Below are 190,499 nucleotides of genomic sequence, written 5' to 3' on the forward strand. Positions count from 1 at the left end.
GAACAAGTCGAAAAAACAATCATAGCCTGCATACATGGTCGTTCTATAGACTTGCACAGTTTATAGAATACAAAGCAAAACTTGCAGGCATAAAAGTTGAGTATGTAGATCCAGCATATACAAGTCAGATCTGTCCAATATGTGGAAGTGTTCATCATGCAAATGACAGAAAATATACGTGCAGATGTGGATTTCATACGCATAGGGATCTGCTAGGAGCTATAAATATATGCAACTCAACTGAGTATATTGGTAACAGATATACTGCCTAGAGAACTATAGGTTCTGCTCTAGGAAGGGTAATGGCATACCCCTATCTTGCACTGCGACCTATCAGAAATGAACTGGTCAGCCAACAATGTTGGCAGGTAGCAAGAATCCCCTGTCTTTAGACATGGGGAGTGTCAAAATGAGAAAAGAATCAATGTAAAAAGAAAAGGATTGAGTCCATTAGCTTATAGACAACAATCCCTATCTTAAATTTTATAGTCCAACTATTTCAGTGCACTACACAACTATTGACGCTTTTTATTTTATTTATCTTTCCAAAAATCAACAGGTTCATATTCTTGTAACTGTGCAAGAAATCCAGCTTTTTGAAGTTCTTCTTGAATTTCATCGAGAATTTCTTCATTGTCTGCATGAACTGTATGATAATGATATCCTGATGTGACATTTTTTAGTAAGCTTGAATGTCCTGTTTGTAGATTTGTCATATAATTTTTAATATCTCTTCTTGAGGCAATATTTAATGTTGCTTTTACAATATTATAAACTTTATGATAAACAAAGACATCTTCAACATAACCACCTAAGTCAACAATTAAAGAAAGTTCTTTTTCTACTTCATTATCATCATGATGTACCTTAAAAATACGTTTACAAACTTTTTGTGTATTTAAAACATATCCTTTATGTGTTGAATAAATATCATAATCACCAGCACGAAGTAAAGCAATGTCTTGAACAATGACTTGTCGACTTACTTGGAGGGTTTTCGCTAAATATGTTCCTGATACAGGTTGTAAACTGTTTTTTAAAATATCAATAATGGCTTGTCTTCTTTTATTTCCATCCATAACTCGCCCTCCTTAATTGATATTATAGCACATGTAAATTCTTCAATGAAAGGTCTAATATTGGTGCAGAATGTGTTAGAGCACCACTTGAAACATAATCTACTCCTAAATTTGTAAGTCTTGCAATGTTTTCTTTTGTGACATTTCCTGAAACTTCAATTTCAGCACGATGATCAATATAAGCAATAGCTTCTTTTAACATATCATCATCCATATTATCTAGCATGATAATGTCTGCCCCTGCTTCTACTGCTTCTTTGACCATTTCCATATTTTCTACTTCAATTTCAATTTTTCTAACAAATGGTGCATATTCTTTAGCAAGCATAATGGCTTCTTTGACTCCACCAGCAGCACCAATATGATTATCTTTTAATAAGACACCATCACTTAAATTATATCGATGATTATGTCCACCACCAACTCTTACTGCATATTTTTCAAAAATACGATTATTTGGTGTTGTCTTACGAGTATCTAATAAACGAATAGAAGAATCTTTTAAATATTCTTGAACATTCGCTGTATAAGTGGCAATTCCACTCATTCTTTGTAAATAATTTAAAGCAACACGTTCTCCACTTAATAAAATACGAACATCCCCTTTGACACGTCCTAAAAGTTGCCCTTTTTCTACATGGTCGCCATCACTTGCAAAGAATTCGACATCACACGCTTCATCTAATAATTCAAAAGTACGTTCAAATATTTGTAATCCACAAATAATACCATCTTCTTTACAAATTAAATCAACGACACCTGTTTTAGAAAAAGGCATAACACTATTTGTAGAAACATCTTCACTAGTAATATCTTCTTTTAAAGCACTGATAATAAGTGGGTCTACATTTAATTTTAAAGTTGTTTGATCAAACATATAATGAGCTCTCTCCTTTAAACTTTTTTCAATACGTTTGGCAGCACGTTTAGCAAAAACAAGACTTTCTAAAAGTGAATTACTTGCAAGTCTATTTTTTCCATGAACACCATTACATGCTGTTTCTCCAATAGCATATAAATGTTTCATACTGGTATGACTATCATAGTCTACTTTAATACCACCCATGAAATAATGTTGTGCAGGTACAACAGGAATAGGTTCTTCAAAAACGTCATATCCTTTTTCTTTACAATGTTCAACAATGTGAGGAAAATGACTTTCGATTTCTTCTTTACCAATTGGTCTTAAATCTTCATAAACATAATCTGTTTGATCTTTTTCCATTTGTTTAAAAATAGCTTCTGCCACAACATCTCTTGGAAGAAGTTCATTGACAAAACGATTTCCATTTTTATCTAAAAGAATAGCTCCTTCACCACGAACAGATTCAGAAATCAAAAAACTTCTTTCATGATCTGTTGTATATAAAGTTGTTGGATGAATTTGTACATAATCTAAGTTTTTAAGTTCGATTTGATATTTTTTAGAAAGTTCAATGCCGTCTCCAGTTAAATGAGGATAATTTGTAGAATGTTTATAAAGTCCACCGATTCCTCCTGTCGCTAAAACAACTTTTTTAGCGTAAACTTTTTCTTCTTGATTATTTCTTTTAATCACACCACCTAAAGCAACATTTCCTCGAACAATTAAATCAACAAGAGGTGTATTTTCTAAAAGTGTCACATTCTTTTTTTGTCTTACTTTTTCTAATAAATGTCTCGTAATTTCTTTACCTGTAATATCTTCATGATAAAGAATACGTTTTTGGCTATGAGCCCCTTCTCTTGTAAAAGCAAGGCTTCCGTCTTCATTTCTTTCAAAATCAACCCCATAATTAATTAAATCATGAATAACATCTGGTGATGATTTAATCATTAATTCAACTGAATAAGCATCATTTTCATAATGACCTGCTTTCATCGTATCTTCAAAATAACTATCATAGTCATCTTCATTTCTAAGCATACAGATTCCACCTTGTGCTAAAAATGAATCACTTAATTCCGCTTCTTTTTTAGTAACCATTAAAATATTTAAATCTTCTGGTAAATGTAAAGCCATATAAAGAGCTGAACATCCACTTCCTACTATTAATACATCTGTTTTCATATTCTACTCCTATTTTGCAAGTTCTAACATTTTTTTAAGTGGACTTAATGCTTTTTGCATAAAGTCATCATTTAAAATCACTTCATTTGTATCATTTTCTAAAACATCAACGATTTTTTCTAATGTCACTTTTTTCATATTTGGACAAACTTGTACATCCATAATAGTGTGTAAATTTTTATTTGGTGCTAATTCTTTGATTTTCGCAAAAACACCATCTACTGTCCCAATAATAAAATCTTTCGCTTCTGTTTGAACAACATAATCAATAATGGCAGAAGTACTTCCTACAAAATCAGCAGCTTCAACGATTTCTCTTTTACATTCTGGATGCACTGCAATTTTAGCCTCTGGATATTTTTGTTTCACTTCATTTAATTTATCCAAAGTAATATTGGTATGACGAGGACAATGTCCATAATTTGTCATCACATTTTTTTCAGGGACTTGTCTTCTTACAAAATCTCCTAAGTTTTGATCTGGTATAAAGAAAATATTTTTTTGTGGTAATGCTTTAACGATTTTTATCGCATTTGAAGATGTCACACAGACATCCGCATATTGTTTGATTTCAGCTGTCGAATTAATATAACAAACAACTGCTAAATCATCATATTTTTCTCTCATCTCTTTAATTTCTTTAATTGTAATCATATGTGCCATTGGACAATCCGCAAAAGCATCAGGCATTAAAACCTTTTTATTTGGATTTAAGATTTTGGCACTTTCCCCCATAAATTCAACACCTGCAAAAACAATACGATCAGCTTCTGTTTGACTTGCAACTTTAGCAAGATAAAATGAATCTCCAATATAATCAGCAATCTTTTGCACTTCTTCATCTACATAATAATGTGCTAAAATAATCGCATTTTTTTCTTCTTTTAACTTTTTAATTTTTTCTATATTATCCATATAACTTCTCCCTTTTCTCGAGGAGAGTATACTCCTTTTGTTTACACCTGACAAGACAGTTGTCAAAAATAAATATAAAAAAGATATCTTTTTTCAAAGATACCTCTTACATTTCTTTTAACCCTAATAAAATACATCCAATCAACATATATTCCTTTAAGCTTTCAATCTTAATCAAATCAGGGATATAACTCTTTGGCATATATTTTTCCATTTCTTTTTTTACATCATCACTTTTAGAAATCAACCGATTATAAATAATGATTGCATCCGGTGCCACCATCGAAGTAATCCCTAAACAATACTTCATTGTCCATTCAAGAGCTCCTTCTGGAGTTTTTTTGATTTCTTGATAATTCTCACTAAAAGAAATCGGTAAATACTGAATTTCACCCGCAATATTATGCCTTCCTTTAATTAAATGTCCTCGATGAATATGTCCTACTCCTCCCGTTCCACCAATACGTGCTTGATAAAGGAATGAAACAGATTCATAGTCATCTTGTGAAGCAAAATATCCCATCACAATTGTATTAACATCATTATTAATGACAATCTTTTGACTATATTTTTCTTCAAGAAAAGCTTGTAAATGACATTCATTCAAGCCATATTTTTTTAAAGTTACTACCCCATTATAAACAACCCCAGGTAGTGAAAGACTAATGAGTTCTATATCAGGATATCCATATAAAATCGTATTAATTAAATCAACAATATCATCGACTGAAATAGTGTTTTTATAGACTTCAAAATCTTCTAAAATCATATTATTTTCATCATAAAGACGACTTACAAGTCTTACTTTTTGATCTAATTGAATAAAAGCAAGTGCTAAAACTTGTTGATGAGCTTTCAACATTTGTTTAATAGGTAAAGGATTTTCTTGTTGACTTTGAACTTCTTTTTCTTTATAAAGTTCATCTTCTAAAAAAGTAATCGTATTTCCCACATCATATTTTCCAAATAATGCAGGTGATAAAGCATAAACACGCTTATTTTTTAAGACTCCTTCTACTTCAGATAAACGAAATGATACCTGTGGTGCTAGTAGAATAACATCATAATCTTTCGCCATGTCATAAAGATTCCCATAAGAAACAGCATTAAATTCAAAATCTTTATTTAGAAGCTGTACACCCTCATTTAATTTTTCCGCAAAGAAACCTGTAGTAAGTCCACTTGTACACGAAAGAAGTACTTTTGTTTTTTTAGAAGTTGTCAACCTTTGTAAACAAAGACGCATGTCATAAAGTAAACCTAAAGCGTGATGAAAATTATTCATTTGAAAATGAATAAAGAAGACTTTTTCTTTAGTCATCTTATTTTCAACATCGAGTTCAATAATACAATCAGGATAAAAATTAATGAATCCTAAACCATATTTTGTTTCAATCACAATATTATCATTTACTTCTTTGACATCCCAATCATCTTCATTTTGATTCAACAGCCATCTCTTTAAAAGCTCTGTATCAATCTCTTTTAAAAAAGAATCCATCGTCCTCACCTCTTTTTTTTATACATTTTTTCATCCAAAAATTAAAATTCTTGATAATAATCAAGAATTATTGTTCAGGTACAACTGCGAAATAAACAAGGTCTTCTTCATGATCATTGACCATTGTATGTTTATGACCTTTAGGACAATAATGAACACTTCCTTTATGAAGTTCTTCTCTTTGTCCATCATAAATAACATAACCATTACCAGAGATGACATAAATCACCTCACTGTTTGTTTCATGAACATGTTCTCCAACACTTCCACCAGTTGGAACATGTCCAATCATAAAACGATTCAAACCATCAAAATACATTTTTGCTTCAATGTATTTTTCGCCACCTTTAAAGTTTTCAAATTTGTCTAAATTATTTTCATCATATTCAAAAATCATTTTTATATCCCCCAATCGCTTTTCATTATAACATATCTTACAGAAATGTAAGATGACGAATTGCATGATTTTCTATATAATATTAGAAGAAGGTGATTTTATGTATAAATTATTAATTGTTGAAGATGATTTTATTATCGCAAAAGGCTTACAAAAACATTTTGAAAAATATCATTATGATGTTCAATATATAGAAGATTTTGAACATGTTTTAGATGAATTTTTAGAGTTTCAACCTGATCTTGTTTTATTAGATATCCATCTTCCTTTTTTTGATGGTTATTATTGGTGTCAAGAAATTCGGAAAATCTCACAAGTCCCTATTGTTTTTATTTCTTCCGCTAATGAAAATATGAATATTGTTTTAGCAATGAATATGGGTGGTGATGATTTTATTAATAAACCTTTTGATTTGCAGGTTGTACAAGCTAAATTACAAGCGATTCTTAGAAGAACTTATAGTTTTTCTAAAGATTTTCATTTGTTAACTTATCAAGATGTTCATTTAGATATTTTAGCTGGAAAAATTACTTACCAACAAAAGGAACTTATTCTAACTAAAAATGAATTAAAAATCTTAGAATATTTATTTGAACATGCGGAAGTGATTGTTTCTCGTATTGATTTAATGAATCATTTATGGGATGATCACCAATTTATTGATGATAATACTTTAAGTGTTAATATGAATCGTTTAAGAAAAAAATTAGAAGATATTGGTTTACATGATTTTATTCATACTAAGAAAGGCTTAGGTTATTTATTATGTTTAAAGACTATTTAAAGAAAACATATCCCGTCTATCTTCTTTATTTGTTGTTTGTCTTATGTACTTTTGTTGTTTTAATGATATGTCAAATGATTTCAGATTTAATTATTTATATGTTAAGTCTCTATTTTTCTATCATCCTTCTTTATTTTTTACTTGATTATAGAAAATACAGACAACATCATCAATATTTGATTTATTTAAAAGACAATCCTGAATTGTTTGATAATTTACCTCAAGAAAGCTATCTTGAAGAAAAAACGTATCAAGAAATGCTTCAAATATTACAAAAAAAGATATTTCAACTTAAACAAGAAAATCAACAAAAATACAATAACACGATAGATTATTATACAAAATGGGTCCATCAAATCAAAACTCCTATTGCTGGATTAAAACTCATCATTCAAAATGATTACCCAGATAAAAAAATGCTTGTAGAACTTTTAAAAATAGAACAATATGTCAATATGGCTTTACAATATGTACGTTTAGATTCTATTCACCATGATCTTTCTTTTCAAAAAGTTTCTTTAGATCATCTTGTTAGTCAAGAAATCAAAAAACAATCACTCTTTTTCTTTCAAAAAAATTTAAAAGTAGATTATCAAATTAAAGACCTACAAATCTTAACAGATGAAAAATGGAGTGGTTTTGTCATTGAACAAGTTCTTTCTAATGCTTTAAAATATACGAAAGAAGGAAGTATTACTTTTTATAATGAAGGTGAAAAGCTTTATATTCAAGACAGTGGTATTGGTATTAAAGAAAGTGATCTGCCACGTGTTTTTGAAAAAGGATTTACAGGTTTTCAAGGAAGAAATGATAAAAAAGCCAGTGGTTTAGGTCTTTATTTATGTAAAAATATTTTTAATCAATTGGATCATTCGATTTCTATTGAATCAAAAGTAGGTCAAGGAACAACTGTTTGTCTTGATTTTAGTAAAAAAGAAATATTTATTGAATAATCTTACAAAAATGTAAGATTATTTTACTTACTTGTAAGATAAATCAATAGGTCATATTTTAGAAGTAGAATACAATAAGTGTGTAAAAAGGAGGACACAAAAATGTCATTATTAAACGTTAAACATTTACAAAAAATTTATTCAACGCGTTTTTCAAGCCAAAAGGTAGAAGCTTTAAAAGATGTTTCTTTTGATGTTGAAGAAGGAGAATATATCGCCATTATGGGTGAATCTGGAAGTGGAAAAACAACACTCTTAAATATTCTTGCTTCATTAGATAAACCAACAAGTGGAGAGGTTTTATTAGATGGAAAAGATCTTACAAAAATCTCTGATAAACATATTTCAGCTTTTAGACGAGATAATCTTGGCTTTGTTTTTCAAGATTTTAACTTATTAGATACTTTTAATGTCGCTGACAATATCTATTTACCTCTTGTTTTATCAAAAGAACCCTATGCTTTAATGAAACCAAAACTAGAAAAACTTGCAAGATCATTAGGAATTAATCATTTATTAGAAAAATATCCTTACGAAATATCTGGTGGTCAAAAACAAAGAGTTGCGGTTGCAAGAGCCTTAATTACCCATCCTAAAATTATTTTAGCCGATGAACCCACAGGTGCTCTTGATTCAAAATCAACCGATCAACTTTTATCTATTTTTGATCAAATTCATCAAAGTGGACAAACAATTTTAATGGTTACTCATAGTAGTAAAGCAGCTAGTTATGCCAGTCGTGTCTTATTTATTAAAGACGGACAAATCTTCCATCAACTTTATAAAGGAGATATGTCTAATCAAGAAATGTATCAAGCTATTAGCGATACTCTAACAATGCTTCTTTTGGGAGGTCAATAAAATGAAATTTTATTTAAAATTGGCTTTAGGAAATATCAAAAAGAATAAAAAGCTTTATAGTTCTTACTTTATTTCTACTATTTTCTCTATCGCCCTTTATTTCATTATTAAAACTGTAGGAAATAGTCCTACTTTAAAGGGGCAAGATTCAATTACTATGTTTTTAAACCTAGGAGGCTATGTGATTGCCCTCTTCTCTTTGATTTTCTTATTTTATACCAATAGTTTTGTGATAAAGAATCGAAAAAAAGAAATCAGTCTTTATCATATATTAGGAATGGAAAAAAGAAATGTACGTTCTATGATGTTATTAGAAATTATCGTTATTGCTCTTATTTCTCTTGTAAGTGGTATTGTTATTGGAATGCTTCTTTCGCAAATTACATCTGTCATTATTTTAAGAATCATTCATAAAAGTATTCATTTTTCTCTTATTTTTTCAATAGATGCTTTTATAAAAACGATTATTATTTTCAGTATTATTTTCTTTTTATCACTTATTTATAATATTTCTGTTGTTGTTAGAAGTAATCCCATTGAACTTTTAAAAGGACAGAATATTGGTGAAAAAGAACCTAAAACAAAAATCTTTTTAACACTTTTAGGGATTATTGCTTTAGGTGCAGGTTATTATATTGCTTTGTCCATTACCGATCCTATGCAAGCTATGGTTTTATTCTTTGTTGCTGTTATTTTAGTCATGATTGGTACGTATTGTTTATTTACAGCAGGAAGTATTGCTTTATTAAAGTTCTTAAAATCAAGAAGAAACTTTTATTATCAACCAACACACTTTACTTCTATTTCAGGTCTTTTATATCGTATGAAACAAAATGCTGTTGGTCTTGCTAATATTTGTATTTTATGTACTTGTGTTTTAGTGACACTTTCTTCAACAATTTGTTTATATAAGGGTATTCAAGATAGTATCAAAAGACAATATTACATGGATGGAACTATTACTGTAACTGATTCGGATTATCCAGATCAAGTCTATGAAGATGTTAAAGGATTATTAAAAAATAAAAAATATGATTCTCTTTACACTCTTTCTTATTATAATTACACAGGAAGTTTAAAGAAAAATAAAGTACATCTAAATGATTATGACTATAATCATTTAGCTTCTATTAATCTTATTTCTTTGGAGGATTATAATCATTATTTTAATCAAAATTTATCTTTAAATAATAATGAAGCTTATCTTTATAGTTATGAAGGTTATAATAACCCTACCATTTCATTAGAGAATATTCCTTATACTATAAAAGGACAAATTAAAAATCGTCAACTTCAAGCAAATAATTGTTTTGCTCCAAATAATATCTCAATAGTAATCAATCAAAGTGCTTTAAATAACTATAAGCTTAAATCAAAAAGTTATTTCATAGGTTTTAATGCAAGTAAAAAAGTTGTAGATGAAGTAACTACTGCTATTATTCATAAAGATTATAATTACTTAGGAAATAACTATTATGTAAGTATACAAAATAGTTATGAAGATATTGATGTTATTTATGAATTATATGGTTCATTATTATTTATTGGAATTTTTCTATCAATGATGTTCTTAGTAGCAGCAATCGTAATTATTTATAATAAACAAATTTCTGAAGGATTTGAAGATCAAAATAAATTTGAAATCTTACAAAATGTTGGTATGTCACAAAAAGAAGTTAAACAGACGATTCAATTCCAAGTATTGATTTTCTTCTTTGTCCCATTGATTGTTGCCATCATTCATTTAGCCTTTGCCTATCCTTTAATCCTTCGTATTTTAAAAGGATTACTAGAATGTAATGAAAACGTTTATCTTATTTCAACTACTAGTTGCATTGCAGGTCTCATTATTATTTATACGATTGTTTATTTGATGACTTCTAAAGCCTATTATCGTATTGTTAAAAGATAAATCTAAAGCGGACTTAACAAGTTCGCTTTTATAATAAAAAAACAGAGAAAATTTCTCTGTTTATCCAACTAAGGCTCTGGTTCTCCGATTTATGTCCAACTAAAGCATGGTCTTTCTACAAGAACGATAACATATTGTGTATTCATACACAATAGCCCTATAAATCATTAACAATATTATGTACCCATATTCCTTTTCTTACAAGAATAAGACCAAGTGTTGCCTTAGGAATATCAACACATTGAACAAGTATATAAATTATAAGAATTGGTAGACTTGTTAGCCTTGTTAGTAATAAAGCAGCCATAAAAGTAAAGACAAATGTATAACCACTATCAAATAAGAATGTTAAAAACGTTTTTCCACCTGCTCGCATAGTAAAATAACTACTATAATAAACAGAAATAACAGGTAGCATACATGCTGCTACTTTAAGTAAAGATGTTGCAAGATTTTTTACTTCTACAGATGTGTTATAAATTTGTGGAATATAAATAGAAACATTAAATAAAACAACAGCCAACGTAAAACACATGATAAAGTTCATAAACACCATTTTCAAATCATAATCTTTCGCTCTTTCAATTTCACCTGCACCAAGTTGTTGTCCAACAACAATTGAAATAGAATTTCCCATAGCATAACAAACAATCATAAAGAAATTAGTAACGGTTGTGGTAATATTAATCGCTGCAACAGCAACAAGTCCTCTTGTAGAATAGCTTTGAGAAATCAAAGCAATAGAAATAGACCATAAGATTTCATTACATAAAAGAGGTAATCCTCTTTTCAACATTTCTTTAGTTGTATCAAAAGGAACTTTCTTCATCTTAATAGCATCTTTTAAATAAAGATTTCGAGAACCCCCTATAATATTAATACTCATTTCAATCACACGAGAAACAACCGTTCCAATCGCCGCGCCTGAAACCCCTAATTGTGGAAATCCAAAATGTCCAAAGATCAAAATATAATTAATACAGAAATTGACAATCACGGCGACCACACTCGCAATCATTGGTAAAATCGTATTTCCTGTTTCTCTAAGTGATGATGAATAAACTTGTGTAATCACAAAAGGAATCAATCCAACAAGCATAATTTTTAGATAATTCATCCCGTAATTTAATGTTTTTAAACTATCTTGCGGATTATCATTTAAATATAAAGAAATCAATTGTTGTCCAAATGTATAGAATAAAAAAATAGCTAGCAGTGCAATTATAATTCCTATAATCAATTTGATCCTAAAACAATTCTCCACTCCTTCTTTATTTTTCTTTCCATAAAACTGTGCCATAAAGATTCCTGGGCCTGACATAGCGCCAAAAATCGTGACATTAAATACTTGTAATAATTGATTAGTAATAGAAACTCCTGACATAGAAAGTGTTCCTAATTGTCCAATCATAATATTATCTAATAAACTTGCAAGATTTGTAAAACCATTTTGAATAACAATGGGTATACAAATCGCAAGAACCATTTTATAAAATCCTTTACTTCCAATTAGTTTTTTCATATTCCCTCCTATGTGTAAAAGACATTATAATCGATTTTGCATTTAAAAAAAAGAGCTTTCGCTCTTTTAGTTATTTATTATCTCCTAATAATTGAAGAATATCTAAGAAGATATTAACAAAGTCTAAATAAAGATTAAATGCTCCATAAATACTTAATTTTTCTAACATTTCTGGATTAGATGAAGCATAATTATAAAGTTGTAATGATTTTTGCATATCATATGCCGTAATTCCTGCAAATAATGCAAGTGAAATAAGTGGCATAATAAGTGTTCCCACACCTAAATGAAAAATCATCACAATAACTGAAAAGATAATATAAACAAATAATCCTGCTAGACAGATTGTTCCAATTCTTGTTAGATCCATTTTAATCACTGTTCCTAGTACAACAAGCACACCAAAGTAAATAGCTGCTACTAAAAAAGCCAGTGCAACACTAAAGGAAGTATAGCTTGCAATAACATAAGAAAATGTCACACCAGTAATGACTGAATAGATCATATAAAGAACTTTTGCCGTAATTGGTTTCATTGTCATTAAACGTCTTGATAAACCAATAACAACCGCAAATTGAAAAATAATTAAAATGAAAGGAAGCATTCCTGCATAAGACATAAATGATGATTTTTCTAAAGCAAAAGCCGTCACAAAAGTTGTTAAAACACCTATAATCATCCATTTAAAAATATTGTTAATGTATTGTTGTATCGTCATTGAACGATCTTCAACATATTCATAAGTTTTGTTATCCATATTCATTCTCCTATCCTTGAATAATACGATTTTCTAAAATTTTCTTTTCAGGTAAAGCTTTTTCAACATATCCTAAAATACAACAACCAACACCAACATAATCTTCTAAATGCCATTTTTGAAGATATTGTTGTCCCTTTTCTAACTCAAACATTTCTTTACAACGATTGATCCAACAAGAACCTATATTTAAAGCATAAGCTCCTGTTTGCATAGCACCAATCACTAATGAACCATCTTTTATACCATTACTTTCATCTTTTGGGACAAAGATAAAACATACTGTTGGTGCCCCATAAAAAGGATCAACATCTTTTCCAAAAATAATCGCATTAAGTTTTGAAAGTTCTTTGATTTCTTCTTGATTTTGAACAACCACAATTTTACTTGATTGTTTATTTTTACCACTAGGGGCATTTAAACCACAAGCTAAAATCATTTGTAATTCTTCATTTTTAATTTGTTCTTGTTTAAAACTACGACAACTTCTTCTTGTTGTAAGTGCTTCGATTGCATCCATTTTTATCTCTCCAATCCTAAAATATAATTGATAAATTGTTGAGCAGTTCTTCCTGAAGTTCCACCATGAGATAATTCCCATTTATTGGCTTCTAATAAAAGTTCTTTTTCATCCATTTCTATATTATTTTTATGCGCTAATTCTAAAACAATATGATTAAATTCTTTTTTCATTGGTTTAGAATAATTGATTTTAACTCCAAAACGATTAACTAATGAAAGTTTTTCTTCCATGGTATCTGATTGATGCATTCCATTTTCTTGAACAACATCATTACGATCAGACCAGTTTTCTTTAATAAGATGTCTTCTATTACTTGTTGCATAAATAAGAATATTTTCAGGTTTTGTTTCAACCCCGCCTTCAATTACTGCTTTTAAGAATTTATATTCAATTTCAAATTCTTCAAATGATAAATCATCCATATAGATAATGAAACGATAATTTCTATTTTTAATCATCGCAATAATATTTGATAAATCTTTAAACTGATGTTTATAGATTTCAATCATTCTTAAACCTTGATCATAAAATTCATTTACGATTGCTTTAATACTTGTTGATTTACCTGTTCCACTATCCCCATAAAGTAAAACATTATTTGCTTTTCTTCCTTCAACAAAAGCTACAGTATTATCTAATAACTTTTTCTTTTGAATTTCATAACCAACTAAATCATCTAAAACAACTTCATCCATATTATTAATTGGTTTTAATTCTACATAGTTTTCATGACTTGTCGCAATTCTAAAGGCTTTATTTAAACCAAACATACCTACTCCATAATCTTTGTAGAATTGCGTTACAACATCAAAGAATTCTTGTTCATTCTTTGTTTCTTCTAATTTTTTAGAAAGTTCTTGGACTTTTAAAGAAACATTCTTATTGTACATAAATTCTGGTTTAGATAAAGCTTTATAATCAGCAAGTGTTGAAAAACAATCAATATTTAATTCTTTTTCAATACTCCTAAAATCATAATGGAAAAGATCATAAAATACTTTAAAATCATTTAAAGCAAAATGATTAACAGTTCCTTCTCTTGCTCCTTGTTTTTCACAAGTCATACTAAATGGATTTTCATTTGTCATTAATAAATAAGTTAAATAATTATGCCATAAATTATCATTAAATCCATATTGAGTTGCAAGTTCTAATAATCTTTTTATTTGGCCGTAAATTTCTTGACGAAGTTCATGATTTGATTTTTCATCATCTGATAACAACTTAGCAAGTTGTACTAAAATTTCATCCTCTGGTAAATTCCCATAAAGAATTAAGTTTGATATTAATTCATACATATATATAATCCCCCTAATTTTCTTTATTTTACCGCATCTTTTAGGAAAATGAAATAAAATGATGTATAATAGTTTCAATGAGGTGAAAAAAATGGAAAATGGTGTTTTATTACAAGGGTTTCATTGGTATATAAAACCTGAAGAAAAACTTTGGAAACAACTTCAAGAAAAAGTAAAATCTTATAAAGAAATGGGTTTTTCAGCTATTTGGTTACCACCTGCTTATAAAGGCGTTGGTGGCATCAATGATAATGGTTATGGTGTTTATGATCTTTATGATTTGGGAGAATTTAATCAAAAAGGAAGTATTGAAACAAAATATGGAACAAAAGTGGATTATTTAGCGTGTATTCAAGCTTTTCAAAAAGCAGGAATTGATGTTTATGGAGATATTGTCTTAAATCATAAAATGGGCGCTGACGGTACTGAAATTGTTAATGCAAAAGAAGTCAATCGTCAAAATACTAATGAAATCATTTCTGGTGATGAACAAATTAAAGTCTATACTCTTTTTACTTTTCCTGGTAGAAATAAAAAATATTCTGATTTTATTTGGCATTGGTATCATTTTGATGGGATTGATTATGATGAAAAGACCCATCGTAATACCATTTTCCTTTTTGATCAAAAAAGTTGGGATCAAGAAGTCGATGATGAAAATGGCAATTATGATTATTTAATGGGAGCGGATTTAGATTTTGGAAATGAAGAAACCGTTCAAGAAGTTACCTCATGGCTTTATTGGTATATAAATTTAACTAAAATCAATGGCTTACGTCTCGATGCTGTTAAACATATTCCCGCTTCTTTTTATAAAAACCTCTTGCCAAAAATATATCACGATTTTAATAAAGAATTATTTACGGTTGGTGAGTATTGGCACGGAGATGTGTATCATTTAGAAAAGTATTTAAAAGAAGTCAATTTTGAAATGTCTTTATTTGATGTTCCTCTTCACTATCATTTTTACGATGCAAGTCATAATGAAAATTATGATTTTTCTCATATTTTTGATCAAACGCTTGTTTCCATGTATCCTTCAAATGCAGTTACTTTTGTCGATAATCATGATACGGAACCAAGTCAATCATTAGCTTCTTTCATTCCTGATTGGTTTAAAGGACATGCTTATTGTTTAACTCTTTTAAGAAAAGCAGGGTATCCTTGTGTTTTCTATGGTGATTTAGAAGGTATTGATTATGAAAATATTTCTTCAAAAAAAGAAATGCTTCAACAGCTCCTTTCTTTAAGAAAACAATATAACGAAGGAAATCAAGAAGATTATTTCAATCATCCTCATTTAATTGGTTGGATTAGGCGTACCCAAACAAAAGCAATGGCAATTATTATGACGAATTCAACTGGTGGTATAAAATCAATGTATGTTGGTAAAGAAGATCGTCATTGTTATTATGTCAATGTCTTTAATGGTTATCAAAGAGTGCTTATTAATGAAGATGGTTACGGTGATTTTTATTGTGAGGATAAAAACTTTGCTGTATACGTAAAAGAGTAATGATTCAGTTTTACTGATTCATTACTCTTTTTTATAATTATAAAATTAGTTTTTTGTCATCTAATCCAGTTAAATTCAATTCAATCTTTACAACAGTTTCTTTTATATCAATATTTTCAAAATCATTCCCACATGTTATTGCTTCTGGAACATCAGAAAATGAAACCAAATATCTTCCATCATCTTCTTTTAAGAAAATGACAGGATAATATAATTTCATACTCTTTCTCCTTCTTATATTTTTCATTGAAATTATTTTTGTACTTAAACCTCTCAAAATTTATTCTTTCCTAAAAAAAAACGGGTGTCTTACCCGCAAATTGAGGGACCCGGGTCTTACGACCAGCCCAATTAATAGATTTCTATTGCAAGTAGAGTGTACCATAAATCTATCTTCTTTTCATACATGTTTAAAAAAAGAAGGATTTCTCCTTCTAATATTGTAAAAAGATTTCTCTTATTTCATCACGATCATGTGTTTGTGTTAAAGCAAGCATTAATAAAACTCTCGCTTTTTGTGGCGATAAGGTATTTGATGAAATACATAAATGATGCGGATCAAAGATTTCATCATCAAAAACAATTCCTTGTGAAATACGTGAAGAACGTACAAAAATTGTACCATTTTCAGAAAGTTCTTCGATTGCTTTTAACCAAGCTTGGCTATAATTTCCACTTCCTGACCCTGCAATAACAATCCCTTCATGATCACTTGCAAGATCATATAAGATTTTAGCATCCGCACCACTGTAATAAAAAGCAATCGCTACACTTTTAATAGAATCAATACGTTTGTTAAAACGTGATTTTATCGTATGAATCTTACTTGTTTGTGTATAGAAATAGACTTCTTGATCTTGCATATATCCTAAACATCCAAGAGATCTTTGATCAAAGGCATCAATTTTAAAATTATTAACTTTTTCAATATCTCTTCCTGAATAAATTGTATTAGAAAATAAAGCAAGAACCCCACGGTTATAAGATTCTCCATGACAAGCTAAACAAATAGCTTGATAAAGATTAAATGGACCATCTGCACTCGTTGCTGTTGCTGGACGCATTGCTCCTGTTAAAACAACAGGTTTTGGTGTATTTAATGTTAAAGTTAAAAAATAAGCTGTTTCATCTAAAGTATCTGTTCCATGAGTAACAACCGCACCATCAATCGTATCATCCGACAAAATTTCTTCAATATTATTTTTTAAGATCAACCATTTTTCATGAGTCATTTCATTACTATCAATATTCATTAATTGATATTCTTTAATATGCGCCACTTCATTGATTTCTGGAATTGTTTCAATAATTGAATCAATATCAATTTCTCCTGCATGATATGCTGCAGTTTTCCCTTTTTTTCCAGTACCAGCAATTGTACCACCTGTTGCTACAATAGCAATTGTTTTCATAGTTCCTCCTTAATATCGTATTTCAAAAGATTTTTCATACTCTTTTATATTTAATAAATGATAATGGATTTGTTCTATTTCAATAAATGGTTGTTGATAGAGCTTTTCAATCATTCTTTCTATTTGCATTCCTTCTCCCTGAACTTCCATAGAAACCGAACCATCATATTCATTTTTTACAAACCCCGTTAATTTTAATTCATTTGCGATAGAAAAGCAACGAAAACGAAAACCAACACCTTGAACTCTGCCTTTAAATAAATACTTTCTTCTTTCCATAAAAAATAACCGGTTTCCCCGATTATTTTAAACTATCTAAAATTTCTTTCATTTTAAAGGCAAGTCCTTGGCATTTTTCTACTGATAAAGAACATAAAGCAACACGAATACCTTTATTGACTTTAATTGTATAAATATCTTGAGCAAGCATTGCTTCATGGAATCGTGTTAATAAATCATCATCTTCCACTTTTAAAGTAACAAAGAAACCTTCTTTATATGGATAATAAGTTAAACCACATTCATCTGCTTCTTTTTTAAAGACTTCACATCTTTGTCTTAATAAATCAACATATTTCCCTTTTTCTTCGTTAAATTCATCTTTATGTTCTGTTGTAACTTTAACAAAGTTTTCCATTGCTGCATTAGGAATATTTGACCAAGAAGCTCTTGCATGTTTTTCCATTAAGATTTCAAGTGCTCGAACATCTTCTTGATTTCTTGCTAAAATAACAGCACCCCCACATCTTAAACCATAAGATGTAAGTGTTTTAGAACAAGAGAACGCTACAACAATCATGACTTGATCATTCATACGATTAAATGCATTCATATAATCTCTTGATCTTTCTAAGTTATAAGAATAGTCAATATAAGCAATATCATCTAAGATAATAACAGGTCCTTCATTTGATAATTCATTACAAAAATCAATCACTTGATTCCATTCTTCAACTGTCATAGAATATCCTGTTGGGTTATGACATGGGTCATTGATAATCGCTAAAACTTTACCTTGTCTTGCCATTACTTCACGACAAGTTTCTTTAAAGCTTGTAATATTGAATGCATCTCCATCAAACATTTGATAGGCTTGTACTTTACAATTAGCAATCGTTGCCATTGATTTATAGTTACCCCATGCAATATGAGGAATAATTAAAGTTTGACCTTCGTCTAACACGTTTAAAATCGTTGAACTTACGGCTCCTGAACCTCCAGGTGTTCCAATAACACTATGACATAAATCAAGTTTTGTGTCTTGTACGACCCAATTATAAACTTGTTTTCTAAAATTTGGATTTCCACTAAAACTAGAAGCATATTTTGCTTTTGTTCTATTATCTAAACTGTTATACGTATTAAATACGGTATCTAATGCAACTAAATTTCCATCTTCATCATATAATGAACCAATTGTCGCATTGACAATATTTTCTTTTCCTTTTTTAGCAATTGCATCATTTGCTAAACTTACGATTTTAAAAACATTATCAACAATTGGTTGATGATCAATATTTTGTCTAATAAATTTTTTCATCATACATACCTCTCTATTTCACTGATTTTATCTTATCACACTTTAATAAAAAATTCTCTAATTTTAAAGATTTTTTTAATTAAATACAATCTATCTTATCTTCCTTGTTCCATCTAAATTTTGATAAGCCATCCAAATCTTTTTAACAAATCGATGTGGTAAAACCTTCATCCCTAATATTTGTATTTTATTTATCGTTCCATAAAGTGAAACATCTTTAGAACGCTCCATATCTTTAATTGCTTTTTTTATGATATCTTTTGCTTGATATACTTTTCCATAACGGATAACCACAGGCTTTTTATCTTTTTCAACTGCACGATCAAAAAATTCTGTTTCAACCCAATAAGGACAAATAGCTAATACATGAATCCCTCGATACTTCAATTCTTCATTTAATGCCCTTGAATAATTAAGAACAAAAGCTTTAGAAGCAGCATAAATATTTAAATAAGGAATTGGCATATATCCACTACATGAAGCAAAATTAACAATGTGACTTTCTTTATGCATATAAGGTAAAACAGTATTGACCATTTTGACAACTGCCAGCATATTTAAATTCATCATATTTTCAATTGTTTCTAACGACATATTTTCATAATGATCTAATTTTCCATAGCCTGAACAATTAACAAGAACTTTCACTCTTGGTTTTTCTTTAAATAAAGCCTCTTGAAGTATTTCAAATGATTCTTTTTGTGTTAAATCTAAGGCAAATACTCTTACCTTTGTTTCTAACATTTCTTTTAGACTTTCCAATCTTTCTTTTCTTCTAGCAATCACCCATAGTTCATCAACTTTATACTTCTTTTCAATTTGTCTAGCAAATTCTTTTCCCATACCAGAACTTGCTCCAGTTACAATTATTATTTCTTTCATTTTTTATCACCACTTCTATTATAAGTTTCTTTCGAAGTAAGTCAAAATATTCTCCTTTTTTTCATAATATAAAAAAGCACTTACAATTATTCTTTTTATGATAGAATATAGATAAGTTATTTATATTTAAACATACAATATGATTATTATTTAAGGAAGGAAATGTTTATGAAAAAAAATCGTAGTTTAAACTTGAAGTATGCTGGTAGTCAAATTTTCTACTTTGCTGCTTTTGCTTCTATGATGGGTTATGCTTCTGTCTTTTTATTAGATAAAGGATGTACAAACTCACAAATTGGTATTGCTCTTGCCCTTTCAAGTATTATCGCTGTTATATTACAACCAATGCTTGCTTCTTTTGCAGACAATCATAAAAATATTGAAATGCGAAATATCATTGCACCAATTGTTTTATTAGTCATTGCTTTATCCGCAATTCTTTATTTAATTCCAGGAAGTGCTTTATTTGTTTTATTTTTAGTAGTTACTATTTTTTCAATCATGTCATCAATCATGCCCCTAATGAATTCTCTTGCCTTTGTTTTTGAACAACATGGTATTGAAATCAACTATGGTCTTGCTCGTGGATTAGGTTCTGTAGCTTATGCAATCGCTTCTCTTGTTTTAGGACATGTTGTCGAAAGTTTTTCACCGGGTATTTTACCTCTATTCTATATTATTTTTACAGCTTTATTATTTGTTGTTGTTAAAATGTTTGTTTTACCAAAAGGTTATGAAAAAGAAGTAGTCAAAGAAGATACAAAACAAGAAGAAACAGAACAACTTTCTTTTGGTAAGTTCTGTATGAAATATAAAAAATTTATTTTATTTTTAGTTGGTTTTGTACTTGTCTATTTTGCGCATACAATTATCAATAACTTCTTTATTCAAATTATTACAAATATCGGTGGAACAAGTGCTGATATGGGAAATGCTGTTTTCGTTGCAGCAATGTTGGAACTTCCAACAATGGCTTTCTTTACAAAGATGTCTGAAAAAATTAATTGTGGAACACTTATTAAATTTTCAATTTTAATGTTCTGTGTAAAACATGCACTTACATATTTTGCGACAAACATGATTATGATTTATCTTGCCCAAGTATGTCAAATGTTTGCCTATGCTTTATTTGTTCCAGCCTCTGTTTATTATGTTAATGAAAAAATTGCTGTTGCCGATCGTGTTAAAGGACAATCGCTTGTTACAACTTCAATGACTTTATCAGGAGTATTTGCAAACTTCGCAGGTGGAATTATGCTTGATGCTTTAGGTGTTGGACATGTTTTACTTGCTGGTGTCATCTTATCGATCGTCGGTGCTGTTATTGTTATTTTAACGACAGAAAAAGTTTAAGCGACTCAACATTGAGCCGCTTTTTTTATGAGCTTATTTCTTTCTTCTTTATTTAAAGGACGTGACATACCTTCTGATAAGTTTTCATCCAAAAGAATTTCATCAAATGAAATTCTTTTTAAAGAAACAACTTCATTCTTCAATGATAAAAACATCTTTTTGATTTGATGATATTTTCCTTCTTCTATTGTCACATATCCGTGATAATCATCTATAATTTCAAGTTTTGCTGGTAAACATTGAATCTTCTGATCAATGATGATTCCCCTTTTAAAAGCTTCTTGATCTTCCTTATTAAGTCTTTCTTTTGTTTCAACAAGATAGGTCTTCTCTACATGATTTTGTGGTAACAATAATTTCTTTAAACTTTTATCATTAGTAAGAATCAAAAGTCCTGTCGTATCACGATCTAATCTTCCTAAACAAAAACAATCTGGATAATCAATTAAATCAACAACACATTTTTCCTTTTCATCTTTATTGGCACAAAGATAACCTTGTGGTTTATTGAACATAAGATAATGAAATGGTTGACTCTTTAACATTTTTCCCTGATAAATAAGAACATCCTCTTCTTGGATCTTTCTTTTACAATTGGTTTCAACAACACCATTCACTTGGATCAAACCATGTTTAATAAGTGTTTTACATTCTTTAACATTACCTAAATTATTGTACATTAAAATATAATATAAATCTTTCATATTAATCCTTATAATTTTCTTCTAACCAACGTGCTACCGCATCTTGGTCGTGACGACCAATAACACCTGTTGCTTTTTCTTTAAGCTCTTTACAGGCATTTTCTACCGCATAGCTTTCATCCGCTATTTCAAACATCGATAAATCATTTAAACCATCGCCAAACACAACAACCTTCTCACATTTTAAATAATCTTTTAATTGTAAAATAGCATGCGCCTTGGTTGCTTTTTTAGGTAAGATTTCAAGCCACCAATCTTGACTATAAATATCTTTAGAAAATAAACATTGATATCGATCTTTTAAATCATGATAAAAACTTTCTAGTTGTTTTTTGGAAGCAATACATGAAACATAGAAAACATCGCCTTGAAAGAGATTATTTTCAACTGGATTTTTTCTTTTATCATTACGTGTACTTATAAAATCTAGTTGTTGTTTCGTTGATTTACTAGAAATGTAACTAAATTTTTCTTGTTCATTTATAAAAGCATAAACAATAGGATAAAAGCCTTTTTGATTAAAATAATGAGCTAAATCATTGACTTCTTCTTTTAAAAAGAAATTAGATACTAAAATTTCTTGGCTTTGATTATCAATAATAAAGGCGCCATTATAAAGAATCAAAGGAATTTTTGCACTTAAGCCTTTAGTTGCTGGTTTGGCTGAATAATAAGATCTTGCGGTTGCATAAGAAAACAACATTCCTTGATCAACAAGTTTTTCAATTGTTTGATTAGTATAAGTTGATGTTTGTTGTTGACTATTTAAAAGCGTACCGTCTAAATCAGAAACATACAGTGTTTTCATTTTAACGAATAAAGTTTGTCGTTCTCTTTTTATTTTGAGGAACTTCAATTCCTGCTTTTTTACCAGCTTCAATACATTTTAACATCCAAGCCATATTTTTACCTAAAGCATACATTGTATCTAATCCCTCTCTATCTTGTTCAACATCACTTGGTGTATGTCCATGCACTTCATTCCAATAGTTTGATGTGACAATAGGCATTTCAGAAATACTTAAATGCTTGTTTAAAACATCCATACTCGTGACACTCCCTGCTCTTCTTGATGAAGAAATCACAGCTGCTGGTTTATGAACAAATGCAGATTTAGCACTATAAAAAACACGATCCATAAAGCTTTGAATTTTACCTGTTGGATGCGCATAATAGACAGGTGTTCCAAAGATAAAGCCATCAGCATCTTTTGCCATTGAGGCAAATTCATTGACACAATCATCAAAAACACATTTACCTGTTTTAGCGCATGATCCACAAGCAATACAATCTTGTAAAGGAACATTTGGAATATGATAAATAAGCGTTTCTATTCCTTCTTCTTTTAATGCTTTTTCTACTTCTTCTAAAGCACGATTTGTACATCCTTTAGGATGTGGTCCTCCATTAACTAATAATACTTTCATTTCCTTTTTCCTCCTGTTTTTATTGTAAAACACTCTTTATAATATGACAAATAGTTATTTGTTATAACTTAATATAAGAAAAAGAAATCGCTAGGATTTCTCAAATCTTAAAATATTTTCAATGTGGAACGACATAACTGCAAGTACGTCTACCCTTTTTACATATGATAAGTACGTATGGTCAATCGTATCTACTACATTATTTAACGATTGAAAAGTTATCGTTAAATGTTATAAGTTCGGATAATCCCCCTTTAGCAACCCATTTCTTCGCATTGTCCTTATCTATCAAGGATAGCTCTTATCTCCTGTTCCAAAACACATCTCCCTATTTTTATAAAACTATTTTTTAAACCTAACACCTAATAGACTTTCAATGAAATCACGAGCACACTTGAGTTTCAACTTGCTTTGATTTATCTGATTGTGATAGTTTTCAAACTCCAGTAACAAAATGCCAATAGTTTTTAATCACTTTTTTCAAAAAGGCAAAAAAATAGAACGTCTTGTTTATTTCCATACGCTCTATCTCACATTTCATATTATATTTTTGAATTCTACAAACTGGAGGTTCTACTTCTTATTATAAATTGTCCTCTCGAATCTCAGATAACGACTGTCCTGAAAGATCAGCTTTCTTTCATCTCCTTCTGCCAGCATCCCATACTTTTTTCCATATACAGAAAACTCCATCCAAACACCACTTTCCACCTCAAAAATAACGTAATAAGACATACTGGTGGTACTATGATACCCGTGGACCGCTGAGATGTCTCCTCAACCTGGCTCGTACTCTGTCGCTTGGCAGCCACTCTGGCTTCCACCTTTAAACAGAGGAAAAATTATTATTTTTATTCCAAGTTCTTGTTCCACTTATAAATATAACTAGAATCATCACCAATATCAGTAAAAACATAACTGAAAAAAACAATCATCATATTCTTAAACTTTCCTCCTGCAACTTCCGATTTTTCATAAACCGTTGCAGTTATTCTATGATTTCTACTCCTTCATCAGCTTTTGTCCTCTTTTTATCTTCATACATCCGCATGTCGGCTTTGTGGCATATTTCGTCAAAGCAAAAATCTTTGTCCTGTACAGTATAGCTGCCCATCGCCAGACTTAACGGGATCTTTTCTTTGCTTTTTTGTTTCAGACTTTCTTGAATATTTGTCATCAGCTCGGAGGCTTTTTCTTCTGGAATTCCATTACCCAAAATCATGAATTCATCTCCACCCATTCGAATAACCGAAGAACCTTCAGGTATTTCTTCCTTCAAGGTACCTGCTACGATTTTAAGCAGAATATCACCATATTCATGACCATATTGATCATTTACCTTTTTCAAATAATTACAATCGGATATAATCACTGTAAACGGAAAAATCAGCTTCTTTTTCTTTTCCTCTACTCTGTACTTCAGATAGTTACGATTATACACACCTGTCAGTCCATCTATCATGGAAAGCTCTTCCACCTTCTTCTCCAAACGAACACGTTCGGAAACATTATCAACAATTCCTACGATTCCAATGATATTACCGTTTTCATCCCGTACTGCACTCTTTTTTATCTCAAAATATAGTGATTCTCCATTTTCCATCGGAAATTCACTGATATACTGGCTGCCTTTCCCAGTAGCCAGTATTTTTTTATCATCCTCATAATACATTTTTCCCATTTCTGGAAACTTCTGAATTTCCAGATCTGTTTTTCCTACGATACTTCCATTTTCCCCAACAGAAACCAGGTTACAGATTTCTGAAGCAAAACAATATCTACATTCCGTATCCTTAAAAAATATATTAACCGGCGCACTACGCATAAAGCGTTTCATCATTTCACTATCCAAAAATTCCATTATTTTCCCTCCATTTTTTTGCTATTCTCTATACTCAAAGAACATATCATAGGCCTTAATTATGATTTTGTGCTGTTTCTCATCAGCTAAGTAATTCTCCTTATTCTCTTTTATATATTCGGATTGTTACTAGCATGGTAGCATATTTTTTCTTCAATTACATCAAAATAATTTTAATACACTGCCATTTGGCTTGCTTCTGTGACTAGCATCGATTAACCTTCTCTTGCATTGTTTCTTTTGCATCTTCATTGAAATAATAACGGACAATATAATTATGTTAGTATAAAAACTATACAAGTTAAATGGAAGAATTAAACATCATTTGCTACTAAAGTTCTATACATTGAGCTTTTACCAGAACCACTAATTTCATAGATAAAAATCAGTTTTCCATTTCTAAATATAAGTATTTAATCTTAGCAAAATTATCAATTTCTATTCTCATTTTTTCCTTTTCTTATCTAATTAACGATTAAATTTAAAACCATATTAATATATTATATTTTAAAACTAAGTTTATCAAATTTCTATATTCCATTACCAAACGGTCATATTTTGAAACTGAAAGGTTCTTTTTTGATACATAACAAGCCTATCAAAGTAGAGCTTTTGTTATGAAACAAGCGTATCTAAAAAATGAGAATAGAAATTGCCAGATTAAAAAAAAAAGAATTACAAAAGAAATCAAGAAAATCCATAAGGAATCTTATGAAATATATGGATCACCAAAAATAACAGAACTACTGAACAAAAAGGTAAAAAGGTAAGTCAAAAATATGTTTATTCGATCATGAAGGAAAACAATATCAAAGCAAAATATATTAAGCCATATATTCAAACAACAGTTAGTCATGATTTCTCTGACAAATTAAAAAATCTATTAAACAGACATTATAATCCTACGAAGCCAAATATAGCTTGGTGTACGGATATAACTTATATATGGACATATGATGATGGATTTGTATATTTAACAAGTATTATGGACCTATATTCAAAATCAATAATTTCTTGGGTGCTTATAAAAACAATGGATGCAGATGAAGTATTAAAATGTATTGAAAAAGCAAAGGGAAAAAGAAATATTGTAAAACCATTAGTAATACAAAGTAATCGAGGAGTTCAATATACTTCGACAAAATATAGAGAATTAACAAGTGAATTTATAAGAAGTTATTCAAGAAAAGGAACACCATGGGACAATGCATGTATAGAATCATTTCATTCATTAATAAAAAGAGAGTGGCTAAATTTTCATAAAATCCAAAATTACAATCATGCTTATAGATTAATATTTGAATACATAGAAGGATTTTATAACACTGTAAGAATTCATTCACATTGTGGGTATTTATCACCTGCACAATTTGAACAAAAATACTTATTTTTAAGTAATTAAAGGCCTACTACAAATAATTATTACATTTAAGTTGTCCGGAATCTTGACATAGTACCACATTAGAGATGTCTCCATCCAAATGGTGTTCTAGCAAGGGAATTTTCCCTTGAACCCATCATTTATGATATATGGTGGCGCTTTTCGCCCCTAATAGTGAAAGTGGGGGCACTTTCTGCCCCCACTCAGGAAATGTTGCTAAAATACTGTTTAGATTTATCATACATACAAAATGGAAGTTATCTATTTCTCCTCTTCGTTAAGACCTAGTTCATTACATATTACTTGCTATCCATCATACCTTATTCTTTCAACCAGCGTTTCCTTTTTCAGATTACTGCTTAAAACGAGGGAAAGCACAATCTGCAACAGACCGACCAGCAAAATCATAGCAAGAATTGGTGTAATTGGAACATGATAGATATTCATTCCAAATATTCCATTATGTTTTGCATAGGAAAAAAGTGCATAGCCGAGCGGCAGACCAATGATCAAAGCTACGCATATGGTGCCAACCGTAAAAATCAGTCCCTGTAACTGCAGGCATAAATTTAATTGTTTATTTGTCATACCCACAGCCTGTAATACACCATATTCCTGCTTTTTTGTCGTAATATTCATGATCATGGTGTTTGCCATATTCATAAAACCGATGAGTCCTACAACCGCCATAAACAGATAACAGCCAAGCTTCATCATGCGAGCTGCTAATTCTGCAGATTGTAACTGTGCATGATAGGTATCCATTTTTATATGCGAAGCATTAGAAATCAAAGTATTCAGACTCTGTTCCACAGATGCTACATCTTTTTTATCACAGTCCACCCACAGATAGCCATAGGCTGTTCCTCTCAGATTCATGGAACGGTATACACCTTCTGGAATGACAAGATAAGTGTCCGCACTTACAAAGGATCCTGCAATCTTTCCCTGATAGGTATAGGTTCCACTTCCATTCTCAAAGTCAAATGCAATGGATTCTCCCGGAGCATATCCATCTTGTTCCATCCACGTCGACCAGCCAAAGAAAATATCACCATTCTTTACCGCCTGTTCATAGTCCATAGAGCCAATATCCCCGTCTTGGCGCATAAAATCAAAATCCTTTTTACTCACAATAGTAGCCGGAAATCTCGTTCCGTTCAGATTTACAGAGACAATCTCTCTCGTCATGACATCTGTCACTCCCGGAATGCTTTTGATTTCTTCAATCAGCGAATCATTCAATGGATTGTCCGTCAGAATCGTATCCAGATTATTCTCCGGATATCTTTCATCATACTCAGCAGAATAGTCAAGCTGCAGTTCGAATTGTCCATGATTAACGGAAAGACGTGCTTCATGCTCCGTGTCAATATTTCCCACATAATTAGAGATAATCACAAACAATGTGCAAGAAAGCCCCATTGTGAGGATGGTACCAATGGTTCTTTTTGGATTACCCGTCACATTTGCCATTGCCATAGAAAACACAGTGACATTTTTTCTGCCAATTCGCTTTCCCTTTTTTTGTGTTTTTGTATTTTCTAAATACCGTGTTGCTTCGATAGGTGAAATCCGTGAAACAATTTTCATTGGTTTACGCAGTGCCAAAGCAACGGTAAGAAATGATACGAAAATACATAGAAACATAATAGGCAGAGAATATAGTGGCACCTGCTGATTTTGGACTCCTATAGAGCCAGTTCCGGTTGATACAAAGTTTCCCTGTTCTACCAGCCAGTTAAAACCGCATTTTGCAATCAGAAAGCCAAAAAGCAATCCAACTGGTATTGAAAAAAATGTCAAAAAAATGCCCTCTCTGAAGATCAGTTGTTTCATCTGCTTTTTTGTCGCTCCCAGAGCCTTAATTTTTCCATACTCCTGTATCTTGTTGGCAATACCGACCTGAAAAATATTATAAATGACCACAACAGAGAAAAGTACAATTGCAAGAATCAGAATTCCACATACCGCAATCATTTCATAACTCGGCTGCAAGACCCATTGCAAATAGAGATCATTGACTATAACGTTTTTTTCTTCGATCCCACAAGCTGCTGCAATCTGCTTTATAACCGAATCAATATTATTCATAGATACATTTGCAGAATCATTTAAAGTAAAATAAATATTATACTGTCTGTCATTCTCTGCGACGTGCTCATCATAAAACTCCTGTGACCCGAAAGCAACATAAGATGCCTCGATGGTATACTCATCCCGATCATATAGGATTCCGCTGACAACAAATTCTTCCGGCTTATATTCTGACTGCATCCCTGCGCGGTAATCCAGTGTAACCGTATCTCCGATTTTTACATCACCATACCCCATTGCACGAAAAAATGCTCTTCCTGCGGCAATTTCCTGCATTTTTTCCGGATACTTTCCTTCCTTCAACTCATATTCTTTATTATAAGGAAGCATTTTTCTTGCAGTCTCATCCATGCAGACAAACCCGCCTTTTTCATTGCCTTTTATGATACCTTCGGTGCACATAGTGCCTGTAGCATCTATTTCCGCACGGCGGTTTACTTCTTTTAACTGCGATCCGTCTGCGGAAACAAACAGACCATAATTGCTTCCATATGATCCTGCCGCCTGACTTTTCTGCAAACGGATCATTCCATTTCCCACAGTACTGATAATCACAAGCAGCATCGTAGTCAGACAGATTGCCATCATGATCAGTATACTTCTTGTCCTGTTCTTTTTGTCATTTCTATATGCAATCCTGCTTATTGTCTTCATCTGAAATCCACCACCTGTCCGTCCTCAATCACCAGAATACGGTCAGCGACCTGTGCAATTTCGTCATCATGGGTAATCATTACAATTGTCTGTCCATATTTTTTTGCTGTCATCTTAAGCAGAGCGATTACCTCATCACTGGTCTTAGAATCAAGATTTCCGGTCGGCTCATCTGCAAATATAATTTCCGGACGATTCACCAGTGCTCTTGCAATTGCTACTCTCTGCTGCTGTCCTCCGGATAACTGATTTGGCAGATTATAAATCCGGTTTTCAATCCCCAAAGTTGCAATAATATCATTTACATACGCTTCATCCACTTTTCTTCCATCCAGCCCCAGTGGCAGTACAATATTTTCCCAGACATTAACAGATGAAACCAGATTAAATGCCTGAAAAACAAATCCGATTTTTCTTCTGCGGAAAACAGCAAGGGCATCTTCCTTCATCCTGTATAAATCTTTCCCTGCTAAAGTAACACTGCCTTTTGTCGGGGTGTCTAGCCCTCCAAGCATATGAAGTAATGTGCTTTTACCAGAACCTGACTTTCCAACAATTGCAACAAATTCTCCCCGCTTAATCTGAATGTCCACCTGATTGACCGCTTTGACCTGATTCTCACCTGCGCCATAAAACTTACAAAGCTGCTTGGTTTCTAATATCACACTCATGTGTTTTGCCTCCTTTTCATCCTACATCCAAATTGTATCAGGACAATCTTTCATTTCACTTTCAAAAAACGAGCAGAAGTCTTACAGAATTGTAAGATTTCTGCTCACTTAAAATTTAACCAACATATGGTAATTGAATCACAAACGTGCTTCCTTTTTTCTTTTTGCCGGAGGTTACCGTGATCGTACCTGCGTGTTTTTCGATAATTTCTCTCGATAGAAAAAGTCCGATTCCTGTACCACTCTTTTCCATGACCTCCCTGGAACTTCCTCTGTAAAATCGTTGAAAAATTTTGTGATACTCATTCTGCGGAATACCAATTCCCTGATCCTCAATTTCCATTCTTACAAGATTGTTTCTTTTTTGCAACCGAATAAATATTTTTGAACCACACGGACTGTACTTGACTGCATTATCCAGAACGTTGATCACAGCTTCACCAAGCCACCTTTTATCCTGCATAATCGTGCATGTTTCCAGCTCTTTTTCATAGTCAAAAACGAATTCTATCTCTTTCTCATCTGCTTTGGGATAAGTACGGTTCACAGCAGATATGACAGTATCCATAAGCGGAAGTTTTTTCTTATTCATCTGAATCAGTCCAGTTTCCATCTTGGATATTTCAAGAAGCGACTGCAATAATGTCTCCAGGCCATCCAGAGCACTCCGACAACGGACACGAAACTCCTCCTGTTCTGTGGCACTTAAGTCATTCTGCATCAGCACACTAAAGCATATATCTAAAGCTGCAACCGGTGTCTTTAACTGGTGAGAAATATCAGAAACCATTTCTTTCGTGCTCTCTTTTTCTTCCCGTGCTTCTTCCTTTAGCAACTGAATATGATGTCCGATTGCTTCAAGTTGATCATTCAAATTTTCCAGTTCTGTGTGATTTTCCGTTTTCAGTAAATCATCAAATTTATTTTCACGGAATCTGATCAGAATTTCTTCCAACTGGTCTAAAATTTTCTGATGACACGCATCTTCTTTTTTCTTCCAATAAAGTAAAAAAGTAAAAAGAAGCACGCATATCACAGTGCTTACAGCACCGGTCACCATAACCTGATGCCGGAATTGCGAATAAAATACATTCCCTTTATTCCCCCAGTATCCATATTGCTCCAATAATTGCCTTCCCTGTTCGTTAGTTTCAATATCCTTATCCTTAAGCAATTCCGAAACAGCATCCAGCCCGGAAAATTCTTCCTTTGCAGCAATATCTGTCATAAGATTCATTTTATATTTATAATCTTCATAAAACACATACGTGGTAAAGCAATTTAATATTGCAAACAATATTATGACAGGCAATACCACAGAGAGCACTACTGTGATCTTCTTGCGATATCTCTTTATCACTGCCTTACCTCCTGATTCCATATATACCCAAGACCCCTGATATTCTTTATATAGACTGGTGCAGCCGGATTGTCTTCAATTTTCTTACGGAGTCTTCTGATATTGACAGCGATTGTATTTTCATCCACAAAATCCCCTTCCAGATCAAACACATTTTCCAATATTTGTGTTTTTGAAAGAATCTGTTTCGGATTCTGAAGAAAAAAAGTCAGCATTTTCAACTCCGTTTTTGTCAGACTGATTTCACGACTCTTTATCAGGACTTTCATTTCTCCTGCGATAAATACGATATCTCCCGAAATCATCTTTTCGGCTTCCGTTTTCTCCTGTTTGCGGCGGAAATATGCTTCTATTTTCAAAAGAAGTACCGAAAGACTAAACGGCTTTGTAATATAATCATCTGCCCCTGCTTCATATCCCATGACCTGATCCATCTCCTGATCTAGTGCTGTAAGACAAATAATGTATGTATTATAATTGCATCTCATCCACCTTACAAATTCCAGTCCATTCCCATCTGGAAGATTCACATCACAAATGGTAACATCCACATTATGATCACTTGCAATTCTTTTCGCTTTTTTCACTGATTCTGCTGAAAAAACCTCATATCCGGATTTTTTCAGTGAGAATGTAATTCCACGATTTAAATTTTCATCATCTTCAACCACGAGTATACCTGGCATAGCATCTGCACCTCCCTTTATTAACTATTCATCTTAAAATACTTCAATGCCTCCACAATTGCACTCTCTTTATCTTCTGGACACTGCGGTTGCCTGCTATCTTCATTTTTAGGTAAATTATAATTCTTTCCAACCTCAATTCCGCATTTTCTCTTTACCTGTGAGATATACAGATTGGAAACCTTCATGCTGGCATTATGTTCAGCCACATACTTCTTTATCTCATCATATGTCGCCTTAGTCTCTGCAGATGTTATATCCATATCATCAAGTTCAATCGTGACATTAATGTAATCATCCGACTTTTATTTCAGTTTGGACAAAAGACATACTGTCTCCACATGGAAAGTATGCGGGAACATATCTACTGGTTGACAATGTGTAATTGTATACCCGTGTTCATTTAAATACTTAGCATCTCTTGCTTGAGTGGCTACATCACATGAAATATAAATAATTTCTTTTGGATTTGCCTGTAATAAATGTTCTAAGAATTCTTCTGAACATCCTTTTCGTGGTGGATCAACAAAAACAACATCTAAATGGGTATTTTTCTTAACAAGCTCAACCATATATTTTCCAGCATCATCACAGACAAATTCTGCATTATCTATTTTATTAAGTAGAGCATTATTTTTAGCATCTTCAATGGCTTGTGGAACAACTTCGACTCCATAGACTTTCTTTACATGTTTTGCAAGTGAAAGGGTAATGGTTCCAATTCCACAATATGCATCCAAAACAGTTGATTCTTTTGTAAGATGTGCTAAATCAATCGCTGTTTGATAAAGTTTTTCTACTTGAATAGGATTGATTTGATAGAATGATTTTAAGGAAATTTTATATTGATTGTCTAATAATGTATCATAAATATAACCTTTTCCATAAAGTATCTTTTCTTCATCACCTAAAATAACATTATCATGTCTTTCATTGATATTTTGAATAATGGTTTTAATATGTGGAAATTCTTTAACAAGTGTTTCAACAATTTGATCAATATGTTTAATTGTCTTTTGATAAGTAATAAAACATAGCATAAATTCTTCACTGTGATAGCCTTTTTTAGTAAGAACATGTTTAATATTACCTTTATGTGTTGTTTTATCATAAGGTTTAATATCATATTTTACAAAGAGTTCTTTCACTCTTTGAATCACTGCATTTGATTCTTTATTTTGAATAAGACATTCATCACAAGCAATAATATCGTTTGTTCTTTGTTTATAAAAACCTGTTACTAATTGACCATTTTTATCATAACCTAAAGGCATTTGAACTTTATTTCGATAATACCAAGGATCTTCTTGCATCAAACAAGGTTGTACATCAACTTCTAAATGTCCAATTCTTTCCATACAATCCTTTACTCTTTTTGTTTTAAATTCTTGTTGTCCCTTACTTGATAAATGCATTAAATGACATCCACCGCATCCTTGATAAATATGACATTTAGGATTCACTCTTTCAGGTGAAGGTTTTTGTAATTCAATTAAACGTCCTACCCCATAATTTTTTAACATTTTAATACATTTAATTTGTCCAACTTCCCCTGTAATCATGCCATTTACAAAATAAGTAAATCCTTCATATTTAACGATTCCTTTTCCATCATGAGATTGATCAACACATTCTCCTATAAAATAATCATTTTTCTTCATTTTTTCCTCCAAAAAAACGAGCTGAGCTCGTTTATTGATTATTATTTGCGGCAGCTTTATTTGCTGCATCGACTTCTGCTTGTCTTTGAATTGCTTTATCTGCTGATGCTTGGTCTTTAACATTTTGACCTGTATAGGTAATTGCATCAACACCTGCATGTTTTGTTCCAAATAATGGGAAATCACTTTCACCATTAGATTTTACAATAATTTCTAAATCATATTGTAAACGTCCATTTGCTTTATTTAAAAGTTGTGACCATGCAGCACCATCTTCTTTACTTTGTCCCATTGCATCATCAAAAGTATGTAAAGAATTTTCAACTAAAGATTTAGCAGTATCAACTTGAATATTATCTGATAATTGATAAGTAAGCTTAATTGTACGACAACCAACTTTAATTGCAACATCTTGAATATTTTCATCTTGTTCTATTTGTGATTCAACTTGAGTAATTGCATTTTTATCAACAGATAATAATTTCACACATCTTTCTCCATAAACAGGTCCATTATTATTTCCTGAAAAAACAAAAATATAAAGGAAAAAAGCAACTACTGCAACAACAAATAAAGTTAAAACAACATGCCATATTTTAAGCTTTCTCTTTTTCTTTTTTGGTTTAGCCACCTTTTTCTCCTTTACTTCATCATCAAATGTAAATTTCCCTGTATGATTTGCATGAATATCATTATTTGGTTTTAATTCGTCTTTATCAAATTCGATTGTATCATCAAAAGAAAATCTTTCTCTTGCCATTCTTTCACCTTCTCTTCTATCATTGTATCAAATGTCTATCATTAATACAACAATGTACTTTGTGCATCCTTTCCAGCATTTTTAATCACAACAGCTTTCAATCCATCTTGATCATTAATCACTGCATAACTATCAAATCCAGAAAAATGATTATCCATTTGGTCTGCAACTGTTTCTACTACATAAATAAGTTCTGTATAACTTTTTACACTCGCAGTAATTTGAATTTTTAAACTTTGAATTGAACCATCTTTATATTTCCCATAACCTACAACACCAACAGCTTCAGTTGAAGCATTTTTTACATTGTTTTTAAAAACCGAAAATTGTGAATATAGAGCTTCATCTGCTTTATTTGCTTCATCACTTGTAAAAATATAAGTAGCATAATCTAAAGCTTTAATATTTCCAACTTTTCCATTTTGACAATAACTACTATAAATAAAGCGTCCATTATAACTATTTTCTTCACTGTCATTTTGACGATAAACAGCAATCAATGTAGGAATATCTTTCACAGATTTTTTTGTTTGTAAGTACTTATATAATCTAGAAATCGTTTCTTTTGCGTAACTGTCTATACTTCCTTCAGATAAAGTTGCATTCGTTCCACCTTTTGGATCTAGAATAATCGCTATAGACATCCCTTTTAAAGTATACTTATCTCCACTTTTTTCATAATAATCTTGTTCACTAATATTTTCTACCATCTTATTAATTTCTTGACCATCAACTAATTCTCCATTTAATGGTTGTAAAGAATATTTTTCTTTCTTTAAAAGTTGATTTTTATCATTTTGAACAAGTTGTAGACCCTCAGACATATAATAATCTGAAGTAGAGAAATAATCTGTCGATAAAGCTTGTAATTCTCTTCCTATTGTTTGAAAATCTTCAGAAGAAGAAAAATCTTGATAAAAAGTTTCTCTTACAAGATTCGTTCCTAAATTAACAATAGGATAAAATGAATCATCTAAAGAATCAGTAGATGATGTATCTTGGCTACTTTTTGTTTCTTTTTTACTTGTTTTTGACGTACATCCTGTACAAAGAAGTAAACATAATATAACTGTAAATAGTTTTTTCATGAGCACCCTCCTTTTTTGGCACATTATAGCATAAAATTATGATTTTATCATTTCCATAAACATTTCTTCCGTTAAAACTGGAATATTTAAAGATTGTGCTTTTGTAAGCTTACTACCTGCATTTTCCCCTGCTAATAAATAGGTTGTCTTTTTAGAAACGGATCCAGAAACTTTACCACCATTATTTTCTATTAAAGTAGCTGCTTCTTTTCTAGATAATGTAGGAAGTGTTCCTGTAACAACAAAAGTCATATTTTCTAATATAGATGAACTTTGAGTATCTTCAATTTCCATCTTTAATCCATAGTGCTCTAATTTATGAATGATTTCTTTATTCTTTTCATCTTTAAAATAATCAATTAAAATTTGTGCACTGGTATCACCAATATCATTGACTTCAACAAGTTGTTCATAAGAAGCATTCATCAATTGATCCATCGTTTTAAATTTCTTCATTAAAGATTTTGCAGCCGATTTACCAATATTTGAAATACCTAAAGCAGTTAAAACCTTCGTTGCATCATTTTCTTTACTTTTTTCAATGGCATTTAATAAATTATCTGTACTTTTAACAAGACCAATTACCTTTTTATCTAAAAGTTCTTGTCTTTTATCTTTTAAAATATAAATATCACTGACATCATGAATATACCCTTGATCTATTAAAGTTTCAACATACGATAAACCAAAACCTTTAATATCCATGGCATCTCTTCCTACAAAATTAACAACATTTCTAACTAATTTACTTGGACATGTAGGATTAGAACATTTAATATCAACTGTCCCCTCTTCTTGATACGTTGGTGCCCCACATACAGGACACGTATTTCCTATTTGATAAGGAACACTTCCTGCAGGTCTTTTATCTTTATTGACACCTTTAACTTTAGGAATGATTTCTCCTGATTTATAAACAATGATCGTATCTCCAAGACGTACATCTAAACTATCAATAAAATCTTGATTATGAAGCGTTGCTCTTGAAACCGTTGTTCCACATAAACGGACTGGTTCAAAGATAGCTGTTGGTGTAATTCTACCTGTTCTTCCAACTGAAAGTTCTATATCTAAAAGCTTTGTTTCTTTTTCTTCTGGCGGATATTTATAAGCCACGGCCCAACGAGGCACTTTGGCTGTTTGCCCTAATTGTTGTCTTTGTGCATAGCTATCAATTTTAACAACTGCTCCATCAATATCATAGCCTAATTGATCTCTGCTTTCACCAATCATTTCAATTGCTTTCCATACTTCTTCAAAATTGTGACATACTTGATAATTATCAATGACTTTCATTCCTTGTTTTTTCAAATATTCATAACCTTGACTATGACTCGTAATTTCTTTTCCTCGAATATCTTGAATATTAAAAATAAACATAGAAAGATTTCTTTGTTTTGTAATACGACTATCTAATTGACGTAATGTTCCTGCCGCACAGTTTCTAGGATTTGCGAAAGTTTTTTTATTATTAAGCTCTTGAATTTCATTTACTTTATCAAAGGCCTCATTTGTCATATAAACTTCACCACGTACTTCAAGATATTCAATAGGTTCCTTTAATTTATTTTTAACATCTTTGATTACTTTAGCATTAACGGTTACATCTTCTCCTTGAATGATTCCATCTCCACGAGTAATAGCCGTTGTTAAAAGACCATTTTCATATCTTAAAGCCATTGAAAGACCATCAATTTTATATTCAACAACAAACACAGGATCAACTAATGTTTCTTGCATTGATTTTACGAAGTCTTGGACTTCTTCTTTAGAAAAAACATCTTGTAAAGAAAGCATAGGAACACGGTGTCTTACTAAAACTCCTGCTTCTCTTTTAGCACTTCCTCCAACATGTTGTGTTGGTGAATTTGGTGTGACAAATTCAGGATGATCCTTTTCTATTTTTTTAAGTTCTTTCATCATCATATCATATTCATAATCACTTATTTCTGGATCGTCTTGGTTATAATAACGATCATTATGATATTCAATTGTTTTTACTAATTCTTCATATCTTTTTAAATCATCCATATTCTTACTCCTTTTTAAAATCTTTTTTATTATAACAAAATAATACTAAAAAGAGAATTCAAAGAATTCTCTAATTTGTAAGTTTTTTTAATGCTTTATGATTGGCCATTAAAGACTTAAGTCCTGCTGGAAGTTCAAAAGCAATATCTAAAATATTCTTATTGACCTTAACAACAACACCCTTACCAAAAATATCATGATTTACAAGATCTCCAACTTTCCAATCATCAACCTTATTATCCCCAATCAATTCTGCTTTAGACACTGTTTGTTTAGGTACATAATCTGTTGTTTTAAAACGAGGCTTACTTCCGCTATGAATAATTCCTTCATTTCCTACTTCATCAATGAAACGACTAGAAATTTTAGGTGAATCTGTTACAAAACTAAATCCTTCACTATCTGTTAAGAAAAGCTGTTTTCTCGCTCTTGTAAAGGCTACATATGCGAGTCTTCTTTCTTCTTCAAGACCATCATCTCCATCTTCAGCTAAACTTCTAAAGCTTGGGAAAATTCCTTCAGATAAGCCTAAAACAAAGACATAATCAAATTCTAGACCTTTAGCCATATGAATAGACATTAAAGAAACATATTGACCTTGATCAATTGCATCATTATCCGTATATAAAGAAATATCTTGTAAATAATTTTCTAATGTTGGTGCATCTTCATGAGAAACTTGAAAATCATAAATTGAACGTTGTAATTCATGAATATTATCAATACGATTATCTTCTAAATCATTTTTGAGCATTTCAATATAACCAACATCAATCATTAAATTTTCAAACATTTCATGTAATGGTAAAGTTGAACGTCTTGCTTTTTCAATTGCTTCAACTAAAATTCGCACTTCTTTTTTTGATTTATTAGAAAGTCTAATTTCATCACTATGAAGCGTTAAAGCATCATAAAGTGAAATTTGATGATTAAGTGCTACTAATTGAATATTTTCTAATGTTTTTTTACCAATACCTCTAGCTGGTGTATTAATAATTCTTTCAAACGCTAAATCTTCTTGATTACAAACAAGTCTTAAATAGCTTAAGGCATCTTTAACTTCTTTACGATTAAAGAATTTTAATCCCCCAAAAATACGATAATCAATTCCTTTACGAATCAATACTTGTTCAATCGTACGTGATAAATAGTTTGCACGATATAAAATTGCAATATCACGATAATTAACCCCATCTTGATTATTTACAATATCTTCGATTTTATTAGCAATCCAATTAGCTTCCTCTTCTTCACTTTTAGAAACATGATGAATCACATCTTCTCCACCTGTTTGCTTTGTAAAAAGATTCTTTTCTAAACGTTGACTATTTTTACGAATTAAATTATTTGATACTTTTAATATATTTCCAGTTGAACGATAGTTTTGATCAAGAATAATTGTTTTATTAGGTTTGAAATCTTTATCAAAATCTAAAATAAAATGAACATCTGCTCCTCTAAAGCTATAAATTGTTTGATCAGGATCTCCAACGACACAAACAATGGCATATTTTGATAATAATTGAACTAAATGATATTCAATTTCACCTACATCTTGGAATTCATCTACATGAATATATTGGAATTTTCTTTGCCATTTTTCTAATATATCTGGATAATTATCCAAAATATAAACTGCCTTTAATAATAAATCATCAAAATCTAATAAGAAATGATCTTCTTTATAGTTTTCATAGGCTTCATAGACTTTTGCTTTTTTGAGTTCTCCTGAAAATTGTCCAGCTAATTCAATAGCTCTTTGTGGAGAAACTCTCGCTGTTTTATATGAAGAAATTGTATTGATCATGCTTTTAATAGAAATAACTTTTGCATCTATTTCTAATTGTGTATAAAGCTTTTTAATAAGTGCTTTTTGATCTTCTTCATCCATAATTGTAAAATTACTTGGATAATTTAAAACATTAATATGTTGTCTTAAAAATCTCACACATAAAGAATGAATCGTACAAATAAGTGTTCCACTTCCATGAATACCTACAACTTCATTCACTCTTTCTTTCATCTCGTTAGCAGCTTTATTGGTAAAAGTAATTGCCAAAATAGAACGAGGATCAATTCCTACATCCTGTATTAAATGTGCAATACGATAAGTCACGACTCTTGTTTTTCCAGAACCTGCCCCCGCAATAATTCTTAAGTGACTATCTAAATACGTTGCTGCTTCTTTTTGATTTTTATTTAACAATGTATCTAAATCCATTTATTTCACCCCTATTTATCTTATTATATTACATGGATAATGATAGAAAAAGAGAAATCTTTCATTTCTCTTTTTAATATTGATGTGATAAGCCAACGATATCATTAATATCTTCAACACCAAGTTTTTCAAGTTCTTTTGGTAAATCTTGAATAATTTTATAACAAGCATATGGATCAACAAGGTTTTGACAACCAATCGCCACAGCGCTTGCGCCTGCAACCATCATTTCAATAACATCATGGGCACTTGAAATACCACCCATACCAATTACTGGAATCTTAACAGCTTTACTTACTTGATGAACCATACGTAAAGCTACTGGGAAAATAGCTGGTCCTGAATAACCACCTGTTCCATTAGCGATAATCGGTTTTCCAGTTTTGATATTAAAACGCATACCTACTAAAGTATTGATCATTGTAATTCCATCAGCTCCAGCTTCTTCTACAGCCTTTGCCATTTCAACGATATCTGTTACATTAGGAGAAAGTTTAACATAAACCGGTTTTTGAGAAACGGCTTTTACTTTACGTGTAACATCCGCAGCCATTTGTGGATTTGTCCCAAATTGAATACCTCCACTATGAACATTTGGACAAGAAATATTAAGTTCTAACGCTCCTACCATATCATGTGTTGAAATACGTTTTGCGGTTTCAACATAGTCATCAATACAGCTTCCACCAATATTAGCGATGACTTTATCATTATAACATTTACGAAGTTCTTCTAGCTCATGAGACATGACCGCATCAACACCGGGATTTTGGAGTCCAATTGCATTAAGCATTCCACTTGGCCCTTCCGCAATACGTGGTAAAGGATTTCCATAACGCGGTTCAAGCGTTGTTCCTTTGATCATGATACTTCCTAAAACATTAATATCATAAAATCTTGTAAATTCATATCCAAATCCAAAAGTTCCTGATGCTGGAATAACTGGATTTTTCATTTCTAAACCTGGAAGTTTAACTTTTAAATTAACCATTTACAATAACCTCCTCACTTAATAAAATTGGTCCTTCTACACAAATACGTTTATAAGGTTTTGTTTTCACTTTACATGAACATCCCATACAAGCTCCAAAACCACATCCCATTCTTGCTTCAAAAGAAAGTTGTCCGTTTTCTGGATAATTTAAAGCAAGCGCATCTAACATTGGTTCAGGTCCACATGTATAATAATGATCAAATGTTAAATTAGCTTTTTTAATAACATCAATAACTGTTCCTTTAACACCTAAAGAACCATCCATTGTCGCAATTAATACATCTCCAAATTCTTGGAATTTATCAATATAGAAAACATCTTTTTTAGAAGAAAATCCTAAAACAGTTGTGACTTCTACACCTTTTTCTTTTAATTTTTTACCTAAGTTATAAAGAGGTGGTGTTCCAAGTCCTCCACCAATAAGTAAAGCTTTTCCTTCTTGAACAGTAAAACCATTTCCTAAACCAATTAAACAATCCAATTGATCTCCAATTTGTTTATTCTTTAAAATTTCTGTTCCTTGACCAACAACTTTAAAAACAATCACAATTGTATTTTCATCATAATCAGAAATAGACATTGGTCTTCTAAGATAAGGTTGTAAACTTTCATTAATCTTAATATTAATGAATTGACCTGGTTGACTAATATATTTAGCCCCTTCTCCTTTTAAAGTCATTTCATAAACATCATCTGCAATGTTTTCAATTTTTGTAATTTCCATTAACCCTTGATAGTTCATAAATTCCTCCTATAATTTTTCTATTTTTCCATCTAAAATATGATACTTCACTAAACCAAAACATTTTGTATCTAAAAATGGTGTGTTTTTTGCTTTTGAATAAATATTATCTCTCGTAATCGTATATTCTTCATTTAAATCAATGATAGCAATATTAGCTTTTTTACCAACAGCCATATCATGATCCAATCCAATTACTTGACTTGGATTGACTGTCATACATTTTAAAACAGTTTCTAAATCTAACAAATTCTTCTTAACTAAATATGTATAAACAAGACTAAAAGCATGTTGATTACCAATAATACCAAATGGTGCTTGATCAATTGGTTTTAATTTTTCTTCATCACTATGAGGTGCATGATCTGTTGAGATACATGTCACTGTTCCATCTTTAAGTCCTTCAATTAAAGCATCTAAATCTTCTTTACTTCGAAGTGGTGGATTCATTTTATAATTTGGATTTAAGTTTTTAATATTTTCATCTGTTAAAATCAAATGATGTGGACAAGCTTCTCCTGAAACAGGAAGTCCTTGTTTTCGATACTCTCTTAATCCTGCCACAGTTTCTTTAGTAGAAATATGACAAATATGATAACGATTACCAATTTCTTTAGATAATTGTAAATCACGTAAAGCATGATTATATTCTGAAGCATTATTGATTCCTACAAGACCATTTTCTTTAGAAACACGTCCTAGGTTAATACATGCTCCTTTTTCAAGTTCTCCTTCATCTTCACAATGAGCAACAATAATACTATTGATTGCTTTTGATTCTTTCATGGCTTTTGCCATCATTTCTTTACTTTGAACACCTTTTCCATCATCAGAAAATCCTTGTACAATATCAAAAGCATTATTTTCTTTAAAATCAACAAGCTCTTGTCCTTTTAAATCTTTCGTAATAGCACTATAAGTATATGTATGAATAGAGCTATCTTTTTGAACTCTTTGAATAAAATCTTCAATAGTTTCTTTATCATCCATACATGGATTTGTATTAGCCATCGCTACAATATGCGTATATCCTCCATATTTAGCAGATAAAGTTTCTGTTTTAATAGTTCCTTTATGTTCAAATCCTGGTTCACGTAAATGAACATGAAGATCAACAAAACCTGGTGTTACTAAAAGATCTGTACAATCAATTATATTTTCACCATCTAAATCATGACCTATTTGACTAATTGTTTCACCATCAATTTCTACATCTAATTTTTGAATTTTATTTTGGTAAAAAACATTTCCATTTTTTAATACAGTTTTCATAGTTTCTCCCTTTTTCGATTAAAAACATCTTTATTTTTATCATATAAAGTATACTAAATGATACTTATTTTTTCAATGAAAAAACGGCATAAAAAAACAGCCAAGAAGGCTGTATTTTTATTATCTTTTTTTATTATTTTTTCTTGCTGCTTCAGATTTTAATTTTCTTTTTAATCCTGGTTTAACATAGAATTCTCTTTTACGAGCTTCAGCAAGGGTACCTGTTCTAGATACTTGTCTTTTAAAACGACGTAAAGCGTCATCTAAAGATTCGTTTTCTCTTACTACAGTTTTTGCCATGATGATTCCCCCCTTTGACTCTTAATTTACAAAAGTATTATATAGAGAATCTTTCCTAATTGCAAGAAAATATTGTTATTTTTACGCATAAATATTAATTTTTTGCGTATAATATACTTTTTTGCCCTATTTATGCAAAAAGTCACACGAATTTGGTAGTTTCATAAGCTTCTTTTCAATATAACTACAAGATGGAATTATTTTCATAGAATTGTCTTTTGCATAGTCCATCAAAGCATCAAAAAGCTTTCCTGCCATTCCTTGACCTTGATATTTTTCATGAACAACTGTTGAAATAACATCAATCACATTTTCTTCTTTTCTAACATATTTAATATAACCGACTTCTTCATCCTGATCTTTTAAAACAATAAGACCTTCTTTATATTCTATTTTCATATATGTTCTCCTTTTTATTTCTTTAATAATTTATACACTTTACATGTTTTATCCTTCTTATTTTTTAAAACAAATCTAACATATTATCTAAATAAATAGCTTCTCTTACATGTATTTGATATTCAGGTTTTACCATATAATAAAGTAAAAATTCTAACACTAAAGCACTCCCTAAACTTCTACCTTCTATTTTAAATTGAGAAAAGCCTTTTGGTAGATAATTATTTTGAATATCTTCAACACTAATAAAACTCGAATTTTGCATAGCTTTAGAAAAACGATACCCCTCATGAGAATTCGGAGCTTTGCATACATGATCTAAACAATCTTCTCCAAGATTTTGACGGCTAATCGTTTCATAACATTTCTTTCGTTCAAGGCAGCCTATAAAACAACATTCGTTACATAAAAATTCAACTTTATCCATATCTTTTTGTAAAAGATTTTCTAATTGTTGAACTTTATTTAAACGAAAATCAGGGACAACATATAAAAAGTCATCTTTCTTTAACTCATCTACTAATTGTTCAAATTTTGTAAGAACTTTCGTTGTTGAAGAAACAAAATAAAAACGTGGATATTGTTTTTTTAAATATTCTAGTAACAAATCAGAATGAATGATAATCCCACTTTGAACCTCACTTTTTTCAAATAAAGCACAAAGATCATTACATCTTTTATCTTGAAGATGCTTTTCTTGAAGTAATGAATTACTGAAAGTAAGTCGCGAAGAAATATGATATTGATTCATAAGTGAAAGAACTTCATAAGGATTTTGATTTCCTTCACCAAGACGTCCTCCACCCCATAAGCAATCTTCAGGACTTCCATAAATAGAACCTATTTCACACCAATCATAAAAATATTCACGATGATGATAGAATAATGGTAAAAAGACTTTATATAATTCATAAAATTCAAATAATCCTGGTAAATGAAAATATGCTTTTTCCCTTTTTGACAAATCTATCACCTCTTCCTATATTTATTCTTTAAATGTTATCTAAAAATTTATGAGCCCCTTGTAAAAACAATTCATATCTTTTTTGTGTTACCTCATTATCTTCTTCATCCCAGACTTCAAAGATATATTCTTTATTATTTTGAATTATAGAGCATAATTGTTTTGCCGTATAATAATCATCATTTAAGTTATATAATTTTATAATTCTTTTATCTAAAGTTTTATTATAAACATCTTTACTTGTATATCCTTGTATATGTGTTAATGGATCTATACATTGTTCATGATATTTTTTACAAGGTTTACAAATGTCATCTCCATCAATTGTTAGTTTTAAATCAATAGATGGGTTATCGATTATTTCATTAGCAACCTTATAAAAATCATGTCCCATTTTTTCATCAGGAACAAATCTATCTATCCCAGATCCGTATAATTTAATAATATCAATAAAATGATGTGGTTTAATTAAAATTGAGTTCATTAATTAATCTTCCTTTCATTAATTCTTCTAATATTTTTTATAGCAATTAATTCACTTATTTTTGGAAACAACATTACTCAAAATAGTTCCTACAATTAGTGTGATAACACCTAAAATTATTGTATCATTCATACTAATAATAGAATAAGCTCCTAACATTAAAATGATAGCAGTTATATCAAATGTCATTGCCAACACCCTGCATAATCTCAACCTATTTATTTTTTCTTTATCAACTTGGCTCAAATCATTATATCCAGCAATCATATTTGAACCCTTTCCAAAATATAAAGGAATAGAAATAACTATTAATAAAATCGCACATAATAATACCGGCATTTGCATATCAATAATTTCCTCCATTCCTTTTATTCTACATTAAAAGTTAATTATTATTTAATAATTCTTCTAATACTTTTCTTACATTATGAGCAGCATCTTCTTGTATTTCGATAATTCTTGCTCCTCTAGCTTTCGCAACTTCTCTTAAATCAACAGATATTCCTGTATGAAATGAACATCCTACTACTAAAAAGATATCTCCTGGTTGTAATGTATAAACCATCTCATAAGCCTTTTGATAATTTGGTGCTGGATCACCATAAAGTACTGGTTTATTATATAAAGAATACGCAATATCCATTTCATCATCTTCTGGTAAACCACCATGTAATTCTAAAGCATCACTTCCGGCTAGTTTATGCAATCCATCAATATTCATAGTAATAATTGGTACATGATATTCAGCTAAAGCAATATGAGCATCATTCGGTTTAGCACCGTTCATATTGGCTTTAAGCTGTTTAATAACCTCATTATATTCTTCATGATGTGTATTGGCATAACTTCTAAATAGTTTTTCTCTTACATCTGGTCTTTCCATAAATGTTGGAATATTACTTTGTTTTGATATTCCTGCTCCTGTAAAAGCTAATATTTTCATATAAATCAACTCCCTTAACTACATGAAATTATATCACATATTTCTATTGGTTATCTATAAAGTGCAATGATTAAAACCAATCTCTCTATATATTTGAATGTATCTAACTTAAAGAATCGATATATACTGTTATAGATGATATTAGTGCTTATTATAACCCATTAAAAACATTTCAACAAATAAAAAAGCTGATTAAATCACAATATTTCTACATGTTATATGGTATAATTGAATAAAGATAAAATGACTATTCATAATTTAAAGTTCTTTGATGTAATAAATTTATTTTTTAAAAAGGAGGTTTTTGCAATGGAAGAAAAAAGAATAAAAGCACAATTTTCAGTAACAAGTATTTCTGATGATGTACAACAACTTATTTTAAACGAAGATGCTTTAGTAATTAAAAATGAATCCAACGTAGATATTACCATTCCGTTTAGTAGTATTAATAATATCAAAATTTTACCTGTTAATAGAATCTACAATCCATCTGTAGGTCTTTTAAAAGGTGGTTTCAAAGGTTTTATGTCACACCGTAATTCTGGAAAATTTAGTATTTACTTTAATTATTTTGTAGATTTAAACATCTATACAAACACAGGAAATTACTTTTTTGAAAGTTCAGACATCGAAGAAAATACATCTAAATTTATTTTGAAATTAAATGATATTTTTAAAATAGAAGATGATGTAAACTTAATTACCCTATTCCAAACAAAATCAACTAATGAAATAAAAGATTACATGGATAAACATTACAAAGATTTGGCAAAAACTTATAATTTAGAAAACCCACGTACTACATTAGATGATAGCATGGTAAGGTTAGCTAAAAAGAAAATTAAAAAACATTAAGTTTTAAAATCAAAGTTTCTCATAATGGGAAACTTTTTATATATCAACAACCAAATTTAATAATTCCTTTTATACATCGAATTGTCATTTTTCTTTTTTTTGAACATTCCTATTTTCTGTAATATCTCTTTTTTATCATTAAACCCTACTTCTGCTTTTCTATAGATATCGGCATATTACTTTATTTTGATATTCCTACTCCTGTAAAAGCTAATATTTCCGTATAAATCAACATCTTTAACTAAATAGAATTATAATATTACACAAATAATAAAAAAGAGGAATTAAAATATCTTCTATGATGTGTTCCATTGACAAATTTAATTTTTAATTATAAAATAACATATGTTACGTAACAAATGTTATTTTATAAGAAAGGAGTTTTGTTATGCCACCAAAATCAAAAATTAATAAGCAAGATATTTTAACTTCATCTCTTGAAATAATAAGAAAAAGTGGTTTTGAGGAAGTTAATGCAAGAAGTATTGCAAAAGAAATGAATTGTTCTACAAATCCTATTTTTAGGGTTTACAAAAATATGGATGAATTAAAAGAAGAACTTATTGAAGAAATATATAAATACTATCGAGAATTTACAGATATTTATGTTGATGAAAATGATGAATTGTATCGCGTTAGCTATGCCTATATCGAATTTGCAAGAAAAGAAAAAAATCTGTTCAAAGCTGTTTATATTTCAGATATTGGTGGTCAAAGAACGCTATCACAAATAATTCAATCATCGTACAATCAAAATATTATTAAAAAGATTGAAAAACAGTATCAAATTTCATTTGATGAAGCTTGCCAACTTTTTCAAAATATTCGATTTTATACGCATGGTATTGCAACTTATGTTCTTGTTGATAGCATTTCACTTTCGCAAGAAGAAGTTTCAGAATTATTAAAAATAGCAATTAAAAATTTTAGAAATGCTAAAAATTAAAAATACTTTAACAAAGGAAACAAAATATTTACTTATTGTAGGAATGTTATTCCTTGCTGGTTCAAATATTGCCTCAGTTTTTTTGAATGTTTATTTAGTAAGACTAACAAATAGTATATTTATTATCTTATTTCAAAATATTCTTAACTATGTTTCTTTGCTTATTGCTTTTATTATTGGAACAAAATTTATATCAAAAATAAATCTTGTTACTTTTCTTAAAACTGGCATCTTTTCAATGATTGCTTATTATTTGCTTATTTTATCATTAAAAGAACAAGCCCAATTATTTTTAATTCCATTAGGTATCTTTAATGGAATTGGTCAAGGTTTTTACTATTTTTCGTTTAACCTACTTACTGGACAACTCGTAAAAGAAAGTGAACAAGGTCGCTTCTTTTCATATCAACAAACATTCAGTTATCTTTTTGGAATTATTATGCCTTCACTTTCAGGTTATATTATTTCCATTTATACTAAACTAACAGGTTATTATATTTTATTTTTTATATCCGCTTTGTTACTTATTATTGGTATTTATATGTCTATTTTTATAAAAGGACTTACTTTAAATCAAAATATTAGATTATTAGAAGTTTTAAAACTTAAAGGTAACAAATATTGGAATGCTAATAAATATTATAATTTTAGTAACGGTATTAGAGATTCAATATTTAATCAGATATTTACTGTTTTTGCTTATACAATTATTTCTAACGAACAAATTATCGGTCAATTTAATTCAATTATGGCTTGTATTGGTATTTTCAGTTCAAGTTTAATTGCTAGTAAATTTAATAGAACCAATCAAAAGAATTATCATTTAATTGCTTCTATGATTTATTTTGGAATAATGTCCTTATTAGGAATTTTTCAATCGCCTAAAATATTATTAATCACTTATATCTTACTTGGTGTTGTCTACTGTTGGAATCAAACAATCTTTCAATCCGTTAAATTCCAATTAGCCAAAATAGCAAACAACGATTATAACCAATACGAATATATTGTTGCATCTGAATTTCCAATTGCCCTAGGAAGAATTATTGGTCTTTCAATTTCACTTATTACCTGCTCATTATTTTCATTAAATAATGCTTATCGTTTTCTTATTATTTTTAATGGAACATTATGGCTTATCGATCACTTTATCATTAACAAAAAAGTACAATGGTTAGAAAAAGAAAAACTTTAAATCATATAAATTCCAAGACATTTTATTTACACTCTCACCTATAAACATGATGTTTTAAAGAAAATATATTAATTTAAAGTTAAAAAAATCCTATCTTAATTTTTAAACATTGTCAAACGATTAAGGAGGTTTTTATGAATAAAGAAAAGATTATATTTACTGATTTAGATAAAACTCTTTTAACTGCTCAACATGAAATTAGTGAAGAAAATTTAAAAGCTTTATATCAATTACAAAATAAAGGTTTTATTGTCGTCTTTGCATCTGGGCGTAGTTATAATGATATTAAAATAAATCTATTAGAAAAATATCATCTACAAATACCTGTTATTGCTTTAAATGGTGCTCAAATCTATTTACAAGATGGTTTCTTACTTGCAAATATGCCTATTAAAGAAAACAAGATTTTTGATATTATCGATCAATGTAATAAATTAGATTACTATTATATTCTTTACGATCAATGTCACTTTTATTATCATAAATCTAAACAATTAATAAAAAGACTTTATCAATTAGCAATGACTAAAACTACTGATATTGATTATGCTCTTTATGGTATGCAAGTTTACTATGATATTATATTTTCAAGTGTCCCTCTTACTAAGCAAATTATCAACGACTTTAAAACAAAAGATAAAGATTTATTTAAATTAGAAATCATTACTCATGATTTTAAATTTATAGAAAGTATAAATAAAAAATATGACAAAGATTTCAAAATCACTTCTTCAGGTCAACTAAACACCGAGATATCTTCTTTATCGGTAACAAAAGCAAATGCTATTGATATTTTATGCAAACATTTTAATATTAATTTAGAAAATACGTATGCAATTGGAGATCATTTAAATGATTTAGAAATGTTAAAAAAAGTAAATTATAGTGGTGCTGTTAATAACGCAGTAGATGATGTAAAGAAAATTGTAAACTACATTTCTACTTCTTATGATAAAAATGGTTTTGCTAACTTTGCATATCACATTATGAAATAAAGTAAAAAAGGAACATTTGTTTAATTAATCTGTTCCTTTTTTAATGAGTTTCTTATCTTTCGTATGATACTTTCCTTTACGATAATATTCTATTGAGATAGTATTTTTATCAAAATCAATCTCATAATATATGCCTATAGCATATCGATAAACATGTTCAGGAGGTTCTGTTCCATCAAAAGACCACTCATGATTAAAGCTATCTTTAGTTAAACATTTTAATCGGCTCCTATCTGCATCCTTCTCCTTTTTAGGTCGATAACTTTTCTTCATTTCAAGTGCAAGTAAATTATCTCGTTCTACACATTCGCCTCTACTATGTACAATTAAATCTGTTTTAATTCTTATTATTTCTTCGCCTGGACCCTGTATACTTTTAGACATTTTTTTAAATTTTCCACCTCTATTGCGATTATATTCAATATCAACATAATACTTGGAATATTGGGTATCTTTTAATATATCATGTAATCTTATAGCCAGTGCTCCACAAATTGTTTGTTCAGATACTTGTGATTCAAATAAATCAATATCAAGATTTAATAGTTGTTCATTTGCTTGTTCAAATATTTTTTTTAAATTTTCAAAATCTTTTTTCATTGACGACTCCCCATTAAATATAAGTTATAATTCAACTAATTTTCCTTCAACAAAATAATAAATATTTTCTTTTTTATAACCATATTTAGAATTTAAAACACTTATATGTGGTTCAAACGTAAAATAATTTACATCTATTAATTTTGTTTTATTTCCCTTTTCAATATAAATCCTATCTTCACTTCTATTTACAATAGAATGTCCTAAATTTCCTAAAAAATCTAAATTTATAAACCCATATTCCTTTATCAAGTGATTCATATGAAAATAAAGATCTTCAAAGGTTGTTTCAACAGTAACATATTTCAATAATTCTTGATGAAGTTTATCTTCCATTTGTAATCCTTTTTTCCATTCTTCATTTTCAATATTTCCTACACAATCAACAACTATCCCATTTTCAATAATAATTGTTCTTGCATAGTCTCCCCAAACATTATTATTTTGAGGTGATAAATCAATCGTAATAATATCATTATTTTGTATAGTTTTATTTGCAGTTACATAATGTTTACCTGATATTGAAACATTTGTTTCATCTCCTGAAAAAATAAATGCTCCTACATCCCAATACCAAAAAGAATCTGCGCCCAACTCAAGCATTTTCTTCTCTAAATCATTTCTCAAATCAATAAGGGACATACCAGGTTTAATAATTTCTTTTGCATATTGTATTGTCATTTTTGCTATTTTTTGAACATCTTTATTTTCCATAATATTTTAATTCTCCTTTAAGGTTAAATATTTTTTATAGTTTCATACAACTCTTTTGTTTTTTCTTCACTTTCATAATTAATCAAGCATTTGTCGTCCTTGGTTTCAAAATAAATATATGAATGAATATTTGGATTTATATAAATAAAACATGTTCCAAATTGTGTATCAAAATAACCTGCATAGCACTTATCTTCTTTATAACCTACTTGTTTATTTCCAATTTCAACATTATCCAATAATTTAATATTTCGTATTTTATCTATTTTAATTGTTGGTTCACTACAATTAGGTACAGATGTAATGATTTCATTATCTTTAATTTTAATAGCTGGTTTTTGATTAGAATCTTTTATTAAAGACGTAACGATCAAAATAGGAATCAAAATAACTAAAATAATAATAAAATAATATCTTTTTTTCATTTTTCTACCTTTCCTCTATATGCTATTTCTTCTTATAATACATGTATTTACCACTTAATTGTAAATACTCTATCTGCTTCCTATTTCTAATTATATAAACTATAGTAGCAAGATCATTAATTGCTCCTAAAATTATAATACTTGAAACTAATCCTATCATTTTTAAAATCAATGGATTTGATAGTTTTACAAATATTACAAAAATCGATAATGGCAATGTAATACATAAATTAGGTAACAATAAAGTATAAAGATACTCTTTTACATTCTTTATTTCTGTGCAATGTGTTATCATTCCAAACCCCTGAAACCAAATATAAATATCTTCTTTTTTAGAAAAAGTTATTGCATGAAAGTATTCATGGACAATCATTAATAAAATTACAATAATAAAACCCAATATATCTATTAAAAATACATTTAAAATTTTTCCATTATATTTAGAAATTAATAATTTTAAGCTTTTTGTTAAAGGATATAAAATAATCAAAAAAACAAATAGATAGTCAATCCATCCAATAGCCATTTTCTCCAATCGTGATTCATCAACACTTTTTAACTGATTATTATTTTTTAAATAACCTCTAAACTTTATTGTCATAGATAACACCTCCATCATTATTATTTCTTAACAATCCAATCACTTTCTACATTTTCTCTTATTGCATAATAACCTCGTGGCATGTCTTTTAATAAGCAAATAGAATAATCAATGTTATAAACTTCAAATAAAGAAACAATACTTGCATCTTCTATATTATGATTGCTTCCACATAAAAATTGCCACATACCGTCATCTTCATCATGACTTACATATAAAATAGGATGTCCTTCTAAAATATGACAACATACAATGCATGCTGTATTTTGTTGATCATCAAAAGGAAATGATAGTGTTTGTTTTTTCTTCGTAAAAAATCCCATAAATATGCCTCCTTAATCAAAATATGTTTTCCATTTTTCTCCTGCCTTATAAGCATCAAAACACATTTGAATTTGTTCTTCATTATTCTTTTCTGTAGCAAGTATTGGAAGATTGTCCTTTGTAAAATAATCAAAACCTATTGTTTCACTATTTTCTTTAAAAACACCACCTTCTACTTCACAAAGCATAAATATTTTACATACTTTATAAGCATAGATTGGTTGATTATGTTTTTCTCTATCTTGAATTGCAATGACATTTTTAACAACAACATCAAGTCCTGCTTCTTCTTTTACTTCCTTTATCGTATTTTCCATAACTGAGACATTGACATCACACCAACCACCAGGTAATGACCATGTTCCATTTTTCTCTTGTACAAGTAAGATTTTATCTTCTTTAAAAATAGCAGCACGTGTATCAATTTTGGGTGTTTGATACCCTACTTCATTACAAAAAAGTCCTTCTACTTGTTCTACTGGTTTATTTGAAATATCTGCCATCATCATAGCGGAAAGTTGGCGAATACGTTCATAACGTTCTTGATCATAAACATCTTTTCCATAAGTAAGTCCGGCTTGTGCTAAACTTTGTAATTCAATAATATAATCAATCCATTTTTTATTTTTATCCATACACATTTCCTCTAATCTTTATTGATTTTATTATATCATATTTTTCTCATTGCATTTTTATTGAAAACAGATTTATAATAAAACTTACCCATAAGGAGGAAAATCATATGAAAGAATTTCGAAACAAACTTATTGTCCATGGTTTAATGAAAATCAATGACAAGTATCTTATCATTAAAAGAAGTATTATCAAAAGAGGTAAACCAAATGTATATCCTGAATATTGGGATATCCCTGGAGGTTCTGTAGAAGACTTGGAAACACCTGTAGAAGCTTTAATTAGAGAAATCAAAGAAGAAGTTAATTTAGATGTTGAAGTAAAACAAATCATTCATGAAGATAGTAATTTTGACAAAGGTAAAAATACGATGTTTACTCGACTTGTTTATATTTGTACTTTAAAAAATACAAATGATTATGTAATTCAATTAGATCCTGAAGAACATAGTGAATACCGTCTTATTTCTTCTCTAGATGAAATGTCTGATGAAAAAGTTGTTCCATTTTTAATTGATATCTTATCTAATAAAAATCTCTAATAGAAAATAACTCTATTAGAGATTTCTTTTATCTTTTTTTAATTGGAATCCATATTTCACAATAATAATTTTCATCCAATGTACCTTTAAGATATTTTGTTGGATCATCATAATATTCTACACAATATCCAGCAGCAAATTCATAATCTTTTAACGCCGGTAACCACTCTGTAAATATTTTAATATTTACATCTTGCAAGGCTTTAGGCATTGCGCCAACACATGGAAAAATTGCCCATTCAAATTCAGGAATAGTTTCTAACACAAAGCCTTCTGGAATAACTTGTTCTTGATAAGGATCTGCAATTAAATAATCAAAGTTTTCTTGTCCCATTTGTTTATCAATGTTAATTCCATAAACTCCTCTAACAACTTTTCCTTTACCTGTTTGATAATGTTCTTTCCAAAAATCAGGAATGACTTTTTTAGCATTTTCATAAGCAAACGTTTTTTCATTTGCGATAACTTTAAACGCTTTTTTTCTTTCAATCTTGTAATCCATAAGATATCCTCCTTCTAAAGCTATTGTTAGTTTCAGTGGAGCAAAGGATTTCAAAGTTGTATGCTTCTTACGAGCAACTGTTGGTGTTACACCATGAAAACGTGTAAAAGCTTTGGTAAAACTATCTGGCGAATCATATCCATATTTTATGGCAATATCAATAATTTTTATATCACTTACAGCAATTTCATTACCCGCAAGCGATAATCTTCTTTTACGAATATATTCACTAATAGTAAATCCACATAACATAGCAAATCCTTTTTGAAAATAAAATTCAGAAATATGAACATATTTTGCAACATCTTTCACTGTTATATCTTCTACTAAGTGGTTTTCAATATATTGAATTGCTTTTTCAATTGCATTTACCCAATCCATGTTTTTTCTCCTTTTCTCTACTGTACTTGTATTATAGTTAAGAAAAAAGATTTTCTCCCGACACTATTTGCCTTCATTTGTCTGTTTTAATTTTTCATAAGCTTCTAATAACCAAGTATGAGGCATAAGAAGTTGATGTGTTTCAAATTGATAACCTATAAACCAATAACATCCTTTATCTAAAGAAATATTGATTGCTTCTTTTAATGGCTGATAATAAGGAGGTATTCCTCCTTGATCCCATGCAAGCTTATCTGCCAAGAAAATAATTTTATCATAATCATTCATTTCTTTTTTTCAAAGTTGTATGACATTCAATTGCTGATAAAATATCTTCATCTTCAATATGAAAATAATCATATGCAATTTCTTTAGAAATTCTTTGATACAATAAGAAATGATATTTTTCTTCACTTGGATCTATTTGATACCCTAATTCTTTAACGTATTTATACATATCATCTGGTGAAAAGATTGCACTGATATCATGCAACAAAGCTGTTATCGTACATTTTTCAATATTTAGATGATATTGAATTGCAAGTTTTTTTAGCTTCTTTGGCTACATCATTTACATGATTCCATGTTTTTTCTTTATGATATTTTAAATAAAGTTTTTTGATTTTATCGTATAATTCAATATTCATTTTATACCCCCCCTATTTTAGATATTTAATAAAGCTATAACCTTTTTTAGAATATCCTTGTTTTTCATAAAAAATATGCGCTGTTTTTCTAGAAATCCCACTATTCAAAGTAATCGCAGCTATATTATTTATTTTGGCATATTTTTCAACCTCTTGTATAAGATGTTTTCCAATCCCTTTGTTTTGATAATTTTTATCAACAGCAAGAGCATTTACCCTCATTATTTGTTTTGGAAGTTCAAAGACATAACTTACTTCTATTCCAATAAAACCAACAACTTTATTTTCTATACAAGCAACATAAATCAAATAATTATTTTTAATCATTTCTTGTACTCTTAAAACAAACAAACTATAATCAACTTCATACCCTAATTCATTTTTTAATAATTCATAAATAGGTTTTATATCATTTTCTTCAAAGCATCTTATTTTCATATTTGCTTACCCTATTTTCTTTACCACTAATTTATTCATAGCATGAAGATGCTTAATACCATTTTCATGTTCATCATGAAATTTTTTATTTTCAAACATTAGAGTTTTCCAGTTTGTATAATAATCTTTAATTTCTTCGTTTTTAAAGACACCTACCATAACATCTTTTAAATCATCTGGAATAGGTTCTTCATCTGTAAATAAAGCAATAACATGATATCCATTTACATTTGTCCATTTCTTTAACAACTCTATTACTTGTGGTTGTTTTGTTTTATCAATAAATTGTAAAACACCATGAACAATTATTAAATCATAGGAATATCTAAAGGGATAATCTAACACATCACATACCCATGTATGAATATTTAAATTATTCTTTTGCTTTAAATAATCTATTTTTTCAATCGCATTTTTTGATAAATCAAATGCATCTACTTGAAAACCCAATCTTGCAAGGTATAAAGCATGTCTTCCATCGCCACAACCCACATCAAGTATCTTTGCATCTTTCTTTAAATACGGAACAAGTTCTTTAACCTCTTTACTTGGATTTCCAAATGTTGATTTTTCTTTATTTAAATATTCATCTTCCCAAAATGGTTTCATTTTTTATCTCCTTATTTCCACATCACATTCATTTTATATTTATCATCGTAAAACGATTCACTTTCTCAATCTTTTAAAGATTACATGCGGGTTCTAATAGTGTAAATGTCTTTTTATCTAAATCTAAACGACAACGTACTCCATAAGGGATGACAGCTATAGGAAGTGCATGCCCTATATTAGCATTATATAAAATTGGTAGCTCTGGATGATGCGCTTCTATCCCAATAACCCTTTGATAAACTTTTTTATAAATTTCATATTTTTTTCTTCGTGATGGTTTACCAACAACAATACCATTTATCACATCAAAAAGACCTTGTGCCATGAAATTTCTTAATATCCAAGCTAATTGATATTCTGACATATCTACTTCACTTGTTTCTAAAAACATAATTTTACCTTGCCATTTTTCTTTATCCGGCCATAATTCTGTTCCTAAAACCTCTATAAAAGTATCCAAACAGCCGCCTAACAATTCACCTTCAACAACACCATTTCCTTGAATGACCTCATATCCATTTTCATCTTTATGATATTGTCGTAAAACATTTATATTGTTTTCATCCCATCGAATCATTTCATCATCGTCATCGTAGTAATAAGGTGCTTTGTATATTTCCAATTGTTGTACTGGCTCGAATAATGTTTTTCTCATCATTTTCAATGAATAATCATCCATTTTGACATATTCAGATAAAGTTGTTAGCACCGCTAATCCATAATAAGAAACCAACCCTGCTTTATACATCATCAAATGATTAATTGTTGTATCAGAATATCCTGTAAATATTTTAGGATGATTTCTTATAACTTCAAAATCAATATATGGAAGTAAACGAATCGTATCATCTCCACCAATTGCATTAAAAACAGCTTTTATAGAATCATCTTTAAAAGCATCCATTAAATCTTTTGCTCTTGCTTCTGGATGTTCATCAAGATATTTAATACCCTTCAACGTATTTTCCATAACAACTACTTTTAAACCAAAATCATTTTCTAATCTTTCTTTCGCGATATAATAACGATGAATAGCCCATTTTTCTCCTAAAGTTCCTGCCGATAAACTTACAATAGCTACTTTATCTCCTTTTTTTAAACGTTGAGGTTTAATCATTTTTTATCTCCTTATTTCCACATCACATTCATATACAACTCATTTTGTTTTTCCCACTCAGCTTCATTATGATGACCTCCAGGAATAATATTGATATAACTTGTTGCACCTTTAGATACAATATAATCATTAAACTCTTGAATATTTTTAATAAAGCGTTGTGGTCTTTTAAATTCTTCCGTTCCTAAAGACATATAAATACGTGTATCAGGATTTAAATTTTGAGGAAGATCTCTTTCTAAACGTTTTTTACATAAGCCAAAGGCCGGTGACAAACAAGCAGCTTTAGAAATATATTGGTTGTATTTGATAACTCCATAAAAAGCCATTAAACCGCCCATAGAACTTCCTGCAATGGCTGTACATTCTCTAAAAGGATATGTTCTATATTTTTGATCAATCATCGGCTTTAGTTCATAAACAAGCCAATCTAATGTTTGAATACCTTTTCCTTGAACACGTCCAAAATAACGACTATTTAAGTTATAAGGACAATACTCACTTAATCTTTCATTCCCTTCATGATTACATTCAATCCCTACAATAATCAATTTCTTATCATAATGATTTAAAAATTCAGCTAAGCCCCATGATTTACCATAAGTAGCATCACTATTCAAAAACAAATTATGTCCATCAAACATATAAACAACTGGATATCTTTCATCACTTTGATAATAATCATTAGGTAAATAAATATGCAATGTTCTTTGACAGTTAAATGGTCTTAAATAAACATCATATTTCTCTAACATTGAAAATACCTCTTTTATAATGAAATAACTTCATCAAGATCACATTGATCTATTTGATTTTTACCACCAATAATACATATTCCACCTTTTTCTAAAGTTTCATCGATTTCTTTCGCAATTTCTAATAGCTCATCCTTATCTACATTTAAAATAGCTTCCAATTGTTTTTGTCTTGCTTTTTCATCTTTTTGATTAAAATAATACAAATCACCATATTTGCCAATATTATAAGGCATCATAAGTGGCATTAATCCTGAAAGTGTGCCAATAATAAATCCTGTTAAATCATGATTTTCCTTTAAATAATCTTTTAAAAATGTTCCACATTTTTCATATTTCTTTAAAGATTCTTTTCCATTTGGATCACGATAAGAATAACAACATGTAAATCCTGAAGCACGCGATACTAAACCAGTCCCATAAGCACCTCCTTGTACTCTTACTGCATTCCATAAATACGCTAAAGAAATAATGTTTGAAGCAAGTGGTGTTATTTTAGAAGTCTCTAATAGATAACCTCCTTTAGAGGCATAGGCAATATCTGAAGGAATTATAATTCCTTCTTTTTTAATAGAAAAAGGTTTGATGATTGCTTTTTCTAAAGAATCAGAGATTTTTAATGTTTCTTTTAAATAAAGAACTTGTTTTTCTAAGTTTGTATCATCATTTCCAGTAAAAGATAAAGTTAAACGATTATAGAAACAAACATTTTGATAAACACTTTCTAATTTTTGTTTTAAGGCAACAAAATCAAAATGATCATCTAATTCTTTTAACCATTTATAATAAGCAATTCCACTACTATATTCATCAATAACACCCGAAGAACTTACCATTGCTAAAACTCTTTTCATAGATAAACTATGTCCTGACATAGTAATCGCTTGTTTTAATGAAATAATACGTTGTTTTAAAATATCACGAATCATTTTTTCTTGATCAAAAACAGATTCTTGTAAGATTTCAACAAGAAGTTGTAAAGCTTCTTGTTCATTTTCTTCTAAAGTAGAAAATGTTGCTTTGAAGTAAACTTGATTTTCTTTATTAGTTTTTTCATATGTATTAATAGAATAATTCATTGTTCCACAAAGAAGACGAATCTTTGTAGAAAGATCTTTAGCACTATGTTTTATTGTAGAGATATTTCCTAATAAGGAACAAATAAAAGATAAGGTACTGATTTGATTTAAATCTAAATGATCTATATTAAAATAAAGAGCATAATAATAAATACCATTAGTTTCTATTGAATGTTTTAAAACTTTGCATCCTTCTAAATCTATCAACTTTGAAGGAATCTTTTGTACTTTTGCTTCAATATCTTCAAGATTTAATTTTGGTAAAGTATTTAAGTTTTCTAAAGTGTCTGGTGCTTGTTGGAAAGCATCTAATTGTTTTTGTTCTATTTGTAATTGTTGTTTTTGAACATCTGTCATAGAATTTAAAACATTTGTTAATTTCTTTTCTTCTTTTTCACGACGAATCTTTCCTAACTCTTTTGAAGGTTTTAATACAATTTCACAACTATGTTTATTTTCTAAAAGAACTTCTTGGATAAGATTTTCAAAATACCCTTCATTTACTTTCTTTTTCAAATCATCAAAGATCTTTCCATATTCTAAATGGGCTTCTGGTTTACCTCCATAAAGCCAACTTTCTAATACTTGGAAACCAAAAATAATTCCTTGAGGATATCCCCCAAAGTTTCTTTCTTTTAAATTTAATTCTAAATAAGCAAGTGTCGCATCAAGTTGTTGACGATCAATACCTTTCTTAATCAATGTTTGAAGCGTATCAAAAACAATTTCTTTAACTTGATCTAAGTTTTCTTCTTTTATATGATCAACTTCTAATTGACACCAATTTTGTAATTCACCATCATTAATCGCTAAATAAACATTTTCAGCTAGTCCTTTTTCCAAAAGGGCTTTATTTAAAACCGCTTGATTATCACCACATAAAACATCACTTAATACTTGCATCGCAATGACTTTTTCATAGTCTTGATAACTTCCAATCACATTTCCCCAGGCCATGCGATATTTATTTTCAGCGTTTTCTTCTTCCCCTATTTCATAATCTACCACTTGTCTAGAAATTTGAACAGGTTGTTGATAAATTGGCCCTTCTATTGGTAAATTCGCTTCCATTGAAGAAAGATATTCTTGATTTAAAAGTTCTAAAACGTCATCAAGTGGGACATCTCCATCTAAAAAGACAAAGGCATTAGAAGGATGATAATATTTTTGATAAGTTTGGATAAATTGTTCATAGGTTAAATCGGTAATGGATTCAGGATTACCTCCTGAAACATATTGATAACAGTTGTCTTTAAATAAAGCACGATTCAACGCATTCATCATAATTTCACGAGGACTTGAAAAAGCCCCTTTCATTTCATTTAAAACAACCCCTTTATAAGTTGGTTTTTCTGTAGCTTCAATATGCCATCCTTCTTGTAAAAAGATTTCTTTTTTATTTAAAATCAAAGGATTGAAAACTGCATCTAAATAAACTTTTGTTAGATTCATAAAATCTTGATTATTTCTAGATGAAATAGGATAAAAGGTTTTATCTTCAAAGGTCAAGGCATTTAAAAAAGTACTCATTGAACTTTTCATTAATTCTACAAAAGGCTCTTTGACAGGATATTTTTGAGATCCACATAAGACCGAATGTTCTAAAATATGAAAAACCCCACTATCATCACTTGGTAAGGTTTTAAACGCAATGCCAAATGTTTTATTTTCTTCATCACGTTTTAACCAAGCAAGTTTTAAATGGGTTTTTATATGTTCCATTTCATACATTATTGCATTAAGTTCACTGACTTCTGTCCTTTTTTTAACGACAAAGCCATGTTTTGATTCATTTATTTTCATTGTACTACCTCATTTCTTTACACCTTATTTTACCTTTGAATAAACGTTTTGTAAACGGAGATGATATTTTAGTAAATATTGATTTCAAGTTTACTAAATGATAAAATAACCATAGATTGGAGGTTCTTATGGCAACAATAAAAGATATTGCTGAATTAGCGAAAGTATCAAGCGCCAGTGTTTCACGTATTTTAAATAATGATCCTACGTTGTCTGTTCCTAAAGAAACAAGACAACGTGTTCTTGATGCAGCTAATCAGCTTGGTTATAAAAAGAAAAATAAAAAAATCTATGATACAGTGATGACATTAGGAATCATTCAATGGATATCTCCTATTGAAGAATCCAATGACCCTTATTATTTAAGTATTCGTCAAGGAGTAGAAGAATATTGTTTTAAAAACAAGATTGCTATCAAACGTGTTTTTAAAACAGATGTTGATTATTTAAATCAATTAGAAGATATTCAAGGTTTAGTTTGTATTGGGAAATACAGTCAAGAAGATATTGAAACATATAAAAAGATATGTTCAAATGTTATTTTTTTAGATATGAATATTGATCCTATTCATGAATGTTGTATTTTACTTGATTTTAAAAATGCAGTTAAAGATGCGGTTTCTTATTTAAGTCAAAAACATACTTCAATTGCCTACTTAGGTGGTAAAGAAATAATTCATGATAAGCTCTATCATGATCAAAGAAAAGAATATTTTGAATACTATTGTAAAGAATACAACATTGATTATTCTATAAGCGAAGAAACGTTTTCAATTGAATCTGGTTTTAATATGACTTATGAACTTATTAAAAACAAGAAACTTCCTTCCGCCATTTTTGCAGCAAGCGATCCTATCGCTATTGGTGCCATGCGTGCTTTAAAACAATATGACATCAAAATACCTGAAGATATATCAATCATTGGTTTTGATAATATTGAAACAACCAATTATACCGATCCACCGCTTACAACAGTATTTGCGCCAACGTTTGATATGGGCTTTATGGCTGCTAGACAACTTTTTGATGCTTTTAAACATAATGAAAATATTTCACCGATCAAAATTCTTTTACCTTGTTTTTTAATCGAAAGAAATTCGTGTATTTAAAAATCTCTAGATTTTTTCTCTAGAGATTTTTTATAACTTCAAATTTATAAGATGTTTTTTCATCATAAGTGTCGCCTGCTTTTAAAATCGTACTTGGGTTTTCTTCTAGATGAATCGCATCCGGCATATTTTGTGTTTCAATACAAATGGCATCACGGGCATTGTAATGTTGTCCATATTTACCAAGACGACCATCTAAATAATTCGCTGTATAGATTTGTGCTTGTGGTAAAGTCGTTGAAACGGTTAATTTTCTTCCTGTTTTTTCATGAACCAATTCAACTTGGTTTTCTTTTGTATTAAAGATCATTGGATGATCAAATCCTTTACCAAGTTGTAATTGTTCATCATCATTATCGACACGATCTCCAATATAGGCAAATTCATTGAAATCAAAAGATGTTCCTTTGACATCTTTTATTTCACCTGTAGGAAGTCCATCAGGATCAATGCAAGCAAAACGATCAGCATGAACTTTTAATAAATGTTGATATACATTTTCTTTTTTGCCAGATAAGTTAAAATACGAATGATTCGTAATATTAATAAGCGTATCTTTCGAAGTAGTTGCATGATAATGCATGGTAAGTGTATCGCCTTCAAGTGAGTAGATTGCTTTAAAATCTAACTCACCAGGATATCCTTCTTCCCCATCTTTAGAAACATAATGGAATTCAACACTTGTTTCATCAAGCACTTGATAATCAAATACTTGATAAGAAAAGCCTTTGATTCCTCCATGTAAGGAGTTAGGTCCATTATTAATTGGTAAATGATAAGTTTGACCGTTTAATTCAAAAGTTCCTTTTTTAATACGATTAGCAACTCTTCCAACAAGCGCCCCAATATAGGCATCTAATGTTTGATAAGATTTAAAATCATCATATCCTAAAACCACATCATCAACATTTCCTACTTGATCTTTCATCAACACTTTAACAAGTGTACATCCATAATTAGAAACAACAACTTCTAATTCATCATTTTTAAGTGTAATTAAATCAATATTATTTTCTACTTTCTCTATTTTAATCATCTTAAAGTACCTTCATTCCACCAAATTTTCTTACTTTTAAGACATGACAGGAACCTTCACCAAAATACTTTTCAATTTCTTCTTTATAATGATCAACGTATTCATCTTCCACAAAGGCTTGGATTGTTCCCGCAAATCCACCTCCATGAACACGGCATACATCATGATTTTCTAAAATACCTTCTGATAAAGCAAGGGCCAAAGAAACAGCTTGATTATCTGGATATTTATTTGAATAAACGTTTTGTAAGTATTTATATGAAGAATCTCCTGAATCTTTAATAACTTGTTTAAACGTATCAAAATCATTATTTTTTAAAGAAGATACTGCTTTTTCCACACGTTTATTTTCATTAAATAAATGAATTGCTCTTAAAATCGCACGATCTCCTACTTCTTTTCTTACTGCGACTAATTGGTTATAAAAATCTTTTTCATCCACTTCTCTTAAAAATTCTTTGCCAAAGAATTGAGCTACTTTTTTCATTTCATAAGGAACAGCTGCATAATCATCTGTTAAATCTGCATGAGACGCATGGACATCTACGATACATAAACTATGTTTAAATGAAGAAAATTCAACATCTACTTTTTCGACAACAGGTTTACTATTATCCTTAAAATCAATATGAATCAAACTTCCTACCGAACAAGCACTTTGATCCATTAAACCACATGGTTTTCCAAAATAGACATTTTCACTATATTGTCCCACTTGTCCAATCACGACAGGATCGACTTTCATTTCATTATAAAGACCTGAAAGAATGGTTCCAATCATAACTTCAAAGGCTGCTGATGAAGATAACCCTGAGCCTTGTAAAACATCACTTGTCATATAAGCGTTAAATCCACCAATGGCATAACCTAATTCTTTAAAACGGGCAAGAACTCCTCTCATTAGTCCTTCAGATGTGCCCACTTCGTCTTCTTTTTTTGATAAATCATCTAAAGAAATAGGTTTTAAATCATAATCATCCGATAAAACTTTAACGACATCATTTTTAGAAACAACCGCAATAATATCTAAGTTGATGGCTGCCGCTAAAACTTCACCATTTTGATGATCCGTATGATTCCCACTGACTTCACTTCTTCCTGGTGTACTATAGATTTCAATTTCTTGATCTCCATAAAGTGAAATAAATTTTTCAATTGCTGCTACATATCTTTGAGGTTGTTTTTCAATACGACTTTCATCAATATAGACTTCTTTTAAAACATCATTATAAGTTCCCTCTTGAATTTCTTTAATCACTAAACTTGCTTTTTTCATTCTTTTTCTCCTACCATTTCTACAAATTTAATAAAAGCTTCTTTTCCTTCTTCATTCATTTTAAAGACACCCGCATCTTCTAATACATTAACGAATTTATGTGTTAATTCTTCTTTTAGTAATTGATCCACTGTATCTTCATTAAAATCATGGCTCTTTAATTCATTATACCATGCCTCATGCTTTTTCATATTTGAAATTTCTAAAATATTCTTTTTCCCTAATAAACATTCTTTTAAAACTTCTAATTCATCTTTTAATCTTGCTGGTAAAACCGCAAGTCCCATCACTTCAATTAAACCAATATTTTCTTTTTTAATATGATGTAAGTTTTGATGAGGATGGAAAATACCATCAGGATATTTTTCACTTGTTCGATTGTTTCTTAAAACAAGATCCATTTCATACAATCCATTTTTCTTTCTTACAATTGGAGTAATCGTATTATGTCTTGTTTTTTCACTATAAGCGATAATATCCAATTTTTCATTAGAATAATTGATCCATTTATTTAAAGTATCTAAGGCAAATCGAATCATTTGTTCATCATTTGTTGAACGTACACGAATGGTTGATAAAGGCCAATTTAAAACACTGATTTGTAAATCAGGATATTTGTCTAAAGATATATCTTTAACAACTGTCGCTCCTTCTATTGGAAAGATATAATGTCCTCCTTGGAAGTGATCGTGTGTTAAAATAGATCCTCCTACAATTGGTAAATCCGCATTTGAACCTAGCATATAATGTGGAAATTGTTTAACAAATGAAAATAATGATCTAAACGTATTTTCATTAATGACCATTGGTTGATGGTTTTCATTAAAAATAATGCAATGTTCGTTATAATAAACATAAGGTGAATATTGCATGTAATAACGATATCCATTTAACATTAATGGGATAATACGATGATTTTGCCTTGCGGGATGATTAAAGTTTCCTGCAAAACCCACATTTTCTTTACATAAAAGGCATTTGGGATAACCACTGGCTTTGATTGTTTTTGCCTTCATGATTTCTTTTGGATCTTTTTCTGGTTTAGATAAATTAATGGTAATTTCAATATCACCATATTTATAAAATTGTTTGAAACGAATATTTTTATCTGTTCTTGTTTTTCGAATATAATTCGATGCAATAGATAAATCATAGAAATACTTTGTTGCTTTTTTAGAATCTTCTTTATAATACTCTTTAAATGTTTGAATCACTTCACTTGGACGAGGCATTAAACAATTCATAATGCGCGTATCAAAAAGATCTCGTTCTGTAATATTATCTTCAATGAGGCCTTCTTGACAAGCATAATCTAACATTTCTTCTAAAATATCTGTCGCCACTTCTAATTCTTCACTCATTTCTTCTTTAGTAAAATGATCTAAATGAAATAAATCTAATAATAAGTTCACTGCATAAATTTCATCATCTTCGCTAATTAAATGATGTTGTAAACCAAAATAAATAAGTCGGTTAATTTGATGATTCATTTTCTATCCCCCATTCTTTCTCAATCTCATTTTATCACTTTAGTAAACTTTATCAATATATTTTACTAAATATTAGTTAATAAAATGTATTTTTAGTAAAAAAGATAATACTTCCGTATTACCTTTCAATTATTTCTTTATCATTTTTAATCATTTCACTTTGATTTTTATAAGAAGGAAGATACCGAAACACTATAAATTCTACAACCTCATCTGTTTGATTTTCAAAAGTATGAATATCTTTATCAATAGAAAGCAAATCCCCCTGTTTTAATTTTAATGATTGTTCCTTATTTGTTTCATCTAAATAACGATAAACAAGCTCCCCCTTTTAAAATAAAAATATTTTCTGAAATACGATGATGTCTATGCCATTCTTGCAATGTACGAGGATTAATTTTATTATAATGAATTTCAGCATCATTTAATAAATAATAGTCCACCTTTGTGCCGTTTGTTTTATCTACATGAATCGCCTAATCTTTCCTAATTAATTTCATACAATTATTCTCTCGCAAATGAATTTACATATAAAGCCTTTAATTCTTCATCATCCATTTCATCAACTTCTAAATAAAAATGTTTGACCCCTACTGCATCATAATAACCTATCACACGATCTTTCATCTCTTCTTTACTGACTTCTTTTTTTACACCATTAATTGTTACTTCCATAATTATTCTCTCCTTTTCTCTATTCTATCAAAAAAATGGACTCTTCGTCCATTTTTACGACAATTATTTCTGTTTCATAAATCGTTAAATCATCCATAATTTTCCTCCATAGCTCTACTCTAACAAAAAGAAAATATTAAAGATGTTTTTATCTTTATTTAAACCACAAATAAACGTATTTAAATATGATTTGTATCTTGAATAATTTTTCCATCTTCAATCGTAATAACACGATCAGCAATAGAGGCAATTTCTTGATCATGAGTTACTAAAATAACCGTTTCATGATATTTTCTTTGGGCGATTTTTAATAAATCAACAACTTCTTTAGAACTTTTAGCATCGAGGTTCCCCGTAGGTTCATCCGCGAAAATAATCGCTGGTTTACTTGCAAGGGCTCTTGCAAGGGCAACTCTTTGTTGTTGTCCTCCTGAAAGTTCATAAATAAAAGAATTCTTCTTTTCTTCTAGACCTAATAGATTAATAATTTCATTTAAATAATCATCATCAATCTCGCCATCATCTAAATGAATTGGTAAAACTATATTCTCTAAAACATTTTGTGTGGAAATAAGATTGAAGAATTGAAAGACAAAACCCATTCTTCTTCGTCTAAAACGCGTTAAAGTATGATCATTCATTTCATAAAGAGACTTTCCTTCTAAATAAACTTCTCCTTTTGTTGGTTTTACTAAACCTGCCAAGATATGAAGAAGTGTACTTTTTCCACTTCCACTTCTTCCAACAATAGCTACAAAAGAGCCTTCTTCTATTTGTAAATCAATATGATTGGTTGCATAGATTTTATTATCTTCATAGCCATATGTTTTAACAATATCTTTCGCTTCTAAAATAACATTCATATTAGTCATCTTCCTTTCTTATTTCTTCATTTTGATGTGCTTTTAAAACAATTAATAAAGGAATATTATAAACACATAAATAAACTAGAAAAATAATCCCTACTAAAAGTATTAATTGCGCTATTGGAAAATAATGATCGATACTTCCTCTTAATAAAATCAACTCATAAAAACCACAAGGAATAAGTGTATATAAAAACATTTTTATTGATTTCCATACTTGTTTTATTTTAATTTCTCGATAACTTAAACCTATAATATGATACATAAGATAATCTTGATAATTATTTTCAATATGATTGTAATTTAAAAACATCATTAAAATAAAACCTACAGCTAATGCAAGTATTAAAAGATGTTTAGGAATATTTAATGTAGAAAACAAACTTACTGAAAGTTCATCACTTGTTACCATTTCATAAACTCTTGCTTCATAATGTTTTTTCATGAACTTTTCTACTTTTATAACATCTTTTATTGGATACCAATGATATCCTGAATAATATTCATCACTTGTATTGAATCGTTTTAAATCATCTTCAAACATATAAATCATTGAATCATTATAATATTCATTTTCATTGATTCCAACAATGGTATATTCCTCACCTGCAATTATCACTTTTTCATTGAGTTTTACTTCATCAAGAGCAATCTCATAATTGTCATCTCCTAAATAATTTCCTTGATCACCATGAGAAGATGTTGAACTTTCTACTTGATATTTTTTCCCTTTAAAAGTTACTTGATTCGCTTCAACTTTAAGATTTGGATTCCGTTCTTTTGAGAGAATAACATGATTAAAATGATTGCCCACGACAATTTCATGACTTTTTTGGGGAAATCTTCCTTTTAAATCATCTTTATTACTTTGATAATAATAAAGTTGGCAAAGTTCATAAACAGATTGAGGCATTTCTCGATAGGTCATAGTTATTCCTTCATCAATATAATGATGATTAATAATAATGTCATTTTGAGAAAATTCTTTTAAAAATAAATTTGCTTCTTTTTGAGTTACCTTAATAAGTTCTACTTGACTTTGTTCATTTCGATCTTTTGTTTGAATAGGATGTCCTTGATAGAAATAAACAAGCCCATATAAAGAAAGTATTAAAACAAATACATAAAAACAGATATTCATTCTTTTATTTGCCCATAACTCTCTCGTAGCTAAGGAAGCAAGTGTTTGTTTTTTTAATTTTTTATATCTTACTTGAATATAATTAAACTTTTTGCTATCAAAAATACCTATCAAAGCATTCTTAGAGCTTGAATAAATGGGAATGAGAATCGTTATAAAAATACAACTCATCAATACCAATACTAAAAATAATATTTCTTTAAATGAAATTTGATAAATAAATGTATGATAGGTTTTACTTTGAAGATAGAGATAACCTAAAGATACACATACACCTATTAACAATCCTATTAAAATAGAAAGAAAAGAAATCAGCATGTTTTCTTGCATGACCATCATCATTAATTGATTCGTTGTCATTCCTATTCCTCGATAAAGAGCCATTTCTTTCATTCTCTTCTTTAGGGAAGTAGAAGTTAAAGCGAATAAAACAAAAAGTGTAATTATAATAAATTCAAACGTTTGTTGGAGCTGATTGGTTGCTTTTTCTACTTGATTATGAAATTCATTATGATCATAACCATAAGGATTATAATCATAATGAATTTCTATTTCTTGATAGTTATTTCCATCATTAAATTGAATATAATGATTATCTGATAAAACAGACATATTCGAATAATAATCTTTTGTTTGATACGTCTCTAAGTTTGTATAAATATCAGGTAAGTTTTTATTGGCGGTTTGTATAATACCAACAATCGTATAATTTTTTCCTTCTATTTCTATTTGATCATAAAGTTTATACTTTTTAGAAACTTTTTGATTGATTAAAATTTCTTGATCATTTTGTATTTTTCTTCCTTTAATAATTTTTACTCGACACAATGAATAAATATCCATTTCAATATGACCTATTTGGTAATTATCATATTTTCCTTGAAAATCTACATAACCATATTTAATAATATCTTTAAAATAGTCTTTGCTGTAGATTTCAATTCCTTTTTGAGTTTGTTCATCAATATTTTCTATTCGTGTATACCAAGAACCATAGGTAGAAATATGATAGTTCTTTTTCATTTGATACAGATTATCAACAATAAAAAAACTTGAAAAAATAAAAGTAGAAACAATTAAAAGAACGATTAAAACAATAAGATAATGCTTTTTATACTTTTGAATATTTCTTTTTGCGAGCATATTGATCGTATGTGACATATTCTTTCCTCCTCTAACTTTATCTTACGATTCAATCATGAAAACTAAGTGAAATTAGATTTTTTTCTTCATTTTCATTTGAGGAAGTACAATTTCAAAGCAAGCACCTTGTTGATTATAAGCTTTTATAAAACCGTGATGAGCCTCTATTATTTCTTTAGCTATATAAAGTCCTAATCCTGTCCCTTTTGAATTTTCCCCACGATAAAATCTTTGAAATAAAAAAGGAAGATCTTTTTTCTTAAAACCATTTCCTTGATCTTGAATCATCATTTTTAAAGTTGTTTCATTTTCATAAACAAAAATAGAAAGGGGTGTAGAATTTTTTTCTAAACAATTCTTAATAATATTTTCTAATGCTTCTATAAACCATTTTTCATCACATAATACTTTTATATTTTTATTTAAATGAATTTGCGGATTTAGGTAGTCTAGATCTTCTTCTATTTCATCAATAAGCGTTTGTAAATCATATTCTTTAAAACAATATTGGATATTATGAGAATCTAATAAGGCGATGGTTTGTAAGTCATTGACTAAAAGTTGTATTCGTTGTATTTGATGTTCTATAGAATACAACTTTTTATTTTGGTTTTCTTCAAGTAATAATTCTGTTTGTATGCGAATAGAGGTAATCGGTGTTTTTAGTTGATGAGAGATATCTTCAATATAGTCTTTTAATTTGAGTTGTTCTTTTTTAACAGCTTTTAATGATTGATGATATCTTTTATTAAGCACATATAATTTATTAGATAATAGACTTTCTTTAGATTCACCATCAATAATCGAAAAATCTTTTTGTTCAATAATAGCATCACAACATTGTATTAAATAATTCATTTGTTTCTTTTTATGATTTTGATTCCACAAATAAAAAATAAAGCTTATAAAAATAAAAATATTCAATAAATTTAATCTCATTAAAAAATCATATATTTCCATAAACATAGCTAATACAATTGAAACCATGAAACACATATGAATATTCTTTTCTTTTTTTATATCTTCCATCGATACCCTACACCCCTTAATGTTTCAATATATTTTTGGTTTTGATATTCCCCTAAAGTCTTTCTGAGTCTTTTTAAATGAACAGTTAACGTATTATCTTCTACTACATGTCCTGTTATCTCTTCAATCATCATCAATAAATAATCCCTTGTAAGTACTCTTCCATGTCCTTCGACAAGTGCTACTAATAAAGTAAAAGTAATAGCACTCAATTCTAATTCTTGATTTTCTTTAAATACTTTATGTTTTAAAGTATCAATAATTAAGTCATCTATATAATAGATTCCTTGTTGTTTTATTACCTTTCTAAGAGCACATTCAATTCTGGCACAGAGTTCTTTAATTCCAAAAGGCTTACAAACATAATCATCGCCACCTTCATTTAATCCTTTTACAATTGTTTCTTCATCATTTAAACAGCTTAAAAAAATAATAGGCATCTCATATTTTTCTTTAATCTCTTTACATAAATCAATTCCATTACCATCAGGTAATTGAATATCTAAAAGAATGAGATCAATATATTCATTTAATTTCTCTAAAGTTTCTTTTTTAGAATAAGAAACTTCCACAATATAAGCCTTATTCTCCAACATTTCCTTTAAAGAATCTGCGATACTTTCATCATCTTCTACAATTAATATTTTTTTCATAATTATCACCATCTCTATCATACCATGCTTAAATGAAAAAAAGATGAAAGTAGCCACTTTCATCTTTAAATTATTTTTCTAAAACAAATAATTGTTTCTCTTTAATATAAACAAGTAAATGAACTAAAAAACAAATACAAACCATTTTCATAGCAGGTGAACTTACTAACATAGGAATAATAAAAAAGCCATATAATACAAGATCCATAAAAACGATTCCAAATAATAAACCTGTATTTTTCTTTAAATCAATACTTTCATGATGCCCTACTTTATAAATAAGCAACAAGATATAAAGAATTCCTACAATAAAAATCATACAATAAGCGATTTGATAAATATTTTCAAAGATTTTTATTTTATGTGTTACCATAAAACTATTAAAATACATGGCACTCATTGTATAAATTAATTCAAAAATATAAATAAGACAAATCAAATACATGCCTAACTTTTTTTTCATAAGACTTCACCCTTCCTTTATTTAAGTATATAAAAAAAATGTGTAAATCTTGTGAAAAAAAGAACCAAAATGGTTCTAAAGACGTTTTTTCAACATTGTAATACTTTCTCTTGCCCAAACTTCTTTAAAGCCTAAATCAAGAAAAAGATTTTTAGCTGGATTATTTGTTTCAATATCATCACATAAAAAGCGAAGACCATTTTCTTTAGCTTGTTGACATAAAAGTTCTAAAGCCTCTTTCCCTTTACCTAAATGACGATATTTAGCTTCAACAATAATATTAAGAACATACTCACGATATTCTTCTTCAAAATAGTAAGAAACTTCTCCAATATATTTTTTTAAAGTATCATCATAAATATAGGCATAGTAATATTTAGCATCATTCATCCATAAAGCATACCAAGGTTGCCAGATTTTTTCATTGAAATCAACAGTTCCCCCATTGTTTTTATTAAAGGCCATGGTTTGAGGATCTTTTAAGAGCTTTTTACGGTATTTTAATTCTTCAATTTGAGGTTGTACTAATTTAATCATATTCTTCTCCATAAACAAAAAAATCCTTTATTAAGGACTTTATCTTCACTAATGGGGCGGACGATGAGAATCGAACTCACGAATGCCGGAGCCACAATCCGGTGCGTTAACCACTTCGCCACGTCCGCCATGGACTATTATTATACAGTTAAAAAATGGGGCGGACGATGAGAATCGAACTCACGAGTGCCGGAGCCACAATCCGGTGCGTTAACCACTTCGCCACGTCCGCCGTATCAACTGCATGTATTAATTTACACTATTTCATGAATTTTGTAAAGTATTTTTTACAAAAATATCTACATTCTTTTTAAGATTTATTATACAATAAAAAAGAATATAATAATGAAAAGGATAAGTGTATGAATGAATTAGAAAATTATTATGGAAAATTTTGTGAAGACAAACGTCTTTTAAGAAAACATGGACAAGTAGAATATCGTACTTCTATGAAATATATTCATGATTATTTAAAAGCTGGTGATCGCATTTTAGATATCGGTGCTGGTACAGGAAGATATTCTGTCGCTTTAAGTCAAGAAGGTTATGAAGTAGACGCTATTGAACTTGTGAAATATAATCTTGGAATGTTAAAAGCAAAGAAAAGTAATGTGAAAGCCTATCAAGGAACTGCTTTAGATTTATCACGCTATCAAGATGAAACTTTTGATTTAACACTTTTATTTGGACCAATGTATCACCTTTTTAGTTACGAAGATAAACTGAAAGCATTGTCTGAAGCTAAACGTGTAACTAAAACAGGAGGAGTTATTTTAGTTGCTTATGTCATGAATGATTATAGTGTACTTGTTCATGGCTTTAGGGATGGTCATATTAAGGAAGCTTTAAAAAGTGGGAAAATTGATGAACATTTTCAAACACAAACCAATATCGATGATCTTTATAGTTATGTCAGAATCGAACTGATCAATCAATTAAATCAAGATTTGAATTTAAAAAGAATTAAGATTATTGCTGCTGATGGACCAGCAGATTATATGCGTCCTATTTTAAATAAAATGGATGACGAAACATTTGAACTTTTTATGCAATACCATTTATCTACTTGTGAAAGATTAGATATGATTGGCGCAAGTTCTCATACTTTAGATATATTAAGGAAGGTGTAGTTATGGCAATTATTAAATTAAATTATTTATCAAAAGCATTACTTAGAACTGTTGATGTTACTGTTGTTTTACCAACAGATACATTAGATATGGATACAATGACATATAATCAAAAGAAGGAATATAAAACACTTTATTTATTACATGGTATCTTTGGTGATCAAAATGATTGGCTTTATGGTACCCGTATTCAAAGATTTGCGAGTGAAAGAGGATTATGTGTCGTGATGCCAAGTGGAGAAAATATGTTCTACGTTGATCAAGAAAATACACATAATTTATATAGTCAATTTATTGGAGAAGAACTTGTAGAAATGACACGTGCAATGTTCCCTCTTTCTCATAGAAAAGAAGATACTTTTATTGCTGGTCTTTCAATGGGAGGCTATGGTGCTATTGTCAATGGTTTAAAGTATTACAATACTTTTGGTTTTATTGCCGGTCTTTCAAGTGCTTTGATGTTAGATGATTGGGTAGATTGTAAACCTCCTATCATTCAAGGGGTTGACGCTAAAAAATATTATGAAAGTTTATTTGGCGATATAACAAAATTAAAAGAGAGTGATAAAGATTACTATGCTTTAGTAAAGAAAATCCCTCATGATCAACTTCCTAAAATGTATATGTGTATTGGAACGGATGATTTATTACTTGCCACAAATCGTAAATATCGTGACTTTTTACTTGAAGAAAAAGTAGATTTAACTTATGAAGAAGGACCTGGAAATCATGAATGGGATTTCTGGGATCGTTATATTTTAAAAATTTTAGACTGGCTTCCTTTAAATAAAAAAGATGAAGGTTTAAATAGTGGCCACGTAAGCAAATAAGAGCAGGATAACCTGCTCTTATTTTAAATCAACGTTTGATTAAGTCCCCAATGATCAAATTCATGGAAAATAACATAAATATTATCAGCTTCGATTTTCGTTGTTTCATGAATCATTTGAATCATCGCTTCTGTTAATTTTTTCTTATCATCAAATTCTGCACTTTTATAAAGATTGATTTCAATCATCATACAAGGAGTTTCTTCTCCTTTAAAATACATAATTTGATCATCTTCCATATGAATCATCAAAGCTTTTTCTGTTTTACCAGGAATAAGTGAAATGAGTTCCCCCGATTTTGATTTAATTGTATTTTCTTGTCTTAAGGTTAATTTATGATTTGTTTTAAATGATATATATGGCATAATAATTCCTCCTCTTCTTTTTATTTTATCATTAAAAAAATAAATTGAAACTGTTTACAAAATATTTTTTGTAATGATATAATAGATATGCAAAGGTTTTATATGATTTTCCAAAATATCTCAAATATGAGGAAGTTGTATTTCACTTTATGTACACAATCTCATATTTGCGATTTTATACATAGAGTATTTCCATTTGTAATTTTTATAGGAGGTACCAGACATGGCTGTCGGAAAAGTAAAATGGTTTAATGCCGAAAAAGGATTCGGATTCATCACTAGTGAAGAAGGAAAAGATATTTTCGTTCACTTCTCTGCAATTCAAGCTGATGGATACAAAACATTAGAAGAAGGTCAAACTGTTGACTATGATGTAGTAGAAACTGATCGTGGTCCACAAGCACAAAACGTTGTTGTAAAATAATGTATAGAAAAGAGATTGCTGATGCAATCTCTTTTTTTATCTATAAACAACGACTGGTAAATTAACATAAATTTGTGAATATAAGCTTCCAGCAAATCCTGTTGGTAAGTTAATACATCCATGTGAACCGCTATTAATATAAATATCTCTACCAAACGTACTTCTCCATGAAGCATCATGTAGCCCTATACCTTTATTAAATGGCATCCAATAAGAAACAGGTGATTCGTATTCATATTTCCCATTTGGTTGTTTTGTTCCTCTTAAAACTCTATTTCTTTCCTTATTATAAATATAATATGTACCACTTGGTGTAAGTCTTGTAGGATCACTTTCTTTACCACTTACAAAATCACTTTCTAAAACAACACTTCCATCTTTAACAAACCATAAATGTTGTTTTGTAATATTGATTTCTAAATAAGTCGTTCCTAGTCCACCATTTTCTCCTGATGGAAGTTGTCCTGTATGTTCAGGTATTCTATTATTTTCACTTTTATTTTCATTGATCATTTTTAATAATGCACTTACTTCACTATCAGTAGAAACTCTAAATCCATAAGTTCCTCCACTGACTGTATGACTTTGTCCATCTTTTCCAGTAAACGTTCTTGTTGCACCAATGGAATTATATTGACTTGCAAGTTCTTTAACAAAGGCAGTTAATTTTTCTTTAAAAACACTTTCATCTTTTGTATAACTTCCATCATCTTGTTTACTTAACCAAGTAATAAGTGTACTTCCATCTAAAGCAATTTCTTTTCCTTTAGGTGTTGTATATGTAATTGCTGATAAACAATATTCATTTGCTGCCTTTAATTGATTATTCAAATCTTGATCATCTTTGTAAACTTGAGGTTTAACATAACCATTTGCTTTTGTAACATCTAATTGTTGTTTTCCTTCACTTAAAGCTACCTTGATATTTTTAACTAATTCTTCAATATTAAATTTTGATCCTAACGTTTCTTCAATAATTGAAAAACTTCCATCTTTATATTGAATATAGGCATCTGTTGGTGCAATTTGATTTTCTTCTTTAGCATGTTCCATTGATGCTATACCATTTGTTAAGTTTTCATCACTGATTTGTATTAAATCAGTTAAAGTATTTTTTTCATTTTTAAAGAATCCTATAAACCAAGCCCATTTATTTTGATTTTTCATTAATTGATTCAATGAATTATCTTTATTATAAGATACACCTAATTGAGCTGATTGTAATACTTCACTTTGTCCATCATTAAAAATCAATTTTAATGATTGTCCATTTACTTTCTTAGATAATTGATCATTTGCTTTTTGTAATGTCATTCCTCCAACATCACTCCCATTGACCATTGTTCCATTTAAAAACTTATCATTGTAATATAGCATTCCTGCTAAATAAACAATAAGAAGAACCAAAACAACGATTCCGCAAATTAAAACAGGCTTTTTATGATTTGAATACCAATTATTCTTCTTTTTTGTCATAAATATTCTCCCTCTCTTACATTTCCGCACCTATTTTATCACAAAATATTTATAGGTAAAGAAAAAGTATGGTATTTATCATAAAAAATGATAATCCATACTTTTATAAGATATTTTCTATATATTTTTCTAATTCTTGTATATTTTGATGATAAACAAAGCCTTTCATACCAACTTTTATAGCTGCATCTATATTTTCTTTTAAATCATCAACAAAAAGGCATTCATTAGCTTTTAGATGATAACGACTTAAAAAATCTTGATAAATATCTAAATTTGGTTTTATTTTTTGATATTTTGCAGATGTATAAAGCTCTTTAAAATGTTGAAAAATAGATTTTGATTGATAATATTGATAAAATTGCATTGAACAATTAGACAACAAATAAAATTGATATCCTTTACCCTTATATCTTTTAATAAATTCTTCCATTTCATCAAACTGATCAAAATAATCAAACCAATGTTCAAAAGCATACACAATTAAATCCCTTTTTTCATCAGGAATTTGTTCAATTAATTGTTTTTTGGCATCTTGTAAAGAAAGAACCCCTTGATCAAGTTGTGCCCATTGTTTTGTTTGAAATAAATGTTTAATAATATAATCTTTTTCTTCTAAAGAAGATGCAAGCTGACTTGCAATATAGGAAACATCCCATTTACAACAGACATTCCCCATATCTAAAACAATATTTTTTATCATATGTAAAAAATAGGCAAACTGCCTATTATAATAAAGGATTAAGTTTTTCTAAGATAACATCTTTTCCAACAAAACCACTAATTTGATCAACGGCTTGACCATCTTTAAAAAGAATTAAATGTGGAATAGATTGAATTCCATATCTTCCTGCTAATGAAGGATCTTGATCAACATCTACTTTTGCAAATGTAACTTTTGGTAACTCTTGAGCAACTTCTTCTAAAACAGGAGCTAACATTTTGCATGGTCCACACCAATTAGCAAAGAAATCAATCACAACAACACCTTTAGAAATAACTTCATCAAATTGTACATTTGTAATAACTTCCATAATTTCACCTCCATTATATTATGCCAAAACTCTTTTTTTTTACAAGTGATATGCTTATATTATTTGAATTTTATCGCTATAACTGTTATTATGTGCTTGTGATTATACTAGAAATGGAGTGGTATTATGAAAAAAGTCGCAGTTGTGACTGATAGTAATGCAGGTATTCGTCAAAAAGAAGCAAAAGAACTTGGTATTTTTGTTTTGCCAATGCCTTTTACTATTGATGATCAAACATACTATGAAGATATAAATTTAACTCATGAAGAATTCTTTGAAAAACAATTAAATGGTGCAGAAATCTTTACTTCTCAACCTGTTGTAGGAAACGTTAAAGAATTATGGGATCAAATTTTAAAAGATTATGATGAAATCGTTCATATTCCAATGTCTAGTGGATTAAGTGGTTCGTGCCAAACAGCTATGATGCTAGCACAAGAATACGATAATCGTGTTTTTGTCGTAGACAGTCAACGTATCTCTGTTACTCAAAAATACGATGTCATTGATGCTAAAAGATTAGCTGATCAAGGAAAATCAGGACAAGAAATTTGTGATATTTTAACTGAAAATAAATTAAATGCTTCTATTTATATTACTGTTAATACACTTGATTATTTAAAAAAAGGTGGTCGTATTACCCCTGCCGCTGCTTTATTGGGTGGGATGTTAAAAATTAAACCTATTTTACAAATACAAGGTGAAAAATTAGATTCTTTCGCTAAAACTAGAACAATGGCTAGAGGAACTAAAATCATGAAAGAAGCAATCGCTAAAGATATTAAAGAACGCTTTGATGATGACTATCATAACGTGCATATTTGTGTCGCTTACACTTATGATGAAGCACCCGCTTTAGAATTAAAAAAAGAACTTGAAGAACTTTATCCAGGTGAAAATATTATTTGTGATCCTTTATCATTAAGTGTTTCTTGTCATATTGGACCTCATTCTCTAGCAATTGCTATATGTAAAAAAATTTAAGATTCTCGTTTGAGAATCTTTTTTATTTTTGGGTATAATAATTTGACTTTTTTCATTTTGATAGTCTATAATACATTTTAAGTTTATGCTATAATAAAACAAAAAAATATAAGGAGGTCATTTATGCAAGAAAAGCCAATCCATAATAAATATAATGGCAATAAAAATACAAAAAATAAAAATTTTAATCGTCATAGATCAACACATAAAAACTATAAAAATACAAAACATAATAAAACAATCGATACTAAAGTTTATGCTTTAGGTGGTTTAAATGAAATTGGAAAAAATATGTATTGTGTTGAACACGATAATGAAATTATCATTATTGATGCTGGGGTAAAATTTGCTGAAGAAGGTTTACCTGGTATTGATTATGTCATTCCAGATTATAGTTATTTAAAACGTAATGAAAACAAAATTAGAGGATTATTGATTACTCATGGTCATGAAGATCATATTGGAGGAATTCCTTTTTTACTACAAGTTGTAAAAATACCATTCATTTATGCTTCTCCCCTTGCTTGTGCGATGATTACAAGAAAGTTAGAGGAAAAGCGTTTAACAAATGCAACGCACTTGATTCGTATCGATGATGAATATCAAATAAAAACTAAATATTTTAATATTGGTTTCTTTAAAACCAATCATTCTATTCCTGAAAGTTTAGGAATTATTATTAATTCTCCTAACGGACGAATTGTTTCAACAGGTGACTTTAAGTTTGATTTAACACCTGTAGGAGATCCTGCTGATTTCCAAAAAATGTCGTTTTTAGGTGAAACTGGTGTTACTTTATTATTAAGCGATTCTACCAATGCTGAAGTTCCTACTTTTTCTAAAAGTGAAAAGCAAGTAGCATATGCTGTTCAAGAAGAATTTAGAAAAACTGAAGGACGTTTAATTGTAGCAACTTTTGCTTCCAATGTTCACCGTGTCCAACAAATCGTAGAAGCAGCAGTTAAATTTAATCGTAAAATTCTTGTTTTTGGTCGTTCAATGGAAAATAACATCCAAGTATCAAGACAAATGGGTTATATTAAAGCACCTGATTCTTTCTTTATCAGTAATAATGAAGCAAAAAAATTACCTGATAATGAAATCTTAATTCTATGTACAGGAAGTCAAGGAGAAGCTTTGGCTGCGTTAAGTCGTATTGCTAATGGAACACATAAATTCGTTAAAATCAAACCTGGAGATACTGTTGTCTTTTCATCAAGTCCAATTCCAGGAAATGCATCAAGTATCAATGTTGTTGTTAACCGCTTATTTAGAGCAGGTGCCAAAGTTTTAGTCAATACAGCGTTCAATAATTTGCATACTTCGGGACATGCAAGTCAAGAAGAACAAAAATTAATGTTATTACTTACAAAACCAAAATATTTCTTCCCAGTGCATGGAGAATATCGTATGTTGAAAATTCATGCTGAACTTTCTCAAGAAGTAGGTGTTCCTAAAGAAAATACATTTGTTTTAAGTAATGGAGATACAATTTTACTTAATAAAGGAACTGCTCGTTTAGGACCAAGAATTCATGTAGATGATATTTATGTTGATGGTAATGATCTTTCAGGTTTATCAACTGCTGTTTTAAGGGATCGTCAAATCTTATCTGAAGATGGTATGGTTTCTGTTTTAATTGCTATGGATTCACATGAAGGAAAGTTACTTACAAAACCTGTGATTATTTCTCGTGGATTTGTCTATATGAAAGATAGTTTTCCAATGATTCGTGAAGCTGAAAATTTAGTTGGCCAAGCTTTAGGTCAATTACTTGCAGGAAAAACAACTTTTGGTGAAATCAAAAATACAACAAGAGATGTTCTTTCTCAATATTTTTATCGTAAAACAAAAAGAAATCCAATGATAATTCCTGTTATTATGAATAAAAAATAATGAAAAAAATAATCAAGAAATTTAAAAAACTATTTCTTATTGTTCTTTGTGTTCTTGTTGCTTTATGTATTTTTCAATGGTATGAACAAAGCCAAGATCGCTGTTCAATTACAAAAACAACATTTACAGAAAATTCATTACCGAAACAATTTAATGGGTTTACAATTGGATATCTTTCAGATTTGAATTTATCTGAAAAAAACGATTTAACAAGATTAAACAGTATTATTCAAGATTTAAACGCTAAAAACTTAGATATGATCCTTTTTGGTGGCGATATTTTTAATGAAAGTAGTTTTGAAAACAATCAAGTTTCAAAAGTATTAAAGAAACTTCAAAGTCATTATGGAAAATTTGCAGTACTAGGAGATAAAGATCAAAATGATTCTTCTACCTGTTCAAATATTTTAACAGAAGCTGGTTTTGAAGTATTGCATAATGAAGTTAGAAATATCTATTATAAAGAAGATATTATTCAATTAATTGGTTTAGAAAATACAGGAGATTGTTCTGGTTTGATTAGCGAAACCAACGAAAAGAGTTATAAAATAGCACTTATTCATCAACCTGATTATTTTAAAGAAATAAGTCAGTACTCCATTCAATTACAATTATCTGGGCATACATTAGGTGGTTATTATAAAATACCATTTATTGGTGGGATTGAAACGAAGGATAAAGGTAAGAATTATGTAAATGGAAAGCATACAAAAAATAAGACAACTTTATTGATTTCTAATGGTTTCAATAAAGAAAGTAGTGAAAATCATCGTTTTTTAACGCGTGATGAAGTGAACATAATTACATTAAAAAGATAGAGAATTAACCATCCCATACAACATTTAAAAAAGCGTGAAAGCCACTGATATCAACGGTTTTCACGCTTAACTGTCAAAAACGGGATTTTATCTTATTTTTAAATATTCATTTTGTATCTTCTTTATAATTGGATGCATTTCATCAACACCAATCACATCGCTAATTGCCTTTTTAATTCCCTTTTCAAGAATAAGATTTTGAATCTTTTTTGCTGATATGTCTTCTTTACAATCGTAACTCATGCCATACGCAATTGCTTTAATCAAATTTGGACATTCAATATTATTTTCCATACAAATCATCGCTATTCCCGTTAATCTATCATTTCTGGATAGTTTTCTAATTGGATCCAATGCAACTCTTGTAATATATTCCCTTTCTTCTCCATTTGGTTTCGGTGCATCAACAAAATCATCTAATTCTTCTGCTGTAATTTCAAACGAGGATAAAATACCTTTTTTTGCTTCTAAAACACAAGCTTCCATAATTGCTTTAATATCTTTATTTTTACTCGCTTCTTCAATAGTTTGATATCCGTACTTATAACCAACATACGCACATGCTGCATGCGGTGAATTATAGGTAAATAATTTAATATCTTTCATCATTTCCAAATTATTATTCAATTCAAACCATTTAAATTTAGAAACATCAAAATAGACAGGACTTTGTATTAATAACGTTTGTACTATCTTCGTAGTTAATTGAACAGCATCTTTTGCATCTGAATTAGAACTTCTTCTAATAATCATGTCCCGTAGCGCAACATTTGAACAGTACCATTCCTTTTCGATTTTTAGATCATCTAATAAGAAATTTTCTAATTTTGACATCATGTGATTTTTATTTGTTCCACATAAAATTGTTAATTTTTGTTCATAATTACTTTTTATTCTCTTTTGTAAAGAAAACTTCAATTTACTTAAAGCTTCTTTTATATCTTCAGGATATAATGCCAAAACGATAACATCAGCATTAAGGATAGATTCATAACTATTAGTGTAATCATCAATAAGATATGCATGATAATGATCAATAATATGTTTTTCGTTATAATTTTCATATAGGGCTTCAACTATATAACTATTCTTCTCGTTTAATGAATTAATAACGTTTTCATCTTTATCAATAAAAGTTATATTCCATTTATTTTCATAAAATATATCACCAAATGTTCCTTTTCCTTCCTTACCTGCCCCTACTATCACTACATTTTTCATCCTATAAAACCCCCACAAATGAAGCCACTAAACAAATAGCTACAATTCCAATAGCTAAAACTCCATAATTAACTTTTCCTTTTTTTAAGAAATAATAAATACCAAACACTGCACACAAAGGTAGTAAACCTGGTACAATACTATCTAAAATTTCTTGAATAACTAGCGTTTGCCCTTTTGCTATTTCAAAAGATAATGGTGTTATTATTTTAACAAAATTACTTGTTAATGCCCCCATCATGAATAATCCTAAAATACTTGTTCCAAAAATAAGTTCCTTAATCCATCCCTGTTGTAATATAGATTTTACTGAATCCTTTCCAACAGTATAACCGAAATTCGTTAAATACCTACCAATAATAAAAGTTAAACATGTAAATACCAAAGGAATAAATGCCCCTAATATATTACCCGATGATGCGAAAGTAACAGCAATACCATAAATGATTGTTTTTAATGTGCCCCAATCGATTGTGTCACCAATTCCTGCTAATGGACCCATCAATCCTGTTTTTAACGATGTAATTGCCTCTCCTGGTATTTGCTTAGTTTTTGCTTTTTCTTCTTCCATAGCAATTGCAATTCCTAAAATTGGTGAACCCCAAGTTGGTTCGGTATTAAAAAAGTTTAAATGTCTCTTAACCGCCTCTCCAAATTCTTCTTTATTTGGATATAATTTTTTTAAAACAGGAATGATACTATAACAAAACGATAATGATTGTAGTCTTTCGTATGAATTTGACATCTCAGCTGAAAGCCAATATCTAAACCATGATTTATTAACTAATTTTTTCATATCTTTCTCAACAGTTTTGTTTTTTTCTACTTCATCCATATTAAATAGCTCCCTCCATATTTTTTTCTCTTCTCAATAAAACAATTAACAATGCAATACAAGTTCCAAAAATAGCAGCGGCCATTACATTAATTTTTAAATATTGAACCATGAAAAATGCAATAATGAAAAATGGTAAATATTGTTTTTTTCCAATAATATAAATTGTCATTGCAAATCCCATTGCTGGTAAAATACCTCCTGCAACACTTAATCCATGTGTAATCCATTCAGGCATAGAAGCTAAAATATTTTGCACTGTACCAGCACCTGCATATGTAATCGCAAATACAATTGGGAATCTTAAAAAGAATCCTAAAATTACTGGATACACAATTGCACAACGTTCAATCTCTTTTATGTTTCCAACCTCTGCCATTTTATCTGCTCTATGAAGAAAAACAGCATTGATAATTCTTCTAAGTTGATCTTGTAAAACTCCAATTAATCCAAAGGGCATCGCTAAAACAACTGCTTGTCCAGGATCCATTTGACTAACTAAAGCAATTGGAATTGCTACACATCCAGCCAAACATTCATCAGCCGGTAAATTTCCTCCATTTCCTACTAATCCTAAATATACCATTTGAATACTTGCAGCAATAATCATTGCTTGTGATAAATTTCCATAAATCAATCCAAATGGTAGCGCCATTACTAATGGCTGACATAAAATTGCATGTAATGTATATCCCACTTGTGTTCTGGCAATCCAATACCATAATCCAGCACAAATCGCTAATGATAATTCCATTTTTTTATCCCCCTTATTTTATCATTTTCATTAAATCAGATTTTGTATCTTCTGGTATAACCTGCATATCAATATACACACCAGAATTGGCAATGTCTCTTAATTTATTAATTTCCTCTTCATTAAGAAAAATAGCTTTATATATTGCTTTTTTTCCTACACCGCTTGGTAATCCTCCAAGTTGAATATGTTCCATTTTAAATTGTCTTAAGTAAAGTTCATAAACTGTTTCAATGTTTTTTAATAAAATTAAAAGTCTTTTATTATTATATTTATGAGTGCCAGTATTTTTCATAAAATCATCAATGCTTAAAATTTCTACAATAATTCCATTGGGAGCAGAGGCCTTATATATTTCTGACATAAAACTATCTTTTGAGAGTTCATCATCAACAACAACAATAACATTTGCTTTAGAATAATTTAACCATTTTGTAATAACTTGTCCATGGATAAGTCTACTATCTACCCTAATTAATCCTATTTCCATTTTAGTTTCCCCTTTCCATCATTTTTCTAAAACTATTTCTCTTAAATTAAATATACTATTCTTTTTAACATCAACTGCAATATTCACGAGTTCTTTAAGTGTTTTTATATCTCTATTAATTAATACTTCCAACATCATCGGCAAATTCAAACCTGTTACACATTCAAAATCTAAATTATTTAAATTTGCAAATGATGCGTTAGAAGGAGTCCCCCCAAACATATCGGTAAGCACTAACACACCTTCTTCATTTTCCAATTCTTTAATTTTATTTTTCACTTTACTTTTAAACATATCAAAATCATCTTCTACAAATAAGCCTAGCGCCTCAATATTCTCTTGCTTTCCAGCAATCATTTCTGCACTTTTAATTAATTCGTTACCAAAATTCCCATGAGTTACTACTAAAATATTTATCATGCACTATCACCTCCATCTCTATTTCAAAATAAGTAAGAATACATAATGATTATTACCATTTTTTACCCTCCTTCTACATTATTCTATTCTTATAATCCTTACTTTCCTTACAATGTGATTTTATCACAAATCAGTTTTTAGATATTTACATACTTTTTCCTAAAATTAATGAAACAATTTGGTTGTATTTTTTTTCAAAAATTTTATGAAAAACAGTGCAATAAAAATCAAATTGTAAAATCTTTTCTCTATTAAGGTTTATGATATAATAAATATACTTATAATATTATTAGATTAGGAGGTATTTTTTATGCTCACCAAACGTCAAATTGAAATATTATTAAATTTATTTTCAAACTTAGATGCACCTGTTTCTCTACAGGTCTTTACAGATCAGTTTCATTTAAGCCTTCGTTCTATACAAACTGATATTGCTGAAATAAAGGAAACCATTAAAGAACATGGTTTATATATCGAAAATAACAAAAATTGTATTTGTATGTCTATCACTAATCAAGAAACTGCTAATATATTTATGAATTCAATCATACAAGATTATAACCTTAATCAATTTTTTGAAGATCAATCTTCTCGTATTTCCTATATAATTTCTAAGTTGTTAGATTCAAATGATTATTTAAAAAGTGCAGATTTAGCAGATGAAATGTATATAAGCCGTTCCCAAATATCCAATGACATTAAATTAGCTAAAAACATGTTATCTTCATATCATTTAACTCTTATATCTAAACCTTATTATGGTATTAAAATTATTGGCAAAGAAAATGATATTCGTAATTATATTATTCAAGAAAAATTAAAAATTAAAAATTTGGTTTGTGATGAGATTACACATTCTTTTAATTCACATGAACATATTGATGATATAAATAATATTGTTATTAAAATTCTCACTCACTCACATTATATAATTTCTGATATTGCCCTTCAAAACCTTATCTTGCATATTGTTACTGCTGTTAATCGTATTAAGTCAGGTCATCTTATTCATATGGATTCACTAAACATATCGCCAGTGTATGCACATGTCATCGAAATTTCAAAAAATATATTAGAAAAATGTGCAGATATATATAATTTTGAGTTTAATGATGATGAAATCTTTTTTCTAGCTTTAAATTTATATGGTAAAAGAGAATTTGATAAACAGGAATTTATTACTGATGAAATTAATAATTTAGTTTTTTTAGGCTTATATAAAATCAAAGAAATATTTGGTTTAGATTTTACCTCTAATCTCAATCTACGAATATCATTAGGTTTACATATTTTACCTCTTTTAACTCGTATAAATACTAATATGCAGTTAAGAAATATTATGACATTCAATATTAAGCAAAAATACACACTTGCATATGATCTAGCTTCTACTTTCACCAATACAATTATACCAAGTGATAAAAAAATTTTAGATGATGAAATTGCATATGTTGCTTTACATTTTGTAAATTATATAGATGAAAATTCTCCACAAAAAAAGAAAAGAATGTTAATCATTAGTTCTTTAAGAAGGAGTGAGACTATTTTGCTTCAAAATAATATTTTGAGAAATTTTCCATCAATAAAAGAAGTTAAAATTATTCCTAAAAATTCGTTATCAACTACTAATGTGAATAATTATAATGTAATATGTACAACTGAAAATGATATATTCATTAATAATAATAAAATACAAAAAATTTCTTATTTTTTTAATGACACTGATATCAAGAAAATTGAATTACTTCTAGATGGGTTCAATGGTCCAAAAGATATTTTGGATTGTTTTAGTGAGGATTTGTTCTATTATGGAGATGCTCCATCTAAAAACGCCGTTATAAAAAGGCTTTATGAAATGGCTTATAAGCAAGGCTTAGCAGATGAAAAACTATATCATTCAATTATGAATCACGAAAATGTTACTTCCACTTATTTTGGTAATTATTTAGCAATACCACATCCTGAAATTTTTTTAAGTGAAACATCTTTCATTTCTGTTGCTATATTACCAAAACCCATTTTATGGGATGATGAATATGTAGATATTGTTTTTCTTGTTTCAATACAAAAAAATAATCCTAACGCCTTTAAATTATGGTCTTACTTATCATTTTTAATCTCAAATAACACAACATTAGAAGAAATCAAAAAAGAACCTACTTTTCAAAATCTTTCTAAAGTCATTTCAAAAATATATGAAGATTTATTTTAGACAAATAACTATCCACCGGTTTAGCCGGTGGTTTTACATTTGCGGGCATAGTCCTACTTTCTAAGCGCATGTCTCAAGACACTCCTTATGCCTACAGCTACCGCGTGCACTCTGTATTTACTTAGTTTTTCCCTTTTCCTTTTTTAAACAGGTATTCCAAATCCAGTGTCAGCTGTTCACTTTCCTGATCATCTTTTAATTGACTCACTATATAATTTTTTATTCTTTTCGTATTCTCTCCTACTGTATCTTTTTATTGTGGTAGATATATAAGCTCTCACCAACCTCATATATATCAACCCTAAAGTCTATATTCAGGTGGAACGGAATATTTTTTATCTTTGTATGATATGAGATGTGTTGATGGTACATTCTGGCGTAAATGTTCATTTATATATGAATCAAGCACTATCTTGTTTGACAATGGTTTTAGATATTCTTTGTCTTTTTCAAAAATAGTATTTTTTGATTGTGTGCCTGTCCTTTTTTGTACTTTCTTGAAAGGGCAGAAATGTTTGGTTTAATGTTTAGTTCTTATGTAATTCTTATTTCTCCAATTAAATTTTTTTCCATTATGATTAATCATCCTAAAGAGATTGTATCAAAAATAAAAGATAACCTTTATCTAGCTGTAGTATTTTCACCATTATTGGTGATTTTTACTACGCCCGAATTGGTTATCTTTATATTAACCTTATTATTCAACATTATTTTCTTCCAAAGAAAGAGATCTCATGATAATATCTTTAATAGGCATTAGCCTCCTCTCATGTATGATTTTAGTAGGCAAAACAATCATATCATGAGAGGACTTTTTTATATGCAATAAGGGTACCACATAAATATTTAAAGGGTGCCCCTATTTAAATAGAGTAGAGGGAGAATAATTATTCTCTCCCCTCTCATTGCACCGTACGTACGGGTCTCGTATACGGCGCTACATTTATATGGCAATTCAACTACCCTAGGTAGTATTTCATGGGATTGACCAAACCTAGTCTTTCCCTTTTATTTATGGCTAGTATGTCCGCATTTATCAAGAAATTAACTACACTTCCATTTACACGTTTGTACCAACCTAATCTTGAATTGGCCACTGCATATATTTGTTCTTCACTGAACTTGTATGGCAATTTCTTGTTTAATAGTTGCAGACTCTTGTATACTCATGTTGTTGTTTCTTCCTTCATTTGTAAATATATTTGAAACCATTCCCTCTACCTTCATCTCCTTGGAATTACGATTTCCAATTATAAGATTATCCTCGATTTCGAACTGTTCAAACATTGCTTATGATAAACAAACATCATATAAACATTAGGTCCTTCAGTATTTGGTGTTATACCTACTATGACCTCAGCTGACTTCTTGTGATAAACCTTTTTCGACCAACGGTACCATCACTGCTTTTAAAGTTTACTGGACTTCGTTGTTCACAAGACCTCCCGGGGTAATTCACTAATCCTATTTCCTTTACAACGTCTTGATTTACTGTCTTGGTTTTACGTTTACCTTTTGGATTTCGATTTGTGCTGCAATCTCATCCACCATTTAGCCTTATATCAAGTTTCTGTTCGTACGCTCAAAGGAATCACTACACCACTTCTTTCATCCTTGCCATCACTGACAACAACTTGTGGTTCATTACACTTGGCGGTAAATACCTGTGGTTGGTTTATTTCCAACTGAATTAGTGCCATGCCCGACACACAATGATAAAAAGATAGTGCTTTCGCACTATCTTTTTATCATTGTTCCAACACCTTTTTTAGTAAAGATTTCTATTAATAAGCTATGTTCTAATCTACCATCTAAAATATGAACACGTTTAACATCATTTTGTACTGCCTCTAAACAGTTTTTAAGTTTTGGAATCATTCCTCCAGTAATAATACCACTTTCAAATAATTCTTTAGCTGATTCAGTATCAATTTTTGAAATCAATGTTTCTGAGTTATTTGGATCTTCTAATACACCTTCAATATCCGTCAAGAAAACAAGTTTACTTGCTTTAACAGCGCGTGCAATTGCTGTAGCAACATCATCTGCATTAATATTATAAGCATGATATTTTTCATCTAAACCAATTGTTGAAATAATTGGTGTATACCCTTGATCTAATAAAGTATTGATGAGTGTAGTATCCACACTTGTAATTTTCCCTACAAAACCAATATCTTCACCTTGAGGCATAACCTTTTCTACCGTAATCATATTTCCATCTTTTCCAGATAATCCAACAGCATGTGTTCCAATTTGTTCTAAATGTGTTACAAGACCTTTATTGATTTTTCCAGATAAAACCATTTCCGCAATTTCTAAAGTATCTCTATCAGTAACTCTTAGACCATTTTTAAACTCACTTTTAATTTGTACACGGTCTAACATTCTATTGATGTCTTTTCCCCCACCATGAACGATAATTGGTTTTAACCCAACTGATTTTAAAACTGCAATATCTTTTAAAACGCTCTTTTTGATGATTTCATTTGTCATTGCACTTCCACCATACTTAATAACAACAATATCACCTTCATATTTTTGCATATATCCAAGCGCTTCTACTAAAATTTCCGCTTTATTAATTTCCTTCTTAAACTCTTGTTGCATCTCTTTTCCCCCTACGAACGATAATCAGCATTGATTTTGACATAATCATAAGTCAAATCGCATCCCCAAGCTGTTGCCTTTGCATCAGCAATTTTCATTTCAATATTTGTTTTTACATAATCACTCGATAAAATCTTAGTTGCAAATTCTTCACTATAATCTGTAGCCATCCCATTTTCTACAAGTTTTAAATTACCAAATTCACTTTCTATATATAAATCTACTTGATAAGGATCAAATTCTTCCCCAGAATATCCCATCGCACATAAAAGTCTTCCCCAATTTGCATCATTTCCAAAAATAGCTGTTTTTACAAGTGGTGATGTGCAAACACTTTTAGCAATTACTTTTGCTTGTTTAACATCTTTTGCACCATTTACATTTACTTCTAATAATTTAGTAGCCCCTTCTCCATCACTTGCAATACATTTAGCTAAGTATTCATTAACATAATATAAAGCTTCTTTAAATGTTTGATAATCTTCATCTTCTTTTACAATTTCATCATTACCAGCTAAACCATTAGCAAGTAATAAAACAGTATCATTTGTTGAAGTATCTCTATCTACAGAAATCATATTAAAAGTATCTGGAATAACTGATTTTAATGCTTTATTTAATAATTCTTTAGAAATATTTAAATCAGTTGTAATAAATCCAAGCATTGTTGCCATATTTGGATGAATCATCCCTGAACCTTTACAACATGCTCCAATAGTTACCGTTTTTCCTTTTACTTCAATTTCAACAGCTAAATGTTTTGGTTTTGTATCTGTTGTCATAATTGAAGTAGCTACATCAATTCCTGCTTGATGATCATCTTTTAATTGTTTTAAAGCTTCATCAATCCCTTTTTCAATTGGATCAGTAGATAATTGTTTACCAATGACTCCTGTTGAACAAATCAATACTTTTTCTTTTTCTACATTTAAAGCATTTCCTACAATATTTGCGAATTTTTCATTTGCTTCTTCACCAAGTTTTCCAGTACAAGCATTGGCAATCCCACTATTAATCGCAATAGCCTTTACTGTATCACTGTTTTCTACAACTTGTTTATCCCATAAAACAGGAGCCGCTTTTACCATATTTGTTGTAAAAGTTCCTACTGCTTTTGCTTCAACATCAGAAACAATTAAAGCAAAATCTTTATTTTTCTTTTTAATACCAATATGTAATCCAGCACCTTTATACCCTTTTGGATTAGTAACTGTTCCATCTTCTATTATTTTCATACTCTTTTTCCCCTTATAAAACTGCAGGTGCTAACATAAGACCTGTCTTTTCATCTAAACCAAACATAATATTCATATTTTGAATTGCTTGACCAGCAGCTCCTTTAACTAGATTGTCCATGGCTCCCATCATAATCACTCTATGTGTACGAGGATCTACTTTATAAGCAACATCAACAAAGTTTGAACATTTTACATTTCTTACTTCTGGAACATTTCCTTCTTTTAAGACACGTACGAAATATTCATCTTTATAAATATCATACGCTTTTTTAACATCTTCCTCACTTACTCCTTTTTTTAATGAAGCGTAAGCTGTAATTAAAATTCCTCTATTCATTGGAATAAGATGAGGTGTGAAGTTAAGTAATACTTTTGATGAAGAAGCATACCCTAATTGTTCTTCAATTTCTGGTGTATGACGATGACTTGCTACACCATAAGCTTTAATACTTTCATTCACTTCACAATAAAGATTTTGAACTTTTGCTCCTCTACCAGCACCACTTGTTCCACTCTTTGCATCAATAATCAACGTATCCATATCAATAAGTCCTGCTTTAGCAAGTGGATAAATCGATAAAATGGAACATGTTGGATAACATCCAGGATTAGCAATCAGTCTTGCATTTTTAACATCTTCTCTATTGATTTCACATAATCCATAAACAGCTTCTTGAATAAATTCAGGTGAAGCATGTTTAATTCCATACCATGATTCATAAGTTTCAACATCTTTAATACGATAATCCGCAGATAAATCAATAACCTTTACTTTCTTTAAAACATTTTCATTGACCATCTTTGCACAGACCCCTTGGGGCGTTGCAAAGAATACAACATCAACATTATCTAAATATTTTTCAATATCTTCATCTACACACTTTTGATCTAATAAAGTGAAATAACTTTTATAAACATCACTATATTCTTGATCACTATATGTTCTTGATGAAACCCATTCAATATTGACATTGGGATGTGTTAATAAAAATCTTACAAGCTCACATCCCCCATAACCAGTTGAACCAACAATTCCGACATTAATCATTCTACTTTTCCCCCTATAAAAAATAAAAAGCCGTCTCTAAATAGAGACGACTGATCGCGTTACCACTCTAATTGTTGTAAGTTGACCTTACAACCTCTTTCATCTTTAAGGCAGATCTACCAAAAGATATACTTCTATTTCCATCTTTTCTCTCGTAAATGCGCTTCATCTTTACTTCCATTCCTATCTTCCATCAACATAGGATTGCTCTTATTTCCATAAAGACTACTCTTTTAGTCTTCGAGTTTAAAACCATTATATGACAAATTTCAATTTTGTCAATAATGATTTATTAAGAAAAAAATTTTTTAATATATAATAAAGATGGGGCTTACTTTTTGGGTCTACAACATTTCGACAAGTATATTGCATATTTGAAAAAAGTAGTTTATGATAATAATAATTTATAAGATAAAAACAAGGGGGAAACTATAAATGAAAGAAAAAGTTGTTTTAGCTTATTCTGGTGGATTAGATACTACTGCGATTATCCCATGGCTAAAAGAAAACTATGATTGTGAAGTTATTTGTTGCTGTATTGACGTTGGTCAAAAAGAAGAATTAGACGGTTTAGAAGAACGTGCTAAAGCTTGTGGTGCAAGTAAACTTTATATCAAAAATGTGGTTGATGAATACGTAGAAAATTACATTATGCCTACTGTTCAAGCAGATGCTGTATTTGAATACAAATACTTATTAGGGACTGCAACTGCTCGTCCATTAATTGCAAAAGTACTTGTTGATGTTGCTCGTCAAGAAGGTGCAACAGCAATTTGTCATGGTGCCACTGGTAAAGGAAATGACCAAATTCGTTTTGAATTAGGTATTAAAGCTTTAGCTCCAGATTTAAAAATCATCGCTGCATGGCGTGATCCAAAATGGACAATGGATTCTCGTGAATCTGAAATCGAATATTGTAGGGCTCATGGTATCAATTTACCTTTCTCTGCTGATAATAGTTACTCACGTGATAGAAATATTTGGCATATTTCTCATGAAGGATTAGAACTTGAAGATCCATCATGTGCTCCAAATTATGATCACTTATTAGTATTATCAAATTCTCCAGAAAAAGCTCCAGAAGAAGATGTTCACTTATCAATTGATTGGGAAAAAGGTGTTCCTGTTGCTTTAAATGGTGAAAAGATGTCTCAAAGAGAAATCTTAGAAAAATTAAATGAAATCGGTGGTCAACATGGTATTGGTATTATCGATATCGTTGAAAACCGTGTTGTTGGTATGAAATCAAGAGGTGTTTATGAAACACCAGGTGGAACTATCTTAATGGAAGCTCACCAACAATTAGAAGAACTTATCTTAGATAGAGAGACACTTAAATATAAACGTCTTGTTTCTGTTGAATTTGCTGAACTTGTTTATGCTGCTAAATGGTTCTCACCACTTAGAGAAGCATTAACTGCTTTTGTTGATAAGACTCAAGAATATGTAACAGGTACAACAAACTTTAGATTATATAAAGGAAATATTATTAAAGAAGGTACAACTTCTCCTTATTCATTATATGATGAAGATATCGCATCATTTAAAACTGGTGATTTATATGATCATCATGACGCTGAAGGATTTATTACTTTATATGGTCTTTCAACTAAAGTACGTGCAATGAAATTAAATAACAAAAAATAAAAAGAGCCCACTGCTCTTTTTATTTAAAGGAGGAAATTTATGAATTTATGGGGTGGAAGATTCACTAAACCTACAAACCAACTTGTTTATGATTTTAATGCTTCTATTAAATTTGATAAAACTTTTGCCAGTCAAGATATCAAAGGAAGTATCGGTCATGTAAAAATGTTAACAAAACAAGAAATCTTAACACAAGAAGAAGGTCAACTAATTGAAAAAACTTTAAAAGAAATTTTAAATGAAGTTGAAAATGGAACATTAGAAATTGATGAAAACTTTGAAGACATTCATAGTTTTGTCGAATCAACATTGATTGATCGTATTGGTGATACTGGTAAAAAATTACATACTGGTAGAAGTAGAAATGACCAAGTTGCTTTAGACATGAGACTTTATACAAAAGATCAAATCGAAATGTTGAATACTTTACTTGTTGATTTATTAAAAACCATTCATGAAATCATGAAAGAACATATCGATACCATCATGCCTGGTTTTACCCATCTACAAAAAGCACAGCCAATTACTTTAGCTCATCATATGGGAGCTTATTTTGAAATGTTTAAGCGTGATCAATCACGTTTACATGATATTTATGAAAGAATGGATTATTGTCCATTAGGTTCTGGGGCTCTTGCTGGAACAACTTATCCCTTAGATAGAGAATACAGTGCTGAAATTTTAGGTTTTAAAGGACCTTGTTTAAATAGTATTGATGGCGTTTCTGATCGTGATTATTTAATTGAACTTTTAAGCGCTATGTCTACAATGATGATGCATATGTCACGTTTATCTGAAGAAATGATTATTTGGAATACAAATGAATATCAATTTATTGATTTAGATGATACATTCTCAACCGGTTCTTCAATCATGCCACAAAAGAAAAACCCTGATATTTGCGAATTGATCAGAGGGAAAACAGGACGTGTTTATGGTGCCCTTATGGGATTTTTAACAACTATGAAAGGTCTTCCTCTTGCTTATAATAAAGATATGCAAGAAGATAAAGAAATGTATTTTGATGCTTTAAATACAACTAAAGGATGCCTTCAATTATTAAGTGATATGTTAAAATCAACAACATTTAATAAAGATAAAATGAAAAAATCAGCTACTGGTGGTTTTACAAATGCAACTGATGCTGCTGACTATCTAGTAAATAAAGGTGTACCATTTAGAGATGCTCATGGTATTATTGGTCAACTTGTTTTATATGCAATTAGCCAAAACAAAGATCTTGATGAACTTTCTCTAGAAGAATTAAAAAATATCTCTGATGTTTTTGAAGAAGATGTTTATCAAGCAATTGATGTCAACACTTGTGTCAACAAAAGAAATACAATTGGTGCCTGTGGTCAAGAGATGATGAAAAAAGTCATCGCTTTAAATGAAGAATATTTAAAACAATTTTAAAAAGGGCGTTTGCCCTTTTTCTTATACTCTTCCATATTTTATATGATAAAGTGCTTCTAATAATTCAAAAATGTACGTAATAGAAAACTTACCAATCAAAGATAAATGATCTGTTCCTACTTGAATAATCATATCAAATTGCTCTTGATATGGTATATTTTCTACTTGAGTAATACATATTTTATGTGCTTTACTTTTTGCAATCTCTCTTAACATATCTGGATGATCTTGCCAATAACCTCCTGCAATCGAAGAAACAATAATCAAATCATTTTCTGTTAAATCATGAACCACTTCTTTTTGACTTTGTAAAGGATACATTCCTGTACATTTCTTTCCTAAATAAGATAATTCAATTTGTAGTTGCATGGAAACTGACTGAGTAAAAAAGTTTCCCGCAAAACAAATTTCATTACTTTGATAAATAAGATCTACCAGTTTTTCTAATTCTTCAAATTCGATCATTTCATAAGTTGATCTTAAGTTTTGTACAATATTTTCAAAATGATCGATAAATAAATCTTTGGTTGTTTTTCCTTCAATAGGAAAAACAGGCAATTGATGATCAAATTGCATACGCATGGAATCATGATTAAAATAACGTAAATTCATGGTGACATCCATTTTAAAGTCACTAAAACTTTCATAATTTAATTTTCGACACAACCTTGAAATCGTCGCTGTAGAAACAAAACACATTTCTGCCACATCCGTAATATTATATTCTGGTATTTTATTAATATTTTCTAAAATCATCTTTGCTGCATTGGAATAAACATCATCTACTTTTGATGTATTGATAAAATTAATTAAAGCATAAAAAGCACTACGCATCGTTTACCTCACTCATTTTAAGGACAAATACTTGTCCATCATCTAAACAAATACAATTAAGTTGACCTCTTTCTCCTAAAGCAAGTCCCCCATCAATTCCAATTTTATTATGAAATTCATCATCATACCAAACATTAAAACTTTGATCTCTATTAATAAAACAAAGTGGGGTATGACCAAAAATATAAGTCTTATTTAAATCACATTCACTTAAAAAGAAATAATCACGAATCCATAAAAGAGTATCCTCTTCTTGATCATCAAGATTTCTTTCAGGATCAATTCCAGCATGAACTAGAACATAATCTTTATTATTGACTGTTAATTCTAAATACAAAGGTAAGTTTTTAAGATAATTATAGAGATTTCTTAAAAAAACATTTCTTACAATGGTGTAATCACAATGATACAATTTCTTTTTACGTAGATATTGGCGAATATTTTCAATCGTTTTTTCTCCGCCATTTTGTGACCAAAGCTTAAATTCACAACTTGGAAAATCAAAATCATCGTGATCAATGGCTTCTTTTAAAGCCTCTTGCATCATATATTCATGGTTCCCTTTGAGTAAGGTAATATTATCAAATTTTTGAATATAAAAATAAATATCCAAACTACAAGGTCCACGATCACAAATGTCTCCAAGTATATAAAGTTGATCATGACTATTAAATTGTATTTTATCTAACATTCTTTTGAATATTTCAAAATTACCATGAATGTCAGAAAGTACATATGTCTTGCCTTTCATGATGATCACCTAAAATTATCATAGCACAAAATTAAACAATTTGCTTAAAAAAGAGTTAATTTTAAAAAGATGCTTACGCATCTCTTCCAATTGTCGCAACCATAACTGCTTTAATTGTATGCATTCTGTTTTCAGCTTCATCAAAAACAACAGAATTCTTTGATCTAAAGACTTCATCTTCAACTTCACGAATATCGATTCCTTCGTCATGTTTGGTTTTAGCAACAGTTGTTTCAAAATCATGGAATGATGGTAAACAATGCATAAATAATGTTGAATCTTTACCTGTTTTACTCATCATTTCTTGAGTAACTTTATATGGTGACAACATTTCTACTCTTGGTTTATACAAGCTTTCATCTTCACCCATACTTACCCAAATATCTGTATAAATAACATCTGCATCTTTTACTGCTTCATCTACATTATCTGTCACTTCAATTGTTCCACCCGATTTTTTAGCTTCTTCCTTACAATAAGCAAGTACTTCTGGATCGATATGTAATGATTCTGGACCAAGGCAAACAAAATGCATTCCCATTTTAACAGCTCCATACATTAAACCATAACATACATTGTTACGAATATCTCCAGTAAAGACAAATTTAATATCTTCTAATGGTTTATCTAAATGTTCTTCAATTGTAAGAAAATCAGCAAGTGTTTGTGTTGGATGATCAACATCAGTTAAGCCATTCCAAACTGGAACCCCTGAATATTTAGCAAGAGCTTCTACTGTTTCTTGTTTAAATCCTCTAAATTCAATACCATCATACATTCTACCTAATACTTTAGCTGTATCTTCAATGGATTCTTTTTTCCCCATTTGTGAGTTACTTAAAAATGTAGCATGTCCACCTTCATCTAAAGCAGCCACTTCAAATGAACAACGTGTTCTTGTTGATGTTTTTTCAAAAATCAAACATACATTTTTCCCTAATAAATGTTGTCCAATTTTTCCTGCTTTTTTATCAGCTTTTAATTGATGTGCTAAGTTCAATAAATATCTAATTTCTTCTTTTGAATAATCTTTTAATGTTAAAAAATTTCTATTTTTAAGATTCATAATAATCCCCCTTTTAATAACCATAATTTTATCAAAATATTGATATTTCTTCAATATTGATAAATAATTATTATTTTGTTTAAAAATAAGACAAATTATATATAATAAGGAACAGGGAGAAAATGAAAGATGAGAAAAATTGGATTTAGTAACGAAAAATACATTGAATTACAATCAAAACATATCAAAGAACGTATCAAACAATTTGATAACAAGCTTTATTTAGAATTTGGTGGTAAATTATTTGATGACCACCATGCATCTCGTGTTTTACCAGGATTTGAACCTGATAGTAAATTAAAAATGTTATTAGAATTGAAACAAGATGCAGAAATTATTATTGTCATTAACGCCAATGACATTGAAAACAATAAAATGCGTGGTGATCTAGGAATCACTTATGATTTAGAAGTTTTAAGATTGATTGACGCTTTCCAAAACATTGGACTTTATGTTGGAAGTGTTACAATTACACGTTTTGAAAACCAAGTACATGCTATTGCTTTTCAAAAGAAACTAGAAAACTTAGGAATTAAAGTCTTTAGGCATTATCCTATTGCAGGTTATCCAAATGATATTGAAAAAATCGTCTCGGAAGAAGGATTTGGAATCAATGATTACATTGAAACAACAAAACCACTTGTTGTCGTAACAGCGCCTGGTCCAGGAAGTGGAAAAATGGCGACTTGTTTATCACAACTTTATCATGAATACACTCATGGTATTAAAGCAGGATATGCAAAATTTGAAACATTTCCTATTTGGAACATTCCTTTAAAACATCCTGTAAACTTAGCTTATGAAGCAGCTACAGCAGATTTAAATGATGTCAATATGATTGACCCATTCCATTTAGAAGCTTATAACGAAACAACTGTCAACTATAATAGAGATGTTGAAATCTTTCCGGTTTTAGAATCAACATTCAAAAAAATCATGTCAACTTGTCCTTATAAATCACCTACTGATATGGGTGTAAATATGGCTGGAAATGCAATTATTGATGATGAAGCATGTAAAGAAGCAAGTAAACAAGAAATCATTCGTCGTTATTATCAAACAAAACTTGATTTTAAACGTGGTCTTGTTGATAAATCAGCAATCTCTAAAATTGAAGCCATCATGCTTACTTTAGATTTAAAAGCTATAGATCGTAAATGTGTCAATCATGCATTAGAAATCGAAGAAAAAACCAACGAACCAGGATTTGCGATTGAACTTAATGATGGACATATTATCACTGGTAAAACAACATCTTTACTTGGAAGTGCTTCAGCGTGTTTATTAAATGCATTAAAATATCTTGCCAATATTGATGATGATATTTTACTAATTGAACCTGAAGTTATTGAACCTGTTGCTAAACTAAAAAAAGGAATCTTAAAAAATAAGAATCCTCGTTTACATACAGATGAAATTTTACTTTCATTAGCTATTTCTGCAAATAATAATGAAAACGCTAAAAAAGCTTTATCATGTATTGAACAATTACAATACTGTGAAGCCCATTCATCAGTCATCTTATCTGAAACAGATATCGATACTTTAAAACGTTTAGGTATTCGTTTAACTTCAGAAGATAAATTCCAATTTAATCGTATATATCAAAAATAAGCCATTTTGGCTTATTTTTTTAATGTTTTAAACAATAATGTAAATAGTTCTTTATTTCTTGTTTTCTTGCTTCTATTTTCAAATAAATACTCTTTTCTAAGTATTCTATTTCTTTTACATAACAATGTTGATGTAAATATTTAAAATCTTCTCCTTGACTATAAGGAATAGAGAGTTCAAATACTTCATAATCTTTAAAGAGAAGATGTGAGATTTCATCTTCTAATAAATCAAGACCTCTTTTATATTTTGCTGAAATAAAAACATAAGGTGATTGTGGTTGGATATAAGCATATTTATTTAAATCAATTTTATTATAAACATAAATCATTGGTGTATTTTCAACCCCTAATGATTTTAAGACTTCATTGGTTGTTTCTATTTGCATTTGATAGTCTTCAAAACTTGTATCTACAACATGTAATAAAAGATCTGCTTCTTTTACTTCTTCTAAAGTGGAACGAAAAGCTTGAATTAAATGATGAGGCAATCTTTCAATAAAACCAACAGTATCTGTAAGTAAACAATCATGATTTTTTATTTTAATATGTCTTGTGGATGTTTCTAAAGTCGCAAATAACATATCTTTTTCAAAAACTTTCTTTTGTTTATCAGGACATAACGTATTCAATAAAGTCGATTTTCCGCTATTTGTATAACCTACTAAAGCAATAACCGGAATTTGGTTATTCTTTCTTCTTTGTCTTTGTACTTGTCTTTGTTTGACGATTTCAGCCAGTTCTTTTCGAGAGCGGGCAAGCTTTCTAGCAATAATTCTTCGATCAAGTTCAATTTGTTTTTCACCTGAGCCCCTAAAACCAGAACCACCTTGTTGATGAGACATATGTTCTTGCATTCCCACAAGACGTGGTAATAAATACTGATCACGAGCAATTTCTACTTGTAATTTAGCTTCTTTTGTTTTAGCACGCTCATCAAAAATACGTAAAATCAAATCTGTTCGATCTGTAACTTCTGTTTCAAGTAAATCCGTTAAGTTTTTAACTTGTAATGGTGTCAATTCATCATCAAAGATAACCATTTCATCTTGAAGTTTTAATTTAATTTCTTCAATTTTACCTTTACCAATATACGTTGCTGGATTTATTTTTTCTAGTTTTTGAATCACAACATCAATCACTTCAATATGACACGCCTCACATAAAGATTTTAATTCTTCTTCATAAAAAGGATTTGTTGATGTTAATACTAAGATTGCTTTCATTCTTTCACCTCTTTAAGTATTCTACCAATTAGGAGACGCTATGAAAAGATATAATGACTATTTTACTTTACTCTTTGTCACATTTTTAACACTTTTTTCTTTTTTTCATATGTCAACAATTGTTGATGTCAGCCATGATGTCATTACCATTGTCTTTAAAAATCTTCTACCCTCTTTACTTCCGTTTATGATTCTTGTTTCACTTTGTTTAAATCTAGGTATTTTAGATATCCTTGCTTATTTTTTACAAATTCCTTTTTATAATTTATTTTCATTGACACCAATGATGTCCTCTCTTTATTTTGTCTCCTTTTTTTGTGGTTATCCAACCAATATCAAAATTATTAAAGAAGCTTATGAACTTCATTATATCGATCTTGATGAACTTCAACATCTTCTCTCCATTGCTTCTTTTAGTTCCATCTCTTTTATTTTTGTTTCCTTAAACACCCCCTATTCTCTTTTGATTTTTATTTGTCATCTTCTACCAAGTCTCATACTTGCCCTATTTTATCACCATCCTCAAAAAAAACTTACCTTTAAACAAGTACGACAAACTTTAAAACAACCACATCTTTCTTTTGTAAAAGCCTTTAAAAAAAGTGTTCTTTCCAGTGTCTATGCTTTCCTCTTTATTTTAGGATATATGTTGATTTTCCAATTTTTTGTTTCTTTTTTACAAGATGTTTTTCCTCAATTTTCTTTTGATTATCTTAAAGGAATTTTAGAATTTAGTAGTGGCTCTTTAAAGATCATTCATCAGTCCAAAAAAATGCTTCCTTTTGTATGTTTCTTTCTCTCTTTTAGTGGTTTTTCCGTTATGATGCAAGCTGATAATCTCTTAGAAGCTATTCCCTATTCTTTTAAAAAATATTTTCTTTCTCGTCTCTATCATGGAATTCTTTCTTTTATTCTTTGTTTACTATTTCTTCAATTTGGATTGATTTGACAGATGTATGGTATTTATTTATAATAATAGTAACCATTACTATTAGGAGAAAATTATGAAAGAAATTAAGATTCGATACTCTAAACAAAGAGAGCTCATTTTCAACAATTTAAAACATAGATACGATCACCCTACTGCAGAAATGATTTATCAGGACTTAAAAGTAGATTATCACCATTTAAGCTTAGGAACAGTATATCGTAATTTAAATCAACTTGTTGAAACAAAACAAATCAAAAAACTCGATTTAGGAGATACCATGGTTCACTATGATGGCAATATTCAACCACATATGCACTTTATGTGTAACTGTTGCCAAACAATCTATGATCTTGATAATAATGATAAAAAAATTATTAAACAATTTGAAAAAACGTACAAGCATCATATTGATGTTATTGATATCAATATGTCAGGTATCTGTGAAAAATGTTTAGAAAAAAAGGCAGCTTAATTGCTGTCTTTTAATTCACTTTAGATGGATTATAAACACTTGGTCTTTTTAAAGTTTTAACTAGTATATCACATTGTTGCTTATTTAAATCTATTGCGTCAATATGATAATAATATTGACTTGCTGCTTGAATCCCATAGTTCCCTTCACCTAAATAAGTAATATTCAAATACATTTCTAAAATTTCATCTTTACTATAGTGATCTTCTAAATCTTTAGCGATAAAGACTTCCGCAAATTTACGTGAAAGATTTTTTTTAAAAGAAAGACAAAGATTTTTAGCAAGTTGTTGCGTAATAGTTGAACCACCCTCTTTAAAAGAAAAGGTTGTAATATTTATAAACATGGCACGTGCTAAACCATAATAATCTACAGGACCATGTTGATAAAAACGTCGATCTTCGCTTTCTAATACTGCTTCTTTATATATCGGTGAAATTTGATCAAGAGTTACATAATCTTCTTTACTCTTTAGTTGATTGACTCTTTCAGATAAAGATTGTTCTTGGATTTTATCTTGGTAAATTTGATAGCCTAAATAACCATAGTACCCACAAAAACCAGTAATAATAACTAATAATATTATAATCATTTTAAAAAGTAGTTTTTTCATAGAATACTCCTTATGTTATAATCACGTAGAGGTGAATTTATGTCTTTTATTTATAAAATTTTTCTTTTATATCCTTATTGGTTTATTAAAACACTTATACATTGGATTTTTCAATTTTATAAAAATATTTTTTGTTTACATATCAATGAAAATAAAATCGATCAACTTTCTGGCTTTGAATTTGAGTTACTGATTCAAAAATTGCTTATTAAAAGCGGTTATCATTCTGTCAAAATCACTCAAGCAAGTGGTGATTACGGCATTGATCTTCTTGCCAAAAAGAATCAAGTTTCTTATGGATTTCAATGTAAAAGATATCAAAAAAATATTGGTGTCAGCGCTATTCAACAAGCATATGGTGGTATTTCTTACTATCATTTAGATCGAGCAATCGTTATTACCAATTCTTATTTTACAGAAGCCGCTTATCAATTAGCTGCTGTCAATGATATTTTATTAATTGATCGTCAAAAGCTGTTAAAAATGCTTAAAAAATCCAAACTCTTTTCTAGTCAAATACCTTTTTATTGTTATATTGTTGATATCTTCATTATTGGCCTTTTTTACTATATATACTTACAATTGCGTGATCTTATTTATTTGAGTATCTGTCTTTTTCATCTTCTTTTACTTATTTATATGTTTTTTAAAACATTACGTTATAAAAAATATAATCAAATTAAAGAGTATACGATTCATGATTATCAATAGCTAGAATCGTTTTTTGATAATGTTGATAGATTTTATAACAAATAAATGCACTGAATAAAACAATAAAAACAATCAATATAAAACAATGCATAAAAAAGTTTTCAGGCAAAATATTAATAATTGGATCTAGACGAGGATTAAAAAGCCAATAATCATTACTAAACACCAATTGATGAAACATCACAAATAAACGATCAAAATCAATAAAAGCAAAGAAGCCTAAAATCAAAGGAATGACAATCGTTAAAATGGCTGTCAATTTAAAAAAGCGATATTCTTTTTGTTTAATTTGTCTATAAACCAAATAAGAAGTTGTACAAAAAGTAAGCAAACATACCATTTGAATTATTTCAAAAATGCGTTTCACTTCTTCAAAATGAATACGTCCACCTTTTGACATGATAAAATCTTTAAAAACAAGTTTTCCTTGATAAAAGATAGATTGATAATGTATTAAGATTTGATAATTTTCTTTAATTTGTTGATATGTATAATGTGTATTTTCAACAAGTTTTAAATGATGAATATCAAAATAATAAAGTGGTTTAAAAAAGGCAACAAAAACAACAGAAAAAGAAATGATAAATAGCATGAAAGATATACTTGTCAGTATATCTTTTTTACTATAAGTCATATAAAAATTCTTCACCTTTTTGAACTTCTACTTTAGAAAGGTTTGGATAATCTTGTTGTCTTAAAACTTCATAAATCGTAAGTGCTGCACAGTTAGATAAATTAAGACTTCTTACTTTATCTGACATTGGAATACGTACACAACGATCTAAATTTTCTTTTAAAATTTCTTTAGGAATTCCATCATGTTCATGTCCAAAGAATAAATAATGTTCCTTAGAACTATCACTATAATCTTGATCCGTATAACAAAGTTTTGAATAGCGTGTAAAAAAATGATATTCTCCTGGGTTTTTAGCTTTGAATTCTTCATAAGATTCATAGACATGTAAATCTAAATCTTTAATATAATCAAGCCCCGCTCTTTTCATTTTTTTATCATCTAATTCAAATGACATAGGTTTAATAATATGTAACGCTGTATTGGTTGCGACACATGTTCTCATAATATTTCCAGTATTTTGAGGAATTGCTGGGTGTACTAATACAATATGGTTCATTTTTATCTCCTTCTATAATTCTTTTAAAATTGCATATAATTTTTTAAGTGCTTTAGCACGGTGTGAGTATTTATTTTTTTCTTCTAAAGTCATCTCTGCACTTGTTTTTTGACAAGGTGGGAAATAGAAAATTGGATCATAGCCAAAACCATTGACCCCGGCAATATGATCATGAATTTCACCTTCAAATGTTTCTTGAATCAAGATAGGTTCTTGATCTGGAATACATAAAGCTAGAGCACATACAAAGCGGCATGTTCTTTCTTTACCTTCAATTGCATCAATGATTGCTTGATTGATAATTGGATAAGGGGTATCTTTTCCTAAAAAGCGAGCAGAATAGATTCCTGGAAGCTTTCCAAAAGCATCGATTTCAATGCCACTATCATCCGCTAAAACAATTTTATGTAAATCATCAGCAACATATTTTGCTTTAATCAAAGCATTTTCTTTAAATGTTTTTCCATCTTCAACAATATCTGGAACATCATCATAAACATCTTTTAAAGATTTGACTTCAATATTTAAATCCTTTAACATTGCTTGAATTTCTTTAACTTTTCCTTGATTGGTTGTCGCCACTATGAGTTCTTTCATATTTTCATCTCACTTTCTTTGTATGTATTTTACCATTTTTTGTATCATAGTTCACTTATTTTCTTTATAATATAACTAGGAGGTTTACTATGATTAAAAGATTAATTGTAAACGCAGATGATTATGGTTTATCTGAAGGTGTTTGTTTAGGTATTTTAAAAGCGCATAGAGATGGTATTTTAACTTCAACTACTTGTATGATGAATATGGAAAACATTGAAAAATATTTAGAAATGACAAAAGACTATCCAAATTTAGGCTTAGGTGTTCATTTGAATATTACAGTAGGAAAACCTTTAACAAATGTAAGTTTTGTTGATGAAAAAGGAAATTTTAAATCAAGAGATACTTATACAAATAGAGAAGCTATCGTATCTCAAGAAGAGCTTTATCAAGAATGGAAAGCTCAAATTGAAAAATTTATTAAAATCATGGGCCATAAACCAACCCATCTAGATTCTCATCATCATGTTCATTTACTTAATAGCAATATTGATGTTGCATTAAAGCTAGCTCATGAATATGATTTACCTATTCGTCAAGAAACATACTTACAAAAAGATTTTGAACCTGTTTATTTTGAAGAACTTTTCTATAACCAAGATGCAACTTTTGAAATGATTGATACGATTTTACATAAAGATGTTAAAAATTATGAATTGATGTGCCATCCTGCCATGATTGATTGGAAACTTTACCAAATATCTTCTTATCATTTAAGACGTGCTCATGAATTAGATCTCTTATGTAGTCAAAAAGTTAAAGAAATGACGAAGGATATTGAATTCATTAATTACCATGCTATTAAAAAAATCTAGCTTATTCGCTAGTTTTTTTTGGTCGAATCATTAAATAGATTGGTAAGCCAAGAAGAATGCTTCCCCCAATAATATTTCCTAAAGTCGAAAGTAACATATGTAATCCTACCCCACTCCAAGATATGCTTGTACCCAAAGCGGTAAAGGTCATAGAAAATGTTCCCATATTCGCAATGCTATGTTCAAATCCTGGTAAAACAAATGTCATGACAATAATCATCATAATAAATGTTTTAGCCATTTCTTCTTTTAGTTTCATGCCAACAAATGCAGCCGCACATACAATAAAATTACATAGAATTCCTTTAATAAAAAGTTCTAAACCATCAAAACTTAATTTATTAGAAACGACGTTTGCAAGATATTGATTCATCGCTTCATGATTAACACCACTTCTAATAAATAAAAAACAAATCAAGGAAATTCCCACGAAGTTTCCTACATAACAAATTCCCCACATTGGTAAAATATCTAAAAATTTTAATCTTTTATGGTAAACTGGAAACATCGTGGTAAAACAATTTCCCGTAAATAGCTCTGATCCAAGTAAAACAATAATCACTAAACCAATTCCAAAAGCTCCCGCAAATGCAATCTTAGCCGCAATTACATGATGTTCTACAAGTAAAACTGCCAATGTATAAGATAAAATGGTCGCAAGACCTAAATAAAGACCTGCCACAATACTTCTTATAAAAAAACGAAACGGATCTTTTTTAGACATTTCATATTTTGTCATGGCAGCTTTCTCTAATAATTCATAATCCATAAAATTTCCTCCGTTTCTTACAATAACATAAAAAATATATAAATGTAACCTCTTCCATTGTTTTTATTGCTTTATTTTTATGTTACTTTATAGATGAGGTGATTTTATGTTGAATCATATAATTCAAGAATTAATAACCAAAGCGATTGAAAAGCAAACAGAAAAAATCATTACCAAAAAATCACAAAAAAAGATACAACAAGAAGCAGTGATCTTTAATAAACCTCATCTTTTTGTATCTGGTTATTATCAAGCTTATGCTTTTTTATTCGCATGTCCTATTTTAATAATCGTTTTATTATTATGCATTTTCATTCAATTTCAAGTACATCATTTTGATATGGTTACTTTATGTTGCATTTTAATCATTTTCTTACTTTATATCACTTATAAAAGAGTCCATAAAATGTATTTACTTGCCTATTGGCAATCAGGCTTAACTTTTTATGACCGCAAAGGAAACCAACTTGTACAAATTCCTTCATCCTATTTAAAAAATGCTACTTCAAAAACTAACAAACTTATTATTCCCTATCATAATGAAACTTGGATCATAGAAAAAAATAAAAATGATAATTTAAAAGAAGTAGAAAAAATGATTTTCTATTTTAAAAACGACTTTTGAGTCGCTTAAAAAAACATTTGTTGCACATCTTTAAATAAAATCATTTCTTTATATTGTTTTAAATCTTCTCCATCTAACATCTTTAGTAATACCTCTAAATTCGTTTTAATATATTTCGAAGGAGTAAAGGGAAAATCACTCCCATATCTGTTGTAATTGTAAGTAATCATTTTAAAAGATATGGTACAGGATTTCCTATAATGTCAAAATAAAGATTTTTAAAGCTTGCTTCAACATCTACTTCTTTCGTCATTTTTTGTGGTATTAGTATTTTTGACATTCCCATAAATCTCTCATAAATATTCGGTAAAAAAGAACCACAATGAGGAATAATCCAAGCAATATTTGGATAGCGTAAAATAACATCATTTCCTATTAAATTTAAAACTGCTCGCGTAGTATCTGCAATAAAATCAAATAAAGGAACAAGTCCAGCGGTAAAAATATTTTCATTGATAAGCTTAGAACGATGCGGATGAATATTATAAATCGCATGTCATTTATTTAATTCTTCCATCAAAAATTCTAACTTTACGTCTCCTAAATAAAGTCCTCGACTGTTGTTTGGAAAGTTGATACCTTCTGCTTTTAACTTTCTTTCATAAAATGTTCTTTATTTTCTTTTAAATATTGCAGCAAAAACGCATTGCATTCCTTTTCACTTTCATCATAATAAGTATCATCTTTTTGATTGAGTTTTTCTGTAATTTCATCATTACTATACATTTCTATTTTTTCAGGACAAATCTCTTTTGACTCAGCTAGATAGCGTGTACTGTTTTCCAGATGAACATTTTGTAAGGTTTGTAAAGTAATATCGACTTGATCATGACAATTGTAAAGGAATTGTTCAACACCACCATTTCCTGTTTCACCATTAAAATTATAAATAAGCCAGAAAATTCTTTGATAATCATTGATTTGATCCAATTCATAACCATATTCACATAAATCACATAAACGAAGATACACTTCATCAATGGTTGTATTGGTTACTTCTTTGTTTAAGAGTTCTTTTAAAGGTGTTTTAGAAATCTTTTCACTTTCCTTATAAAGATCCCACATTTGTTTTGTAGGATTTTGATTAAAATCATCTACTTTTTCTTTTACACACACTAAAATAAAAGCTCCTAAAACAACACTTATAGCTATAATTCCAATTGTTTTCTTATTCATCTTTATTTCCTCTAGTTTTCATATTCATCTTGTTGTCTAATTTCATCTAATAAAATACGATTCCCTAATCGTTTAAACTTCCAATATTCCACAAAAACACCATCGTAACTTTCAATCACTTGATTTTGCTCATCAATTGTAAGATCATCCATCATTCCTTCAATATAGACCCAAAAATAATCCTCATCATCATTTTCACTATCATAAACATTAACGACATGTTGTTTTATAAGTTTTATATTCGTAAGTTCATTTCTTCTTTCCTGAAACTCATACCAATTCATTTTTGTTTGCCACGCATCTAAAAGTTGTGGTGTTAAGTAGTCTTTTAAAGTTTCTAAATCTTTTTTTGACCATGCTTCTTGAATAATAAAATAATTACGTTTGACTTCTTTTTTAATTCTTTCTTCATTCCAAAAAGCATCTTCATCATCTAAAATATCCAGTTGTTTTTTAGTTCTTTGATGAAGTAAGCGTGCTTTACGTCTTCTTTGTGAAGCATTTAATCCATAAATTCCTGAAACAACCACAACGGTCATAACGATACCTTCTATAGGATTGGAACGTCCTCTTCTTCCATAATAATGGTCGTGATAGCTATTTCCTCTAGAACTTGAAGAACCTCCACCATTACTACCAGAGCCACTCCCACCACCGGCTCTAGCATAACAGCTTCCCGTAAATAATAACGTGATTATTAAAAATGTTGAAAGTATTGTGATTATCTTTTTCATACATATTTCCCCCGTTTGATTTATTATAACATAGTCTTGACTTCTAAAAAAAGAAGCATAAAATATAGTTTGAATTCAAACTATATAAGAGGCACTTATGTTAGAAGATCAATTTTATTTTCAATTACTTAAATGTTCTAATCATCAAAAAAGATGGATCAATCAAAGAACAATACAAATCGATGTTTTACCAGGACAAAGTAAAGTCCTTCAATGTTTAGATGAGCATGGTCCCTTGTCTCCTAAAGAAATAGGAAAACTATGTATTGTAGATAAATCTACAACAACCTCTTTACTTAATAAGATGGAAAAGATGAATTATATTGAAAAGAAAAAGCAAAATCATGATAAGCGTTCTATTCTAATTCATCTTACTAAACTTGGAAAAGAAAAAGCAAAACTTGTCAAACAAATTTGTTTAGAAAGCGACCAATTTATTTTACAAGGACTTTCTAAAAAAGAACAACGAGAAATCATTCATTTGCTTAAACAAATGAATAATACCTTAGAAAAGGAGGATACACATGGAAACACAAAATAACTTTGCGATAGGAAGTATTCCTAAACATATTATGTCAATTGCAGGACCAATGATTGTCGCTCAACTCATTAATGTTTTATACAATGTTATTGATCGTATTTATATTGGACGTATTCCTCATGTAGCGACCCTTGCTATGGGTGGTCTAGGAATTTGTTTACCAATTATTTCCATTGTCATGGCTTTTGCAAACCTCTTTGGTATGGGTGGTTCCCCTCTTTGTTCAATTGCGAGAGGTCAAGGTAAAAATGATGACGCTGAAGAAATCATGGGTAATTCATTTTCTTTACTTGTCATCTTTGGAATTATTCTTACGATTGTTGGTTTTATTTTCAAAGAAGATATTTTATGGGCTTTTGGTGCCAGTAAACATACCATTAGTTATGCTTTGGATTATTTATCTATTTACTTAATTGGAACTATTTTTGTTTTAGTAAGTCTAGGGATGAATAGTTTTATTAATAGTCAAGGTTTTGCGAAAGTCGGAATGATGACAGTTCTTATCGGTGCTATTTTAAATATTATTTTAGATCCTCTATTTATCTTTGTTTTACATATGAATGTTAAAGGAGCTGCCATTGCGACCGTCATTTCTCAAGGTGTTTCTGCTTTATGGACCTTACAATTTTTAACAGGTAAACAAACTATTTTGAAACTTAGAAAAAAATATTTTAAACTTAATTTCTACTATGTAAAACGTATTTTTTCACTTGGTACAGCTGGCTTTATGATGGGGATTACCAATTCTGTTGTGACGATTGTTTGTAATTCGACTTTACAAACTTACGGTGGAGATCTTTATATCGCCATCATGACAATTATCAACTCCATTCGTGAAATTGCTCAATTACCCGGTCAAGGAATGGCCAATGCCTGTCAACCAGTTTTAGGTTATAACTATGGGGCTAAAGAATATAAACGTGTTCTTACAGGTATTAAGTTTGTCACAATTGTTTCTTTTATAATGATGTTTGTGATATGGCTTGCAATTACCCTATTCCCTGAATTTTTCATTCAAATCTTTACACATAATCAAAAAATCATTAGTCATGGTATCACATCTTTACATCTTTATTTTTTTGGTTTCTTTATGATGACTTTCCAAATGGTTGGACAATCAACTGCCGTTGGTTTAGGAAAATCAAAACAAGCGATTTTCTTTTCGATCTTTAGAAAAGTAATCATTGTTGCTCCTTTAACTGTCATTCTACCAAAATTTATTGGTATTAATGGTGTCTTTATTGCTGAAGCTATCAGTAACTTTATCGGTGGTGGTGCTTGTTATATTACCATGTGGTTGACAATTGGTAGAAAACTTCAACAAAAATGCAAGGAAGAAGCCGTATGAATACCCCAACATTAAACACACGTAGATTGACTTTAAGAAAATTCAATGAAAATGATTTAGAAGCTTTTTATGACATTTTTTCTGATAAGGAAGTCAACCAGTTTCTTCCTTGGTTTCCTTTAAAAAATCTAGATGAAGCTAAAAGCTTTTATCAAGAAAGATATGCTTCTATTTATCAAAAGAAACAGAGATACGCTTACGCTATTTGTTAAAAAAACAATACTCCCATTGGTTATATCAATATTGATTTAGATGAAAGTCATGATTTAGGCTATGGTCTAAAAAAAGAATACTGGCATCAAGAAATTGTGAGTGAAGCTGTAAATCCATTATTCAACAAGCTCAAAAAGAAGAGCTTAATTATTTAACTGCTACCCATGATATTAAAAATATTCATAGTGGTCATGTTATGAAAAAAGCAGGTATGCATTATTGTTATTCTTATAAGGAACACTGGATGCCTAAAAATATTCCAGTTATTTTTAGAATGTATCAAATAAATCTTGATGGAAAGAAACGTATTTATCAAAAATACTGGAATCAATATGAACATTTTATTGAAGAAAACATATAAAGGACAAGTTATTTAAAACCTGTCCTTTTTCCTATATAACAATTAACTTGTTGGTAATATCGAAGGTATTGTTCTTTGAATTCTTGTTTTAAAAAAGGCTCTTCAACATATTTGATTTGAAGATGAAACATCATCATTGCAAGTAATGAAATAATCAATAAAATTGTATTAAAAAACATTAAACACATTCCTAGATAAACAAGATTAAAACCTAAAAAGGCTGGATTACGACTAATTTGGTAAATACCATCTGTAATCAAATCTGTTTTTTCTTCATAGCTCACTCCTACACGCCAACTATCTTTCATTGTTAAAACAGAAGCAATAAAAACAATATCTCCTATGATTCCTAAAAATATTCCCATGATGCGAATTATCAATGGAAAAGTCGTTGTATTTAAATAAATACTTAGTATTTCTATGATAAAAGTAGCAATCGTTGCCCCTTTCATCATTATTTCTATCTTCTTTTGAATTCCTTGTTTTCCTTTTCCCATATGATCTGTTTGAATTCCTTGTTTTCTTTGTTGAAACATCTTTATAAAATAACAAAGATAAAAGACAAGCAAAATCATATATCCTACTATTTGCATCTTAATTCCTTCTTTTACTTATTAAATCTATAATGATCATCACGACACCATATAAAACACCAGCTATTGCCCAAATAATCCAACTATATTGTATTTGTCCATTACCATTTTCACCAAAAGTATAATAAAGAAAAATAGCAGTAACAACAAGCCAATAGATGGCACTTATTTTTGATTTTAAAGCATTTTTCTTTTTTTGTTCAGGTGTATAATCCCCTGTTTGTAGAATCTTATCCAATGCATTTTGATAAATTCCTGCTAAAACAAGAAAAAAACAACCAATACTTACAAACAATAAAAGAAAACAAACAGCAATACTTTCTAAAAATTCATAATTTAAAAAGATAAAAATAGGTAAAACTGATAAAATACATAGAGCAATGCCTAGAATTTGATAACGGTGATAGTGATCTTGATAAGCTTCTTTTTCTTTAACTGCGTATTCTTTTACACTATTTTCAAGAGAAAAATCTTCTTTTTCTAAAAAATCATATTTTTTAACTTTAAAAGCACATAAACAAAATAAGATAACTGCTATCGTAATACAAATAATTAAAAAACTAAGACCTATACTTATTGCTAAATTTTCTGCCATATAAAATCGTTGGTACTGACATAGCGTTGTAAAACCAATTAATGGAATAGGTGAAATCACACATAAAAAAGTTGCAAATGCAATTTTTAAAGATGATTGTTTTCTAATCTTTAAATATTCTTGTACTTGTGTCAAAGATAAATAAATCCCTGTTTGAATGTTCCCTTCATTTTCCTGATCTAATAATAGATAATCTGTCGTTACATGAAAGAGTTGGCTAAGTTGAATAATTTTATCGGTATCAGGCATCGATTGACCTGACTCCCATTTTGAAACAGCTTGTCTTGAGATTTGAAGATGGTTAGCCAGTTCTTCTTGTGACCACCCTTCTTTTTTTCTTAACATCATTATTTTTTCTGATAAATTCATAACTTCCCTCCTGTTTCTATCTTAGAACAATTATCCAAAAAGTACTACCAACTCTACTTTTCGTTTTGTCAACTATCAGTTGACATTTAGATATTTGTTTTAAAAAAGCTTATAATTCCTACAACAATTAATAAAACAAAGGCAAAATAAAGCAAACCACATGAGACCATCACCATTAAAGTAATCGGCAATAAAATAATCGTTAAAACAAATTTTGAAAGTCCCCAAGCTGCCTTTAAGCCAAAGAAAAATAATTTTCCAAAAATGTAAAACATCAAAATCATAAATAAAAAATAGAACATTTTAATCTCCTCTTATCCTAAAAAAACATCCATTAACATCATGATCACAAAACCACTCAAAACACCAAAAGTTCCGACATGACTATGTTTACCAAGCTGTGCTTCTGGAATGAGTTCTTCTACTACAACATACATCATCGCTCCTGCAGCAAATGATAAACAAATAGGTAATATTGTTTGCATAATATGAATTGTAAAACCAGCAATAACTCCTGCAATAGGTTCAACAATTCCTGAAAGACTTCCATAAACAAAAGCCTTTGTACGTGACATTCCTTCCTGTTTTAAAGGAAGAGAAATAGCTGCTCCTTCAGGTAAGTTTTGAAGTCCAATTCCAAGAGCTAAAGCAAGTGCAGAAGCAAATGTAATACTCGAATTACTTGCTGCAATCGCAAAAGTCAAACCTACCGCAAATCCTTCAGGAATATTATGTAAAGTGACTGCTAAAACAAGCATCGTATTTTTCCCCAACATACTTTTAGGTCCTTCAGGCTTGTCTTCATTTAAGTGTTGATGTGGAATCACATGATCTAAAAAAAGCAAGAATAAAGCTCCAATGATAAATCCTCCACCTAAAATAAGCGCACTATTTTGACCATTAGTTTCTGCCATTTCCATGGAAGGAATCAATAAAGACCAAACAGAGGCTGCAATCATAATGCCTGCCGCAAATCCTAAAAAAAGTTGTTGATAAAAATCTTTGATTTCATCTTTAAAGAAAAAAACCAACGCACTTCCTAAAGTAGTCATTAAAAATGTAAATAAGGTTCCAAGTAATGGATATAATAATGTATTCATAAATTTCTCCTTCTTCTTTTATTATAAAGATTTTGAATATTTTGCATAATGATATGCTAAAATAATTATGTTTTTGTTATAATAAGGACAAATGGAGGAATTTTATGAAAGATGGATATATAAGAGTTGCCAGTGCATCAATTGATACACTTATTGGCAATGTTAAACATAATGCTAATGAAATTAAAAAGGTCTTAAAAGAAACAAGAGAAAAGAAAGCACAAGTGGTTGTTTTTCCTGAACTTGTTTTAAGTGGTTATACTTTAGAAGATTTATTTTTACAAAATCGTCTTTTAAATGAATGTCTTGTTCAATTAGAAGAAATTATGCATGATACAAAAGGACACCAACAAATTGTCGTTATTGGTTTACCTTTTCATTATCAAAATAATTTATATAATGTATCTGCTGTTTTATATGATGGAAATATTTTAGGAATTGTTCCTAAATATCATATTCCAAATTATAATGAATATTACGAAGGCAGACGTTTTACACCTTGTTTTGAAGATAATATTGAAATTGAGCTTTTTGGACAAATTGTTTTATTTGGTCGTAAAGTAGTTTTTGCTTGTCAAAATTTACCAAGTTTTACATTAGGTGTAGAAATTTGTGAAGATTTATGGCTTCCAAATGCGCCAAGTAATGAACTTGCTTTAAATGGAGCAACGGTCATTTGCAATACATCTGCCAGCAATGAATTAACTGCTAAAAAAGATTATCGAAGAAACCTTGTTTCAATGCAATCAGCAAAACTTGTTTCAGGATATGTTTATAGTAATGCAGGAAGTGGAGAAAGTACAACCGATGTAGTTTTCTCTGGGCATCATTTAATTTGTGAAAATGGAACGATTATTAATGAAAGTACTGGTTTTGATGCTGAAGTGATTTATGGTGATTTAGATGTTGAAAAACTTATTAGTGAAAGAAGAAAGATGACAACTTATCAATCGCATCATAATTATGACTATGTTTACTTTGATATGGATTTGATTGATATTGAAACAAATCATTACTATGATCCTCATCCTTTTGTACCAAGTAATCCTGCCCTTCGAGAATTACGTTGTAAAGAAGTCTTTGAAATTCAAACAAGAGGTTTAATGCAAAGATTAAAAGCTACTCATATAAATAAAGTCGTAATTGGTATTTCAGGTGGCTTAGATTCAACACTTGCACTCCTTGTTTGTGTCATGGCATTTGAAAAATTAGGTTATGATAAAAAGAATATTTATGCAATTACCATGCCTTGTTTTGGAACAACATCACGTACAAAAAATAACGCTTTAGGTCTCATGGAAGAACTTGGAGTGACAAGTCAAACTGTCAATATTGCTGAAGTTGTAAGAATGCAATTTAAAAATATTGATCAAGATGAAAATGTACATGATGTTACTTATGAAAATGTTCAAGCCCGTGAACGTACTGAAATCTTAATGAATAAAGCAAATCAAATTGGTGGACTTGTCATTGGAACAGGTGATTTAAGCGAAGTTGCTTTAGGTTGGTCAACTTATAATGGTGATCATATGTCCATGTACGCTGTCAATGTTTCAGTTCCTAAAACACTTGTGCGTTATCTTGTGGACTATGTTTCTTCTCTTTATAAAGGTCAAGTTCTTGAAACAATTTTACAAGATGTTTTAGATACTCCTGTATCTCCTGAACTTCTTCCTCAAGAAGATGATAAAATTGTTCAAAAAACAGAAGATATCGTTGGTCCTTATGAACTCCATGATTTCTTTATTTATCATATGGTACGTTTTGGTGATGAACCTCGTAAACTTTATAAAAAGACAAAACTTGCCTTCAAAGATAAATATGATAAAGATACAATTAAAAAATGGTTACGTTTATTCTACTGGCGTTTCTTTAGTCAACAATTTAAACGTAGTTGTATCCCCGATGGTCCAAAAGTTGGATCTGTCGCTTTATCACCTCGTGGTGATTGGCGTATGCCAAGTGATGCCAATGTTCAAATATGGCTTGATGAAGTCGAAAGAATTTAGAACTGCTTGCAGTTCTTTTTTTATTAACTCCTTATTTTATCCTTTTAATAAGAGTTTTCACTAAATATTTAAATCTATCTATGATAAAATAAAGCAAGAGGTGACATTATGCATATTTATAACTCAAATCACTATAGTTCAACAATAAAACAAATCATAAATGATTGTTTACACTCTGCAAAAGAAAATCCTTTTGCTATTCATTACATCATTGTTGATGATCCTAAATATTACGAAGAAATTTTCTTAAAATGTACAGATACCCTTTTTAATATTGAACTCATGACATTATCGTCGTTTTATCAAAAGCTTCTACAAATATATCATCAAGATTTTAGAAAAAAAACAGATATTCAAAATCTTTTAGAAATTATTAAAATGAATAAAGAAGATACCTCTTCTTTATTTCATTTAAGCGCTAATCATGTTTTAACAGCTAAACAAATATTAGATATTTTTAAAAATTTCTATCTTTATAATATTCAAGAAACAACAAAAAAGTTACCAGATTTATCAAAAGAAAAAATTAAAACACTTTTCAATTTATATCATCAATTTGATCAAACTCATTTTTTAGAACATGATCTTATTTATTCACTTATTGATGAAAAGTGCCACAATTATTATTATTTTCTAACAAATCAAATAACAATTCCTAGAAATCAAGCACTTATTCAAAAGCTTGATCAATATGGTCATGTTTTTATTTATCAAGATACAAAAGAAAATGAAATTCTTGATTATACAGGTTATGTCACAAATCATTTATTTGATTCATCACATACAAAAAGTGATTTTGAACATCCTTATCAAATCTTAAAAGCATCAACGATTCAAGAAGAAGTCAAACAAGTTGTTTTTGATATTAATACATTACTTAAAGAAAATGCTTTACGTGATTTTGTGATTTATTACCCAAATGATGATTATTATCGTCATCTTTGTCGTATTTTAGATCAATTTAACCTTGCATATAATCGAAAAGAAACAATCACTAATCAAGCTTTTCAAGTCGTTAATATGCTTTTACAATATTGCCTAAGTAAAGATGAAACATATCTTTTAGATGCAATCAGTTCTTTATATTTATTAAATTTTCAAGATCATCAATATGTATCTTATTTAAAAAATTTATATACTTTACAAGGTTTTATTGATGATGAAAATTATCTAGCATTAAAAAAAGCAGTTTTAAAGATTCAAGGTCATGATTTATCATCCTATTCTTTATCTTTGATTGATTTTATTGAACACTCTTTTTGTAAAAATGAACTTGTTTATGCTTTACTTTCAAGTTTAAAACTTGAAGGAACTGAACCTCTTTCTTTAAAAGAATATTTAAGTTTACTTCAAGAAATGCTTTCTAAAAAAACACATTCTTTTAAGGAAAGCTATGACAGTCTTTATTTACTTAATTACAATCAACCTTACAGTGAACTCTTACAAGCAACATATGTTTATTGTTTAGGTTTAAATGAAACAATTATTCCTCAAGAATTTAAAAATACCAATTTACTTTTAAATCAAGAAGCACTTGCATTAAAGTATCCTACAACCTATGATGCACTAAATAAACATCAAAATACTTTAAGACATCTTTTTTCTTGTCACCATCAAAAAATCATTTTAAGTTATGCATTAAGAAATTTAAATGGTGGAGATTTGGTTGTTTCATCGATTATTCAAAAATTAACGAAATTATTTACGATACCAACTTTTAAAAAACATATACTTATTCATCCTTCATTAAAAGAAGATTATTATTTAAAAGGACATCAAGATGATTCATTATCTGTTTTAAATCATCATCTATTGGTTTACAAACAATCCCATCATCAAGTATTACCAATGCATATCAATTATCAACATAATCCTCTTTCCGCAAGTAAATTAGAGGTCTATAACCAATGCCCTTATAAATACTATCTACAATATATGTTAAAAGTAGATTCTATAAATAATTCTTTAATACAAAGTAATGAAATCGGTACTTTAGTTCATTATGTTTTAGAAAAAAATCATCATTATTTCAATAACTATCAAGCTAAAAACTTTGATTCCTTAAAAGAAGATATTCATTTAAGTATTCAAAACTATTTAAAGACTCATATGTTAAAGAAATATGCTTTGAAAAAAAATCAATTCTTTTTAAAACTGATTGAAGATGATTTATATAATACAATTATTGTTCTAGCAAAACAGATGCAACATGGTTTATTTGAACTCTCTGCTTGTGAAGAAAGAGTTTATGATAAGATTCAAGATATTGAACTTAAAGGTTTTATTGATCGTGTAGATTTATATCAAAATTATTTAAAAGTCATTGATTATAAATCTTCGAATAAAGAATTGAATTTAGAGCTAGCACGTTTAGGATTTAATATGCAAATGTTGATTTATTTAGAAATGTTATCAAAGAATAAAAACTATGATAAAGGCGCTGTTTTGTATTTTAATACAAAGAAAAGAATGTTAAAAAGTGAGATTTCTATTTTAGAAAAACAAGATCCTGAAAGTTTTTTTAAACTTTATAAAATGGATGGCTATAGTGTAGATGACACTTATTTAGAAATTGATCATGAAATGGAACAAGAAAGTGATATTATCAAGATCAAACTTAAAAAAGATGGTAGTCCTTATAATAACGCTAAAATTATTTCTCATGATGAATTAGCTACCCTTTTACAAGAAATCACTTTACACATTCAAAGTCTTTACCAACAAATGATTACTGGAGATATTCGTATTTATCCAACACGTAGTGATAATCCAAACATTGATATGCATATTAATCCTTGTCGTTTTTGTCATTATAAAGCCATTTGTAATTATGATATTTTCTATAATGAAGATCATCAAATTGAATTAGGAGGTCAAAATGAAGAAAGATAAAAGTTTAAATGATGAACAAAATCTCGCTGTTTATAGTCGTGGAAGTTCTATTTTAGTTTCAGCACCTGCTGGTTCTGGAAAAACAAAAATTCTTGTTAATCGTATGATGTCTTTAATTGAAGATGATCATGTAAGTGTAGATTCTTTACTTGTTTTAACTTTTACGAAAGCAGCTGCTTTAGAAATGAAACAAAGACTCGTAGAAAGTTTAAATAAAAGAATTCATATTGTTGATGAGTCTTTAAAAGTACATTTAGAAAAACAAAAGATATTATTAAATGATGCTTATATTACAAATTTCCATTCTTTTTGTAGTGATTTATTAAGTCAATATGGCTATACAATTCATTTGGATTCTAAGTTTGAAATTCTTGAAAACCCTACTTTAATTAAAGAAAATATTTTAAATCAATGTCTTGAAAAATGGGTTCAAGAAAAAGAATTTTATGATTTTTATCAAGAAAATTATACTGGTTATCAATTTAATTCTTTTAAAGAAATTCTTTTTCAATTAGATAATTTATCACATACTGTTTATCATTTTGATGATTATTTAGATCAAGTGAAAATAAAACTTTATGATCGTGTCATCAATGATCAAACAATTGAAGATACGCCTTTTGAAAAACCATTAAAAAAAATATTACACGAAGCTTTTCAAGAAGCCTATGATAGTTATTTAAAGCTTGAAGATTATTGTCAAACATATGGTTTAGGTTTTTACTTTGAAGAAACAAAGAAATTACCTGCACCACATACTGTTTTAGAAAATTATTTTCAAAATTTAAAAGAATGTTTTAATCAAGGAAAATATTTTTCAATGGGTATAGAAATTGAAAAACATCGTATGGCTAGTTATAAAGATGTTGATGATTCAATCAAAGAAACATATAAATCCTTATTAGATCAAACTAAAAACACTTTTAGTAAAGCTTATCAAAAATGTATGCCTTCTTCGATTGAAGAATTAAGTGAGGTTTTAAAAGTTTCTTATCGCCATTTAGAAATCTATTTAAAATATCTTAAAGAATTTCAAAAGGAATACCAAGCTTATAAAAAATCTCTTTCTTATTTAGATTTTAATGACCTTGAACAATATACCCTTCAATTATTAAGTGAAAATCAAGGGGTTGCTCAAACTCTTTATCAACAATTTCATGAAATTATGATTGACGAATACCAAGATACAAATGAAATTCAAGAAAATTTGATTTTATTAATTTCTCGTTTTCAAGAACCTGAAATTAATCGTTTTATGGTTGGGGATATGAAACAATCGATTTATCGTTTTAGAAAAGCGGATTTAGATATTTTTAATGAAAAATATCTCACTTATGGTCTTGAAGATAGTAATCAAAGAATCGATTTAAAATTCAATTATCGTTCAAATAAAATTGTTTTAGATAGTATTAACTATATCTTTAATGCGATTATGGATCGTCGTTATGGTGGTTTGGAATACGACAATGATCCTCATGCCCAACTAAATTACGACTTTTTACGAAAAGAAAAATGTGACACTGATGAAAAATTACAACAAGCCATGTTACGTTACGATCAAGAAAAACGTTTCGATAGTGAAATCATGCTGGTTTTAAAACCCGAAGATGAAACAGTGGATATGATTGAATATGAAGCAAAAATGATTGGAAAAAAAATTCATGAGATGGTTGGTCATCTTGAACTTGATTTTTATACTGGAAATCGTTTGGCAAAGTATCAAGATGTTGTTGTTTTGATGAGAAATGTTGCTAATTTTATAACTTATAAAAAGGTCTTTGATGCTATTTCTATTCCTAATTTAATTGTTCTTACTAAAGGATTTTTTGAAAGTAATGAAATTTTAGATTGTGTTTACTTTTTAAAAGCATTAGATAATTGTTTAGATGATTTGGCACTTATTTCATTGCTTAAAGGAAATTATAAAAAAACACGCTTTGATGAAAACTGGCTTTACCTTCATAAAATAGAAAATACATCTATGTATGAATCTTTAAAACAAGCAGCCGATCAAGAAGCGATTGATTTTTTAAACTATTATCATAAAATGCAAGAATTTGCTAGAAATCATCCAGTATATGAAGTTTTAGAAAAATTTATTAAAGAAAACGAATATGATCTATTTATCAGTTCTCTTTATAATGGTAAACAACGCTATGCCAATGTTCAACTTTTAATTGAAATGTTGAAAGCAGATGAAGGTCTTTCTTTATATCAAATCGTTCATAAATTTGAACAAACAATGACTTTAGGAATTGATTATAAACCTGCTACCCTTTCAAGTGATGGTGATGCTGTTACTTTTATGACGATCCATCAATCAAAGGGACTTGAATTTCCTATCGTAATCGTTAATCAAATGAACCATCAATTTAATTTTGCTGATGGAAAAGCACCTTTAATTCAAGATAAAAATTTAGGAATCATTTTAAATCCTCATCAAAAACAAGATTTAGGAGATTTTCAAAATGTCCTTATTGAATATCCACATCCTTTACGTGGTATCTTTTCAACAGTTCTTGATAATGAAACCATTAATGAAGAAATGCGTATTCTTTATGTAGCTCTTACAAGAGCATCTCAAAAGTTGATTTTAACGGGGGGGTTAAAAGAGATTAATATGATTGAAAAATGGCAAAAACAAGTCATTGATTATGCGCTGGATGCTTCATGTCATCTTTTACCTGCAACGATTCGTAAATCAAATCAAATGTTGAATTGGATCATGCTTGCTTTAATACGTCATCCTGATTTTATTCAACAATGTATTGATTTATCATTATTTGATGAAAAAATTAAAAATTATTATGATTTGGATCAAGTAAAAAATAACGCTTTACAATTAAAACTTTATCAAGAAAACACGATGCAACTTAATACCTGTCATTCTAAATTTCATACATCAATTATTGATGTTCATACAATTGATGAATATATCTATCCAACAAGTCAAATAGAAAATAATGATCGAGAACTTTATTTAAAAAATAGTCAATTTAATTATCAAAACAAAGCACCTTTTGATAAAACAGTAGCAGTTACTTCTATTATTGATGATGGAAATCGTTTTTTTGAAAGAGATGATGAAGAAAATGAATCATCAATGAAAGCAACTGATCGAGGAACTCTTGTTCATTTATTTTTAGAATTATATCCTTTAGATAAAGAATTAAATTTTGAAGAATGTTTTCAAAATATTATACAAAGATCTTTATTTAATGAAGAAGCGAGAACTCTTTTAAATCAATATAAAGTTCATTTAGAAAGCTTTATTGAAAGTGATATTTATCAATTGATGTTAAAAAGTTCATATTGTTATAAAGAAAAAGAATTTTCATTTTTAAATGAAAATAAACAAATTATTCATGGTATTTTTGACGTTTTATGTATTAACGAAGACAAAATAACAATCATTGATTATAAGACAGATACATTAGCTAAAAATAGTTCTGATGAACTCTTAAAAGAACTTCATCAAGGTCAAATGTATTATTATAAAAAGATTATGAAGCAAATGTTTCCAAATAAAGAAGTGGAAGCTATTGTTTATTATTTACACATTCATCGTTATGTTACACTTTAGGAGGTTTCTATGAAAATATTAATTGCAAGTGATTCTTATAAAGGAAGTTTATCTTCTTCAGAAGTATCTAAAAGTATTCAAAAAGGATTTAAAGAAGTTTTTGAAGATGTTTCTTTTAAAACGCTATCAATGGCTGATGGAGGAGAAGGAACAACACAAGCTATTGTTGAATCCTTAAATGGTCAATATATAACAATTGACTGTCATAATGCCTTACAAGAGCCTATTCAAGCAAGCTATGGTATCACTAGTCAAGGAGCTATTATTGAAATGGCAAGTGCTTCTGGACTGCCTCTTGTTAAAGAAAAGAAAATTAGAGAAGCAAATACAAAAGGAACTGGTGAACTTATTAAAGATGCACTAGATCGTCATTGTCAAAAAATCTATCTTGGAATTGGCGGTTCAGCTACCAATGATGGTGGGATTGGAATGGCTCATCATTTAGGAATTCGTTTTTTAGATAAAAATCACCAAGTTTTAGAACCTATTCCTGAAAACTTACCTTTCATTGAAGATATTGATACTCATCAACTTGATTCTCGAATAAAAGATACACAAATCATCGTCATGTGTGATGTAACAAATCCACTTTGTGGTAAAACAGGTGCCAGTACTATCTATGGCCCTCAAAAAGGAGCTAATGAAAAGGATATTCAATTTTTAGATCAAGGATTAAAACATCTTGTAGAAATATGTATTAAAAAAGGCTATCAAGATTATAGTGAAGAAGCTGGTTCTGGAGCTGCTGGTGGTTTGGGATTTAGTTTAATGACGTTTTTAAATGCTAAACTACAAAGTGGAATTGAAACTGTTTTAGATGTTGTTCATTTTGATGAATACGTCAAAGATTGTGATCTTGTTATTAGCGGTGAAGGACGTATTGATCATCAATCGATGTATGGAAAAGTACCTACTGGAGTGAGTCAAAGAGCAAAAAAATATGGTGTTGACACAGTTTGTATTGTTGGCTCTATTGGAGAAAATGTTGGTGATATTTATGATTGTATTACCACGATTGAAAGTTGTATCGATCATTGTTGTCCTTTAGAAGAAGCTTTAGAAAATGCTGGTGAAAATGTTTATAAAGCTGCTTTTAGGCTTGCAAGAAGTATTCAATTAGGGCGAAAGATGCGTCACTAAACGCATCTTTTTTGTTTCATAAAATTCCAAAAAGCAACTCCAATGATAATTATATAACCGATTACACTATAAACATCAGGTACTTGATTTAATAAGAAAAATCCAAGTAGAGCTGCAAAAATAACTTGTGTATAATCATAAATCGATATTTCTTTAGCAGGTGCATATGTATAAGCATTCGTAATTGAAAATTGTCCTCCTGCTGCCATTAATCCTGCCATGAGTAAACAACCAATTTGTTGAAGTGTCATAGGTTGAAAATGAGAAATTAAATAAGGTACAACAGATAAACATGAAAATAATGAGAAAAAGAAAACAATTTTTGCTCCAGCAACACCTTGTTGTCCTAATTTTCTAACACAGGTATAAGCAATCCCTGCTCCCATCGCTCCTAAAACTCCAATAAACGAATTGATATTACTTACAAAATGAATAGAAGGTTTAATTACAAATAAACTTCCTATAAAAGCAATCACAACTGTTACTTTTTGAATCGTATTTGCTTTTTCTTTTAAAAATAATGAAGAAAAGATAATAACGAAAAATGGTGATAACTTATTAAGCATAGATGCATCACTTACTAATAAATGATCTACTGCATAAAAATTACATAAGATACCTAACGTTCCAAAAGTAGAACGTAAAAGCAACATCGGTATATCCTTCTTTTGATAGGTAAAACCTTCTTTACTTTTAATTAGAATAATAAATGCAAAAAGTGCTGCAATTAAATTACGAAAAAAACTTTTTTGAATAGATGATAAATCACCTGATAACTTAACAAAAACATTCATACTTGCAAAAAAGAATGCTGCCATCATAATAAATAACATTCCCTTTTTTGTATCGTTCATAAAATACCCCCTTAAAACAAAAGAATAAGGACACTGTCCTTATTCAGTAATTTTAACAACTTGATGTGCTTGAAGACCACGATCTCCTTCAACTAATTCAAACTCAACCTTTTGTCCAGGATCAATTGTTTTAAATCCTTCTTGAACAAGTTGTGAATAGTGGAAGAAAATATCTCTTTCTTCACCTTCCATGTTGATAAATCCAAAACCTTTATCTTTGTTAAAATTCTTTACAATACCAATAGCCATGAACACTTCTTCTCCTTTTTTTTATCTACTTAATATTTTACATCATATTGCTTATCTAGACAACCATATTATTCTAAAATTAAAACATTTTTCACCAATTTTTTTTCTACAAGTTCTTCTATTAAATCTGTTGGTGAAATAATACGATATTTAAAAACTTGTGTTTGTTTAGAAAGAGTGATATTCATTTTTTTTAATGAACAAACCACCAGCTCACTACAATATAATTCTTGATCACTTGATAAATCCATTTGATAATCATAAGGATAATTTAAATAATCTAAAGCATTTTTCAAAAAATCTTTAATAAAAGTATTCTCTTTTAAAAAACGAAAACATGTCATGGCTTTTAAATAAGACTCATTTTTTAAATTAGCCATTTGATCAAAGGTACGTATCTGTACACCTCCAACATTTGCATCTAAAACAAGTATTTCCTTTTGCGTTTTATACATCTTCATGATTTTTTCATAATATGGAAAAGAAGTATCCAAAAGTTCTTGAACTTGTTTTAAACTTCCTAAATAGATAAGTGTATGTTTCCACCTACCAGGAATCGCAATATTTGAAATATAATGACTATTTTCAATATTAATAATATCCCCACATTGCAACTTTGAAAAATTTTCTGAAACCTCTTCATAACTAAAATTTTCCTTTTGAGTTGATACCTCGATATCTTTTTTTTGTGTACATCCCACAAGACATAAACATAATATCAAAGCATATATTCTATACACATCATCACCTAGATCATACTTAAACTTACTCTTTTTTTATTTAAATCAACATCTATGACATTGACTTCTACAATATCCCCTATACTTAAAACATCTAATGGATGTTTAATTCTTTGTTTTGACATTTTTGATATATGCACTAAACCATCATTTTTTAAGTCAATATCCACAAAAGCTCCAAAATCAACAACATTTCTAACAGTTCCTTCTAAAACCATTCCTGGTTTTAGATCTTCTATATGAAGAATATCTTTTTTTAAAAGTGGTGTTTGATATTGATCTCTAATTGAACGATTTGGTTTAATTAAACAATCAATAATATCATCTAATGTATATTGGTCAATTTTTAAAGTTTCTATAACTTCTTTTTTATTAATTTTTAATAATTTATCTTTAAGTTCCACTGTTCCTAAATCAGCTAATGATAATTGACATAAATTTAATAAATCTAAAGCTTGTTGATAATTTTCAGGATGAATAGCAGTAGCATCTAATGGATGATCACCATCTAAGACACGTAAAAAACCTATTGCTTGTGTATATGTTTTGGCTCCTAATTTTTTTACATTTTTTATTTCATTTCGATTATGAAATTTACCATGTTCATTTCGATATAAAACAATTTGTTGTGCTACACCAGCATTTAATCCTGCAACATATTTAAGTAATGACTTAGAAGCTGTATTGATATCAACACCTACATTATTTACTGTTTTTTCAACAACGAAATCCAATTGTTCTTCTAAATTTTTTTCAGGAATATCATGTTGATATTGTCCAACTGAAATTGCTTTGGGTTCAATTTTAACAAGTTCAGCAAGTGGATCTTGTAAACGTCTTGCAATTGATACTGCAGATCTTTCTTCTACATGATAATCTGGAAATTCTTCTTTAGCAATTTGACTCGCTGAATAAACAGAAGCACCTGCTTCAGAAATAATAGCAAATTCTACATTTAAATGATGTTCTTGAATAAGTTTAGCAATAAAGGCTTCTGATTCTCTTGAAGCAGTTCCATTTCCAATAGCAATAATTTCAATTTTATATTTTGAAATAATATCTAATAAAATTTTAATATCTTTATCATAATTATCTTTAGGTAAAGTAATAAAGACTTTATCAATGTGTAAGACTTTACCTGTTTGATCAACAACTGCTAATTTACATCCTGTTCGATAAGCAGGATCAACACCTAAGACCATTTTATTTTTTAATGGTGCTTGTAATAAAAGATTTTCTAAATTGACTGAAAAGACTTTTAATGCTTGTTCATTAGCTTTTTCTGTTAATTCTTTTCTTATTTCTCTTTCAATAGAAGGGAATAATAATCTTTGATAACTGTCTTCTACTGCTTTTTGAATGTATGGTAAAAGATTTGTTTCTCTGCTTTTTGTAACACCTCTTGTAATGTATTGTAAATAATAATCTTTATCTCCTTCTATATTTACATTGATTACTTTTTCTTTTTCAGCTCGATTGATTGCTAAAATACGATGTGATACTAAAGTTTTTACTTTTTCTTGATAGTTATAATACATTTCATAAACTTTATTTTCATCATCATGTTTTTTCTTTTCACTTGTTTTTAAAATACCACCTTTATAAAGCATATCTTTTAAAAACTTACGATATTTAATATCATCAGCAATATCTTCAGCAATAATATCTAAAGCTCCTTGAATGGCATCTTCTACATTTAAAACATCATCATTTAAATATTTTTTAGCTTCTACTAAAATATCTCCTTTATTTAAAGCTAAGATCCATTTAGCTAAAGGTTCTAATCCTTTTGCTTTAGCGGCTGTTGCTTTTGTTTTTCTTTTTTCTTTATAAGGACGATAAAGATCTTCAACTTCGCTTAATTGTGTAGCTTTTAAAATATCTGTTTTTAGTTTTTCATTTAACATTCCTTTTTCATCAATTAAACGAATAACATCTTCTTTTCTTTTTAATAAATTCACTTGATATTGATAATATTTATCAATTGTACGTATTTGATCTTCATCTAAAGCACCCGTCTTTTCTTTTCGATAACGTGCTATAAAAGGAACTGTATTACCTTCTTCTAATAAAGATAAAACTGCTTCAATTTGATGTACTCTTACATTTAATTCTTCACTAATTGTTTTAATAATTTCTTGATTCATATAAACCTCTTTAAATACTTGTATATTCTTTTAACGTATAGATAATATCTTGGTAAATTTCATCACATAAATAATCTTTTAATTCATCAATTGGACACCATTTATAATCCGTATGTTCAAAAGAAATAGCAACATGATCATCATCTGTAGATGCTAAATAACCAATACCTACTGTTTGATAATCCTTTCTTATTTTGGTAAAAGTATATGCTGGTTTAACAACATCGATCGTTAAACCCGTTTCTTCTTTCAATTCTCTTTTTAAAGCTTCATTCGGTGTTTCCCCATATTCTAAACCGCCCCCAGGAAGCTCCCAATATCCTAGTCCATCACTAGATGGTCTAACTCTTTTCATTAATAATACTTTTTGTTTAAAAACAACAATTCCTTTTACTGTAATATGAAATCTTATATTTTCCATTGATATTTCCCCCTATACTGTCTTTATCATAACATTATTTTATCAAATATGTTTAAAAATTATTATGAAAAATGTATAATATATGCTGAGGTGATTTTAATATGATTAACTTTAAAGAAGAAGTCGAAAAAAGAAAGGAACAGCTTATTCAAGATATTGAAACATTATGTGCAATTCCTTCCGTTTATAATGAAAAAACAATCGGTGAAAACCAACCTTATGGAAGTGAATGTAGACAAGCTCTTGATGCTATGTTAGCAATTGGAAAAAGAGATGGTTTTGTTGTACATGATGAAAATGGTTATGCTGGACATATAGATATTGGTGATCAAGAAGAAAGTTTTGGTATTTTAGGTCATTTGGATGTTGTTCCTGTTGATTCAAGAGGATGGGACAGCGATCCATTTAAAGTGGTTCAAGCTAATGGTAAACTTTATGGTAGAGGTGTTGCTGATGATAAAGGACCTTTACTTGCTGGATATTATGCTGCTAAAATCATTCATGATTTAGATTTACCTGTTAAAAAGAAAATTCGTGTTATTTTTGGTTGTGATGAAGAACGTGGATCTTCTTGCGTTGAACATTACTTTACTAAGAATCCATATCCATCTATGGGATTTACTCCTGATGCTGAATTCCCTGTTGTTTATGGTGAAAAAGGAATTGTTCGTTTCCATATAACAGGAAATGTAAAAAAAGATGGATTGATTGCAATGGTAGCTGGTGATCGTGTAAATATTGTTCCTGGTGAATGTGAAGCAATTATCGAAGGCAATCATAAACAATATGAAGAATCATTTAAACAATTTTTAAGTGATCATCATGTAACTGGTATCATTGAAGAAGAAGGAAATTGTACAAAGCTTGTCTTAAAAGGAAAAAGCGCACATGCTTCTTTACCAGAAGAAGGAATTAACGCTGTAAGTTTACTTGCAACTTATTTAGATACTGTTATTAATAATAAACTTGTACATTTTATCGCAACTTATTTAAATGATTATTATGGAAAAGGTTTACAAATTAATCATGAAGGATTAATGGGTAAATTAACAATGAATTTAGGTGTTGTCAAATATGTTAAAGAAGATGCTGATATTGAATTAGACTTACGTTGTCCTCATGAAATTGATTTAAAGGAAATGTGTGATGGTGTAAAAGAATTATGTCAGTCTCTTGGATTAAATTTAGAAAGTGATATTCATGAACCACTTTATATCGATCCAAACAGTGAGCTTGTTCAAAAACTTCATAAAGCTTATGTTGAAGTTTCAGGTGATACAGAAAGTCAACCACAAGCAATTGGTGGAGGAACTTATGCTAAATCAATGCCAAATTGTGTAGCTTTTGGATGTGAATTCAAAGATGAAGATAACGCAATTCATGGTAACAATGAAAACATAAAGATTGATTCATTATTAAAATCAACAGAAATCTTTGCTAAAGCAATTTATGATTTAATTAAAGAATAGAAATTTCTATTCTTTTTTTATACAAAAAAACTTATCTTTAAAGATAAGCTTATCAACTCTATGGTGCGGCCGACCGGACTTGAACCGGCACGGCATAAGCCATAGGTCCCTCAAACCTACGTGTATACCAATTTCACCACGGCCGCATCTAACATATTTAATTTAACACATTTTGAAGATAAAAACAAGACGACTATTTGTTAGTCGTCTTCATTTTTAATAAATCATCTAAGTTATATGGTGTATTTTGATATACATAATAGTTAAGCCAATTTGAAAATAATAAATAGGCATGACTACGCCACTTAACTAAGATTTCATCATTGACATCATCATTTTTATAATAGTTTTTAGGCATTACACAATCCCCACCTTTAGCTAAATCACGATGATATTCCTTATCTAATGTATCTGGATCATATTCTGGATGCCCTGTAACAAAAAATCTTGACCCGTCCTTTTCTGCTACCAAATAAACACCCGCATCGTTTGAAGAAGCTAAAATATCTAATGAATCAATTTTTTCAATATCTTCTTTTTTAACAGAAGTATATCTTGAATGGGGTGCATAAAATTGATAATCAAAACCTCTTAGAATTCTTCTTCTCATCTTTTCTGGATTTGTATGATGATGATAAACACCTGTTAATTTTTCTTTCAATTGATATTTTTCAACACCATAATAATAATATAAAGATGCTTGAGAAGCCCAACAAATAAAGAATGAAGAAAAGACATTTGTATTGGCCCAATCAAAAATATTTGTAAGTTCATCCCAATAATCTACATCCTCAAATTTTAATTTTTCAACAGGAGCACCTGTTACAATCAAACCATCATACTTATTATCTTTAATTTCATTAAAGGTTTTATAAAATTCCATTAAATGTTCTTGTGATGTATTTTTAGAATTATGACTTTCCATACATAACCAATCTACTTCAATTTGTAAAGGTGTATTAGAAAGCAATCTTAATAGCTGTGTTTCTGTCACGATTTTAGTTGGCATAATATTAACAATAATTAATTTTAATGGACGAATTCTTTGTGATAAAGCTCTTGTTTCATCCATAACAAAGATATTTTCTTCTTTTAATATTTTACTTGCTGGTAAATCATTTGGTATTTTTATTGGCATATGTAACTTCCTCTCTATGAAAATGAAATAAATTCATTGAATATTTTTAATATATAGGCATCTGACATTCCTGATAAATAATCTATAATACTTTTAGCCATTGCATTTTTATCATGTTCAAAATCATAAATAATATGATTTTGATATAATGGATTTCTATTAAAATGCTTCATTTGACTATACTTTTCTAACCAATGCATATATCCTTGAATAGTTACAGGATATTTTTTTTGATCTTTCTTTAAAGCTTCTAAAACATTTATTTGATTATCATTTGCTATCTTATCATATTTATATAAAAATTGAAAAATAGAATTTAAAATAAGTTGTACATAATTTGTGTGGACTTCTATACGATCAATTAGATAAATATTTTGATAATTGAATTTCATAATATACTTCATGACTTCAAAAGCTTCATCTGATAAGCATATTCCTTTCTCTATAGAAGAATTTTGACAAACATCTAATATAAAATAATTAACAATTGTTCCATTATTAATAGCATCAAAATGAGATTTTGTTAATTGATTTAGATGATTTCTTAAATCTTCTACAAGCTGTTCATCAATAATATTTAATCGTAAAGCATCTTCAATATCCCTAGCAAGATAAGCAATTTTATCTGACATTTTAACAACACAGCCTTCCCAAGTATAAGGATTGTATTGCCCAGGATATAAATAATCTTTTAAATCAATAGATTCATTCCTTTTAATAATTGCTTTTTGATTCATTTCTCCACAATGAGAAATAATTCCATCTCTTACAGCATACGTTAAATTTAAATTTCTACGAACATGATGATTATCTTCCAAAGTTTCAATTTGATCTACAAAATATAAACTATTTTTTTCATGCCAAAAATCTTGTAGACCATGTTCTTTAGAAATCTGATTAATGATCTTTTCTCCACCATGTCCAAAAGGTGCATGTCCTAAATCATGTCCAACAGCAATTGCTCTTGTAAGTTCTGTATTTAATCCTAAATAATGAGCAATAGTATAACTTACTGAATCTACAAGATTTACATGCTCACTTCTTGTACAAACATGATCATCTTCAACTGCAAAAAAAACTTGCGTCTTATGTTTCAATCTACGATAAGCAAGAGAAAAAATAATACGATTATAATCTCTAGAAAAAGGACTTCTTAAATCATTTTTTCTTTGATAAAGTGCTTCATTTCTTGAAATTGCTTGTTGATATTGAGGATGATTTTCATACATTGCTTCTTTTAAAAAACTATTTTTTGACATTTTTTATACCTCGCTTTTTCATTATATAAAAATTAAAAAAAAAGATAAAGAAAAAGATTATCTTTCGATAATCTTTTAGAATTTTAAGAATCTTCTCATTGAAACAAAACTTCCAATTAAACCTACTCCAGCACCTAAGCCAGCTAAAATAAATGAGAAATCTCTAATAAATGGCATTGGGGCTTTTAATACAAGCATTGATGACATTAATGAACCACCTGTATAGTTATATAACGCTCCATAACCATAAACAAGAACAAGAATTGGAATAATTGCTCCAAACAATCCAATGAGCATACCTTCTAACATAAATGGAATACGAATGTACCAGTTACTTGCTCCAACCATTCTCATAATTGAAATTTCAGTAGATCTTGCTGTAATTGTAATTTTAATTGTATTAGATATCATGAATAAGGCGACAATAACTAAACCAACAATAAAAACTGATCCAGCTTTTTGTATTGTATTCAATGTTGTGACCATACTTTGTGTAGAATCACCACCATAATTAACAGAATTTACATTAGGAATATCTTGAATCTTTTTAGCTAAACTTGCAAGTTTTGTTGGATCTTTTGCTTCTACTTCATAAGCAGAACCTAAAGGATTATCTTCACGATAAGACTCAAATAACGTCTTACCATCTTTACCTTGTTTATCGATAAGTTTATTCAACTCTTCATCTTTTGATGAATATGTAATAGATCCAACACCTTTAAGTTTTTTGATTTGATTCCCTACTTCTTTTTCAGCATTTTCATCAATCGATCTTTCTAATTTAACATAAATACGCACGCCATCTTCAATATTTGCTGAAATATCTTGAACATTAAGTGCTAAAACACTAATAACACCAATAAGTAATAAAGTAATTGTTACAGCAAAAATTGAAGAAAAAGACATTGCACCATTTCTCCATAAATTAACCAATGATTCTTTAAAATGTTTTGGTAAATTTTTTATACAACTTATTAATTCTTTCATTATAAATCATATCCTCCTAAAGATGTATCAGCATTAATGCAACCATCTTCCATTAAAATTGTACGTTTTTTATGTTCTTGTACAATCTTTTGATCGTGAGTTACAACTAACACAGTTGTCCCTTGTTCTTCATTAATACGCATTAATACATTAATAATTTCTTTTGAAGTTTCTGGATCCAAGTTTCCTGTTGGTTCATCAGCAATTAAAACTTTTGGACGATTTACAATTGCTCTAGCAATTGCAACTCTTTGTTGTTGACCACCTGATAATTCATGAGGAAAAGCATTGACCTTATCTTCCAAACCAACAAGCTCTAATGTTGCTCTTACACGTCTTCTGATTTCTACGCGTGGTGTATCAATAACTTCTAAGGCATAGGCAACGTTTTCAAAAACTGTTTTTTTAGGTAATAATCTAAAATTTTGAAAAACAACACCTATATTTCTTCTAAAATAAGGTACTTTACTATTTTTAATTTTAGAAACATCTTGTCCCACAACTTCAACTTTTCCTGAAGTTGGTTTTTCTTCACGATATAATAACTTAATAAAAGTAGATTTTCCTGCACCAGTTGTACCGATAACATATACAAATTCTCCAGGTTCAATTGTAAGATTTACATCATTAAGTGCTCTTACTCCTGTTTTATAAATTTTTGTAACATTTGTTAGTTTTATCATTTCTATTCAGCTCCCAGGAGTATTATAGCACAATTTGTAAGTTTTGTTTGAATATTGAGTCTATTAATTATGTTTTTTCATGTTATAATATGTTTATTGAAGGAGTGGCTAAATGAAAAGAATATGCCCTAGATGCAATAATGAACTATCTACAAATTGTTATGTAAAAGATAAAGGAATCAATACTTTAAGCTATCTAGAATTAATTATAAAAAAAGATCAATTCAATAAAGAACATAAAGAAATTAAATCATGTTATTGTCCTAAATGTGGTTATGTAGAACTTTATGTTGATGTCGATCATCAAAATCAACATTTAAAAAAGGATGATGATTTAAATTCTTTAAGACAAACTGTAAGGCAATATGCTATTGATTATCATCAACGTATAGAATTAGAAAGAAAAAAAAATGAAGGAAAAGAAATTCTAGATAAAAAAAGGAAACTTGAATCTCTTATTTATCAATCACATATACAAAACGATAAAAAAAGAAAACGTAAAAAAACTTTACGTAAAACACATTTACTAAAAAAAGTGCTAAGAAAATAGCACTTTTTTTATAAATCTATATTAGGTAATGTAAATCCTCTTCCTCTTACATTATGTGTCTCATTTGTAATAATAAATGCTGCCTCATCAATTTTTAAAATTTCATTGGTAAGTGTCACTAATTCTCGGCGGCTGACAACAGACATCACTGCATACATATCTTGTTTTTTATAACCTGTGGTAATATTCATAAGCGTACATCCTCGATCTATTTGATCATAAAGAATACTTTGAATCTCATTCCATTTTGGTGAAATGATCAATACTTGAATTTTAGATTCACCTAATAAAATCATTTTATCCATGACCAAAGCAGTAATCAAAACAACTAAAATACCATAAAGAATTTGTTCAACATTTGAAAAAGGAACTTGTAAAGCTAGGATAATACAATCAAAGCCATTAATAAGAACAGTCGTAGAAATACCTGTTTTTTTATTTAGAACTAATGGTGGTATATCCATTCCTCCGGTACTTGCTCCCATTCTTAAAACAAGTCCTAATCCTCCACCTACAAAAATTCCTGCATAAACAGAGGATAAGAGTAAATCATTTGTAAGATGTGTAACCCCCGAAGTATTTTCAAATATTGTTAAAAATGTTGGGAAAATAATTGTACTTAATAATGTTTTAGCTGCAAAAGATTTTCCTAGAAAAAAATAGCCTGCAATAAACATAATAATATTGATTACATAAACAACAAGCGATAAAGGAATTCCTGTTATTTGTTTGACAATTAATCCTAACCCAGAAGCACCACCAACAATAATCCCATGAGGGGTAATGAAAGCACAAATTCCAAATGCTAGAATAGCATTACCAATAACAATCACAGCAATTTCTAAACATTTTTTAAAAAATTTATTCTTCATGACTACCCTCCTGTATACGAGATTTCAAATACGCATAAATAAAATCATCTAAGTTTCCATCTAAAACATCTTTAGGATTATTAGACTCATATAATGAACGATTATCTTTTACTAAAGAATATGGATGTAAAACATAAGAGCGAATTTGTGAACCCCAAGCAATTTCTTTCTGCTCACCTTGTATTTCTTTTAATTCTTTTGCTTGTTTTTCTTCCATTAAAGCAAATAACTTACTTTTTAACATCATCATTGCTTGTTCTCTATTTTGAATTTGGCTTCTTTGACTTTGACAAGTAACGACTGTTCCTGTAGGAATATGGGTAATCCTAACTGCTGAATCTGTTTTATTAATATGTTGTCCACCTGCTCCACTTGCACGATAAGTATCAATTCTTAAATCTTCTGGTTTAATGTCAATTTCAATTGTATCATCTAATTCAGGAATAACATCAATGGATGCAAATGAAGTATGACGTCTTTTGGAAGAATCAAATGGAGATATTCTAACAAGTCGATGAACACCTTTTTCAGCCTTTAAATGTCCATAAGCATATTTTCCTTTAACCAAGAAAGTAACTGATTTAATACCTGCAACATCTCCATCTAAATAATCTAAAACTTCTATTTTAAAATCTTTCGACGAACAATATCTTTGGTACATACGATACAACATTTCTGCCCAATCTTGGCTTTCTGTCCCTCCTGCACCTGGATGAATTTCTACGATGGCATTAGCACTATCATACTTTCCAGATAAAAGTAAAATTTTTTCAAATTCACCCATTCTTTGTTCAAAATCTTGATAATCACTTTCTAAAATAGTTTGAAATTCTTGATCATCCGTTTCTTTAACTAATGTATATGTTTCATCTAATGAATTTAATGATTGACAAAGACTTTCATATTCATCAGTAATTTTTTTCATATCATTTAATTCGTCATAGATCTTTTTAGCTTTTGTTGGATCATCCCAAAAGTCATCTTGCATTGTTTGATATGAAAGACCTTCTATTTCTCTTAATTTTTCATCAATTTGTGCTGATTTTCTATATTCGTCTATTAATAAATGGGCTTGATAAAGCCCATTTTTTATTTCATATAATTCCATTATTTAAATTCTACTTCTAATTTTAAATGAGGAATATTTTCTTCTGCTGAACTACCAGGACGAATACCCATATGCACAATATTTTTAGAAATCATATCAACAATAGAAAGTTTCATTTGTTCAAACATATAGAACGCTTCTTCTGTATATTCAGAAAGTGGATTCTTTTGTGCATACGCACGTAAATAAATACCATTTCTAAGTTTAGTCATTGCATCAATATGATTGATCCAAGTATAATCAATAACTCCTAATAAAACACTTCTTTCATAATTAACGATTTTTGCATGATCAATATCTTTATTTAATCTCATTTGATATTGAGAGAAGCAAATTTCTGTTAAAGTTTCTAATAATTTCTTAGAATCATTTTTAACAACATCTTTATTCTTAGCATCAATTTCAGCAAGTAACATATAATTTTTAGCTACAAAATCTAAAACAGCATCCACATCAACTTCATCATGTTTACCATGAGTTGTACATCTATTGATTGTCATTTCAATTGCTTGATTGAACATACCTTTGATAATATCATCTAAATTATCTAATGACATGATTTCATCACGTTCTTTATACATAATTTCACGTTGTTGTCTCATAACATCATCATATTCAAGAATATGTTTACGTGAATCAAAGTTTTGACCTTCAACACGTTTTTGTGCATTTTCGATAGCTTTTGAAACCATTTTATTTTCAATAGCCATATCATCATCTAAATAATTACTAAATGATTGTAATTTTTCACCAGCAAATCTTTGCATTAATTCATCATCAAACGAAACATAGAATACAGAATATCCTGGGTCACCTTGACGTCCAGAACGTCCACGTAACTGATTATCAATACGTCTAGATTCATGTCTTTCAGAACCAATAACTGCTAAACCACCAATTTCAGGTACACCTTTACCAAGTTTAATGTCAGTACCACGACCCGCCATGTTTGTAGCGATTGTCACCGCTCCTTTTTGACCTGCTCTTGCAATGATTTCAGCTTCTTTAGCATGGTTTTTCGCATTTAATGTATTATGTTTAATTCCTCTTTTATCTAACATTTTTGATAAAATTTCTGAAGTTTCAACCGATACAGTCCCAATTAGAATTGGTTGACCATAAGCATGTCTTGCAACAACTTCATCACATAATGCTTTAAATTTATTTGTTTTTGTAGAATAGATCTTATCATTACGGTCATCACGAATAACTGGTTTATTTGTTGGAATTTCAATAACACGCATGTTATAGATCATCATAAATTCTTCTTCTTCTGTTTTTGCAGTACCAGTCATCCCTGCTAATTTATTAAATAGTCTGAAGAAATTTTGATATGTGATTGTTGCTCTTGTTTCTGTTTCTTCTTTAATTGGAACACCTTCTTTAGCTTCAATTGCTTGATGTAACCCATCAGAATAAGCACGTCCTGGCATAACACGTCCAGTAAATTGATCAATGATCATAATTTTTGCATTACGAATATCTCTTGTACCATCTTCTGTTGCAATCATATATTCAACATCACGAGTCATCGCATAGTTTGCTTTTAATGCTTGATTGATATGATGAACTAATGAAGTATGTTGAATATCATATAAGTTATCAATCTTAAATCCTTTTTCTGCTTTTTCGATTCCTTTTGGAGTTAATGAAACCGTTTTTGTTTCAATATCAACTTCATAATCTTTTTCAGCAATTAATGATTTAACAAAACGATCTGCTTGTAAATATAAAGCAGCTGTATTTTTCTTACCACCTGAAATAATCAATGGTGTTCTTGATTCATCAATTAAAATAGAGTCAACTTCGTCGATCAAAGCATAGTTAAGTCCTTTAACTAATACTTTATCTTCCATTGAAGTAACCATATTATCTCTTAAATAGTCAAAACCTAATTCAGCATTTGTTGTATAAGTAACATCACAACCATGTGCTTCTTGTTTTTGTTGAGGTGTTAATTCTCTTTTATTTAATCCAACTGTTAATCCTAAAAATTCTAATACTTTACCATTATTTCTAGCATCACGTTCAGCCAAATAGTCATTAACAGTAATAACGTGAACTCCTTTTCCAGTTAATGCATTTAAATAAACTGGGAAAATAGAAGTTAATGTTTTACCTTCACCTGTTTTCATTTCAGCAATATCACCATTATGTAATGCAATACCACCCATTAATTGAACTTTAAAAGCTTTTAAATGAATTTGACGCCATGCAGCTTCTCTTGCAACTGCAAAAGCATCAATTAAAATATCATCTAATTCACTACCGTTATTTAATTTTTCTTTTAATACATTTGTTTGATTTGCTAATTCTTCATCAGACAAAGCACTATACTTATCTTCTAAAGAAATAATTTCTTGAGCAATCTTATCTAATTTTTTAAGTTGTTTTCTTTCATCATCGAAAACACCTTTAATTTTTGAAACAAAGCCTTTTTTTGTTTTTTGAGGTGTTGTAGAAAATGGAATAACTTCTCCATTATATTCTTCATTTTTAAAATCTTCTACATGTATATCTTCACCTTGTTGATCTTGTAAATCAACAATATTTTTAGCTGCTTCAACATCGATTCCTAATTTAGCGTTTTTCTTTTTAATTTCTTTTCTTATTTCTTGCTTTCTACTAGCCATACATACACGCTCCTTTTACGCTTGTAATCGAGTTTAATTATATCAAATAATTGTGATTATTAAAAGCAAAATTTAAATATCCCTACTTAAAATAAAAATCTAGAGATTATCTCTAGATTTTTACGACATGTTTTGCCTGCATACCGCGTTCGCTTTGATATAATTCAAACTCAACTAATTCGCCTTCATTAAGTGTTTTATATCCATTTTGAACAATTTGGCTATAATGAACAAAGACATCTTTTCCTTCTCCTCGATCAATAAATCCAAATCCCTTTTCGGCATTAAACCATTTGACTCTTCCTTGCACTTTCATCATCCTTTCCTTGTCTATTTCAGTATATTTAATATTTTATAAAAAAGTTATCATTTTCATTCGACAAATAAATTTTACGTGTCATTTATAACAAAAAAATGTCATCTCTATTGTCAAATAGTTCACACTATTTTACATATTTGTTGAAAAAGTAATAAAAAACATTTCTAGCAAAAGCATAAAGCTTACCCTTACTATTGGTTAGTGGTTTTCTTAGTGTCTACAATAGAATTGATTATTTTTTAAAATAATCAATATGAGGGCAAGCCAATACTAATGCTTTTATTTGTTTAGGGTGATATTTTTCTACTTGCTGAAACGCTGCTTGTAAAGTATTTGATGAAGTCATCACATCATCAAATATTAAAACATTCTTCTTATAAAGAAGATTTCCCTCTTTAATAGATAATATTTTCTTTACTTGGCTTCGATCTTTTTGTTTTGTCTGTTTGTAGTCTTCTTTTTTATACAAACCTGTAAAAATATGTTGAGAAAATGTCTTAACAATTTCAACATTAGGACAAAAGCCACGTCTTTTATTATCTTTTTGACTACTAGGAATAACAACAATGATATAATTTTTGTAGGTCCTTTTTAATTCTTGAAATGATTCTATAAAACAATCTTTTAAAGCATAATCATCTAATGCTTTATATTGAAAAAGGAGTTGTCTAAAAAAATCATTATATTCATATAAAACCTTGACATGATATCCTTGAATCCTTATATCACTATTTATTATTTTAAATTTTCTTATACAGCTTAAACAAAGAGAAGAATTATTCACCAAGTGAAAAAGATCTTGTTGTTGATTTAACTCTTTATGGCAGATAAGGCATTGCTTTGTTGAAGATCCTTGATACATTCTTTAATAGCCTTCGTTTGTCTATTTGTATAAATGATAATATCTCCATTTGTATAGGGTACTTTTCGCCCTGTTCGCCCTGCTATTTGAATAAGTATTTCTTTATCAAAAAGGGGATGTTCACCATGTAAAATAATAACTTGTACATTTTCAACAGTCATTCCTCTTTCTAAAACTGTTGTACATACAATAACATCTATTTCATGGGATTTAATCATTTCTAATGATTGATGAATATTTTGTTCTTTTGACGTAGCACAGTGACTTTTAATAGAAAAGAATTTAAGAAATTTTTGTACTTGTCTTGTCATTTCAATACGTGGTACAAAAAGAAACACCGGTTTTTTATCTTTTTGATACTTTTTTAATTGATAAACAAGATGACACAACATCATAAAGTTTCCCATTACCTTACAAGTAGGAATTGGTAATGGTTGATGATGAAACCTTTGTAAGACTTGTACATCTCCACTTTCAATCGTTGCAGACATAAACACATAATTTCCCTTTATACTATTCATTAATATATTTTCCAAAACTTCATTATCACGATATGGAAAAGCATCATACTCATCTAAAATCAATAAATCAAACATTCGTGGATACCGATACAGCTGATGTGTTGTACAAATAATAAATTGTCCTTCTAAACACTCTGTATGTCCTCCATAAACAAGAATGGGCTGAATATTAAAAAATTGTTTTTGAATTCTCTTTGCTAATTCTATAACCAATTCTTTTCTTGGCATCGTCAAACAAACATGATGTCCTAAATTCAATGCATATTCAATGACACCATAAATCATTTCCGTCTTTCCTGCTCCTGTTACTGCTTTTAATACTGTATTTTGATGATTTTGATATCTTTCTATCAATAATCTTGAAGTTCTTTCTTGTTCTAAGTTTAATGAATAATTTAAATGATAGTATATTTTCTTTTCATTTTTAACAGGTTTTAAGTTAACTGTCTTTGTAGAAAAAGCAATACATTTTCTACAATAAATACGCCCATTGTTTTCAAAAAAATATTGAACATCTTCATTTTGACATCTCGAACATTTCATCTTCTTCACCCACATCTATTTTAATACATTTTACAAAATAATTCGTCTCGAATTTGTTTCACATTTGTCTCATTTTTGTCTCAAATTTGTTTCACATTTGTCTCACGATTTTTTCAATAAAATCATTTTTGTATTTCTTAGAAATAGGAATAACTTGTTTATTTTTAGTGATACAATTCATTCCTTCTATCCTCTCAACATATTTTAAATTAACAATATAGCTTCGATGACAACGACAAAAAGAATCATCTAATTGTAAAGCTATTTCTTTTAAACTGAGATAATTTCTTTTTGCTATATCATTTTGATGAATCATAACATGGTGTTGATAAGCTTCTATATAAATAATGTCTTCATAAGGTATTTTGTGAACTTCTTTTTTAAACTGATAAATAAATGTCTTAGAATGTTGATGTAATAAAACGCGATCAAGTATTTTATATATTTCTTGTTGAACAAGTGGCTTTAATAAGTAGTGCATCGCTTGTACTTGATAACTTAATATCCCATAATGTGTATTTTTTGTTTGAAAAACAATCGGTATTGATAAATCTTTTTTTCTTAAAATCTTTGCAAATTCAAAACCATTGATATGTTTCATATCTAATTCTAAAAATACAAGATCACAGTTTTTTAAACATTTTGGTAATTGATAATAAAGCTGTTTATACCAATGAAAATAGATTTCTTGTTGTCTTTCTATACCCCATTTTTCAATAATCGATTTTAAAAAAACATAATCTTTTAAATTATTTTCTCCAATAAAAATATTCATTTGATCACCTCTTTATCAGTGTATATGATTTACAATCTACTCTATGATTTTAGAACAAATTGGACTAAAAAAAATCGCCGAAGCGATTTATTGATCTTGATATACTTTTTTTAATGCATCTTCAACACACTCTGGCACTAAGCCTGTAAGTGGCTTATGATAACTAGCTATTTCTTTAACGACAGATGATGAGATAAAAGAATGTGATGGCTTTGTCATTAAATACATTATTTCTATTTGACTATTTAAATATTGATTAGATTGTGCATATTGTAATTCATAATCGAAATCTGTTGTTGAACGTAAGCCACGGATAAGCACTTGTCCATTGACTTTTTTGACATAATCCATAAAAAGTTCATCTGTTGAATCAACAATTACATTTTTTAAATGAGCTGTTGCTTTTTTTAAAAGTTCTTTTCTTTGTTCAATCGTAAACAAGCCTACTTTTGTTGGATGAATAGCTACCGTTACATATAATATGTCAAATATCTTTGCAGCACGTTCAATAATATCTAAATGTCCATTTGTAACTGGATCAAACGATCCATTATATACAGCAATTTTCTTCATGATTTAATCCTCATAATAAAAAATATTAAGAGCTGTAATTCCATACTCTTTTCTTTTATTCAACTCAATTCCTTCTATTTCTTTAAACTCAACTTCTTTTAATTCTTCTACTACAATACACGCTTGTGGATTCAACATTTGATGATCAATTAAATATTGAAGAATATCATCAACAAGTCCTTTTCCATAAGGTGGATCTAAAAAAACATAATCAAACTTTATACCTTTTTCATACAAATATTTTAAAGCTTTTTTATAATCCATTTTCAAGGGAAAACAATTTTCCAATTTTAAAAGAGAAAAATTTTCTTTAATTGTTTTAAAAGCTTCGTATTGATGATCCACACTATAAAGTGTATTACACCCTCTAGAAATCGCTTCTATTCCAAGTCCACCACTACCTCCAAATAAATCTAATACCGTTCCTCCTTGAAAATATGGTCCAATCATATTAAAAAGGTTTTCCTTATTTTTATCTGTTGTCGGTCTTGTTAATTGACTCTTAGGAACTTTTAATTGTCTTTTTTTATACTTTCCTGCAATCACTCTCATAATTTATACCCTGATGTATCTAATGAATCACTAATATCTTTAAAAACAATTTTTGTTACTTCATCGAGTAATTCATTGATTTTATAATAACTTTGATAATATTTTTGAATGTTTTCATTTTGTGACATTCTTTTTCTTACTTCATTTAATTCTTGTCTTTTCTGTGTCAAATCAATATATTTTTCAAACTTTTTCAAATCATCTAATTCTTGTAAAAGATTTTGATAATTATCTAATAATTCTTTTGTTTCTTGATTTAATAATTTTAAAGATTGCTCTTTAAATTGTAGATAGCGCTTATCTTCTTTGATAGCATCTATTAAATCATATATTGTTTCATTCATTGTAACATCTCCAACATACTCATTAGTATTGATATTCTTTCTAGCTTTTCTAAAACTGTACTTTGTTTTTTTTGATGTATTTCATCTAATAAATCATCATATTTTTCTGGATAATGACATAATGTAACATACCAAACAGGATGCTTACGTATATAATCTAAAACTTCTTCTTTCATTATTTACCTTCTTTATTTTTATCTAAAAGATTAGAAACAATTCCTAAAACTTTTTCGATTGATTGCAAAGAAGAAGATAATGATTCCAAATCAACATTTTTGATAATTTCTAAAACATTCATATTTTCTATTGGATGTTCCTTATACGGTTTAAAAAAATGATCATCTTCTCCATACATTGTATAGATTTCATATATTTCTTGCCAAGTATAGCGATGATTTAATACATCTTCTTTAATACTTGGTATTGTCTTTAAAAAAGCTTTAAACTCTTTTAAATTATCCATCAAATCACCTAATATATCATATGAAACATTTATAATTGTGTGTCTGTTTTTTCTAGTTGTTCTTTGTTGAACTTGGAAATAATTGCTTGGGCAATACCTATTGCTATTAAAGCAGCAATCGTTGAAGATCCCCCAGATGATACCAATAATAATGGAACACCTGTCATTGGAATCAATCCTGAAACGCCACCTAAATTAACAAATAAATGTAACATAAAATAAGAAGCTATTCCTATCAAAATAACTCTTGATTTATTATTTTGAATTTGATCTGCATATTTTAATAATCTAAAAATAATAATAGCTGTTGGAATAATCATTAAAGCCAACCCAAAAATACCAAGTTCTTCATAAATAATGGCCCCTATAAAATCATTATGTGCCTCTGGAATATAATCATATTTTTGAATAGAATTCCCTAATCCAAGTCCAAAAATACCACCATCTGTAAAAGCAATCAAAGAATTGACAAGTTGCCATGAACTATCATAAATATTTTCTATTTTTAATGGTTTTAACCAAGAATCAATACGTTGTAATTGATATCCCTGTAAAACAGCTGTAATTAAGAATCCTAAAATAATAACCGCTACAGCTAAAGCAATCCAAACGAGTTTTTTATATTTTTTATAATAATCTCTTGGTGTTGACATAAAACAAACAAAACAAATTGCTGCTAGAATAAGAGAACTTCCTAAATCCTTTTGTACAATAACTCCTATTCCAAATGCAAAAACCATAAGAGCTAAAGGGAACAAAACACATTTGTTAAATTTATCTTTATAAAATTTACTTTTTAATTCAGCTGTTCTAAATTTTCCTTTTACTACAAATGCTGAATCAGTTTCAGTAAGCATATAAGATAAAATAAGAACCATACCAATTTTCATAAATTCTGCTGGCTGTACTGTAAAAGGACCTAAATGAATCCAAGCATGTGAACCTTTGGTCGTCCAAAAAACACAGCCACACATTGAGATGATTCCCATAATATATACAGCCATTGAACTTCTGTAATTAATCATTTTTAATTTAAAACCCTTTGTAAGAACCATCATAATAAAAACACCTATTGCTACATAAATAGATTGTGTAATCATATTTTTTATTGCAAATGCCGTTCCTTTTGAAGAGACCGCTCCAATTGATGCTGAACCAATCATTACAATTCCTAAACAAATCAATACAAAAACTGCAAAAAAGATAGGCTTATCTGCCCCTTTTTTTCTAAAAAAAGCTTTTATTCTTTTTGTCATTATAATTTGATCCAATCATTTTCTTGACTTGCTTTAAAAACTTTATAAATAGAATATCCAGAAACATCTTGGAATTCTTTATCAATTTGCTTTTCTTCACTCTTTGTCCCAACAACATTTTTAAATTTTCTATAAGCATTTAAAAAATCTGTTTTACTTATTCCTTCTTCATATGCTTTTTCTACTGCATTATATAAAGACATAACATCAATAATATCTTCTGTTGACCATGTATAGTCTAGTGGATAATTATAGTCCATTATTTACACCTCATTTCAGTAAAATATTATAACTTAAAAAAGTATAAAAATAAATGACTTATGATAAATCCCCCATACAATTATTTGAAATCATAATATGGTAATAGTAAAGGAGGGATAAACAATGAACTGTGATTATAACTGCAATGGATATGTCAATAATCCATTTGGCTGTGGTGGATGCAACACATGCGGCTATACACCTATTATGGGTGGCTTTGGTTGCAACAATACAGGATGTAGTTGGTTTGCAATTGTTTTAGTTGTTTTCTTATTATTAATCATTTGTGGTAATTCAAGAATTAGACCTTAGATATTTCAATCACCTCAAAATATGTTATAATAACCACGAATGAGGTGAAAAAAATGTTATTAATGAAAGATATTATAGATGATTCAAACGAATTAATTAGAACAGTGTCAAAAGAGGTTGAACTTCCTCTATCCAAAGAAAATCATGATTTACTCATGAAAATGCATGAATTTTTAGTTGCAAGCCAAGATGAAGAACTTTCTGAAAAATATGATTTAAGACCTGCAGTAGGTATTGCAGCTATTCAACTTGGTGTTCCAAAAAGAATGTGTGCCATCCATGTTTTAGATTATGATGAAGAAGGAAATGTAACAAAATCTACTGATTATGCTTTGGCGAATCCTAAGATTGTTTCTTATACACCTAAACAATCTTATTTAAAAACTGGAGAAGCATGTTTATCAGTTCCTGAAGATGTAAAAGGTTATGTTCCACGTCATGCTAAAATCACTGTTGAAGGATTTGACGTACTTACAAACAAAGATGTAAAAATTGTTGCTCGAGGATTTTTAGCTATTTGTTTACAACATGAACTTGATCATTTTGATGGTGTTTTATACTATGATCATATTAATAAAGAATATCCATTAGTACCAATCGAAAATGCTATGGTTATTGAATAAATAAAAGGTTCTTTCGAACCTTTTATTTTACTTTAAAATAATGAATTGTTTTGGGCTTTAATACTATTTGTCCTTGATTTTCAATTTCTTGTTGATCAATTAAAGAAATAAGATTTTCATTTAAAGAAATGGTAAATTCTTGATCATCTAAATTTAATGCTACAATAATTCTTTCTTGTTGATCATTTCTTTCAAAAACAAATTGTTTATTTGTTAAAACCAATTCTTTAAACTCACCTTTTTGTAAAGCAGATGATTGATTTCTAATAGAAATCAATTTTTTTATATATTTTGTTAAATCATTAGGCATTGGTTTGGTAAACTCTGGTCTTAAAGAATCATCACTTCCCTGTTCTTTCTTTCCGGTTTGTCCCCATTCACTTCCATAATAGATACATGGTATTCCTGGTAAAGAAAATAACATACCATAAATAAGTGGTAATTTTTCTAAATCTGTTAATTTAGATGCTATTCTTTCTACATCATGATTATCAACAAAACTAAATAATGTTTGTCCTCTATACATTTCTCCATAATTACGTTTTATTGTATGAGCCATTTCAAACATATTTAATGAATTAAACGAAGACCAAAGTCCTTTAAAACCAGGATAATCTGTAATACTATCTAAATGTGCTTCACTAAACATATATCCTGCATTATCACCTAAAACTTCACCTAACAAGAAAAAATCCGCCTTTTTTTGTCTACAATGATCTTTTAACATTGCCATAAACCATCTTGGTAAACTATAGGCAACATCTAAACGAATACCATCAATATCAAAGGCATCAATCCAATAATCAATAGCACTTAATAAATAATTTTGAACATCTGGATGATCTAAATTTAATTTAACTAATTCATAATGTCCTTCCCATCCCTCATAATAAAAACCATCATCATAAGGTGAATTGCCGTTAAAATCAATTCTAAACCAATCTTTATATTGACTATTTTCTCTATTATTTAAAACATCTTGAAAAGCAAAGAAGCCTCTTCCTACATGATTAAAAACACCATCTAAAACAACACGCATCCCTCTATCATGTAAATTTTTACAAATTTCAATAAAATCTTCATTTGTTCCTAAACGTTCATCAATTTTACAATAATCTCTTGTATCATAACCATGATGATCACTTGAAAACACAGGATTAAAATAAATAGCATTTATTCCTAAATCTTCAAAATAATCCATAAAATCATTCAATCTTAAAATACGGTGTTCCACAATTCCATCATTATCACGAGGAGCCCCACAAAAATTAAGAGTATAAATTTGATAAAATACACTTTCATTAAACCACATTATAAAAAGCCTCCTTATACATCTATCTATTATTATACACTATTTAGTTAGAGTTATTTAAAAAATATGATATAATATACTATATATAAGGAGGTTCTTATTATGACTCAAAAAATTATTACTATTACAAGAGAATATGGTTCTGGAGGAAGATTGATTGCTAAAAAAGTAGCTGAAGCTTTAAATATTGCTTTCTATGATAATGAACTTATTGATGAAACAGCGCGCCAATTAGGTATTGATATTGATACAATTCGTAAAGCATCTCAAGAAAAATCATCAAGTTTTGCTTATTCACTTAATAATGGTCCTCTTGTTTTACCAATTAATGACCAAGTTTATGCTACACAAGCCAAAATCATTAAACATCTTGCTGAAAAAGAAGATTGTATTATTGTTAATGGATGTGCAAACTATATTTTAGAAGACTATCCTCATGTTTTAAGAATATTTGTGTATGCTCCTTTAGAATCTAGAATTGAACGTGTTGAAAAAGATTATAAAGAAGAACACGAAAATACTAAAAAATATGTTCAAAAAAGAGATAAACAAAGAAAGAGTTATTATAATTATTACACAACAAATACATGGGCAAATATGAAAGACTATGATTTATGTATTAATAGTGATATGGGAATTGATGAAATCGCTCAATTAATTGTTAAAGTTTATCAAAACGGAAAATTATGGAAATAATATAAAAAATATTCAGGACACCCTGAATATTTTTTATTCTGGTAAAAATTGAATTGCTACTCCTAAAAGTCCTGAACCAAGATAACAAGATAAAGCAGCACCAACATGACCATCGATTATATATGTAAATTGAGGAAACCTTTCTTTTAACATTCCTTCCAAAATATTTCTTTCTTCCAAATTATTAGCATCTGCAATAGCCAATGCAAATTTTTGATGTGGATTTTCTTCAAGATGACTTTCTATTAAATCTATCAATTTTGATTTTACTTTCTTTGAACCTCTCACTTTAGCTGGAACATAAATTTCTCCATTTTCTTTTTCAAAAGAAAGAATTGGTTTGATCTTTAGTGTTGTTCCTAAAAATGCCGAAGCCTTACCAATACGTCCACCTTTTTGTAAATAATTTAAATCATCTATTGAAAAATAAGCATAATTTTGATGGCACAAGAAATCTGCAATTTCAATTAATTCATCAAAAGACTTTCCTTCTTCTCTATATTTAGCAAGACTAATAGCAATAACTCCTAATCCCACTGATGCACTTTGACTATCAACAATATGACATTTTAATTTCTCATAAGTTTGACAAAATAACCTCATTTGATTACCTGTCCCAGATATACCACTAGATAAAAATAAACCAATAACATGAGTACATCCTTTATCTTTTAGTTGATCTAATAAATTAAACAAATCTTCTCCAACTGGTGAAGAAGTTTTAATTACTTTTTCATCTTGAATCGCATAAATATCATTAGAAGTAATATCTACACCATCTCTATAACTCTTTCCATCATATTGAATTTGTATTGGTAAAACATGTATATCATATAACTCTCTATATTCTTTTTTTATATCACTACATGAATCTGTTATAATTGCAATTTTTTCCATTTGTATCTCCTTAAAATTATTTTGAACTTCATACTAATGGAACTTATTATAACTATTTGTATATAAAAAGCAAGATTTTTAAAAAATAAGTATCGCATCAATGATATGCGAAACACATTGAACTACTACCGATCCCATCATTAATGCTCCTAAAATGATTGTAACTAATCCCTTATTTGATAATTTTTCCATAATAGTTCCTCCTTTTGTTTCTTTAATTTCAACTTTTAAAATTTATTTTTATTAATGTATCTTTTTAAGACACTTATAATATAACTCCATCTCTAAGTTTCGTCAATACTTTTGTGTCTTTTTTAGATATTTTGTTTACTACATAGTCTATAATATGGTAATATTAAGACACAAGGAGTGATTAGATGACAGGTGAACGTATTAAAAAATTAAGAAAAGAAAAGGGTTTAACTCAACAACAACTAGGAGAAATGCTCGGTGTTCAAAAATCAGCAATTGCAAAATATGAAAACGGACGTGTTCCAAATTTAAAAAAGGAAACACTTTCCCGACTTGCAGAAATATTTAATGTTACTCCTAATTATTTATTAGGTATTGATGAGCCAGCCTATCATGGACATAGTCATAATATAGATATTCCCTTATATAGTGATGTTTGTTGTGGAGATGGTATTTTTGTTGAAGACAATATTGAAGAATATATTTCTTTACCTGAATCTCTATTAAGTTCTCGAAAGGATTACTTTTGTCAATATGCTGATGGAGATAGTATGATTGATGAAAATATTCAATCTGGGGATCTTATTATTTTTGAAAAGACACAGCAACTTAATAATGGTGATGTGGGATGTTTTGGCATTGAAGATAATATTGCAACATGTAAAAAATATTTTAATGATTCTAAACAAAATTGTATTATTTTACAACCTGCAAATGATAAATATTCTCCAATTATTATTAATGAATATAATTATCATGAATTTAAAATCATTGGAAAACTTGCCCTTGTTATTTCTAAAAGAAACTAAAATTAAAACTCCGTTTCAAATGAAACGGAGCTTTTTTTATTAATTTTAATTATTTTACTGTAATTAATTCTAAGTAAGAAGTAGTTCCAGCAACACCTGGTGTACCAGCAGTAACAATGATTTGTTCACCTGGTTCAACTAAGTTTTCTTTAGCGATAACTTGAGCATATTCAATCATAGCAGCTCTTGTATCCATTTGTTTACATAATACTGATTTAACACCCCAGTTAATAGCTAATGCTCTTGTAGTTTGTTCATTTGGAGTAGCAGCAATAATCATAGATTTTGTACGATATCTAGACATTTTTCTAGCTGTAAATCCTGAATCAGTGAATGCAACGATTGCAGCAACGTTGAATTTAGATGCGATTTCAGCAACTGACATACAGATAGCTTCACTTTGATCTAATGAAGCAGTTCTGATTGCTTTTCTTTGTAATGAAGCATAATCTAAAGTTCCTTCAGTTTTTAAAGCAATTTTAGTCATAGTTTCAACAGCTTCTACTGGATATTTACCTTGAGCAGATTCACCAGATAACATGATTGCATCAGTACCATCATAGATTGCGTTAGCAACGTCAGATACTTCAGCACGTGTTGGTCTTGGGTTTTCTTGCATACTATCTAACATTTGAGTAGCAGTGATAACGATTTTACCTGCAGCACGACATTTATTGATTAATTCTTTTTGAATTAATGGTACATCTTCAGCAGGAATTTCTACACCTAAGTCACCACGAGCAACCATGATACCATCAGCAACTTTTAAGATTTCATCCATGTTTTCAACACCTTCGCTGTTTTCGATTTTAGCGATGATTTGAATTTCAGGACGACCGTTTTCAATTAATAATTTTTTAACATCTAAAACATCTTGTGGACGTCTTACGAATGATGCAGCGATGAAATCAACACCTTGTTGACAACCAAAAGTTAAATCTCCGATATCTTTTTCTGATAAGTAATCGAATCCTAATTTGATTCCTGGAACGTTGATTCCACGTTTGTTTTTAACAACACCATCGTTAGCACAGATACATACGATATCAGTACCATCAACATGATCAACTAATAATTCTACTTGACCATCGTTTACTAAGATGAAACCACCTGGTTTAACATCTTTATATAAATCTTTATAAGTGATTGTAAATCTTTCACTTGTTCCTTCAATATCTTCTACACAGATAGTAGAAACTTGACCTTTTTTGAATTCAGTTTTTCCACCAACGAAATCACCAGTTCTAATTTCAGGTCCTTTAGTATCTAATAAGATAGCTACGTTTTTGTTTAATTCTTTGTTGATTTCTCTTAAAGTTTTAATTCTTCCCCCATGTTCTTCGAAATCACCATGAGAGAAGTTTAATCTCATTACGTTCATACCAGCTTGAACTAATTTAGTTAAGACTTTTTTATCTTCAGAAGCTGGCCCAATTGTACACACAATACGTGTTTTCTTTTTTCTTTCTTTTTCTAATACCATCCTAATATCCTCACAATCATATTTTCATTTAAGTTTATATTAACGAAGTTTAATAGCATCTTCGTAAATACTAAAGTCAGTTTCACGTTTATGTCCTAATACTTCAGTAATTGGTAATCCTTTGATTTGACCATTTACTTCACTTACACATAAACCACCTTTTCCAGCTTCAAGTAATTCAACGGCATAAACACCCATTCTTGAAGCAAGAACTCTATCTCTTGCTGATGGTCTACCACCACGTTGCATATGTCCTAAAACGTTTGCACGAGTTTCAAAACCAGTTGCAGCTTCAACTTTTTTAGCTAATTCATGTACATCTGTAATATGTTCTGTAATAACAACGATTGCATGTTTTTTATCAGATGCTTTTGAAGCTTTTAATACTTCAATTACTTTATTTTCATCAAAACCAATTTCACTAGTGATTACCATTTCAGCACCATCAGCGATACCAGCATTGATAGCTAAATCTCCACATCTACGTCCCATAACTTCAAGAATAGTACATCTTTGATGAGAACTTGATGTATCTCTTAATTTGTCTAATGCATCAACAATTGTATTTAATGCAGTATCAAATCCAATTGTATGATCAGTATCAGGAATATCATTATCAATTGTTCCTGGAATACCGATACAGTTGATACCCATTTCAGTTAACTTTAATGCACCATTGTAACTTCCGTCACCACCGATAACAACTAAAGCTTCCATTCCTACTTCTTTCATTTTTTCAATTGCTTCTTTTCTTACTTCAGGATCTTTGAATTCAGGGAATCTTGCTGATTTTAACATAGTACCACCAATATTAATAATGTTACGTGTGCTATGACGATCAAACTTAATAAATTCTCCATCGTGTAATCCTTTATAACCAAGTTTTACACCATATACTTCAATTCCTTTATTTAAGCATGTACGCGCTACTGCTCTTACAGCAGCGTTCATTCCTGGAGCATCTCCTCCAGAAGTTAAAACTCCTATACATTTAACCATAATGTTCACTCCCTATTTCATAACATTTCATACATAGTGATTTTAGCACAAATCATGACTTTTCTACAAGAATTTTTACACATTTATTATGCTAAATCTTATTGTTTTATCATAATTGGCATACTCATTGTAAATATTGTGTTAAGTAAGCGCTCTACTTTTATTTTTTCGCGAGCATCTTTTTTCAAAGTATAGATTTTAATTAAATCATCTTGGGTGTATTGACTGGTAAATAACGTTATCTTTTTATTTTGATTACGATATGTCAATACAGCTGCTAAAACTTCATCTCTTGACCAGCCTGTTACATTTTCTCCACCTAGATCATCAATCACTAAATAATCTACATTACGAAGTTCCTCTATATTATTATCATTTCCAAATTCATTAAAAGAATTCTTTAAATCGATTAAATATGTAGGAAAATGCACATATCCTAAATGATATCCTTGTTTAGCAAGTGATCTTGTTAAAAAACCAGCTAATGTTGATTTTCCACAACCAGATGGCCCACAAATAAATAAACCTTTTTTTGACGTATTCGATAAAAAATGATCAATTGTACTTGCAAGTTCTTTGTTCATAATATCTTTAATTGATTTTAAATCAGATAATAATAAATCATCACTCACATTTGAAACAGTAATATGACTTAAAATATTTTGCTTTTCTAATATTTCTTTTCCATACTTACAAGGGACAAGTACTGTTTTTAAATGATGATTTTCAACATGAACCGCTTGCTTCATTCCTTTAGAAACTTTATGACATTGATAAAGCCCCATACAATCTTTACATTTTTGCACATCTTCTTGAAAATCTAAAAATTCAACCCAATTTTCTTCTATAAAATCTCGTCCTACTTGTCCATCAGATAAAACTTTCATTATGTAAGGATCCTTTATAAGTTCATTGATACTTTCTTCTTTTTGTTTTTGAAAATTTTGATCATCATCAAATAAATGTAAATCTTGTAAACTTTGCATTTTTTCTCCTCCTAGTCATATTTTTCTAACATTGCAAGAGCATCTTCATCAATATTATCAGCTGTTGATTTTTCTTGAGAAACAATTTGAATATCTTTTGTAAAATCATCCCAGTCATGATGTTGTTGATTTTGATATTTCAAATAAACTTTTCCTTCTTCTATCGCTTCTTGAACTGTTTTTATTTTTTTTCTTTTCCATTGACTTCCTAAAGCTTCTATAAAATTTTTAGGTAATGATTGATTACACTTTTGAAGTGTTGTTTCTATTAAGACATTGACAACTCCTGGCTCTAATTGTAACGTTGTTAAAACAGATTCGACAACTTGAAGATCTCTTTTTAATGGTTCTTTACCACCCATTTTATCTTTTAATAAATCATAAGGTGAAATATTTTCTAAATAATAAATATGTTTTTGTAAAGAAGATTCTCCCTGTTTTTCACTTTGAAGCAAAGGTGATTGCTTATGAAATACCTCTGTAAATTTTTCTGGCATTTTTAAATCATAATAGTTTCGGCAGTTTTGAGCCAATAACCGACTATTTAAATGATTTTCAATCATTGATTGTTTGACAAGATCTTGCATATCTAAAGCATTGATATGATATAAGATTCCTAATTGTTGAATTATTTTTTCATCTTCTTGATCAAACATTTTCTTAGATAATTGTAAATTTTCAATACCTTGATAAAACAACGTTAGATCATAACTATTTTCAATAGAATTATGTATTTTTTGTTTATATTTTTTTTCTTTTAATATATTTTTTTCATGATGATGAATTTCAAAAACATCTGTAAACGATGCTGTCATTTCTTGATAATCATTTAAATTAACATTATACGTTTGAAAAATCGCTATTGTTTTTTCATATTCATCTTTCAATCTATCTTTCAATAAACGATTAAGAATTTGATGATTAATAAATTCTTGAGGTGATAACGGCATTTTCAAATCAAAAAGATAACGATTATCATTCGTTTGTTTAACATATGAACATACAAGTCCTACAGCTTCTAACTTATCAAAAGATTCCTGTAAAGAATTTAATGAAAATCCTGATAATTTACATAATCTAGAAATCAAAGAAGGACTTTTTGTAAGTGTCATTTGATCCAATTCACTATTGAGTGTTAGATAAAGAGCAGTAGCTTCCATCCCAATCAATGGTTGATAAAGTTGTAAAACTGTTTTATAACCTGTTAAATCAAGCATATAACTACTTCTTACTTGATAAACATCACTCGTTAATAATTTCTTCATGACTGATCCTTTCTATAAATTCATCAATTTGTTTATATAACTCTTCTATCCCTTGATTGTTATCAAAAACAATATCGGCCATTTCTCTTTTCTTTAAAGAAGAAATTTGGTTATTGATAATTGTATAAGCATAACTTTCATCAATATGATCTCTTGCCATCAATCTTTGAACTTGTCTTTGTTCATCTAAATAAACAACAATAATTTCATCACACAAATATTCTAAATGAGACTCATATAATAAAGGAATATCTAAAAAGATACAATCTCTCTCTTTATTTTTTTCAATTTCTTCCTTCATTTTTAAAATCACATAAGGATGTATAATAGCCTCTAACTGTTTTTTAGCATTTTTATCATGAAAAACAATTCTTCCTAATGCCTTTCGATCAACAATTCCATCTTTAACACATCCAAATAACTCTTGAACCTTCAAAATACATTCTTGATCAATTGTTAGAGCATTTCTTGAAATCAAATCCGCATCAACAACAAGATAACCTCTTTCTATTAAATAATGTGTGACTGTCGATTTCCCACATGCAATACTTCCTGTTATTCCGTATACTTTCATCGTTTTGCCTTTTGACATATTGGACAATAATATGTTCCTCTTTCATTAATCATTACTTTTTTTATCTCATGTCCTAATGGGCAATGCTTTTGCATATGCACTTTTAATTGCACTTGAAACAAACCATCAATTCCATTAGCACTAAAAGAATGAATTGTCGTTCCACCTTGTAAAATAGCCTTATTTAAAATCTCACAAGCAACATCCACTAATTCTTTAACTCTCTTTTTACTTAAAACATTGGCTTTAGTATAAGGATTTAAATGCATTTGATAACAAATTTCATTTGCATAAATATTTCCTATCCCTGTCATAATACTTTGATCTAGAAGAACTGTTTTAATCGCTTTATTTTTCTTTTTAAGTTTTTGATAAAGCTCTAAGTAATCTATTTCAAAAGGTTCAGGGCCTAATTTACTTAAAGGCAGTTGATTTTTATAATCATCATGATCCACCAACTTCATTCTTCCAAACTTTCTAACATCATTATATCTTAACTCCATGCCCTCATCTAATACAAAGATAACATGGTCATGTTTAGAAAGTATATCTCCTTTTTTACATATTTGATACTTTCCTTCCATTCTAAGATGAGAAATAAAGGCAACATCCTCCAATTTAAAAATCAAATACTTCCCTACACGATCAATCTCTTTAAAAGTCTTATTTTTTAAAGTTTGCACAAATTCTTCTTGATCATCATCAATGATTTTAGGATATAAAATTTTTATATCTTCAATTTTTTTATTTAAAATAAAATTTTCTAATGTTCGTCGAACCGTTTCAACTTCTGGTAATTCTGGCATTTTTTCACCTACTTTAACTCATACCAATTTTTAGCGTAAGTTCCTTCCGCTTTTAATTCCACTTTCATTTGATAAGCACTTTCCATTCCTTCTTTTACAAGTTTCATCATTTTATCCAATTCATTTTGATAAACATCAAAAATCAACTCATCGTGTACTTGTAAAATCATTTTTGATTTCATATGATTTTCTTTTAATAATTGATCCACTTTGATCATTGCAAGCTTGATAATATCAGCGGCTGATCCTTGAATTGGAGAATTCATCGCTAATCTTTTTCCAAATTCTTGTCTCATATAATTCTTTTCATTGATTTCTGGAATATATCTTTTTCTATTTAAGACAGTTGAAACATAACCATTTTCTTTTCCAAAAGCAATGCTTTTATTCATATAGTCTTTAATCTCAGCATATTTTTCAAAATATTTTTCAATAAATGATTTAGCTTCTTTAACAGTGACACCTAATTGTTCAGCCAAGCCATAATCAGACATTCCATAAATAATTCCAAAGTTAACAGCTTTTGCATTTCGTCTCATTGTTGATGTAACCTCTTCTTCACTTACACCAAAAACAACACTTGCGGTATGACGATGAATATCTTTATCATGATTAAAGGCATCTATTAAACTTGCGACATTGGCTAGATGAGCAAGTACACGTAATTCAATTTGCGAATAATCAAAAGATATTAAATAATCATATTCAGGAACAAACGCTTTTCTAATAAGTTTTCCTGCTTCTGTTTTGACTGGTATATTTTGTAAGTTAGGATCTGTTGATGATAAACGTCCTGTTTGAGTTAAAGCTTGATTATAAATAGTATGTGTCTTTCCATCAATAAAGATTTGTTCTTGTAACCCAATAATATAAGTTGAATAAAGTTTACTTAATGTACGATAATTTAGAACTTTATCAATAATTGGATGAACATTTTTTAATTTATTTAAAACATCTACTGATGTGGAATAACCTGTTTTTGTTTTCTTACCATTAGGTAATCCTAAATCCTCAAAAAGAACTTCTCCTAATTGTTTAGGAGATGAAATATTAAATTCTTTATGTGCCAATAAATAAATTTCTTTTTCTAATTGATCAATTTGTCCTTTAAAAGTATCTCCTAATTGTTTTAAAACATCTTTATCCATTTTAGCTCCTTGAAATTCCATATCCGCTAAAATATACGCTACAGGCATTTCAACATTTTTGTATAAATCAAATTGTTGATCTTTTTTCAATCTTTGTTCTGCTTCATTTTTTAATTCATAAATTGCTTTAGCTTGTAAAACATAATGTTTCGATAAGACATCTTCTTCAGGAACATGTTTTTTAGCACCTTTTCCAAAAACCTCCTCATCAAATTGTAAATCAAAATATTGATAATAATCACAAACGATTTTAATTTCATCTTTTAAAGAAGGATTTAAAATATAAGAAGCAAGCTGTAAATCAAAAGTATACCCTTTAACTTCTAATCCATGCCAACGACAAGCATTGATACATTTTTTTATATCATAACCATATTTTTCAATCTTTTCATCTTTTAAGAAAGACTTAAAGTTTTCATCATGCATAGCATTCTCTAAAGAAATATAATAGGCTTCATCTTTATTATAAAGACCAAATCCCAAAATAGCCGATTTATGATAATTCGTATCATAGACTCCTACAATTAAAGCTGTATTCTTTTTAATATTTGGCAAAGTTTCAACAATTTTATATTCTAAAGGTTTACTTTGTTTTGTTTCTGTAGAAAGAGACATTCTTTTAAGTAAAGAATTCATATCATAACGTCTGTAAAACTCTGCAAGATCATCATTATATTCTTGTCCTTCATATTTCCAAGCATCTAAATCTAATTCAACAGGTGCATCTGTTATAATTGTGGCAATCTTTTTAGATAAAAGGCCCAATTCAATATTCGTTCTAACTTTCTCACCCATTTTACCTTTTAATTCATCCATATGTTCCTTTAGATTTTCTATTGTCCCATATTGATTTAATAACTTCAAAGCCGTTTTTTCACCAATTCCTGGAATTCCTGGAATATTATCAGCACTGTCTCCCATAAGACCTAAAAGATCTCTCATTTGATTAGGTTCTAAATTATATTTTTCTTTAAAACTTTCAACTGTAATAACTTCATAATCATTGGTCTTTTGAGGCTTTTTGTATTGTTTAACATTTGAATCAATCAATTGCATCATATCTTTATCATTTGTATAAACAGCTACTTCCATGCCTTGACTTGACGCTTTTTTAGAAATCGTTCCAATAATATCATCACCTTCATATCCTTCTTTTTCAATATAAGGAATATGATGAGCTTCTAAATATTCTCTAATCATTGAAAACTGACAAACAAGTTCATCCGGTGTTGGCTTTCTTGTCCCTTTATATTCTTCCAATAGCTCACTTCTAAAAGTCTTCCCTTTTGCATCAAAAGCAACCACAATATACTCAGGATTTTGTTTCAATAAACTTTCTAATCTATTAGCAAAACCATAAACTGCATTGGTTGGTACACCATCTTTATTGACCATTAAATTCCCCATAGCAGCTGTTGCATAATAACAACTAAATAACCAAAAATTCCCATCTATTACAACTAATTTTTCCATTTTATACCTCATTTACTTCTTTAACATTTTGTACCACTAAAGAAAGCTTATCTCGATAATTCATCTTTCCTTCAATACATACAATCTTATTTTTTTCTAATAATGTCTTATATCTTTGATACGTTGAAGAAAAAACGACTCCCTCAACATTTCCTGTTTCATCAAATCCTTCAATAAAACACATTTCATTTCCTTTTTTATCAACGATCACTTTGACCCTTAATAAAGATAATAATACTCTCACATTTTTTGAGACATACTCATTTAAATTTGCGACTGCAAGAATTGGTTGATTGATTTTTTGTTTCATATAAGCTAAAGGATGTTGTGTTAAATACACACCTATCGCTTTCTTTTCTAATTCTAAACGCACCATTTTATTTTCTTTAATAATTTCTAAAATAGGTGGTTCATCAATACCAATCATATTTTTTAAATGTGCATACTCTGTAATCTTTTCTAAATTAGCTTTTAAAGTCGCACGATTAAGTCCAAATTCATCAAAAGCACCCGCATCAATTAAACTTTCTAACATTAAACTCGTGATTTTCTTTCCTTCCATTCGCGAAACAAAATCAAAAATATCTTTAAACAAGCCATTCTTTTGTCTTTCTTCAACAATTGCTAGATAACCTGCCTGTCCTACATTTTTAATAGCTAATAAAGAAAAACGTAAATCACCTTCTACTTGTTTAAAATAATGTTCAGAATAATTAATGGATGGCGGTAAAATTCTAATTTGATATTTTTTAGCTTCTGCAATATATTCCATTTTATGAACATCACTATTTTGTTCATTAGAAAGAATTGCTCCATAAAAAGATAAGGGATAATTAGCTTTTAAATACGCAAGTTGATAACCAATTAAACCATACGCAATTGCATGAGCTTTATTAAAGCCATAATCCGCAAACTTTTCAATTAATCCAAAGATATATTCCGCCTGATTTTTTTCATAACCATTTTTTAAAGCACCACTTATAAATTCCTCTTTCATTGATTCCATTAACCCAAGTGTCTTTTTAGAAGTTGCTTGTCTTAATATATCTGCTTTAGCAAGTGAAAAACCAGCAATTTTTTGTGCTACTTGCATTAATTGTTCTTGATAAATAATAATACCATACGTTGATTTTAAAATGTCTTTTAAATCATCATGTGGGTATTCCACTTTTTCTTGATGAAATTTTCGAGCAATATAATGAGGAATTTGTGACATAGGTCCTGGTCTATATAAAGCATTGGCAGCTCCAATATCTTCAATACTGCTTGGCTTTAATTTTCTAAATAAATTTTTCATTCCTGGTGATTCTAATTGAAAAACACCTAACGTATCTCCATTTGATAACATCTTAAATGTTTTTTCATCATTTAAAGGAATCGTATTTAAATTTAAATGAACACCTTCATACTTTTCAATATTTTTTAAAATATCAGAAATTACAGTTAAATTCTTCAATCCTAAAAAATCCATTTTTAATAAACCAACACTTTCAATATAGTTTTTAGAATACTGTGTCAATACATTTTGATTAGGACCTTTTGTTAGAGGAACCACTTCATTTAAACAATCTCCTGATAAAACGACCCCTGCAGCATGCATTGAAATATTACGTGGTAAATGTTCTACAAGATAGATTGCCGGTAAAATCTTTCGTAACATTTCTTCTTGATTGACCATACTTGCAAAAGCATAGGAAGATTCATAAACTTCTTTTACTGTTTTTCGATTTTTTCCTTGTGTTGGAATATACTTTGACATCATTTCTAATTTAGGTAAAGGAACTGAAACGACTTTTCCTAAATCTCTTAAAGCAACCTTAGGCCCATAGGTAGCAAAAGTAACAATTTGTCCAACATGTTCTTGTCCATACTTTTCTGTAACATATTTAACAACTTCATCTCTTTTATCATCTTGAAAATCAATATCAATATCAGGCATTGAAACACGCTCTTCATTTAAAAAACGTTCAAATAATAAATCATATTTTAAAGGATCAATATTCGTGATTCCTAAAACATAACTCACTAAACTTCCAGCAGCACTTCCTCTTCCTGGACCGACTTGAATATCATGTGTTTTCGCAAATCTTACATAATCAAAAACAATCAAAAAATAATCATTGAATCCCATTTTAGCAATGACTTTTAACTCTTTTTTTAAACGTTCTATATAAGTTCTAGGAACTTCTTTTCCTTTAAATCTTTTCTTTAAACCAACAATACAAAGTTGCTGTAAATAATTTTGGCTCGTCACATTTTCAGGTAAAGGATAGTGTGGTAAATGCATTTGGTTGGTTTCAATAGTGACATTGCATCTTCTTAACAAATCATTTGTATTTTCTATAATTTCGCGATCAAACAATAAAGACATCTCATAAGCATCTTTTAAATACATCTGATTTGTTTGTACTTTATAATTTCGATCAATTTTTTCGCCATGGATACTTGCTTGCATTAAATCAACCGCTATAGCATCTTGTGGATATAAATAACGTACTTCATTCGAAGCACAAACCTTCACTTCTTGTAAAGTAGCAAGTGCTTTTAAACGTTCATTTAAAAATGATTGCATTTTTAAATGATGATCTTGAATACAAATATAATAATTATCTTTAAACATCTTTTTAAACAATGCAATATATTTTAAAGCCTCAGATTCTAACTCTTTTAAAACAAGCCTTTCAACAATTCCTTCTTTACATCCAGAAAGAATAAAAAGATGTTCACGATATAAAGATAATCTTTCTAATTCAATCGCTTTACGTTCACTTAAATTAATATCACTACATATTTTCATTAAATCATGATAACCAATTTGATCTTTTGCATAGAATAAAAAAGGATAAACTTCTTGATCAATAAGTACATCCCCTTGCATTCCAAAAATAGGTTTGATGTCATAATGATGACAAGCATTAGAAAATTCAATCGCACCATACATATTATTGATATCTGTTAAAGCCAATGCTTCCATATGCAATTCTTTCGCTCTTTTACATAAATCTTGAATCAAAATCGTACTATTTTGAAAACTATAACAACTATAGATATTCAATTCACCAATCATGTTGCCACCACCTTTTTCCATATTATACGCTAAATCATCCTTGATTAAAAGAATTACAAAAATGTTTTCAAAGATAATAAAATTAAAATCAAACCAACATATAAAGTTAAAAATAAATACAACATTTCAAAAAAAGAATACGTTAAAACAAGCATAACAAACAACCTATAGATATATAAAATAACTGCATAGTAATGATAACGAATCTGTAAAACACAAAATCTTCTTTGCCAAATGATAATGACAATAGATAAAAACATCGCTATAAAATGAAAAGGTAAAAATAACGAAGACAAAATAATTTGCAAAATCAAACAAATCCCTACTAGAAACTGCATTTTTTTGATTCTAATTAACATAACACCACCATTTTATTTTATGAAAAAAACAAAAAAAGAGCACTTATTTAGCATGCTCTTGTAAACTTTTTGCAAGCTGTGCTGGACAACTTGTTGGTTTTGCTCCACATTTGATGTCTTTTAAACGTTCAATAACTTCATCAACTTTCATACCCTTTGCTAGTGCAGCAACTCCTTGAGTATTTCCTGAACATCCACCTGTAAAGATAACATTTTTAACAATCCCATCTTCAACTTCTACATGGATATTTCTTGAACAGACACCTCTTGGTGTATAATCGTATTCCATTTTTATTCCTTCTTCCTATTTTCTTGTAAGTTTAGCAATTGATGTCACATATGATTGATACATATGACTATCTACTGCTTTGATCTCTTCTACTTTATAATATTTTGATAATTCTTGCAAATCTTTTGCAAGCATAGATGTTGAAGAATTCATATAAATGACTGTTTGTACTTTTCCAAGTCTTAAAGTATCCTTTAATTCATTAGAAATCCCATTGACTCCTTGAATAATCACTGTATCATACACTTTCTTTTTTGCAAAAGTAACCATTTTCTTAATTGGTTGACCATAAACAAATTTAATATTTTCTTTTCCTAATAATTTAGCATTATAAGTAGCACTTTCAATATTATCTTTCTTTTCATCAATAGCAACAACTTCTTGATCTAAATTCATTTCTAAAATACCATTTTCACAATTAATAGAAATAATCTTTTTACTTCCTTTAACCATTGTTTTAACAATCTTATTTCTAATTTCAAAAGATTCTAAATGATCTGGTAAAGTTGTTTTAACAGACATAATATATTTTTTACCATCACAAATAAATTCTTCTTTCGTATTTCCAAAAATCTTCTTATAACCTTGACTTTCAAAATCTTGATATTTAGAAGTATTAATTGACATAAATAAACCATTGACTTGTTTTAGTTTTTTAATATCACTTACCACTTCATCTTTTAAACCGTCTTTCCCTGTAATAATGATGACTTGTACTTTATCTTGGAAAACACGTAATTTAATAAATCTTAAACCTGTTCTAAATTTATCATTATATGTTTTACATTGATGATTATTAAAAACTTCTTCTAATTGTAATAATGTTTGATTAATTAATGGATGTTGTTTCATACACCCTGTCATCACTGTTAAATATTTTGTTTCTCTTTGATAAATTCCAAAAGTAACTTTTCCTTTAAAATCTACAATAGGTAAATTGGCTTGTGTAAGGAAACCATTTTTTTGATTCATCCCAATAATTTGATCAATCTTAATTTGTGAACGATCTAATTCTGTATACTTCTTTAAAGATTCTTTAATTAAATCTTTTTTATGTTTTAATTGTGCTGGGTAAGCATAATGTAATAAATTACATCCCATACATTCTTTATTCGCACGACATGGATTTTTAACACGCATTGGTGAAGGTTTAATGACTCTAATTAAATCACCAAAATAATAATTTTTATTATTGTATTGTTTGGCATCAATTTCTACTTCTTCATTTAATAATGCCCCTTTAATAAAGACAATTTTACGATTAATGTAACCAATACCTTCTCCATTGATTCCCATTTTTTTTATTTCAACTGTTGTTTTCATATAGCCTCCTTAAAAAAGGAAAAGCATCTTATTGATGTTTTTCCTCTCCTTCTTCCTCTTCTTTCATTTCATGTATTATTAATCTAAGAAGTTCAATTCGATTCTTATGCATCTTTTCGATAATAATTGTAACTCCTGGAAATTCAATTTTATCTTTTATTTTAGGAACACCACTAAACTCTCCTAAAACAAGACCACCGATTGATTCAAAATCTTCCGATTCAAAATGAGTATCAATTTCATCATTGACCTCATTTAAATTTAAACTACCATCTACTAAATACTCATGATCATTGATTTTAACAATATCATCACTTGCATCATCATATTCATCATCAATTTCACCAACGATTTCTTCAACAATATCCTCAAAAGTAACAATTCCACTCATAACACCATATTCATCTAATACAATAGCAAGTGTTGCATGTTCCTTTCTCATTGAAGCAAAAACATCATTGACTTGATTAAATTCATAGACCACAAAAGTCTCTCTCATATACTTTTTAACATCAAAATGTTCTTTATCAATATCGATAAACAACAAATCTTTCATATTTAAAACACCAATAATTTCATCAAAAGACTCATCATGAATAGGATATCTAGAATACTGTGCATCATGATAAACATTCATTAATTCATCATACGTACAATCATCCGGTAAACTTTCAACATGAATACGTGGTGTCATAATCTCTTTGATTTCAGTTTCACCAAATTCAAAAACATTATGTATCATTTCTTTTTCTTCTTTTTCTAGAACACCTTCTTCATGTCCAACTGTTACAATTGTTTTCAATTCTTCTTCAGTTAAACTAGGGCCATGTTCTTGATTACCACCTAAAAGTTTAATAATAAATCCTGTAATAATATTCAATACAAAAACAACTGGTTTAGTAATTACACAAACAAAACGAATAAATGGTGCTAAAGCAAAAACTAATTTATCAGCGTTTTGAGTAGCAAGAGATTTAGGCGTGATTTCACCAAAAATCAAAATACACAATGTTACAACACCTGTTGCGATTGCAACTGTTTGTGCACCATCTCCAAAAATAGCCATAATCGTTGCTGTTGTAAGTGACGAAGCACCGATATTTACTAGGTTGTTTCCTACTAAAATAGCACTTAATAAACGATCTTGATCATCTAATAAAGACTCTACTAATTTTGCTTTTTTATTTCCTTCTTCAGCAAGTGTACGTATTTTAATTTTACTTACCGATAAAAAAGCTGTTTCACTACAAGAAAACAACGATGATAAAATTAATAAAATGATTAATGATATAATATTCATTATCTGGGCAGAATCCACTTTTACATTTCTCCTTTGATTCTATTATTGAAAATTATAATAGTATAATTACAAAAATTTGTCAATATTCCATTATTTTTGTATAAAGTTTATGTAATGATGATAAAAATCATCAATATCTTCATCATATACAACTAACACTTTTTTACCTTTGATTCCTAATTGATAATGACCAATTTCAACAACTTGATCAAAATACATTGATTTTCTTTTTTTAAATTTCTTTAAAACATTTTGATACGTATTATACCCAATTTCATCGCTACGCCATGAACCCTTTTCTTCAACGATTTGGTCAATCTCTTTATCACTTGGCATTCTTGTTTGTCTTTCACGTTCAAGAACCAATTCTTTAAAAATATTTTTTGAAACAAAAGTATTTAAACATTGATAATAACCTTCAAAAGAATAAATTGCTTCTCCATCATCTTTATCTTTACCGATTTTTTGAATAAAAGTTGTCGTATCAACAAGTAAATTTGAATTATTTTCATCTATCCTTTTATTTTTTGGCAAAGTGATCGTCATTTCTTGTTTATCTAATTTCGAAAAATCAATTTCATTATACAAAAAGTAGACTCCTACAAAAACAGCAACAGAAACAATCACTGCTATTTTCTTTTTGATTGGATTTTTAATTAAAGGAATTTTTGTATTAATAATTGTCGCAAATAATGTAATTAATATAAAATAACCCGAAAAGCTTAAAAGTGAACTTAAGTTATTCATTTTCAAGACAAATAACATTCCAATCATCAAAATAGCTAAAATATCTATAACAATGCGAACAAACCCATCTAAATATTTAAACTTTTGATAAGAATATGTTCTTTTCTTTAAAGCACGTCTCTTTAAATAAATAAACAATGCTGCAAATAGCCATAAAAAACAGCCTACATAAATAAGAAACAAACTAAAACAAACATTTAAATTTAAAAATATCGAACCCCAAGAAAAACGGTACAACCAAGAAAAGAAACTTGTAAAACCATAAAAGATCATAGCCGCAAGAATGCACATAGCAATTGCCCATGGTTTAAACATTTTTAATTTTGCCTCACATAAAACATCTTCATCACTTGATAAATCTTCCGCATCTAAATTAACATTTCGATAAATATGCATATCTTGCATACAACAAACATGTTCATATCCTAAATGGTCTAAAGTTTCTAAATAGTCATCCGTTAATGGATTATAATCAACTTGATATTTATAAACTTGTGAGGATTTTTCAAACTTAAAAAATGAATTAACTGATACAAGATTCCATCCTTTTTTAGACATTTTATCTAGATAAGGAATTAATATTTCATCATAAAACAATCTATTTTTTAAAAATGTATACTTATATTTCATCTTCATAATCCTTTTTCATAAACAAAATAATTTGTTTTTGCATCTTTTCCTTTTCTAATTCAAGTCTTTCTTTTCCTTTTTGAGTAATTATGTATATTTTTCTTTTATTTTCTTCTTTTAATAATTGAATATATCCTATATTTTCAAAACGTGGCAACAATGCATAAAGTGTTCCAGCACCAATGCTAACATCACCTTCCGTCATTTCATTTACTTTTTCCATAATTTCTAAACCACATAAAGGCTCATATAATGAAAGTAAAATATAAAACATTTGTGGAGTTAATGTTTCAAATTCTTTTCTCGCCATTTTCTCACCTCTTTTATCGAATATCGATAAATATTTCAATCTCATTATATCGATATTCGATAATAAAAGCAATATAAAAGCGGACTTTTGCCCGCTTAATTTCTAACATATGCTTTAATAACTTTTATTATTTCATCATTTAAAGGTCTAATTGTATATTCTTTAACATTTGCAGGAACAGTAAATATTTCTGCATAATGTACTGTATAAGGTTCAAATTCATTTTTAGGACTTTCAACAAGTGCTGTTTGCCCTTCAACTAAATTTAACATATTAAATCCATGGTCTGTTTGATGATTACTTGTAAAACGACGTGTTTCTATAAATTCTAATTCATGCAAGCCTATTCTTTCTTCAAGATAATCATCTCCATCATGAATCACTTCAACATGATTTACTAAATTATCTTTAACCCAAGATGTTGTTCTATTCCATTGAATATTTTTTTCACCATCTTCTATATGAATCGGTCTAGGTAAACCATCTAACACTAGACGATCCCAATTCCATAATTTAAAAGTAAAAATATAAGGTGTAACACTAATTTCTAAAACCATACAATTCTTAGAAGAACAAGGAATTGTTCCTGCAGGTATTAAGAAATGATCATGTTTTTTAGCATGAAACTTATTGACATACTTTTCAGCATTAAATGAAATACGACCTTCTTGAGCACATTTTAAATCTGTTAATATTTGATTTTTATCAATACCTTCTTTTAAACCTAAATAGACACCACCATCATCTTTACAATCTAATATATAATAACTTTCATCTTGAGTATAAGTCATTCCAAAATGAGATTTAATATATTCAGTTAAAGGATGCACTTGTAAACTTAAATTTTCTCCATCAATTGTATCTAGAAAATCAAAACGAATAGGAAATTCAGCACCAAAGCGACAATAATTTTTCATTCCTAACAACTCTACTGGTTGATACAAAACCTAATCCATCACTGGAATTTCTATACGTGTATCTCCAAATCTAAAATAAAGACTATTTTCTTCTGGAACACCATCAAAACTCCAAGCATAGTTATTTTGTTTTTCATCAAGGCTACAATTCTTTTTCATCCATTGTCCACCCCAAACTCCTGGATCAAAGTAAGGAACAAGTCTAAATGGTCGTTGAGTTGTCTTTTTTAATGCACTTCTTAAGGCATTTCCAGTAACAATTTTAGGGTTTCCTTCTTGATTACTATCAAGAAAATAATCAATATTTTCAAAAATATCCATTTTATGCTTATCAGCAATTCTCCATTCAATAAAGAAACTTCTCTTTATCTTCTTTAAAACATCTTCATCATCATTATCTTGTTTAAAATTAGGCATACCTTTTCGATATCTCAATTGAATTTCCCAACGAGCAAGATCACAATAAATCAAAGTATCACCTTTATGAATGTAACTCGCTCCAACACCATAAACCAAAACTCTACCTTTATGACTAGCAAGTGATTGATATTGAGCCAATTTTATATCATCAATAAAATCATCCATCTTTCCATAATAAATGACTCCTCTTACACGATCTTCTGTTAAAAAAGGGGTCATCATTTTATTAAGCTCATCTTTTTCATAAAATACATCTTCACTTTTAATCACGAAATCAGGTTTACAAATTTCTTTAATTAAATCAAAGATTTCGTCATCGACGCCAGGATAACAATCTACAGTTAAACAATAATTTTCTTCTTGTCCTAGATTTTCTAAATATTTTTTATTTCTGTTTTGCCTATACAAGCTTCATTTTCATATCCACTTATATTTATTTTTGGAAATTTATCATAATTCATTACTATCACCTAAATTCCTTTACACTTGTTATTTTATATTTAAATTATATCCCATATTATGATATGAATCTACAAATCTCAAAACATATTATTCCCCTAACATAATAACAATCGTATCTCCTTCTTCAACATACTCACCTTTTCTTGGCAATTGATCAATGACCTTATTTCCTTTACCAACAAAAGTAAAGCGTAAAGAAATATTTTGAACTTCACTTCTTTTTTTACCAATATAATTTTCTACTTTGATTGTTCTTTTATCCATTATAGAATATGATTTTTGTCTTTGAGATTTTACCTTTTTGACATTTAAAGCAGGTAAAATATCAACAAACATCTTTCTAGCGATAGGAGCAACTGTTGTTCCACCATATTGAATACAGTTTTTAGGATTATCCATTGCTACATACAAAACAATTTGTGGATCATCAATAGGAGCAACGCCAACAAAAGAGAGAATATAACCACTTCCAACATAGCTTCCATTAACCGCCTTTTGCGCCGTTCCTGTTTTACCACCAATACGATAACCATCTATATAAGCATTTCTACCTCCACCATCAGTCACGACACTTTCTAGCGCATCTCTTACTTTTTTAGATGTTTCTTCTTTAATAACCTGTCTTTTTACTTTCTTTTTAACTTGTTCAACAATTTCATTATTTGAACTGTTACTGATTTCTTTTAAAATATGCGGTTGTAACAAATAGCCACCATTGACACAAGCACAAATAGCAGTTACCAATTGTAAGGGCGTTACAGATATACCTTGTCCAAAAGCAACGGTCGCTTGTTCAAGTTCATGAAAGTTTTTATAATCAAACATAATCCCACATGATTCTCCAGGTAAATCAATTCCCGTTTTTTCAGTTAAGCCAAAATCTTGAACATATTGATACAATCTCTTTTTCCCTAATCTCCTACCAATTTCTACAAATCCTGGATTGGATGAATTTTGTAAAACTTCTCTAAAAGTCTGCAAGCCATGCCCTCCTTTTTTCCATGATTTGATTCTTGCGCCTGAAACATATTCATACCCTTTATCATAATAAGTATCTTTATCCATATCAAATAAATTTTCATTTAAAGCACTTGAAAAAGTTATGATTTTAAAGGTTGATCCTGGTTCATAAGTTTTCCAAATAGGAATATTTTGATTATAAATATCTTTATCCTCATTTTGATAATCATTAGGATTAAAGTTAGGATAACTGGCGATTCCTAAAATCTCTCCATTTTTAGGATTCATCGCTAGTGCCCAAATACCATCTGGATGATACGTATCATAAGCATTTGATAATTCTCTTTCAATGACATCTTGAACTCTTTTATCTATGGTCAAAGTGATATTCATTCCACTTTGACTATACGTATAATGACTTGGATACATTTTTAAATTATGACTTTTAGCATCCATATAATAATCAATCGAACCGTTTTTTCCTTTTAAAAACGAATCATATTCTAACTCCAATCCTAATAATCCTTGATTATCAATTCCAACAAAACCTAAACAATGACTTAAATAATTATTTCCCGGATAATATCTTTTTGTATCTTTAATCAAATAAACACCTGATAAATGCAATCTTTGTATTTTACTTGCAACTTGATTATCAAGTTGTCTTCCTTCTGGAGAAATTCTTTGAATCGACACCTTTTTATTTAATTTTTCTTTTAAAACATTGACATCTAAATTTAAAATTTTACTTAATTCTAAAGCTGTTGTTGCTTGATCCTTTATTTGACTCGGTACAACAACCAAAGAAGCAGTTGTAAGATCTGTTGCCAGTACATTTTCACTTCGATCATATATTTTCCCTCTATTAGCTTGTACAGGAAAAGACCTTTGCCAAGATTCTAATGCTTTATCATAAATATTTTTACGATCAATGATTTGAATATACCCCACTTTAAAAATAAGCGCTAAAACAATGAGATAAATACACATTTTAATGATTTTGATCTTATTAACAGATTGTTGAAACAACATAAATCTCACCATTATAAACTATGAAAAAAAAGAGGAATCATTCCTCTTTTAAGATATTGCTACTGTTAAACTATCACCGCTATGAACAACTGTATTCTCGCCAACACTTTGAGCAGTTACATGTCCACTTGTGCCATCAATCGTTAATTGAATACCAGCAAGTGAAGCATAAGTTTGTACTTCTTTTTTAGACCATCCTATTAAATTAGGAAGTGTTATATCTTTTCCTTCTGTTTTGATAAATACTTTATCACCACTTGTCACTTTGCTTTTAGCAAGTGGATATTGTTCAATAACAGAACTTCCATTACCGATGATTTGAACACTTAATGATTTTGATTCTAATTTAGATTTTACATAATTAACAGATTGATTTGTATAGGAATCTAAAGTACAGCTTTGATCAACTGCTGTCGTATTTTTAGCATTATAGCGATTTACTACTTGAAGTGCTTCATTCATTGTTTGTTTAACAATATTTGGCATATATTGAGCATATGAATCTCCTGATTTAAAAGTTAAAAACATCACGACTTGAGGATCATCATAAGGAGCAATCCCTACAAATGAATGCATATATAAAGTTGTACTATAACCACCATTTTCAACAACTTGTCCTGTCCCTGTTTTACCAATCATACGAACATCATTATCTAAACGATAAATCTTCCCTGTACCTTGTTCATCTTCAATAACACCTAACATTAAATCTTTTACTTGACTGATTGTATTTGTTGAAAAGATTTGTTTTGAATATTTCGGTGTTGCTTGATAGACAACTTTATTTGTTTCAGGATTGACAACTTTATCTACAATATGTGGTTGAACCGTTTTCCCATCATTTCCAAAAACACTATATGCTTTTAAAAGTTGATAAGGAGTGACCGTAGAACCTTGACCAAATCCTGTCGTTAAATATTCAAGTCTTCCAGCATTTTTTCTTGTATAAGCATTGATTGATGATGAACATGTAAGTCCATCCATTGTATCACCTTGGAAAAAGCCTAAATCATTTAATTTCTCTGTTAAAACATCTTTTGTAACATAACCTTGATCCAATAAATTACAAATAGCTACGTTACTTGAATGATACAATCCTTGATCATAAGTAATTGTACCCCAACCTTGACCACCATTATGATCTTTAATTGTGGCTACTAATTTATTTCCATAATAAACATTATAACTTCCTGAATTATAATAAGCATTATGATCATATTTACCTTCTTCAATAGAATCAGCATAAATAAATGGTTTAAAAACAGATCCACATTCAATTGTTCCTTCTAAAAAATAATTATTGAATGTTGATATATTTCTTTCATTAGGATTAAAAGATGGATAGGTTGACATTGCTAGAATCTTTCCTGTTTTAATTTCCATCACTCCAGCAGTCACAACTTCAGCACCACTTTCACTATAAGCATTAGACATCAAATAATCTAAATTTCTTTGAAGACCACTATCAATCGTTAAATAAAGATCATTTCCATTGGTTGGATCTTTCTCTCTTAAAGTTCCATCTACTAAAGCATATCCATTAGCGTCTGTTTGATAAACCTTATAACCATTTTTACCTTTTAATTGTTTATCATAAGAAAGTTCAAGTCCCATTTCTCCAACCATTTTCTTAACACTTTGATCATTATAACTTTTTGCATACCCTACAACATAGCTACAAAAATCACCCAATGGATAATATCTCGAATTAGACTCTACAAACTCTATTCCCGTAAGATTACAATCTTCTATTTGTTTTTTTACTGACGCTGATAAATTATTTCCTTTTGTCCCAAGTTCAATTTGATAACGTCCTTCATCCTTTGCTGTTTGTAATTTAGATGTTAATTCATTGACATCTATTCCTAAAATAGGACCTAGTTGACTAGCTGTTTTATTAACATCTTTAACATAAGCAAGATTTTTACCATAGCCTGTTCTTTGAGATGAAAGTACCAAAATAATTTTATACTTTTTAACATTAACAGCTACTTTTTCATGGTCACTTGTATAAATTTGCCCTCTTTGAGCATATTCAACAACTTCTTTCTTACTTCTATTTTTCGCAAAAGAGGCAATGTTCTCTTTACTGATCAAGTGTTTTCCCGTTGCCCCCAAGTATAAAATATTAACTACCAATGAAAAAATAAGAACTGCAAAAATAATACCCGTTATCTTTGCACTTTTGTATTTTTTCATTATTGCTGAACTCCTGTTGTTGATGCTGTTGCATCATTTTGATAAGTATATCCTTTAGAAGTTGCAACTTCAGCAACACGATTGAATGAAACTAATTCTTGTTTTTGCATTTGTAAACTATCTATATCTGATTCAAGTGTGTCTATTTCATTTTGTAATTTTTGAATGGTTCTATTATATGAAGATTCAACTGATTTAACCATAATAATTCCAAAAACAAAAACAACAATTGTTACAATTAAAAACACTTGTGCAAAAGATTCAAATCCTGTCTTTCTCTTTTTCATAAAATAACCCTCTCTATAACTCTCAATTTAGCTGAATGTGCACGATGATTATGAGTCAATTCATCATCCGATGCTATAATCGGTTTTCTATTAACCAATTTAAATTTAGGTTGCATTTCTAAAGGAATAACTGGTAATCCTTTAGGAACATCTTTTAATTTTGAAACTTCATTAAATGTATATTTACATATTTTATCTTCTAAACTATGGAAAGTAATAACCGAGATTCTTCCATTTAAATTTAAAAGATCCAATGCATCTTTTAAAGCAATATCAAAAACATTTAATTCATCATTAACCGCAATTCGAAGTGCTTGAAAAGTACGTTTTGCTGGATGTCCGCCTTTTCTTCTAGCATAAGCAGGAATTGCTTCTTTAATAATATCTACAAGTTGAAAAGTTGTATCAATAGGATGTATTTCTCTTTCCTTTTCAATTTTTCGAGCAATTTGTTTTGCAAATTTTTCATCCGCATATTTATATAAAATTTCTACAAGTTGTTCATAACTATAATGATTAACAATATAATGTGCATCCAAAGATGCCTCTTGGTTCATTCTCATATCTAATCGAGCATCATAGTTATAACTAAAACCTCGAGCCCCATCATCAAATTGAGGTGATGAAACACCCAAATCAAATAAAATTCCATCTACATGTTCTACACCACGAAGATGGAGTTCACTTTTTAAATTCTTAAAATTGGATTGGATAATTGTAAATTGATTACCAATTTTCTCCAACCTTTCTCTTGCAGCTTCAATCGCATGAATATCTTGATCAAAACAATATAAATGGCCGGTTGTTAACTGTTTTAAAATCAAACTTGAATGACCAGCTCCTCCAAGTGTACAGTCTACATAGATACCATCTGGTTTGACATTCAATCCTTCAACTGCTTCATTTAATAAAACTGTAACATGGTTGAACATTCAAAATCCTCCTATAAACTAAAATCATCTAAAGATTCTAAAATATCATCATAACTATCTTGATTGTCATTATAGTATTGATTCCATTTTTCTTGTGACCATATTTCACCATGGTTTCCTGCCCCAATAATGACACATTCTTTTTCTAAGTGTGCTAAAGTGCGTAAATTTGTAGGAATGTTAATTCTTCCTAATTTATCAAATTCGCACTCACATGCACTTGAAATGGTAAAACGAATTGCTTTTCGAACTTCTTTTTTATTAGAAGGTAAAGAAAGGAGTTTCGCACAAAACGGATCCCATTCTTCTTTTGTATAAAAAGCAAGGCATCCATCAAATCCACGGGCAACATAAACAGAACCTTGACATTGATTCCTAATTTTAGATGGAATCGTCAAACGTCCTTTTGCATCAATTGAATGCTTAAATTCACCCATGAACATCACTATCACCCACTTTTTACCACTTTTATATTCACTTTTACCACTTTATACCACCATTATATACTTTTTAAATCACTTATTCAATAAATAGATGTGAATAAAATATAGAAGTTCACATTTCTTGTGAACTAAAAAAAGGTAAAAAAAAATCACCCTTTGGGTGATCTTCTTATTTTACTTTTACACCTTTGTAAGTTCCACAATGTTTACAAACTCTATGAGACATTTTGTATTCTCCACATTCTGGACATACAACTAAAGTTGGTGCAGATAATTTATCATGTGTTCTTCTTTTATTTCTTCTTGTACTAGAAACTCTTCTAAATGGTACTGCCATCTTTATATCCTCCTATTGTTTAAAATAATCTTTCAATTTTGCTAACCTTGGATCAATGTATTCTTCATCATTATCCTCTTGACCATCGAGTATCTTCCAACCCTTACCTGATTCCTTGATGTTAGCATCATCTTTTACGACCCTCATGGGCACTTCTAACATGATATTTGAAAATACGACAGGCGTAAAATCAACAACATCTTTCTTTGCTTCATGAACGTCTTCAAGCGGATCAGGCTTTTCAAATGAAAATACTTCCGTCGAATCGATATCAAATGGATAATCAACATCTTCCAACGTTAACGCACACGGAAGAATCATTGTTCCCTTAATATTTAAATCAACATATAATCGTTTATCTCTTGTATCAAGATTCCCGGTACCTGAGACGATGACGTCTTTAAGGCCGTTAATATGGGCATACTTTTCAAACATTTCACATGGAAAAGTTATTTCTTCTTCAAAATCAAATGTTCCTTTGTGTTTAATAATCCACTGCAAACTATACTTCATATTAATCACCTTTCCATAACCGCAGAATCTATTATATAGAAACTCACATCATAAGTCAATCTAAAAATGGCCTAAAACAACATTTTTCACTTTTTAATGAAGTTCTTCTCCATTATAACAAAAACTTTAACTAAATCAACACTATTTTAAATCATTTTTTCAACATCATTTAAAACATCTTTATTTTGCATAATTTTAATCAATTTATCAATCTTTCTTTGATCTAAAGATTGATTTGTTACTTTTGCAACCGTTTGAATAAAATCTCTCATATCTTTTTCATTATTCAAATCTTTCTTTTGTAAATCGTTTGCTAATTTAAAAATATCTTCTTTTTTCACATTTGTTTTTTTAGATACACGATCTACAAGTAAATCTTTATCTTTCATAATATCACCACTATATACTATGAAAAAAATAAATAAATGTTAAAAAAAGAGACTTAGTCTCTTTTTCTACAAATGATATGAATTGGTGTTCCTTCAAACCCAAATGCTTCTCTTAATCTATTTTCTAAGTAACGTTTATAACTAAAGTGTAAATATTGTGGATCATTTGAAAATAAAACAAATGTCGGTGGGCAAACTGCTACTTGATTAGCATAGAAGATTTTTAATCTTCCACCATTAAATGTCGTTGTTGGATTCATTAATTGTGCATCCACTAAAACATCATTTAAAACGCTCGTTTGCACTCGTTTTCTTGAATTTTCATAAGATTCTTGAATTAATGGGAAAATTTGATCCACTCTTTGACCTGTTTTAGCTGAAGTAAAAACAATACGTGCATAATCTAAATATTTAAATTGTTCATAGATTTCTTTTTGTTTCTTTTGCATTGTTTTTTCATCTTTATCAACTAGGTCCCACTTATTATAAACAATGACAACGCCTTTACCTGCTTCATGGGCATATCCAGCAACATGCTTATCTTGTTCTCTAATTCCTGTTTCACCATCAATAACAACAAGAATAACATCACTTTTTTCAATTGATGTCAAAGCTCTTAAAATTGAATATTTTTCAATATTTTCATAAACTTTACCTTTTTTTCTCATTCCCGCTGTATCTACAACACGATATTTTTGTCCATCTTTCACAAAAGGTGTATCAATGGCATCACGTGTTGTTCCTTCAATATTAGAAACAATAACACGTTCTTCCCCTAAAATAGCATTTGTAAGAGATGATTTACCAACATTTGGTCTTCCAATAATTGAAAAACTGATTTCATCTTCATTAGTTTCTTCATCTTGTAAATCTAATTGATTAATAATTTGATCTAATAAATCTCCAATTCCAATCCCATGTGAACCAGAAACAGGAATAGGATCACCAACACCTAATGCATAAAATTCATATATATAATCTCTAAATTGATTATCATCAATTTTATTAACAACTAAAATAATTGGTTTTCTTGATTTTTGTAAAAGACGTGCTACATACTCATCTTCTTTAGTAATACCTTCTCGACCATTAACAACAAATACAATAACATCTGCTTCTTCAATTGCAATTTCTGCTTGCATTTTAATTTGTGTTGTAAAAGAAGCATTTTCTAATTCAATACCTCCTGTATCAATTACACTAAACTCTTTTGTAAGCCATGAAGCTTTAGCATAGATACGGTCTCTTGTTACACCTGCAACATCTTCAACAATTGAAATTCTTTCTCCAACCATACGGTTAAAGATTGTTGATTTTCCAACATTAGCACGACCAACAATTGCAACTACACCTGCCATATTATTCCTCCCTTGTTTTATTAATTAAAGTTAACACTTGATCAACAACTTCTTCTAACGTCATATTCGACGTATCAAGTTCAATTGCATCATCCGCTTTTTTAAGTGGCGAAATAGCACGATGCATATCTTGATAATCTCTTTGTTCAATTTCTTTTTTGATTGTTTCTAAATCAGCCTCTAAGCCTCTTTCTTTATTTTCTAAATAACGTCTCTTCGCACGTGTTTCTACACTTGCTATTTGATAAATTTTTAAATCTGCATGTGGTAAAACAACTGTTCCAATATCTCTTCCATCCAAAATAACATTCCCAGTTTCAGCCATTTTTCTTTGCTCATCAACTAGAAATGTTCTTACCGCTTGATATTTAGAAACACAGCTAGCTCCAAGTGAAACTTCATCTGTTCTAATTTGAAGGCTAACATCTTCATCATTTAAATAAACTTTATTATCAGCTGTAAGACGTATTTGAATATTTGAAATTGCTTGTTCAACAGCTTGTTCATCATTTAAGTCAATGTGATTTTTTATACAATAAAATGCAACAGATCGATACATTGCACCCGTATCAATATAAATGAAATTTTCCTTTTTAGCAACCATTTTTGCAATTGTACTTTTTCCTGCAGCACTAGGCCCATCTATTGCAACTGAAATTTTTTTCTTCATAAAATAAACACCCTCCTAAAAAAACTAAGGTCTTCCTTAGTTAAAAAAAACTTTGATATAAGATAACTCCAAGTAAAGCAATGAAAATAATGACTAAAATAACAATAATGACATTCATAACTTTAACAACTTTACTTTCACCTTTATTTTCAATAATCTCTTCTTCATCTTCAATAAAAGTATCATTTTCTTCAATATCTTCTACTGGATTTTCTTCTATCGTTTCAACGATTTCTTTCGTTTCTGTTATTTTTTCAGCTTGTTTTTCTTCTACTTCTTCAGATTCTTGTTGTAAAAATTCTTCTGCTTTTTTCACATCTTCTTCTGGTGACATCGCAGCTAATTTTTCCATAAAAGTCATTTTTTCTTTTGGCTCTTCTTTAACTTTATTATTTACAAACATTCCTTTAGCAAATTCTTGTGTGGCATAACTTTCAACTGAATCTATCTTAATTGTATTTTTTTCAGGTTCTCTAATTTTACTTAAAATATCCATTCTTGTATTATATTGATCTTGTTTACCAACACTTTCTTTCGCACTTTTAAGAGCTTTATCAAGTTCAGCTGAACCTTCTTCTCTCATTTGTTCAAATGTTTTAGTTTCTGTTAAAGTATCTTCTAAATTTACTTCTTTTTCTTCCTTATCCTTTTTCATAAATGACAAAAAATCATCATCGTCACCATCATTTTGAACTGGTTCTACATACTTTTCTTTAGAAATGCCAACTTCTTCCTTAAGTCCATCTCTTAATTCTTGGTATTTTTTTACTCTTGAATACGTCATTTTCCCACCATCCCTCGCCATTATAACATAATAATCACTATAAAAAAATAAAAGAAGCCTAAGCTTCTTTAATATATTTACTTTTAAATCTTTTTTCAACCGGTCTTACAAGATAATAAACAGTTCCTGTAATAATTCCTTTAATAAAATTAAAAGGAAAATAAATAATAAAAATAGCTTGTCCATAAGGTGATAAAAAAGATAAAAATTTCGGAATTGAAATATTTGAACCATATTGTTGATTAAATGCTTGAATATCAACTGCAAAAGGTAGATTTGTATACCATGTCGGTTTTTGCATTAAATAAGTAGGTGTCACAAAGAAATAATTGATGACAAACATAATAAAAGCAAAAACAAGCATCGTTAAAACCATATCCAACAAATAATTCTTTAAATTCTTTTCTGGATCAATTTTTCGAGCAAGCAATGAATATGTTACACAAATTGATAACGATGCAATCAATGCTGCAATTTGCCCAATAGCCATTGGTCCAACAGGTCCTTTAAATAAAATTGAAACAAAAAACTTACAAATACAAACAAATAAAGCTGGAACAAATCCTAAAGTTGAAATAGCCACCAATACGACAATTTCTGATAAATCCAAATTCAACCAAGGTGCAAAGGGATAAGGAATCTCAATCAAATTCAAAATCATCCCAAGAGCTGCCAGCATAGCCGCTAAAACCATTTTTTGTGTCTTAGTACTTTCCATAATAATTCTCCTTTAAAATAAAAAATATCATGAAAATACTAATCTCCATGACTAAAAACATTATTTAAAAAAATGTCTTTCTTCCATCTAGACTCTACTATCGGTAAAGGAATTACACCTTTTCTGCATCTGCTCGTGGACTATCACCACCGGTCGGGAATTTCACCCTGCCCTGAAGACTTTCTTTTCGCTTATTATTTTAACATTTCAACAGAAGAAGTCAAATCATATGATTTGATTTCTTTAGTCATAAGGTTTATATTCAACTGTTTTCTTTTTAAAATCAATAAACAATTGAAAAGCCTTTCGATCTTCATCTTCATCCCAAATTTCCACAAACTCAGGAGTCACTTCTATTAAAATTTCACTATCAACGTGAGAATAAGCATTATAACTTTGCCATAAAAACTCTTTATATTTCTTTTCAAAAACTCTTCCTGGTTCATCAACGACCAATCCTTTATTAACAGCAATCCCTTCAACTTGTGTTCCATTAAAACACATTGCAACACGATTATTTTTAAACAACTGCTGTGTCTTTCTAAAGTTCTTATCTGTCTTAAAATAGATTTTATCATTATAAAAAAGACAACTGACATTTCTCACCATCGGATAATTATCCTCGCAACTGGCAAGTGCCATAATTTTCCAATCTCCCATTTTTTGTTCCATAATTTTTTTAGCTTCTAAAAATTCCATCTTATTTCCTCCCTATATAATTCCTTGATATCCTAAAACAAATAAAATCATTGTCACTAAAACAACACCTACGACAAAGACATAACCTTTATAAACACTTCCTTGTTGATCAGATTTCTCCACTAAATGTGTTCTTCTTAATATTTGAACCACTGGTTTATATAAGAAAAAGACAATGGCAGCATTCATCGTTGCTTTAATTAAATTAAAAGGTAATATTCCTGGAAGCAACATTGGTACAATAGCACTTCTTGGCATTCCATAATAAATAGGTGTAATGATATAATTCCAAATAAGCATAGATATTGTTGTACACATAACACCTAGAACAAGTCCTAAAATAGCTCCTTTTTGATTATGTACTTTTTTATATACAAAAGCAGCCATACAAGCAAAAGAACACGTTGAAACCATATTCATCAAGACATCTAAAATATTGCCTCCCTTTAACATGATTTCAAAAATCGAACAAATAAAACTCATTAATAATGATGTCATTGGTCCATAAATAAATCCGCCAATAACAATTAAAATATCCTTGGGATCATACCTTAAAAAAGATACCGCTGGAACAATTGGAAATGAAATAAATACATTAACGATCATTGCCATGGCACAAAGCATCCCTACTGTTGTTATTTTCTTTGTACTCATTTTATATACCTCCTTTAACAAAGAAAACGCACCTAAAATAATCTTCTAGGTACGTTTTTGTATATAAAAGTATTACAAAAAACACTTCTTTCATCCAGACTATAACTGTTGCTACTGGAATTTCACCAGTTCGGCCATCTTTAGCTCGCGGAGTTTACCGCCAGTAGAGAATTTCACTCTGCCCTGAAGTATTATTTTATTGCTTCTTCATTATATAATAATTTTTCTTATTTTTAAAGGCCTATCAAACCATAATGTTTTAATGCATAGGCAATACCTTCATCATCCACATCTTTTGTCACAAAATCAGCAATGCTTTTTAACTCATCTCCCGCATTTCCCATAGCTACGGCAAGAGAGACATGTTGCAACATTTGCATGTCATTTCCCCCATCACCAAAAGCCATCGTATCTTTTAAATCAAGACCATAATATTCTAAAAATTTATCAATTCCTAATTGTTTTGTTCCACCTATTGGTGAAATATCACAAAAAGTTGGATGCCATCTTGCTGAAATACAATGAGGCATATGACTTAAGATTTCTTTTTCTTCATTTTCATCAACAAAACACATAATTTGATAAATCGATTTATCAATGACATGACTACAATCTCCGGCAGGATGATCATCATTATGAGTAATAGCATGAATTGCATCAACACGCTCATCACGATAGTTGAAGTATTTTGTATTTTCTTCTGTAAAGCCACAAGGAACTTGATGATCTTTTAAATAATCTAATAAAGCTTGTAGATCTTCTTTTTTGATTGTATTTGAATAAATAATTTGATTATTTGTATAACAATATTGTCCATTTAACGTAATATAACCATCAAAAGGAAAATCATTTAAAACATCTAATCCATCTTTTCCTCTTCCTGTTGCTATAAAAAGCTTGATTCCCTTTTCTTTTAACTTATATAAAGCATCAAATGTAGATTTAGGAATCTGATGATTTTTAAAACTGACAAGTGTTCCATCGATATCAAAAAAAATTGCTTTTACCATATTATATACCTATATCTTTCATATTTTTTAAACGTTCTAAATAGCGTTCAATACGTTTTAATTCTTCACCGCTTACTCTTTTAGCAGAATAATAATATTCAACAGAACTTTCCAAATTTTCTAATTCAATATTTTTCATTAAATAATTAATTGTTCCTCTATTACCATCTAATAAATGGACATGCGGTAATAATTGATGAAAACTATCTTTAAAATAATTAAAATGTGTACATCCTAAAACAAGAGAACCATACTCTTTAAAATCAAATTTCGAAAGTGCCTCTTTTAAATAAGCAAGTACTTCATCACTATTAAACTCTTGTTTTTCAGCAAAGCGGACAAGTTTTGGTAAAGCAACCAAATCAACTAAATGATCTTTATCAACTCTTTCTACCAAGTCCAACATCTTTTTACCTTTAACTGTAATTGGTGTCGCACACACCAATACCTTTTGATTTCCATATAAATCAACTGCTTTTTTTACTGCAGGTTCCATTCCAATGATAGGAATATCATATTTTTTTCTCATCAAAGCAACTGCTGCACTGGTTGCTGTATTACAAGCAATGACAATGGCCTTACAATCATGATCAATCATAAATTGAATAATTTCATCTACATAGCCAATGATCTCTTCTCTTGTTTTTTCCCCATAAGGAACATGTTTTTCATCAGCATAATATATAAATTGTTCATGAGGTAAAAGTTGCATTGCTTCATATAATACTGATAAGCCACCTATTCCTGAATCAAAAATACCTATTTTCATATAATTCCTCTTTCAATCATTCTACATTAATTATAAAAAAAGATATTGCGTTAAGCAATATCTATTTTTCTTGAAGCGTAACTTCAATCGTTTTTTCTGTGCCACTACGATTAACAACAACTTTTACTTTATCTCCTGCTTTATGCGAGTAAAGTGCTGTTAAGAACGATTTATAAGTAGTAATATCTTTACCATCTAATTTAACAATAACATCACCTTGTTGGATTCCAGCTTTACTTGCAGCACCATCACTTGTTACTTTAACAACATAGATACCTTCATCAACAGATACTTTAACACCATATCTTTGAAGTTCATATGAAGAATAATCATTTAAAGAAACACCTGAAATACCGATAACTGGATGAGATACTTTACCATTTGTACGAATTTGTTCTGCAACTGTAATAACATCATTAATAGGAATCGCAAATCCCATACCTTCAACGCTTTCATCAGAGAACTTCATGTTCGTAATACCTACAAGTTCACCTTTCATATTAACAAGCGCTCCACCACTATTACCTGGGTTGATAGCTGCATCTGTTTGGATAACATTCATATCCCAATCATCAACATTATCATCATTTAAATCAACAGAAACTGTACGATCTGTTGCTGAAACAATACCTTGAGTAACAGTTCCTGAATATTGAATTCCTAATGGTGAACCAATCGCTAAAACTGTTTCTCCTTTATCTAATAAATCAGAATCTCCTAAATCAATAACACTTACATCAAAGCTTGGTTGACATCTTAAAATAGCGACATCACTATATTCATCACTACCTACAACTTCTGCATCTACATATTCATTATTTGAAAATACAACTTGTACTTTGTTTGCACCATCAATAACATGGTGATTCGTAATAATATAGGTATATTTACCAGTTTGATCATAAACGACCCCACTACCACTTCCAGATTGTGTTTCACTCGAAGAACTTGAATTATCACCAAATCCAAAAGCATTATTTGTTGTATTTTTATAAACAACAACTCCTACAACACTATCACTCGCTTTTTCTACAACACTTGTTGTATCTGTTTTAACATCATAATTGACTTGTTTTACAGTTCCTTTATTTGTAACGGTCGTTGTACTATCATTCGATGATGACATCATATTATAAAAAACATAGCCATTCATTACAAAGGAACAGACAATAGCAACTACTAATAAAATTTTTACTATTTTTTTCCATTTCTTTTCTTTAGGTTTATCTTCATCAACTAATATAAAATTATTGTTATTATCTTCGTTCATAATATTTCCTCCTTTTGATGCTATTATCATAAAAAATAAATATGTCTAAATTATATCCTCATTGTGGGAAACTTTGGGATTTATAGGCAACTTGACAGTAAAAGTCGAACCTATCCCTAAAGTACTTTCAACATCGATCGTTCCTTGATTCAATTCGACGATTTTTTTAACAATACTTAAACCAAGTCCCGTTGATATCTTTGAACTTCTTGATTTATCTACTTGATAAAAACGATCATAAATATAATTCAACTTATTTTTAGGTATACCCATTCCTTCATCTTGTACACTTAAAACAAACATATTATTTTCTTTTTTAGTTTTAATTGTAATAACACCATCATTAGAGTATTTAATTGCATTAGAAATAAAATTACTTAAAATTGTTTTAACCGTTGAATAATCTAAAATAACAGGTTTTTCTATTTTATTATGATAAATAAGAGAAATATGTTTTTCTTTAGCCATTGGATCAAATAAATCAATACTTTCTTTAACAACAGCTTTGACATCTAATTCTTTAAAATCCAATTTAACTCTTGTTTGATCTAATCGTGATAATTCTAAAATATCATTAACGATATTTTGCATACGATAACTTTCTTTCAACAAGATATCCATAAACTCTTGAAATATTTCTGGTGAATCTAAACCATCCCTTTTTAATATTTCTACACTTCCAATAATAGCTGACATCGGTGTTTTAAGTTCATGAGAAACATCTGACAAAAATTGTTTTTGCATATCTTCAATTTCTTTCATTTTAGAAACGTCTGTAAATAAAACAATCGTTCCATCAAAAATAAGATGTTCTTTATCAGAAAAAACAGGTGAAGATTCTACTTGATAATATCTCGACTGTATTTTTACAACCGACGATAACGGTCTTTCAAAAACATAGCATTGATCTACTAAATCAAGCATCTCACCTACAAATATATCTTTATAATATCTTCCTTTTAAATGTGGTATTTCAAAGCCTTTTCTAAAACTTTGATTGGTAAAAGCTATTTTCCCTTCTTTATCAATAAATAACATCGGTAAATTCATTGATCGAATCAATTGACTTAATATCTTTTCATGATATTTATTTTCAATTTCTACTTCCTTTATTTCATTATCCTTTTCTCTTTGAAAAAAACGTCCCATTCGTTGATAATGACTTTCTAATTGATAAGCATTGATTGCACATACAAAGATAAAAAGAAGCATGATATAAAGACTGTAAGCCTTATTAAAATAACAAAGTAATAAAGCAACAATTCCCATCAATACAACTTTCAAATAACTTTTAGTCATCTTTTTTCACCAACTTATATCCAACTCCCCTTACAGATTTAAAAGAAACTCGACTTTCTTTTAACTTTCCTTTTAATTTAAAAACATGAACATCAACAATACGTGTATCTCCATCATATTGAAATCCCCATATAGACTGTAATAAAGTTTCTCGAGAAACAGCTTCTTTAGGATGTTCCATAAACATTTTTAATAAATCATATTCTACTTTTGTTAGAACAATAACATGATCATCAATTGTCACTTCTCGATTTTTAGTATTCATCATAACATCTTCAAATTTAATTTCATCTAAAAAATGTTTATGATGTCTTCTTAAATGAGCTTCAATTCGCGCTATTAAAACTGTTGATTGAAATGGTTTTGTTAAATAATCATCTGCCCCTGCTTCTAATCCTTTAATAATATCTTCTTGTTCACTGCGTGCCGTTAATAAAATAAGTGGTTTAACATAATCATTTTGTCTTACTTCTTTAATAATAGAGACACCATCTTTATATGGAAGCATCCAATCAATCAAAACAAGATCATAATCATTTTCTAAAATCTTCGAAACAGCCTCTTTTCCATCATATAAACTATCTACTAAATAACCTTTTTTTCTAAGTTCATAGGCAAGTATCTTATTGATGGACATATCATCTTCAATTAATAATATATTATTCATTATTCCCATCGTATCTTTCTATTATTCTTTGAACAACAGGGTGTCTTACGACATCCATCGCTGATAAATGAATAAACGAAATCCCTTTGACCCCTTCTAAAATATCTAATGCACGAATAAGTCCAGAAGTTGTATTTCTTGGTAAATCGATTTGTGAAATATCTCCTGTTACAATCATTTTTGATCTGAATCCTAAACGTGTTAAAAACATTTTCATTTGATTATCTGTTGTATTTTGCGCTTCATCTAAAATAACATAAGCATCTTCTAAAGTACGACCTCTCATATAAGCAAGAGGTGCAATTTCAATAACACCTTTTTCCATAAGCTTTTCAGTTTGTTCAACACCTAACATATCGTATAAAGCATCATATAAAGGGCGTAAATAAGGATCTACTTTTTCTTTTAAATCTCCTGGTAAAAATCCCAAATTTTCTCCTGCCTCAACAGCTGGTCTTGTTAAAATTATTTTTTTAACTTCATTATTTTTTAAAGCTGCTACTGCAAAAACAACAGCTAAATAAGTTTTTCCTGTTCCCGCAGGTCCTATTCCAAAAACCACATCATTATTTTTTAAAGCATAATAATAACTCTTTTGTCCTAATGTTTTAGGATAAATAAGTTTTCCATTATATGTTCTAGCTATTTTTATATGATAAAGTTCAGATAATTGATCCAACTTATCTTTTTCTACAAGTTTTTGAGCATAAATAACATCTCTTCTTGAAATAGAAACCCCTGAAACAATCAGTTTTAACAAAGAATAAATGACTTTTTTAGTTTTTTCAATTTGTTGTTGACTTCCAACAATTGACATTTCATCTCCTCTTAAAGAAATTTCAACTTGAAAATGATCTTCTAAAACTTCTAAATTTTCATCTTTTACTCCAGATAAATTAACAAGTTGTTCAATGTTATAAGCTTCTAACTTAACAATTTCTTTCATGAATCCTCCCTAATTGCAATATCCTCTATAAAAACATATTGCATCTTTAATACATATTTCTTCTCTATTATATCATATGATAGTACTTTTTCCCTGTCAATTTTTACATCCTTTGGTAATTGACTTCTTATTTTAAAAAGCAAATACGCAAATATATCTTTATCTTTAACATTTGATGACGAAGCCTCTATATATTGATAAGTATAAGCTTCTACACTTCCTAAAGTGGGAATCATTTTTATTTGTTGTTTCGTGTCTTCAATTTGATGTGAAATCAAAACATCTCCTTTTTTTACATACTGATTCACTTTAACTAAAACATTTCCTTGTTTGACATCCAATTGACGAATAACCCCATCTTTTTTAGCGATATAATCTTGATATTTTAAGACCGTCTTTTGATTATGACTAGCGGGTGTATATTCAACATGTAAAACACTTCCCTTTTGATAAACATTTAAATAATCAATTTTGCTTTGATATTTTCTTTTTAAATGATCATAAAGTTTATTTATTTGAGGATAAGTCAATTTAGGATGCATCATTTGTATTTGTTTATTGAGGTCTTTTTGAAGTTGATTGTTCACGATAGAAAGAGAGCCTGTTATTTTATAGTCATAAATATAATGTGGTAAAATAAAAAGTGTGCTTATAAAAGCAAGTGTAAAAATGATTTGTGGAAATTTAAAGATAAGAAATAAATAATGAAGTATGCCTATACTTTTTTGAATAGGTAAATGCATAGAAGATGTGATATATCTTTGATAAATAGGAACGTAAAATGAATAACGTAATGTATCAAGTTGATGTAAATGAAAAAGTGTGAGCTGATGTTTTTTGGTTTCTTTTAAAAATGAAACAATATCATTTGTTTCAATAACAATATAATCATAGCCTAAATTCATGAAAATATAATTGATGTAAACTCACCCATTAACATAATTTCATCTTGACTATAGTAACGTATTTCAATATTTTTTCCTTTTATTGAAATAATTTGTTGATTCATTTTACATTCAAAAATCGTTGATTCTAATGTAATAATCAACTGATAATGTTTAATTAAAATTCTATTTTTTTGTATACAAAGCATTCTATCACCTATTATAAGCTATGATATTTCCTTTTCATTATGTATAGAATTTTATGATTCGATCTTTTTATAACATCAAAAAAGTCAACTTGTAATGTTGACTTTACTTATTTTGATCTTTTCTTCTTAATAATTCATTTCGATAAACAACGAGATCTTTATAAATATCACTTAATGTTGAAAAAACCCATTCTACTCTTTCATCAGGAATACGATTTCTATAAATAGAATCTAATTCATGATGAAATTGTTCATGAACTTTCAAAGCTTCTTTCCCTTGATCTGTTAATCTTAAGTAATAAATACGTTGATCTTGAGTAGATTTTTCTTTAATAAGAAAACCTTTTTCTACAATTTTTTTAACAGCTGTCGTAAGAGTTCCAAGTGTTACATTCAAATGATTCGCAACAGCTGACATTGAGGGACTTGATTCTTTATCAACAGCTTCTAAAACATGCATTTCAGACATCGAAAGTTGTTTAAAAGGTCCTTGTTTTAAATATAATTCCTGTATATCCATCGCAATATTAAAAACATCAACAACTGTTTCTATCGTATCTACTCTTTGTGTCATCTTTTTCTCCTTATTACTCTTCGTATTTTCTAATATATTGATAACCAATACCACCAATACCCATATGAGCTCCAACTACAGCTGGTAATTCTCTTACAAGTATTTCACATTCTCCAATTTGTTCAATCAATTTTTGTTTCATTTCTAATGCTAGTTCTTCACTTAAAACATGTTCGATTGCAAAAACATAATTCTTATTGTTAACCTTACATTCATTGACCATGTGATCAATAATTTTTAAATTTGCTTTTTTAGTCGTTCTTACTTTACCAAAACTATCAATTTTACCACCTAAACTATAGTTTAATTTCATAATTGGTACAATTTTTAAAAGTCCGGCTAACGCTGCAACAGCAGGAGTAATACGTCCTCCCTTTTTTAAATGCTCTAAATTAGGAACCATAATAATCGTTGCTGAATCTTCTACAAGTTTTTCTAGAATATCTTTTATTTCTTCTGGTGATTTTCCCTCACGAGCAAGTTTTGCTGCAACTTCTACAAGATATTTTTGATTACTCGCTGTTCCTTTTGTATCCACTAATGTTACTGGCATTTCTAACATATCACACGCAAGCTTCATTCCATTCATGGTTGAAGAAAGTCCTGTAGCGATAGGTAAACCAATAACATGACTATATCCTTGATCTTTGATTTTTTGAACTGCTTCTTGCAGTGAACCTGTTGATGGTTGAGAAGTCATCACCATAATATCGTCTTTTTCCATACGTTTAAAAACATCTATACTATGAATTTCAATATCATCTAAATAACTTTTACCTTCCATAGTGATTGTTAGTGGTGCAATAAATATTCCTTCATTTTCTCTTGAATCTACAGGAATTTGACATCCACTATCCGCTAATATAGCAATTTTTTCCATACTCTCCACCTCTTCCTCATATAATATAACAAATTATGGATTATTTTTAAAGTTTTATGTTATCATAAAAGTCGGAAGGTGAAAAAATGAAATCTATTGAAAAAATAACTGAACACACATTAGTCATTAAAAAATCAGAGTTTATTTGTACGCTCATTCCTTTAAATGATGAAGAAAAAATCAATGAAACTATTGATTATTATAAAGAAAAATATAAAGATGCTACACATAATTGTATTGCCTATCTTGTAGGTACAAAAGAAAGAGCCAATGATGATGGAGAACCATCAGGTACTGCAGGTCTTCCAATGCTCAATGTTTTAAAAAAACAAGAACTCAGTAATATCATTGCAATTGTTACAAGATATTTTGGAGGCATTAAATTAGGAGCTGGAGGTTTAACACGCGCCTATAGTCAAGCTGTGGCTGATGCTTTAAAAGAAGCTAATATTGTTGAAAAACATTTAATCAATGTCTATGATGTTTCTCTTGATTATAGTTTTACTAAAAAATTTGAGCATCTATTAAAAGTAAATGACATTGATTGTATAAATAAAGAATACGATGAACAAGTCACTTATCGTCTTTATATTGATGATTTGTCTTTCTTTGATACAATTCAAGATTTAACAAGTAATCGTTACAGTAAAGAATTTATAAAAAAAGAATATGTTCCTGTAAAATAAATATGTATTTAGCCTGTTGACAAAACAATTTTGTTGACAGGCCTTTATTGTATAAGAAACAATTATTCAATGGACTATCCGTCCATTGAAAGAAGAAGGGACATTGTCGTAAAAACAGATGTTGATGGTGTCTGTTGTCTCTTCAGTATCGAACA

201 protein-coding genes, 3 tRNA genes, 1 pseudogene, 2 riboswitches and 1 other annotated feature are annotated in these 190,499 nt (G+C 29.2%); of the genes and pseudogenes, 46 read left to right on the top strand and 159 right to left on the bottom strand.

Annotated elements, in window-relative coordinates; translation table 11 throughout:
* Positions 1-272 (top strand): transposase (locus tag LJD32_RS00005; RefSeq protein ID WP_264472040.1); only part of this gene is annotated, 272 nt, incomplete at its 5' end.
* Between the two features lie 139 nt (positions 273-411).
* Positions 412-480: pseudogene (locus tag LJD32_RS15560) on the top strand (IS3 family transposase); the annotation flags it as partial.
* 53 nt (positions 481-533) lie between these two features.
* Here the strand turns inward: LJD32_RS15560 and LJD32_RS00010 are convergent.
* From LJD32_RS00010 to LJD32_RS00030, 5 genes are all read right to left on the bottom strand, one after another.
* Complete coding sequence (locus LJD32_RS00010) at positions 534-1,079, bottom strand: transcription repressor NadR (RefSeq protein WP_032090410.1); 546 nt, start codon at positions 1,077-1,079, stop codon at positions 534-536.
* 22 nt (positions 1,080-1,101) lie between these two features.
* A complete protein-coding gene (locus LJD32_RS00015; protein WP_227391546.1) occupies positions 1,102-3,129 on the bottom strand; it encodes an L-aspartate oxidase in 2,028 nt (675 codons plus the stop codon).
* A 9-nt stretch (positions 3,130-3,138) separates the two neighbouring features.
* On the bottom strand, positions 3,139-4,044 hold the full coding sequence (gene nadA, locus LJD32_RS00020; RefSeq protein WP_119363604.1) for a quinolinate synthase NadA: 906 nt from the start codon (positions 4,042-4,044) through the stop codon (positions 3,139-3,141).
* 106 nt (positions 4,045-4,150) lie between these two features.
* Complete coding sequence (locus LJD32_RS00025) at positions 4,151-5,545, bottom strand: ROK family protein (RefSeq protein ID WP_175301013.1); 1,395 nt, start codon at positions 5,543-5,545, stop codon at positions 4,151-4,153.
* A gap of 67 nt (positions 5,546-5,612) precedes the next feature.
* Positions 5,613-5,942: a cupin domain-containing protein gene (locus tag LJD32_RS00030; RefSeq protein ID WP_118661383.1), complete on the bottom strand. Its 330-nt coding sequence runs from the start codon at positions 5,940-5,942 to the stop codon at positions 5,613-5,615.
* Between the two features lie 100 nt (positions 5,943-6,042).
* Between LJD32_RS00030 and LJD32_RS00035 the strand changes: the two genes are divergently transcribed.
* The 4 genes from LJD32_RS00035 (at position 6,043) to LJD32_RS00050 (ending at position 10,452) form a co-directional block, all read left to right on the top strand.
* Positions 6,043-6,726: a response regulator transcription factor gene (locus tag LJD32_RS00035; protein WP_022002798.1), complete on the top strand. Its 684-nt coding sequence runs from the start codon at positions 6,043-6,045 to the stop codon at positions 6,724-6,726.
* Positions 6,708-7,679 carry a sensor histidine kinase gene (locus LJD32_RS00040; RefSeq protein WP_175301011.1) on the top strand — a complete coding sequence of 324 codons (972 nt, stop codon included), beginning with the start codon at positions 6,708-6,710 and terminating at the stop codon, positions 7,677-7,679. The genes LJD32_RS00035 and LJD32_RS00040 overlap by 19 nt, the downstream gene beginning before the upstream one ends.
* A gap of 102 nt (positions 7,680-7,781) precedes the next feature.
* Positions 7,782-8,540 carry an ABC transporter ATP-binding protein gene (locus LJD32_RS00045; protein ID WP_227391545.1) on the top strand — a complete coding sequence of 253 codons (759 nt, stop codon included), beginning with the start codon at positions 7,782-7,784 and terminating at the stop codon, positions 8,538-8,540.
* Between the two features lies 1 nt (position 8,541).
* Positions 8,542-10,452, top strand: coding sequence for an FtsX-like permease family protein (locus LJD32_RS00050; protein WP_227391544.1), 1,911 nt, complete (start codon positions 8,542-8,544; stop codon positions 10,450-10,452).
* A 157-nt stretch (positions 10,453-10,609) separates the two neighbouring features.
* Here the strand turns inward: LJD32_RS00050 and LJD32_RS00055 are convergent, their stop codons facing one another.
* The 4 genes from LJD32_RS00055 to LJD32_RS00070 all read right to left on the bottom strand — a co-directional run bounded on the left by LJD32_RS00055 (position 10,610) and on the right by LJD32_RS00070 (position 14,552).
* Positions 10,610-11,974 carry an MATE family efflux transporter gene (locus tag LJD32_RS00055; protein WP_032090418.1) on the bottom strand — a complete coding sequence of 455 codons (1,365 nt, stop codon included), beginning with the start codon at positions 11,972-11,974 and terminating at the stop codon, positions 10,610-10,612.
* A gap of 70 nt (positions 11,975-12,044) precedes the next feature.
* Positions 12,045-12,731 (bottom strand): Bax inhibitor-1/YccA family protein, encoded by a 687-nt coding sequence (locus LJD32_RS00060; RefSeq protein ID WP_032090419.1) that lies wholly within the window; start codon positions 12,729-12,731, stop codon positions 12,045-12,047.
* 10 nt (positions 12,732-12,741) lie between these two features.
* A complete protein-coding gene (locus tag LJD32_RS00065; protein WP_118469618.1) occupies positions 12,742-13,251 on the bottom strand; it encodes a nitroreductase family protein in 510 nt (169 codons plus the stop codon).
* Positions 13,252-13,253: 2 nt separating this feature from the next.
* Positions 13,254-14,552: an ATP-binding protein gene (locus LJD32_RS00070; RefSeq protein ID WP_227391543.1), complete on the bottom strand. Its 1,299-nt coding sequence runs from the start codon at positions 14,550-14,552 to the stop codon at positions 13,254-13,256.
* A gap of 91 nt (positions 14,553-14,643) precedes the next feature.
* Between LJD32_RS00070 and LJD32_RS00075 the strand changes: the two genes are divergently transcribed.
* Positions 14,644-16,068, top strand: coding sequence for an alpha-amylase (locus LJD32_RS00075; protein WP_118469616.1), 1,425 nt, complete (start codon positions 14,644-14,646; stop codon positions 16,066-16,068).
* Between the two features lie 37 nt (positions 16,069-16,105).
* Here the strand turns inward: LJD32_RS00075 and LJD32_RS00080 are convergent, their stop codons facing one another.
* From LJD32_RS00080 to LJD32_RS00100, 5 genes are all read right to left on the bottom strand, one after another.
* Positions 16,106-16,288 (bottom strand): type II toxin-antitoxin system HicB family antitoxin, encoded by a 183-nt coding sequence (locus LJD32_RS00080; protein WP_227391542.1) that lies wholly within the window; start codon positions 16,286-16,288, stop codon positions 16,106-16,108.
* Between the two features lie 214 nt (positions 16,289-16,502).
* Positions 16,503-17,480 carry an asparaginase gene (locus tag LJD32_RS00085; protein WP_227391541.1) on the bottom strand — a complete coding sequence of 326 codons (978 nt, stop codon included), beginning with the start codon at positions 17,478-17,480 and terminating at the stop codon, positions 16,503-16,505.
* Between the two features lie 9 nt (positions 17,481-17,489).
* Positions 17,490-17,759, bottom strand: a complete 270-nt coding sequence (locus LJD32_RS00090) for an acylphosphatase (RefSeq protein WP_032090427.1) — start codon at positions 17,757-17,759, stop codon at positions 17,490-17,492.
* 22 nt (positions 17,760-17,781) lie between these two features.
* Positions 17,782-19,020 (bottom strand): aminotransferase class I/II-fold pyridoxal phosphate-dependent enzyme, encoded by a 1,239-nt coding sequence (locus LJD32_RS00095; protein WP_227403791.1) that lies wholly within the window; start codon positions 19,018-19,020, stop codon positions 17,782-17,784.
* A gap of 90 nt (positions 19,021-19,110) precedes the next feature.
* Complete coding sequence (locus LJD32_RS00100) at positions 19,111-19,902, bottom strand: SDR family NAD(P)-dependent oxidoreductase (RefSeq protein WP_227391539.1); 792 nt, start codon at positions 19,900-19,902, stop codon at positions 19,111-19,113.
* Between the two features lie 168 nt (positions 19,903-20,070).
* Between LJD32_RS00100 and LJD32_RS00105 the strand changes: the two genes are divergently transcribed.
* Positions 20,071-21,255, top strand: coding sequence for an MFS transporter (locus tag LJD32_RS00105; protein ID WP_117849692.1), 1,185 nt, complete (start codon positions 20,071-20,073; stop codon positions 21,253-21,255).
* 5 nt (positions 21,256-21,260) lie between these two features.
* On the opposite strand, the gene LJD32_RS00110 is transcribed toward LJD32_RS00105, so the two are convergent.
* The 6 genes from LJD32_RS00110 to LJD32_RS15570 all read right to left on the bottom strand — a co-directional run bounded on the left by LJD32_RS00110 (position 21,261) and on the right by LJD32_RS15570 (position 25,518).
* Positions 21,261-21,959 carry a pseudouridine synthase gene (locus LJD32_RS00110; RefSeq protein ID WP_227391538.1) on the bottom strand — a complete coding sequence of 233 codons (699 nt, stop codon included), beginning with the start codon at positions 21,957-21,959 and terminating at the stop codon, positions 21,261-21,263.
* A 1-nt stretch (position 21,960) separates the two neighbouring features.
* The gene (locus LJD32_RS00115) at positions 21,961-22,767 is read right to left on the bottom strand and encodes an HAD family hydrolase (protein ID WP_227391537.1); all 807 of its coding nucleotides are present in this window, start codon (positions 22,765-22,767) and stop codon (positions 21,961-21,963) included.
* Between the two features lies 1 nt (position 22,768).
* Positions 22,769-23,386: a flavodoxin family protein gene (locus tag LJD32_RS00120; protein WP_032090433.1), complete on the bottom strand. Its 618-nt coding sequence runs from the start codon at positions 23,384-23,386 to the stop codon at positions 22,769-22,771.
* A 573-nt stretch (positions 23,387-23,959) separates the two neighbouring features.
* Positions 23,960-24,121, bottom strand: coding sequence for a DUF2500 family protein (locus LJD32_RS15565; RefSeq protein ID WP_412531053.1), 162 nt, complete (start codon positions 24,119-24,121; stop codon positions 23,960-23,962).
* A 253-nt stretch (positions 24,122-24,374) separates the two neighbouring features.
* Positions 24,375-25,247, bottom strand: a complete 873-nt coding sequence (locus tag LJD32_RS00130) for a diguanylate cyclase (RefSeq protein ID WP_227391536.1) — start codon at positions 25,245-25,247, stop codon at positions 24,375-24,377.
* 205 nt (positions 25,248-25,452) lie between these two features.
* Entirely contained in the window at positions 25,453-25,518 is a 66-nt protein-coding gene (locus LJD32_RS15570; RefSeq protein ID WP_227391551.1) for a transposon-encoded TnpW family protein, read from the bottom strand.
* A 346-nt stretch (positions 25,519-25,864) separates the two neighbouring features.
* Here LJD32_RS15570 and LJD32_RS15575 point away from each other — a divergent pair, with 346 nt between their 5' ends.
* Positions 25,865-26,017 carry an IS3 family transposase gene (locus tag LJD32_RS15575; RefSeq protein ID WP_412531054.1) on the top strand — a complete coding sequence of 51 codons (153 nt, stop codon included), beginning with the start codon at positions 25,865-25,867 and terminating at the stop codon, positions 26,015-26,017.
* Positions 25,972-26,649, top strand: coding sequence for an IS3 family transposase (locus LJD32_RS00140; RefSeq protein WP_227391550.1), 678 nt, complete (start codon positions 25,972-25,974; stop codon positions 26,647-26,649). Before LJD32_RS15575 ends, LJD32_RS00140 begins: the two co-directional genes overlap by 46 nt.
* A 285-nt stretch (positions 26,650-26,934) precedes the next feature.
* Here LJD32_RS00140 and LJD32_RS00145 read toward each other — a convergent pair whose 3' ends face one another.
* The 19 genes from LJD32_RS00145 to LJD32_RS00235 form a co-directional block, all read right to left on the bottom strand.
* Positions 26,935-29,379, bottom strand: coding sequence for an ABC transporter permease (locus LJD32_RS00145; RefSeq protein ID WP_227391535.1), 2,445 nt, complete (start codon positions 29,377-29,379; stop codon positions 26,935-26,937).
* Positions 29,376-30,050: an ABC transporter ATP-binding protein gene (locus tag LJD32_RS00150; protein WP_227359723.1), complete on the bottom strand. Its 675-nt coding sequence runs from the start codon at positions 30,048-30,050 to the stop codon at positions 29,376-29,378. Before LJD32_RS00150 ends, LJD32_RS00145 begins: the two co-directional genes overlap by 4 nt.
* 115 nt (positions 30,051-30,165) lie before the next feature.
* The gene (locus LJD32_RS15435; protein WP_227391534.1) at positions 30,166-31,410 is read right to left on the bottom strand and encodes a sensor histidine kinase; all 1,245 of its coding nucleotides are present in this window, start codon (positions 31,408-31,410) and stop codon (positions 30,166-30,168) included.
* Positions 31,407-32,096 (bottom strand): response regulator transcription factor, encoded by a 690-nt coding sequence (locus LJD32_RS00160; protein WP_227391533.1) that lies wholly within the window; start codon positions 32,094-32,096, stop codon positions 31,407-31,409. Before LJD32_RS00160 ends, LJD32_RS15435 begins: the two co-directional genes overlap by 4 nt.
* A gap of 20 nt (positions 32,097-32,116) precedes the next feature.
* A complete protein-coding gene (locus tag LJD32_RS00165; protein WP_227391532.1) occupies positions 32,117-32,359 on the bottom strand; it encodes a 23S rRNA methyltransferase in 243 nt (80 codons plus the stop codon).
* A 42-nt stretch (positions 32,360-32,401) separates the two neighbouring features.
* Entirely contained in the window at positions 32,402-33,757 is a 1,356-nt protein-coding gene (gene rlmD / locus LJD32_RS00170) for a 23S rRNA (uracil(1939)-C(5))-methyltransferase RlmD (RefSeq protein WP_227403792.1), read from the bottom strand.
* 31 nt (positions 33,758-33,788) lie between these two features.
* Complete coding sequence (locus tag LJD32_RS00175) at positions 33,789-34,517, bottom strand: hypothetical protein (RefSeq protein ID WP_119363627.1); 729 nt, start codon at positions 34,515-34,517, stop codon at positions 33,789-33,791.
* Positions 34,518-34,558: 41 nt separating this feature from the next.
* Positions 34,559-35,605 (bottom strand): CamS family sex pheromone protein, encoded by a 1,047-nt coding sequence (locus LJD32_RS00180; protein ID WP_227391511.1) that lies wholly within the window; start codon positions 35,603-35,605, stop codon positions 34,559-34,561.
* Between the two features lie 36 nt (positions 35,606-35,641).
* Positions 35,642-37,636 (bottom strand): NAD-dependent DNA ligase LigA, encoded by a 1,995-nt coding sequence (gene ligA, locus LJD32_RS00185; protein ID WP_227391510.1) that lies wholly within the window; start codon positions 37,634-37,636, stop codon positions 35,642-35,644.
* Between the two features lie 70 nt (positions 37,637-37,706).
* A complete protein-coding gene (locus LJD32_RS00190) occupies positions 37,707-39,857 on the bottom strand; it encodes an ATP-dependent helicase (protein WP_032090436.1) in 2,151 nt (716 codons plus the stop codon).
* A gap of 73 nt (positions 39,858-39,930) precedes the next feature.
* Complete coding sequence (locus LJD32_RS00195) at positions 39,931-40,848, bottom strand: dihydroorotate dehydrogenase (RefSeq protein WP_032090437.1); 918 nt, start codon at positions 40,846-40,848, stop codon at positions 39,931-39,933.
* Entirely contained in the window at positions 40,841-41,593 is a 753-nt protein-coding gene (locus tag LJD32_RS00200) for a dihydroorotate dehydrogenase electron transfer subunit (protein ID WP_032090438.1), read from the bottom strand. The genes LJD32_RS00195 and LJD32_RS00200 overlap by 8 nt, the downstream gene beginning before the upstream one ends.
* A 9-nt stretch (positions 41,594-41,602) precedes the next feature.
* A complete protein-coding gene (locus LJD32_RS00205; RefSeq protein ID WP_227391509.1) occupies positions 41,603-42,865 on the bottom strand; it encodes a dihydroorotase in 1,263 nt (420 codons plus the stop codon).
* Positions 42,866-42,985: 120 nt separating this feature from the next.
* Positions 42,986-43,165 (bottom strand): 30S ribosomal protein S21, encoded by a 180-nt coding sequence (gene rpsU / locus LJD32_RS00210; RefSeq protein ID WP_022002829.1) that lies wholly within the window; start codon positions 43,163-43,165, stop codon positions 42,986-42,988.
* 126 nt (positions 43,166-43,291) lie between these two features.
* Positions 43,292-43,564 (bottom strand): GNAT family N-acetyltransferase, encoded by a 273-nt coding sequence (locus LJD32_RS00215; protein ID WP_032090440.1) that lies wholly within the window; start codon positions 43,562-43,564, stop codon positions 43,292-43,294.
* A gap of 64 nt (positions 43,565-43,628) precedes the next feature.
* Entirely contained in the window at positions 43,629-44,528 is a 900-nt protein-coding gene (locus LJD32_RS00220) for a hypothetical protein (RefSeq protein ID WP_227391508.1), read from the bottom strand.
* A gap of 28 nt (positions 44,529-44,556) precedes the next feature.
* Complete coding sequence (locus tag LJD32_RS00225) at positions 44,557-45,012, bottom strand: hypothetical protein (protein WP_032090442.1); 456 nt, start codon at positions 45,010-45,012, stop codon at positions 44,557-44,559.
* A gap of 51 nt (positions 45,013-45,063) precedes the next feature.
* Positions 45,064-45,375, bottom strand: a complete 312-nt coding sequence (locus tag LJD32_RS00230) for a DUF3784 domain-containing protein (RefSeq protein ID WP_227391507.1) — start codon at positions 45,373-45,375, stop codon at positions 45,064-45,066.
* Positions 45,376-45,397: 22 nt separating this feature from the next.
* A complete protein-coding gene (locus LJD32_RS00235) occupies positions 45,398-45,955 on the bottom strand; it encodes a Sir2 family NAD-dependent protein deacetylase (RefSeq protein ID WP_227279516.1) in 558 nt (185 codons plus the stop codon).
* A 309-nt stretch (positions 45,956-46,264) separates the two neighbouring features.
* Between LJD32_RS00235 and LJD32_RS00240 the strand changes: the two genes are divergently transcribed.
* The 4 genes from LJD32_RS00240 to LJD32_RS00255 all read left to right on the top strand — a co-directional run bounded on the left by LJD32_RS00240 (position 46,265) and on the right by LJD32_RS00255 (position 49,946).
* Positions 46,265-46,810, top strand: a complete 546-nt coding sequence (locus tag LJD32_RS00240) for a hypothetical protein (RefSeq protein ID WP_227391506.1) — start codon at positions 46,265-46,267, stop codon at positions 46,808-46,810.
* Positions 46,811-47,198: 388 nt separating this feature from the next.
* Complete coding sequence (locus LJD32_RS00245; protein ID WP_032090447.1) at positions 47,199-47,756, top strand: TetR/AcrR family transcriptional regulator; 558 nt, start codon at positions 47,199-47,201, stop codon at positions 47,754-47,756.
* Positions 47,743-48,951, top strand: coding sequence for an MFS transporter (locus LJD32_RS00250; RefSeq protein ID WP_032090448.1), 1,209 nt, complete (start codon positions 47,743-47,745; stop codon positions 48,949-48,951). Before LJD32_RS00245 ends, LJD32_RS00250 begins: the two co-directional genes overlap by 14 nt.
* Positions 48,952-49,085: 134 nt before the next feature.
* Positions 49,086-49,946 (top strand): Cof-type HAD-IIB family hydrolase, encoded by an 861-nt coding sequence (locus LJD32_RS00255; protein ID WP_032090449.1) that lies wholly within the window; start codon positions 49,086-49,088, stop codon positions 49,944-49,946.
* Between the two features lie 24 nt (positions 49,947-49,970).
* Here the strand turns inward: LJD32_RS00255 and LJD32_RS00260 are convergent, their stop codons facing one another.
* From LJD32_RS00260 to LJD32_RS00285, 6 genes are read right to left on the bottom strand one after another with little or no spacing between them, the layout of a single operon-like run.
* Complete coding sequence (locus LJD32_RS00260; protein ID WP_227391505.1) at positions 49,971-50,546, bottom strand: hypothetical protein; 576 nt, start codon at positions 50,544-50,546, stop codon at positions 49,971-49,973.
* A gap of 24 nt (positions 50,547-50,570) precedes the next feature.
* Positions 50,571-51,260 (bottom strand): M24 family metallopeptidase, encoded by a 690-nt coding sequence (locus LJD32_RS00265; RefSeq protein WP_227391504.1) that lies wholly within the window; start codon positions 51,258-51,260, stop codon positions 50,571-50,573.
* A gap of 23 nt (positions 51,261-51,283) precedes the next feature.
* On the bottom strand, positions 51,284-51,685 hold the full coding sequence (locus LJD32_RS00270) for a hypothetical protein (protein ID WP_117782460.1): 402 nt from the start codon (positions 51,683-51,685) through the stop codon (positions 51,284-51,286).
* A gap of 22 nt (positions 51,686-51,707) precedes the next feature.
* Positions 51,708-52,286, bottom strand: coding sequence for a DUF3267 domain-containing protein (locus LJD32_RS00275; protein ID WP_158570107.1), 579 nt, complete (start codon positions 52,284-52,286; stop codon positions 51,708-51,710).
* Between the two features lie 20 nt (positions 52,287-52,306).
* Positions 52,307-52,609: a hypothetical protein gene (locus LJD32_RS00280; protein ID WP_106986921.1), complete on the bottom strand. Its 303-nt coding sequence runs from the start codon at positions 52,607-52,609 to the stop codon at positions 52,307-52,309.
* A 12-nt stretch (positions 52,610-52,621) separates the two neighbouring features.
* Positions 52,622-53,245, bottom strand: coding sequence for an NUDIX hydrolase N-terminal domain-containing protein (locus LJD32_RS00285; protein WP_106986920.1), 624 nt, complete (start codon positions 53,243-53,245; stop codon positions 52,622-52,624).
* A 107-nt stretch (positions 53,246-53,352) separates the two neighbouring features.
* On the opposite strand from LJD32_RS00285, the gene LJD32_RS00290 reads away from it, so the two are divergent.
* Entirely contained in the window at positions 53,353-53,784 is a 432-nt protein-coding gene (locus LJD32_RS00290) for an NUDIX hydrolase (protein ID WP_227391503.1), read from the top strand.
* 28 nt (positions 53,785-53,812) lie between these two features.
* On the opposite strand, the gene LJD32_RS00295 is transcribed toward LJD32_RS00290, so the two are convergent.
* From LJD32_RS00295 to LJD32_RS00330, 9 genes are all read right to left on the bottom strand, one after another.
* A complete protein-coding gene (locus tag LJD32_RS00295; protein WP_227391502.1) occupies positions 53,813-54,667 on the bottom strand; it encodes an AraC family transcriptional regulator in 855 nt (284 codons plus the stop codon).
* Between the two features lie 63 nt (positions 54,668-54,730).
* On the bottom strand, positions 54,731-54,955 hold the full coding sequence (locus LJD32_RS00300) for a hypothetical protein (protein ID WP_227391501.1): 225 nt from the start codon (positions 54,953-54,955) through the stop codon (positions 54,731-54,733).
* Positions 54,948-55,163, bottom strand: a complete 216-nt coding sequence (locus LJD32_RS00305) for a hypothetical protein (RefSeq protein ID WP_264472041.1) — start codon at positions 55,161-55,163, stop codon at positions 54,948-54,950. Before LJD32_RS00305 ends, LJD32_RS00300 begins: the two co-directional genes overlap by 8 nt.
* 19 nt (positions 55,164-55,182) lie before the next feature.
* A complete protein-coding gene (locus LJD32_RS15205) occupies positions 55,183-55,314 on the bottom strand; it encodes a hypothetical protein (protein ID WP_264472042.1) in 132 nt (43 codons plus the stop codon).
* Positions 55,315-55,326: 12 nt separating this feature from the next.
* Positions 55,327-55,752 carry a GNAT family N-acetyltransferase gene (locus LJD32_RS00310; RefSeq protein WP_227391500.1) on the bottom strand — a complete coding sequence of 142 codons (426 nt, stop codon included), beginning with the start codon at positions 55,750-55,752 and terminating at the stop codon, positions 55,327-55,329.
* Positions 55,753-55,758: 6 nt separating this feature from the next.
* Positions 55,759-56,361, bottom strand: a complete 603-nt coding sequence (locus LJD32_RS00315) for a methyltransferase domain-containing protein (protein ID WP_227391499.1) — start codon at positions 56,359-56,361, stop codon at positions 55,759-55,761.
* Positions 56,362-56,434: 73 nt separating this feature from the next.
* Positions 56,435-57,481: a S66 peptidase family protein gene (locus LJD32_RS00320; RefSeq protein WP_227391498.1), complete on the bottom strand. Its 1,047-nt coding sequence runs from the start codon at positions 57,479-57,481 to the stop codon at positions 56,435-56,437.
* 11 nt (positions 57,482-57,492) lie between these two features.
* Complete coding sequence (locus LJD32_RS00325; protein WP_227391497.1) at positions 57,493-58,236, bottom strand: alpha/beta hydrolase; 744 nt, start codon at positions 58,234-58,236, stop codon at positions 57,493-57,495.
* 14 nt (positions 58,237-58,250) lie between these two features.
* The gene (locus LJD32_RS00330) at positions 58,251-61,118 is read right to left on the bottom strand and encodes an insulinase family protein (protein ID WP_227391496.1); all 2,868 of its coding nucleotides are present in this window, start codon (positions 61,116-61,118) and stop codon (positions 58,251-58,253) included.
* A gap of 128 nt (positions 61,119-61,246) precedes the next feature.
* Here LJD32_RS00330 and LJD32_RS00335 point away from each other — a divergent pair, with 128 nt between their 5' ends.
* A complete protein-coding gene (locus LJD32_RS00335; RefSeq protein WP_119363640.1) occupies positions 61,247-62,227 on the top strand; it encodes a LacI family DNA-binding transcriptional regulator in 981 nt (326 codons plus the stop codon).
* 19 nt (positions 62,228-62,246) lie between these two features.
* Here the strand turns inward: LJD32_RS00335 and LJD32_RS00340 are convergent, their stop codons facing one another.
* The 12 genes from LJD32_RS00340 to LJD32_RS00395 form a co-directional block, all read right to left on the bottom strand.
* A complete protein-coding gene (locus LJD32_RS00340) occupies positions 62,247-63,263 on the bottom strand; it encodes an aldose epimerase family protein (RefSeq protein ID WP_227359624.1) in 1,017 nt (338 codons plus the stop codon).
* Position 63,264: 1 nt separating this feature from the next.
* Positions 63,265-64,539, bottom strand: a complete 1,275-nt coding sequence (locus LJD32_RS00345; protein WP_227391495.1) for a galactokinase — start codon at positions 64,537-64,539, stop codon at positions 63,265-63,267.
* On the bottom strand, positions 64,536-66,029 hold the full coding sequence (locus LJD32_RS00350; protein ID WP_227403793.1) for a UDP-glucose--hexose-1-phosphate uridylyltransferase: 1,494 nt from the start codon (positions 66,027-66,029) through the stop codon (positions 64,536-64,538). The genes LJD32_RS00345 and LJD32_RS00350 overlap by 4 nt, the downstream gene beginning before the upstream one ends.
* 504 nt (positions 66,030-66,533) lie before the next feature.
* Positions 66,534-66,704 carry a hypothetical protein gene (locus tag LJD32_RS00355; RefSeq protein ID WP_227391492.1) on the bottom strand — a complete coding sequence of 57 codons (171 nt, stop codon included), beginning with the start codon at positions 66,702-66,704 and terminating at the stop codon, positions 66,534-66,536.
* 179 nt (positions 66,705-66,883) lie between these two features.
* Positions 66,884-67,567: an ABC transporter ATP-binding protein gene (locus LJD32_RS00360; protein WP_032090463.1), complete on the bottom strand. Its 684-nt coding sequence runs from the start codon at positions 67,565-67,567 to the stop codon at positions 66,884-66,886.
* Position 67,568: 1 nt separating this feature from the next.
* Complete coding sequence (locus tag LJD32_RS00365) at positions 67,569-69,872, bottom strand: ABC transporter permease (RefSeq protein WP_227391491.1); 2,304 nt, start codon at positions 69,870-69,872, stop codon at positions 67,569-67,571.
* A 54-nt stretch (positions 69,873-69,926) separates the two neighbouring features.
* On the bottom strand, positions 69,927-70,883 hold the full coding sequence (locus tag LJD32_RS00370) for a sensor histidine kinase (RefSeq protein ID WP_227391490.1): 957 nt from the start codon (positions 70,881-70,883) through the stop codon (positions 69,927-69,929).
* A complete protein-coding gene (locus LJD32_RS00375; RefSeq protein WP_032090465.1) occupies positions 70,871-71,536 on the bottom strand; it encodes a response regulator transcription factor in 666 nt (221 codons plus the stop codon). The genes LJD32_RS00370 and LJD32_RS00375 overlap by 13 nt, the downstream gene beginning before the upstream one ends.
* Positions 71,537-71,606: 70 nt before the next feature.
* Positions 71,607-71,999 (bottom strand): hypothetical protein, encoded by a 393-nt coding sequence (locus tag LJD32_RS00380; protein WP_032090466.1) that lies wholly within the window; start codon positions 71,997-71,999, stop codon positions 71,607-71,609.
* A 75-nt stretch (positions 72,000-72,074) separates the two neighbouring features.
* The gene (locus tag LJD32_RS00385; RefSeq protein ID WP_227391489.1) at positions 72,075-72,536 is read right to left on the bottom strand and encodes a GNAT family N-acetyltransferase; all 462 of its coding nucleotides are present in this window, start codon (positions 72,534-72,536) and stop codon (positions 72,075-72,077) included.
* 52 nt (positions 72,537-72,588) lie between these two features.
* Positions 72,589-72,664: transfer RNA gene (locus LJD32_RS00390), tRNA-His, on the bottom strand.
* A gap of 28 nt (positions 72,665-72,692) precedes the next feature.
* A tRNA-His gene (locus tag LJD32_RS00395) sits at positions 72,693-72,768 on the bottom strand.
* Between the two features lie 130 nt (positions 72,769-72,898).
* Between LJD32_RS00395 and LJD32_RS00400 the strand changes: the two genes are divergently transcribed.
* Positions 72,899-73,666, top strand: a complete 768-nt coding sequence (locus tag LJD32_RS00400) for a class I SAM-dependent methyltransferase (RefSeq protein ID WP_119363658.1) — start codon at positions 72,899-72,901, stop codon at positions 73,664-73,666.
* Positions 73,667-73,668: 2 nt separating this feature from the next.
* Complete coding sequence (locus tag LJD32_RS00405; protein WP_117831861.1) at positions 73,669-74,496, top strand: alpha/beta hydrolase; 828 nt, start codon at positions 73,669-73,671, stop codon at positions 74,494-74,496.
* Between the two features lie 23 nt (positions 74,497-74,519).
* Here the strand turns inward: LJD32_RS00405 and LJD32_RS00410 are convergent, their stop codons facing one another.
* Positions 74,520-74,861 (bottom strand): phenylpyruvate tautomerase MIF-related protein, encoded by a 342-nt coding sequence (locus LJD32_RS00410; RefSeq protein ID WP_022002858.1) that lies wholly within the window; start codon positions 74,859-74,861, stop codon positions 74,520-74,522.
* 223 nt (positions 74,862-75,084) lie between these two features.
* On the opposite strand from LJD32_RS00410, the gene LJD32_RS00415 reads away from it, so the two are divergent.
* Positions 75,085-75,285: a cold-shock protein gene (locus LJD32_RS00415; RefSeq protein ID WP_022002859.1), complete on the top strand. Its 201-nt coding sequence runs from the start codon at positions 75,085-75,087 to the stop codon at positions 75,283-75,285.
* A 36-nt stretch (positions 75,286-75,321) separates the two neighbouring features.
* Here the strand turns inward: LJD32_RS00415 and LJD32_RS00420 are convergent, their stop codons facing one another.
* The 3 genes from LJD32_RS00420 to trxA form a co-directional block, all read right to left on the bottom strand.
* The gene (locus tag LJD32_RS00420; protein ID WP_227359616.1) at positions 75,322-76,761 is read right to left on the bottom strand and encodes a L,D-transpeptidase family protein; all 1,440 of its coding nucleotides are present in this window, start codon (positions 76,759-76,761) and stop codon (positions 75,322-75,324) included.
* 103 nt (positions 76,762-76,864) lie between these two features.
* Positions 76,865-77,464, bottom strand: a complete 600-nt coding sequence (locus LJD32_RS00425) for an HAD family hydrolase (RefSeq protein WP_022002861.1) — start codon at positions 77,462-77,464, stop codon at positions 76,865-76,867.
* 25 nt (positions 77,465-77,489) lie between these two features.
* Positions 77,490-77,795, bottom strand: coding sequence for a thioredoxin (trxA, locus tag LJD32_RS00430; RefSeq protein WP_147579543.1), 306 nt, complete (start codon positions 77,793-77,795; stop codon positions 77,490-77,492).
* A gap of 126 nt (positions 77,796-77,921) precedes the next feature.
* On the opposite strand from trxA, the gene LJD32_RS00435 reads away from it, so the two are divergent.
* The 3 genes from LJD32_RS00435 (at position 77,922) to LJD32_RS00445 (ending at position 81,493) form a co-directional block, all read left to right on the top strand.
* Positions 77,922-78,779, top strand: coding sequence for a DegV family protein (locus LJD32_RS00435; protein ID WP_032090472.1), 858 nt, complete (start codon positions 77,922-77,924; stop codon positions 78,777-78,779).
* A 123-nt stretch (positions 78,780-78,902) separates the two neighbouring features.
* Complete coding sequence (gene rnjA, locus LJD32_RS00440) at positions 78,903-80,675, top strand: ribonuclease J1 (protein WP_022002864.1); 1,773 nt, start codon at positions 78,903-78,905, stop codon at positions 80,673-80,675.
* Complete coding sequence (locus tag LJD32_RS00445) at positions 80,675-81,493, top strand: metallophosphoesterase (RefSeq protein ID WP_227391488.1); 819 nt, start codon at positions 80,675-80,677, stop codon at positions 81,491-81,493. The genes rnjA and LJD32_RS00445 overlap by 1 nt, the downstream gene beginning before the upstream one ends.
* Positions 81,494-81,580: 87 nt before the next feature.
* Here LJD32_RS00445 and LJD32_RS00450 read toward each other — a convergent pair whose 3' ends face one another.
* From LJD32_RS00450 to LJD32_RS00470, 5 genes are read right to left on the bottom strand one after another with little or no spacing between them, the layout of a single operon-like run.
* A complete protein-coding gene (locus LJD32_RS00450; RefSeq protein WP_227391487.1) occupies positions 81,581-82,714 on the bottom strand; it encodes a hypothetical protein in 1,134 nt (377 codons plus the stop codon).
* 1 nt (position 82,715) lies between these two features.
* Positions 82,716-83,549 (bottom strand): PTS system mannose/fructose/sorbose family transporter subunit IID, encoded by an 834-nt coding sequence (locus tag LJD32_RS00455; RefSeq protein ID WP_032090476.1) that lies wholly within the window; start codon positions 83,547-83,549, stop codon positions 82,716-82,718.
* 1 nt (position 83,550) lies between these two features.
* Positions 83,551-84,303 (bottom strand): PTS mannose/fructose/sorbose/N-acetylgalactosamine transporter subunit IIC, encoded by a 753-nt coding sequence (locus tag LJD32_RS00460; RefSeq protein WP_032090477.1) that lies wholly within the window; start codon positions 84,301-84,303, stop codon positions 83,551-83,553.
* 13 nt (positions 84,304-84,316) lie between these two features.
* A complete protein-coding gene (locus tag LJD32_RS00465; RefSeq protein WP_227391486.1) occupies positions 84,317-84,793 on the bottom strand; it encodes a PTS system mannose/fructose/N-acetylgalactosamine-transporter subunit IIB in 477 nt (158 codons plus the stop codon).
* 18 nt (positions 84,794-84,811) lie between these two features.
* Positions 84,812-85,213 carry a PTS sugar transporter subunit IIA gene (locus tag LJD32_RS00470; protein ID WP_032090479.1) on the bottom strand — a complete coding sequence of 134 codons (402 nt, stop codon included), beginning with the start codon at positions 85,211-85,213 and terminating at the stop codon, positions 84,812-84,814.
* A 310-nt stretch (positions 85,214-85,523) separates the two neighbouring features.
* On the opposite strand from LJD32_RS00470, the gene LJD32_RS00475 reads away from it, so the two are divergent.
* Positions 85,524-87,425, top strand: a complete 1,902-nt coding sequence (locus tag LJD32_RS00475; protein ID WP_227391485.1) for a BglG family transcription antiterminator — start codon at positions 85,524-85,526, stop codon at positions 87,423-87,425.
* 1,737 nt (positions 87,426-89,162) lie between these two features.
* On the opposite strand, the gene argB is transcribed toward LJD32_RS00475, so the two are convergent.
* From argB to argC, 3 genes are read right to left on the bottom strand one after another with little or no spacing between them, the layout of a single operon-like run.
* A complete protein-coding gene (gene argB, locus LJD32_RS00480) occupies positions 89,163-90,035 on the bottom strand; it encodes an acetylglutamate kinase (RefSeq protein WP_227391484.1) in 873 nt (290 codons plus the stop codon).
* Between the two features lie 11 nt (positions 90,036-90,046).
* The gene (gene argJ, locus LJD32_RS00485) at positions 90,047-91,270 is read right to left on the bottom strand and encodes a bifunctional ornithine acetyltransferase/N-acetylglutamate synthase (protein WP_032090482.1); all 1,224 of its coding nucleotides are present in this window, start codon (positions 91,268-91,270) and stop codon (positions 90,047-90,049) included.
* Positions 91,271-91,283: 13 nt separating this feature from the next.
* Positions 91,284-92,321: an N-acetyl-gamma-glutamyl-phosphate reductase gene (argC, locus tag LJD32_RS00490; RefSeq protein ID WP_032090483.1), complete on the bottom strand. Its 1,038-nt coding sequence runs from the start codon at positions 92,319-92,321 to the stop codon at positions 91,284-91,286.
* Between the two features lie 39 nt (positions 92,322-92,360).
* Positions 92,361-92,571 (bottom strand) — a binding site (T-box leader).
* Positions 92,572-92,756: 185 nt separating this feature from the next.
* Between argC and LJD32_RS00495 the strand changes: the two genes are divergently transcribed.
* Both LJD32_RS00495 and argH read left to right on the top strand, forming a co-directional pair.
* Positions 92,757-93,968: an argininosuccinate synthase gene (locus tag LJD32_RS00495; protein WP_032090484.1), complete on the top strand. Its 1,212-nt coding sequence runs from the start codon at positions 92,757-92,759 to the stop codon at positions 93,966-93,968.
* A 39-nt stretch (positions 93,969-94,007) separates the two neighbouring features.
* Positions 94,008-95,384 (top strand): argininosuccinate lyase, encoded by a 1,377-nt coding sequence (argH, locus tag LJD32_RS00500; protein WP_032090485.1) that lies wholly within the window; start codon positions 94,008-94,010, stop codon positions 95,382-95,384.
* Between the two features lie 21 nt (positions 95,385-95,405).
* Here the strand turns inward: argH and LJD32_RS00505 are convergent, their stop codons facing one another.
* The 3 genes from LJD32_RS00505 to argF form a co-directional block, all read right to left on the bottom strand.
* Entirely contained in the window at positions 95,406-96,218 is an 813-nt protein-coding gene (locus tag LJD32_RS00505) for a MurR/RpiR family transcriptional regulator (RefSeq protein WP_032090486.1), read from the bottom strand.
* Positions 96,211-96,969 (bottom strand): metallophosphoesterase, encoded by a 759-nt coding sequence (locus LJD32_RS00510; protein ID WP_032090487.1) that lies wholly within the window; start codon positions 96,967-96,969, stop codon positions 96,211-96,213. Before LJD32_RS00510 ends, LJD32_RS00505 begins: the two co-directional genes overlap by 8 nt.
* Before the next feature lie 73 nt (positions 96,970-97,042).
* Positions 97,043-98,041 carry an ornithine carbamoyltransferase gene (gene argF, locus LJD32_RS00515; RefSeq protein WP_227391547.1) on the bottom strand — a complete coding sequence of 333 codons (999 nt, stop codon included), beginning with the start codon at positions 98,039-98,041 and terminating at the stop codon, positions 97,043-97,045.
* Between the two features lie 123 nt (positions 98,042-98,164).
* On the opposite strand from argF, the gene LJD32_RS00520 reads away from it, so the two are divergent.
* Positions 98,165-99,649 (top strand): DUF1846 domain-containing protein, encoded by a 1,485-nt coding sequence (locus LJD32_RS00520; protein ID WP_032090489.1) that lies wholly within the window; start codon positions 98,165-98,167, stop codon positions 99,647-99,649.
* 19 nt (positions 99,650-99,668) lie between these two features.
* Here LJD32_RS00520 and hflX read toward each other — a convergent pair whose 3' ends face one another.
* Positions 99,669-100,874 carry a GTPase HflX gene (gene hflX, locus LJD32_RS00525; RefSeq protein WP_227391483.1) on the bottom strand — a complete coding sequence of 402 codons (1,206 nt, stop codon included), beginning with the start codon at positions 100,872-100,874 and terminating at the stop codon, positions 99,669-99,671.
* A 40-nt stretch (positions 100,875-100,914) separates the two neighbouring features.
* On the opposite strand from hflX, the gene LJD32_RS00530 reads away from it, so the two are divergent.
* Positions 100,915-101,823, top strand: coding sequence for a hypothetical protein (locus LJD32_RS00530; protein ID WP_147579531.1), 909 nt, complete (start codon positions 100,915-100,917; stop codon positions 101,821-101,823).
* Between the two features lie 55 nt (positions 101,824-101,878).
* Entirely contained in the window at positions 101,879-102,277 is a 399-nt protein-coding gene (locus tag LJD32_RS00535; protein WP_147579530.1) for a transcriptional repressor, read from the top strand.
* Between the two features lie 10 nt (positions 102,278-102,287).
* Here the strand turns inward: LJD32_RS00535 and LJD32_RS00540 are convergent, their stop codons facing one another.
* Entirely contained in the window at positions 102,288-102,890 is a 603-nt protein-coding gene (locus LJD32_RS00540; protein WP_032090493.1) for a transglycosylase domain-containing protein, read from the bottom strand.
* A gap of 39 nt (positions 102,891-102,929) precedes the next feature.
* Between LJD32_RS00540 and LJD32_RS00545 the strand changes: the two genes are divergently transcribed.
* Positions 102,930-103,601, top strand: a complete 672-nt coding sequence (locus LJD32_RS00545) for a restriction endonuclease (protein WP_119363675.1) — start codon at positions 102,930-102,932, stop codon at positions 103,599-103,601.
* Here the strand turns inward: LJD32_RS00545 and LJD32_RS00550 are convergent.
* From LJD32_RS00550 to rdgB, 3 genes are read right to left on the bottom strand one after another with little or no spacing between them, the layout of a single operon-like run.
* Positions 103,570-104,235, bottom strand: coding sequence for a TIGR01906 family membrane protein (locus LJD32_RS00550; protein ID WP_227391482.1), 666 nt, complete (start codon positions 104,233-104,235; stop codon positions 103,570-103,572). The two genes, LJD32_RS00545 and LJD32_RS00550, sit on opposite strands and share 32 nt — an antisense overlap.
* Positions 104,225-104,734: a tRNA (cytidine(34)-2'-O)-methyltransferase gene (locus tag LJD32_RS00555; RefSeq protein ID WP_032090495.1), complete on the bottom strand. Its 510-nt coding sequence runs from the start codon at positions 104,732-104,734 to the stop codon at positions 104,225-104,227. The genes LJD32_RS00550 and LJD32_RS00555 overlap by 11 nt, the downstream gene beginning before the upstream one ends.
* Before the next feature lie 12 nt (positions 104,735-104,746).
* Complete coding sequence (gene rdgB, locus LJD32_RS00560; RefSeq protein ID WP_119363677.1) at positions 104,747-105,331, bottom strand: RdgB/HAM1 family non-canonical purine NTP pyrophosphatase; 585 nt, start codon at positions 105,329-105,331, stop codon at positions 104,747-104,749.
* 89 nt (positions 105,332-105,420) lie between these two features.
* Between rdgB and chbG the strand changes: the two genes are divergently transcribed.
* Positions 105,421-106,149, top strand: a complete 729-nt coding sequence (gene chbG, locus LJD32_RS00565) for a chitin disaccharide deacetylase (RefSeq protein ID WP_227391481.1) — start codon at positions 105,421-105,423, stop codon at positions 106,147-106,149.
* Between the two features lies 1 nt (position 106,150).
* Here chbG and LJD32_RS00570 read toward each other — a convergent pair whose 3' ends face one another.
* The gene (locus tag LJD32_RS00570; protein WP_175300973.1) at positions 106,151-106,918 is read right to left on the bottom strand and encodes a formate/nitrite transporter family protein; all 768 of its coding nucleotides are present in this window, start codon (positions 106,916-106,918) and stop codon (positions 106,151-106,153) included.
* A 106-nt stretch (positions 106,919-107,024) separates the two neighbouring features.
* On the opposite strand from LJD32_RS00570, the gene LJD32_RS00575 reads away from it, so the two are divergent.
* Complete coding sequence (locus tag LJD32_RS00575) at positions 107,025-107,543, top strand: hypothetical protein (RefSeq protein ID WP_227391480.1); 519 nt, start codon at positions 107,025-107,027, stop codon at positions 107,541-107,543.
* Between the two features lie 588 nt (positions 107,544-108,131).
* Here LJD32_RS00575 and LJD32_RS00580 read toward each other — a convergent pair.
* Entirely contained in the window at positions 108,132-108,719 is a 588-nt protein-coding gene (locus tag LJD32_RS00580; RefSeq protein ID WP_118535897.1) for a DUF4375 domain-containing protein, read from the bottom strand.
* Between the two features lie 11 nt (positions 108,720-108,730).
* Positions 108,731-109,453 (bottom strand): Tim44 domain-containing protein, encoded by a 723-nt coding sequence (locus tag LJD32_RS00585; RefSeq protein WP_227391479.1) that lies wholly within the window; start codon positions 109,451-109,453, stop codon positions 108,731-108,733.
* 97 nt (positions 109,454-109,550) lie between these two features.
* Between LJD32_RS00585 and LJD32_RS00590 the strand changes: the two genes are divergently transcribed.
* The 4 genes from LJD32_RS00590 (at position 109,551) to LJD32_RS00605 (ending at position 111,916) form a co-directional block, all read left to right on the top strand.
* Entirely contained in the window at positions 109,551-109,994 is a 444-nt protein-coding gene (locus LJD32_RS00590) for a MarR family winged helix-turn-helix transcriptional regulator (protein ID WP_227391478.1), read from the top strand.
* A complete protein-coding gene (locus LJD32_RS00595) occupies positions 109,978-111,342 on the top strand; it encodes an MATE family efflux transporter (RefSeq protein ID WP_032090501.1) in 1,365 nt (454 codons plus the stop codon). The genes LJD32_RS00590 and LJD32_RS00595 overlap by 17 nt, the downstream gene beginning before the upstream one ends.
* Positions 111,339-111,554, top strand: a complete 216-nt coding sequence (locus tag LJD32_RS00600; RefSeq protein ID WP_227391477.1) for a GNAT family N-acetyltransferase — start codon at positions 111,339-111,341, stop codon at positions 111,552-111,554. The genes LJD32_RS00595 and LJD32_RS00600 overlap by 4 nt, the downstream gene beginning before the upstream one ends.
* Before the next feature lie 197 nt (positions 111,555-111,751).
* Complete coding sequence (locus LJD32_RS00605) at positions 111,752-111,916, top strand: hypothetical protein (protein ID WP_227391476.1); 165 nt, start codon at positions 111,752-111,754, stop codon at positions 111,914-111,916.
* A gap of 8 nt (positions 111,917-111,924) precedes the next feature.
* Here the strand turns inward: LJD32_RS00605 and LJD32_RS00610 are convergent, their stop codons facing one another.
* The 4 genes from LJD32_RS00610 to LJD32_RS00625 form a co-directional block, all read right to left on the bottom strand.
* On the bottom strand, positions 111,925-112,509 hold the full coding sequence (locus LJD32_RS00610) for a methyltransferase family protein (RefSeq protein WP_217498410.1): 585 nt from the start codon (positions 112,507-112,509) through the stop codon (positions 111,925-111,927).
* 1 nt (position 112,510) lies between these two features.
* Complete coding sequence (locus tag LJD32_RS00615) at positions 112,511-113,473, bottom strand: helix-turn-helix domain-containing protein (protein WP_227391475.1); 963 nt, start codon at positions 113,471-113,473, stop codon at positions 112,511-112,513.
* An 86-nt stretch (positions 113,474-113,559) separates the two neighbouring features.
* Positions 113,560-113,775: a hypothetical protein gene (locus LJD32_RS00620; RefSeq protein WP_022002891.1), complete on the bottom strand. Its 216-nt coding sequence runs from the start codon at positions 113,773-113,775 to the stop codon at positions 113,560-113,562.
* Positions 113,776-113,787: 12 nt separating this feature from the next.
* A complete protein-coding gene (locus LJD32_RS00625) occupies positions 113,788-114,573 on the bottom strand; it encodes a ZIP family metal transporter (protein ID WP_227391474.1) in 786 nt (261 codons plus the stop codon).
* Between the two features lie 104 nt (positions 114,574-114,677).
* Here LJD32_RS00625 and LJD32_RS00630 point away from each other — a divergent pair, with 104 nt between their 5' ends.
* The 4 genes from LJD32_RS00630 to LJD32_RS00645 all read left to right on the top strand — a co-directional run bounded on the left by LJD32_RS00630 (position 114,678) and on the right by LJD32_RS00645 (position 124,197).
* Positions 114,678-116,582 carry an NAD(+) synthase gene (locus LJD32_RS00630; protein WP_227391473.1) on the top strand — a complete coding sequence of 635 codons (1,905 nt, stop codon included), beginning with the start codon at positions 114,678-114,680 and terminating at the stop codon, positions 116,580-116,582.
* Positions 116,583-116,690: 108 nt separating this feature from the next.
* On the top strand, positions 116,691-119,474 hold the full coding sequence (locus tag LJD32_RS00635) for a PD-(D/E)XK nuclease family protein (protein WP_227391472.1): 2,784 nt from the start codon (positions 116,691-116,693) through the stop codon (positions 119,472-119,474).
* Positions 119,461-123,057 carry a UvrD-helicase domain-containing protein gene (locus tag LJD32_RS00640; protein ID WP_227391471.1) on the top strand — a complete coding sequence of 1,199 codons (3,597 nt, stop codon included), beginning with the start codon at positions 119,461-119,463 and terminating at the stop codon, positions 123,055-123,057. The genes LJD32_RS00635 and LJD32_RS00640 overlap by 14 nt, the downstream gene beginning before the upstream one ends.
* A 9-nt stretch (positions 123,058-123,066) precedes the next feature.
* Positions 123,067-124,197 (top strand): glycerate kinase, encoded by a 1,131-nt coding sequence (locus LJD32_RS00645; protein ID WP_227391470.1) that lies wholly within the window; start codon positions 123,067-123,069, stop codon positions 124,195-124,197.
* Here the strand turns inward: LJD32_RS00645 and LJD32_RS00650 are convergent.
* The 5 genes from LJD32_RS00650 to LJD32_RS00670 form a co-directional block, all read right to left on the bottom strand.
* The gene (locus LJD32_RS00650) at positions 124,194-125,051 is read right to left on the bottom strand and encodes a DMT family transporter (protein WP_227391469.1); all 858 of its coding nucleotides are present in this window, start codon (positions 125,049-125,051) and stop codon (positions 124,194-124,196) included. The two genes, LJD32_RS00645 and LJD32_RS00650, sit on opposite strands and share 4 nt — an antisense overlap.
* Before the next feature lie 39 nt (positions 125,052-125,090).
* Positions 125,091-125,300 (bottom strand): cold-shock protein, encoded by a 210-nt coding sequence (locus LJD32_RS00655; protein ID WP_022002898.1) that lies wholly within the window; start codon positions 125,298-125,300, stop codon positions 125,091-125,093.
* Between the two features lie 68 nt (positions 125,301-125,368).
* The gene (locus LJD32_RS00660) at positions 125,369-126,040 is read right to left on the bottom strand and encodes a YiiX/YebB-like N1pC/P60 family cysteine hydrolase (protein ID WP_032090510.1); all 672 of its coding nucleotides are present in this window, start codon (positions 126,038-126,040) and stop codon (positions 125,369-125,371) included.
* Positions 126,041-126,048: 8 nt separating this feature from the next.
* Positions 126,049-128,187 carry a Tex family protein gene (locus tag LJD32_RS00665; RefSeq protein WP_227391468.1) on the bottom strand — a complete coding sequence of 713 codons (2,139 nt, stop codon included), beginning with the start codon at positions 128,185-128,187 and terminating at the stop codon, positions 126,049-126,051.
* Between the two features lie 10 nt (positions 128,188-128,197).
* Positions 128,198-128,608, bottom strand: a complete 411-nt coding sequence (locus LJD32_RS00670; protein WP_175301570.1) for an NUDIX hydrolase — start codon at positions 128,606-128,608, stop codon at positions 128,198-128,200.
* Between the two features lie 101 nt (positions 128,609-128,709).
* Between LJD32_RS00670 and pepV the strand changes: the two genes are divergently transcribed.
* Positions 128,710-130,077 carry a dipeptidase PepV gene (gene pepV, locus LJD32_RS00675; RefSeq protein WP_119363693.1) on the top strand — a complete coding sequence of 456 codons (1,368 nt, stop codon included), beginning with the start codon at positions 128,710-128,712 and terminating at the stop codon, positions 130,075-130,077.
* A 61-nt stretch (positions 130,078-130,138) separates the two neighbouring features.
* Here pepV and LJD32_RS00680 read toward each other — a convergent pair.
* The 5 genes from LJD32_RS00680 to ftsE all read right to left on the bottom strand — a co-directional run bounded on the left by LJD32_RS00680 (position 130,139) and on the right by ftsE (position 134,144).
* Positions 130,139-130,223: transfer RNA gene (locus LJD32_RS00680), tRNA-Leu, on the bottom strand.
* Positions 130,224-130,270: 47 nt separating this feature from the next.
* Positions 130,271-131,215, bottom strand: coding sequence for a homoserine O-acetyltransferase MetA (metA, locus tag LJD32_RS00685; protein WP_032090514.1), 945 nt, complete (start codon positions 131,213-131,215; stop codon positions 130,271-130,273).
* A 14-nt stretch (positions 131,216-131,229) separates the two neighbouring features.
* On the bottom strand, positions 131,230-132,474 hold the full coding sequence (locus tag LJD32_RS00690) for a deoxyguanosinetriphosphate triphosphohydrolase family protein (RefSeq protein ID WP_227391467.1): 1,245 nt from the start codon (positions 132,472-132,474) through the stop codon (positions 131,230-131,232).
* Between the two features lie 75 nt (positions 132,475-132,549).
* Positions 132,550-133,461: a permease-like cell division protein FtsX gene (ftsX, locus tag LJD32_RS00695; protein WP_032090516.1), complete on the bottom strand. Its 912-nt coding sequence runs from the start codon at positions 133,459-133,461 to the stop codon at positions 132,550-132,552.
* Positions 133,461-134,144, bottom strand: coding sequence for a cell division ATP-binding protein FtsE (gene ftsE / locus LJD32_RS00700; protein WP_022002906.1), 684 nt, complete (start codon positions 134,142-134,144; stop codon positions 133,461-133,463). The genes ftsX and ftsE overlap by 1 nt, the downstream gene beginning before the upstream one ends.
* A gap of 112 nt (positions 134,145-134,256) precedes the next feature.
* Here ftsE and LJD32_RS00705 point away from each other — a divergent pair, with 112 nt between their 5' ends.
* Positions 134,257-134,694 carry a hypothetical protein gene (locus tag LJD32_RS00705; RefSeq protein WP_175301574.1) on the top strand — a complete coding sequence of 146 codons (438 nt, stop codon included), beginning with the start codon at positions 134,257-134,259 and terminating at the stop codon, positions 134,692-134,694.
* Positions 134,695-134,702: 8 nt separating this feature from the next.
* Here LJD32_RS00705 and LJD32_RS00710 read toward each other — a convergent pair whose 3' ends face one another.
* From LJD32_RS00710 to LJD32_RS00775, 14 genes are all read right to left on the bottom strand, one after another.
* Positions 134,703-135,566, bottom strand: coding sequence for a YitT family protein (locus LJD32_RS00710; RefSeq protein WP_227391466.1), 864 nt, complete (start codon positions 135,564-135,566; stop codon positions 134,703-134,705).
* The gene (gene prfB / locus LJD32_RS00715; protein ID WP_227391465.1) at positions 135,556-136,674 is read right to left on the bottom strand and encodes a peptide chain release factor 2; all 1,119 of its coding nucleotides are present in this window, start codon (positions 136,672-136,674) and stop codon (positions 135,556-135,558) included. Before prfB ends, LJD32_RS00710 begins: the two co-directional genes overlap by 11 nt.
* The gene (secA, locus tag LJD32_RS00720) at positions 136,674-139,307 is read right to left on the bottom strand and encodes a preprotein translocase subunit SecA (RefSeq protein WP_032090518.1); all 2,634 of its coding nucleotides are present in this window, start codon (positions 139,305-139,307) and stop codon (positions 136,674-136,676) included. Before secA ends, prfB begins: the two co-directional genes overlap by 1 nt.
* A gap of 112 nt (positions 139,308-139,419) precedes the next feature.
* A complete protein-coding gene (locus LJD32_RS00725) occupies positions 139,420-139,623 on the bottom strand; it encodes a cold-shock protein (RefSeq protein WP_022002911.1) in 204 nt (67 codons plus the stop codon).
* A 235-nt stretch (positions 139,624-139,858) separates the two neighbouring features.
* Positions 139,859-140,488 carry a ComF family protein gene (locus LJD32_RS00730; RefSeq protein ID WP_022002912.1) on the bottom strand — a complete coding sequence of 210 codons (630 nt, stop codon included), beginning with the start codon at positions 140,486-140,488 and terminating at the stop codon, positions 139,859-139,861.
* The gene (locus LJD32_RS00735) at positions 140,437-141,552 is read right to left on the bottom strand and encodes a DEAD/DEAH box helicase (RefSeq protein WP_147579508.1); all 1,116 of its coding nucleotides are present in this window, start codon (positions 141,550-141,552) and stop codon (positions 140,437-140,439) included. The genes LJD32_RS00730 and LJD32_RS00735 overlap by 52 nt, the downstream gene beginning before the upstream one ends.
* Before the next feature lie 91 nt (positions 141,553-141,643).
* On the bottom strand, positions 141,644-142,327 hold the full coding sequence (locus tag LJD32_RS00740) for a LytR/AlgR family response regulator transcription factor (RefSeq protein ID WP_227391464.1): 684 nt from the start codon (positions 142,325-142,327) through the stop codon (positions 141,644-141,646).
* Between the two features lie 87 nt (positions 142,328-142,414).
* A complete protein-coding gene (gene coaD, locus LJD32_RS00745; RefSeq protein WP_022002915.1) occupies positions 142,415-142,900 on the bottom strand; it encodes a pantetheine-phosphate adenylyltransferase in 486 nt (161 codons plus the stop codon).
* Between the two features lie 3 nt (positions 142,901-142,903).
* Positions 142,904-143,452 carry a 16S rRNA (guanine(966)-N(2))-methyltransferase RsmD gene (gene rsmD, locus LJD32_RS00750; protein WP_227391463.1) on the bottom strand — a complete coding sequence of 183 codons (549 nt, stop codon included), beginning with the start codon at positions 143,450-143,452 and terminating at the stop codon, positions 142,904-142,906.
* Entirely contained in the window at positions 143,449-143,796 is a 348-nt protein-coding gene (locus tag LJD32_RS00755; protein ID WP_022002917.1) for a YlbF family regulator, read from the bottom strand. The genes rsmD and LJD32_RS00755 overlap by 4 nt, the downstream gene beginning before the upstream one ends.
* Positions 143,793-143,972, bottom strand: coding sequence for a YlbE-like family protein (locus LJD32_RS00760; protein WP_119363703.1), 180 nt, complete (start codon positions 143,970-143,972; stop codon positions 143,793-143,795). The genes LJD32_RS00755 and LJD32_RS00760 overlap by 4 nt, the downstream gene beginning before the upstream one ends.
* On the bottom strand, positions 143,972-144,259 hold the full coding sequence (gene ylbD, locus LJD32_RS00765) for a YlbD family protein (protein WP_227391462.1): 288 nt from the start codon (positions 144,257-144,259) through the stop codon (positions 143,972-143,974). Before ylbD ends, LJD32_RS00760 begins: the two co-directional genes overlap by 1 nt.
* 29 nt (positions 144,260-144,288) lie before the next feature.
* Positions 144,289-145,515 (bottom strand): FtsW/RodA/SpoVE family cell cycle protein, encoded by a 1,227-nt coding sequence (locus LJD32_RS00770; protein ID WP_227359094.1) that lies wholly within the window; start codon positions 145,513-145,515, stop codon positions 144,289-144,291.
* Positions 145,515-145,775, bottom strand: a complete 261-nt coding sequence (locus LJD32_RS00775) for a UPF0223 family protein (RefSeq protein ID WP_032090522.1) — start codon at positions 145,773-145,775, stop codon at positions 145,515-145,517. Before LJD32_RS00775 ends, LJD32_RS00770 begins: the two co-directional genes overlap by 1 nt.
* Positions 145,776-145,899: 124 nt before the next feature.
* Between LJD32_RS00775 and LJD32_RS00780 the strand changes: the two genes are divergently transcribed.
* The gene (locus LJD32_RS00780) at positions 145,900-146,088 is read left to right on the top strand and encodes a hypothetical protein (RefSeq protein ID WP_022002922.1); all 189 of its coding nucleotides are present in this window, start codon (positions 145,900-145,902) and stop codon (positions 146,086-146,088) included.
* A 53-nt stretch (positions 146,089-146,141) separates the two neighbouring features.
* Entirely contained in the window at positions 146,142-146,711 is a 570-nt protein-coding gene (def, locus tag LJD32_RS00785; protein WP_032090524.1) for a peptide deformylase, read from the top strand.
* Between the two features lie 22 nt (positions 146,712-146,733).
* Here the strand turns inward: def and LJD32_RS00790 are convergent, their stop codons facing one another.
* On the bottom strand, positions 146,734-148,023 hold the full coding sequence (locus tag LJD32_RS00790) for an alpha-amylase family glycosyl hydrolase (RefSeq protein ID WP_227391461.1): 1,290 nt from the start codon (positions 148,021-148,023) through the stop codon (positions 146,734-146,736).
* A 102-nt stretch (positions 148,024-148,125) separates the two neighbouring features.
* Here LJD32_RS00790 and LJD32_RS00795 point away from each other — a divergent pair, with 102 nt between their 5' ends.
* Positions 148,126-148,719, top strand: a complete 594-nt coding sequence (locus LJD32_RS00795; protein ID WP_032090526.1) for an AAA family ATPase — start codon at positions 148,126-148,128, stop codon at positions 148,717-148,719.
* A gap of 33 nt (positions 148,720-148,752) precedes the next feature.
* On the opposite strand, the gene LJD32_RS00800 is transcribed toward LJD32_RS00795, so the two are convergent.
* Positions 148,753-149,616 (bottom strand): DegV family protein, encoded by an 864-nt coding sequence (locus tag LJD32_RS00800; protein WP_227359095.1) that lies wholly within the window; start codon positions 149,614-149,616, stop codon positions 148,753-148,755.
* Between the two features lie 377 nt (positions 149,617-149,993).
* On the opposite strand from LJD32_RS00800, the gene LJD32_RS00805 reads away from it, so the two are divergent.
* Positions 149,994-150,617 carry a LexA family protein gene (locus tag LJD32_RS00805; protein WP_022002928.1) on the top strand — a complete coding sequence of 208 codons (624 nt, stop codon included), beginning with the start codon at positions 149,994-149,996 and terminating at the stop codon, positions 150,615-150,617.
* A gap of 49 nt (positions 150,618-150,666) precedes the next feature.
* Here LJD32_RS00805 and pyk read toward each other — a convergent pair whose 3' ends face one another.
* From pyk to LJD32_RS01005, 40 genes are all read right to left on the bottom strand, one after another.
* The gene (pyk, locus tag LJD32_RS00810) at positions 150,667-152,100 is read right to left on the bottom strand and encodes a pyruvate kinase (protein ID WP_032090528.1); all 1,434 of its coding nucleotides are present in this window, start codon (positions 152,098-152,100) and stop codon (positions 150,667-150,669) included.
* Positions 152,101-152,139: 39 nt separating this feature from the next.
* Entirely contained in the window at positions 152,140-153,099 is a 960-nt protein-coding gene (pfkA, locus tag LJD32_RS00815) for a 6-phosphofructokinase (RefSeq protein ID WP_022002930.1), read from the bottom strand.
* Positions 153,100-153,197: 98 nt separating this feature from the next.
* Entirely contained in the window at positions 153,198-154,085 is an 888-nt protein-coding gene (locus tag LJD32_RS00820) for an ATP-binding protein (RefSeq protein ID WP_119363707.1), read from the bottom strand.
* An 11-nt stretch (positions 154,086-154,096) separates the two neighbouring features.
* A complete protein-coding gene (locus tag LJD32_RS00825) occupies positions 154,097-155,350 on the bottom strand; it encodes a DnaD domain protein (protein WP_227391460.1) in 1,254 nt (417 codons plus the stop codon).
* Positions 155,328-155,924 (bottom strand): dephospho-CoA kinase, encoded by a 597-nt coding sequence (gene coaE, locus LJD32_RS00830; protein WP_117347849.1) that lies wholly within the window; start codon positions 155,922-155,924, stop codon positions 155,328-155,330. Before coaE ends, LJD32_RS00825 begins: the two co-directional genes overlap by 23 nt.
* A complete protein-coding gene (gene mutM, locus LJD32_RS00835; RefSeq protein WP_032090531.1) occupies positions 155,921-156,730 on the bottom strand; it encodes a DNA-formamidopyrimidine glycosylase in 810 nt (269 codons plus the stop codon). Before mutM ends, coaE begins: the two co-directional genes overlap by 4 nt.
* A gap of 8 nt (positions 156,731-156,738) precedes the next feature.
* The gene (gene polA, locus LJD32_RS00840; protein ID WP_227391459.1) at positions 156,739-159,351 is read right to left on the bottom strand and encodes a DNA polymerase I; all 2,613 of its coding nucleotides are present in this window, start codon (positions 159,349-159,351) and stop codon (positions 156,739-156,741) included.
* A gap of 1 nt (position 159,352) precedes the next feature.
* Positions 159,353-162,418 (bottom strand): DNA polymerase III subunit alpha, encoded by a 3,066-nt coding sequence (gene dnaE / locus LJD32_RS00845; RefSeq protein WP_147579504.1) that lies wholly within the window; start codon positions 162,416-162,418, stop codon positions 159,353-159,355.
* Positions 162,419-162,471: 53 nt separating this feature from the next.
* Positions 162,472-162,777 carry a hypothetical protein gene (locus LJD32_RS00850; protein WP_032090534.1) on the bottom strand — a complete coding sequence of 102 codons (306 nt, stop codon included), beginning with the start codon at positions 162,775-162,777 and terminating at the stop codon, positions 162,472-162,474.
* Between the two features lie 43 nt (positions 162,778-162,820).
* Complete coding sequence (locus tag LJD32_RS00855) at positions 162,821-163,066, bottom strand: TIGR03905 family TSCPD domain-containing protein (protein WP_022002938.1); 246 nt, start codon at positions 163,064-163,066, stop codon at positions 162,821-162,823.
* 15 nt (positions 163,067-163,081) lie between these two features.
* Complete coding sequence (locus LJD32_RS00860) at positions 163,082-164,389, bottom strand: TRAM domain-containing protein (protein WP_147579503.1); 1,308 nt, start codon at positions 164,387-164,389, stop codon at positions 163,082-163,084.
* Positions 164,390-164,417: 28 nt separating this feature from the next.
* On the bottom strand, positions 164,418-165,689 hold the full coding sequence (locus tag LJD32_RS00865) for a hemolysin family protein (RefSeq protein WP_032090536.1): 1,272 nt from the start codon (positions 165,687-165,689) through the stop codon (positions 164,418-164,420).
* A gap of 90 nt (positions 165,690-165,779) precedes the next feature.
* Positions 165,780-167,066 carry a DUF2812 domain-containing protein gene (locus LJD32_RS00870; RefSeq protein ID WP_227391458.1) on the bottom strand — a complete coding sequence of 429 codons (1,287 nt, stop codon included), beginning with the start codon at positions 167,064-167,066 and terminating at the stop codon, positions 165,780-165,782.
* Positions 167,056-167,376 (bottom strand): PadR family transcriptional regulator, encoded by a 321-nt coding sequence (locus tag LJD32_RS00875; protein ID WP_227391457.1) that lies wholly within the window; start codon positions 167,374-167,376, stop codon positions 167,056-167,058. The genes LJD32_RS00870 and LJD32_RS00875 overlap by 11 nt, the downstream gene beginning before the upstream one ends.
* A gap of 95 nt (positions 167,377-167,471) precedes the next feature.
* Positions 167,472-168,293: a class I mannose-6-phosphate isomerase gene (locus LJD32_RS00880; RefSeq protein WP_227391456.1), complete on the bottom strand. Its 822-nt coding sequence runs from the start codon at positions 168,291-168,293 to the stop codon at positions 167,472-167,474.
* Positions 168,294-168,323: 30 nt separating this feature from the next.
* Positions 168,324-169,121 (bottom strand): hypothetical protein, encoded by a 798-nt coding sequence (locus LJD32_RS00885; RefSeq protein ID WP_227391455.1) that lies wholly within the window; start codon positions 169,119-169,121, stop codon positions 168,324-168,326.
* A gap of 141 nt (positions 169,122-169,262) precedes the next feature.
* Complete coding sequence (locus LJD32_RS00890; protein WP_032090539.1) at positions 169,263-171,167, bottom strand: penicillin-binding transpeptidase domain-containing protein; 1,905 nt, start codon at positions 171,165-171,167, stop codon at positions 169,263-169,265.
* A gap of 48 nt (positions 171,168-171,215) precedes the next feature.
* Positions 171,216-173,366, bottom strand: coding sequence for a penicillin-binding protein (locus LJD32_RS00895; protein ID WP_227391454.1), 2,151 nt, complete (start codon positions 173,364-173,366; stop codon positions 171,216-171,218).
* Positions 173,366-173,653: a hypothetical protein gene (locus LJD32_RS00900; RefSeq protein WP_119363717.1), complete on the bottom strand. Its 288-nt coding sequence runs from the start codon at positions 173,651-173,653 to the stop codon at positions 173,366-173,368. Before LJD32_RS00900 ends, LJD32_RS00895 begins: the two co-directional genes overlap by 1 nt.
* Positions 173,650-174,585, bottom strand: a complete 936-nt coding sequence (gene rsmH / locus LJD32_RS00905; protein WP_117480204.1) for a 16S rRNA (cytosine(1402)-N(4))-methyltransferase RsmH — start codon at positions 174,583-174,585, stop codon at positions 173,650-173,652. The genes LJD32_RS00900 and rsmH overlap by 4 nt, the downstream gene beginning before the upstream one ends.
* Before the next feature lie 11 nt (positions 174,586-174,596).
* Entirely contained in the window at positions 174,597-175,022 is a 426-nt protein-coding gene (mraZ, locus tag LJD32_RS00910) for a division/cell wall cluster transcriptional repressor MraZ (protein WP_022002949.1), read from the bottom strand.
* Between the two features lie 175 nt (positions 175,023-175,197).
* Positions 175,198-175,365 (bottom strand): 50S ribosomal protein L32, encoded by a 168-nt coding sequence (rpmF, locus tag LJD32_RS00915; RefSeq protein ID WP_022002950.1) that lies wholly within the window; start codon positions 175,363-175,365, stop codon positions 175,198-175,200.
* Positions 175,366-175,377: 12 nt separating this feature from the next.
* Positions 175,378-175,878 carry a YceD family protein gene (locus LJD32_RS00920; RefSeq protein WP_022002951.1) on the bottom strand — a complete coding sequence of 167 codons (501 nt, stop codon included), beginning with the start codon at positions 175,876-175,878 and terminating at the stop codon, positions 175,378-175,380.
* Positions 175,879-176,024: 146 nt separating this feature from the next.
* Positions 176,025-176,267 (bottom strand): stage VI sporulation protein F, encoded by a 243-nt coding sequence (locus LJD32_RS00925; RefSeq protein ID WP_117346626.1) that lies wholly within the window; start codon positions 176,265-176,267, stop codon positions 176,025-176,027.
* A gap of 53 nt (positions 176,268-176,320) precedes the next feature.
* Positions 176,321-177,625 carry a ribosome biogenesis GTPase Der gene (gene der, locus LJD32_RS00930; RefSeq protein WP_022002953.1) on the bottom strand — a complete coding sequence of 435 codons (1,305 nt, stop codon included), beginning with the start codon at positions 177,623-177,625 and terminating at the stop codon, positions 176,321-176,323.
* Position 177,626: 1 nt separating this feature from the next.
* Positions 177,627-178,295: a (d)CMP kinase gene (gene cmk, locus LJD32_RS00935; RefSeq protein ID WP_032090564.1), complete on the bottom strand. Its 669-nt coding sequence runs from the start codon at positions 178,293-178,295 to the stop codon at positions 177,627-177,629.
* 40 nt (positions 178,296-178,335) lie between these two features.
* Positions 178,336-179,079: a hypothetical protein gene (locus LJD32_RS00940; protein ID WP_227391453.1), complete on the bottom strand. Its 744-nt coding sequence runs from the start codon at positions 179,077-179,079 to the stop codon at positions 178,336-178,338.
* Positions 179,080-179,137: 58 nt separating this feature from the next.
* Positions 179,138-179,797 (bottom strand): Gx transporter family protein, encoded by a 660-nt coding sequence (locus LJD32_RS00945; protein ID WP_227391452.1) that lies wholly within the window; start codon positions 179,795-179,797, stop codon positions 179,138-179,140.
* A gap of 70 nt (positions 179,798-179,867) precedes the next feature.
* Positions 179,868-179,981: riboswitch (FMN riboswitch) on the bottom strand.
* A 59-nt stretch (positions 179,982-180,040) separates the two neighbouring features.
* Complete coding sequence (locus LJD32_RS00950) at positions 180,041-180,496, bottom strand: pyridoxamine 5'-phosphate oxidase family protein (RefSeq protein ID WP_175301588.1); 456 nt, start codon at positions 180,494-180,496, stop codon at positions 180,041-180,043.
* Between the two features lie 12 nt (positions 180,497-180,508).
* Positions 180,509-181,150, bottom strand: coding sequence for an ECF transporter S component (locus LJD32_RS00955; protein WP_227391451.1), 642 nt, complete (start codon positions 181,148-181,150; stop codon positions 180,509-180,511).
* Positions 181,151-181,228: 78 nt separating this feature from the next.
* Positions 181,229-181,345, bottom strand: a riboswitch (FMN riboswitch).
* Between the two features lie 38 nt (positions 181,346-181,383).
* Complete coding sequence (locus tag LJD32_RS00960; RefSeq protein ID WP_227391450.1) at positions 181,384-182,160, bottom strand: Cof-type HAD-IIB family hydrolase; 777 nt, start codon at positions 182,158-182,160, stop codon at positions 181,384-181,386.
* Position 182,161: 1 nt separating this feature from the next.
* Positions 182,162-182,929 carry a glutamate racemase gene (gene murI / locus LJD32_RS00965; RefSeq protein WP_022002960.1) on the bottom strand — a complete coding sequence of 256 codons (768 nt, stop codon included), beginning with the start codon at positions 182,927-182,929 and terminating at the stop codon, positions 182,162-182,164.
* 61 nt (positions 182,930-182,990) lie between these two features.
* Complete coding sequence (locus LJD32_RS00970; protein ID WP_052010913.1) at positions 182,991-184,199, bottom strand: S1C family serine protease; 1,209 nt, start codon at positions 184,197-184,199, stop codon at positions 182,991-182,993.
* A 45-nt stretch (positions 184,200-184,244) separates the two neighbouring features.
* Entirely contained in the window at positions 184,245-185,498 is a 1,254-nt protein-coding gene (locus LJD32_RS00975; RefSeq protein ID WP_227391449.1) for a sensor histidine kinase, read from the bottom strand.
* Positions 185,491-186,165, bottom strand: a complete 675-nt coding sequence (locus LJD32_RS00980; RefSeq protein WP_119364352.1) for a response regulator transcription factor — start codon at positions 186,163-186,165, stop codon at positions 185,491-185,493. Before LJD32_RS00980 ends, LJD32_RS00975 begins: the two co-directional genes overlap by 8 nt.
* Positions 186,158-187,111, bottom strand: a complete 954-nt coding sequence (locus tag LJD32_RS00985) for a PhoH family protein (protein WP_022002964.1) — start codon at positions 187,109-187,111, stop codon at positions 186,158-186,160. The genes LJD32_RS00980 and LJD32_RS00985 overlap by 8 nt, the downstream gene beginning before the upstream one ends.
* Positions 187,108-188,016 (bottom strand): sporulation protein YqfD, encoded by a 909-nt coding sequence (locus tag LJD32_RS00990; RefSeq protein ID WP_227391446.1) that lies wholly within the window; start codon positions 188,014-188,016, stop codon positions 187,108-187,110. Before LJD32_RS00990 ends, LJD32_RS00985 begins: the two co-directional genes overlap by 4 nt.
* The gene (locus LJD32_RS00995; protein ID WP_022002966.1) at positions 188,013-188,204 is read right to left on the bottom strand and encodes a YabP/YqfC family sporulation protein; all 192 of its coding nucleotides are present in this window, start codon (positions 188,202-188,204) and stop codon (positions 188,013-188,015) included. The genes LJD32_RS00990 and LJD32_RS00995 overlap by 4 nt, the downstream gene beginning before the upstream one ends.
* 103 nt (positions 188,205-188,307) lie before the next feature.
* The gene (locus LJD32_RS01000) at positions 188,308-188,778 is read right to left on the bottom strand and encodes a MarR family winged helix-turn-helix transcriptional regulator (protein ID WP_175301590.1); all 471 of its coding nucleotides are present in this window, start codon (positions 188,776-188,778) and stop codon (positions 188,308-188,310) included.
* A gap of 13 nt (positions 188,779-188,791) precedes the next feature.
* A complete protein-coding gene (locus LJD32_RS01005; protein WP_227391445.1) occupies positions 188,792-189,658 on the bottom strand; it encodes a DegV family protein in 867 nt (288 codons plus the stop codon).
* 86 nt (positions 189,659-189,744) lie between these two features.
* Between LJD32_RS01005 and LJD32_RS01010 the strand changes: the two genes are divergently transcribed.
* Positions 189,745-190,344 carry a YigZ family protein gene (locus LJD32_RS01010; protein WP_227391444.1) on the top strand — a complete coding sequence of 200 codons (600 nt, stop codon included), beginning with the start codon at positions 189,745-189,747 and terminating at the stop codon, positions 190,342-190,344.
* Positions 190,345-190,499: the final 155 nt, after the last annotated feature.

It is taken from the genome of Faecalibacillus sp. TM498 (assembly GCF_020589955.1).
GTDB classification, from domain to species: Bacteria; Bacillota_I; Bacilli_A; order Erysipelotrichales; family Coprobacillaceae; genus Faecalibacillus; species Faecalibacillus intestinalis.

Excerpts from the sequence above, each read along its gene's own strand:
- LJD32_RS00010 (WP_032090410.1), bottom strand. The coding sequence starts at position 1,079 with ATGGATGGAAATAAAAGAAGACAAGCCATTATTGATATTTTAAAAAAC.
- LJD32_RS00015 (WP_227391546.1), bottom strand. The coding sequence starts at position 3,129 with ATGAAAACAGATGTATTAATAGTAGGAAGTGGATGTTCAGCTCTTTAT.
- nadA (WP_119363604.1), bottom strand. The coding sequence starts at position 4,044 with ATGGATAATATAGAAAAAATTAAAAAGTTAAAAGAAGAAAAAAATGCG.
- LJD32_RS00025 (WP_175301013.1), bottom strand. The coding sequence starts at position 5,545 with ATGGATTCTTTTTTAAAAGAGATTGATACAGAGCTTTTAAAGAGATGG.
- LJD32_RS00030 (WP_118661383.1), bottom strand. The coding sequence starts at position 5,942 with ATGATTTTTGAATATGATGAAAATAATTTAGACAAATTTGAAAACTTT.
- LJD32_RS00035 (WP_022002798.1), top strand. The coding sequence starts at position 6,043 with ATGTATAAATTATTAATTGTTGAAGATGATTTTATTATCGCAAAAGGC.
- LJD32_RS00040 (WP_175301011.1), top strand. The coding sequence starts at position 6,708 with ATGTTTAAAGACTATTTAAAGAAAACATATCCCGTCTATCTTCTTTAT.
- LJD32_RS00045 (WP_227391545.1), top strand. The coding sequence starts at position 7,782 with ATGTCATTATTAAACGTTAAACATTTACAAAAAATTTATTCAACGCGT.
- LJD32_RS00050 (WP_227391544.1), top strand. The coding sequence starts at position 8,542 with ATGAAATTTTATTTAAAATTGGCTTTAGGAAATATCAAAAAGAATAAA.
- LJD32_RS00055 (WP_032090418.1), bottom strand. The coding sequence starts at position 11,974 with ATGAAAAAACTAATTGGAAGTAAAGGATTTTATAAAATGGTTCTTGCG.
- LJD32_RS00060 (WP_032090419.1), bottom strand. The coding sequence starts at position 12,731 with ATGGATAACAAAACTTATGAATATGTTGAAGATCGTTCAATGACGATA.
- LJD32_RS00065 (WP_118469618.1), bottom strand. The coding sequence starts at position 13,251 with ATGGATGCAATCGAAGCACTTACAACAAGAAGAAGTTGTCGTAGTTTT.
- LJD32_RS00070 (WP_227391543.1), bottom strand. The coding sequence starts at position 14,552 with ATGTATGAATTAATATCAAACTTAATTCTTTATGGGAATTTACCAGAG.
- LJD32_RS00075 (WP_118469616.1), top strand. The coding sequence starts at position 14,644 with ATGGAAAATGGTGTTTTATTACAAGGGTTTCATTGGTATATAAAACCT.
- LJD32_RS00080 (WP_227391542.1), bottom strand. The coding sequence starts at position 16,288 with ATGAAATTATATTATCCTGTCATTTTCTTAAAAGAAGATGATGGAAGA.
- LJD32_RS00085 (WP_227391541.1), bottom strand. The coding sequence starts at position 17,480 with ATGAAAACAATTGCTATTGTAGCAACAGGTGGTACAATTGCTGGTACT.
- LJD32_RS00090 (WP_032090427.1), bottom strand. The coding sequence starts at position 17,759 with ATGGAAAGAAGAAAGTATTTATTTAAAGGCAGAGTTCAAGGTGTTGGT.
- LJD32_RS00095 (WP_227403791.1), bottom strand. The coding sequence starts at position 19,020 with ATGAAAAAATTTATTAGACAAAATATTGATCATCAACCAATTGTTGAT.
- LJD32_RS00100 (WP_227391539.1), bottom strand. The coding sequence starts at position 19,902 with ATGAAAGAAATAATAATTGTAACTGGAGCAAGTTCTGGTATGGGAAAA.
- LJD32_RS00105 (WP_117849692.1), top strand. The coding sequence starts at position 20,071 with ATGAAAAAAAATCGTAGTTTAAACTTGAAGTATGCTGGTAGTCAAATT.
- LJD32_RS00110 (WP_227391538.1), bottom strand. The coding sequence starts at position 21,959 with ATGAAAGATTTATATTATATTTTAATGTACAATAATTTAGGTAATGTT.
- LJD32_RS00115 (WP_227391537.1), bottom strand. The coding sequence starts at position 22,767 with ATGAAAACACTGTATGTTTCTGATTTAGACGGTACGCTTTTAAATAGT.
- LJD32_RS00120 (WP_032090433.1), bottom strand. The coding sequence starts at position 23,386 with ATGAAAGTATTATTAGTTAATGGAGGACCACATCCTAAAGGATGTACA.
- LJD32_RS15565 (WP_412531053.1), bottom strand. The coding sequence starts at position 24,121 with ATGTCTTATTACGTTATTTTTGAGGTGGAAAGTGGTGTTTGGATGGAG.
- LJD32_RS00130 (WP_227391536.1), bottom strand. The coding sequence starts at position 25,247 with ATGGAATTTTTGGATAGTGAAATGATGAAACGCTTTATGCGTAGTGCG.
- LJD32_RS15575 (WP_412531054.1), top strand. The coding sequence starts at position 25,865 with ATGAAACAAGCGTATCTAAAAAATGAGAATAGAAATTGCCAGATTAAA.
- LJD32_RS00145 (WP_227391535.1), bottom strand. The coding sequence starts at position 29,379 with ATGAAGACAATAAGCAGGATTGCATATAGAAATGACAAAAAGAACAGG.
- LJD32_RS00150 (WP_227359723.1), bottom strand. The coding sequence starts at position 30,050 with ATGAGTGTGATATTAGAAACCAAGCAGCTTTGTAAGTTTTATGGCGCA.
- LJD32_RS00160 (WP_227391533.1), bottom strand. The coding sequence starts at position 32,096 with ATGCCAGGTATACTCGTGGTTGAAGATGATGAAAATTTAAATCGTGGA.
- LJD32_RS00165 (WP_227391532.1), bottom strand. The coding sequence starts at position 32,359 with ATGGATATAACATCTGCAGAGACTAAGGCGACATATGATGAGATAAAG.
- rlmD (WP_227403792.1), bottom strand. The coding sequence starts at position 33,757 with ATGAAGAAAAATGATTATTTTATAGGAGAATGTGTTGATCAATCTCAT.
- LJD32_RS00175 (WP_119363627.1), bottom strand. The coding sequence starts at position 34,517 with ATGGCAAGAGAAAGATTTTCTTTTGATGATACAATCGAATTTGATAAA.
- LJD32_RS00180 (WP_227391511.1), bottom strand. The coding sequence starts at position 35,605 with ATGAAAAAACTATTTACAGTTATATTATGTTTACTTCTTTGTACAGGA.
- ligA (WP_227391510.1), bottom strand. The coding sequence starts at position 37,636 with ATGGATGATTTAAAAAGATATGAAGAATTAGTAAAAACAATTGAATAT.
- LJD32_RS00190 (WP_032090436.1), bottom strand. The coding sequence starts at position 39,857 with ATGGATTTAGATACATTGTTAAATAAAAATCAAAAAGAAGCAGCAACG.
- LJD32_RS00195 (WP_032090437.1), bottom strand. The coding sequence starts at position 40,848 with ATGGTTAATTTAAAAGTTAAACTTCCAGGTTTAGAAATGAAAAATCCA.
- LJD32_RS00200 (WP_032090438.1), bottom strand. The coding sequence starts at position 41,593 with ATGAACTATCAAGGGTTAATGGAAATTACAAAAATTGAAAACATTGCA.
- LJD32_RS00205 (WP_227391509.1), bottom strand. The coding sequence starts at position 42,865 with ATGAAAACTGTATTAAAAAATGGAAATGTTTTTTACCAAAATAAAATT.
- rpsU (WP_022002829.1), bottom strand. The coding sequence starts at position 43,165 with ATGGCAAAAACTGTAGTAAGAGAAAACGAATCTTTAGATGACGCTTTA.
- LJD32_RS00215 (WP_032090440.1), bottom strand. The coding sequence starts at position 43,564 with ATGAAAATAGAATATAAAGAAGGTCTTATTGTTTTAAAAGATCAGGAT.
- LJD32_RS00225 (WP_032090442.1), bottom strand. The coding sequence starts at position 45,012 with ATGAACTCAATTTTAATTAAACCACATCATTTTATTGATATTATTAAA.
- LJD32_RS00230 (WP_227391507.1), bottom strand. The coding sequence starts at position 45,375 with ATGGAGGAAATTATTGATATGCAAATGCCGGTATTATTATGTGCGATT.
- LJD32_RS00235 (WP_227279516.1), bottom strand. The coding sequence starts at position 45,955 with ATGAAAATATTAGCTTTTACAGGAGCAGGAATATCAAAACAAAGTAAT.
- LJD32_RS00240 (WP_227391506.1), top strand. The coding sequence starts at position 46,265 with ATGGAAGAAAAAAGAATAAAAGCACAATTTTCAGTAACAAGTATTTCT.
- LJD32_RS00245 (WP_032090447.1), top strand. The coding sequence starts at position 47,199 with ATGCCACCAAAATCAAAAATTAATAAGCAAGATATTTTAACTTCATCT.
- LJD32_RS00250 (WP_032090448.1), top strand. The coding sequence starts at position 47,743 with ATGCTAAAAATTAAAAATACTTTAACAAAGGAAACAAAATATTTACTT.
- LJD32_RS00255 (WP_032090449.1), top strand. The coding sequence starts at position 49,086 with ATGAATAAAGAAAAGATTATATTTACTGATTTAGATAAAACTCTTTTA.
- LJD32_RS00260 (WP_227391505.1), bottom strand. The coding sequence starts at position 50,546 with ATGAAAAAAGATTTTGAAAATTTAAAAAAAATATTTGAACAAGCAAAT.
- LJD32_RS00265 (WP_227391504.1), bottom strand. The coding sequence starts at position 51,260 with ATGGAAAATAAAGATGTTCAAAAAATAGCAAAAATGACAATACAATAT.
- LJD32_RS00270 (WP_117782460.1), bottom strand. The coding sequence starts at position 51,685 with ATGAAAAAAAGATATTATTTTATTATTATTTTAGTTATTTTGATTCCT.
- LJD32_RS00275 (WP_158570107.1), bottom strand. The coding sequence starts at position 52,286 with ATGACAATAAAGTTTAGAGGTTATTTAAAAAATAATAATCAGTTAAAA.
- LJD32_RS00280 (WP_106986921.1), bottom strand. The coding sequence starts at position 52,609 with ATGGGATTTTTTACGAAGAAAAAACAAACACTATCATTTCCTTTTGAT.
- LJD32_RS00285 (WP_106986920.1), bottom strand. The coding sequence starts at position 53,245 with ATGGATAAAAATAAAAAATGGATTGATTATATTATTGAATTACAAAGT.
- LJD32_RS00290 (WP_227391503.1), top strand. The coding sequence starts at position 53,353 with ATGAAAGAATTTCGAAACAAACTTATTGTCCATGGTTTAATGAAAATC.
- LJD32_RS00295 (WP_227391502.1), bottom strand. The coding sequence starts at position 54,667 with ATGGATTGGGTAAATGCAATTGAAAAAGCAATTCAATATATTGAAAAC.
- LJD32_RS00300 (WP_227391501.1), bottom strand. The coding sequence starts at position 54,955 with ATGAATGATTATGATAAAATTATTTTCTTGGCAGATAAGCTTGCATGG.
- LJD32_RS15205 (WP_264472042.1), bottom strand. The coding sequence starts at position 55,314 with ATGAATATTGAATTATACGATAAAATCAAAAAACTTTATTTAAAATAT.
- LJD32_RS00310 (WP_227391500.1), bottom strand. The coding sequence starts at position 55,752 with ATGAAAATAAGATGCTTTGAAGAAAATGATATAAAACCTATTTATGAA.
- LJD32_RS00315 (WP_227391499.1), bottom strand. The coding sequence starts at position 56,361 with ATGAAACCATTTTGGGAAGATGAATATTTAAATAAAGAAAAATCAACA.
- LJD32_RS00320 (WP_227391498.1), bottom strand. The coding sequence starts at position 57,481 with ATGATTAAACCTCAACGTTTAAAAAAAGGAGATAAAGTAGCTATTGTA.
- LJD32_RS00325 (WP_227391497.1), bottom strand. The coding sequence starts at position 58,236 with ATGTTAGAGAAATATGATGTTTATTTAAGACCATTTAACTGTCAAAGA.
- LJD32_RS00330 (WP_227391496.1), bottom strand. The coding sequence starts at position 61,118 with ATGAAAATAAATGAATCAAAACATGGCTTTGTCGTTAAAAAAAGGACA.
- LJD32_RS00335 (WP_119363640.1), top strand. The coding sequence starts at position 61,247 with ATGGCAACAATAAAAGATATTGCTGAATTAGCGAAAGTATCAAGCGCC.
- LJD32_RS00340 (WP_227359624.1), bottom strand. The coding sequence starts at position 63,263 with ATGATTAAAATAGAGAAAGTAGAAAATAATATTGATTTAATTACACTT.
- LJD32_RS00345 (WP_227391495.1), bottom strand. The coding sequence starts at position 64,539 with ATGAAAAAAGCAAGTTTAGTGATTAAAGAAATTCAAGAGGGAACTTAT.
- LJD32_RS00350 (WP_227403793.1), bottom strand. The coding sequence starts at position 66,029 with ATGAATCATCAAATTAACCGACTTATTTATTTTGGTTTACAACATCAT.
- LJD32_RS00355 (WP_227391492.1), bottom strand. The coding sequence starts at position 66,704 with ATGGAAGTAACAATTAATGGTGTAAAAAAAGAAGTCAGTAAAGAAGAG.
- LJD32_RS00360 (WP_032090463.1), bottom strand. The coding sequence starts at position 67,567 with ATGAATGTTATTTTAGAAGCGAAAGATATTGTTAAAACATATGGCTAT.
- LJD32_RS00365 (WP_227391491.1), bottom strand. The coding sequence starts at position 69,872 with ATGTCACATACGATCAATATGCTCGCAAAAAGAAATATTCAAAAGTAT.
- LJD32_RS00370 (WP_227391490.1), bottom strand. The coding sequence starts at position 70,883 with ATGGAAGATATAAAAAAAGAAAAGAATATTCATATGTGTTTCATGGTT.
- LJD32_RS00375 (WP_032090465.1), bottom strand. The coding sequence starts at position 71,536 with ATGAAAAAAATATTAATTGTAGAAGATGATGAAAGTATCGCAGATTCT.
- LJD32_RS00380 (WP_032090466.1), bottom strand. The coding sequence starts at position 71,999 with ATGAAAAAAAAGTTAGGCATGTATTTGATTTGTCTTATTTATATTTTT.
- LJD32_RS00385 (WP_227391489.1), bottom strand. The coding sequence starts at position 72,536 with ATGATTAAATTAGTACAACCTCAAATTGAAGAATTAAAATACCGTAAA.
- LJD32_RS00400 (WP_119363658.1), top strand. The coding sequence starts at position 72,899 with ATGAATGAATTAGAAAATTATTATGGAAAATTTTGTGAAGACAAACGT.
- LJD32_RS00405 (WP_117831861.1), top strand. The coding sequence starts at position 73,669 with ATGGCAATTATTAAATTAAATTATTTATCAAAAGCATTACTTAGAACT.
- LJD32_RS00410 (WP_022002858.1), bottom strand. The coding sequence starts at position 74,861 with ATGCCATATATATCATTTAAAACAAATCATAAATTAACCTTAAGACAA.
- LJD32_RS00415 (WP_022002859.1), top strand. The coding sequence starts at position 75,085 with ATGGCTGTCGGAAAAGTAAAATGGTTTAATGCCGAAAAAGGATTCGGA.
- LJD32_RS00420 (WP_227359616.1), bottom strand. The coding sequence starts at position 76,761 with ATGACAAAAAAGAAGAATAATTGGTATTCAAATCATAAAAAGCCTGTT.
- LJD32_RS00425 (WP_022002861.1), bottom strand. The coding sequence starts at position 77,464 with ATGATAAAAAATATTGTTTTAGATATGGGGAATGTCTGTTGTAAATGG.
- trxA (WP_147579543.1), bottom strand. The coding sequence starts at position 77,795 with ATGGAAGTTATTACAAATGTACAATTTGATGAAGTTATTTCTAAAGGT.
- LJD32_RS00435 (WP_032090472.1), top strand. The coding sequence starts at position 77,922 with ATGAAAAAAGTCGCAGTTGTGACTGATAGTAATGCAGGTATTCGTCAA.
- rnjA (WP_022002864.1), top strand. The coding sequence starts at position 78,903 with ATGCAAGAAAAGCCAATCCATAATAAATATAATGGCAATAAAAATACA.
- LJD32_RS00445 (WP_227391488.1), top strand. The coding sequence starts at position 80,675 with ATGAAAAAAATAATCAAGAAATTTAAAAAACTATTTCTTATTGTTCTT.
- LJD32_RS00450 (WP_227391487.1), bottom strand. The coding sequence starts at position 82,714 with ATGAAAAATGTAGTGATAGTAGGGGCAGGTAAGGAAGGAAAAGGAACA.
- LJD32_RS00455 (WP_032090476.1), bottom strand. The coding sequence starts at position 83,549 with ATGGATGAAGTAGAAAAAAACAAAACTGTTGAGAAAGATATGAAAAAA.
- LJD32_RS00460 (WP_032090477.1), bottom strand. The coding sequence starts at position 84,303 with ATGGAATTATCATTAGCGATTTGTGCTGGATTATGGTATTGGATTGCC.
- LJD32_RS00465 (WP_227391486.1), bottom strand. The coding sequence starts at position 84,793 with ATGGAAATAGGATTAATTAGGGTAGATAGTAGACTTATCCATGGACAA.
- LJD32_RS00470 (WP_032090479.1), bottom strand. The coding sequence starts at position 85,213 with ATGATAAATATTTTAGTAGTAACTCATGGGAATTTTGGTAACGAATTA.
- LJD32_RS00475 (WP_227391485.1), top strand. The coding sequence starts at position 85,524 with ATGCTCACCAAACGTCAAATTGAAATATTATTAAATTTATTTTCAAAC.
- argB (WP_227391484.1), bottom strand. The coding sequence starts at position 90,035 with ATGCAACAAGAGTTTAAGAAGGAAATTAATAAAGCGGAAATTTTAGTA.
- argJ (WP_032090482.1), bottom strand. The coding sequence starts at position 91,270 with ATGAAAATAATAGAAGATGGAACAGTTACTAATCCAAAAGGGTATAAA.
- argC (WP_032090483.1), bottom strand. The coding sequence starts at position 92,321 with ATGATTAATGTCGGAATTGTTGGTTCAACTGGTTATGGGGGATGTGAG.
- LJD32_RS00495 (WP_032090484.1), top strand. The coding sequence starts at position 92,757 with ATGAAAGAAAAAGTTGTTTTAGCTTATTCTGGTGGATTAGATACTACT.
- argH (WP_032090485.1), top strand. The coding sequence starts at position 94,008 with ATGAATTTATGGGGTGGAAGATTCACTAAACCTACAAACCAACTTGTT.
- LJD32_RS00505 (WP_032090486.1), bottom strand. The coding sequence starts at position 96,218 with ATGCGTAGTGCTTTTTATGCTTTAATTAATTTTATCAATACATCAAAA.
- LJD32_RS00510 (WP_032090487.1), bottom strand. The coding sequence starts at position 96,969 with ATGAAAGGCAAGACATATGTACTTTCTGACATTCATGGTAATTTTGAA.
- LJD32_RS00520 (WP_032090489.1), top strand. The coding sequence starts at position 98,165 with ATGAGAAAAATTGGATTTAGTAACGAAAAATACATTGAATTACAATCA.
- hflX (WP_227391483.1), bottom strand. The coding sequence starts at position 100,874 with ATGAAAGCAATCTTAGTATTAACATCAACAAATCCTTTTTATGAAGAA.
- LJD32_RS00530 (WP_147579531.1), top strand. The coding sequence starts at position 100,915 with ATGAAAAGATATAATGACTATTTTACTTTACTCTTTGTCACATTTTTA.
- LJD32_RS00535 (WP_147579530.1), top strand. The coding sequence starts at position 101,879 with ATGAAAGAAATTAAGATTCGATACTCTAAACAAAGAGAGCTCATTTTC.
- LJD32_RS00540 (WP_032090493.1), bottom strand. The coding sequence starts at position 102,890 with ATGAAAAAACTACTTTTTAAAATGATTATAATATTATTAGTTATTATT.
- LJD32_RS00545 (WP_119363675.1), top strand. The coding sequence starts at position 102,930 with ATGTCTTTTATTTATAAAATTTTTCTTTTATATCCTTATTGGTTTATT.
- LJD32_RS00550 (WP_227391482.1), bottom strand. The coding sequence starts at position 104,235 with ATGACTTATAGTAAAAAAGATATACTGACAAGTATATCTTTCATGCTA.
- LJD32_RS00555 (WP_032090495.1), bottom strand. The coding sequence starts at position 104,734 with ATGAACCATATTGTATTAGTACACCCAGCAATTCCTCAAAATACTGGA.
- rdgB (WP_119363677.1), bottom strand. The coding sequence starts at position 105,331 with ATGAAAGAACTCATAGTGGCGACAACCAATCAAGGAAAAGTTAAAGAA.
- chbG (WP_227391481.1), top strand. The coding sequence starts at position 105,421 with ATGATTAAAAGATTAATTGTAAACGCAGATGATTATGGTTTATCTGAA.
- LJD32_RS00570 (WP_175300973.1), bottom strand. The coding sequence starts at position 106,918 with ATGGATTATGAATTATTAGAGAAAGCTGCCATGACAAAATATGAAATG.
- LJD32_RS00575 (WP_227391480.1), top strand. The coding sequence starts at position 107,025 with ATGTTGAATCATATAATTCAAGAATTAATAACCAAAGCGATTGAAAAG.
- LJD32_RS00580 (WP_118535897.1), bottom strand. The coding sequence starts at position 108,719 with ATGAATAAGAAAACAATTGGAATTATAGCTATAAGTGTTGTTTTAGGA.
- LJD32_RS00585 (WP_227391479.1), bottom strand. The coding sequence starts at position 109,453 with ATGAAAAAGATAATCACAATACTTTCAACATTTTTAATAATCACGTTA.
- LJD32_RS00590 (WP_227391478.1), top strand. The coding sequence starts at position 109,551 with ATGTTAGAAGATCAATTTTATTTTCAATTACTTAAATGTTCTAATCAT.
- LJD32_RS00595 (WP_032090501.1), top strand. The coding sequence starts at position 109,978 with ATGGAAACACAAAATAACTTTGCGATAGGAAGTATTCCTAAACATATT.
- LJD32_RS00600 (WP_227391477.1), top strand. The coding sequence starts at position 111,339 with ATGAATACCCCAACATTAAACACACGTAGATTGACTTTAAGAAAATTC.
- LJD32_RS00605 (WP_227391476.1), top strand. The coding sequence starts at position 111,752 with ATGAAAAAAGCAGGTATGCATTATTGTTATTCTTATAAGGAACACTGG.
- LJD32_RS00610 (WP_217498410.1), bottom strand. The coding sequence starts at position 112,509 with ATGCAAATAGTAGGATATATGATTTTGCTTGTCTTTTATCTTTGTTAT.
- LJD32_RS00615 (WP_227391475.1), bottom strand. The coding sequence starts at position 113,473 with ATGAATTTATCAGAAAAAATAATGATGTTAAGAAAAAAAGAAGGGTGG.
- LJD32_RS00620 (WP_022002891.1), bottom strand. The coding sequence starts at position 113,775 with ATGTTCTATTTTTTATTTATGATTTTGATGTTTTACATTTTTGGAAAA.
- LJD32_RS00625 (WP_227391474.1), bottom strand. The coding sequence starts at position 114,573 with ATGAATACATTATTATATCCATTACTTGGAACCTTATTTACATTTTTA.
- LJD32_RS00630 (WP_227391473.1), top strand. The coding sequence starts at position 114,678 with ATGAAAGATGGATATATAAGAGTTGCCAGTGCATCAATTGATACACTT.
- LJD32_RS00635 (WP_227391472.1), top strand. The coding sequence starts at position 116,691 with ATGCATATTTATAACTCAAATCACTATAGTTCAACAATAAAACAAATC.
- LJD32_RS00640 (WP_227391471.1), top strand. The coding sequence starts at position 119,461 with ATGAAGAAAGATAAAAGTTTAAATGATGAACAAAATCTCGCTGTTTAT.
- LJD32_RS00645 (WP_227391470.1), top strand. The coding sequence starts at position 123,067 with ATGAAAATATTAATTGCAAGTGATTCTTATAAAGGAAGTTTATCTTCT.
- LJD32_RS00650 (WP_227391469.1), bottom strand. The coding sequence starts at position 125,051 with ATGAACGATACAAAAAAGGGAATGTTATTTATTATGATGGCAGCATTC.
- LJD32_RS00655 (WP_022002898.1), bottom strand. The coding sequence starts at position 125,300 with ATGGCTATTGGTATTGTAAAGAATTTTAACAAAGATAAAGGTTTTGGA.
- LJD32_RS00665 (WP_227391468.1), bottom strand. The coding sequence starts at position 128,187 with ATGAATCAAGAAATTATTAAAACAATTAGTGAAGAATTAAATGTAAGA.
- LJD32_RS00670 (WP_175301570.1), bottom strand. The coding sequence starts at position 128,608 with ATGGAAAATATAAGATTTCATATTACAGTAAAAGGAATTGTTGTTTTT.
- pepV (WP_119363693.1), top strand. The coding sequence starts at position 128,710 with ATGATTAACTTTAAAGAAGAAGTCGAAAAAAGAAAGGAACAGCTTATT.
- metA (WP_032090514.1), bottom strand. The coding sequence starts at position 131,215 with ATGCCAATAAAAATACCAAATGATTTACCAGCAAGTAAAATATTAAAA.
- LJD32_RS00690 (WP_227391467.1), bottom strand. The coding sequence starts at position 132,474 with ATGTCAAAAAATAGTTTTTTAAAAGAAGCAATGTATGAAAATCATCCT.
- ftsX (WP_032090516.1), bottom strand. The coding sequence starts at position 133,461 with ATGAAAGAATTAATAAGTTGTATAAAAAATTTACCAAAACATTTTAAA.
- ftsE (WP_022002906.1), bottom strand. The coding sequence starts at position 134,144 with ATGATAAAACTAACAAATGTTACAAAAATTTATAAAACAGGAGTAAGA.
- LJD32_RS00705 (WP_175301574.1), top strand. The coding sequence starts at position 134,257 with ATGAAAAGAATATGCCCTAGATGCAATAATGAACTATCTACAAATTGT.
- LJD32_RS00710 (WP_227391466.1), bottom strand. The coding sequence starts at position 135,566 with ATGAAGAATAAATTTTTTAAAAAATGTTTAGAAATTGCTGTGATTGTT.
- prfB (WP_227391465.1), bottom strand. The coding sequence starts at position 136,674 with ATGGAATTATATGAAATAAAAAATGGGCTTTATCAAGCCCATTTATTA.
- secA (WP_032090518.1), bottom strand. The coding sequence starts at position 139,307 with ATGGCTAGTAGAAAGCAAGAAATAAGAAAAGAAATTAAAAAGAAAAAC.
- LJD32_RS00725 (WP_022002911.1), bottom strand. The coding sequence starts at position 139,623 with ATGAAAGTGCAAGGAAGAGTCAAATGGTTTAATGCCGAAAAGGGATTT.
- LJD32_RS00730 (WP_022002912.1), bottom strand. The coding sequence starts at position 140,488 with ATGTATCAAGGATCTTCAACAAAGCAATGCCTTATCTGCCATAAAGAG.
- LJD32_RS00735 (WP_147579508.1), bottom strand. The coding sequence starts at position 141,552 with ATGAAATGTTCGAGATGTCAAAATGAAGATGTTCAATATTTTTTTGAA.
- LJD32_RS00740 (WP_227391464.1), bottom strand. The coding sequence starts at position 142,327 with ATGAATATTTTTATTGGAGAAAATAATTTAAAAGATTATGTTTTTTTA.
- coaD (WP_022002915.1), bottom strand. The coding sequence starts at position 142,900 with ATGAAGAAAATTGCTGTATATAATGGATCGTTTGATCCAGTTACAAAT.
- rsmD (WP_227391463.1), bottom strand. The coding sequence starts at position 143,452 with ATGAGAGTGATTGCAGGAAAGTATAAAAAAAGACAATTAAAAGTTCCT.
- LJD32_RS00755 (WP_022002917.1), bottom strand. The coding sequence starts at position 143,796 with ATGAATGAAACAATATATGATTTAATAGATGCTATCAAAGAAGATAAG.
- LJD32_RS00760 (WP_119363703.1), bottom strand. The coding sequence starts at position 143,972 with ATGAAAGAAGAAGTTTTAGATTATATACGTAAGCATCCTGTTTGGTAT.
- ylbD (WP_227391462.1), bottom strand. The coding sequence starts at position 144,259 with ATGGATAATTTAAAAGAGTTTAAAGCTTTTTTAAAGACAATACCAAGT.
- LJD32_RS00770 (WP_227359094.1), bottom strand. The coding sequence starts at position 145,515 with ATGACAAAAAGAATAAAAGCTTTTTTTAGAAAAAAAGGGGCAGATAAG.
- LJD32_RS00775 (WP_032090522.1), bottom strand. The coding sequence starts at position 145,775 with ATGGACTATAATTATCCACTAGACTATACATGGTCAACAGAAGATATT.
- LJD32_RS00780 (WP_022002922.1), top strand. The coding sequence starts at position 145,900 with ATGAACTGTGATTATAACTGCAATGGATATGTCAATAATCCATTTGGC.
- def (WP_032090524.1), top strand. The coding sequence starts at position 146,142 with ATGTTATTAATGAAAGATATTATAGATGATTCAAACGAATTAATTAGA.
- LJD32_RS00790 (WP_227391461.1), bottom strand. The coding sequence starts at position 148,023 with ATGTGGTTTAATGAAAGTGTATTTTATCAAATTTATACTCTTAATTTT.
- LJD32_RS00795 (WP_032090526.1), top strand. The coding sequence starts at position 148,126 with ATGACTCAAAAAATTATTACTATTACAAGAGAATATGGTTCTGGAGGA.
- LJD32_RS00800 (WP_227359095.1), bottom strand. The coding sequence starts at position 149,616 with ATGGAAAAAATTGCAATTATAACAGATTCATGTAGTGATATAAAAAAA.
- LJD32_RS00805 (WP_022002928.1), top strand. The coding sequence starts at position 149,994 with ATGACAGGTGAACGTATTAAAAAATTAAGAAAAGAAAAGGGTTTAACT.
- pyk (WP_032090528.1), bottom strand. The coding sequence starts at position 152,100 with ATGGTATTAGAAAAAGAAAGAAAAAAGAAAACACGTATTGTGTGTACA.
- pfkA (WP_022002930.1), bottom strand. The coding sequence starts at position 153,099 with ATGGTTAAATGTATAGGAGTTTTAACTTCTGGAGGAGATGCTCCAGGA.
- LJD32_RS00820 (WP_119363707.1), bottom strand. The coding sequence starts at position 154,085 with ATGCAAAGTTTACAAGATTTACATTTATTTGATGATGATCAAAATTTT.
- LJD32_RS00825 (WP_227391460.1), bottom strand. The coding sequence starts at position 155,350 with ATGAAGAAATTATTAACGAGTGATGTTTATCAAGTAAGAAGTAGTTAT.
- coaE (WP_117347849.1), bottom strand. The coding sequence starts at position 155,924 with ATGAAAGTATACGGAATAACAGGAAGTATTGCATGTGGGAAATCGACA.
- mutM (WP_032090531.1), bottom strand. The coding sequence starts at position 156,730 with ATGCCAGAATTACCAGAAGTTGAAACGGTTCGACGAACATTAGAAAAT.
- polA (WP_227391459.1), bottom strand. The coding sequence starts at position 159,351 with ATGGAAAAATTAGTTGTAATAGATGGGAATTTTTGGTTATTTAGTTGT.
- dnaE (WP_147579504.1), bottom strand. The coding sequence starts at position 162,418 with ATGATTGGTGAATTGAATATCTATAGTTGTTATAGTTTTCAAAATAGT.
- LJD32_RS00850 (WP_032090534.1), bottom strand. The coding sequence starts at position 162,777 with ATGTTAATTAGAATCAAAAAAATGCAGTTTCTAGTAGGGATTTGTTTG.
- LJD32_RS00855 (WP_022002938.1), bottom strand. The coding sequence starts at position 163,066 with ATGGAATACGATTATACACCAAGAGGTGTCTGTTCAAGAAATATCCAT.
- LJD32_RS00860 (WP_147579503.1), bottom strand. The coding sequence starts at position 164,389 with ATGAAAACAACAGTTGAAATAAAAAAAATGGGAATCAATGGAGAAGGT.
- LJD32_RS00865 (WP_032090536.1), bottom strand. The coding sequence starts at position 165,689 with ATGAATATTATATCATTAATCATTTTATTAATTTTATCATCGTTGTTT.
- LJD32_RS00870 (WP_227391458.1), bottom strand. The coding sequence starts at position 167,066 with ATGAAATATAAGTATACATTTTTAAAAAATAGATTGTTTTATGATGAA.
- LJD32_RS00875 (WP_227391457.1), bottom strand. The coding sequence starts at position 167,376 with ATGGCGAGAAAAGAATTTGAAACATTAACTCCACAAATGTTTTATATT.
- LJD32_RS00880 (WP_227391456.1), bottom strand. The coding sequence starts at position 168,293 with ATGAAAAATTATTGTCGCTTTGGTGCTGAATTTCCTATTCGTTTTGAT.
- LJD32_RS00890 (WP_032090539.1), bottom strand. The coding sequence starts at position 171,167 with ATGTTGTTTCAACAATCTGTTAATAAGATCAAAATCATTAAAATGTGT.
- LJD32_RS00895 (WP_227391454.1), bottom strand. The coding sequence starts at position 173,366 with ATGAAAAAATACAAAAGTGCAAAGATAACGGGTATTATTTTTGCAGTT.
- LJD32_RS00900 (WP_119363717.1), bottom strand. The coding sequence starts at position 173,653 with ATGAAAAAGAGAAAGACAGGATTTGAATCTTTTGCACAAGTGTTTTTA.
- rsmH (WP_117480204.1), bottom strand. The coding sequence starts at position 174,585 with ATGTTCAACCATGTTACAGTTTTATTAAATGAAGCAGTTGAAGGATTG.
- mraZ (WP_022002949.1), bottom strand. The coding sequence starts at position 175,022 with ATGGGTGAATTTAAGCATTCAATTGATGCAAAAGGACGTTTGACGATT.
- rpmF (WP_022002950.1), bottom strand. The coding sequence starts at position 175,365 with ATGGCAGTACCATTTAGAAGAGTTTCTAGTACAAGAAGAAATAAAAGA.
- LJD32_RS00920 (WP_022002951.1), bottom strand. The coding sequence starts at position 175,878 with ATGAAGTATAGTTTGCAGTGGATTATTAAACACAAAGGAACATTTGAT.
- LJD32_RS00925 (WP_117346626.1), bottom strand. The coding sequence starts at position 176,267 with ATGAAAGATAAAGATTTACTTGTAGATCGTGTATCTAAAAAAACAAAT.
- der (WP_022002953.1), bottom strand. The coding sequence starts at position 177,625 with ATGGCAGGTGTAGTTGCAATTGTTGGTCGTGCTAATGTTGGAAAATCA.
- cmk (WP_032090564.1), bottom strand. The coding sequence starts at position 178,295 with ATGAAGAAAAAAATTTCAGTTGCAATAGATGGGCCTAGTGCTGCAGGA.
- LJD32_RS00940 (WP_227391453.1), bottom strand. The coding sequence starts at position 179,079 with ATGACGTATTCAAGAGTAAAAAAATACCAAGAATTAAGAGATGGACTT.
- LJD32_RS00945 (WP_227391452.1), bottom strand. The coding sequence starts at position 179,797 with ATGGAAAGTACTAAGACACAAAAAATGGTTTTAGCGGCTATGCTGGCA.
- LJD32_RS00950 (WP_175301588.1), bottom strand. The coding sequence starts at position 180,496 with ATGGAATTTTTAGAAGCTAAAAAAATTATGGAACAAAAAATGGGAGAT.
- LJD32_RS00955 (WP_227391451.1), bottom strand. The coding sequence starts at position 181,150 with ATGAGTACAAAGAAAATAACAACAGTAGGGATGCTTTGTGCCATGGCA.
- LJD32_RS00960 (WP_227391450.1), bottom strand. The coding sequence starts at position 182,160 with ATGGTAAAAGCAATTTTTTTTGATATCGATGGAACACTTGTCAGTTTT.
- murI (WP_022002960.1), bottom strand. The coding sequence starts at position 182,929 with ATGAAAATAGGTATTTTTGATTCAGGAATAGGTGGCTTATCAGTATTA.
- LJD32_RS00970 (WP_052010913.1), bottom strand. The coding sequence starts at position 184,199 with ATGAACGAAGATAATAACAATAATTTTATATTAGTTGATGAAGATAAA.
- LJD32_RS00975 (WP_227391449.1), bottom strand. The coding sequence starts at position 185,498 with ATGACTAAAAGTTATTTGAAAGTTGTATTGATGGGAATTGTTGCTTTA.
- LJD32_RS00980 (WP_119364352.1), bottom strand. The coding sequence starts at position 186,165 with ATGAATAATATATTATTAATTGAAGATGATATGTCCATCAATAAGATA.
- LJD32_RS00985 (WP_022002964.1), bottom strand. The coding sequence starts at position 187,111 with ATGAAAGAAATTGTTAAGTTAGAAGCTTATAACATTGAACAACTTGTT.
- LJD32_RS00990 (WP_227391446.1), bottom strand. The coding sequence starts at position 188,016 with ATGAATTTAGGCTATGATTATATTGTTATTGAAACAAATGATATTGTT.
- LJD32_RS00995 (WP_022002966.1), bottom strand. The coding sequence starts at position 188,204 with ATGCTTTGTATACAAAAAAATAGAATTTTAATTAAACATTATCAGTTG.
- LJD32_RS01000 (WP_175301590.1), bottom strand. The coding sequence starts at position 188,778 with ATGACACAAAGAGTAGATACGATAGAAACAGTTGTTGATGTTTTTAAT.
- LJD32_RS01005 (WP_227391445.1), bottom strand. The coding sequence starts at position 189,658 with ATGGAAAAAATTGCTATATTAGCGGATAGTGGATGTCAAATTCCTGTA.
- LJD32_RS01010 (WP_227391444.1), top strand. The coding sequence starts at position 189,745 with ATGAAATCTATTGAAAAAATAACTGAACACACATTAGTCATTAAAAAA.